We start from the raw sequence: 230,686 nt of genomic DNA, 5'->3' as shown, positions 1-230,686 counted from the left end.
CCATCTATTAACCCCACAGGTTAGCATCTCTGGACATGGTAATTGCAAAATTCCGTAACCTTTATCACATAAAGAAGTAATAAGTTCAGATATACACCCGCTATAATTCGCTAAGGAATAAACTTTTGCATTAGAATTAAGTATACAATGACTTAAAAGAATGATTTTTTTGCTTCGATTCATGAAAACCTCAAATAAATATAAGTTTTCCTAAAAAGCAGTGTTGACAAGAAAAGCTATGTTGTCGTTCCAACCCTTGGAACTTGCTTAATTTTAGAATATAGAATTTTAGTTAATAAAAACTTAATACTAGTTAAATTAATGACTCATTAATATATTTTTTATATTAATATATTTTATCAAGTTGATATTAAATCCACTTTTAATAATCTTCCTTAATTTAAAAAATAAATGGGTAAAAGATGCGACTTCTTATTAAAAGTGTATTAATTTTAATGTTAATTTTCACATCAACTTTAATTTTAATAAAATTTAGTGGAATATTGACTGTTTCTGATATAAAAGAGGTTTTTGAAGTTTTAAAATCTCAACCATCATATATTTTAGGCTTTTTGATTGTATTTTTACTTTTAGTAGATTTATTTATTGCAGTACCTACAATGACAGTAATAATTCTTGCAGGGTATTTTTTAGGGTTTGAATTAGCATTTTTATACACCTTTTTTGGGCTTTTATTGGCTTCTTTTACTGGGTATTTTTTGTCAAGAAAATATGGTTTAAAAATTTTAAATAGATTAACGTCAGACCAAGAACAAATTGAGCAAATGAAAGATTTATTTAATAAACATGGAATCCTTGTACTAATTTTATCAAGAGCAGTACCTATGCTTCCGGAGATTTCAGCTTGTTTAGCAGGAACTTGCAGTATGTCAATAAAAAGATTTTTCATTGCTTGGTCATTGGGAACAATACCATATTTATCTGTAATTGCATATGCTGGCTCAATAAGTGATTTAGAAAATCCTATACCTGCAATTTATGGTGCCATTGGTATTACTATAAGTTTTTGGTTTTTGTGGATGATATTTTTAAAAGCAAACAAAATAAAATTAAAAAATCAAAAAATTTAATTCTTTAAACAAACTTACTTAAAGCTTAATTAAAGCTATTTTAGATAAAATCACGACTCTATTTTAAATAGAAACCTCACATGTGTCAATCCTGGTATGGGTTGTGACAAGTAAATTGTACTTGCCATTAAGGGGCACAGAGGCTAAACCCAGATACGTTTACTTAAAAGAACAACACGTTGTTCTCTTTAGGTTTTGGTTCTTTTTAGCAAGATTTATTCTTGTGTTGAAAAAGAAGACAAACATATAAAAAAACAAGGAAAAACTATGGTTACAATGAAAGACCTACTAGAGTGTGGTGTACACTTCGGACACCAAACAAGAAGATGGAATCCAAAAATGAAAAAATACATTTTTGGTGTTAGAAAAAATATTTATATTATCGACTTACAAAAGACGTTAAGATATTTCAGATATACATATAATGTAGTTAGAGATGCAGCTGCTCAAGGTGAGACTATGATTTTTGTTGGTACAAAAAAACAAGCTTCTCAAGCAGTTAAAGATGCAGCTATCAAATGTGGAATGCCTTATGTAAACCACAGATGGTTAGGTGGAATGTTAACTAACTATGGAACAATTAAAAAATCAATTAGAAAATTAGAAGTTATTAAAAAAATGAGAGAAGAAGGTCAATTAGATCTTTTAACTAAAAAAGAAGCTTTAATGCTTACTAGAAAAGAAGAAAAATTAGAATTATATCTTGGTGGAATCAAAGAGATGAATAAATTACCAGATATGATGTTCGTTCTAGATGCAGTTAAAGAAAAAATTGCTATCCAAGAAGCAAGAAGATTAGGAATCAAAGTTGTAGCTCCTTTAGATACAAACTGTGATCCGGATGTAGTTGATTTACCAATTCCAGGAAATGACGATGCTATTAGATCAATTCAATTATTCTGTAACGAAATGGCTGAAGCTATGTTAGAGGGTAGAGCTGCATTAGCTGAAGAAACTGGAGAAGAAGCACCAGTATCTGAAGAAGAGCAAGCAGAAGTAGTGGCTGAAGCAGTAGCTGAAGGTGAATCTGAAGCAGTAGAAACTGAAGAAACAACAGAGGAAGCATAATTATGGCAGGAGCAACTCCAAAATTAATTAAAGAGTTAAGAGAAAAATCTGGTGCAGGAATGCTTGATTGTAAAAAAGCATTAAATGAGTGTAATGGAGATTTAGAAGAAGCTCAAAAGTGGCTTAGAGAGCAAGGTCTTGCTAAAGCTGCTAAAAAATCTGCTAATGTAGCTGCTGAAGGTATTGTAACAATTTTAGTAAATGAAGACAATACTAAAGCAACTATGACTGAAGTTAACTCACAAACTGACTTCGTTGCTAAAAATGAGCAGTTCCTTAATTTAACAAAAGCAATTACTGAGCATGCTCAAGTAAATGCAATTGCAGATGCTGAATCTTTAGCATCTTCAACTATTGATGGACAAGACTTCACAACTTACTTAAACGAAAAAATTGCAGTTATTGGTGAAAACTTAGTTGCAAGAAAAGTTGTAAATGTTGAAGGTACTGTTGTAAACGGTTATGTTCACATGGGTAAAGTTGGAGTTGTTTTATCTGCTAAATGTTCAGATGAGGCAAAAGAAAAAACTGCTGAGTTATTAAAAAAAGTAGCTATGCACGCTGCTTCAATGAAACCATCAGTTATCTCTTATAAAGATTTAGCTGCAGATTTTATTGAATCTGAAAACAAAGCAATTATTGCTGATATTGAAAAAGAGAATGAAGAGTTAGTAAGACTTGGAAAACCTCTTAAAAATATTCCTGAATATGTTTCAATGCAACAATTAACTGATGAAGCTATTGCTGCTGCTGAAGCTAAAATGAAAGAAGAATTATTAGCTGAAGGTAAACCAGAGAAAATTATCGGAAACATCGTTAAAGGTAAAATTGCTAGATGGATTGAAGATAATACTCAATTAGATAAAACTCATGCTTTATTATCTCAAACTTACGTTATGGATGATTCAATGACAGTTGAGCAAGCAATTAAAGCTTGTGATGAGTCAATTGAATTAGTTGAATATGTAAGATTTGAACTTGGTGAAGGTATCGAGAAAAAAGAAGAAGATTTCGCTGCAGAAGTTGCTGCACAAATGGGTAACTAAAAAGAAATCTAAAAAAGTGGAAGTAATGGGTGAAGATAAAAAAATAATCAAGCCCATTACACAAGCACAAAAAATACTCTTAGAAGCTAAAAATTTAACTCACGAATTTGATTATAAACTTTTTGAAAATATAAATTTCACACTACAAGAAAAACAAACTATTGCTATTATTGGAAAAAGTGGTAGTGGTAAATCAACTTTATTAAACATTTTATCATCATTGCTTGAACCAAAATTTGGTAAAGTTAATTATAATAATCAAAATATATATAAACTAAATAAAAATACTCTCTTAAAGATTAGAAGAGATGATTTTGGTATAATATTTCAAGCGCATTATTTATTTCGTGGTTTTTCTGCTAATGACAATTTAAAAATTGCAACACTTTTGAGTGAAAATGAGATTGATGAAAAGCTATTAAAAAAGCTAGAAATCGATTTTGTGATTAATCAAGGAGTAGGGGAATTAAGTGGTGGACAACAACAAAGACTGTCTATCGCTAGGGTTTTAACAAAGAAACCTAAAATTATATTTGCAGATGAACCCACAGGAAATTTAGATAAAACTACTGCGCAGATAGTTATGGATAGATTACATGAATATGTTAGAGAAAACAATTCTGGGATGATACTTGTAACCCACGAAGATGATTTAGCAATGCAGTGTGATAAAGTTTATAAGTTAGAGAATTTAGAATTAAAAGAGTTAAAATAGATGAATTTAATATTAGTTACAAAAACACCTATTATTGAAAAAATTTTTACATTAGTTTGTAAAAAACTAAATGTAGTTTTAAGTGTTCAAGACTCAATAAAGGTAGAGGAAAAAGTAGATTTTATTATTATTGATGAAGAGTTTGTTGATGATGATTTTAATAGACTAAAGCAACATACAAAAAAATTAGCTGCAATTGTAAGTGAAGAATTGCCATTTGATAAATCAAGGGATTTTATTATCCAAAGGCCTTTTTTACCAAATCACTTAGAAAGTTTATTAAAAGAACAAGTAGAGTTTATAAAAGAGGATATAAAAGAAGAAAACAAACCTAAAAAGTTTGAATTTGATGAGGAAGAAGTTATTTCAAGTTATGTAGAATCATTAGCAGATGATATTGCTGATACTATAGAAGAAGATAATGATGAATCAATAGTTACAATTGCTTCATTAAACAGTGGTGGTGTATTAGACAATCAAGAACTACATAAAATTACAGATTTATTAGAAGAAAAAGAGTTGGATTTTTCTGAAGTAGTTTCTAAAAATGATTGGAAAGATATAAATCAAATAATAGATGATGCTTTAAATGAAGTTGAAGAGTATGAGTTTAATCTTCAAGAAAATAAAGATCAGCCAATTAAATTAATATTAAATAATTACAATATCTCTGAACTAAAACCTTTTTTACAAAAGTTTGATCAAGGTGTTATTGATAGACTTTCAAATGGTGAAGATGTAGATGTGACTTTATCTTTAAGGGTGAATAAATAATGGAAAATAAAGGTGCTATTTTAATTCTTTCAGGTCCTAGTGGATGTGGAAAGTCAACACTTTTAAAAAATGTATATAAAGAGATTGATGAATACTATTTTTCAATTTCAACTACTACAAGAGAGCCAAGAGTTGGTGAAAAACATGGAGTAGATTATCTTTTTACAACAAGAGAAGAGTTTCAAGAAGATATAAAAACTGGAAATTTTTTAGAATGGGCAGAAGTTCATGGAAATTACTATGGAACGTCACTTAAGCCTATTAAAAAAGCTTTAAATGAGGGTAAAATTGTAATCTTTGATATTGATGTTCAAGGTCACGATATAGTTAGAAAAAAAATGGATAAGGTTGTAACTTCAGTATTTATAACAACTCCAAGTTTAAAAGATTTAGAAGATAGATTAACAAATAGAGGTACAGATTCTCAAGAAGTTATTGATAGAAGAATTCAAAATGCAAAAAGTGAAATTAGATTCTTTCAAAAATATGATTATTTTATTATAAATGATAATTTAGAAAAAGCTAGTAAAGAATTGATTTCTATAGCTAATATTGCTAGGGTAAAATCAAAACTTTTTGATAAAGATGAAACATTAAATAACTGGCTTAGCTAGTTATTTAATTTGATCATAACTTAGGGGTGCATCAAAGTAGTACCCTTGCGAAAAGTCAACTCCAATCTCTTTTATTACTTCGTAAATCTCTTCACTAGATACAAATTCAGCAACAGTTTTAAAACCAAATTTTTTAGCAAATTCATCAATTGTTTTTACGATGATTTTTTGATTTTCAGATTTATCTATACTTCTTATTAATGAACCATCAATTTTTACATATGAGATATTAAGATTTACTAACATATTAAAGTTTGAATATCCAGCACCAAAGTCATCAACACCAACTTTACAACCAAATTCATTTACTGTATTAATAAACTTAAACACCTCTTCAAAGTTTGATATCTCTTCAGATTCTAGAATCTCAAATTCTAAAAGATTTGTATATTCAGCATTCTCTTTTAAAACTTTGTTTATATGTTCCATTGTTACTGCACTAGCAATATCCTCAAAAGAGATATTAACTGCAACTCTTTTATTTTTTGTTTTTATTAAATTAAATGCTTCATCCAACATGATTCTAATAATATGAGGGTATAGCTTAGCTTTTTTTGCAATATTTAAAAAAGTATATGGAGAAACAACAGTTCCATCCTCTTCAATGTATCTAACTAAAGCTTCGTATTTATAAATCTCTTTTGTTTTAGTATCTACAATTGGTTGGAAATACCCTTTAAAATCACCATTTTTTACACCATTTTTGATTTTTTTAATCCATTTAATATTCTCTTCAAAAGATTCTTGAATATTAAAAGAGTCATTATAAATTAAAATTGGCTCAAATTTCTTTCTAGCATAGGTTACAACCCTTTGAGCATATTTATAGGCATTATTAGCATCACTTTTTGCAATACCAATTGTTATATTTAAATCAATCTCATGCTCATCAATATAAACAGGTTCTTGTTCTATAAACTCTTCAAAGTTTTTACACAAATCATAAAAGTTATTAACATCTCTATCAAAACTTTTTGAAATAACTGCAAATTTGTCTGCTTCGATTCTATATATTATAAATTCTTGATTTGAAAAATATTCTTTTAAAGCATCTGCAAACTCAATTAAAACCTTATCTCCATTGTGTTCCCCAAAAAGGTCATTAATAGTTGAAAATTTATCAATATTTATAATTGCCATTAAATCTTCACTAGAGTTTTCTAAATCTTTTTTTAGTTTATTTCTATTTGGAAGATGTGTTAAATTATCTGTATATAAATCTTTTAATTCATGGTAAAGTAAAGATTGACTCATAAGTTGTAAAAGTTTTTTCATATCTATTGGTTTTAGTACATATTTATCTACACCAATATCAATAGCCTCAAGTAGGTATTCTGTATTAGAAAATGCTGTTGCAACAATAATTGGAATATGAGGATTTATTTTTTTTATCTCTCTAATCATCTCTAGACCATTCATTATTGGCATATTTACATCTGTGATTATTAGGTCGATTTCAGATTCGTTTTGTTTAAAAAGATCAAGACCTTGCGCACCATTTTCAGCTACAAATTGTTTCTTTGTAAAACCTCGAAGGATATTTAAGGTAATCTCTCTTAATGCTACTTCATCTTCAGCATATAGTATTGTAATATTTTTTAGTATTGACACATTGTTAATCATTAAGAGTTACTCCAAACTTATTAGGATATAATATTATACTATCAATTAGATATATATTAAATTATCAAATATTAGTTATTTTAAAATTATTTAGGAAAATTAGTGGGTAAAGTTCAATGTAATCACTGTCATTTATCATTTGATGATGGTGTAATGATTAAAGAGGGAGACTTAAACTTTTGTTGTAAAGGTTGCCAGGGTGTTTATCATCTTTTAAAAGATGATGGACTTGAATCGTTTTATGATAAGTTAGGGAACAAAACAATCTCCCCTCCAATTGAAATAAACGATGATGTTCAAAGATTTGATACAAAAAGTTTTGAAGATACATTTATTACAGAAACTAATAATGGATTTAAACAAATTGATTTAATTATTGAAGGAATTCATTGTGCTGCATGTGTTTGGTTAAATGAAAAAGTTTTATATGAAACACCAGGAATAATAAGCGCAGATATTAACTTTACAAACAACAAAGCAAAAATTATTTGGGATAATGAAAAAATAAATTTATCTGATATAATTTTAAAAATTAGAAGCATAGGATACAACGCTTATGCTTATGATGCTAGTGTAGCTGATGAACAAGCTGTAAAATCTAAAAGAGAATACTTTATTAGAATGATGGTTGCAGTTTTTGCAAGTATGAATATTATGATGCTTGCAGTTGCAAAATATACAGGTTTTTTTACAGGTATTGATGAGCAAATTAGAAATTATATACATATTGCAGAGTTTATTTTAGCAACACCTGTTTTATTTTATTCTGGATGGATTTTTTTTAGAGGCGCCTATTTTGGATTAAAAAACAAAATCTTAAATATGGACTTTTTGGTTAGTTCAGGAGCCTCTTTAACCTATATATACTCTTTATTTGTGATGTTTGGGGCAAAGGGTGAAAGTTATTTTGATTCTGTAGTTATGATAATCACCTTTGTTTTAGTTGGAAAATATCTTGAAGTTATTGGTAAAAAAAGTGCTGTAGATACATTAGATAAAATCAAAAGTTCAATCCCTTTAGAAGCAACTATTGTAGAAGATGGAGTTAAAAAAACGGTTGCTTTAAATAATATCAAAGTTGGTGATACTATTGAGATTAGAAGTGGTGAGAAAGTTTGTATTGATGGTGTAATAACTTCAGGAGAAGGAAGTTTTGATGAGTCAAGTTTAACTGGTGAATCAATTCCTGTATTTAAAAAAATGGGAGATAATATTTTTAGTGGAACTATCAATAATGATTCACTTATTAGATATGAAGCAACAAAAACATACAAAGATTCAACACTAAGTTCTATTGTTACCTTACTTGAAGAATCATTAAGTTCAAAACCAGAGATTGAATATAAAGCAAATGAAGTGTCAAAGGGCTTTACAGTATCAATCTTAACTTTATCACTTTTAACTTTTTTAGTTTGGTATTTCTTTGGAATTGATTTAGGTTTTGATTATGAGGGCACTAATCATTTTGAAAAGTCTTTTATTGTTGCAATTTCAGTTATTGTTATAGCTTGTCCTTGTGCTTTAGCGTTGGCAACCCCAATTGCTAGTTTAATTGGTATTTCAGAACTTGCCAAAAAAGGTTTACTTTTTAAAGAAGCAAAGTTTATAGAAACATTAGCCAAAGCAGATACTCTTGTATTAGATAAAACAGGAACTATTACAAAGGGTGAATTAAAAGTAAAAAGAGCAAAAATAAAAGATGAGAATATCCATAAATTAAATCTTTTATATTCATTACTTGAAGCATCAAATCACCCAATCTCTAAATCTGTAAAAAAATATTTGGAAGCAAAATATGATAATTTACAATTGAAAAATATTTATGGTGTTAAAAATATTCAAGCAAAAGGGATGATTGGAAAATATGAAAATGTAGAAGGTAAAACTTTCCATTTATTAGGTGGAAATATTGAACTTCTAAAGGATAATAAAATTAACTATAAATTTGATAGTTCAAACTCTGTTTATATTTTTGCAATCAATAGAAGAGTTATTGCTACTTTTGAGTTAGCTGATGAGATTAAAGAGGATGCAAAAGAATTAATCTCTTATGCAAAGGCTAATGATATTAATGTAGTTATGTTAACAGGGGATAATGAAGATGTTGCAAAAAAAGTTGCATCTAAAGTTGGTATAGATAATTTTGTAGCAAATGTTGACCCTATAGGAAAAGCAAAATATATAAAAAAATTAAAAGAAGAGGGAAAAATTGTTATTATGGCTGGTGATGGTATAAATGACTCTGTTGCCTTAGCTAGTTCAGATATTTCTGTAGCTATGGGTAATTCAGCTGATATTACAATTTCTGTTTCAGATGTTGTACTTTTAAATAATTCTTTACAAAGTTTAAAAGAAGCATTTGAAATATCAAAAAGAACATTTAAATTTATAAAACAAAACTTACTATTATCTTTAGTGTATAATATGATTACTATTCCTTTAGCAATGGCAGGATTTGTAATACCTTTAGTAGCCGCAGCTTCAATGAGTTTAAGTTCTCTTCTAGTTGTTGCAAATTCAATGAGAATAAAAATGAAAAAATAGGAAAAAGAATGATTAACGATACACTTTTTATGATGCTAATGGTTGGACTTATTGTCTCTTTTGCAGTTTTAGGTATGTTTATTTGGGGTGCAAAAAAAGGGATGTTTGATGATAGTGAAAAGATGATGGGTGGTCTTTTATTTGATAGTGAAGATGATTTAAATGATGCAAGAAGAAAAGAGGAAAAGAAAAAAGAGATGAATTCTTCAGTAAAAAAAGAGCAAAAAAAAAGTGAACTACCGTAGTAGTCCACTTTTTTTTAGGAATAATCGCTAATTAAAATGCAGCGATTTGTTTTGCTAAATCTTCAATGTCAGCATCAGAAAGTCTTGCAACTTGACCTTTCATAACACCTTTCATAGCTCCACCATAAGATCCATCTTTGTAACCTTTTAAAGCAGCAACAGTTTTTTCAACTGGCCAACCTTTAATGATTTGTGATTTACCTAATGCAGCTTTTTCAGCAGTAGCTCCGTGACATGCAGCACATGGTGCAAAACTTGCAGCCATTAAAGATGCAGCAGCGATTATTGTTCCTAAAACAATCTTTTTCATTCATTCTCTCCTTAAATTATAAAAATTAGATTTTAGCACTTTTAACTTTTATTTAACTTATGTTATCTATTTAATAAGGTTTTTATAGAGATAATCTTTTTCTTTAATATTTACTTATCTTTTAAACTGTTTTTTTATATAGTATCATCTACTTAATGGGAAAAATGATGGAAAATAACACAGTTTTAGAAATAAAAAATTTAGATTTTGGTTATATAAAAGATAAATTAATATACAAAGATTTTAACCTTAAACTACAAAAAGGTCAACTTATTTCAATAGTTGGAAGTAGTGGTAGTGGTAAAAGTACACTTTTTGAACTAATAAGTGGAAATCTTAAGCCTTTAAAAGGGCAAATTAGTGTTTCAAATATAAGCTCAATATATCAAGATCCATATAGCTCTTTTCATCCCTCTTTTAGAATAATTGAGCAAATAAAAGATGTTTTAGATTTAAAAAATCTAGATTTTGAAGAAGAGATTAATAATAAATGTGAACTTTTGAGTTTAGAAAAAACATTTTTAGAAAAAAAGCCTCACGAACTATCAGGGGGGCAATTACAAAGATGTTCAATCTTAAGAGCCTTACTTATGAAACCAGATTTACTTTTAGTTGATGAACCAACTTCAGCCTTAGATAATATTATTGCAATGGAAGTTATGCAATTAATAATAAAACAACTTGAAAATTGTGCGATTCTTTTAATAACACATGACATGTCACTTGCAACTTGGTGCAGTGATGATATAATTAATTTAAACAAGATTTTGGAGAAATAGATGACTAAACAGTGCAATAAAGCATTAGTACTTTTAAATATGGGTGGAGCAAGAAATAAAGATGAATTAAAAATGTTTTTAACAAATATGTTTAATGATAAAAATATTTTAACTGTTAAAAGCAATCTATTAAGATCGATTATTGCAAAGTTTATAGTAAGTTCAAGATTAAATAGCGCTTGGAAAAATTATGAAGAGATTGGAAATCAATCCCCAATTAATCCATTAACTGAAAAATTAGTTGATAGATTAAATGATGAGTTTGAAGATATTTGTGTTTATCAAGCTATGAGATACACTCCACCTTTTGCAAGTGAAGTAGTTAAAGATTTAGAATTAAAAGGGATAAAAGATGTAGTTTTATTACCTTTATATCCTCAATATTCAACTACAACAACAAAATCATCAGTTGAGGATTTCCAAGAAGCTGCTAAAGACAAATTTAATATTGAAGTTATAGAGCCTTATTATCAAAACAAAGTTTTTAATGAAGCTTTAATAGATACTATTAAAAATACAGTGGAAAATCCAAATGAGTATAATCTTATTTTTTCAGCCCACGGTTTACCTCAAAAAATTGTTGATGCAGGTGACCCTTACGAAAAACATGTAAATGAACATGTAAAAATTTTATCAGATATTTTAAAAGAGCAGGGCGTTGAGTTTAAATCTATCTCTTTATCTTATCAGTCAAAAGTTGGTCCAATGAAATGGTTAGAACCAGCTTTAGATAAAGAGCTTGAAAAATATAAAGACCAGAAGGTTTTAATTTACCCAATTGCCTTTATTGTTGATAATTCAGAAACTGATTTTGAATTAAGTATTGAATATAAAGAGGAAGCCGACAAAATAGGTATTGTTGATTATAAAGTTTGTAAATGTTTAAATTATGATGAGAAATTTATAAAAGCAATTAGAGATATAACAAAATTATAAAAAGGAATAGTTTATGAATGAGGCTTTACTTTTAGAGATTGCAAAAACTGCAATTAATTCAAATTTTTATGATGAGGTAAAAGTTGATAAAGAGAAACTTTTAAAAGAAAATCCTTTTTTAGGTGAAAAGCAAGCTTGTTTTGTAACTTTAACAATTGACCATAGATTAAGAGGGTGTATCGGTTCTCTTGAAGCAAAAAGAAGTTTAATTGATGATTTAGTAGCAAATTCAATAGCTGCAGCTTTTGGAGATCCTAGGTTTTTAGAACTAACACAAGAGGAGTTTGAAAAAACTGATATTGAGATTTCAATTTTAACAAAACCAGAACTTGTGGAGTATGACAGTTTTGAGGATTTAGAAACAAAACTAATTCCAAATAAACATGGAGTAATTCTAGAATTAGAGGGTAAAAAAGCAACTTTTCTTCCTCAAGTTTGGGAACAGTTACCAACTTTTAATGATTTTATGGTTCATTTATGTCAAAAAGCTGGATTATCTCCCCATAGTTTGCCAGCTTTACCAAAAATTCAAACATATGAAGCTTTAAAAATAAGAAGTTAAAAATGAATTATTATGGGAAAAAAGACAATGGAAAGTTAGTATGTCTTCTTTGCTCATATTATTGTGAAATAGATATTGATAAAGTTGGAATTTGTGGTGTAAATAAAAACACTGGTGAAGAGATAAAGTGTTTAGTTTATGGACATATTAGTGCATTTAATATTGATCCCATTGAAAAAAAGCCTTTATATCATTTTTTGCCAGATTCAAATTCACTTTCTTTGGGAACTGTGGGGTGTAATTTTCATTGTAATTTTTGCCAAAATCATGGTATCTCCCAAGAAAAAAATATTGATACATCAAACTATATAGACCCAAAAAGAGTAGTTGAAATCGCATTTTTAAATGAGTGTAAATCTATCTCATATACTTATAATGAACCAACTATTTTTTATCCCTTTGCAAAAGATATTGCCCTTGAAGCAAAAAAGAAAGGTATTAAATCAGTTTTTGTTAGTAATGGTTTTGAAAGTAGTGAAGTAATTGAAGATATGAAAGGTGTAATTGACGCTATAAATGTTGATTTAAAATCCTTTGATGAAAAGTATTACAAAACAAAACTTGGTGGTAATTTACATCAGGTTTTAGAAAACGTGATTACTTTTAATAAAAATGGTATTCATCTAGAAATTACAACTTTATTAGTTCCAACTAGAAATGACTCAAAAGAAGAGATTACAAAAATGGTAAAATGGATAAAAGAAAATCTAGGAGTTGATATACCTTGGCATATTTCAGCTTTTCATCCAGATTACAAAGAGTTGTCTCTTCCAAGAACTTCTATTGAAACTTTATTTATGGCAAAACAACTTGCAAAGGATTATGGTTTAAATTATGTTTATATTGGAAATGCAGGCCTTGATAATATAACTTCTTGCCCTAAATGTAGTGAAAACTTAATCAGTAGAAAATATTTTGAAGTACAATCTTCAAAATTAGTTGATGGCAAATGTCCCAAATGTAATCACAAAATATATGGAGTATTTAAATGACCCAAAGAAAAACTGTAGTAGCAGGCTCTTTTTATCCTAATTCAAAGGAAGAGATTTTAGCTTTTATAGATAATTTTAATAAAAGCTTTAAACTAGAAAAACCAATTGATATTAAACCAAAGGCAGTAATTGTACCCCATGCGGGTTACGTTTATAGTGGATTTACTGCAAATTTAGCCTACAACTTATCTTCTTCTTTCTCTTTAGATAAAAACTTTAAAAGGGCAATTGTAATTGGACCATCCCACAGAACATATATAAATGGTGCCTCAATTGCTTTATATGATGAGTTTGAAACACCCATAGGAAATATAAAAATAGATAAAGAGTATTCTTTGAAATTAAAAGAAAAATATAATTTCTTACATTTTGAAGAGGAGTTGCACTTTGAACATTCAACGGAAACACAAGCCCCTTTTGTAAAAAACTATTTTGATGGTTTGGAAATTATTGAGATTGTTTATGGGAAATTAGATTTTAATGAGCTATCACTTTTAATAGATTATTTATTGGAAGATGAAGACAATTTTATTATTATTAGTACAGACTTAAGTCATTTTTATTCACAAGATGAGGCAAAAAAGTTAGATAATATTTGTTTAAAGGCAATTATTGAAAAAAATCTCGAGATGTTTGAGCAAGGTTGTGAAGCTTGTGGAAAAATAGGTGTAAAAGCAATTATTAAATCAGCTATTAAAAAAGATTTAAAAACTCAACTTTTGCATTATTGTACAAGTTTTGATGTAACTAAAGATGATAAAAGTGTAGTGGGTTATACTTCTGCTTTGATAGGAGTTTAGGTTTTGTTATTTAGTTTAAAAAAATTTATATCATTTTTTTTGATGCCTCTGTCTCTTTCAATGATTTTATTTTTAGTGGGGCTTTATTTTCTTTTTTCAAAAAGTTATAAAAAAGCGAAACTATTTTTAAGCGTCTCTTTTCTTTGGCTTTTTTTAATCTCATATTCACCCTTTTCTAATGCACTTATTAAACCTTTAGAAAATGAGTACAAGGCTTATTTAGATGTTGATTCAAGTATTGAATATGTTTTAGTTTTAGGAAGTGGACATAACACAAATAAAGAGATTTCACCCCATTCTCAACTTTCCTCATCTGCTTTGATGCGATTAACTGAAGGGATTAGAATCTTAAAAAAACTTGATAATGGAAAACTTATAGTTTCAGGATATGGAGGAGATGATGAAACTCCCCATGCAATTATCTCAAAAGAGGTTGCTGTTTCAATGGGAATAGATGAAAAAAACATTTTAACTCAAGAGGAGGTAAAGGATACTTTTGAGGAAGCACAATATGTGAAAAAAATAGTAGGTGATAAAACTTTTATTTTAGTTACATCTGCATATCATATGCCAAGGGCTATGAAACTTTTTAAACAAAATGGTTTAAATGCTATTGCTGCACCTACTGATTTTTTACAAGAAAATCCAAGTGTTTACACAAGGGAACCTAACGCAACTGAACTTAGAAAAACACAAGTTGCAATGCACGAATATATAGGTATTCTTTGGGCAAGTATACTTGAAAAATATAGATTTTATGTAAATTGAGTAATCATTATAGTATAATTCCCGAAATTACAATACTTAAAGAGTTATATGAATAAAATTATTGAGATAAAAAATCTTTTTTTCACCTATGATAAAAATTATGTCTTAGAAGATATAAATTTAGATATTTTACATAATGATTTTTTGGCTATTATTGGACCTAATGGTGGAGGAAAATCTACACTTCTTAAATTGATTCTTGATTTATTAAAACCAAAAAAAGGGCAAATAAAAAGAGATTTAAGTATTAGTTCTATTGGTTATGTTCCTCAAAATACTAATTTAAATACAGATTTCCCAATTACAGCTTTAGAAGTTGTTTTAATGGGACATGTTGGTAAGAAAAAGTCTTTTTTTGGATATTGCAAAGAGGATGTTTCTTGTGCAATGAACTCTTTAAAACAAGTTGGAATGGAAGATTTTGCTAATAGTAAAATTGGTGATTTAAGTGGAGGTCAAAGACAAAGGGTGTTTATTGCACGTGCACTTTGTTCAAACCCAAAGATTATGTTACTTGATGAGCCAACGGCAAGTATTGATGTAAAAGGTCAAACTGAAATCTATGAACTTTTAAAAGAGTTAAACAAATCTATTTCAATAGTTGTTATTAGCCATGATATCTCTGTACTTATGAATTATGCAAAAAATGTTGCCCATGTAAATAAAAATCTTGTGTATCACCACTTAAAAAATATTGAACAAACTTTTGATACTCAAAATGAACATCTATGTGAAGTTGAACTTTTATCAGCATTAGGGAAAAAACAAGTTTGTTGTAATCATACCCATGGAGATGCATAAATGATAGAAGCTTTACAATATGATTTTATACAAAATGCGATAATTGCTGGAGTTTTAGTTTCAATTGCTGCTGGTATTATTGGTTCATTAGTTGTAGTAAATAAAATTACATTTTTAGCAGGGGGAATTGCCCATAGTTCTTATGGTGGAATTGGTCTTGCAATTTTTTTAGGACTTCCTGTACTTTTTGGAGCAACTATTTTTGCAGTTACAACAGCTTTTATAATTGCAGCTATTACCTTAAAAAACCGAAGTAGAATCGACTCAATAATAGGTATAATGTGGGCTTTTGGTATGGGGCTTGGAATTATTTTTGTTGACTTGACACCTGGATATAATGTAGATTTGATGAGTTATTTATTTGGGTCTATTATTGCTGTTTCAAATGAAGATATAATTTACCTAAGTATATTAGATATGTTTATAGTTTTTTTAGTTTTATTCTTTTATAAACAAATTTTAGCAGTTTCATATGATAGTGAATTTGCAAAGTTACGTGGTATAAATGTAAGATTCTTTTATACACTTATTTTGATTTTAGCTGCTCTTAGTGTAGTTGCTGCAATCAAAGTTGTTGGACTTATTTTAGTAATTGCTCTTCTTACCATACCCACATATTTAGCTGAAATGTTTGCAAAAAAGCTTTCAACGATGATGGCTTTAAGTGCTTTATTAGCTACTAGTTTTACCCTTCTTGGACTTATGATATCATATTTTTATGATATTAGTTCAGGGGCATCAATCATTATGGTTGGAGTAGTAACTCTATTCATAGTAAAAATTTTAGGAAAAAAATGAATAAAAATATAATCTTAGGAGAATTAAACTCTTTAAAAGTAAACCGTGTATCAGAACCAGGTCTTTATTTAATTGCAGGGGATGAAGAAGAGGTTTTATTACCAAATTGTTATGTAAATTCTACTATGCAAATAGGTAATGAGATTGAAGTTTTTATTTATACAGATAGTGAAGATAGATTAGTAGCAACTACTCAAAAACCATATGCGATGAAAAATGATTTTGTTTCTTTAGAGGTTGTGGATATAACAAAGTTTGGTGCATTTTTAGATATGGGCTTACCAAAAGATTTATTGGTGCCAAAGAATAAACAAAGATCAACATACCAAATTGGAAACGAAAAAGTAATACAAATAGTTGAAGATGAAAAAACACATAGATTAATTGGAACAGAAAAATTTAAACTTGAAAAAGCCACCGATGGTTTTAATCAAAATGATGAGGTTGAAATTTTAGTTTTTATAAAAACACCTTTAGGTTTTAAAGTTATTGTGAATAACAAATATGAAGGACTTATTTTTCATAATGAGATTTTTGAAAATATAAAAATCGGAGATAAAAAAAGAGCCTTTGTTAAAACTTTAAGGGAAGATGGTAAGCTTGATATTTGTTTACAAAAAATTGGTGTACAAAATAGTGATGATAATCCAAACAAAGTTTTATCAATCTTAGAGCAAAATAGTGGAGAGATTTCATTTACATATAAAAGTGATGCCCAAGATATAAAAGAGGTTTTTGGATTAAGTAAAAAAGCTTTTAAAGCAAGTTTAACAAAACTTATTGAAGATAAGAAGATTGAACTTTTAGAAAATAGTATTAAGATTAAAAAGTAGTTTATTTTTAATTTTTTTCTATAATAACTTAATTTTATTTTGTTATACTATTTTTCAAGTTTTATTTAAAACTCAAATTTATAATAATAGGGAGAAGCAAATGGCAACAACTAAATTAAAAGGTAATATTGTTAATTTAGCAGGAAATGAAGTAAATGTAGGTGATAAAGCTCCAGTTGTAACTGTTGTGGCACAAGATTTATCAGAAATAACTGTTGGTGGAAAAGCTCAAGTTATTGTAGTAGTACCATCACTTGATACTCCAGTATGTGCAGCAGAAACAAGAAGATTTAATGAAGAAGCTGCAAGTTCAGATTCTGAAGTTGTGGTAGTTTCTATGGACTTACCTTTTGCAATGGGAAGATTTTGTACAACTGAGGGGATTGAAAACCTAAAAGTTGGTTCAGATTTTAGAAATAAAGATTTAGCAAATGCATACGGTGTTTTAATTGCTGATGGACCATTAGCAGGTGTTACTTGTAGAGCAATTTTTGTTACAGATGCAGATGGTATTGTAACTTATAAAGAGATTTGTCCAGAGATTACAGAAGAGCCAAATTATGAGGCTGCTTTAGCTGCAATTAACTAATAATATAAAAATTTTATAATTTTAAAAAAGGGGAAGAGTTATATCTCTTCCCTTTTTTTATAACTTCTACACACTAGCTTAACATTAAAGTTTTATACTTCTTTTATAAGGAGTTTATTATGAATATTATAAAAAAACCATCTTGGTATATCGATGAAAATGAGATTACTTCAAAAGAGCTCTTTGATAATAGAAGAATATTTCTAAAACTTGGAGCGGCATCTTTAATTGCTGGTTCTTCAATTGTAGAAGCTTTAGCAAAAGAGAATATTCCAGTTCCAAATTTAGATTATATAAAAGATAAAAATTTAGATAATTTAGATTTAAATACCTATGAGCAAATAACAAACTATAATAACTTTTATGAATTTACTACATCAAAAGAAAGAGTTGCAAAAATGGCACACACTTTAAATACTGATGGTTGGAAAATATTTGTTGATGGCTTAGTTGAAAAACCTCTAGAATTGGATTTTGATGATTTAATAAAAAAATTTACTTTAGAAGAACGAATTTATAGATTTAGATGTGTAGAGGGATGGTCTATGGTTGTTCCCTGGATTGGTATTAGGTTAAAGGATTTTATAAAATATGTCAAACCTCTCTCAAAGGCAAAATACATACAGTTTGAAACCATGTTAGATGAAGATATGTTCCCTGATCAAGGAAGAGGTGTTTTTTCAACTATATCATATCCTTATATAGAAGGTCTTAGAATGGATGAAGCAATAAATGATTTGACTATTTTAGCAGTAGGTCTTTATGGTTCATCAATGCCAAAACAAAATGGTGCTCCAATTAGATTAATTGTTCCTTGGAAATATGGTTTTAAATCAATTAAATCTATTGCTAATATCTCTTTTACTGAAGAAGAACCTTTAAACTCATGGCAAAAAGAGAATCCAAGAGAATATGGATTTTATGCAAATGTAAATCCAAATGTTGACCATCCAAGATGGTCTCAAAAAAGAGAAAGGGTGCTTGGAAAATTTTTTAAACAAAAAACTTTAATGTTTAATGGATATTCAAATGAGGTTGCCCATTTGTATAAGGGGATGGATTTAACAAAATTCATTTAGGGTAAGATTATGAAAAAAGTATTATTAGCTATTGTATTATTTCTCCCTTTGGTATATTTATCACTTGAATTATTTATTTTTCAAGATGTAACTGATCCCATAAAATATATTTATACAATAACAGGTGCAACAGCAACAGTTATACTTTTTATTACAATTACCCTTAGTTTGATAACAAAATGGATTAATCTAATCAAGTACAGAAGAATGATTGGTTTGTTTGGTTTTTTATATGCACTTTTACATTTTCTAAATTTTTATATTTTAGATGCAGAACTTGATTTTGCTTTTGTAATAAAAGAGACTTTAGATAAACCTTTTATCTATTTAGGAATGATAGCCTTTTTTATTCTAATATTTATGGCAATAACTTCAACCAAAAGGCTTTTTAAAAAATATAAGAATTATCATAAGCTAATTTATTTTGCTTTAGGATTGATTACAATACATTTTATAATGGCTCAAAAGTCACTTACAATCTTACAAATTATATATGTATTATTGATATTAGTAATCGGATATTGTAAGCTTTTACAACAAATTATTAATAAAAATAAAATATGATGATTCTTAATCGTTTATAAAAATCAAGTTTTGATTTACACAACTCATAAAATTTTTTTAAACTAAAGATGCAAAATATATAAAAAGTGTATAGATTTAATCTTTAGAATTATAATAATATTTTAATTTTAAAAATGTATAATCTTTATAAAATAATTAAAAAATCGTTAGTTTCTTGGGAGAAAACAATATGAATAATCTTACTATAGGGAAAAAAATAGGATTTGTAGTTACTATTGTATCTGTAGTTGCATTGATTATAGGAGTTGTAGTTTTACAATATCAAAAATCACACCTAAAAGATGAAGTTTATGAACGGGATGCAGTAAGTCTTAAACATATGTCTGAAGATAATATATATGCAAAATTTGGTGTAGGTATTTCAAATGCTGTATCTATTGCAAATGATGGTATGTTAAAAAAGTCATTAAAAGAAAATGATAGAGAGATTGCTATTAAAGCCTTATCTAAACTTAGTGAATCAATGAAAGACTCAACTGAATTTAAAAACATCAAAGTTCATATACACACCAAAGATAATAAATCTTTCCTTAGGGCTTGGAAACCAGATAAGTTTGGAGATGACCTTAGTAGTTTTAGACATAGTGTTGTAAAAGTTAATGAAACAAAAAAAGCTGTAAATACCTTTGAACTTGGGAAAGCTGGATTATCTATTAGGTCAGTTATGCCAATTATGGATGAGGGAACGCATTTAGGTTCTTTGGAGTTTATTCAAGGTTTAAACTCTGTTGCAAAAATATTTAATAAACAAGAAAAAGGTTTTTTACTTTTAATGGATAAAAGAAAATCTTCGGTAAAACTTTTTAATGAGGAATTAATATACAAAACTAATTATATAATCTCACAAAAATTTTTAAATGAAGATTTTTTTAACGATGCAAAAAATATAAATTTAGATGAACTATTAAAAAATAAAATCTATCTTACAGATAAATATCTTTATACATATGAAGTTATTAAAGATTTTAGAGGAGAAGAGTTAGGTATTGTAATTTTAGCAGATACAATGAAGCATGTAAACTCAGCAGTTGAAGACGCAGAAATTATAATTAACACTGCATTGATTTTAATAGTTGTACTTTTAGTATTTATTTTAATTTTTATAACCCTATCAATTAGAAAAATAGTAATTACTCCTTTAACTGATTTAAAAAATGGAATAGATAAGTTAACAAAAAATTCAAATAGTTCTTCAATGAAAATTACAAAAAAATCAGATGATGAACTTGGTGATGTTGTGGATAGTTTTAATAATTATTTACAATTTATTGAAGATGGTATTAAACAAGATGGAGTTGTTATCAATGAAGCTATAGATATTATAGAAAAAACAAAAAATGGTTTTTATTCATATAATATTAAAGAAAAAGCAAACTCTCCACAAGTTGAAGAGTTTAAAAATAAAGTTAATGAAATGTTAGATATCACAAAAGATAATCTAAGTATGGTTACAAAAGCACTTATTGAATTTGGTAATGCTAGATATGACTATACAATTGATGCTAAAAGTTCAGGAAATATAGGCTCTTTAATAAAAGGAACTAATTCTTTAGGAAGTTCAGTTTCTGAAATTTTATGTATGATTGATAACACAAGTAAAAGAGTTTCAAACAATGCAGAAGAGTTAGCGGCAACTTCTGAACAATTATCAGCATCTTCTACTCAACAAGCTGCATCTTTAGAAGAAACAGCAGCTGCTGTTGAAGAGATTACATCAACAATTACTCAAACAGATGAAAAGACGAAAAAGATGTTGGAGATTTCAAGTGAATTATCTAATACTAGTATAAAAGATAATGAATTGGCTCATAAAACAGGTACTTCAATGGAAGAGATTAATAAAGCTACAAACGATATTGTTGATGCAATTACAATAATTGACCAAATCGCTTTCCAAACAAATATCCTTTCACTTAACGCTGCTGTAGAAGCAGCAACCGCAGGGGAAGCTGGAAAAGGATTTGCTGTTGTAGCGCAAGAGGTTAGAAATCTAGCTGCAAGAAGTGCTGAGGCAGCTAAAGAGATTAAAAATATTGTTACGTATGCTCAGGAAAAAACCAAAGAGGGTAAAGAAACAGCTGATGTAATGGTTGAAAGTTTCAAGCTTTTAAATACAAGAGTTCAAGAAGTTACTAGTTTAGTTAGTGAGGTATCAACAGCTTCTGAAGAACAAAAACAAGGAATGATTCAAATTAATGATGCAGTAAATCAATTAGATAAAGCTACTCAAGAAAACGCAAATGCATCTGAAACTGTTTCAAGTAAAGCAATGGCTTTAAGTGAGTTATCTGCACAACTTGTAGCAATTATTAATAGAACTTCATTTGATAAATCAAAATCAAGCGGTGTTTGTGATGTAAATTTAGTTTTTGATACTACGAAATTAAAACTTGACCATGTAAATTTTAAAGAAACAAACTTTGTGCAACTTGGAAATGGAAAAAATTGGACAGTAAAAAATCACCATGAATGTGATTTAGGTAAATGGATTGAAGCCCATAAAAATGAGTCATTTACAAGAAATTCTGATTGGCAAGAGTTCCTAAAAGCCCATGAAGAAGTTCATTCAAATGTTCAAGAATATATAAATGTTGATAGTGTAAATAAAAGGGATGAGAGACTTCCATCTATAGCTAAACATATTGAAGAAAGTACAACAAAGGTATTTGATTATATTGATAAAATAAAAGCTCATAAATGTGAAGAGATGAAACTTGAAAAGGAACATGAAGTTTCAACTAAGGAGAAAAAGGAACTTAAAAAATCTACTCCTATTGTTAAAAAAGAGTATTCTAAACCTAGAGATATAAAGGCTCAAAATAGTAATGATGATGAATGGGAAAGCTTTTAAGCTTTCTTATTCTAGGTTATTAACAATCTATTAACTTTTCATTACTTTATGATTAATACAAAAATATTATAATTTTTTTATGGAAAGAGAAAAGGAAGTGCGAAATCCTTTCTCAGGTAATTTAAAAATAGCGAATTTTTAAGTTTTCCAAATTTGTTTCCTTGTGTGTGAAAAGGTTCCTTAGGGAGCCTTTTTTTTTACCCAAAATAAAGTAGATTACTGCTAATATTCGCCCCATGAAAAACTACCTAAGACTTATAATCAATGCCTTTATCTAATCTAAATGAAGACCAATTAAGTGCTGCAACATGTCAAAAAGGGTTTAACCTTATTATTGCTAGTGCTGGTACGGGAAAAACTTCTACAATTGTAGGAAGAATTGCGAATTTAATTAATAATGGCGTAAAACCAGAAGAGATATTACTTTTAACTTTTACAAATAAAGCAGCGGCTGAAATGGTTTCAAGGGTTGCTAAATTTTTTGGAAAAGATACAGCAAAAAAAATTATGGCTGGAACTTTTCACTCAGTATCTTATAAACTTTTAAAAGAGTTAAATATAAATATAACTCTAAAGCAACCAAGTGAATTAAAAACACTATTTAAATCTTTATATGAAAAAAGAGTTTTTTACGATAGAGATGATGAAGCTAATCCTTATGATGGTGGTTATTTATATGACCTTTATTCTTTATATTTAAACTCAAATGATGGTGAAGATTTAGGCTCATGGATAAAAAATAAAAATGAAGCCCATGAGATTTATACTCCAATTTATGAAGATGTTGTTTTAGAATTTAATGAACTAAAAGTGAAATATGGTTATGCAAATTTTGATGATTTATTAACTATTATGCTAGATACTCTAAAGGAAAAAGAGTTTCCTTTTAAAGAGATTCTTGTTGATGAATACCAAGATACAAATCCTTTACAAGGAAGACTGTTAGACGCATTTAAACCAAAATCATTGTTTTGTGTTGGAGACTATGACCAAAGTATTTACGCTTTTAATGGTTCAGATATTGGAATTATTTCAACTTTTTCAACTAGATATAACAATGCAAATGTTTTTACATTAAGAAAAAACTATCGTTCATCTAGACCTATTTTGGATTTAGCTACAAAAGTTATTGAACATAATGAAAGAATTTATGAAAAGCATCTACAAGTTATGAGAAATGATGTATCTATTCCACCAAAACTCTTAGCTTTTAATGAACTTTTTGCCCAATATCATCATATATCAGATTTGATTTCAAAAAGTTCAACCCCACATAATGAAATAGCAATTATTTTTAGAAATAATTCGAGTGCAGACGGGATAGAAGCAAATTTAAGGGAGTATGGAATCCCTGCTAAAAGAAAAGGTGGTATGTCTTTTTTTGATTCTGTAGAGGTTAAATTTGTTTTAGATTTACTTGTTATGCAATTAAGTCATAATGATATGATGGCTTTTATTCATATTTTAGAACATGGAAAAGGTATTGGAAAAGCAATTGCAAAAGATATTTTTGATGCTTTAATTAAATTAGGTCATGGGGATATCTTTAAAGGTTTATTTCATCCAGATGCTTCGATTTTAAATCCATATGAATCAAATAGAGTAAAAAATATTCAGCTGGGACTTTTTGACGACTTTGTTGAGTTAGGTTCAGTTTCTAAATTCAAAGATTGTGGTTTTGAAGAGGCATTTTTAGGAAATCCAATATTGAAGCATCCAAAATTAAATATTGATGGAGCAAAATATATTTATGATTTTTATCTATTAGTAAAACAAATTAGAAGGACTAAAAATCCAGATTCTTTAATTGCTTCTATTACAGGTTCTATGCTTTATTCAAGACTTAAAGATTTCCTTTCTACAAAAAGGGCAACCCAAAAAGATGGAACAGTAAATGCTGTACAAAAGGCAAAAGCTTTAGCAAAATTAAATAGAAAAGTGATGTTACTAAAACAACTTGCAAGAAATTTTCATGACTTATCTAAATTTGTAAACTCTATGATTTTAGGTGGTGGAGAGATGAGTGAAGGGGAGGGTGTAAATCTTCTTTCCGTTCACGCAAGTAAAGGTTTAGAGTTTAAAGAGGTTTTTGTAATTGATTTAATGGATGGAAGGTTCCCAAATAGAAAACTTATGAGTAAAGGTGGAAGTTTAGAAGAGGAAAGAAGACTTTTTTATGTTGCTGTAACAAGAGCAAAAGATGTACTTTATTTAAGTTATGCAAAATTTGACAAAATTAAAAAAATGGATTTTATTCACTCTCCATTTTTAAAAGAAGCAGGATTAATAAAAAAGGAATCTGAGGAAATTTAGAAATTAAACAAAATTGAGACAGTGTTGAGACACTTTTGTGTTACTATAATAAATCTCACATTAGGAATTTATATGCAAAAGATAGAAGTCTCAAAGTTAAGTAAAATTATCGCTAGAAATGGTAAAGAAGATTTAAGAGAAATCAATCTTGCAATTAAAGAAATAAATGAGATTCTTGAATTAGAAGAAGTAAGAAAAACCCAAATAAAAAATAAATTAAAAGAGGTTTCTATTCCAACTTCTATTGCTAAATTAGAAAATCACTTAAGAGAGATAAAAAACAATCTAGAGTGTTTAAACCTTTTTTCTAAAATATTAAATTCCAAAAAAATCATTGCCTTAAATGAATTAAAAAATGAGCTTGATATTTCAGAAAAAATAGATTTCTCAAAAGCAACACCATTAGCTAGATTTTTTTAAATCTACTCGCCTTAACTTATATAAATCAACTTTTAGATATAATCGCACATTTTAAAGATATAACAATCAACATAATAGGAATATAAATGAGTAATAAATACGAACCATCAAAAGTAGAAGATAATTATTACAAAATCTGGGAAGATAGAGGTTACTTTGAAGTAGATGGAAATAAAAATATTCAGGAAGTTGGTAAGAACTTCTCAATTATGATGCCACCACCAAATGTAACTGGAAGCTTACATATTGGACATGCCTTAACATTTACACTTCAAGATATTATTACTAGATTCAAAAGAATGGATGGGTTTAAAACTTTATGGCAACCTGGAACTGACCACGCTGGTATTGCAACACAAAATGTTGTTGAAAAACAATTATTAGCAGAAGGTACTACTAAAGAAGAGATAGGTAGAGAAAAGTTTTTAGAAAGAGCTTGGTTACAAAAAGAGACTAGTGGTGGAAATATTGTTCACCAAATGAGAAAATTAGGTGTTACTCCAGCTTGGAAAAGAGAAAGATTTACAATGGACGAAGGTCTTAAAGAAGCAGTGAAAGAAGCTTTCGTTTCATTATACAATGATGGATTTATTACACAAAACAATTATATGGTTAACTGGTGTACACACGATGGTGCTTTATCAGATATTGAAGTTGAACACGAAGAGGTAAATGGTAAATTTTATCACATGAATTATCACTTTGCTGATGGAAGTGGACATGTAACAGTAGCTACAACTAGACCTGAAACTTATTTTGGGGATACCGCTATTATGGTTCACCCTGATGATGAAAGATATACTAATATCATTGGAAAAGAAGTTATTCTTCCTTTAACTGATAGAAAAATTAAAGTTATTACTGATTCTCACGTTGATATGGAATTTGGAACAGGTGTTGTAAAAGTTACTCCTGCTCACGACCAAAATGACTACGAAGTTGGGAAAAGACACAATTTAGAGTTTATAACTTGTTTTGATGATAAGGGTATTCTAAATGAATATTGTGGAGAGTTTGCAGGACTTGAAAGACTAGAAGCTAGAGAACCAATTGTAAAAAAACTTCAAGATGAAGGTTTTATTGTAAAAATTGATGAACATGTTCACCAAGTAGGGCATTGTTATAGATGTAAAAATATTGTTGAGCCTTTTATCTCTCAACAATGGTTTTTATCTGAAAAAGTAGCACAATCTTCAATTGCAAAAACTAAAGCACATAATAACTTCCACCCAGCACATTGGATAAATTCATATACTGCGTGGATGGATGAATTAAGACCTTGGTGTATCTCAAGACAATTATGGTGGGGGCATAGAATTCCTGTATTTACTTGTGATTCTTGTAATCACCAATGGGCAGACCAAGCTGATGAACCAGAAGCTTGCCCAAAATGTGGAAATAAACACTATACTCAAGACCCAGATGTATTAGATACATGGTTCTCTTCTGCACTATGGGCAATGTCTCCATTAGGTTGGGGAAATAATGGAAAATTACCAGAGTTATATGATTTTGAACAAGATATGAAAGATTTCTATCCAAACTCACTATTAATTACTGGTTTTGATATTATGTTCTTTTGGGTAGCTAGAATGATGATGATGGGTGATCATTTCCAAGGTGAATTACCATTTAAAGATATTTATATGCATGCCTTAGTTAGAGATGAACATGGTGCAAAAATGTCTAAATCAAAAGGAAATGTAATTGATCCACTTGATATGGTTGAAGAGCATTCTGCTGATATTATTAGATTTACACTTGCTTATTTAGCAGTTCAAGGAAGAGACATCAAACTTGGAGCTAAAAACTTAGAGCAATTTAGAAACTTTACAAATAAACTTTATAATGCATCTAATTTCTTAACGTTAAATGTAGATACATTCCCTGATTTAAAAGATATTGAGATTAAAACTCCTCTTGGTATTTATATGCAAAGCAGATTATCAGATGCAGTTGATGAGGTTAGAGATACTTTAGAGAACTTCAAATTTAATGAAGCTGCTTCAACACTTTATAGATTTGTGTGGACAGAGTTTTGTGACTGGGGCATTGAGTACTCAAAAGCATCTAAAGAATCTATTGTAGAACTAGGTGCAATTTTTAAAGAAACACTTAAAATGGTATCTCCATTTATGCCATTTATTTCTGATTACTTATATCACAAATTAAGTGGAACATCTTTAGAAGAGGGTGCTGATTCTTTAATGGTTACTAACTTCCCTTCAAATGTGAAAAAAGATGAAAAAATTGAAGAGATGTTTGCAATTATTGAAGAAGCAATTACAGCATTAAGAAGAGCAAAAGTAATCATTGATATGGGTAATAGTAAAATCTCTAAAGCATATATCAAATTAGACAAACAAATTGATACTGATGTAGCTAAGCCATTTATTGAAAAACTTGCAAAAGTTGAAGATATTGAGTTTGTAGATGCAAAAGTTGAAAATAGTATTACAGACGTATCTGATAACTTAGAGGTTTACTTACCAACAGGTGAAATTGATATGACTCCAATTATCTCAAAACTAGAAAAACAAAAAGAGAAAGTTGAGAAAGAAGTAAATAAATTAAATGGTATGTTGTCTAATGAAAGATTTGTTGCAAATGCACCTGAGGCAGTTGTAGCTGAAAACAAACAAGCATTAGAAGATGCTAGAAATAAATTAGAAAAAATCGAAAACGAATTAAAAGCACTTGGTGTATAAAGGATTTAAAATGGCAGTGAAAAATATATTAATAATTTTTATAACTTCACTGCTATTTACAGCTTGTGTTCCAAAGCAAGATGATGTAAAAGAGGTTTTCCAAACAAATTCTGCAACTATCATAAAAAAAGATTACAAAGATATTCAAAAACACCTAATCTCATTAAAAAAGAAACTAGATTTAAGAAATCCAAAAGACTTTAGTAAAAAGTATGAAAAAAGAATTTATACTTTATTAAATGAGATGGATGGAAGTTTTGTATTAAAATATAGAAATCAGGTTTTAACAAAATACAAAGACTATTTGCAAATTGCCTTTAGTAAAGATGAGGTTGTAAATAGAAATGATTATTTGATTTTGGGTATTTATTATCTTATTCATGATACTTATAATTTAAATGATTCCCATAAACTTGGGGCTTTTGAATATGATGAAGAGAAACTTAAAAAAATGCATGCAAACCTTCAGATTCTTAGATGGAAGATTAAGCATGATAAAGATTTAAATGGAAACTATTTATTTTTAACTTGGCAAAATAACTGGCAAGTTGAACTTCAAAAAATCTTTAAAGAAGAAGAGATTATTGACTATTCTAAAATTAAAGATTTAAAATTTATAAAAGAAAACAAAGAAACAATTTTTAGTTCATCAAATTTTTCATTTGAGGTTTTATTAACTCAAATGATTGATGATGTTGAAAACTCTTTGCAAGCTTTAGGTGAAGAGCCTAAAGAACTTACAGTAAAAACTTTATTTTTATTCTTATAAAAAAAGAAAAGTAACTAAACTTACTTTTCTTTTTTTAGTTTATGTGAAATTGAATATATAACTGGTAGATAGATTAGATTTAGTATTGTTCCCCATAAAAGTCCAAACCCAAGTCCAATTGCAATTGGTTGGAATATAACCGCTTGACCTGTTGGGAAAAAGATTAGTGAACTCATACCAATAAGTGTTGTAATTGTTGTAAGTACAATTGGTCTAAATCTTTTTGTTGCCCTAATAAATACATCATGTAGTGTTTTTGCTTTTTTTAGATATGTCATCATAATAATACCATCATTTATAACAACACCCGCAAGTCCTAACGCTCCAATCATAGATGGCATTGATAGATTAAGACCCATTATTTTATGACCTATTAAAACTCCAAGAAGTGAAAATGGAATAACACTCATTAAAATAAATGTTTCCCTAAAAGAATTAAATAAATACAACATTGAAAGCATAATAAGTGTTAAGGCAAGTGCTGTTGCTAACATCATATCATTTCTTAATGACTTTTGCTTTTCAGCTTCCCCTTTTAGAATGATTTTTACATCATTTTCTTTTATCTTGTCTAGTGTAGGTTGAATTTTTTCTAAAGCTTCACCTGCTGTTAAAATTTCTGGGTCAACATTAGCAAAGATATAGAAGTTTTTCTCCCCATTGTCTTTTATAAGTTGCTCAAAACCTCTAATAATATTAAAATCAACAACTTGATTTAATGAAATAAATGTTCCATCACTAAGAGGTACACTTAAGTTTTTAAAGTTTTCAAAATCATCTTTATTGATACTTTCTATTTTTATATCAAGCATATTTGTTGCATCAAAGGTTGTTCCCTTTTTCTTTGAAAGATACATATTTGATAGATATGAACCAATAAAGGCTTCATCAAGACCTAGCTGTTCTCCATAGGCGTTTACTTTTAACTTAATCTCATCAACACCAAACTTTAAAGAGTTTGATACTGTTTTAATCCCTTTCATGTTTGAAAGCTCTTTTTGAAGCATCTCAATACCATTTATGATTTTTTCATTATCATTAGAAACAAGACCTATTTTAAGGTCTGATTTAACTGGACCAACTCTTCTTTCTAATACGATTATCTCTTCTAAGTTATATTTTTCTTTATAGTTTTTTTTCTCAATAAAGTTTTTTAATTTTTTTGCAATTTGCCTTGATTTTTCTGTTCTAGTTCTTCCCTCATCATCATAATAAAATGATAAATAAGGTGTTACATATTTATCCAAGAAGTTTGCTTCTTTTAGCTTTTGAAGTTCTACTGTCATATACATAACATATGGATACCTTTCAGTATTTCCTCCATTGTCTCGTCTAAATCCAGCTACAGAATCTATACTTCTTACAAAAAACTTATCACCTTTTTCCATAATATCAGATTCAATAGCTTGAACAATTTTAAAGGCATCTTCTAGTTTTGTATTTTCATTTGCTTTAATTGAAATTTTTACATCAGTTCCATCAAATTTTGGGAACATCTGAAATTTCGAAGTTTTCATAGCAAAAAAAGTTGCAACAGGAACGGCAATAATAAAGATGATTAAAAAGCTTTTTTTCCAATCCATAAAAAAGTGTAAAATTGAATTATAGATTTTATTTGCTTTTTCCCAGGAAGTTACTTTTGCACCATTTTTAAGTGTATGAACTGCATGAATTGGTAAGAATACAAATGATTCTATCAATGAAGCAACAACAAGTGCAGATAAAGCAATAGGAATTAACTTCATAACCTCACCCATAGTCCCACTAATCATTAAAATTGGTAAAAATGAAAATAGGGTTGTAATTGAAGCAATAGTAACAGGTTTAAACATCTCTTTAGCACCCATAATAGCAGCTTCTTTTGGAGCGTAACCCTCTTCAATATGTTGTTGAATATTTTCACTTACAACAATGGCATCATCTACAACAATACCAATTGCAATTAATACTCCAACTAGTGAAATCATATTTATAGTATAGCCACTTAGATACATGTATACTGCCGCAATTACAAAAGAAGTTGGTATACCAATTGCTATAATAAATGACATTCTAAAGTTAATTAAAATCATTACTAAAATAGTAATAAGAATAATTCCAAGCATGATATTTGATACAACAATATTAAGTCTATCAAGAATCCTTTCTGAGTTGTCATCAGCAATTGAGATTTTGATATCTGGATTCTTTTTATTCATTTCAGGAAGAATTTTTTTAATATTTTGTACTATCTTAATAGCATCAGCACTATTACTTTGTTCAATTGCTAAAGATAGTGCATTTTGTCCATTAAATGAATACATTGTTGAAGAATCTTCATATTTTTTTGAAATAAAAGCAATATCTCTTAAATATAGATTTTGATTGTTTATTCTAATTTGAGTATTAGCAAAATCTTGGGCAGTTTTAGCTCCATTGAATGTAGAGATATAGTAGTGTTTACTTCCCCCTTCAATTTTACCAACAGGAAATATATAAGATAGTGTTGAGATTGCAGAAAAAACACTATTCTTATTTAGATTTAAAGCCTCAATTTTTCTATCATCTAATAAAACTTCAAAATATTTATCTGAATCTCCATAAATAGTAATATCATTAATTCCACCAAGGCCAAGAAGTTTACTTTTTAGATTGTCAGCGAAAGGTTTTAATTCATCTGTTGTATATTTTTCTGATGTTAAAGTTATATCAATAAGTGATCTTGAACGCTCTAAAACATTAACTGTTGGCTCATCCATGTCTGATGGTAAGTTTGATTTAACATTTGCAATTGCATCTTTGATTTTATCTGCTTCATTAAATCTATTTTTACCTTTTTTTAATTCTAATACAATAGAAAAACTTCCTGGGCTAATTACTGTAGTCATTACATCAACACTATCTATGTTTTTTAGATTATCTTCTATTTCAGCTACAGCCATTTTATCTAAAATATCAACTGATGCCCCTGTATATGAACCTCTTACTGAAATCATGTCCATATCAAAACTTGGAAAAATCTCTTTTGGTGTATTATTATATGACCAAATTCCAATTGCAAAAACTAACACAAAAAGTGTATAATTCATTCTTGAATTTTCAACAAAAAACTTTATAAATTTTTCAAACATATATGTCCTTAATAAAAAAAGAATTATATTATACCTTCATTAATGAAAGTTTAATCCTGCTAATTTTAAAAAATTTGATATAATAAATAATTAAATAGGATGCTAAATGGAAAACTTAAAAGAATTAAAAGAGATTTGCAAAGATTTTAAGGTTATGTATGTGGAAGATGATGAATCAATCGCTTCTACATTAATTAATTATTTATCAAAATTTTTTAAAGAAGTTATATATTTAACAAATGGAAATGATGCTTTAGATACTTATAAAGATGACAAAGAGTTTGATATTATAATTAGTGATATAAAAATGCCTGGTATTGATGGTTTAGAGTTAACTGATGAGATTAAAAAAATAAATCCAAATCAAAATATTATAATTGTTTCTGCTTATTCAGAGATGGATAATTTCTTAAAATCAATAAAACTTGGTGTAGATGGTTTTATTACCAAACCTATAGATTATGTAAACTTAAATAAAACACTTTTTAAAACAGCAGAAAAAATAAAAGCATTTAAAGATAATAAGATTTTTGAAGAAAGATTAAAAGTAGAAAATAATAAATTAAAGCAGTTTTCTGAAGTTTTTGATAAAGTTGCTATTGTTTCTAAAACAAATACAAATAAAGAGATTATTTATGTAAATGATTTTTTCTGTGAGATTTCTGGATATTCAAAAGAGGAGCTTTTAGGGAAAGAACATGAAGTTGTAAGACATCCTGATATGCCAAAATCTGTTTTTACTAAAATGTGGGAAGAACTAGAAGTGGGTAACACTTGGGAAGGGACAATTAAAAATAAAGCAAAAGATGGGAGTCCTTATTTTTTACATTATGTAGTTATTCCTTTAAAAGATGTTGATGGAAAAATTTATGAATATATTGGAATAGGTTTTTTAACAACCCATGAGGAACTTGAAAAAAGAGAATTTAAGAAAAAAGTTATGACTAATTATCTTGAATTTAAAAAAACAAATATAAATGCAATTGAAAGAATTTCATCTTTAGAAAAAGAATTGGAAAGTGTAAAATCAAAGAATGAATCTTTAGTTCTTTCAACTTCAAATGCTGAGAAAAGATTAAAAAAAGCAAGTAGTGAAGTAGACTTTTTAGAAAAAAAATTAAAAGAAAGAGATGGCCATTATAAGAAGATTCTTGAGATGCAAAAATCTAATTTAGTAAATATTACAAATGCTCATCAAAAGGCACTTGCATTAAATGAAAAGTATGAAAATGAGATTAGAAAAATTAATGAAATTATTGAAGTTAAAACACAAGAGATACTAAATTTAAATGGAAAGTTGAATGAACAATCTAATGTGGTTCATGATTTAAGAGATACTATAAAAAATATCAATTCATAAAATTAGATTCTTTTTTATAGTTATAATAAATTGTGCACCATCTTTCTCATTTGTAACTACTATTGTTCCTTTTAGGTTTTTTTCAATAATCATTTTTGACATATATAAACCAAGCCCTGTACCATTCATCTCTTTTTTTGTTGTGAAATAGGCTTTAAAAATTTTATCAAGGTTTTCCTCTTTTATTCCACCTGCATTATCTTGTACAACTATTTGAATATTTTCATCTTCTTCTTTAAAAAAGAGTTTTATTATTTTGTCATTGTTTTTGTTTTCAATAAGAGCTTCTTTTGCATTTTTGACAAGATTAAGTAAAACTTGTAAAAGTTCTCTTTTGTGAGTTTTCATACTTAGATTTTGTTCATATTCCACTTTATAAGTTATGTTATTGTTTTTAATTGAAGCTAATAAAATAGTATCTAATTCATTAATTAAATCACTAACTTTAAACTCTTCAACCTCTTTATCTTCTTTAAAAAAGTTTCTAAAATCATCTATTGTTTTTGACAAAAATTGAGTTTGTTCTCCAATATTATGTGCAATATCTTTGATGACATTTTCATCAAATTCATTTAATTCAATATCTGCAATAATATTATTGGCATCCATAGATATTGTAGTAATTGGTTGTCTCCATTGGTGTGCAATCATACTAATCATTTCACCCATTGCAGCATTTCTTGATTGGGCTAACATCATCTCTTCTTTTTCTTTTAGCTTCTTTTCTAAATAAACCTCTTTTGTAATCTCTCTCATAATCCCTAAAAAGTTTACAATATCACCCTTACTATTTATAATTGGAAGAACAGTAGCTGTAACCCAAAAATCTTTATTATCTTTTGTTTTGTTTTTGAATATCCCACCCCAAGTTTTTTTGTTTTTGATTCTATTCCACATATTTTTTATTTTAAGTTCGGTTTCTTTACTAAAATCACCTCTAAATATGCTTGGTTTTAGTCCTAATAATTCCTCTTTTGTATAAGCACTTAATTGGCAAATATATGGATTTACATAAATCATCTTCCCTTCAGTATCTGTTGTAATAATCGAAACAGGAGCACTTTCAATTATAAATTTAAATTCTAAAAGTTCTTTTTTTGTATTTTTTAAATCTATCTCTAGATTTTTTAATTCTGTAATATCAGAGTGAAAACCAACCATTCTAATTGCTTTTCCCTCTTTATTAAAATAGGTTTTTCCTCTATCTAGTATCCATACATAATGACCATCTTTATGTTTCATTCTATGGATATTTTTATAATAAGTAGTTTTTTTCTCATGATTGTTTTTTATATCTTTTATAGCCTCATCAATATCATCAGGGTGAACTCTTTTTGACCATTCATCAAGTTCATTTGCTAACTCATCATCTTCAAAGCCTAGCATCTTTTTCCAGTTTTTGGAGAAAAAAACTTTGCTATTTACTAAATCCCAATCCCATAAACCATCTCTACTCCCCTCTAAAGCTCTGTCATATCTTAAAAGAAGTTTCTCTTTATCTTTTTCAAGTTCTTTAATCTCTTTTAGGTTTTTATTTATCTCTAAATTATTACCACTTAATTTTTCAAATATTTTTATAAAAATTAATATCAGCATAATTGCTAAAAAAATAAAAAGAGCAATTAATGTATTACTTTTTTCTTCTATTTTATTAAATATTTCATAATACTCTTTTGTAGGAATAGAGATTCTTATTCCACCTCTTATATCACCTATTTTATAACCTTGGTGTTCATGGCATTGTAGGCATGATTTTGTTACTTTTAAAGAGCCCATAAAATCAAATTTTGTGAAATCTTTTTCTAGTTTTGAATAAAAAGATTCCGTTTTATTTTTTTCAAAATAATTTAGTGCTTCTTTTTCAAAATCATCGGGAGCATTTATTGGATTTATTGGGTTTAAACTTGTTAATTTAAAGTAGTTTTGATGGTCTTTATTTGATATTTCTGAAATCTGTCTTGTCATCCATGCAGGATTTATTTTTACAAGTATCTGTCCATCTTTTGTCTCAAGGGTATTGTCTTTTAAATATTTATTTGGTTTTATAGATTCATTTTGTTTTACATAAACTCCACCATGGGAAGCATTCCATTTTCTTGTATCTATTATGCTATTGTAGTTTGAAATTGCCTCATTAATAATCATTTTTTTTAAAAAGGTTTCATTATTTTTAGTATTATCAACTATTGTATAGATTACAAATATTGAAAATAACATTAACATAAAAATTAAAATATTACGAATTTTTTCTATTTTCATCATGAAACTTCTTTTTAATAAATTTGTAAATAGAAGAAGTGATTCCTTCTATTTACTTGCTGCAAAAAGTTTAACTTTTTTTAATATCTCTAAATCTTTTTTATCTTTTACATTTTCAGCAAAAATTTTAATATTTAGTAGGTCTGCTAAGTCGCAAATAGAATCTAAGAAATCTTGCTTAGACCTTTCTTTTTCTATATCGCTTGTATAATCTCTAGCAAGTCTTATATAATCAACATTGAACTCTTTTAAATTTTCTGTAGGAATAAATTTACTTTCAAATCTTTTAATAATAACCCGAGCTCCACAACTATGCATTGAATCACAGAAATTTTTGAATATATCCATATCTTTTGCAACAGAATAAGCTGTTAATGAAAACACAAGTTTAGATGCAATCTCTTTGTTTCTTGAGATTCTATTTTGAAGCCATTTTATAAAATCTTTTTTCCCAATTGAATCAATTGATAAATTTATACAAATCTTGTGGTTTATATTATTTAAAATTACATAAGTAATAACTTTTTCAATAACTGCTTTATCAAAACTTTCAATCATCTCATATTTTTCTGCAATTGAGACAAAAGTACCAATTGGTATTTGATTGTTCTCTTGATCTTTTGCTTTTGTAAAGGCTTCTTGCATAACAATCTCATTTGTTTCACCTTCAATTTTATAAGCATCGTTGATAAATTCAATGTCAAAATCATTATCTGTGATTATTTGTTTAATTAATTCTCTCCATAGATTCATATCCCTTGAATGTACATTTTTTGAACCAATAAAGAACTCATTTGGACCAATTAGTTTCGCTTTTTCATAGGCTTCATTTGCACCTTGTAAAAGTTCATTAATAGAAGCTAACTCATTAAATGGTGTTGCCCCAATGTGAGCAAGTTCTGTTAATTTTAATTCCTCCCCTAAGGTTTCAAAGGCAAGTTTTAATCTTGCACAAATATCTAAAGCACAATTTTTATCACAAGTTTTAGCTAAAAGTGCAAATTCAGAACCAAATACTCTATAGGCATTTATATCTAAGCTATTATCAGATTTAAGATTTTTTAATATATTTGAAAAACTAATTAAATATGAATCAACTTCATCTTTTGTGTGGGTTTTCGCATAGGCTGCAAGATTGTCAATTTTTATATTAAAGATAAAACCATCCTCTTTTTTTATAAACATTTGTTTTATATCAGTTTCTAATGTTTGTTTTAAATCTAATCCTGTTAATTCATCTTCAGATAATTTTTTTGATAAAACATTTATATTGTTAGTAAGTTTGTTAATCATTGATTCAATTTTTCTTGACATATCATTCATTGCAATAGAAACATTTTTAATCTCAATTGTCCAAGGTAGAGGATCTATCACACCAAATTTTGCTTGAGCAATATTTTTAGCTAAAGCCTCAATCTTTTTAAGTGGTCTTAATAAAAATTGAACAAAAACTAAAAGAAAAATCATTGAAATTATAAAGGCAATAAAAGCATAAACAATTGAGTTTTTAGCTTGTTCATAAAGTTTTGCATAAGCTTCCCCTGGATTGGGACTTACATAAATTACTGCACTAGTATTCCAACCATCTGAGATTTCACTTGTTTTTTCTTCAAGACTAATTGGAATTAAATTTATAAACCAGCTAGGAACATATTCAAATTTAATATCTCTTTTCTCTTGGATTAAAACTTTTTTGATATTTAGTTTTGCCGTTGTGGTAATTGAATCATCAAACTTTTTTGCTTTGATATTGAAAATTATTTCTCCACCTTGTTTGTAAGCATTTGATGGAATATATCTATACTCTTGAGTTTTAACATCATCAACAAAACCTAAATCTTCACTTTCACCTTCAAGTTTTAAAAGTTGTTCATTTAAAGAACTATCATCACCAACTTTTTCAACACTACCAAATTTAGAATCAACACTTACAGACTCAATTTCCCAGTTAGAATCATCTAATTGTTTAGCTGCACCAATTAATTCACTTGATTTAATTGTAAAATTAGCATCTTCAAGTCTTATCTCTTTGTAAAAGCCACTATTTGAAATCACTTTAATTATAGACTCAATCTCTGGATCGTTTTTGTCTTTAATTAAAGGTCTTAAGCTCATCCCAATTGATGTAGCAGTATCTTGTGCCTTTGTTGCTGATTCTACCTCAAGGTATTCTTTCATATTTTTTACACTTATTAAAAAGTTTCCACTAAAAATAATGAAAAAGATAATAGCGATAATAAAATATAGTTGTTTAGATAATGACATGAATTTCCTTTTTTATATTCTACTTAACATAGATTTCCAATTTCTCAAATTATTTGAACCAACCCTAACAGAAGTTGTACCTCTGTTTTTTGCTTGCCATAGTCCTGTTGCATTAAAACTGTAAATAGGCCTTAAATCTGGTCTTTTTGTAGCTAGTTTTAGTTTTTTATTTACATTATCAAGGACAATAGGAGTAGCCTCTGGTTTATGATAATATGTTAATACCATATGGGCTTCTTCATATTTTGTTCTTGAACGTTTTAATTTTACATAAGTTATCCTAAGTTTGCTATCAGGAACTCCTAATTTTTTCAAACTATAATATTTTGCAATAGCATAATCTTCACAATCTCCAGCGCCTGTACCTAAAAATTCAAAAGGTGTTGCCCAGTAATCATTTTTTTTCCAATGGACAATATCTCTTTTATATCTTAATTTATTCCAAAAATCATTTACATCTTTTAATTTATGCAAGATATCTTTTGATTTAGCATTTTGGATTACACTATCCCAAATTTCAACTCTTTTTAGAGCTTTTTCTCCATATTTAGCTGTAATTTTAGATAATTGATCTTCTGTAATATTATAGGTTTTTTGTGCGGAAGTAGTTGTTAAGATAGAAGAGAAAAGAAAAAAAGATAAGAAAAATATTTTTTTCATATTCTCTCCTTGTAAGCTTATTTATTATTTTAAGGTATTTAAAATTGAATCTTCCTGAAGTTTTTCACTATCGTATTTTACAATAACAACATTTTCAGTTTTATTTATGTACCACTCATCAATTCCCTCAATTGTATCTAATTTAGAAGTATTTTCTTGATTTGTATTATTTAATGGTATATAAGAAAGTTTTTTCTTCTCTGGATTTGGCATAGTTAAGATTAAAACAATCCACAAAACACAAATTATTGCAATTACAATTACAAGTGATGCTAATGTAACTTTTTCAAAAAATAAACCACCTAAAAGCCCCCCTAAGAAAGTACCAAAATATCCAAATGAGTTAAATATACCTAGTACTAATCCCCTTTGGTGAACTTTTGCAAATTTAGAAGCAAGTGATTGCATAATTGGTTCATGCATATTAAATCCAATAAAGAAAATAACAACACCAACAACAAAAAATGTAGCAGATGAACTTAATCCAATAATTAAATATGAAACAGCAAAGAAAACAATACCAATCATAAGAATCTCTTTAAATTTACCTTTTTTCTCAGCTAAAATAGCAGCTGGTGCCATAGCTAAAAATCCAAATATCATAGATGGTAGGTAAACTTTCCAAAGTTCAGACATCTCCCATTGGAAGTTTTTGATTAAAACCATTGGAATAATCATAAATGCAAATGTCATCAAACCTTTTTGTAGAAAGTTTGTTATATTCATTTTCATTAGATTTGCATTTCCTAAAACCTCTGGGAGTTTTGATTTCCCATTATAAGAGTGTTCAATTTTTGGTGGATTTGGTACAGCTTTTAATAATACAACAATTGAACCAAGTGCAATTACCGCTGTAATATAAAATAGACTTTCAACACCAGCAAATGAACTTATTGTTGGTCCTAAAATCATAGAGGCAGCAAAACTTACTCCAATAGCCATACCCATAACAGCCATAGCTTTTGGTCTTTGCTCCTCTTTTACTAAATCACTAATCATAGCTGTAACTACTGCTCCAATAGCTCCAGCACCTTGTAAAAATCGTCCTAACATAAGAGTCAGAATATCAGTTGCAATGGCACAAAAAATAGAACCAATAGCAAAAAGTATAAGGCCTGTTATAATAGTACCTTTTCTCCCTAATTTATCACTCATTACTCCAAATGGAATTTGAAAAAGCATTTGAGTTAAGGCGTAACCACCAACAACAATTCCTACAAGTGTTGTTGTTGCACCATGAAGATTTATCGCATAAACTGAAAGAACAGGTAAAACTAAAAATAGACCGAAAAATCTTAGTGCAATAATTGAACTAAGAGGTAAAATAGATTTAATCATATATAATCCCAAGTATTTTAAAATAGAGCAGATTATATTTGATTTAAGTTAAAATTACCGTTAAAGGTTGAAAGTAAAGGATATTTATGAAAATAGTTTTAGCAAGTGGCAATAAAGGAAAAATTGAAGAGTTTAAAAAACTAATGCCAAATGATGAAGTTGTAGCTTTTAAAGAGTTAATTGGTGATTTTGAAGTTATTGAAGATAAAGATAGTTTTCAAGGAAATGCTATAAAAAAAGCTGTTGAGATTTATGAAAAGATTCTTTTAGAATATCCAGATGATAATATTGTAGTAATTTCAGATGATAGTGGTATTACAGTTCCAGCTATTAATAATGAACCAGGAATTTATTCAGCTAGGTATGCAGGTGAGGGTTCAAGTGATAAAGAAAATAATGCAAAATTAATCTCAAAATTAAAAGAAAGAAATTTATCAAAGACACCAGCTTATTATACAGCTTGTATAGCAATTGTTTATAAAAATGAAACTTATAGTGTACATGGATGGATGCATGGAAATGTTATCGATGAGGAAAAAGGTGAGGGTGGTTTTGGATATGACCCTATGTTTATAGCTAATGGTTTTGATAAAACATTGGGAGAATTAGGTTATGAAGGAAAAAAAGAGTTTTCCCATAGAACAAAGGCATTAAAGTTAGCAAAAAAAGTTTTAGAGGTGATTTTATAAAAGTAGAGAAATCTCTACTTTTATTTTAAAATACATAAACTGCAGCAATCCATCCAAATATGACAAGGGGAATATTATAGTGTAAAAATGTTGGCACAACTGAATCCCAAATATGATCATGTTGTCCATCAACATTAAGTCCTGAAGTTGGTCCTAATGTACTATCTGAAGCTGGACTTCCCGCATCCCCTAATGCAGCAGCAGTTCCTATAATAGTAATTGTAGCCATAACTGAAAAGTCTAATTGTAAACATAATGGTGCGTAAATAGTTGCAATAATTGGAATGGTAGAAAAAGATGAACCAATCCCCATTGTAATAAATAATCCAACAAGAAGCATCAATAAAACTGCCAATGATTTATTATCCCCAATAATATCAACAACTGATGAGACTAAAGTTTCAACAGCTCCTGTTGAGTTTATTACATTTGCAAAACCATTTGCTGCAATCATTATAAATCCAATCATACCCATCATTCTTAATCCCTTTGTAAAAAAATCTTGGGTTTGGTTTGCTTTAATAACACCTGCAACAATGAAAATAATAAAACCAGCTAATGAACCTAAAATAATTGAGTTTGTGTAAACTTGTAAAGCCAAAGCAGTAATTACTGAGATTAAAGCAACAAATATATGAAAAAGATTAATCTCTTTTTTTTCTGACTCAATTTCTAATATTTTGCTAATGTCATAAATTCTTTTCTTTTTATATGTGAAGAAAATAGCAAGCAATAAACCTAAAAGCATACCAAATACAGGTATAGACATAGCTATAGGAAGTTGAGTAGAAACTGCATTTACTCCATTATCAATTAGGTTTTTTAATAAAATTTCATTTAAGAAAATCCCTCCAAATCCAACTGGAAGTAACATATATGTAGCAACTAAACCAAAGGTAATTATACAAGCAATAACTCTTCTATCTAATTGAAGTTTTGCCATTGAGTGAAGTAAAGGTGGAATTAAAATTGGAATAAAAGCAATATGAACAGGCACAAGATTTTGAGAAGAAATTGCAGCAAATAAAATCAATGTTAACATTAAATATTTTATATAAATAAATCCAAAAGATGATGGATTTGCTGATACTTTTTTTATTATCATATTTGATAATAAATCAGTTATACCAGATTTTGAAATAGCAACAGCAAATGTTCCTAACATTGCATAACTTAATGCAATTGTTGCACCATTACCCAATCCACTATTAAAAGCTTTTATAGTTTCACTTAAATCAAGACCTGCACTTAATCCTCCAACTATCGCTCCCACAATTAAAGCGATAACTATATTTACTCTAACTAATGAGAGTAAAACCATTAAACTAACTGCAATTACTACAGAGTTCATATTTTGTCCTTCTTAATAAATTTTATAAAAATTACATAAATATTTTATATAAATTACATTTTTCAAGGTGGAAGTTTACTCAAAAGCTTGTAAAAAAAAACTAAAGCTAGTTTATTTGATTATGAAAATACTCTTATGTACTCTTACATTAAAATCAATTGCCTTTACAGACATCTCAATTTCATACTTATTTTCTGATATTTTTTTTAATAAAGCGATGATATTAAATTTTGTATTTTCGATTTGAATTTTATCTAAGCTTTCAAAATTATCAAGGGTATTGATATATTTTTCTAAAAAAGATAGATGATTTTTTGCTTGAATATATTTGTATTGATTTTGAATATTTAAAGAGTTTATTGATTTTAATTCATATAAATTTATAGAGATTATTGAAAAAATAAATATTAATATGATTGTTGAAAAAAGAGTAAAGGATTTAATCATTTTGCAAGTCCCAAACTAAAGATATCTTATCCTTTAGATTTATTTTAATAGTTGTTGTATTTGTTGTTTTATTTAAAGAAAATGATTTTACCTCTTTTAATAATATACTATTTTCAAAATATAAAATATTGTTTTCAAATTTTAATTTACTTGATATATTTTCTTTGTGTTTTTCTAAAAAAATCTTTGTTGCATTTAAATCAATTTTTAATATTGCTAATTCTTGATTTTTTATTTGTGTTTCTTGAATGTTTTTAGCAAATAATAGTGATGAGATAATTACAATGGTACTTATGAAAACTACAATTATTAATTCCAGTAAAGAAAAAGCTTTTTTCATCTAATTTAACTCATATTTAAAAAGATTTATCTTTTCATTTTTATTTTCAATTTTTTTAACATTTAAGTTTTCTATTTGGGAATCATTTATTAAGATTTTTATATTTTCAGTTGAGTTTGTAAAATTTGATGAATAGGTGTTTGTATTAAATGAATTTTCCAATTCATTTAATTTCATATACTCTTCATCAAAATTGTCATAGTTGGAAACTTTTGAAAATCCAACTATAACAATAGATAAAAGAAATACGCTTACTAAGGTTTCAAATAAAGTAAAGCTATTTTTTTCCAATTTCGCAAGCTTTTTCATATGCTGCTTCAATTGTTTTAATCATAGAATCTCTTACAGCTCCCTCTTCTAATTTAGCATAACCAGCTGCTGTTGTACCACCTGGACTCATAACAGAATCTTTAATCAATGCAGGGTGTGATTTATCTAAAAGTTTTGCAAAACCTTCAAATAAACCTTGAACAAGTTCATTACTTATCTCTCTTTCAAGACCAGCTTTAACTGCACCATCACTTAAACTTTCAGCAATTAAACTTAAAAATGCTGGACCACTTCCTGCAACAGCAGTTGCAATGTCAAGTTGTTTTTCTGTATTTACCCAAACAGCTTTTCCTATATATGAAAACAATTCAATTGCAAGATTCTTAGCTTCTAAGTCACCTGTTATAGTTGTTGTTGAACTAGAAACTGAAGCAGCAACATTTGGCATAGTTCTAACATAATATTTAGATTTGATTTGTTTTTTTAGTGTATCAAGTTGAGTACCAGCTAATATTGAGAATAAAATATTTGCCTCACCCTCAAGACGTGCCGCTACACTTTGAAGTGCATATGGTTTCACACATAAAATTATGTTCTTATTTGTCATATCTTCATTGTCAGATATCTCTTTTATTTCAATATTAGGAATTTTTTCTTTTAACTGTTTTAATTTGTTAAAATCCCTTCCAATAATTTCAACTTCAAAATTATTTATTAAACCCTTTGCAAGAGCTTGTGCCATAAAACCATTTCCAATTAGAGTTAATTTCATTCTTATAAACCTTATTTAATTATTTAGTTTATTATAGCCAATTGATAAAATTAGGTCAAAAAAAGTAAGTAAGTAGCAAGGATTTATTAGATAGAATATTGCTTTTACGATATAAGGATTGTTAAAATGAGATATCTTTTTAAATTTAGAAATTTACTTCTTGTTGCAGGAATAGCGTTTACATTCACTGCTTGTTCACAGAAATCAGAAAAAATTCAAGAATATGGAAAGCCGGCATTATACTGGTATAACAAAATGATTACAGAGATTAGTACTGGGTATTTAGAGGATGCAGATGATACATATACTTCTTTAGAAAGTGAGCATAGAAATTCACCTTTATTGCCAACAGCATTACTTATACTTGCAAATGGACATATGGATGAAGAGGAATATCAATTAGCGAATTTTTATCTTGATGAATATATTAAAAGATATGCTTTAAGTAAAAATATTGATTATGTAAGATATTTAAAAATTAAAGCAAACTTTATGGGATTTGCTTATGATTTAAGGGATCAACAACTAATTGATGACACAATTGCAGATATTGATAATTTTAAAAAGACTTTTCCAAGGTCACCATATATGCCATTGGTAAATACTATGAGTGGAAGATTATTTATGGCAAAAGCATCTTTAGATAAAGAAATTTCTGATTTATATAATAGATTAGGTAAAGAAAAAGCAGCAATTTATTATCTAAAAAAAGCTAAAGATTCTTGGGTTGAACCAAAAGAGATTGAAGAAGTAGATGTTCCATTTTATAGATATCCATTTGAAAGAAATATGTTTTTAGATAGAGTTTATTTTAAATAGAAAAATAGGAGTTAAAATATATGGAATTAGAAAATTATGATTCTTTCCCACAACAAATACCACTAATTATTGAGGATGATGTATTTTTATACCCTTTTATGATCGCACCTTTATTTTTAAGTAATGAAGAAAATATTAAAGCAGTAGAAGATGCAATTGAATTTAATAAACTTGTAATAGTTAGTGTTAGTAAACCAGGATTTGAGGGAAAAAGAGAAGAGGGTAGCTTCTATGATGTAGGAGTTATTGGAAATATTATGAGAAAAGTTAGTTTACCAGATGGTAAAATTAAAGTACTTTTCCAAGGTTTAGCAAAAGGAAAAATTGAAAGTTTTAATACTGAAAGTCCTATTTATGTTCAAGTTGATAAATTACAAGATGAAGAGTATTCAAAGGAAAGTGTAGACTCAATAGTTGATGTATTAAGAGAACAAGTTAAAAAACTATCAAGAATCAACTCAAAATTTCCAGCTGATTTAATTAAAACAATTGAAGAAAATGATGATGCAACTAGAATTGCAGATTTAATTTCATCTGTTTTAAGAGTTAAAAAAGAGGATGCTTATAAACTATTTGCAGAAACTAATATAGAAAAAAGACTTCTTGAAGTAGTTGAAACAATTAAAAAAGAGATTGAAAGCTTTAAAATTCAAAAAGAGATTACTCAAAAAGTAAATTCAAAAATTGAAAAAACTCATAAAGATTATTTTCTAAAAGAACAAATCAAGGCTATTCAAAAAGAGCTTGGTGGGGACAATCAAAAAGAAACTGAGATTAAAGCTTATAAGAAAAGACTTAAAAAAATTAAAAAACATATGCCAATTGATGGTTATAAAGAAACAAAAAAACAAATTGAAAAATTAAGTAGAATGCATCAGGATTCACCTGATAGTGCTTTACTTCAAACATATATTGAAAATGTTTTAGATATACCATTTGGTGAGTTTTCAGATGAAAAAATCACTGTAAAAAGTGTAGAAGAACAATTAAATAAAGACCATTATTCATTAAAAATACCAAAAGAGAGAATCTCTGAATACTTTGCTGTAAAAGAGATGTTAGAGTTAAGAAAGATTGAAAGCTTAAAATCAAAAGGGACTGTTTTATGTTTTGTGGGACCTCCAGGTGTAGGTAAAACTTCATTGGCAAACTCAATTTCTCAAGCTTTAAAAAGACCCCTTGTAAGAGTTGCTCTTGGTGGGATGGAAGATGTAAATGAGTTAAGAGGTCATAGAAGAACTTATGTAGGGGCAATGCCAGGAAGAATAGTAAAGGGTTTAACTGATGCTAAAAAAATGAATCCTGTAATTGTTTTAGATGAAATTGATAAGTTAGGCGCTAATCATAGAGGTGACCCAACTGCAGTTATGCTTGAGGTTTTAGACCCAGAACAAAACCATGAATTTAGGGATTTATATTTAAATTTTGCAATTGATTTATCTCAATGTATCTTTGTTGCAACGGCAAATGATGCTAGAAGAATTCCAGCTGCTTTAAGGGATAGAATGGAGTTTATTGAGATTAGTTCATATACTCCAAATGAGAAATACTATATTGCTAAAGATTATCTAATCCCTCAAGAGTTAGAAAAACATGGTTTAAAAAGAAGTGAAATAACACTTTCAAAAACAACTATAGAAGCTATTATCTCTAAATATACAAGAGAAGCTGGAGTTAGAAATTTAAGACGTGTATTTGCTAAGTTATTTAGAAAAGCAGTAAAAAAACTTCTTAAAAATCCAGAATGTAAAAAAGTTTCAATAAATACAAAAAATCTAAAAGAGTATTTAGATAATCCTATTTTTGAAATAGACCCAGCAGAAAAGAAAAACCAAATTGGTGTAACTAATGGTTTAGCTTGGACAGCAGTTGGTGGAGATGTTCTTAAAACTGAAGCTGTTAAATTAAGAGGTAAGGGTATTTTAAATGTAACAGGAAATCTTGGGGATGTTATGAAAGAATCTTCAAGAATCTCTTATTCTGTTGTTAAACTTTTAATTGATGCAAAGAAACTAAAAATCAAAGATTCAATTATCCCTAAAACAGCAAAAGAGGAAGAAGAAAAAATTAAAGTAGACCCTAGTGAGGTTTATAAAAGATATGATATCCACTTACATATTCCAGAGGGTGCAACTCCAAAGGATGGACCAAGTGCTGGTATAACTATGGCTGTTACAATAGCTTCAATTTTAAGTGAAAAAGAGGTTAGGTCAGATGTTGCTATGACAGGAGAGTTAACTTTAACTGGAAAAGTATTACCTATTGGTGGATTAAAAGAGAAGCTAATTGCAGCTTATAAAGCAAAAATGAAACTAGCTTTAATACCTAGAAAAAATTATCAAAGAGATTTAGATGAAATCCCTGATGAGGTTAAAGAGGCTATGGAGATAAAAGCAGTAGATACAATTGAAGATGTATTTAAAGAGACTTTAATTTAAATAAAATGAGACGTGGGGCAAGAGATAGTCAAGTTATCAATAACTTTTTTTCTTTTGCTACCATTGTTATAATATCTATTGTTTTAATTTTATACAAAACTTTTATACTAAAAGATGAACCTACAAAAATAGAAAAACTTCAATGCCAAAAAGAATCCCACACAACTGTATTTGTTAATAATTTAGAAATATTAGAAAAATCATTCAATGCTTTAACTAAAGGTTATTACAAACTTGATGGGGGTATGATTGAGTCTTCGTTAGAAAATTCTAATTTAAAAAAAAGTATTTCATTGGATGAGATTGATGGTTTTTTTATTGAATCAATTGGTCATAATCCTAAAAAAGATTTAAAAACTTTTTTAAAGATAAATTATGAAATAGTAGAATTTGATAAAAAAGAGAGTGGAAATTTAGATTATGGTGTTCTGATGACCTCATTTAGAATTAATTCAAATGAAGTTTTTAGGGTAAATACAAATATAAAATTTATGTACAGCAATGGTATTAAAAACAGAGTAGACTGTACAATGAAGGTTTTTAAAAATTATGTTGAATATTCAAGAAGATAAATGGACTCTAACTAATATAATCATTGGTATCACTATTGCTTTATATTTAGTCCAAACTAATGTTTTTACTTATGGTCCTCTTTTAATGGGATTAAATATCTATTTTACTGAAGCTGGATTTCTTTGGCAACCTTTAACATCTATGTTTGCCCATGGAGGTTTAGGTCACTTAGCTATGAATATGTTTGTTTTATACCAATTTGGTAATTTGATAGAAAAATACAGAGGAAAAAAAGAATTAGCAATAATCTATTTTGTTGGAGGAGTGCTAACCTCTTTATTAAGTTATTTATATATCTATTATCTTGATCATCAAGTAAATCTTGTGGGAGCTTCTGGAGCTATTTGTGTATTATTAGGATATATTGCATATTTTGATAAGTATCAAAGAAAAGGGATAATAACTTGGATATTAATAATCTCAGTTGCACCACTACTTATTGGACTTCCTATTGCTTGGTATGCACACTTTATAGGTTTAGGTTTAGGGTTTGTATTTGGAATTATTAGAAAAAGAACTTTAATTAACAGGTGATACAAAAAACGAAACAACATACATAACTGCTAAAACAAAAAATATACCTATAAAGATATCTTTGATTTTAACTGTTGGATTTAGAGTACCGCAATATGGACATCTTCTTATTTTAGCTTCAATCTCTCTTTTACAATGTCTACAAGGTTCCAAATTTATTTTATCCTTTATAAAACTTTATTGAGTAAAACTATATCATAAAAATTGTTTTTATATGATTCAATGGCAAATTTTTATTTTAAAAATAATTAAATTTGATTATTTTGAATCTTAACATAACAAAGAATTTCTAAGCTTTAAAATAATATTAACTATATAGTGAAGTAAATAAATAATATATACACTATTTAAGTTCAATGATTATAGAATATTGCTATCTTAACTAAGGTAAAGCTAAATGAATTTTCAAAATATGCAAATAGTGTCAGTTGATGATAATGAAAATAATCTTTTTTTGATTGAATCTATATGTCAAGATATGAATTTAAATATAAAAAGTTTTTCCCAACCTTTAGACGCACTTCTTTATTCCCTTAAAAATAATGTTGATTTAATTATTACAGATTATATGATGCCAGAGTTAGATGGTTTAGAGTTTATTGAAGAGTTTAGAAAACAAAAGAAAAATATACCAATTATTATGATTACAGCTGCTGGAGATGATGAGAAAATTCATAAAAAAGCTTTTGAATTAGGTGTTAATGATTTCTTAAGTAAACCTATCAATGCAACTTTATTTGAAGCAAGGGTAATAAACTTATTAACAAATCATAAAAATAGAATTTTATTAGAAGATAGAGCAAAACATCTAGAATCTGAAGTTTTAAAAGCTACTGAGGTATTGATAAAAAGGGAACATGAAACATTAAGGATTTTAGGGAAAACAGCAGAATATAAAGACCCTGAAACTGCATCCCATGTAGCTAGAGTGGCACACTATTCAAGAATGCTTGCTAGAGAATATGGCTTAAGTGAAAAGGATCAAGATATTATTTTTTATGCCGCTCCATTTCATGATTTAGGAAAAGTTGGAATAGAAGATAAAATTTTATTAAAACCTGGAAAGTTAGATTTTGATGAATTTGAAACTATGAAAACCCATGCCCAGATAGGTTATGAGATATTAAAAGATTCTCAAAGTGAGTATTTAAAAGCAGGAGCTATTATAGCAATAACACACCATGAGAAGTTTGATGGAAGTGGATACCCAAATAAAATTAGTGGTGAAGCTATACATATTTATGGAAGAATTGTTGCAGTAGTTGATGTTTTTGATGCTTTAACTTCCCATCGACCCTATAAAAAAGCTTGGAGTTTTGAGGATGCATTAAATCTTTTAAGAGAGGAAAAGGGTAAACACTTTGATCCCAAAATAATTGAATTATTTGAAAAAAATATTGATGAAGTGAATGAAATATACAATTCCTTTAAAGAAGAATTATAAAGAAGGATTAAAGTTGAAAAATCTAAGTATAAAAGTAAAATTAATTCTTCTTTTTATTTTTGTGAAAATTATTCCTTTGTTGATTATTGCATATATTGCATATATAGGTGTTTTAAAACTAGATAAATATATTCAAGAAAGCACAAGATATTATTATAATAAAAATAAAGAGATTATTTTAAATACTGCAAATGAGTCTATTGAAGATAGTGTAAAGTTTTTAGATAAAAAATCACAACATTCTTTAGAAAGATTAACCTATGAAACAGCAAATAAGATTGCACAGTTTTTATATGAAAGGGATAATGATATACTTTTCCTTTCACAATTACAGTTAAATAATAAGGTAATAAAAACTTTTTTTGATAGTAAACAAAAAGAGATTTTACTCCATGAAGAGTATGTTTTTAATGATGAAACAAATAACTGGGAATCAACTAATAAGCCTACTAAAGAGATTAGAAATTCAGTTAAAGCAGATTTAAAAGACAATGAAAAAGAGTTTAATTTTAGTGATCCATTAAATTTTATAAAAAAACAGATTCCTTTATATAAAGAGATAAATTATTTTGATTTAAATGGAATGGAAATTTATAAAACTTCATTGATAAATCAAAAACTTTTAGATATTTCAAAAAAAGAAAATACATATATTAATTCAGAAAACTATTTTAATGAAATTTCAAATCTAAAAAAAGGTGAAATTTATGTTTCTGAAGTTATTGGTGAATATGTAAAATCAAATATAATTGGAACATACACAAAGGAAAAAACATCTAAGGCTCATATTTCTTTTGAACCAGAAAAAAGTGCATATGCAGGAAAAGAAAACCCTGTTGGTAAGAGATTTGAAGGTATTGTTAGGTTTGTAACTCCCGTATTTAAAAACAATACTAAAATAGGATATTTATCTTTAGCTTTAGACCATGAACATCTAATGCAATTTACAGATACTTTACATCCTACAGAAGATTACCCTACCCAAAATATCTCTGATGCAAGTGCAGGGAATTATGCTTTTATGTGGGATAATCTTGGCAGAAATATTTCCCATCCAAGGGATTATTTCATCTCTGGATTTAATAAGGAAACAGGAGAAAGAGAAATTCCATGGTTAAGTAATGATTTGGCAACAAAATTTAAAACTTCACAAAAATCTATAAATGAGTTTTTAAAAGATTACCCAACTTTTGAAGAACAGTCATTAAGTAAAAAACCAAATTTATCACAAATAAAAGATGGAACTTTAGGACTAGATTGTCGATATTTAAATTTTGCACCACAATGTCAAGGTTGGATGCAATTAACAAAAAATGGAGGGTATGGCTCTTTTGTTATATATTGGAGTAAGGTTTGGAAACTTACAACAGCTGCAGCAATACCATATTATACAGGGAAATATAAGGATTCAAAAAGAGGTTTTGGATTTGTTACAATTGGGGCAAATGTAGATGAATTTCATGCTGCTGCAAATGAAACAAAAAGAAGTGTAAATAAGATTTTAGATGAACAAACCCAACATATGGAAGAGATTATTAGTGAAAATAAATCTGAAATTAAACACTATATCAATTCACTAGTTAACGAACTTACAATTATAACTTTTCTGATGGTTATTATTGTAATTGCAATTGCTGTGGCAGTTTCAAACTATATAAGTGGAAAAATTAAAAAACTTCTTATTGGTACACAAAAATTCATTAGTAAAAAATTTGATTATAGAATTAAAGTTGATACAAATGATGAAATTGGTAATTTAGAACAATCATTTAATAAAATGGCTGATCAAATAGAAAATTTAATAAATGAACAAAAACTATTAAATGAAAATCTTGAAGAAAAAGTTCAAGAGAAAACAAAAGAATTAGTTAATATTAATGAAAATTTAGAAAATCAAATAACACAAAGAACAGAGCATCTAAAGCAAACACTAAAAAGAGCACAAAAAGCAGATGAGGCTAAATCAACATTTTTAGCTAATATGTCCCATGAGATAAGAACTCCACTTAATGCTATTATTGGTTTTTCTGAGTTATTAAGTCAAAAAGAGGAATTAGAACTTCAATCAAGAAAACAAGCTGAAGTGATACATACAAGTGCTAACTCATTATTATCAATAATAAATGATATTTTAGATATTTCAAAAATAGAAAGTGGTAATTTTGATATTACAATTGAAGAGTCAGATATATATTTTATTAGTGAACATGTAGTTGAACTTTTTTCAAAAAGAGCCATTGAAAAAGATATAAGACTAGTATTAAATCTTGACCACAAAGTTCCACTTTGTTTAATGACTGATGGAGTTAGAATTAGACAGGTTTTATCGAATCTTTTAAGTAATGCAATTAAATTTACCCAAAGTCGTGGTACTGTTGAATTAAATATTTTTGTTGTTGAAACAAAAGATACTAAAACAATAATTAGATTTGAGATTTTAGATAATGGTATTGGGATTCCTGATGATAAGTTAAATAAAATTTTTCAACCTTTTGTTCAAGTTGACCATAAAAGAAGTAGACAATATGAAGGTACAGGTTTAGGTCTAAGTATTTGTAGTCATATTATAAATGCTTTTGGGTCTCAGTTAAATGTAAAAAGTGAAATTGGAAAAGGAACTAAGTTTTGGTTTGATATGGATTTTACAATATGTCCTAATACAATTTTTGATGATAAAGATTATTTAACTAGTTTAAAATATACAATTGAAAAAGAGGATAATGATCTTTATCATTACTCAAAAAGATATTTAGATATTTTTGGAAAACCAACTTCAATTTTAACTAGTGAGAACATTATAATTTATCCATTTAAAAACAAATTAGAATTAGATTTAATAAGAAAAAAATATCCAAAAAACTCAATCTTAATTTTATTGGAATATGAAAAAGATTCAAGACAATTTACTTTAAAAGGTGATGAATTCTTTGTTGCCTTACCTTTCTATCCTTCAAAGATAAATGATGGATTACGAGAACTTTTGAGAAAAAAGAATAAGAATATCCCATCTGAATATACTGAGGTAAAAAATAGTTATGATGCAAAGATTTTAGTTGCTGAAGATAATTTTGCAAATCAAGAATTGATTTCATATATTTTAGAATCTTTAGAGATAGATTTTACAATAAAAGAAAATGGACTTGAAACCCTTGAAGAGTATAAGAAAAATTCTAATTATGATTTGATTTTTATGGATATTAATATGCCTATTATGGATGGAATTAAATCTTTTAAAGAGATTAGAAAATATGAAAAAGAAAAAGATTTAGAACAAACTCCAATTATTGCATTAACTGCAAATGCCATTAAAGGGGATAGAGAAAGATTTTTAGATTTAGGTATGAATGATTATTTAAGTAAACCTATCAATTCAACTGATTTAACAAAGGTATTTGCAAAGTTTTTAAATGATAAACCTTTAAATATATTAGAAGAAGAAACTTTCATTTTAGAAGATAAAGAGTTAGAAAATTTTGGTATAGATTTAGAAAAAATTATTGATAAATTGGGTGTAAATGAAAAAATAGCAAAAATGGTTGTAGATAAGTTTTCAAAAGATATTATCAAAGATTTAGATGAACTTGAAAATTTTATCAAGGAAAATGATAAAGATAATATAAGATTAAAGGCTCATTACATTAAAAACTCATGCTTAAATGTTGCTTTAGTTGAAGTTTGTGATATTTTGCAAGAGATAGAAGTAAAAGACTTTAAAAAGAGTTTAGTAGAAGAAAAATTTGAACAAATAAAAAGATTATTAGGAGTATAAAATTGCAAGATATTTGGATAATGCCAATTTAACTGTGTAAGTTCAAAAATGTTAATTTATTAGATAGGATAAAACCATCAATATATTATAGGGATATTGTCATTCCTTTTTATCTCAAAATGATTTATCATTATGAGTTAAATTAAAGAATTAGGATTTAAAGCTAACTCTTTTATAGTAGTTTTAGAAAAAGTATGACTTATTGAATTTTTTGATTCCATCCAAGTTTCATGCATAGCACATTTGTTTTTTTCACTGCATAAACCAAGACCTAATATACATTTATCATCATCTAAATCATTCATAATTATCAAAATGTCTTTTATTGATATTTCACCACTGTCTTTTTTTAGTGTAATACCCCCATTTTTACCTTTTTTTGAAATTATAAGTTCATTATTAGACAATAGTGTAATTATTTTAGTCATATATTTATAAGATATATTTAAAGTTTCAGATATTTCTTTTGTGTGAAATAATTCATTTTGATTTTTTGCCATAAATATCAAAATTCTAAGTGCATATTCAGTTGTAGTATTTAGTTTCACAATCAGCTCTTTTTTATTTATATTTTAGTTAATAATTAGTTAAACTACAATGTTTTTTATAATCAATATTTCTTTTCTATATCTAAAACAAGGAATAGCATTATTTTTACTGACTTTTATCAAACTCTTTTTTTGTAAAATGTAATGATATCAGTTTTTCTAAAACTTCCAAAACATCATCTTCATCACTTAAAGATTCTACTAAAGAGTGAATACAAGCATTATATGGATTAAACCCTTTGACAATAAGTTTTGCAGCGTAAACAAGTAATCTTGTTGATACAGCTTCTTGAATGTCTGTATCACTTAATTGTCTAATCTCATGTGCAATATCTACTAACTTTTGTGCAATATTTTCATCAGCACCACTTTCTTTGATAATTATCTTTTTTTCCACTTCTTTTTCTGGATAAGTAAAACTAAGGGAGATAAACCTTTGTTTTGTACTTGGTTTCATACCTTTTAAAACATTTTGATATCCAGGATTATATGAAACAACTAACATAAAATCTGGATGTGCTTCAATTACTTCTCCTGTTCTATCTATTGGTAAAACTCTTCTATAATCAGCTAAAGAGTGTAAAATTACAGTTGTATCTTTTCTAGCTTCTATAATTTCATCTAAATAGCAAATTCCTCCATCTCTAACTGCTTTTGTAAGTGGTCCATCTTGCCAATATGTTCCATTTTCGTCTATTAGATGTCGTCCTATTAAATCAGCAGCACTTAAATCATCATGGCAAACCACTGTATAAACTTCTCTATTTAGTTTTTCACCCATATGTTCAATAAATCTAGTTTTTCCACATCCTGTAGGACCTTTTATAAGAATAGGTAAATTCATAGAAGCTGCAGCTTCAAAAAGTTCAACTTCATTTGTTTGGGATAAATAGTATGTATTTGACATTATTAATTTCCTTTTTTATTTTGTTAAATTTATATATACTTCAGGCATAATTTTTGGTAGTTTTTTGCTGTCTCTTACAACAGCATAGCCATTTTTACCAAATAAATATGAGAGATAATCTTTTGCTTCAATATCAATTGTTATGCAAAAAGGAGTAATACCTTTTTGTTTTACTTCTTCAATAGCTTTTTTTGTATCTTCAATGCCATATCTTCCATCATATCTATCTATATCATTTGGTTTTCCATCACTTATGATTAATAAGAGTTTATTTTGATTTTGTTGCTTATTTAAAATCTTAGTTGATTCTCTAATCGCTGCACCTAATCTTGTGTAATAACCAGGTTTTATTGCTTCAATTCTTCCTCTAATTAAGTTTGAATATTTCTCTTTAAAGTTTTTAATAATATGAAATTTTACATTTGTGTTTTTATTTGATGAAAAAGCATATATTGCAAACTTATCTTCAAGTTTTTCTAAAGCTTGTGAAAAAACCATAAGACCATCTTTTATCATATCAATTACCCGTATCTCTTGTGTAATTCCAGCTTCTGTTGATAATGAGATATCGGCTAAAATAAGAGTTGCCATATCTCTGGTTTTTTTTTCAAAATTCTCATAAAATTTTTGATGATGTAAAGATTTATTTTGGTGTCCTTTATAATCTATCCATGTATCAATACAAATCTCATCCCCATAAGGCAAATGGTTATTTTTAAATCTATTGATTTCTAGTAAATCAAGTTCTGACTGTATTTTTTTAACAGTTTTTTGAAGTCTTTTTGGTAAAGGTATCTCTTCTGTATTCACTGAAATAATTGGTTTTATACGTACATAGTTTTTCAAATAAGTTTTTTTTGTATAATCCCATTCATCAAGAAAATGACCACGTCCAATAGGGTACTCTTCATTTATACTAGCTTTAATATCCAAATCCATTTTTAATCTAGAATTTAAATTCGCTTTTTTCTGTCCTAAAGTAATCTCATCTAAATCTTGGGCATTATATAAAGCATCTTCATCAAAACTATCATCTTCTGCTCTATCAACATTTACTTGTTCTAAAATACTCATCATTCCTTCAGGAATAAAAGCCATAAAACCATCTGTCTTTTTTTTATCATCAATTTGTTTAGCTTTTTTCTTCATTTTTAAAGATTCAGTTTTTTCATCTTTTCTTTGTGATTGACTCTCTTCCTCGTAAGAATTTCTTAATTTAGAATTTTTATTCAAAGATGGATAAATCCACATTATAAATGGATAATTATCATCAAATTCTATATTCTTTTCATCAATATATACAAGTTCTGGTATTTTTGAGATAAGATACTTTTTTGCTTTGATATAAAATGTATTAAAACCAGTATATTTATCACAAAGATACTTTGATACTTTTTGATTTTCATCTATCATATTTGAACTATCTACATTTATATTTGTAGCCATTGCAACTAACCAAAAATAAAGCATTATATTCTCTTCTTTTGTTGGTAAAATATCAAGTTTTGGAGGGAAATAAATTGCATCTTCATCTTGCCAAGTTAAAAAAAATGATTTTCCATAACCAGATATTTTTTGTAAAAATGTTATTGACTTTTTTATATCTCTTTTATCAGTTATTTTTAACTCTTTACCTTTATCACCTCCTAAAAGGTGATAAAAGATTTTTAATTGTTTAGAAAGAGTTTGGAATTCAACTTGGGCTTGTTTATTTGAAATAGTAGTTTTTTTACGTAAAAACCTATCCCAAGCTTTTCCTGCATCTTCTTCCCATTCAAGCATTTTAAGCCTTAGCAGTGTTTGTTTTTACAAAAAAACTATAAAGATACATTAAAAGACCAACAATAGTTAAAACACCAAAGAATAGTCTAACTCCATAAACAGGGATAATTTGTTCTTGAGCATCCATAAAACTTGAAGGAGCAAGACCAATTCTTTGATAAATTATTTGCATAACACCAGCAATTGTAAGTGCAGCTGTAATTCCTAGCATACCAATATTCATAATCCAAAAACTACTTAACTCAACTTTTTGTGATTTTGGACAATTCCCACCATTTCTACCTCTTAAAATTGGCATTGCATAAGAAACAATTGTAAATATAATCATAATATAAGCGCCATAAAATGCTAAATGTCCATGGGCTGCTGTTAATTGTGTTCCATGAGTATAATAGTTAACTGGTGCTAAAGTATGTAAGAATCCCCAAACACCTGCACCTAAAAATGCCATAACTGCTGTACCTTTTGCCCATGTTAAAGCAATCTTATTTTCATGTTGGATCCTTCTTTGTTTTGTCATAGCAAAGGCAAATAAAATCATCATAAAAAATGGTAAAGGTTCTATAGCTGAAGCAATAGATCCAAGCCATAACCAATATTCAGGTGTTCCAATATAAAAGTAATGGTGTCCAGTTCCTACAAGTCCAGAGATTAAAGTCATAGCAATAATTAAATATAACCATTTATCAATATGCTCTCTATCTACACCTGTTACTTTAATAAGTACAAATGCCAAGATTGCACCCATGATTAATTCCCAAACACCTTCAACCCATAAATGCACTACATACCACCAAAAAAACTTATCAAGTACTAGATTTTCAGGTAAATAAAATGCAAATAAGAAAAATACCGCAAGACCAACAAGTCCTGTTAATAATACAACTGTAACTGTTGTTTTTCGCCCTTTTAGAACGGTCATCCCAATATTTAAAATAAATGCTAAAGCTACAATAACAATTCCGATTTTTGTAATAGTTGGTTGTTCTAAAAACTCTCTACCCATTGTCGGCAATAAATCATTTTGAGTAAGTTTTGCTAATTCTGCATAAGGAACTAAAAGATAACCTAAGATTGTAGCAACACCTGCTGCCGCAAATATCCAAAATGTGATAATTGCTAATTTAGGACTCCATAACTCTCTTTCAGATTCTTCTGGAACTAAATAATATGTTGCTCCCATAAATCCAAATAAAATCAGTACAATTAATAAATTTGTATGAACCATTCTTGCAACATTAAATGGAATATGTGGGAATAAAAAATCACCAAAAATATATTGAGTACCTAAAATTAAACCAAATAGCATCTCACCTGCTAAAAGTAATAATGCAAAAATAAAATATGGTTTTGCTACCATTTGCGATGTATATTTCATAATTCTCTCCTAACCTTCAATATTTGGTGGCCATTCATTATCATCAATTTTTGATGTCCAAATTAGAAAATCTGAAAGATTATCTACTTCTTCTGCTGACAGGTTAAACTGTGGCATTTTTCTTCTATCTGGGGCATGTAATGGTTGTGCTGCCATCCATCCTTGCATATAACTTTTAAATGTTGCTTCATCAGAATTTCCTCTTCTGTTAAATACATTTGCTAATTCAGGTGCATAATAAGCTCCTTCCCCCATTAAGGTATGACAACCTACACAGTTATTAACTTCCCATAAGTTTTTACCCATGGCAACAGATTCTGTTATATTTTGAGCTTTTGATCTTTTTGGAACTTGTTTTACAGTGTCCATTGTTAATCCTGCAAAAACTAAAATAGCAAAAAGACCCCCACCAAAGTATATGTTTCGTGCCATACTTTTGGTAATTCTTTCTTCCATATATTTCTCCTTTTTTATTTCTACTCTGAAGTAGTATTTTGGAATCATAACTTATGTTTTATTAATTCTACCTTTAGATAGAATATATTAAATCAAAAAAGCCAATCCTATTAAAATAATTACTATAAACAACCATAATGAGACAATTAATCTATACTTTAAACTTACATCTTTCAATCCCATGAAAAAGTCAATTACTAACTGTCCTTTTATAAATGTAGTTAAAAGAATTAACGCAATAAAAAAATAAGGTGAAAGCTCAATTTTTCCTAATATAAAAGTAAGTGTTGTTAAAAAAATAAGAAATATCCATATTGTTTTTAATTTCATAATTTACCTCATAATATAAATTAGTGGAAATAAAATTATCCAAACCAAATCAACCATATGCCAGTATGAAGCACCTGTCTCTAACCCCTTAAGATTTGTTTTAGTATAAATGCCTAATTTAGTATTTTTATACATGACTAATAGAATAAAAACTCCTAAAACAACATGTAAAAAATGAAAAGAGGTCATAATAAAATAGAACATAAAAAATTTGTTAGTGCCTAGATTTATACCTTCGCTAAACTTTTGATAAAACTCGATACACTTTAATATCAAAAATAATCCACCTAAAGAAATTGAAACTAAAAGATAATCTGAAGCTTTAGAAATTTTTTCTAAAGTTTCATTTAGTTTAATCATTTCAATTGTTTTAACAACGAAAAAACTACTAGTTATAAGTGCCAATGTATTTATTAAACCAAACTCTTTATTTAATAGTTGTTGTGAATTATTAAAAAGTTCTATATCTAATCGTCTAGTAAATGCATAGCCAATAAAGAAGGCTCCAAAAGTAATTAATTCTATATATATTATTAACCAAATTCCAAAATCTCCTGGAGGATAGTTGCTCTTTGAACTGTCCAAATATTCCCCTTTTTATAAAATTATACTTATAAGTAGAATTATATTTAAAAATTCGTTTATTTTATTGACTTATGTCAATGAGAAACATTATCAGTATTGCTATAGTTACAAAAAACAAAAGGAATTATCATGGAAAAAATAGAAGTTTTAGGCGCTACAGTTGATTTTTTCAAAGAGATTAAAGATGGTTTAACTACTTATCAATTTGACACAAGTATGTGTGGCCCACCAGATCCAATGGTAAATGCTATGGCTGGTTTACAATTATTGGATGAAAATTCTCAATTAGTTATGATAAATCATAAATCACCAGGGGGATTATTCCCAAAAGTTGAAGAAGATTTTGATTTTTTAGAAGAAGATACAGGTGATGGGAAAATAAAGATTATCTTTACAAAAAAAGTAAATGCTTTAAATTCAACAGATTTTACACAAAATAGTTGTCACGGATAAAAAATGAATATCTCTCAGCAGTTTGCTCCACCATTTAAACTTATATCTCCATATTTCATTATTGGGATATTTGTTTTATCATTTAGTACATTTTTATTATTTGGAATGGATATATCAACTGCACACAGTTTAAATAGTAGTACTCTAGCTTGGGTACATATTTTTTTACTTGGTTTTGTGATGATGATAATCTTTGGGGCTATGGCACAATTAGTGCCAGTTGTACTTGAAGTAGGACATTTTGCTGTTGATTTGTATTATATAATATATCCTTTATTATTTATTGGGACAGTTTTAATGGGAATAGGTTTTTACTATTTCCCTACACTTTTACCTTTTGGTGGAATAATAGCATTTGTAGCTTTTTCAATATTTTTATTTGAGACTTTTTTGACAATTTTGAAGGTGAAAAAATTAAACTTTATAATTACTACAGTTTTAATTGCAAATATATTTTTACTTTTTGGTTTGATTATTGGAATTGTTCTAGCTTTAGGTTATAGTGGAATTTTAGATGTAGAAATCTATAAGCTTCTCAAAGCACATGTTTTTTTGGTGCTAGTTGGTTATGTAGGTATAACTATTATGGGAATGTCGTTAGTTTTATTACCTATGTTTTGGCTAAGTCATAGTTTTTCTTGGATTTATGTAAAAAGTGCATTAACAATTTTATGTTTTGGAGTTCTACTTATTGTTTTGTCTTCATTTATAAATATAAAATTTATAGAGTATTCAGGATATATTTTAAGTTTTACTGCCTTGATTTTATATTTTTTCCAAATATTCATAATTTATAAAACTAGAGTCAGATTAGAAGTTGATATTTATTTTAAAAGTATGGTTTTTTCATATTTTTGTCTATTGATTTCAATTATTATGGGAATAATTTATATTTTTAATCCTTATCACAATTTATTATTAACTTTATCATGGCTTGCTATTTTTGGTTTTATCACTTTTGTAATAACGGGACATATGTATAAAATAGTACCTTTTTTAGTGTGGTTTGAAAGATTTTCACCTTTTGTTGGAAAGAAAAAAGTACCTATGCTTTCAGATATGGTTCCAGTAAAAAGCGCAAATATGCAATTTTTCTTTTCAACATTGGGCGTTATGATTTCGGCAATTGGTATATTATTTGGTGTGGATTCAATCTTTAAAAGTGGTATTAGTTTATTAAGTATTGGTGCAATTTTTTTGTTAAAAGATATTTTATATATGATAAGGTTTAAATAAATGTATAGTAAAGAAGAGATTTTTAAAGCAGTATCAACTGTAAATGATCCAGAAGTTGGTTTTAATCTTGTAGAAATGGGACTTATTTATGATGTTTTTTGTGATAAAAACATGAAAGTAACTGTTACAATGACACTTAGTACAAAAGCTTGTCCTCTTCACCAAATGATTATACAATGGGTTGAAGAGGCGGTTTTAAGAGAATTACCAAAGGTTCAAATCGCAAGTGTAGATTTAGTTTGGGAACCAGCTTGGAATATCAGTATGGCATCAGATGAAGTTAAAGCAAAACTTGCAGGTTCCCTTTGAAAACATTTTTTAAACAATTTAAAAAAATAAATACAGAGCCTCTTGAAAGATCAAATATAATTTGGTCTTGGATAGGTTCTTTTGTAGGAATATTAAGTATAGCTTTATTTCATAGAGGAGTTTTAGGAGATGAAGATTTAGGTTTAGTTATTGGTTCTTTTGGGGCAAGTGCTGTTTTAGTATATGGAGCAATACACTCACCCCTTGCACAACCTAGAAATCTTATAGGAGGACATATTTTATCTGCTATAGTAGGAGTTATCTCTTATAAACTTTTTTTTGATAATCTCTTATTGTGCTCTGCATTTGCAGTAGCAACTTCCATTTTAGTTATGCAACTTACTTTAACTTTACATCCTCCAGGAGGAGCAACGGCATTAATAGCAGTTTTAGGAAGTGAAAATATACATGAACTGGGTTTTCTTTATGTTCTATATCCTGTTGCAACAGGTGCTTTTATCCTATTTATTATTGCACTTTTAGTTAATAATATTTCTAAACATAGACACTATCCAGATGGAGTAAAATTTAATAAATTTATAATAAATCCAAAAAAAGGTTCTAAAAAAAATGAAGACATGTTTTAAAGTATTAATGCAAATTATTGATGAATATAGAAAGGAAATTTTTTGACATATTTAATTATAAAAATTCTTCATATTTTCTCAGTATTAATTTATGGGGGTTTCTTATTTACAGACAACCTTATTTTAATGCGTATGCAAAAAAAATTATCAAAAGAAAAGTATGATGAAGTCAGATCTTATTTTAAAGACTTTACAAGAGTTTTAGTCCCTAAAGCTCTAGTTGTTGCGGTGATTAGTGGTATTCTTTTATTCCAGAATAGTTTTGGAAGTGTAGGTGAAAATGGATTTTCAAATTTTCAAATACTATTGTCAATCAAAGGTATTTTGGGCCTTTGGTTAGGTGCTAGAGGTATTCTCCAGGTTTTTTTTGGAATACAGCCTTTTGTTTTTAAAAGTCATATACTACCATTTATATTAGTGATAATTATTGTATTTTTATCACAATTTATGTTTTACATCTAAGGAAAAAGATGCAGTTTTCAACAAATCAAAATGGTTTTACACCAAAAATAGAAGAGAAATGGTGGGATAGATTTACTTCACAATCTCATCAATTATATTTTACAAGTTCAATATTTTTTGCAATAGTAGTAATGATATTAACTTTTGTATCCTTTCTTGGAAAATTACATCTTGATTTTTCTTTGATTCATGGGTTTGGATTAAATTATGCAGTTTTTACTAATGCATTTTTAGGTTTTTTAATTACTGTGATACCTAAATTTAATGGGGCAAAAGTTATACCAAAAGAAAAATATCTAAAACCTTGGTTTATTTTTCAAGGGGGTATAGTTTTATCTTTTCTGGATGCTATTTTTTTAGGAAAACTTTTAGTTTCTTTTGTGATGTTATATTTTGTTAAAATTTTTTATGAAACTATAAAAGAGGGGAAAGCTTCTTACAAAAAAGATAGTATATTCTTAAATTTAGTATTTTTTATGGGAGCTTTATTTTTGCTTTTTGAAGTGCTTTTTCAAACAAATGTATCTTTATTAATATTTTTTGGATATTTAATAAGTTTAGTATTTTTAGTTGCCCAAAGAATGATTCCTGCCTTTTATGGTTCCTATATGAAAGTTATGGCGTGGGAAAAGCCTAAATATATAAGAGAAATTTCTGTTATGCTATTTTTAGGTTTAGGTATTGCTTTAGAGTTTGAATTATTTTTGCTATTAAAATTAATATCTTTTGTTGCTATGTTATTTTTTGGATATATAGTGATGAATCTAAATATTTATAAAAAAACCCCTGCTATCATCTTTATTTTAGTGATATCATTTATTTGGCTTGAAGTAGGTTTTATAGCTTTATTTCTTGAGTCTATTTATGAAGTATATTCATTAAAGTTAGCACTTCATATTTTTGCTTTAGGATTTGTGGCTACTTTATTAATAGGTTTTGGAAGTAGGGTTGTTATGGGTCATGCAGTTCCTGCTCAACAAATTGTTGCAGATAAAATCACAAAATTTATATTTGTATTAACTCAAGTTTTAGTTGTATCAAGAATTTGTGCTTCAATTTTGTTTTTAAATGATTCAACTGTTTATATGGGAATTTTACATTTAAGTTCTTGGCTATGGATAGTTATGTTTCTTATATGGACTATTCGTTATGCTAAGACTTTAACAAGAATAAAGTCTTGATAGGATGAAAAATGACAATAGAAAAGTTTCAAACTGAAGTAGAGACTTTAAAAAAGTTCTTTACTAAATTTTGTAAAGAAAAACATGAAAATCAGTATTCTAAAACTTATGATTTAGAATACAAAGAAAGTAATATAAATGTTGAATTGAATTTATGTGAAGAATGCTATAGTTTAATCTCTTATTCTTTTGATAGATTAAAAGGATGTCCCCATGAGATTAAACCTAGATGTCGTCAATGTCCTAATCCATGTTATGAAAAACAAGAATGGAAATCTTTAGCAAAAATTATGAGATATAGTGGAATTAGACTTGGATTAAGTAAAATTAAAGATAAATTAAAAAGAAAAAAATACTTTTTGACCTAAGTCTATTTTTCTTTTACAATTATGATATATACTTTTCATTACAATTTAAACAAAGGGGGAAAAATGAAAAAAGTTTTACTTTTAACTTCAGTGTTAGCATGTATTGCTTTTGCAAATCCATATGCAAAGTGTGTAGCATGTCATGGAGCAAATGGTGAAAAGGTTGCTTTAGGAAAATCAAAAATTATTAAAGATATGACTAAGCAAGAGATTGTAGATTCACTAAAAGGTTATAAAGATGGTTCTTACGGTGGAGCTATGAAAGCTTTAATGAAAGGTCAAGTTGCATCTTTATCAGATGCTGATATTCAATCAATTGCTGAAAAAATTGGTAAATAAATTAAGTAACAAGAGTTAAATAGGTGGTCTTTTAGATCTAACAAATTTAAAATTTAAAACTAAAATAATTAAAATTAAATCACTAAGCCTCTTTTATAGAGGCTTTTTTACTTTTTAACTATCCAAACAAAAAGTAATGGAATAAAAAGCAGTGTTAAAAATGTACCTACAATTAGTCCTCCTATAACAACAGCGCCTAGTGGAGCTAATCTTTCCATCCCTATTGCCCAACCAAAGGCAACTGGTATCATTCCAACACTTACACTAATTGCAGTCATTAAAACAGGTCTTGTTCTTACTTTTATACTTTCTATCATTGCTTCTTTCGAGCAAGTTCCAATTTTAAGTTTTTGGGATGCAAAGTGAATTAGTAAAATTGCATTATTTACAATAACTCCTGCTAGAAGTATAAAGCCAACCATAGCACTCATTGAACTATGATAATCTAAAAGTAATAAAATCCATGAAGCTCCAGCAATAGTTAATGGAATTGAAAAAATTATTACTAGTGGAATTTTTAGTGATTCAAACATTGGAACCATTACTAAGAAAATTAAAACTAAGCCGATTGCAACACTTTTTATAATACGTTTAGAAGAATCTTCAAACTGTTCAATATCTCCTGTGTGCTTCATTTTTATATCATTTGGCAAAATGATATTTTGTGAAGCTTTTTCAAAATTATCCATAAGTTTTGAGATACTTTGATTTTGTCTAAACCCAAATATATCAATAGTATAATAAAGGTTTTCCCTTGTAATAATATTTGGTTGTTTTACTGTTTCAATCTTAGCAATAGCACTTAAAGGAATACTCATTTTTGGCGTATGTATTAACATGTTTTCTATTTTTTTAGGAGTATTTATTTGTGAATTTTCTACTAAAATACGTATAGGAAGAGGAGTTTCATTCTTTCTTTTATATGAAGAGATAATTCCACCTCTTAAAATTGATTGTAAAGAGTTTACTAAATACTCATTTGAAATACCATATTCTAAAGCTTTTTGCGTATCTATATTTAGTTTGTAAATTTTAGAATCCATATGCCAACTTTTTGAGGCAGTTACTATTCCCCTTGTGTTTTTCATAGCCTCTTCATACTTTAAGGCTTTTTCATAAAGTTTTTTAAAATCTTCACCATATAGTGTTACATCAATATTCGCTTTTATACTAGCCATTGCAGTTGCTCCTGCATCACTTATCTCTAAAGTTTTAATCCCCTTTATTTTTGAAATCTCTTTTTTTAATTTTTCTTCAATTTCCCAAATTGTTTCGTCTCTTTCAAATCTATTTATATAATTTACAGTAATTAAAATATCATTTATTCCTCCACCACTTCCTAGTGTTAAAACACCTGCTTCTGAACCAATTGAAGCTGAGATAGTGTCAACTTGAGCAGTTTCATAAGATATCTTTTCAATTTTTTGCAGAATATTTTTTGTCTCTTTTATAGAGATATTTGGAGTTGTAGCAACTTTTATTTTAACAGCTCCTGTATCCATAGCAGGCATAAGCTCTTGACCAACTAAAGGCATAACAACTTTCGCACTAACTACAAATAAAGCTAATAAAGTGAAAATATAAGAAAAAAGTACAAGCTTACTTTTTAAAGCATTTTTAAATGCTTCAATAAAAAAAGCTACAAAAATCCTATTTATAAAATCACTTATTTTTTTAAACTGTTTTTCTATATAAATTATCCATTTAAAGTCTAATGCTAAAACTTTTTTTGAGATAAGTGGAACAAAAGTAATTGATACAAAATATGAAGCAGTTAATGCTAAAAGAAGTGTAGTAATTAATGGACCAAAAATAGTTTGAGGATAATCCCCTACAAATAAAATAGGGAAAAGTGCAATCATAGTTGTTAGTGTTCCTGAAAAGTCTGCAAACATAATCTCACTTGTACCATTTTGCACAGCTTCTTCCATATCCTCATGGAACTGTTCATAATGTCTTTGAATATTTTCAACAACTACAACAGTATCATCAAGTAATAAACCAAGAGCTAAAATAACACCTGTAAGGGTGATAATATTAAACTCTAATCCAAAAAGCCACATTAAAGCAATTGTAGAAAAATATACAATGGGAATTGTAAAAAGTACAATAAAAATTTGTCGAATAGAAGCTAAAAACAAAAATACAACAAGGGTTGACATTATGATTGCATCCCTTAAAGATTCAATCATATTTTCATTACTTTGAATAATTGTAGTTTTTTGAGTATCTGTTATTTCAAAATTTAAATATGGATATTGTTCTTTTAAAACTTTTAATTTATTTTCAACAGTCTCAATAGTTTTTACAACATCAGTATTTAGATTTCTTTGAATTGCTAAAGCAATAGAATCTTTTCCATTTCCTCTATATATTGCACTATTGCTAAAATGGTTGAAATCAATTTTTGCAATATCTTTAAGTCTTATATTTGGAGCAATTAATAGATTTTCTAGTTCATTTATATATAGTTTTTTATTTGTACTTTTTAATAAAATTTTTGAGGAATTGCTTTCAATATTTCCAATTGAAAAATCTTTATTGTTTGAATCAATTATATTAATAACTTCATTTAAATTAAGATTTAAAGAGTTTAATTTGTTTATATCAAAAACAATTTGAATCTCTTTTTTATATCCACCAAAGATATCAACATTTGCAATTCCATCAAGTTTTAGAAACTCCTCTTGTATATTTGTCTCTATTAGTTCACGTAAATCAATAAGAGTAAGATTTTCTGAGCTTACTCCAAGAGTTATAATTGGAGCAGTTGCTGCAGTGATTTTATTGATTTGAGGTTCTTGAATATCTTTTGGAAGTTGTGAACGAATCTTATCTAAAGCATTTGCTACATCATTTGCAGCATCATTAATATCTTTTTCATAGTTAAATTCAACTCTTATAACACTTACTTCATCTATTGTTGAAGAGTAAACCCTTCTTACATAATCAATTGTATATAACTCTTTTTCAACAACTGTTGCAACATCTGTTGCCATATCTTGTGCACTTGCACTTGGTTTTACAATAACCACTGCGATTTCTGGTCTATTTGAGTTTGGAAACAGTTTTTTATCAAGCTTGAAATAAGCATTTATTCCCAAAAAAACAAAAAGTGCTAAGAAAGAGAAAATAAAAAATGGTCTATGCAAAATTGTTTTTACTAATTTATCAATCATTTTATTCTCACCTTAATAGAGATTAATGAATTTATAGGATTAGATAAGTTTTTATCTAATTTAATGTTTGCTTCTTTCATATAGTTTTTTGCACTTATATTGATAGATTCAATTACACCTATTTTTTTATTATCTATATAAACTTCTTGATTTTGTTTTATATTTTCACTTGCAAATAAAAAACTAAGTTTCTGCTCTTTTGAAACTAATGATAAAATAGGTTTATTTACAGAACTTAAATCTCCAATATCAACAAGAATCTCTTCAATAAAACCATCAATAGGAGATTTTAAAGAGTAGTATTCTTTAAGTTTTTTCTTAGAGTCTAAAAATGCTTGTTGTGAATTTTGTTCATTTTTCTTTGATTCTATTGTTTTTAGTGTTGAGTTATATTTTGCCTTTTTTTGCTCATAAATCACTTCAGAAAAATCTAACTTATCTTTTGAAATACCACCAATTTTATATAATTTTTTATTTGTCTCAAACTCTTTAAGTGATAATTGCATATCAAGTTTTAAAGAGTTTAAAGAACTTATAAAAGAATCAACTGATGATTTTAATGCATTAATTGAATAACTAAGTTGTAAAAGAGTTTGTTTATACTCTAAATCATCTATAGAAACTAGTTTTTGTCCTTTTTTTATCTCTTGGTTCTCTTCTACAAATATCTTTGTAATATGTCCTGAAATTTTTGTAGAGATTTTTGGGTTTTGCACTGCTTCAAGCTTTGCACTAAAAGTTTCAAAGTTATCCAAACTTTCTTTTTGTTTTGTTTCTAATGGTTTATATACATGAACAAAGGCTTTTCTCTCATTTGAAATCTCCTCTTTTTTCCCTTTTATTAGTTTAAAACCACCAGCTATAAGTAAAGCTATAATTATAAATAAAGCTATTTTTTTCATAAATATTATTCCTTAGTTAGATATTGGTAATAAAATCTTGATTTATAAAGATTGTTATTAGCTTGAATTTGATTTGCATGTATTTGTTGCTCATTTGAAAAGGCTAAAAGATAATCATTTATACTTATTTGATCCTCTTCATATCGTATTTTTTCTATTTGAGTTGTTTTTTGTGCTAGTTTAAATTGTGATACTGCACTATTTAATAAACTCTCATTTTGTTTTATTAATTCTTGTGATTCTAAAATCTTATTTTCATAATCATTTTTTAGTTTTTTATATTCTAATGATGCTTTTATCTTTTCGATTTTTGCTTTTTGCAGATTTTTTTCTCTTACATTAAAATCAAAAATATTCCAGTTTAGTTGTAAAGCAATATTTGAAACAGTCTTTTTTTCCCCTTCACCATAAGTGTTAGAATATGCTGCTTCTAAGTTTATTGTTGGATAATATGAAGATAAAGCTTTGTTATAACTCTTATTTGATTTTTTTTCTAAAGATTTGGCAACTTTTATTTGAGATAAATTTTCTAAATCATACTCTTTATCCTCATCTTTTAAAGATATATTTTCTAGCTTCTCTAGATTTTTATTTTCCCCATAAATCAATAGAGACAAACTATTTTTTAGTATATTTATTTTTGATTTTAGTTCAATTATTTTTGCTTCATTTTTTTTAATATCTGATTGGATTTTAAAAATATCAACTTGAGCTTTTTTACCATATTCAAACTCTTTTTCAATAATTTTTTCTAGAGATATTAAAGTTTTTTGGTACTTTTCATAGGATTTTTTAATATTTTGCAAAGATAAAATATCACTAAATAGACTTTGAGTGTTATATCGCATTTGATTTAAAGTCATTTTCTCTTTTTCTTGTGAAACAAAACTATTTAATTTGGCTATATCAATCTCATTTGTTAAAGCAAAACCATTAAATAGCGTGACTTTATAAGAAACTCCTATTGTAGATAATTTATCACTTGTAACCACATCACTTGAAATAGGAGGTGCTAAGGGAGCTAGGGTTCTTTTTTCATTATATTTTGTGATTGAACTATTTAAATTAAATTTTCCAAATTGTGAAGCTTTTTTTTCCTCTTTTGATAAAGATGAAATTTCATTTTCATTTTTAGAGATTTTTATATCAAGATTGTTTTGTTCTAAATCTTCTAATGCTTTATCCAAAGTAAGTGCATAAGTTGATGCTAAAAAAGTCAAAGTTAAAATAATTATTTTCATTGAATCTTCCTATATATTTTTTGGAATCTTAAATAAGAAGTGTTAATAAAGTATAAATATAAACACTTCATTAACAAAACTACTCTAAAATTAAATTATGAAAAAGATATTATTGGTTGAAGATGATACTATTTTAGGTGAAACTATTGTAGATATTTTAGAAGATAAAAACTATGATGTAGTATGGGTAAAAGATGGTGAAAAAGCACTTGATAAAAGTTTTTGCTCTAAATATGATTTATATCTATTAGATGTAAATGTACCTTTTATAAATGGTTTTGAACTTTTAAAAGATTTAAGACAAAGTGCAGATATGACACCTGCAATATTTATAACTGCATTAATTGATATAAATAGTTTAGAAAAAGGTTTTGATGTTGGAGCTGATGATTATATTAAAAAACCTTTTAATGAAAAAGAATTAATAATAAGAATAAATACTCAAATAAAAAAGAGTTTTAATTCTTATGAAGATATCTTAAAATACAAAGATTTAGAGTATGATATAAGTTCAAAAATATTAAGAAAAAATGGAAAAACAGTACATTTAAGTCCAAGTGAAAGTGAACTTCTAGAACTTTTTTTAAAAAATCAAGGCAAAATCATCTCAAAAGATGAAATTCTTTTTACTTTAAAAGATGGAGAAATAGGTAGCGATGCCTCACTTAGAGTTCAAATCTCAAAATTAAAAAAAATAGGTCTTGAATTATCAAATATAAGAGCAATAGGATATAGATGTGAAAAATTATGAAAAAAAAGCTTTAATAAAATTTACCTCTATTTATTTTTTTTTAGTTGCTATTTTAGTTTTAATACTTGGATTTTTATATTATTGGCAACAGCAACATCTAATAATGAAAAAAAGTGTGATGCAGATGCTTCAATATTCTCAAGTTTTAGTTAAAACAGATTTTAAATATTCCCAAGAGGGTTTTTCTTATGAATTAAAGAAGAACCAAAAAATAGTTTTTGATATACCAACTAAAGAAGGGAAGTACTATACAAAAGTATTCCCTATATCAAAGAAAGAGGGTTTTATAAAAGTAAGCACTTTAGCAAAACCAATTGATGAGGAAATTTCTAAAGTTAAAAAATTTACAATATCCTTGCAAATTATACTTTTAATAGTTTTTCTTACAGTAAGTTATTTTCTTGCAAAGCTCTCTATAAAACCCATGAAAGAAACAATTTCACATCTTGATAGGTTTATTCTAGATATTATACATGATTTAAATACTCCATCAACTGCTATTATTCTAAATAGTGATTTACTTTTAGAAAAAGAAGATGATGAAAAAAAAATCAAAAAGCTAAATAGAATAAAAATGTCTGCTGATACAATATCTTCTTTATATAAAAACTTAGAAATAATTTTAAATCAAAAGTTGTTAAAAGAAAAGATTGATATTGAAAAAATAGTTAAAAATAAAGTTGAAGATTTTAAACTTCTTTTTCCAAAAATAAAATTTGTAATTGATATAAAATCAAATAGTTACATAAAAACAAATGAAAATGCATTAATTAGAATTTTAGATAATCTTTTAACTAATAGTTGCAAATATTCTAATGAACAAAATCCTGAAATATATATAGTCTTTGAAAAACAAATATTAAGTGTTAAAGACAATGGTAAAGGTGTAAAATATCCTAAAAAAATCTTTGAAAGATATTATAAAGAGGATAATTTAGGCTATGGAATAGGAATGCATATTGTTCATAGACTTTGTGATAATTTAGATATAAAATTATTTATTCAGTCAATTGAAGACTATAAAGGCACTGAAGTAATATTAAATTTTGACACAATTAATTAGTGAGGAAGACTAATAGTGAATTTTGCTCCATTTTCTATATTTTTTGCGTTTATTGTCCCATTAAATTGATTTTTAATTATCATTTCTGACATATATAAACCAATTCCCGTTGATGTTTCTTCTTTTTTAGAATTAAAAGGTTTAAAAATATCATCAATAGGGTCAACTTTAATTCCTCCTGCATTGTCACTGATAGTTAAAATAATATTATCTTTTGTATCTTTTAGTGTAATTTTAATAAAAGGGTTATTTATTTTTTTTGCTCTTATAATATCTATGGTATTTTGCATTATTGATAAAACTATATGTGCTAAACTATTTGAATTACCATAGATTTCTATTTTTGAGTCAATCTCTTTTTTTAATTTAACTTGATTAAGTTCTAAAATTGAGTCAACTATTTTAAGTGCTTGATTGATCGAAACAATTGGATTAAAAACTGTATTATCAGTTTGTTTATAAAAGTCTTGAAAGTTAGTAATTGTTTCAGACATAAATTGAATTATCTCTTCATTTTCAATACTCTCTTTTTTTATCTCCTCATCTTTTGTTTTTTTCTTTATATACATGTTATTAAAACTTAGTTGTGTAAGTGGTTGTCTCCATTGATGAGCAATTATAGCTATCATCTCTCCTAAAACTGCAAATTTAGATTGTTGTTCAAGAAGTTTACTATTTAGTTTTTCATTGGATATATCTTGGATATTTGCAACAATTGCAATATCTTTATTTTCTCCACTTGATCCAAATGATATACGAATTGGAAAATTAATTCCTTCTTTATTAACTGCAACAATCTCTTGAACCTCTCCAATATTAGGATTTTTAGAAATATCAAAATTAGGAATTAATCTTCCAAAAAGAGGCTTATTTAACATCTCTTCTTTAGTATAATGAAAAATATTTTGGGCTTCTTTGTTAAATGTTCTTATTCTTAAATTACTATCTAAAGTGATAATAGCATTTGTACTTGATTCAATTACTGCATTTGAGAACTCTTTTTGAGCAATTAACTCATTTGTTCTTTTATTAATTCTTTTATTTGCTGGCATAAAGATAAAAATAGCTTCAAAAAGCAATGTTGTTAGTGTCATTATTAGAATGTAAGATTCAACTTGCTGTACTTTTTTTGTATTTTCTTGAGCTTCATTTAAATAAATTAAAACAGCTTTTTCTAAATCTAAAATAAGATTTTCTGAGTTTTTTAATACATAGTTTTGACTTCTTCCATCTCTATTTATATAAAACCTTTTAGCATGAAATAAATATTTTTTAACTTTTTTATCTAGATTAGTTTCTGAACCATAATAAATTTTAGATAACTCTTTTGACATATTAAATGAAGTTAACTTTTTGTGTGTTTCTTCCATTTCTGTAATTTTATTTTTTAATCTATCAATCTTATAGTAAATTGCAAAAAAAGCAATCTCTCTTGTAATAATTTTTTGATTACCACTCATGTTTACAACTTTTGCATCATTTGATTGTATAGTTAAAAGTTTACTAAGGTTAAAAAATGCAAGTATTGATAAAATAGCAATAATACTAAGTGCTAGTATATATCTTTTTGTAAAACTAAAATTTTCAAACATTGATTTACCTCAATTCTTTTTTGAAGTAATAATGCTATCATAATTTTCTAAATAAAATTTCTTGGGAATTGGAAAATGATAGAAAAATATGAAATAAAATTAAAAAAATCATCTATTCTTTTGGCTGAAGATGAAGATAAGTTAAGAGAAAGTTTTAAAAGAATTTTATTGCTTTATGTGGATAAGGTTTATAGTGCTTCAAATGGAGAAGAAGCTTTAGAATTATATAATAAATATAATCCTAATATTTTAATTACAGACCTAAAAATGCCTAAATTAAATGGTTTAGATCTAATTAAAACTATAAGAAAAGAAAACGAAGTAATGCCAATTATTGTAACGAGTGCTTATACTGATCAAAACTTTTTATTAGAATCAATTAAATTATCTTTAATTGAATATGTAGTTAAACCAATAGCAGAAGCTAATCTTTCAAAATTATTAGAAAATTGTGCAAAACAATTGTTAAAGAATTCGAAGACTGTTATTACTTTTACTGATGAATCTTCATATGATTATGATAATAAAAGCTTTAAATTTAAAAATGAAACGGTTCTTCTTACTAATAAAGAAGTAGAATTTATTGAAATATTACTAGCTCATAGAGGTTCATTAGTAACTAAACATGAGATAGAAGATAAATTATATATTTATGAAGAAGCCCCTTTAAGTGCTCTAAAAAATCTTGTTTTTAAACTTAGAAAAAAACTAAAAGTTGACATAATTCAAACTGTATCAAAACTTGGATATATGATTAAATAAAAAATTTTATAAAAAAAAACTATAGCGACTCAAAAGAAACTCAACATAATATACAATTCATTTAAGATTGATAGTTAATAATATAGATTAAGTAAATATTAAATTTAGAATAATTTATTTATTGATTTTAATCAATTAAAAAGTTTATCAAATTGGTAAACTTTTAAGTGTCATCTGACAAATAGTATAGAAGGAGAAGTTAAGATGAAGAAATCACAAAGTAAATTTTCTTCAATGCTTTTAGGTACTGCACTTGTAGCTTCAGTTGCTTCTGGAGCTACAAATGAATTATCTAAAGTAATGAAAGAAAGAGGTTTATCTGAAATTGATGTTATCAGAGCAGCTAAAACTTATAACCCTACAGGGGTAAAAGATGAATATGTTGTATTTTCATCTGGTGGACAATCTGGACAAGTAATTGTTTATGGTGTACCATCAATGAGAATTCTAAAATACATTGGTGTATTTACACCAGAACCATGGCAAGGTTATGGTTTTGATAAAGACTCTTTAGAAGTTCTTAGACAAGGTAATATTAGAGGAAGAGAGATTAACTGGGGTGATACTCACCACCCAGCACTTTCTGAAATTGATGGAAAATATGATGGTAAATGGCTAGCAATTAATGATAAAGCTAACCCAAGAATCGCTATTATTGATTTAGCAGATTTTGAAACAAAACAAATTGTTCCAAACCCTGTATTTAAATCAGACCACGGTGGAGCATTCTTTACACCAAACTCAGAGTATATCATTGAAGCATCACAATATGCAGCTCCATTTGATAACAATTATCACCCAATTGAAGAGTACAAAGAGACTTATAGAGGTGGAGTTACTATGTGGAAATTCGACAATAAAATTGGTCGAATTATGCCAGATGATTCATTTACAATAGAGTTTCCTCCATATCATCAAGATTTATCTGATGCAGGTAAAGGTATAAGTTACGGTTGGGGATTTACAAACTCATTTAATACAGAGATGTATACAGGTGGAATTGAAGTTGGTATGCCACCAAATGAAGCTGGTATGTCAAGAAATGACACTGACTTCTTACATGTATATAACTGGGAAAAATTAGCTAAATTAGCTGAAAATCCTAAAAATGTAAAAATTATAAATAATCATAAAGTTGTTCCTATGGATATTGCAGTTAAAAATAATGCTTTATTTTTAATTCCAGAACCAAAATCACCTCATGGTGTTGATGTTGATCCAACGGGTCAATATTTAATTGTTTGTGGTAAATTAGATACTCATGCTTCAGTTTATGATTTCAAAAAAATCAAAAAATTAATTGATAATAAAGAGTATGCTGGTAAAGACCCATATGGTATTCCAATTTTAGATATGAAAAAATCTTTACATGGACAACTTGAATTAGGTCTTGGGCCTTTACATAACCAATATTCTCCAGTTGATGGTGAAGTTTATACTTCATTATATGTTGACTCTCAAGTTGTAAAATGGAACTTTAAAGATCTTAAAGTTATTGATAAAGAAAATGTTCATTACAACATTGGTCACTTAGCAGGAATGGAAGGTAAATCTGCGGATCCTCAAGGGGATTATATTATTGCATTAAATAAATTAGCAATTGATAGATTCCAAAATGTTGGTCCTTTACATCCACAAAACCACCAGTTAATTGATATTAAGGGTAAAACTATGGATTTACTTGTTGATATGCCTCTTCCTTTAGGTGAACCTCACCAAGCGGTTGCAATTAGAGCAAGTAAACTTCACCCTCATGTAAGATATAAAATGGGTACAAACTCAAAAACTGGTAAAATTCATAAAGGTAAAACACTTGCAGGAGAAGAGAGAATTGAAAGAGATGGTAAAAATGTAACTGTTTACGCTACTCTTGTTAGATCTCATATTAATCCTGAAAGAATTACAGTTAACAAAGGTGATAAAGTTACAATTCATATGACGAACCTTGAAAGAGCTCAAGATGAAACACATGGATTTACAATTGATAACTATGATATTCATGGTTCTCTTGAACCAGGTGAAACTACAACATTAGAGTTTACTGCTGATGTTGAGGGTGTTTTCCCTTATTATTGTACAGAGTTCTGTTCTGCACTTCACTTAGAGATGATGGGTTATATGATGGTTAAAGACCCAGATAAAAAATATGTAAGCGCTCAAAAACTTAAAATGAAAACAATGTCTCCTGAAGAGTTAAAAGCTGAATATGATAAAACAGTTGCTGTAAATAATGCAACTGATGCAGTTATTCAATCAGTTGTTAAGTTCTTAAAAGACAACAAATTTCAAGATCATAAAGTTGTAGCAAATCTTGTTACAGATGCACTTGACCAATATAATAAAATTCCTGAGCAAAAGAAAAAAGCTGATGAAGCGTTAAAAGCAGGAGATACTGAAAAAGCAATTTTATTTGAAAATATGATTTGGCAATTAATGGTTAAAACTGCGGATGTTGGTATTAGAGCAAAAGATACATTAGTAAGAAAAATATCAACAAAACAAAGTGCTGCTGCTGCAAGAGGTGAAGTGGCATTTGCCGAAGGTGGTTGTAATGGTTGTCACGTGATTGGAAAAGTATCATCTGGTCCAGATTTAACAGGTGTACTTCAAAGACATGAAAATGGTGAACAATGGGTAAGTAACTTTATTTTAGATCCAGAATCTATGTATGATGATCCATATGTAAAAGGTATGATAGATTATTTCAATTTAAAAATGCCTAATCAACATATGAGTGAAGAAGAAACTAAAGATATTATTGAATATCTAAAATGGATTGAAGAGAACGCTAATCTTTTCTAAAAAATTCAAAAAAGAGAGGGGAAAAAGTCTTAAGCTTTTTTCTTCTTTCTTGATTACCATCAATAAGTAAATTTATCAATTTTGGTAATCTTTTAAATAAGAAATTTTAAACTATAAATTATAAAAATAATTTATAGTTTAAAACTTAAAATGAAGGACAAAAATGCATACTAGTTTTATTAAATCAAAAATTTATGCATCTTTAGCATTAATATTGCTAACACTGGCATTTACTTTTCCTATGATTGCATTTCATGGAACATTAAATGCAATTGATGAAGATAGAATTGAAGAAATTTCTCCTCTATCTATAAAAACTTGGAATTTTTATAATCAAGGAAGATATAAAAGTACTACTACTCCTTTAGAAGCGCATAATGATTTAGAAAAGATGATAGAAAACTCTGCTGAAATTGGTGTTGCTTCACTTCCCATTTGGTCTTGTTCTTTAGAAGCACCTAACTACCCTAAAAAAGCATTTCCTGAAGGTATCCCAGTATTTTTCCATTTTGATGGTTTTAGTGGAGAAGTTCATGAAATGAATACAATTAATCATTATGTAGGAATGGACCCAATGTGGGCAGGAGGTCAAATTGAAAGAGAAATAGGTATTTATGCGCTTTTAGGACTTTCTTTATTTATGATTTATTTTATTTTATTTCATAAAAAGATATTAACTTATATTATGTATATTCCAGCTGCATTACCACTTCTATTTATTGCTGATTATTCTTATTGGCTTTATTGGTTCGGACACAACTTACATGATTGGGGAGCATTTAAAATAAAACCTTTTATGCCAACAGTTTTTGGTGATGGAAAAATTGCACAATTTACAACACACTCTTATCCAACAATTGGATTTTATGTGATTTTAGCAATTGGATTTTTCTCATTATTATCAATTCTTTCTAAAAATAAAGCAATGAAAGAAACAGGTATTAACTATAAGGTTTAATGATGTTTAGATTTTTTGTAGCCATTTTCTTATTATTTGTTAATTTTACTTTTGCAAACCTTTTACAAGAAGCAATTGATAAAGCAAAAGCTGGTTCAATTTTAAAACTTCCAAAGGGAGTTTATAAAGGGCGAATTAAAATTGATAAACCTTTAACAATTATTGGAAAAGAAGAGGGGGTTATAATTGATGGACTAGGTGTTGGAACTGTTGTTTCAATAACCAGCCCTTATGTAACACTTAAAAACTTAACAATACAAAATAGTGGAAGTAGACATGAAAATTTAGACTCAGGTATTAAAATTGAAAACTCTAAGCAATCAGAAATTTCAAATTGTATTATAAGAGATTCATTATTTGGAATTGATATGTCTACAACAAATAATTCTATTATCTCAAATAATTATATAACTTCAAAGGATCTATCTCTTGGATTAAGAGGTGATGGACTTAGGATTTGGTATTCAAATGACAATATAATCAAAAAAAATAAACTTGTTAAATCAAGGGATATGGTTGTTTGGTATTCCCATGGTAATCAAATAGTTGAAAACTATGGTGAAAATAATAGATATTCTCTGCATTTTATGTATGCAGGTAAAAACTATGTTCACAATAATACTTATAAATTTAACTCAGTTGGAATATTTTTTATGTATAGCAAAGATACTATTGCAACTGGAAATGTTATAAAAAGCTCATTGGGAGCGACTGGTATGGGTATTGGACTTAAAGATGTTTCAAATTTTACGCTTAAAGACAACACGGTTATTTATAATGCAATTGGAGTATATATTGATAGATCTCCTTTTGAGCCAGATACAAATAATTGGATAGAAAACAATAAAGTTTTATATAACTCTGAAGCACTGCATTTTCACTCTTTAAGTGAAAATAATATTATAAAAGGAAACTCTATTATAGGAAATATTGAAGATATTGTAAACGATAGTAGGGGTGCAAAAACATATGAAAATGAGATAGTAGGAAATTATTGGGATAATTATGAAGGATTTGATAAAAACGCAGATAACATAGGAGATACTCCCCATAAAGTTTATCAATATGCTGATCAATTATGGGTTTATAATACAGATGTAAAATTTTTCTACGGTTCTCCTGTTATCTCATTACTAAACTTTCTTGCAAAATTGGCTCCATTTAGTGAACCAGTTTTTTTAATGGAAGATTTAAAACCGAAGTTAAAGTTATAAGGATTTAATAATGGCAAGTATAAAAGAAGATAGAAGAGATTTTATTAAGTTTTCAACATTAGGAATATTAGGATTAACTCTTGGAACAGGGGTAGTTATAAGCCCTTATGCTTTAAATGCAGAGATGAGATTAAGACCACCTGGTGCAGTAAATGAAAAAGAGTTTTTAGCATTATGTATCAAATGTGGACAATGTTTGCAAGTATGTCCTTATCACTCTATAGAATTAGCAGATATGGCAAAAGGTCATGGAGTTGGAACACCATATATTGATGCAAGAGAAAGAGGATGTTATGCATGTAGTGCTGTTCCTTGTGTTTTGGCATGTCCAAGTGGTGCACTCGATCATAAAACAGAAAAGCCTGAAGATATAAAAATGGGAATTGCAGTTTTAGAGTTTCCTAACAGATGTTTAGCACGAACAAATACACCTGTTCCAAAAGGGCATAGTAAAAGAATACATGATTTTACAAATGCTCAAAATAATGTTACCCAATTAGAACTAGATATGCTTGAAAAACTTGATGAGTTTGAAGGAAAGCAGTGTACCATATGTGCGGATATGTGTCCAATTCCTAATCCATTAAGTGCAATTTCAATGGTTGGTGATGGTGTTGGTAAAAAGCCTGAAGTTTATGATGGTTGTATTGGATGTGGTGTGTGTGAAGAGTTATGTCCAGCAAGTGAAGCAGCAATTGTAATAAAACCTAGAATGTCATATGAAGACTATTATGAAAAAGGAAACAAATCATGATAAAAAAATTATTATTACCATTAGCAATTATTCTATTGGTTTCAGGATGTTCTGAAAAAAAAGAAGAGAAAAAAGTAGAACAAAAAGTTACTCAAAAACAAGAATCTCTCAAAATAGAAATAGAAGAAAATGAAAATGCAAAAGAGATTAAAGTAGCTGAAAAAAATGAAAAATCAGATAAAAATGAAACATATTATTTTAATTATGGTGTAAAAAGCGAATATGATCCAAATTCAAAACCAGCGAATGAAGATGCCTCAGTTAGAGTTAAACCTAGAACTTCTATTGATGCAAATATGCATGTTAGAAGTCCTTATGAAAAAGTTAAAATTTCAATGTTAGTAAAAAGACTTAGTAAAGAGTTTATTGTTAAGTGTTCAGCTTGTCATAATGATTATGCTAATGGGATTATTGGTCCATCATTGCTTGATAAAGATGATAAATTTATTTATGAAAGTATTCTTAAGTTTAAAAATAATAAAGATGCAAATGTTTTAATGACGGGTTTAGTAAATCAAATGAATGAAGAAACTATTAAAAGAATTGCAAAAGAGATATTTGAATTTAATAAGCAAGTTAAGGAAATGCAATGAAAAAAGTAATAGCCTTAATTTCTACAGCTATTGTTTTGGGTCTTATGGTTTTAACATTTTTTAAAGGACCAGCATATCAAGGTGGTAAAGCAGGTCATATAATTGAAGACTTAAAGGCTTTAGAACAAAAAGCTAAAATTGAACCAATAAAAGAGAAAGATGTAGGGGCCGAAAAACTAAAAGCCCTTAGAGACAAAGCTGGTAATACCTCTAGTTTTGAAGTTAGTGATGCATATAAAAGTAAATGTGCTTCATGTCATGGAGTAGATGGAAGTGGAACTCAAAATGGTAAAAAACTTATGGGACCTGGTTTAATTGGACAAAGTGAGGATAAGCTTTTAAAAGATTTAGTTGATTTTAAAGCAGGTAGAAAAGAGAATTTTATTATGAAAGGTTTATTAATGAATCTTTCAGAAGAAGATTTAAAAAGTTTTGCAAAAGAGATTTCACAGTTTGAAGCACGAAAAAATGCTTTAAAGTAAGGATTAAAGAATGGATAAATGGAATAATAGAGAAACAATAAAAAAATCAAGCTTTATATCGACATTTTTTGATAAAACAAAAGATGGAAAAACAATAATTTCATATAGAATGAAGAGGTGGATAGTAATTATTTCAATTCATTTATTATTTTTCTTATCTTTTGCTATTGATATTCAAACATTAGAAGGAACATTAAATGGTTCAAGATTCTTAGGGTTTCACTTAATTGACCCTTTTACAACTATTCAAATGTATCTTGCAACATATCATATGCCTGTAAATATTGTAATTGGTACGGTTACAATTTTATTTTTTTACCTACTTATAGGGGGACGAACTTATTGTTCATGGGTTTGTCCTTATGGATTATTAAGTGAAATTGGTGAGAAGATTCATAATACATTAGTTAATAAAAAAATTATTAAAGAGAGAAAATTTGACCATAGAGTAAGACATGTCTTTTGGGCAATGTTTATGGTTATGGCATTTACAAGTGGATATTTAGTATTTGAAACTCTTAATGTAGTTGGAATTTTAAGTAGATTTATTGCTTATGGTTGGAGTTTAGCTTTATCATGGGTTTTAATTGTTTTTTTAATTGAAGTATTTTATTCAAGACGTGCTTGGTGTACATATATTTGTCCAATTGGAACAACATATGGGTATATAGGAAAAGTAAGTGGTCTTAGAATAGAGTGGAATGATAGTTGTGATCATTGTATGGTTTGTCATGATGTTTGCTTTGAAAGTCAAGTTTTAGAGTTGACAAAAGGTAAATATGATGAAGAAAGAAAAGCAAAAGGAATTAAAAAGCAATACGTAACAGGTGCAGATTGTACTTTATGTGGAAGATGTATTGATGTTTGTCACTCTGATGCCTTAAAATACGACTTTAGGTTAAAAGGTTTAATTTAAAATGATTAAAATAGATAATTTAACAAAAAGATTTGGCTCTCACATATCTTTAGATAATGTAAGTATACAATTTGATAAAAATGATCATATTGCAATAATGGGACCAAATGGTGCTGGAAAAACAACTTTAATTAGATCAATTATGGGATATTATCATCCAAATTCAGGGGAGGTTCTTATAAATGGATTGAATCCAATTAAGAATAGAACAAAAGTTCTAGATTCTATTTCTTTTGTTCCTCAACTTCCACCACCTATTAAACTTAGTTTAAATGAGTTAATGAAATATATTCAAGCTAGTTCTAATGTAGATATTGCAGAGATTATTCATTATGCAAATGAGATGAAATTAGATATTAATGCAAATTTAAATAAATCTTTTTTCAAATTATCAGGTGGTATGAAACAAAAAATGTTAATTGCAATAAGCTTAGCAAAAAAAAGTGAAATCATAATTTATGATGAACCTACTGCAAACCTAGATCCAAAGGCAAGGGATGATTTCTATAGATTATTAGAAGAGAATGAAAAAGAAAAAATTTCACTTTTTGTAACCCATAGACTTGATGAGGTTAAGGATATTGTTAATAGACAGATTTATATGGACTTAGGAAAAGTTATTTCTGATGAAAGAGTAGGAAATTAATATGAATAATATATCGCGTCGAAATTTTATTTTATTATCTGGTCTTGGTATCCCATTCTTCTTTAGCGCTTGTGAAAAAGAGATTTCAGGAGAAATACAAGAAATTAAATGGGATAGAGATATGTGTGATAGATGCAAAATGGTAATTAGTGATAGAAAGCATGCTGCACAAGTTATAAATATGAAAAATGGAAGAGTTTATAAGTTTGATGATATAGGCTGCGTTCCTTTATGGTTTAAAGAGGAAAATATCACGTGGAAAGATAATGCAAAAATTTGGATTACAGATGTTGACACAGGAAAATGGATTGATGCAAGAAAAGCATTTTATGATGGTATGACTGTAACACCAATGGCATATGGGTTTGCAGCTCATGAAACAAAAAAAGCAATAAAGCCTGACCTTGAAGTTTTTACTTTCAGCGATATGGAAAAAAGAGTTTTGGCTAGGGGACGATAAGGTGAAGAATTTATTACTAATAGCTTATTTAGATTTAAAAGAATCGATTAGAGCAAAATGGTTTATTGTTTATTCCCTTGTTTTTGGCGGAATGATAGCTTTATTTTTTATAGCAGGTGTTACACAATCACAGGTTATGGGATTTAGTGGATTAAGTAGATTATTACTTATGTATATACAAGTTACAATTGTAATTTTACCCATATTTATATTAATAACAACAGTACGGTCTATTTCTGGAGATAGAGATACCCATATTTTAGAGTATATGTTATCTTTTCCAATTTCATTAAAACAATATTATTGGGGTAAAATTTTAGGAAGATTTATTACAGTTTTTTTACCTGTATTTTTTGCAATGGTTTTTGCAATAATCTATGGAGTATTTATAGGAGCTGATATCCCTTGGGATATATTTATCTTATATACTGGTTTATTATTCTCACTTACTTCAGCATTTTTAGGTATAGCATTTTTTATCTCTTCTTTTGTAAAAACAAGTGAAATTGCTTTAGGAATATCATTTTTTATATGGATATTTTTATTAGCCTTTTTAGATATTGCTTTAATCTCTTTAATGATGCAAAATAGATTTGATGAGTCACTTATTATTACAATTGCTCTTTTAAATCCTATGGAGATTTTTAGAGTTGCAGCAATCTCTTTATTTGATCCATCCTTAACCGTAATGGGACCAGTAGCATTTTATATTTTAGATACGTTTAAACAAACTATCTTTGTATTAATTTCTATAGCTTACCCAATTATTTTAGGATTAGTTTTTGCCTTTTTAGGTTATTTTATATTTGCGAAAAAAGATTTAGTTTAAAGGATATTCATGAAAAAATTATCGACAATTATATTAAGTTGTATGTTTGGCTTTATTGCTCTTAATGCAGAAGTTACGTACTCTATGAATTTTGACAAAGAAACAAAAAGTTTAGTTAGAAAAATGTATGTTTATAAAAATCCTGCTTGGGTTTCAAAGGTTGTAAATAAAGACTCTAAAGAATTTTATTTTGTAAGTCCCAAATCTATGTTTGAATTTTATTTTAATCCTGAAAAATGGGAAGAAGCAAATACCAAAGATTCAACAAAATTAAAAGAGATTATTGTAACAGACTTTAAAACTCACAAAGTAATAAATGCTAGGGGTGCTTTTTATGTATATGGAAGTAATAAAATTTCACCAGCAGGGGATGATTTACCAGCATTTGAAAGCTATGATGATGCCGAATCATTTGCAAAAAGTAATAATGGTAAAAGAATTTTTTCATTTAAAGAAATGAAAAAAGGCTTGATTGAATTATTAAATGGAGACATTTAATAATTCATAAAGTTTTAAAGGAGTTAATTATGAAAAAATTGTTAATCATATTTGTAATGGGATTATTGTTATTTTCTTCATCCTCTCTTGCTAAAGATATGGAAAAAAAGTTTAGTAAAGTTGCTTCAGGGAAACCTGAATTAATCCAAGAAGGTGCAGAAAAAGGTTTTTGTCCAGTATGTGCAATGTCTATTAATCACAATTATAAAACTAGTCATGGAGTTGTGGCAAAAAAGTCTAAAGATAATAGACAATACTGTTCTATACGATGTGTTCTTGTTGATGGGAAACATGCACATGAGGGAAATAAGCATGTTGTAGTAGATGCAAAAACTGAAAAAATTATTGATGCTAAAACGGCATATTATGTATTAGGAAGTAAAGCTCCTGGAACTATGTCAAAGATTAGTAAGTATGCATTTGCATCAAAAGATGATGCAAAAGCTTTTAATTCTAAATTTGGTGGAAAAATTGTTTTATATGATGAAATGATAGCTAGTGCAAAAGAGTCATTAAATAGTGATATTGCAATGGTAAATATGAAGAAGAATAAAATGATGTACCCAATGGGAAAAAAACTTTATAAATCAAATTGTAGACCAATTAAAGATTTTTCTTCTTATAAAAGAATCAATGAGCTAAAAACTGACATTATAAAAAATAAAATATGTGATGATTCAATTAAGATGAAAAAACTTCAAGCAGTGACTCTATATCTATGGGAAATTAAAAGATTAGGTAAATCTTTATAAAAAGTAAAAAAGAGATGTGTCTAATCTTCTCATCTCTTTTATCAGCATTTTGAGGAATACTATTATGAAAAAACTATTACTAAGTACCTTAATTATACAGTTTCTATTAATAGGAGTGAGTCAAGGAAGTGATTTTAATAAAACAGTTAAAAAAGATATAGAGCTTGTACAAAAAGAAGATATAAAAACTTGGTGTGCAGTTTCAGGTGAAGAACTTTATAAAAATTATAAAACTTCTCATACTGCCCATGACTATGATGGTAAACCAACACAATATGCTTCCCTTAGTTACTTAGTCTTTGATGTAGAGGAAAACCATGTAAAGCTTCAAAATTCTAAAGTAGTAGATGTAAGTTCTAATAAATTAATTCCCACAAAAGATGCATATTATGTAATGGGGAGTAACGTAAAAGGAACAAAAAGTAAGATAAGTAAACTAGCCTTTGCAAAAAAAGAAGATGCAAAGATATTTGTATCTAAAAATGGTGGTAATATTGTAAGTTTTGAAGAAGCTTTTGCAGAAGCAGAAAAGAGTTTAAAAGAAGATATGAAACCTTCAAATCCAAAAAAAATGCAAAGAGAATATCTTAAAGGCAAAAAGATTTATGAGGCCAAATGTAGTAATAAAGAGATTGATTTAAAAGTCTATAATTGGATTAATTACTTAAAAGCAGATTTAAAAAATCAGTGTAAAAAACTTAAGGAAAATCAACTCCATTCTGTAGCCTTATATCTATGGAATGTTAAGCGTATTGAAAATAGAGCAGTTAATAAAATAGTAGAAGTAAGAAAAGAGGATAAATGTCCAGTTTGTGGAATGTTTGTCTATAAATATCCAAAATGGGCAGCTAAACTAGAGTTTGTAAAACATGAGCATAAGCACTATTATGTTTTTGATGGGGTTAAAGATATGATTAAATTTGTTCATAATCCTAAAAAATATAATGAACACGAAAAGATGATAGAGCAAAAGCTGTTAGTAACAGATTATTACACTCAATATGCAATTGATGGGAAAGAGGCTTTTTATGTAGTTGGGAGTGATACTTTAGGCCCTATGGGAAATGAATTAATACCTTTTAAATATGAAGAAGATGCAAAAACTTTTTTAAAAGATCATCAAGGAACTTCAATTTTTAAGTTTAGTGAAATTACTTCAGAATTAATATGTAAATTAGATGGCCTAGAAACATGCGAATAAGTTCAAAAAAAATTTTCTACTGTTTTGTTAGTGTAGTAATTGCTTCTTTAATATTTCAATTTGTGTTTTTATCCTCAAAAATACAAGACAATGAGAGTAAAGTGCTTTTTGTCAAATTAAGTGGAATGCCTGACTTAGCATTTAATAGTAATGTTCCATACCTAAGACATAGATCATTAAGTGTAGTGAATGATTTATATTCTTTGCATCCTGGAATTGAACCCCTTGGTCTTGGAACATTTATTCAACAATCTTCTTTAAAGGCGAGGTAAAATGAATACAATATTTGATTACACCTTACGTTCTTTAAAACGATTTGGGATGAAAAATATTTCTATAGCTTTAATTTTTATGATTTTAGTTTGGCTTTTATCTTCAGGAATGATGATTAGCAATTCTTTAAATCATGAACTAAAAACTCTGTCAAAAGGTCTACCAGATATAATTGTACAAAACTATAAAGGTGGAAAAGTAAAGCCTTTTGATGAAGAAATAGTTGAGCAACTGTGGGATATCAAAGGAATAAGTAATGTAATGGGGCGTATTTGGGGACAATACTACTTAAAAGATGCAAATATTTATGCCTCTATTGTAGGTGTTACTGCTTTTGAAGAACAGTATAAAAAAAGCCTAACAAAAATTGCAGAAGATTTCCCAGAAAGTGATGATGCTATTCCTTCAATGATGATATCAAAAAATCTAAAAGAGTTATTGTTTAAATATGATATGCAGGAGTATGTAAGCTTTAAACAAAATGATGGAACTTATCTTAAAATGAAACTTGGCGGAACTTTCAAAGCAGATACACAAATGGAAAGTAATGATATTATCTTAATTCCTACACAAATAGCTAGAAACTTATTAGATATTGAAGAGGGAAGTTTTACAGATGCTGTAATAAGTGTAGCTAATCCTGAAGAAGTAGAAATGATAGCAGCAAAAATTGCTTTTGAATATCCAAGTCTAAGGGTTATTACAAAAGCTGATATTATTAAGGGTCATCAAATTTTATATGATTATAAAAGTGGTTGGTTTTTAGCTCTACTTATTACTACATTTATTACCTTTGCCATTATACTTTATGATAAAGCAAGTGGACTTAGGAGTGAAGAAAAGCAAGAAATAGGTGTTTTGAAAGCTTTAGGTTGGGAGATTGATCATATTATTAGACATAAACTAACTGAAGCTTTAATACTTTCTCTCTCATCTTTTTTTGTAGGTGTTAGTTTAGCAATCTTCTATGTTTTCATTTTAGATGCACCAATTTTAAAATATGTATTTACTGGATTTTCTAATTTAAAACAACCTTTTGATTTAGTTTTTGTATTAGATGTAAAAATGATTGCACTACTATTTTTTACAACTGTACCCCTTTATTTAGCAGCATCAATTATTCCATCTTGGAAAGCAGCAGTTGAAGATGCTGGAGAGGTAATAAGATGATTCAAGTTAAAAATGTTTCAAAAATATTTAATGAAGGAACACCAAAAGCCTTTACTGCTTTAGATGATATTTCATTACATGTAAAAAAAGGTGAAGTTTCATTACTTAAAGGAATTAGTGGTAGTGGGAAAAGTACTTTATTATCTTTGTTTGCAGGACTATATCAACCATCAAAGGGAGAAATCTTAATTGATGGAGAAGCGATTTCCCAATATCCTGAAAATTTTGCAAGTAGATTTAGACGTAATAATATTGGATTTATCTTTCAAAAATTTAATTTGATTTCTACTCTAACAGTTCTTGAAAATGTACTTCTTCCAACTTTACCTGATGATATTGATAAACTTGAAGAGGCCATGGAACTTCTAGAGTTATTTAATATTTCGTCAAAAACAAATGTTGAAGTTAAACATCTTTCAGGTGGTGAACAACAAAGAGTTGCAGTTATTAGGGCTCTTATTAATGACCCAAAATTAATTCTGGCTGATGAGCCAACAGCAAATTTAGACCAAGCCCTAAGTATTAAGATATTAGATTATTTTGAAAAGATAATTAATCAGGAGAAAACACTTGTTATTGCAACCCATGATCCACTATTATTAGAATGGGGAAACTATGAGACTTGTTTTGAAATGAAAAATGGGAAATTATTATGATTTTACTCTCTCCATATATTCAAAGTGTTTTGATTGTTGAATCTATAATTTTTCTTTTATGCTTAGTTGGACTCTTCTGGGCAGTTAAAATATCATTATATTTTAACCCAAAGTCAACAATTTCAAAGCAGTACAACCTCAATAAAAAGAGTTATTTAGTTGCTACAATTATAAAATTCGCTTTAATTGTAAAGCTTCTACTTTTCCTATTTTACATTTGGACTATGGATACCATTTCAGAAATAGTGCCAGGTGCAATGTGTGCAGCTGGAATTGTCAGTGCTACAGAGTTTGGACCAGAACTTTTAATGATTAAATTGTTGATTTTATTTGGTTTATTTGCTTGGTTATTACTTCACTCTCTTGATATTAATGAAGTAGATTATCCATACACAAAATTAAAGTTTATAATATTTCAGCCTATTTGTATTCTAATAGGAATTGAGCTTTTTATGGAAGTTTATCATTTTATGCAAATAAGTACTGATGTTCCTGTTCACTGTTGCAGTGTTGTATTTGAACAAAGTTCTGCTGGAACTGCTTCTTTGATGCAAAATGAATCTTTACTATTAATTTTATTTTACTCTATATTTATTGCAAGTTTAATATTTGGACTATTTAAAAAAGCGATATTATTTAGTATCTTTTCTCTTGCTTTTATGTTTGTAGGAATTCAAACTTTGATTAGATTTTTCTCTTCTTATGTATATGAACTGCCTACGCATAAATGCCCTTTTTGTCTACTTCAAAGTGACTATTATTATGTGGGATATCTAATCTATATATTGTTTTTTATAGGTGCAGCAATGGCAGTAAATGTGTTTATTCTTCATTTATTAAAAAAAGCACCAAAGAAAAGCTTTTACAAAATATCAATAATAGCAAATACTTTACTAATAGTAATCTTGAGTTTCTATCCGATTATATACTATATAAAAAATGGTGTGTGGCTTTAAAGGGAAAATGATGAAAAAAAACTTTTTATTAATTATATCTTTTATTTGTTTTTTACAAACAATAAGTTTTGCACAAAACTTTCAGAAATATACAAAAAATATTAAGCTTCTACAAAAGGGAAAAAATTCTGACATTTGTCCAGAGTGTGGAATGAAGCTATCAGTGTTTGGAAAAACAAATCACGCAGTTAAGCTTAAAAATGGAAAATATATTCAGTTTTGCTCAATAAGAGATTTAATTAAAGCTGAGAGGGAAAAAGGTTTTCCTATTGAACAATACTTAGCAGTAGATGCAAAAAATGAAATTTTTAAAGATGCTACAAAAATGTGGTATGTTGTAGGAAGTAGGGTAAAAGGAACAATGTCGACTGTAAGTAAGATATCTTTTAGTGAAAAAAAAGATGCTATAGAATTTAAAAAAGAGTTTGGAGGAGAAGTTATGTCATTTATAAAGGCAAAAGAAATTTCAGAAAAAATTCTTGATAAAGATATAAAAGAAATAAATAGAAAAAATGCACTTAGTTCTAAATTTCATGGAAATATACATTTAAATTATTAGTTAAAAAAATTCATATTGATTTCTATAATTTTTTCTAAGAATAAGTTTATTTTTATATCATTAAAAAAAGGGACTGAAAAATGATGATTGAAAATTTAAATATTTAACTACAATATTAATATTACAATTTGTAATGTTTTTAATATTTACTCTTCAAAAAGTATATAATAATTACATATAAGGAAAAGCTTTTAACGGTATTTAATACGGTACTATTAAAGAAATAACTTTTAAAATCCTTATAAAATAGGACTTTATTTAAATGTTTATCCATATTGATATTGATTGTTTTTTTGTATCAGCCCATAGAATCAAAGATAAAAATCTAAAAGGTATTCCCGTTGCAGTTGGAGGAAGAAGCAACTTAAATATCTTTTCAGATAAAAAAGAGATTCGAAAAATAAGTGAAAATAGTGGTGCCTTTGTAAGTACTATATTAACAAATGAGGGTGAAAAAACCTTTAATGACTATTTTGTTGATAAAGATGGAAGAATTAGAGGTATTATAACAACTTGTTCTTATGAAGCAAGGGGATATGGCGTTAAAACTGCCATGAGTGTAAATGAAGCTTTAAGATTATGTCCTCATCTAAAAATGGTTCCTCCAAACTACCCTTTATATCATGAACTTTCCCATAAGATGTTAGTTATTTTAAAAAATGAGATTCCTCTAGTTGAACAGTTTTCCATTGATGAATTTTTTGGTGATTTAAGGGGGTATATAAACAAAGATGAGATTGTAGATTTTGCCACTAAAATTAAAAAAAGAATTAAAAATGAATTAGGTTTACCTGTTTCAATAGGCATAGCCCATTCTAAATATCTTTCAAAACTTATGACTGAGTTTGCAAAACCTGATGGAATAAAGTATGTTTCTAAAGAGCATATGAAGAGTTTTATAAAAGATATTCCAATAGAAGAGTTTCCTGGAATAGGGAAGGGATATCAAAAAAGACTTAAAGGTTATGGGATAAAAACATTAGGTGATATTGAAAGAAGAAAAGCTTTGTTCTTTTCTTGGAAAAAGCCTGGAATTGAACTTTATAATAGAATTGTTGGTGAAAATGATAGTAATATTATTGAACATAGAGATAAAAAATCTATTGGAATAGGAAGAACTTTTGATTGTATTTATGATAGGGAAGAGTTAAAAAGAAGAGTTATGATTTTAAGTCGTTATCTTTGCTTTTTAGTTAAAAAAGCTGATGTAAATCCACAAACATACCATATAAAAATAAAATATGATTCAAATATTAAATCAAAAGATTACATAAATGTTAATAGAATATTTAATGAAACTGATTTTAAAAAAGCTATGGTAGAACTTTTTAAAAAAAATGATATTCACATGAGTCATGGAGTTATACAATTAAACCTTACTGTTTCAAATTTTGCTAATAAAAACAGTTTTGTTTCTGATATCTTTGAATATGAAACTGATATTAAAAAAAGAAAGCTAACACAAAGTTTACAAACTTTAAGAGAGAAGTATGGTGTTGATATTATTAAGAACTTTAGTGAACTACAAACAAAAGATAAAAATAGCCATTAATCTAAAGATGATATAATATTCTAAAATTAAATTTTGGAATAAAAATGGGTTTAAAAAATAGAATCAAGCAAAATACAACTAAGTTATTTGATTATCCCTCTTTAAAAGGAAGGGAATTAAAGGCTGCAGTTAAAAATAAAATAAGAGAAAAAGCTATATTAAGAACAAAGGCTAGACTTGCAGAACACCACAAAACCTTTGATGATTATACAGATGAAGAGCTTGAAATAATAATTGTTGATGAAGAGAATAAAATAAAAGATGATTTAAAAACTAAAAGTTTAATTGGTGCTTTGGCTATTTTAGGCTTAGATTTTTTTATATAAGAATAGAATATGTTGAAACAAATAAAATCAGCACTATTTTGGTACTACTTATATAAATTTAGAAAAAAAGTTATACTTATTGCTTTTTTATTGATTCTTGCAATCTCTGCAAATGCAATATACTCTGATGTTGTAGAGTACTTAACTTTAAAAGAAAAACTAGAGTTTTTAGAAATAGCATTAATTTCAAAATGGGTAATAATAATTTTTAGTATTTTATCATCAATTGCTATAACTGTTTCGATTTTTAGTATCTTTAAACCAAAAGAAGAGAAATTAAAAGGACAGGCTTATCAGAAAAATAATGATATACTTCCATCCAAAGAAAATAAAAATTCTAAATTTTCTAAAAGGGAAGAAGAGTTTTTAAAAAAAGATTTAAAAAGTAAAGCAGATTTACTTGTTGAAAGATAATTAATGTCAAAAGATTTTGAAAATTTAAATACAATTATAAAAGAGCAAAAAAGTGTAATAGATAATCTAGCTAGACACTATAATACTTTATTTGAAGAATCAAAACTTGGTATTGCTTATCTTGATAAAAAAGGTTCTTTTATAGATGTAAATGAAAGATTTTGCAAAATTTTTAAATATGAAAAAAATGAATTATTAAACTTGAGTTTTCAAGAAGTAACCCACAAAGATGATAGGTTTCACTATAATGAAACAATTGATTCTCTATTAGTTACAAATTATGAAAAAAAATGTGTAAGAAAAGACTCAAGATTTATCTGGGTAGAGGTTTTTATAAACCATATAAGTGATAAAAATGGAGAGTATTTATATTCTATTGCTTTTATAAATGATATATCAAAAAGAAAAAAAATACAAGATACTATTTTAGAACAAACAAAAACAATGCAATTGTATTTAGATATTGTTGATGTGATTATTGTTGCTTTGGATATTAATGGTCATGTCACTTTAGTAAATAGAAAAGCTTGTGAGATATTAGGTTTTGAAGAGTATGAAATTATTGGTAGAAACTGGTTTAAAAACTTCTTATTTGAAGAAGACACTTTAGAAGTTTTTGAGCATTTTAAAAAGCTTTGTGCTAAGTCAATAGAATTTGAAGATAAGTTTACAAATAGAATTAAATGTAAAATTGAAGAAAGAACAATATCTTGGCGAAATAAAATACTATTAGATAGTGATAAAAATGTTATAGGGATGCTCTCTTCAGGAGAAGATATTACTGATATATTAAGATTAGAAGAAGAGAATAAAAGAACAGAAGAGGCCTTATATAATCAATCAAAACTAGCTTCAATGGGTGAAATGATAAGAAATATTGCCCATCAATGGAGACAACCACTAAGCACAATCTCAACAGCAGCATCTGGTTTAAAAATTCAAAAAGAGTTAAATGTTTTAAAAGATGATGATTTAACAAACTCTTTGGGTGTTATTATTGATACAACAAAATATCTTTCACAAACAATTGATGATTTTCAAAACTTTTTTAAAATAGATAAAAATAGTTCTATTTTTGACTTATATGAGTTTACTAGCAGAATTAATAATCTAATCACAAGTAGTTATAAATCAAATAATATAGAACTAAAAATTAATGTTAATAGTAAAGTGAAATTTACTGGACATTATAATGAAATCTTACAGACAACATTAAATATTTTAAACAATGCAAAAGATGCTTTTAATAATAAGTCTTTTGATGAAAAAATTGTGGAATTAACAGTAGACATAACAAAAAACAATAACCTTGAAATTCAAATAAAAGATAATGCAGGGGGAATCCCTGATGATATTATAGATAGAATATTTGAACCATATTTTACTACAAAACATGAATCATTAGGAACTGGAATTGGTCTTTATATGGTAAAAGATATTGTGGAAAATAGGTTAAATGGAAAAGTAGAATTTAAAAATGACCTTTTAGAGTTTAACAATATAACAAGAAAAGGAGCTTTCTTTAAGCTCACTATTCCAAGTACTTTAATTGGTGATTAAACCATACTTTTATAAAGTTCAGTATATTTATTAATATTTTCCCTTGAAGGTTTTCTTCTAATAGACATATAACATTGTTCATTAGCTTCATTTTTATATGGATAAACAGTTGCATAAACCCAATAAAAACCTCCACTGGCTGTTTTATTTTTTACAAAACCTTGCCAAACACTACCGGCTTTTACTGTTTTCCATAAATCTTCAAAGGCTGCTTTTGGCATATCTTCATGTCTAACGTAATTGTGAGATTTTCCTACAAGTTCATCTTTTGTGTATTCTGCAACATTACAAAACTCTTCATTTGCAAAGATAATAATCCCTTTGGCATCTGTTTCACTTACTAAAAAAGCATTGTCGCTTAATATTGTTTCAACACCAGTAGCCATCTAGTTTTCCTTTCTCTTTTTAAATTGTAAATCACAGTTAAACTCTTTTATGTCATCTAATAGACTAAAAATCTCTTGAACATGTTCTTCAAGATTTTCTGTTACCAAAATAATTTCATCATTTTCGCTTTCATCAGCATATAAATCAACTACCTCTTTTATTTTTTGATGAACTAGAATATGTTCCTCTTTCATTTTTTTCCACGCTTCACTTTGAGCAAAATCTGAATTTTCATTTTCAATTATCCATTTACCCATATCACATTCAGTATGTGATTTAACAGCAAATTTATCACCAGCTTTACAACAAGAGAAGTTATGAGCTTTGAAATTAATATGGTCAGTTTTTAATTTATTTAAATCAAAAATCATATTTGCATTACAAACTCTTCTTTTTGCTTCAGGGGTAAAAGTTGTTCTATCAACTGCACTTTGAAGTTGAAGAGCAAGATCTTTTGTATGTTTTGCCATATCACTTAAGTTTGTAGCTTCAAGAGCATTTTTTTGTGTCTCTCTATCTAGTGAGTTAATAGTATCATTAATTTGAATCATTGCATGTTGTTGCTCCCTTGAAGCATTTGTAACATCTTCAATAATCTCCATTGTCATAGCAATATCATCATCAAGACCTTTAAATCCTTCAATCATTTGATCCGCAACCTCTTTACCTGCTTTTGCTTTAACTGTTGCACTTTCAACTAATTCTTTAATCTCTTTTGCAGCATCAGCACTTCTTGCTGCTAGATTTCTAACTTCTTGAGCAACTACCGCAAAACCTTTACCTGCTTCTCCAGCAGTTGCAGCTTCAACTGCAGCGTTAAGTGAAAGAATATTTGTTTGGAAAGCGATTTGGTCAATAATTGTAATTGCTTCATTAATAGTATTAACTTCTGCACTTAATTCATCCATTGATTTTGTAGTTTTGTTTGCAAGGGCAACACCTGTTTTAGATGAATCAGAAACACTTTTTGCAAATTTAGCCATTTTTATAGCATTTTCATTGTTTGCTTCAATCGTTGAAGTAACCTCTTGTACTGCTGCAGCTGTTTGCTCCAAAGCAGCAGCTTGTTCATTTGCAGAGATACTTAAACCATTTGCAGATTCTGCCATATCTTGTGCTTGGAAAGTAAGTCTTTTATTGGCATTATCAATTAAAGCTAAAACTTCATTTGATGTTGATTGAACTACCCTTGTCCCATCAAGTAATACTGCAACTAAACCTGTAACTCCTTCTAATCTTGGAATTTCAGTATCATATTTTGCATTTGAAAGTTCATTTAATACTTTAGAGATTGCTTGCATATTTTTTTGTGATACTTCAATCATACTATTAATTGAATTAATTAGTGTATTAACTGCTTCTGAACTTCCTTTAATGTTAATTCTATCGTTATATAAACCAACACTAACTTTACCCATAACTTTTCTAGCTTGGATAATAGCTTTTTCATCAATTATTTTACCCTCTTGAATTTTGTCAATGTAAGTATTAAAGTTTGTAGAGATTCTACCAATCTCATCATTTGTATTGATATTAACTTTTGTTTCAGAGTTTGAATCTAATAATCCTGCAACACCAATATCAAGTTTTTGGATATTTGATAGAATTCCTTTTATAATAACTGATAGTAAAATAACAGCAGCAAAGAAAACAACTCCAAGGATAAATAAAATATTTCTAGCCATATCAATTGTTTCAATATCTTCTTTGATACTAAGGTTCATTGATTTTTCGATATTAGTTACTGCTTTTGTTATATGTTCTGAGATAATTACATTTTTACCATCTACAATTTCCATATTTTTTCTTGTAAGTTCTATTTGAGTATGAAATAGTTCACCTTTAGAAGCCATTTGTTTACCAGTACTAATCATATTAGCAATATTATTTGAAAGCTCGTTGATTTTAGATTTTAGTTGTGGAAAATCATTTGAAATTTCAGCAAAGATTGTAGATGTTTTCTTTTGTAGTTCATCAACTTCACTAAATCCACTTGTATCTCCCACTGCTAAAGCATCAGTTAAAATTTCTTGAATAGATACAATATAATATTTTAGTTCAAAAATGTTTGCAAGATTAAGCTCTTCTAATGAATTTTCAATATTCTCTACAGCTTTATCAAAACCAGCCATTTGTGCTTCAGATTCTTCTCTAGAGCTTACTCTTGTTATACCTGCTTTTGCCATGTTTAAAAGTGCATTTGAGTATTCTTCAAAATTTGTATCTATTGTTTGAAGATGTTTTTTATTCTCTTCTCTAATTTTAAATTTAGAAATTTCAATACGTTGTTTTTTATAATCCTCAACTATATTGTTTATCTCTTTAATTCCTTCTTCATCACCCATTAATGCAATATCAGTTGAAATCTCTTGTAACTCTTTAATCTTATATTGTAAGTGAAGAAAAGATTTTGTTAGATTAGCTTCTTCAATTAGATGTTCATTTGCTTTTTTTATTTTATCTAGTGAAATAAAAATTCCTGCACCATTTAAAATCAATAGTACAATAAATGAAATCACTAAGAAAAGGGACTTGTTTTTTATGCTCATGCACCCGCCTTTGATTAATTTTTTTTATAAGAATCAGATATTATAACCAAATAAATAAAATAATTTTTTTAAAATCTAATTATTTTTAAAAAATTATTAATTAATTTTCAAATTATATTAAAAAAAGTAACAAAGGCTATATTCATGCTATTTTTTAAGATGTAATGTTTGTGTTGGATATGCAAAGTCACAATTATTTTTTTCAAATAATTTATGAATTTTTACAATCACATCCTCTTTTACAGCTAACCAATCTTCCCAGTCTGGACTTCTAGTAAAACAATAAACCATAATATTTACAGAACTAGCACCATACTCATCAACATATACCATTAGATTTCTTTTTACACCATGTAAATCATCCCTAGATATACCTTCAAATTTTTTACTTTTTCGTACAATATGTTCTTTTTCTGTTGCAATACCTGGGTGGTTAGTAAGCATTTCATAAATATCATGTTTTAAATTTACTATATCTTCAATCTTGTTTTCATAGGTAGCACCTAAAGTCATTTTTATTCTTCTACCAATTTTTCTTTTAGTATAGTTTTTAATATGGGCATTTGCAATTTCTGAATTTGGAACTGTAATCATTGCGTTATCAAATGTTCTTATTCTAGTAGTTCTCATTCTTATATCAACAACTGTACCCTCAATATCATTTACAACTATCCAATCCCCTTGAGAAAAAGAGTTATCAATCATAATACTAAGTGAACCAAAGAAGTTTGCTAAGGTATCTTTAGATGCTAAAGCAATAGCGATACCCCCAACTCCAAGAGAAGCTGCAATAGCTTTTATATCGATTCCTAATTGGGTAAATAAAAATAAAATTACAAGTAAAATCAAGATGATTTTTATAATTCTCATTATAAAAACAATCATTTCACGTCTTACATTAGGATGGGTTTCAACTAAATGTTGAGCATAATTACTAATACTATTTGTAAGAAGTGAATAAACTGCCCATGTTGTAATACCTAAATAAAAAGTGTTTAGCCAAGGTATTATTTTGTTTAAAAGTTCAGGGTCTTTTATTAGAATATATATTGAAATATGAATTGATAAAGTATATAAAGCTATAAGCAAAGGTTTTTCAATAGATTCTTCTAAATATGTTTCTAAACCAAGACTCTCTTCTTCATCTATATCTTCATCATCTTTTTCATCTTTTTTATTTTTCTTACTTTTGATAATTATATACTTTAAAACAGTAATTAAAATATGAATAATCTTTGCAATAAATAATTTAAATATTAGTAGGATTGCTAAGACAATAACAATATCACCAATAGAAACTTTTAAATAATAAGAACTAAAATCTGAAAGTGTAGATATTACAGGGTATGAATCTATTATTGAACTTAAATATTGTAGGTTAAATTTATCAACAAAAAAGTTTGAAACTCTAATTGAAGAAAGGTTTTCTTTTAAATAGTTAAGTGTAAAAAGTTGTTGTGAATTTTGTTCTTGTAGTTTAATATAGTTTTTAACTAATTCATTAGAGATATAGTTATCACTACTTTTTTCACTTTCATAAAATGTTTTAAATTTATCAACTGAATTTTGTTTTAGAAGCTCAATATTATTATTTAAAACATTTTCAAAATATTCTTTATCTTTGAAAAGTTTTTTTGCATTTGTTAATTCTTTTAAAGTATTATAAAAAAATCTTTCCTCTTTTATTTTTAAAACTGCAATCTGATCTCTAACCATTGCTAGTTCATTATTTGCTCTTTCGTTAGCATCGATTTTTGTCTCTAAGTAGTTAATTTGCGAGCTATAATTTATTTCATTAAAATTTGTACTTAAATAAAATTCATCATTTATATTTTTTAAAATATTTTTTGCAAACTCAATTTGCTCATTTAGTTTTTCTTCCCCACTATCTAATGGTTCTGAAATATTTTTAGTGTTTTCGATACTACTATTTTCAGGTGCTTGTGGACTATTTACATTTTCTTGAGAAAACATAAATAAGGGTAAAAAAAGAAATAAAAATAGTATTTGTTTTGTTCTCATAATCTCTCCAATTTAAAAATGACATTATATAAAAAATGAACTTATTTGTAGTTTTATGATAATAGTTATCAAAATTAGCAAACTTTAAGTTAAATTTATTTATTATACTGATATTCATTATCATTAAGGAGTGTTTATGTCAGTTTTAATTATTGGTGGAGACAAGATTAATACCATTAAAAATATATTAGATAGTTTTGGAAAATTTTCTGTTACCCACTGGGATACAAGAAAAAAATCAAGCGCATGTAAAAAAGAGATTCCACAAGATTCTGATTTTGTATTGATGATTACAGATTTTATTAATCACAACGCCATGTATAAATATAAAAATGAAGCAAAAAAGAAAAATATTCCATTGATTTGTACAAAAAGAAGTGCAAGTTCAGTTCACTGTGAACTTTGTAAGTTTTTAAAAATGAATAAATGTGAGGGTTGAAAAATGAGTGAAATAATAATTGATGAAATTAATAGTTTTAAAAACTATAGATATGAGCCAAGTACAAAAAGAGTTGTTAATTTAAAAGGTTCTGAAAACGCTGATTTAGAAGAGTTTTTAGCAATAGCACATATTTTAGATAGCAACTTTATAAAATATAAATTTACAACAAATATAGATATTCGAATTCTAGATAGAAGAAGATAAAAGGAAATAAAATGAAATATTTTGGTTTTTCAAGTGAAAATGAATACTTACCATCTTTTGATAAGTTCCAAAGTGAGATAAATAAAAGACTTATGTTTTTGAAGTTTTTTAATCAAGAAGTTGATGAGAATTATAAGTTTTCAAAGGAGGAGATAAAAGAGTGTAAGAGAAATACGCTTTTTGAACTTTTTATAAAAAAGATAGTAAAAAATTTAAAATATAGTTCTTATTCTTTTTCTCCAATAAAAAAAATAGATGTTGAAAAAACTAATAAGATTAATAAATTTATAAAAAATTTAAATGAAGAACTAAAATTTGAGTTTAAAAATTTTGATATAAAAAATACATTGGAGTTTACTGATATAAACAAAGCTTATTTTTTGATTGATATTTTAGAGAATAAAGATTTTTCTTTATTTTTAGAGGGTGAAAAAATCTTTAAAAATTTTGTTAGTAATAAAATCTTAAATGGTGGAGAGAATAGGGAGGTTTTTATAAATAATGATTCTATTGATATAAAATCTGAACTTCATAGTTTTTGTACTAAGATTTTCACATTTTGGGAATTTATAGATGCTAAAAATTTAAATATTGATGCACACATAAAAAAAGCAGTTGAGTGTATAAAAACTACAGAGTTTAAGCAGGTTTATTTGGTATATCCTAAAAATGAAAATTTTAATAAACATATACAAGTAAAAACTGATGAGGTAACTTGTGGTGAGTATGAGATTAAGTTGATACCTTATTCATTACGTTCAACATTAAGATAAATTTAGAAAAAAAAGGATTAATATATTATGAAAGCAATTTTTTTTGCAACAAGTACAGGAAATACTGAAGAAGTAGCAAATAAGATACATGAAAAGTTAGATGGTTTTGAGATTGTAGATATTTCAAAAGATGGAATATCTAAATTAAAAGATTGTGAAATCGCAATTATAGGGACTCCAACATGGGGAGATGGCGAACTTCAAGATGACTGGGAAGATTGTTTTGATGAATTTAAACAAATAGATTTCAATGGAAAAACAGTTGCCTTATTTGGTTTAGGGGATCAAGACTCTTATGGTGATGAGTTTGCAAATGCTTTAGGAACACTTTATGAAGTTGTATCAAATAATGGTGCAAATATTGTTGGATTTACTTCTATTGAAACTTATGATTTTGAAGAATCAACAGCAGTTGTTGGTGAAGAGTTTGTAGGACTTGTAATAGATGAAGATAATCAACCTGAACTAACAGATGAAAGAATTGAATCTTGGTGTGAAAACATCTCTACTTTTTTTTAATTAAAACCCGTGCCAAAATAGAATAATTCGTGTTTTCATCATATTTTGGCACCTCCTTTGAATTTTTTTGATTTTTCGCTAAAATATACGAATTTTAATTTTAGGAAAATAATGGGAAATATTAAATTTCTTTTTTTAGTGTTAGTATCTTTAATTTTTATCTCTTGTTCAAAACAAGTACCAAGTGATAACTTAACAAAAAAAATAAACCAAGAAAAACAAAAAAACAATCAAACTGTAGAAACAAAACAAATAAAAATCAATGAATACAAATTATCAAAAAATGAATTAGAGCTTTTAGATATTTTAAAAGAGGATAAATATGCCTCTTTATGTTCACAACAAGATAATTACATCTCAATTTTAAAAATGAAAGATTCCCCTGAAAAATCTGAAGCTTTGGAAAACTTATTTTTAGAATATGTTAATAATTTAGAAAACTCATGTATTGATCAAATCTCATTTAATAGTGTTTTAAAATCAAATAAATTCAAAAAAAGAAAACAACACTACGAAATTTATAATAAGAAAATAAACAAAGATGAGATTTTAAAAAAGTTTAATGATGATTCAATTTCAGTAGAGAAGATTTTATCAAATTATGCTCCTAAACACCCAGGTTTTTTTCAATTGGTAGAAAAGCTTGATATTGATAAACTAAGTGCTAAAAACTACAATAAATTAAGATTAAACATAGAAAGACTAAAGCTTTTAAAAGATTATGATGATGAGTATTTTATTAAGCTTAATATCCCTTCTCACAACTTTACACTTTTTGAAAATGGTGAAGTTGAACGAACTTTTGGAACTGTAGTAGGGGATAAAGATAATCAAACTCCAATTTTATCAAGTGAACTTTCATACTTTATTATAAACCCTCAATGGAATATTCCAGATTCAATTGCAAAAAATACAATTATCCCAAGGGCATTAAAAGATAAAAACTATTTAAGAAAGAAAAATATAGTTATTAGAAAAAAAATATATGATATAGATGCTCCTAAAGTTAGTTTTAATAGTGTAAATTGGAAAAAATATTTAAAGAAAGATGTAAAATACATACCTTATAAATTTATTCAACTTCCTTCACCAACTAATGGGATGGGAAAAGTTAAATATATGTTTCAAAATGATTATGCAGTTTATATGCATGATACAATTGGAACTTGGAGATTTAAAGATAATAGAGAAAAAATTAGATTTTCAAGTCATGGATGTGTAAGGTTAGAGCATCCAATATCATTAATGAAACATCTAACAACTTATTACACACCTCAAAGTTATAAAAAAATTAGAAAAACATATCTAAAAGGGAAAATGGATACTGTAAATCTTAGTAAAAAAATGCCTTTACATATCACATATTTAACTGCAAATATTGATGAAAAAGGAAAATTAAAATTCTATAAAGATGTTTATGAATATGATAAAATTCAAAAACTAAATTTTATTCCCCACAAAAATGCAGTTGAGTTAGCAAGTTTACAAAAAGAGAAAAACTTTACAAGTTTTTAAAAACTTAAAATATATTTAACTTAAATTTGACTACTCAGTCTTAATGACAAAAATTATCGTTTACTATATAATACACCATGAAAAAAATTATTTTAGTTTTATTTATAATATTTATTTATGGTGCAAATGCAAAAGAATCAACAATTCTTTTTTTAGGTGATTCATTAACTGAAGGACTTGGAGTTAGTAAGAAAGAAGCATACCCCTCAATTGTTGAAGATATGATTCAAATTAAACTTAAAAAAGATGTTGAGATTATAAATGGTGGAGTCAGTGGCTCAACTACGAGTGATGCACTTTCACGTTTAAAATGGTATTTAAGAAAAAAACCTGATGTGGTATTTATTGCCCTTGGTGCAAATGATGGACTTAGGGGACTAAATTTAAGTCAAAGTCAGAAAAATCTTGAGAAAATTATTGAAACTGCCCAAAATACAGGGGCAAAAGTATTACTTGCTGGTATGTTAATTCCTCCAAATTATGGAGAAGAATATTCAGAAAAATTCAAAAATATGTTTAAAAGTGTTCAAGAAAAATATAAATTAAAATTTATGCCTTTTTTACTTTTAGATGTAGCTGGAGTTCAAGAATTTAATCAAAGTGATGGAATCCATCCAAATACAAAAGGGCATAAAGTTATTGCCAAAAATGTTTTTGAATTTTTAAAAAAAGAGATTTGGGGAGAACTATAATGCTAGAATTAAAATCATTAAAAAAAACATACCAACAAGGTGATGAGAAAATAGAGATTTATAATGATTTAAATTTTTCTTTAAAAGAGGGGGAACAAGTTGCTATTATGGGAAAATCAGGAGCAGGAAAATCAACTTTTCTATCATTAGTTTCTGGTATTATAAAAGCAGATAGTGGAGATATAGTTTTAAATAACATCTCTTACAATGATTTACAAGAAAATGAATTAAATGACTTTAGAGCCTCAAATATTGGATTCATTTTTCAAAATTTTCATCTAGTTTCATATTTAAATGCTTTAGAAAATGTAATGCTTCCTGCAAAGGTTTGTGGTATTTCAAATCCAAAAGAAAAAGCTATCGAATTATTAAAAGCAGTTGGTTTGGAACATAGATTAAATCATATCCCCTCTCAATTAAGTGGAGGAGAAAAACAACGTGTTGCAATTGCAAGGGCATTAATTCATAATCCAAAAATCATACTTGCTGATGAACCAAGTGGTAATTTAGATGAAGAAACAGGTATTGCTGTTATGGATAAGCTTTTTGAATTGATTAAGCAAAACAATACAACCTTGATTTTAGTAACTCACTCAAAGGATGTTGCAGCAAGATGTGAAAAAACTTATCAGTTAGCCCACGGAGTTTTAAATTTATGTTAATTTTAGAACTTGTATCAAAAGCTTTAAAAAGATCAAAGTCCTTTTCTATTATTTTTATTTTGAACTTTTGTTTGGCTATTGCTTCTTTGTCATATTTACAATTTTTTAAGCAAAGTGTTGATAGCTCATTAGATAGTAAGGCAAAGAGTTTATTGGGTGCTGATTTAACTGTTAATTCAAGATTTGCAATTACAGATGAACAAATAGAAGATATAAGAACAAAACTTCCTGAAATAAAAAACTTTTCCCAAGGAATATCAACTGTTAGTATGGTAAGTTCTGGTAAAAGAGCTAGACTAATGGAGCTTGTAAAAATAAATGAAGCATTTCCTTATTATGGTGGGGTAATGTTTGACGATAAAACTATTTATCCCAAAGGTAATTCTATACCCAAATCAAATGAAGTCTGGGTTTATAAAGAGGTTTTAGAATTACTTGGTTTAAAAAAAGGGGATAATTTAAAAATAGGGAAAGAGAATTTCCTAATCAAAAAAGTGATTTTAGAAGATAGTTTAAAAGCTGTAAGTTTTAGTGGTTTTATGCCAAAAATTTATTTAAGTGAAGAGGCTTTAAATGCAACAGGTCTTTTACAGTTTGGCTCAACTGCAAGATATAAACTAAGTTATCAATTTAAAGAAAACTTTTCAAATGATAAATTAGAAGAGATAGAAAACAATTTAGAAAAAACTATTGATAAAAACTTACGAGCTCTTTCTCCTAACGATGGTAGAGATAGGCTTCTTAGGGTTTTAAACTTTATTACAAACTTTTTGTCACTAGTTTCTTTGGTATCATTTTTCCTAGGATTAGTTGGACTTATCTATTTATATTCTGGTTTTTTAAAAAAACATCAAGAGGATATAAATATATTAAATGATTTGGGATTAAAAAAATCAACTATCTCTTTAACGTATCTTTGTCATCTATTTGTATTGATTTTAATCTCTAGTATAATTGTATTTTCTTTAATACTTTTAAGTGCAAATTTTGTAGCTCCTATTGTACAAAAACTAATTGGTTTTGAATTTGATTTCTCTTTTGACTTTTCATTTTTTTTAAAATCTGCACTTTTGCTTGTATTAGTGAGTTTAAGTGTTGGGATACCTTTAATTACACCACTTTTACAAAGAAATAGTACAAAATTTTTTAAAATGGTTTTTTGGTTTATCCCTTTTATTATGTTATTGTTAGTGATATCTCATTTTGTAACACCAAGTAAAAACATAGGCTTATTTTTTGCATCAGCTGTTTTAATTTTGATTTTACTATTTTTTATAATAGGCTCTTTTGTCCTAAGAAAATTTGATTTTTCAGGCCATTTGGAAAACCTTTCTTTAAGCCTTGCATTAAAAAATATCACTAGGGAAAATAAAACTTCTTTAACTTTATTTACTGCAATTTTATTATGTACAATTTTTTTCTCTTTAATTCCTCAAGTTGGCTCTTCCCTTTCATCTGCTTTGACACAAAGTGCAAATGAACGACCAAGATTTTTTGTAATTGATGCAAAAGAGGAACAATTAAAAGATATTCAAAAAAGCTTAGATAGTTTTGGTGCAAAATTAGAAAACACTGCACCAATGGTAAGGGCAAGGGTTATTAAAATTAATGATAATGATATCAGTGAAAATTTACAAAAATCAAATGAAGCAAATAGATCAGCTGTTAATCTCTCTTATAGAAAACAACTAAAGAAAAGTGAAACAATAATTGAGGGAAGGGCATTTAGTGGAGTTTATGATTCAAGTGATTTTTCTAAGCCCATTGAGTTAAGTGTTGAGCAAAGGTATGCTTCAAGAAATGGAATAAAACTTGAGGACACAATTTTATTTGATGTTTTAGGATTAGAACTTGAAGCAAAAGTTGTAAATATTAGGTCTGTAAACTGGATTGAATTTACGCCAAATTTCTTTTTTATCATGCAAGATGGAGCTATAAATGATGCCCCTAAAACAGTTTTAGCAACAATTTCCCAAGGGAATTATGATGCTTCAAAACTTTTATTAAAACTTACAGATACTTTCCCATCTTTAACAATTTTAGATGTAAAAAGTTTGTTTGAAACCTTTGCTAGTTTAGTTAAAAATGTAACTAAGATAACTGATAATATGAGTTTTTATTCAATAGTTATTGGATTACTTATGAGTTTTATTATTATTCAATATCAAATGAATCTGCAAAAAAACAATATCTTAAGACTTAAGATGATTGGAGTTAAAAATAAAGTTATAAGAGATTCCTTTTTGATTGAATATGGACTTATCTCTTTTTCTGCTAGTTCTTTAGGAATCATCTTAGGAAGTATAGCTTCATATTTTATTAGTGATATTTTATTTGAATCTTATTGGGATTTTAGGGCTGATGTTTTAATTTTATATTTTCTTTTAATACCGATTTTAACTATGTTGATAGTTGCTTTATTTACTTCAAGAATAATAGGTCAAAAGGAAAATGTATTATTTGGAGAATAATTAGATAAATAAAAGGAAATTTTCCTTTTATTTATTCTCTTCTAAAAGATGTTCATATCTTTTATCTGTTAGTAGTTTCATAAAGGCAACTAAAGCATCTATTTTTCTATCATTTTGTTTTTTTGCTTTTAGTTCATCCAATGAAATAGTCTCTTTTACTTCAGGCTCATCCCAAGGTTTTTTAGTTTCTGGGTTTATAGTTCTATTTTCGTTGTTGTATTTATCATAAAACTCAACTACTGTTCTTAAATCTTTAAACACACCATTGTGCATATAAGGAGCTGTTACAGCAACATTTCTAAGAGTTGGAACTTTATGTTTCCCCATTTGAGTTTTATCTGATACATTTGGATTTGCCAATAATCCTTTATCAATATCTTTCACACCATTTACTGCTCTTAACTTATGATTTATTGGTGTACCAATATTATGATACTCATAGTTTGTAAATGTTTCCCCAAGTGAATCCTCTTTTTTTGATAAGTGACACGTTGCACAAGAGTTATTTGCTTGAGAGAAGAATAATGATCTTCCTAAATCTTCTAAAGGAGTTAAATCATATTCCCCTTTTAAATATCTATCATATTTAGAATCAAAGGGTGCAAACTGTTCAGTTTGTTCAAATTTTTCAATTGAGTCAGTCATTGCAAAATATGCTTTGTCAATATTTTTAAAGATATCTTCACCATAAATATCTTTAAAAGCTTGAATATAATAAGGGTTTTCTTTTAGTCTTTGAATAACTTCTTTTTTTGAACTCATTCCCATTTCAATTGGGTTTAGTGGTGGACCACCAGCTTGTCCTGCTAAGCTTGCTTCCCTTCCATCCCAAAACTGACCACCAATATATTTTTTCTTCTGTTTATTATAATGAAATTCAGGGCTAAACATTGCATACATAGCAGTTGGAGCTTGTCTATCTCCCAATGATTTTCCATCATCACCTAATGATGCCATTTTTGAGATACCATTATCTCTATTATCCGTAAATCCAGCTTCTGGATTATGACATGTTGAACAACTTTGTGTTCTATTTTTAGATAGGTTTTTATCGAAAAATAAAGCTTGTCCTAAAGCTTCTTTTTGTTTAGTTTGTTTTACTAAATCCTCTTTCGATAGTTCTTGATTTGAACATCCTACAAATAAAATTAGTGTTGCTACTACTGTTGTAGCTGTTTTTAAATATTTCAAAATTACTTCTCCTTAAAAATTGTCCCAATTTTGAGGGGACCATTTCTCTTTTTAACTTCTTTTAGCAAGAGAGCAAAGCCCTCTTTAAAGAAGCAAATCCTAAAGGAAGCAACGAGTTGCTTCTTAATATTTGAAAATGGAGTGATTATTAGTTTAGTTAAACTATTATAATCTTTCATTTGTTCTTTTCTAAGCCCAAACTTTAAAACTTTTACATTTTTAGAAAGTTCTAAAGTTCCAAAAATATTATCCCAAAGAGCTAAATACCCACCATAGTTTTTATTAAAATGTTTTTTACTGTGGTGTATTTGATGTTGTTTTGGAGATATAAATATTTTTTCTAAAAAGTTAAAATAAGCCAATGGAATATGTGAATGTCTTAAATTAGACCCAATAATTGAAAAAACAAAGATAAAGGCATTCGCCCCTAAAATCTCAACTAATCCAATCTTAGAACCAAAAAAGTATATAAATATTCCTGTTACAAAACCAATGGCAAAAGAGTATCTTAATCCAAATAGAATATTTTCAATAGGATGAACTCTATAAAATGTTAATGGATTTAAAACCTTTGCACTATGGTGTACCTTATGAAATTCCCAAAGAAAAGGAATAGTATGTAAAAATCTATGTAACCAATATCTTGTAAAATCACTTACTATAAATAAAGATATTGTATATAAAACTAAAATATTTTCATATGAAATTGTTTGAATTTGATTAAAACCAAATTGGTAATAGATATTTTTACTAACAAAAAATGCAATTGTTTTTGCACTAATTATTATTGGAATAATCATAATTGTTTTTATAAAATATGAAAGTATAAAGTAGTAATAGTCCAATTTTGCACTTTCATGAAGCCAAAGCTTTGAACTAAAATTTACCCTTGAGGCTTTTTTATTAAAATAAATATATATAAAAGCTATCAATATTGATGATAAAATATAAATCCAATATGTTCTTTTAGCTGGGTTTACTAAATATTCTAAAAACAGTAGATTATCCAATTTACTTAGTCTCCATCTGCATCTAAAATTTTTGCATTAATAGAAAGCTCTTCAATCATTTCAAGAAATAAAATTACATGTATATTTGTAATCTCTTCATACAAAGTATCTGCATTAGAAAAATCATCATTTTTGATTTTTTTTATTTCAATAATAGAATTGTTTATTGCTTCTTTTAAGGCATTTAGAATTTCACCATCTGTAATTGTTAATAAGTAATCACCATAATCATAGATTTTATCATTATCAAAAATCTCTTTGTATGTTTGTAAAATTGATAATATTGCCGTTGTAGAGTTTTTACTTGTAAAATATTCTGCTCTACTATTATCTTGTTTGTTAGCATATTTTTTTGTTTTACCCATTACATCACCAACTCTCCACTCTTTTAGTTTGTAAGAGTTTGCTACCACTCTATTGATAATAATAGAGTTAGCCTTTTTTATTTGTTTAAAAAGTTTTTCTTTATTGTCTTTATAAGCTGTTTGTATATCACTTAGATGCATTATGATTCTATTAATTATTGCAATTGAGATTTCATTTACTCTTTTATTTGAAATATCTTTTTTGTAAATAACATACTCAAGGGCATTTATAGATTTTAATGAGTTTTTAAATAAAGCAATTCTAATTTCATCTTCACTTTTAATAGCACGGTCTAATTGTTTAGTTATATCTTCATTTCCATTGTGAAAAATATCGATGTATCTGGGAGTATCAATATACTCTTCATCTAAATCCCCTAAAATGTAAAAACTTTCAACACTTTTCCACGAACCAACAAGTTCAGAAAACTTCTCTTTTACTTTTTGAGTATTTTTATTTTCCAGTTCTTTTTTAAGTTTTGTTGCGTCATTTATAGCTATTTCAATATCTTTTAAAATAACTTTCTCATATAAAGTTTCAACAACTTCAATGTTTTTTTTATCTGTATTAGCAATTAAACCAATTGAAAAAACACTAAGTAAAATAATACTTTTTAATAATTTCATGTTACACCTCTTTTAAGAATTCTAATAGTTCTTTTCTATCTTCTTTTTTTAAATTCATATACGTTTCTTTGGCCTTTTTTGCTTCACCATCATGCCACAAAATAGCTTCTTGAAAAGTTCTAGCTCTACCATCGTGAAGAAGTCGTGGTTTTTTATTATTTATTTTTTCATGAAGTGATAGACCCCATAATGGTGCAGTTCTCCATTCACTACCACTAGCCTTTCCTTCAATTTTTCCATCGGCTAAACCTTCTCCCATATCATGTAATAGAATATCACTAAAAGGTGCAAACTTTATTCCATTTTTTGTTTCAAAACTATCTATATGACAATTCACACATCCAATTTCTTTAAAGATTTTATACCCTTTATTATTCTCATTTAGTTTCTGGCTATAGGTTTTTCTATTCTCCAAATAAAACTTAATTGCTTCAAGTCTTTCATCATTTAAATCAATGGCATCTCTTGGCTTTGGTGATTTATTACACTCTTTTTGAAATTTTGTACAATTTTCATTTTGATAATATGAAGTTGTTAAACCCATATCATTGTTAGCTGCATCTGCTATTTGGTGTTTTAAAGTTGTAATTTGAGCCTTCCAAGAAAATCTACCTATTTCATGTTTTTTTGTAATGGGTGAGTATATAAAATTTGCACGACCTGAAATCCCATCACCATTTTTATCATTTGGGTCTTCATTTTTTAATATATCATCATCACTAATTTGAGAAATAAGTCCAAGTCCATTTAACCCTGGAGCTAGTCTAAAACTTAAAACGGTTTTTTTATCTAAAGGACCATATTGTAAATCTTTTAAACCATAAATTGGTTTTAAAAGTGTATCAATCTCTCCATCAGGAAATGCAACTTTAATCTCTTCAAATTTTATATCTGTTTTAGCTTCATACTTTACTCCATGAATGGCATTTATTGCAATTTGCGAACCATAAATAGGATCAAAAGAAGGTTTTGCAATCAAACTTCTAGAGAAACTTCCATTTTTATTATAAAGTGAACCTCTACCATTATTAGGGTGACAAGAAATACAGGTATTTGCATTATAAAGTGGTCCTAACCCATCTCTTGCTGTTGTGGCACTTGGAGCTTCTACCCATGGAATTCTAAAAAAACTTTTACCTAAAATAAATTTATCATATTGCTCATCATTTAAACTATCTATTGGTTTTAAAAGTATAGATTTACTTTTATTTGTTGTTATATCATTAGCACTACAATTAACCGTAAAAAGCCCTATAGCAGAAATTGCTATAAGGCTTTTAGTAAAAGTATTTTTTAAAAAGTAGTTATTATAGTTTAGTTTCTTCAGGATCTGTAACATCATCTTCACTTAAAGAGATTCCATTAGCAAGGGCAACTGTAACCATTTCATCACCAAGTTTTCTCATCTCATTTTTCATTTTAACAATCACTTTTGCTTGTGGATTGTCTGGTTGAATTTGATAATCAAAGTGTGCCGTTGTCATTGCAGTTTTATTAACACTTGCAATTTTTTTCTCAATAGATTTCATAAGTGCAATAATTCTTTCTCTATCTTCATTAGATAAGGCATCTAATAAAGAAGGCCCAAAAGATTTACCCATATATGTTCCAGTTAAAGCATTTCTAAATCCTAGATAGTTTGCTGTTATATCTCTATGTGTATTATCAGAGAAACAAGAGTGCTCATCCTCTTCTGATGGAGTTAAAACTGCAACTGCAATTCTTTCATTTGCAAGTTCTGATTTAATAAATACACCCATACCTGCAATAATTTGTTTTAAAGCGTCTTGTGTTGGTATATTCTTTGATTTATTTTCACCAGTTAATTTTCCTAAAAATGCATTTTTATATAAACCATCATTTGTCCAAGCTTTATTAATAACTTCTAAATCTGCAACAATTTTACTAGAAGCAGCTTTTAAATAAGCCAATCTTCTTGGTGCATTTGAATCAGCTGTAAAATCACTTAGTGGTCTTTGCCCTGCTGTTAAAGGACCATTTGTAATACTATCTTTTACAAAGTTAGAATAATCTTGGTCTTGTCCCCATAAAATAAACTCAATTGCATGGTAACCTGTTGCAACATTTGCATCTCCACCATTTTCATTTAAAGCTGTAATTGCATCAACTGTTATATTTGAAACATCAACTGCTGTTGATTCTTCACCACCAGGATTAAAAGAACCAATAGTATCAATAATATTTCCTGAAGTTTTGTTTCCATTGGCATCAATAGTATAATCAATCATATTTTCATCTAAAGGCCAAGCATTTAATTGCCCTTCTAATGCACCATAAGTATCAGCTACCCATCCTTCTTCAGCGTCAATTGGACCATTTGAAAGTCTGAATATTTCAGTTTGACCATATGATTCCCTTGAATTTAACCATGCTTTTTTTGCAGCTTCTAAAGTATTATTTGTAGGATTTGCAATAAATTTATCAATTGCAAGTTCCAAATTTTTTGCATCATTTAAAGCATCTGCGTAGTTTGCTTGTGCAATTTTTGCATAGGTAACTAATACAGAGTTTTCTTTTTTGATTTCTGTTTTATTTGAAGCTTGTGCTTCTTGGTTTGTTGTAGCACAACCTGTAAATACTAAAGCTGCTACTAAACTTAAGCTTGAAGCAATTAATTTTGTTTTAAACATATTTTTCCTTTTTTTTAAAATGATACTTATTATCAATTGAATTTCGAAATTGTAAATAAAAAACCCTTAATAAATACTTAATATTAATAATGGTTATCATTAAAATTTCTTTTGAGATTGATTTTCAATTTCTAAAATCAAGGAATGCAATTTGCATTCCATAAAGATAGTTTCTGAAAAAGATGTTATTATTAAAACAATAATTGTTATCATTAATAATTAATTAAGCTATAGGTAAGTAATATACCGATATTCATTATCAAAAAAAGGATAAAATGTGAAAAATGTTAATACAATTGAAAATTCAATTTTTTATAAAACTAATTTAAAGATTCAAAACAATTTATGGAAAGCATATACTATAACTCTAGCAGTAAGTTTTATGTTAGTTGGAATTAAAGGTTTTTAATAGTTTAATCTTTACTCCAGATTCTTCTATTTAATTTTAATTCCTCTACACAGCCTATTACAAGGCTTAGTATTTCAATATATTCAAAAATGAGTGTTTCATCTAATAAAGATGTAAAAACAGTAGGTTCAAACAAATCTTTCTTATAATCAATTGCGATATGTAACTTATTTTTTGTAAAAGATATATAAATATCATTTTTTGATTTCTTTTTAAAATTTAAAATCAACTCCATAAGATTTTGACTTAAAATATATCTTGCTTCAATTTGGTCATCGGAATAAACAACAAACTCTTTTTCAAACTCAACACTATCCATTTTGATAAGTTCACCCCTTGAAGTATTTTTTGATTGAAGCCAAGTACCAATTAAATCTCCAAAACTATTTTGAGCAAAATCAGGAAGAATAATTGTTGTACCATAAAAGTTTTTATTAAAATCTGCAACTATAAAAAGGCCTTGAAATATGGTTGAATATTTAGTTTTTCCCTTTGAGTCTTTATATTTTTTTTGGGCATGAATATCTGAAAATTGAATTTGTGTTTTATCAATTGTTCCTATAGTAAAATCATTTCCTGAAAATTTATCAGGGTATGTGAAAAGTTTAGAATCAATGAAAATAGTTTTAGAGATATGAAGATTTGAAGAGTAATTTAAATTGGAATCAATCTGTTTTATTAAAGGTTTTATTATATATTCTTTAAATTCACTTCTATAGTCTTTTTTCATATATTTGTATATAAAAATTCCAAGGGAAACTAAAATTGCAATTGTAAAAAAAATTCCATCTATACTATTTTGGCTATTGTGAAAAAATATAAAATAGATAGCTATACTATTCCAAAGCATTATAAAGTAGATAAAAAGAAGTTTGTTCTTTAATTTTTTCCTTTTATCTTCAAGCTTATTTACATCCTCTATTAAGGTAGTTTTGTAAAAGTTTTTTAGTTCTTCAACACTTGGGTTTTTTTGCAAAATTACTCTTTATTAAATCATTTATTATTAAAAAGTTCTTCAACTAAAATATTGTCTTTTTGTGTATCTTCTATCTCAAAAAGTTTTTTCTCTTTGTAGTTCATCATTTTAGCCATAAAATTTGTAGGAATCATCTCTATTGCATTATTATAATCTGTAACTGCTTGGTTATATGCTCTTCTTGATGCTGAAATTTGTTCCTCTATTTCATTTAATGATTTTTGCAATTGAATTATATTTTCACTTGCTTTTAATTCAGGATACTCTTCAACTGTTACCATAAGTCCAGCTAAGGCTTTTGAAAACTTTTTATCAATATTTATTTTTTCTGAATCATTGATATTTCTTCTAATACCTTGTGATCTTAAAAAAGTTATTTCTTTTAGAAGTGAACTTTCATGATCCATATATTTTTTTACACTTGCTACAATATTTGGAACCAAGTCATATCTTTTTTTTAATTGTACATCAACAGAGGCAAAGAGGTTTTCTACTTGGTTTTTCTTAGCTATAAGTGAGTTATACATTAATACAAGTATGATTGTTAAAATAATTAATATAATAATTGTTGTGTTCATTTTTAATCCTTTTTATTGCATTAGTGTAACTAAAAAAATAAAAATTTGAAATAAAAAGTAAAAAAAGATAAAATCTATATAATATTATTTTGGATATGTAATGAAAGAAAGAACCCTTGTAAATATTATAAAATACTCCCCTTCAATTTTTATACTTTTTTTAACGATTGTCATCTCAATTTTAGTTTATAAAGAGCATAAATCAAATATTGAAGCAGAAAAAAATCTTATAATAACAACTCAAATAGAAGATGAAAAAGATGAAATACAACTTTGGATAGATTCAATTGCTCAATCTATGATTATGATGAAAGAAAATACTGAAAACGATTTGAAAAATGATTTGAGAAATCAAGTTCATAATGCTTATGAAATTGCTTATAGAATATTCAATAAATATAAAAACAAAAAAACAAAAGAGGAGATTACTGATATTATAAAGGCCTCTCTTCGTTCAATTAGAAACAATGAAGGAAGGGGATATTTTTTCATTTATGAAATGGATGGTACAAATATCTTAAATAGTGATTTCCCTGAGATCGAAGGTAAATCTTTATGGAATTATAAAGATTTAAAAGGTGTTCTTTTACTTCAAGAGATGAATAAAATTTTAAGTCAAAAAAGCGAAACTTTTTATGACTGGTATTGGCACAAATCAACTGACAAGAAAAAAGAGTATAAAAAAGTTGGTTTTTTTAAAAAATTTGAGCCTTATGATTGGTTTATAGGAACAGGTGAATATATTGATGATTTTGAAGATAGTATAAAAAATAAAATTTTAAATTATGTAAGAAAGATAAGATATAAAGATGATAGGTATATATTTATAACAAATGATAAAGGGAAAGTTTTGTCCCATAAATATGAAAAGTTGATTGGTTTAGATATTACCAAATCAATAGAAGGTTTCAAACAACATTATGAAAATAAAGAGATGTTTGCAAATGGAAAGTTTATAGAATATGCATTTAAAGAAGAGAATGTAAATAAAAAAATCAGCTATGCAAGATGGATTAAAGAATGGAATTGGGTTATAGGAACAGGTTTTAACTTTGATAAAATCAATGATAAAATCATAGAAAGACAAAATCATTTAGAGATTAAATATAATGAATATCTAAAAGAAACTATAATTTTAAGTTCAATCTTGATTCTTATTTTATTGATTGTTTCCCATATTATTTCAAGGTATGTAGAAAAAAGTTTTTATAAATATAAATCAAGTTTAGAAGAGAAGCATAAAACTTTAGTAAAAGCTCAAAGAACTGCAAGTATTGGAGACTGGAAGTTAGATATAAAAAATCAAGAAGCTTATTGGTCTGATGAGATTTTAAATATTTTAGGAATTGATGAACTAAAAGAGAAACCTAGCCCTGCATTTTTAAAGAAACTTATGCATCCAGATGACTGGGAAACATTTGAAACTTCACTTAATAATACTATAAATAAAAAAAGTGACCATGCTTGTGTTTATAGAATAATTAGGCCTAAAGATAAAAACACTATTTGGATTGATTGTAGAGGTCAATTAAGTGAAGATAATCAAAAAATCTATGGAACAGTTCAAGATATAACAAAAAGAAAATTACTAGAAGATGAAAAAGATCAAAAAGAAGCACTTCTTTTCCAACAAAGTAAATTGGCTTCAATGGGTGAAATGCTAGGAAATATTGCTCACCAATGGAGACAACCTTTATCATTAATTACAAGTACAGCAACAGGAACCCAAGTACAAAATGAATTAGGGATTTTAGATAGCAAAACAATTAATAAAAACTTACAAAATATTACTGAAACAGCAAAATATTTGTCTCAAACAATTGAAGATTTTAGAAGCTTTTTTAAACCTAAGGATGATGAATTTAGTGAATTTAGTGTAAAAGATATTATCTCAAGAACATTAAATTTAATAAATGTTCAATTCAAATCAAAAAATATTATAATTATTGAAGATATAGAAGATATAAGAATTTTATCTTTAGAAAATGAATTAGTTCAAGCTTTGATTAATATATTAAATAATGCAAGAGATGCCTTGTCTGAGAGAGTTGATGTTAATCAAAAACTTATTTTGATTAAAACATATGTAGAAAAAGAAAAGTTAATAATAGAGGTTCAAGATAATGGTGGAGGAATACCAAAAAATATATTAAATAGAGTATTTGAACCATATTTTACAACTAAACATCAAACCCATGGAACAGGTATTGGACTTTATATGACTCAGCAGATTGTAGATAAATTACTTAAAGGTTCTATAAGAGTTAAAAATAAAGATTTTGTTTTTAAAACTAAAAGTTACCATGGAGCAAATTTTAAGATTATTCTTCCTTTTAAATAATAAATTTAATTTGATTATAAATTTATTACAATATTATTATTGTTATCAAGGATGAAAGATGTTAAATTATAGCTCGAAACTTAAATATATTTTAAAATCATTGATTGTTATTTTATTCATAAATATAATTATTACTGGTTTGTTATATCTATTTTTGGTAAATAAAGCAAAAGATGATATTTATAATGAGTTTAACACAATTGCTAACTATGATTTTATACAAACAAGAAAGTTTATAGATGACAAATTTACATATTATAAAAATGTTTTAGATTCTTTGGAAAGTGCACAGGCTTTTTCAAATTATCTTGATACAAATGATGCACACAATATAAAAGAGCTTATGTATACAATTACAAAAGCTAGCTTACCTATTTTTCAATTAAGATTTTTAGATAGAAATGGAATAGAAAAAATTAGAATTGAGAAAGATAAAAATAATAAGGTTTTTGAAGAAAAAAATTTACAAGATAAAAGTGATAGATATTATTTTAAAAAAACTACCTCTTTAAAAAAAGGGGAATATTATATATCAAATCTAGATTTAAATATTGAACATAAAAAAATTGAAAAACCATATATCCCAACTATAAGAATATCAAAGGCAATTTATAAAAATAATCAACTTTTAGGAATCTTAATAATTAACTACAATGCAAATGAGATTATTAATAAGATTAGGGAAAACAAGTTTTTTGATGTTTATTATATGGATAAGAATGGTAATTTCTTTTTACATCCTGATAAGTCAAAAAACTATTTATCTCAATTAAATATTAAGTATAAATTGATGGATGATTTTTATATAATTTATTCTTTGAACAATTCTGTTTTTAATGAAAAACTTTCTTTAATAAAATATGATACATTTTTGATTTTTTTTACTGTATTTATTATAACAATTCCTGTAATTCTTATTGGGATATATATTCAATCAATGAATGCAAGAATATTAGATGCAATAATTAATAACACCCCTTATCCTGTATTTTTTAAAGATGTATCAAGAAAATTTGTAGTTGTAAATGATGCAATGTTAAAAATCCTTGGAGCAAAAAATAAAAATGAAGTTATCGGAAAAAGAATAGAAGATTTACTTGAAAGTAAATACGCAAATACTTTTAAAAAGAATATTGATAAAGCCCTTGAATATGGACGAAGTGAAGAGGAAATAGAGTTTATTGATACTAATTCAAAAAGACATTTTTTTGATACAAAATTGATTAAAATATCATTATTGGGAAAATTGAACAAGGTTTATATTCTTGGTATTGCTATAGACATAACTCAACTAAAGTCTTTAAATCAACAATTAGAGAACGTAGTTGATAATGAAATCAAAAAAAGAATCTCTTTAGAAAAAGATTTAATACAAAAATCAAAAATGGCAGAGATTGGAAATCTTTTAGCAAATTTAATTCATCAATGGAAAAATCCTTTAAATATTATAAAAGTAATATCAAGTGGTGCAAGATTAAATATAGAAGCAAATAATATAAATATAAAAGAGATAGATAGTCATTTTAAGCAGATTGATACTCAAGTAGAAATAATGGTCCAAATCTCAAATGATTTTAAAAACTTTTTTAATCCAAATGAAAAGGCAAGTAAGTTTATCATTAAAAATGTATTTGAAAGTATTACTAATATTTTATCAACAAGATTAAAACATAATGAAATTGAAATTGTTTATGATCTTGACGATACATTGTATATGGAAGGTTACACAAACAATTTTGCACAGGTAATATTATCTATATTAAATAATGCAATTGATGAGTTTGAAAGAAATAAAGTAAATGAGAAAAAAATATTTATAAAGGCATTCAAAGGTGATTCTATAGTAATTGAGATTATTGATAATGCAGGGAAAATAGACGAGTCTTTATTACCCAATAAACTTTTTGAAGAATATGAAACAACTAAAAAAGGGAATAATTTAGGTCAAGGTTTACCTATATGCAGAAAAATCATAGAAGAAAGTTTTTCGGGAAGAATAACTGCCTATAATATTAATAATAATGCTGTATTTAAAATAGAGATACCTTTAGTTTAAAATTTAATCTTTAGTAAATTAGTACTTTTAATTAATTTCAAGTTAATATGTTAGATATATTATATTTAGGGATTTTAAATGAAAATAGTTTTCTTTTTATTTGTTTTATCGGTATTTAGTTTTGCACAGTTTATTGGAATAAATCCAACTACACTACAAAAAAAAATTGATGAAAATGTAGTTGTTATTGATATTAGAACTCCCCCTGAATGGATAGAAACAGGTATTGTTCCTTCAAGTAAAACTTTGATGTTTTTTGATCAAAATGGTAATTATGATGTTGACCAATGGCTTCAAAAGTTTAAATCTTATGTTAAAGATAAAAATCAATCTTTTGTTTTAGTTTGTAGATCTGGTAATAGAACAGGTATGGTTGGAAATTTTTTATCTAAAAAGTTAGGATATAAAAATGTATTTCATCTAGAAAATGGGATAAAATCTTGGATTAGAGAACAAAGACCAACTATTAAAAACTAATAGAATTATTAATTAGGAGAAATATTGTTAAAAGACACAAGAATACAAGGTATGCTTATTGCTACCTTAGGTGTTTTTATTATTAGTTTTGATGCCTTGCTAATCAGATTATCAAATACAGATGCTAGTGTTGTAACATTTTATAGAGGTTTATTTATGGGTATAAGTATGCTTCTTTTATGGCTTATAATTAATAAAGGTAAAATCACATTTAAAATAAAACCAAAAGAGTTTTTAACTTTTAGTGTTGTAACAATTCTTTCAAGTATAGGGACTTGTTTATTTGTATTTTCTATAAAATATACTATTGCTGCAAACACTGTGGTACTTCTTTCAACAGCATCATTTTTCGCAGCGATATTTAGTTACATATTTTTAAAAGAAAAAATTAAAAAAAACACTTTGATTGCAATAATAATATCATTTTTAGGAATAGCAATTGTTTTTGGAAGTAGTTCCTCTTTTGGTTCATTGGGGGACTTATTAGGAGTTCTTTTAGCTATTGCAATTGGACTTGAATTGACATTATTAAGAAAATATCAACACTTTTCAAAGGTTTTGATTATCTCATTAAGTGGATTTTTAATTGCAATAATAATGTATTTTTCTAATGATAATATTTTTGATGTAAGTTCAGAAAATCTTCAATGGCTATTTCTAATGGGTTTTATACAAATTCCACTAGCAATGTATTTAATCTTTTTATCTACAAAATTTATAACTTCAGCTGAGGTTAGTTTATTTTCTATTATTGAAACAGTTTTAGCCCCTGTATGGTTATGGCTGGCTTTAGGTGAGCTCGTACCTAAAATGACTATTATTGGAGGCGCATTAGTTGTAATTGCAATATTTATTAATGCAATGCCAAATAAAAAGTATAATTAAAACTCCTATAAATTATCAAAAACATAAATGATTTAGCCAAAAATTAAAAGATAGTAAAATCTAATTTTTATCTTTATTTTAGAGCAGTTGCTCTATAATTAGAGCAAGTGCTCAAAAAGGTTTAAAATGTTTAATACAAAAGAAAAAATTCTTCAAAAATCATTAGAATTATTTAATACAAAAGGTTGCATAAATACTTCAAATAGGGCAATTGCAAAAGAGGTGGGTATAAGTATTGGAAATTTCTATTATTATTTTAAAAATAAAGAAGAGATACTTATTGAACTTTTTTTAAGATATTTAGAAAAAATTTTTAAAGACGTGATAAATCTAAATTATGAAAAAGATGAAATATTTTTGTTAAAACAGTTTTTACTTGATAATTTAGAAGTAGAAATAGAATATAGATTTATACATCTAGAAATGGACCAGTTAGTAAACAATTTTCCCACTTTCAAAAAAATTATTCAAGAACAATTAAAAAAAGAAATAATTATGGTTTCTTCACTTATGGAACATCAGATAAAACATGGTTATATTATTCCTTTATCTAAAGAAGAGATAGAGTTTTTTGTATCAAATATGTGGATTGTAGCATGCTCTAATTTTATGTATTGGAATCTATTGGATTTTGATATTTATGAAGTGATGAAAAAAGCAGCATTAAATAAATTTTATTTAATAAAACCATATTTAACTCAAAAAAGTTTAGACAATGAAAATGTGAAAGATTTAGAAAAGATTCTAAAGGCTTACTATGAAAACAAATAAAATTATATTTTTTATAATACTTCTTTTTCAAGTTTCTTATTCAAAAACATTTAATCTTGATTTAGTATTAGATTCAAAAGTTTCAAATTATATTGAGCAAATAAAAAGTGAAACAAATAGTTTATTTGGAAGTGATGACAAAATTATTTATAAAATTAGTAGTTGTAATATAAGTGAGTGTGAAAAATATCTTAACGAAAATAAGGCTATTTATATTTTTCAAAATAAAGAAAAAATAAGTAAGGCAAATAAAAATATTATTACCTATGATAGTATCAATTCAATATATGATGAAAACAAAGTTATCAGGACAGCAGTTATTTATATATTGGAGTATTTAAAAGAGGATAAAAAATCAAAATCAATATTTTTAAAAAGTGATTATATCCCAAAAGTTAAAAAAGAAAATAGATATTTAAAGAAGTTAGATTTACAAGATATATATAAACTAATTAATTCAAATAATATTCAAATAAAACAAAATCAAAATGATTTATTAACAAGTAAAATTGATATTGATGATTCAAAAAGTCTTTATAGACCAAATATACAATTGTTCTCAAATGTGATTCAAATAGATGCCGATAGAGCAAAATATAGCTCAGGTTTGTACTCTCAAGGGGTCTTTGAAGTTGGTGCAAAATTAACACAAGTAATCTATTCAAATAAAGTGATTCAAAATATAAAAATTAAAAAGCTTTTAGATAAATCTAATAAAAATGAAGTTACTTATAAAAATGAAGAGCTAATTTATAAATCATTTTTAACATATCTAAATATTTTAAAGTTAGAAAAATATGTTGATGTGATAAATACAAATAAAGAGTTTATTCAAGAGAATCTAAGGTTTTCAAAACAAAGAATTGATATAGGTGTTAGTTATAGAAGTGATTTATATAGATGGGAGAGTGAATTAGCAAATATAAATCTTCAACTAAAAGAGTCCCAAAAACAACTAGAGACTCAAAAATTTGAGTTAAAAAATATGATATTAGCAAATGAAGAGTTTGATTTAGTAGATTATGATTTAAACTCTGACACTTTTAAATTAAATAATATATCTGCAATAAGTTATCTAAAAAATGAAAAAATAAAACTATTTTTATTTGATTATATTATCCAATCACATAATAGTTTAAAACAAATAACTAAATTAATAGATGTAAAAAACGAAGAGTATTCAATGAATAAATCTTCAAGATATTTACCAACTGTTGCTTTTGAAGCTCAAGCTAAAAAAATAGAAAGTAGATATGGAACAGGTGCTGCTTTCCCAAGACCTTGGGATAATAATGAATATCAAATGGTTTTAAACTTTTCTCTTCCACTTTATGAAAGTGGAGCTATTTCAAATGCAATTGAGAAGAATGAAGTAGAACTTATAAACTTGAAGTTAAAATATAATGAAATTAAAAATCTCATAGAAAAAAATATAAATCAAAATCTTGACTCTCTTTTAAAATCATATGAAAAAATTGATTACTCACAAATTGCTCAAAAATATGCAAAAAAGAACTATGAATTAGTTTTAGATAGATATAAAAGTGGTAGTGAAACTATTATATCTCTTTTAGATGCTCAAAACTCATATATGGTATCAAAGTTAAATGAGAGTATCTCTTCAATAGATTATTTGATTGATTTAATTTCAGTTTATTTCTTTAGTGGAAATATTGAAGTTTTGGTAAATGAAGATAAAAAAAGTAAGTTTGAAAAAGAACTATTAGGAGTTTTAGATGAAAAGTAGATTTTTAGTTTTAGTATTAGCAAGTGCAGTATTTTTTAGTGCCTGTAGTATTGAAGAGAAAAAAGCTGAACAAAAAACTATTAAATCAGTTTTTGCAATTTATCCTAAATCAAAAGATGGTGAGACCACAAGGGTTTTTAATGCCCTTGCAAGTGCAAATAATCAAGTAAAACTAAGTTTTAAAGTAAAAGGAAATATTAGTAAACTAGAGTTAGATATTGGTGATGAGGTTAAAAGAAATCAGCTTATAGCTTCTTTAGATTCAGCCCCATATGAGCTACAGGTTTCACAAGCAAAATTTGGTTTAAGTGAAGCAAGTGTTGCTATGAAAAATGCAAAATCAAATTATGAAAGAGTTAAAAAACTTTATATAAATCAAAATGCGAGTACTAGTGATATTGATAATGCAAAAGCTCAATATAACTCAACAAAAGCAAAAGTAAATAATATTCAAAAACAACTTGACTATATCAAACTTCAACTTTCATATACAAAGTTATATTCTCCAATAAATGGATATATATCTTCAAAGTTTGTTCAAGAAAATGAAAATGTAAATGCTGGTACTCCAATAGTTTTAATAAGTGATAAATTAGTAGATGAAGTACAAGTGCAAGTTCCTGATGTCTTAATAAATAAATTAAAAGTAGGGGATAGTGTAAAGGTAAAGTTTACTTCAATTAGTAATGATAAGTTTGATGCAAAAATAAAAGAGATATCAAAATTTACTTCACCAAATCAAAAAACTTATCAGGTAGTATTAAAACTAGAAAATCCTACAAAAAAAATAAAGTCAGGAATGTCTTGTGAGGTATATTTTAATCTTTTAAAAGATTTAAAATCAGTTGTTTATCTAATACCTGCAGGATCAGTTTTAAATGATAAAAATGGATATTTTGTTTATGTACTAGAAAAACAAGATGATATTTATCAAATAAAAAGAAAAAATGTAAAAGTAGGAAATTTAACAAATGATGGATATGAAATCATATCAGGAATAAAGGATAAAGATTTAGTATTAAAAGCTGGTATGAGTGAAGTATTTGAAAATATGGAAGTATCTTTAGGAAATAAAAAAGAGTTAGGAAAATAAGATGAATATAACCTCTTTCGCCCTTAAAAATGACAAGGTAACAATTGTCTTTTCTCTTTTGATTTTTGTATATGGAATTATCACTTTTTTAGATTTACCAAGGGCTAAAGACCCTGGGTTTATTATTAGAACGGCAACTGTCGTGACATATTTTCCAGGAGCTAGTGCAAAAAGAGTAGAACAATTAGTAACAGATAAACTTGAAAAAGAGATACAAAATATGAGTGAGATTGATAATATTAAATCAATCTCAAAAAATGGTGTTTCTGTAATTTTTGTAAATATTTTAGAAAAATATAAAAATATGAGACCTATTTGGGATAATCTTAGAAGAAAAGTTCAAGATGGTGCTAGAAATTTGCCACAGGGAACATCAAACCCAATTGTAAATGATGAGTTTGGAGATGTTTATGGCTCTTTGATTTCAATACAAAGTGATGGATTATCGTATAAAGAATTAGAAGAGATTGCAAATGATGCAAAAGATGCTTTTTTAAGAATTGACTCTGTTGCTAAAATTAATATTTTAGGTATTCAACCTCAAGCCATATATGTAGAATATGATAATTCAACAATTGCAAGATTGAATCTTAGTGCAAGTTATATAAAGTCTATTTTAGAGTCAAAAAATATTGTAATCTCTGGAGGAAATATAAAAATTGATACAAATAGAGTTTCAATTGAACCAACTGGAAACTATGATGATATCAAGGAAATTGAAAATACTATTATTCCATTAAATACTGGTGAGAAAGTATATTTAAAGGATATTGCAAAAGTAAAATATGAGTATAAAAATCCAAGTAACTATATAATACAAAAAGATTCCCAAGAGGCTTTGCTTTTAGCAATTTCTATGAAAAAAGATGGGGATATTATAAAACTTGGTGAACAAATTGATAGTTTAGTTACTAAATTACAAAATAAATTGCCACTTGGTGTTGAACTTGATAGATTGTTTAATGAACCAAAAGTTGTGGATAGGATTGTTAGTAATTTTGTTTCAAACTTACTTCAAGCAATGGCTTTAGTAATAATTGTGATGCTTTTTTCTTTGGGAGTTAGAACAGGTTTAATTGTTGCTTTTTTAATCCCTATGTCAGTATTAACATCTTTTATAATCATGTCTTTATTTGATATTTGGCTAGATCAAGTTTCCTTAGCAGCTCTTATTATTTCCCTTGGACTTTTAGTTGATAGTGCTATTGTTATGAGTGAATCAATTATGGTATTGATGCAAAAAGGAAAAAATGTAGTTGAAGCATCTTTGAAAAGTGCAAATGAATTAAAAATACCACTTTTAACTTCAGCTCTTACAACTTCAGCAGCTTTTTTACCAGTATTTTTAGCTAAATCTTCAACTGGAGAGTATACAAATTCAGTATTTAAAGTTGTGACTATTACTCTTTTATCTTCATGGGTTTTAGCCCTTACGTTAACACCTGTTTTAAGTAAGTACTTTATGAAAAAAGAGATAAAACCAAAAGAAAAAGAATCTTATTTTATGAAGTTTTATAAAAATAGTTTAGTTTTCGCTTTAACAAATAAACTATTAGTAATGATAGTTACTTTAGGTTTATTTATTGGTTCAATTATATTATTTGAAAACCTTCCTAAAAAGTTTTTCCCTCCTGCAAGTGAAGCAACTTTTACCGTTGAAATAAACCTTCCTGTTGGAACAGCTATTGAGACCACACAAGAAAGTGTGAAAGTAATTGAACAGTATATAAAAGATAAATATATGACAAAAAGTAAAGAGGTTATAAATTTTGTATCTTTTATTGGAGAGAGTGCCCCAAGATTTTGGTTATCTTATGATAGAGAGCTATCAAGTAGTGAATATAGTACGATTTTAGTTAATCTAAAAGATATGGAGAATATGAGTGAAATAAGACACGATATAGAAAGCTTTGCTAAGTCAAAATTTCCTGATATGCAGATAAATGCAAAAACTTTAGGTATGGGACCACCTGTTAAAAAGCCAATTGAGATAAGAATAAGTGGAAAAGATATTGATAAACTTTTTGAAATGAGTTCAAAAATAAAACAAGAATTATCAAAAATTCATGGTGTTAAAAATATAGTTGATGATTGGGGATTAAGAACAAAAAAACTAATTATTGATATAGATGAAGATAAAGCTTTAAAAGAGGGAATCTCAAATCTTGATATTGCCTTGTCCCTTCAAACTTCTATTAGTGGTTTTGAAGTTACAACATTTAGAAAAGATGACAAATTAATACCTATTATACTTCGTTCTAATAAAAATACAAAAGATGATATTGATAGATTAAATACAATAACAGTTTATTCTCAAAATAGTGGTAAAAATATACCCTTGTCTCAAGTTGCAAAGGTAAAAGTTGTTTATGAAGAATCAAAAATAGTTAGAAGAGATAGATTAAAAACTATAACTATTGGAAGTGAAGTGATTGATGGTTATAACGCTATAAATATATTTGATGAAATCATACCTTGGTTGGAAAACTATTCAAAGGAGTTTGAACTTGGTTATTATTATGGTTTAGGTGGAGAACATGAAGCTAGTAATAAAGCAAATAAATCAATTATTGAAAATCTTCCCATTGCCTTTATAGTAATTTTGCTTTTAATGGTTGCACAATTTAATTCAGTGAGAAAACCTCTAATTATACTTACAACTATTCCTTTAGGAATTATTGGAGTTAGTTTAGGATTATTTGTAACTGGGTCTTATTTTGGTTTTATGACCCTTCTTGGAATAATATCCCTAAGTGGGATAGTAATCAATAATGCAATTGTATTATTAGAGAAAATAAAAATAGAAAAAGAGGAAAATAATTATAATGATTTTGATTCAATAGTTCACGCTTGTATAAATAGATTCAGACCTATATTGCTTACTACACTAACAACTGTTTTAGGGCTTGTTCCTTTATGGTACAGTGGGGGAATAATGTGGGAACCTATGGCTATTTCTATTATATTTGGTTTAATAATATCTACTATGTTTACATTGATTTTTACCCCTGTATTGTATGCAATATTATTTAAAATAAAAAGAGTATAGTATTTTAAGTTTTTGGTAAAAAAAGTAGTTTATGAAAGTTAAAAATTGTTTTATTTGTTTTAAATAATTAATGGTGCAGATGATGAGATTTGAACTCACACGACTCTCGTCACGAGCCCCTCAAGCCCGCGTGTCTACCATTCCACCACATCTGCATTTTTGGAAACAGAATTATACAGATTTATTGCTTAGAAAATGAAGATTACATTTTTAACTCTCAATCTAACTGAAATTGCAAATGCTAATAATAAAACTTAATGATTAAATATTCTTATTTCAAATATGTTTTTAATAAATTTGTTATATTTTCAATCTCTTGTGCTCTTTGTTCTTCACTTACATGATTCCCTAAATGTTCTTTTATATGATCATTAAGTAATTCATTCATCAATGACTGTATTGCTCCTCTAGAAGCAGAAATCTGTTGTAAAACTTTAAAGCAATCTTTTTCATCTTCTATTGCTTTTTCAATACCACTAAGTTGCCCTTTTATCTTTTTTATTCTCATAAGTATTTTATCTTTATTTGCAATTATATGGGCCATATTAATCCTTTAATAAATTTTTTAACTATACTGGGGTATAGTATCAAAATATTATTAATAAGAGAATAAAATGAATACATTAAAAACGTTAAAAACTAATTCCCCTTCACATAATTTTGATAGTTCAAATCCAATTGCTAAAAAGAATGTATTTTATGCAACACTTTTAACGTTTGTAACGATGTTAGTTGAGATATTTGGAGGATTATATTATAACTCTATGGCACTGTTAGCAGATGGATGGCATATGAGCTCCCATGTACTTGCTCTTGGGATGGCATATTTAGCTTATGTTATGGCAAATAAATATGCAAATGATTTTAGATTTAATTTTGGAACATATAAAATAGAAGTATTGGGAGGATATACAAGTGCAATATCACTTTTAGCTGTTGCTTTTTTTATGGCTTATCATTCAGTTGAAAGGATATTTAATCCTGTAGAAATAAGATATAAAGAAGCAATTGCTATTGCAATATTAGGGTTAATAGTTAATTTAATATGCGCTTGGCTATTAAAAGATGACAATCACCATCATGACCATCATCATCATGACCATCATCATCATGACCATCATCATCATGACCATCATCATGATATGAATTTAAAAGCTGCATATCTACATGTATTAGCAGATGCATTAACCTCTATTTTAGCAATTGTTGCTTTAGTATGTGCAATGTTATGGAAAGTTACATGGCTTGATCCGGTTATGGGTATTGTTGGTTCTATTCTAGTCTTTATTTGGGCAATAGGACTTATCAAACAATCTGCAAAAATTCTTTTAGATGCAGAGATGGATGATCCTATAGTTGAAGAAGTAATAGAATCAATAAACGATATTGATAAAAATATTCAAATAAACGATTTACATATCTGGAAAGTTGGAAAAGGAAAGTATTCTTGTATTTTATCTATATCTGTTGAAGAAAATGAGATTAATATAAATGAAATAAAAAAACATCTTGCAAAAGATAAAAAATTAGTTCATATAACTATAGAACAAGTTATTTAAAGTAAATTAATTTAGAGAGTTTTAGTTCTCTCTAAATTTCTTTTTATTTACTTCTTCAAGAATTGTTTGTGCTAGTTTTGAAGTGTTTTCAGCTATTTGATGAGCTTCACCAGCTACTGCAGCATTGTTTTGTGACTGTTGATCAAGTCTATTGATTACATCATTTATTTGTTCAATACTTGTTTTCTGTTCACTTGATGCTTCTGAAATATCTTTTATAGCTTCTGTTGTTTTTGCAATATTTTCATTTAGAGTTTTATACCCTTGAATCATATTACCCGCAATTTGTTTACCTGTGTCAGTTTTTTGAGTTGCATTTTCAACTAAATCTTTAATCTCTTTTGCTGCTTCTGCACTTCTACTTGCTAGATTTCTAACCTCTTGGGCTACAACTGCAAAACCTTTTCCAGCTTCTCCTGCTGTTGCTGCCTCAACTGCTGCATTTAAAGATAAAATATTTGTTTGGAAAGCAATTTGGTCAATCACTGTAATTGCTTCAGCAATTGCTTGTGTTTGCTCGTTTATTTCATCCATTGATGTTACAGTAGAACTAGCTAACTCTTGACCTTTTTTAATAGAATCAGATAGCTTATCAGAGTGTTCTGACATTTCAGAGATTCTATTTGTATTACTTACAACTGTACTTGTAATCTCTTCTAAAGCTGCTGCTGTCTCTTCAAGTGATACAGCTGTTTCATTTGAAGATTTGTTTAATACATCCACATTTTGAAGTAAAACTTTTGAGCTATTTTCAAGTGCAAGTCCATTTTTTTTGTTTTCAGATAACATTTGATTAATGATATTGCAAAGGTTATTTAATCCCTTTGAGATATTTCCATCAGGATTTGGAATTGTATTAGTAAAGTCAAGTTTTGCATACTCTTCAAGGTGTGCTAATATTGGATTTATATCACTATTAACATTTTCATTAATAGTTTCAATCATTTGATTTAAAATATTTTTTAATTCATTTAATGATTTGTTTTCCGTTGATTTTTCAACTAATACATTTAGTTTTCCCTCTTGTACCTTTGCAACTACCTCTTTTACATTGTTGATTAACTCTTTATCAGCTTCAAGTCTTTTTGATATTGATACCATCTCTTGATTAATGACTTTTGCCATTGTTCCAAATTCATCATTTGTATTTATATTTATCTCTTTAATTTCACTCTCTTCACCTTTTAGGTATTTGAAGAAATAGTTAAATCCCTCTTCAACAGTTTTAATTGGAGCTAGAATTTTTAGTAATGAGTAGAAAATAATAGCTAAAATAACAAATAGTAAAACAATATATAGAATAATCTCTTTAATAACAGCTGCATCTATTTCTTCATAAATCTCTTCTTTATTTATCTCTAATACTAACTTCCAGTTTGTAGTTTTTAAAGTACTGTAGCTAACTAGTTTTGTAATACCATCTTGTGATGCTTCACCAAAATCAAGTTTTTTTTCTGTTTTTACTTGATTAAATAAAGTGTCTTTTTTGTTCATTAATTTATTGTTTTTATGTATTAATATATCACCTTGGGTATCGATTAGATATGCTAATCCTAAACCATCAAGTTGAATATTTAAAATAGTTTCAACAATAGTATCAATAAAAATATCAGAACCAATAACCCCAACTAAATTACCATTTTGATAAAAAGGAACTACAACTGATACAATTAATTTTTTTGTAATAACATCAAGATAAGGTTTTGATACAGCTGCCTTATTTTCTGATACAGCTTGTTTATACCAAGGTCTTCCTCTAGCATCATAATTGTCTTTTTCAACTGTTAACATATTACCATTTGCAAGTAATAATGTCCCATCTTTTTGATATCCAATATAAACATCAACAAAATTTCCTGAATTTTTTGCTTGTACAAAAGAGTCTAATACTTTCTGTTTTTCTTCATCGATATTTGTATTTTCTAATTGTTTAGCAATTGCACTGATGATGTCCATTTTTGATTCTAGAAAGCCATCAATAAATTTTGACTCCTCTTTCATCAAGCTTAAACTGTTTTGTTCTACTAAGTGGTCTTGTGATGCATAACTACTTTTTGCATTGTTAAAGCCTAGTATTGCAAAAGATACGAGTGTACTTACAAGTACAAGTAGTAAAAGTTTTAGTTTTATACTATCAGATTTCATGTTACACCTTTTTTTTTTAATTATAACCAAAAAAAGTTACAATTTATTCTTTTTATTAATCATAATTTTTATAGCCATGTATTTTGAGTAGCTTAGTAAATAAATAATTGTTTAATATAAGTTATTTTAATCCTATTTTATATTTTATAAGTTCAACTAATCATTGATTTCATATTAAGTATACAATTGATGTAGATTTTAAAAAAGATAACTTTTAGTTCATTTTGAAAATATATATTTAAAGAAAAGTTTTGGAGAAAAAAGATGAAAACAAAGAGTATCAAAACAAAATTAACAGTGCTTGTTATGTTAAGTATTGCCTGTTCCTTTATATTTTTAGGTTTAAAAAATACTCAAAATGCCTATGAATTGGAGCATGAACTTATAAAAGAACAAGAATTAAATTTAGCAAAAAATATTTCTGCTTATTTAGGCAGTTATTTCAAACTAAAGCTTTTGGTTATGGAAGCAACTGCAAAAGGTTTAATAGTTGAACCCCAAAATTTATCAAATGAAAATATAACTGAAAAATTAAAAATTGGACTTGAAGCAAGTGATTCTGCTTTACTTTTTTATGGATTTGAAAAAGATGGTTATTCTATGTTATCTACAGGTAACTATTTAACTCCTCAAAGGGATAACTATGATTCTAGAAAAAGGGGGTGGTATAAAGAAGCTATTGCTAAAGATGGTTCAGGTGTTACTCTTCCTTATCTTTCTAAATCTTTACAGAAACTTGTTGTGTCTTTATATACTCCTGTAAAAAGTAATGGTACAACAATTGGGGTATTAGGAAGTGACATACTCCTTGATAGTGTTATAAATATTGTAACAAGTGCCAAAATTGGTAAAACAGGATATGCATATATAGTAAATGAAGATGGACAAATATTAATTCATAGTGATAAAAAACTTTTGATGAAAAAAAGTAAATATTTTACTGATATAAAAACAAAAGAAAAAGTTAAATTTGCAGAAGTAAAATATGATAATGAAGAATATCTTGTTTCTTATAGTAAAATTCCAAATACCACTTGGTATATTTGTGTTAAAGTTGATAAAGAAGAGGTTTTTGAAGATATAAATAAAAATATAAAAAATGAAATTTTACTTTATGCAATTTTACTTATTTTAGTGCTACTTGTAGTTTATTTTTCTCTTAAAAAAGTGTTATCTCCTTTGCAAAATGTTGAAAAGGGTTTAGCAAACTTTTTTAGATATTTAAAAGGTGAAGAGAAAAATATTGATAAATTAAATATAAAAACCAATGATGAATTTGGTTTAATGGGAAAACTTATTGATGAACAAATGCATTTAGTCTCACAACAAATAGAAAAAGATAAACTCTTAATTGATGAGGTTAAAAATGTTGTAAATAGGGTAAAAGAGGGGCATTTGGATATTTGTGTTGAAAAAGATTCAAGTAGTAAATCTTTGGAAGAATTAAAACAAAGTATAAATGAAATGATAGAGTTTATAAGTACTGATGTAAATAAAGATATAAATACAATTTTATCTACTTTAGAAAAGTATTCAAATCTTGATTTTACAACTCATGTTGAAAATGCAAATGGAAAAATTGCTTTAGGGTTAAATAATTTATGTGAAATTATTACAAAAATGTTAAAAGAAAATAAATTAAATGGCTATCAATTAAATGAAAGTTCAAAAAATCTTCTTGAAAATGTGGATATTTTAAATAGGGCATCAAATGAGACAGCTGTATCATTAGAAGAAACAGCTTCTGCTTTAGAGGAGATTACAAGTACAGTTGTTAGTAATACAAGTAAAATAAAAACTATGCAAGAGTACTCAGAAGAATTAACAAGTTCAATAAATCAAGGAAAAGATTTAGCTCATTCAACAGTAGAATCTATGGAAAAAATAAATGAAGAAGCTTTAAGTATTTCAGAAGCAATTACAGTCATAGACCAAATTGCATTCCAAACAAATATTCTTTCTTTAAATGCAGCAGTTGAAGCTGCAACAGCAGGGGAAGCTGGAAAAGGTTTTGCGGTTGTAGCGCAAGAGGTTAGAAACCTTGCAAGTAGAAGTGCAGAAGCAGCAAAAGAGATTAAAGATTTAGTTGAAAAAGCAAAACTAAGAACAATTGAGGGGAAAGAAATTTCAGCGAATATGATTAATGGCTATATTAAAATCAATGAAAATATAGATAAAACAAATGAAATTATAAAAGATATATCAGATTCTTCTTCTGAACAAAAATTTAGTATAGAACAAATTAATGGAGTAGTTAATACTTTAGATTCTCAAACACAAAATAATGCATCAGTTGCTAATCAAACACAAGAAATAGCAAAACAAACAACTAGTATTGCAAAAAAAATCTTAGATTCTGCAAGTGAAAAAAAGTTTATAGAATAGGCAAAAAAGGTTAGAAATAAACTTCTAACCTTTTATATAAGAGTTGTTAAAAAATCAAAATATTTATAATCAAGTAATATCCAAAAAAATTTTACATCACATAAAGAATACTTAATAGTTTTTATTTATTAATTAAACTAATATAAAGTATAAGTTTTAGTGTTATAATTATTTATTAAAGATGGTGGTATTACAACAATGGAAAAAGAAGAAAAAAAGTTTATTCAATTAATTAGTGAAATTCCAAATATTGCTGTTCAAGGTTATAATAAAAATAGAGAAGTAATATTTTGGAATAAAGCTAGTGAGATGATTTATGGTTACTCAAAAGAAGAAGCTATCGGAAAAAAACTTGAAGATCTAATAATTCCTGATTTTATGAGAGCTGATGTTATTGCAGGAATAAACAATTGGTATCAAAAAAATGTTCCAATCCCAGCTGGAAAATTGCCACTTCGTAGAAAAAATGGAACTACTGCATATGTATATTCTTCCCATGTAATGTTAAATGAAAGCACAAATAATCCTGAAATGTTTTGTATAGATATAGATTTAACAGAACAAGTAAAAAAAGATGAAGAGTTAAAACAAAAAGATAAAATTTTAGCCTTTCAATCAAAAATGGCTTCACTAGGAGAGATGCTTGACAATATTGCACATCAATGGAGACAACCACTATCTAGCATCTCGGCTTCTGCCTCAAGCTTAAAATTAAGAAGTACCCTTGATTGTTTGGATGAAGAGAGTTTAAATGATTCAATAGATTCAATAGTAAAAGCTACAACCTATATGTCAAATACAATTGAAGATTTTAGAAACTTTGTAAAAGGAACCCATGAAAAAAAGAGTTTCAATTTATATGATATTATAAAATATAGTTTAGAACTTCTTGATGGAACAATAAGAAAAAATGACATAAATATAGTTTTATCAATTCCTCATAATGAGATAAAATTAGTAAGTTTTCCAAATGAACTTGTACAAGTTTTACTTAATATTATTGCAAATGCTAAGGATGCCATGATTTTAAATGAAATTAAAAAAAGGTATCTTTTTATAACTATAAAAGAGGAAAATAAAAAAGTTTATATTGAACTAAAAGACAATGCAGGTGGTATAAAAGAGGATATATTACCAAAGATATTTGAACCATATTTTACAACTAAACATAAATCAAAAGGTACTGGAATTGGTTTATATATGGCATATAAACTTATAACTGAAAGTATGAATGGTGATATCGATGTTGAAAATATTTCTTATTTATATGAAGATAAAGAGTTTACAGGAGCTTTATTCAAAATAGTACTTTAAGTAAGTTTTCAGGCATAAAAAAAGGTTAGAAGCAAAACTTCTAACCTTTCGCAGTTTATATAAAAAATCTGTTAAAAAAGATCTTACATAAATGGGTTTGCATATAATGCGATCATCGCAATAACTAATGCATAAATAACTTGAGCTTCGATCATCGCTAATGCAATGAACATAGTAGTCATTAATTTTCCACCTAATCCTGGGTTTCTAGCAGTTCCAGCGATTGTTGCAGCAGCAGTGTTACCCATACCAATAGCACCACCAAGTGCAGCTAAACCAAGACCAATACCTGCAGCAACTACAGAGTAAGCTTTTAACATTTCACCCGCAGCAGCGTCAGCAGCGAATGCAAAACCAGCGAAAGCTAGCATTAAAAGAACGATTTTTTTCATTCTAGTATCCTTAATAAATATTTTTTACAAAGTCTGTTCGGCTTGCGTATCCCTACTTATCACTTCGTATTGGGCAGAATTATACACAACTATAATTTAAATTTCCATTAGATTAACAATAATTTACACAATGATTACTAAATGTAACAACTTAAAAAAGATAATCAGCTTTTTAATTTTCTTTATGTATAATCGTTAGACATTGACAAGAGAGGACTTTATGAAAAAACTATTTTTTGGACTTACAGCATTTATCTTATTAGTAATTGGTGGGATTTATGGAATCCTTTTTACTAGTGCAGGTAATTCTTATGTTGCTTCAATAATTGAAAACAAGGTTAATGAAGGGCAAAAAGATGTTAGTATGAAAGTAGATAACTTCAAACTAACTATGAATGATGTACTTTTTAAAGCTACTATTGATGATAACTCTACAATAAATGTAGAAGGGGCATTAAATATTTTTGCACAAACAGTTGATTTAAAATATGATGTAAATGTAGCTGATTTGAGTAAATTAGAAAACTTAACAAAACAAAAACTAAACGGTTCTTTTTCTACAAACGGTATTGTAAAAGGTGACTCAAAACAAGCTGTTGTAAAAGGAGTTAGTAAAATTGCTTCAAGTAATACAAACTATGATATACAATTAAAAGATTTTAATCCAAGCAATATTTTATTTACTATGAAAGATGCAAAAATTGAAGAGTTACTTTATATGGTAAACCAACCAATTTATGCAAAAGGGATGCTTAATATTGATGCAAATATAAAAAATGCTGATATTGAAAACCTAGATGGTATTATTACAACTACTGTTTCAAAGGGTATTTTAAATGCAAAAGCTATAAATAAAGAGTTAAAAGAAGAACCAAAACTTCCTATTATTTTTAACTCAAAAAGTGTTAGTAATTTAGTTGGAAATGAGATTAATTCAAATATAAATTTTGATAGTACAATTGCAAAACTTGATGTTAAAAAAGCAAATGTAAATATAAAAACATCTGTAATTAAAAGTGATTATAAAGTTTTCGTAAAAGATTTAGCAAAACTAGAAACATTGATAAATCAAAAACTTAATGGTTCTTTTTCTACAAATGGTGACGTTATAGTAGATAATGGAGTAATTACAGTAAATGGAAACTCTGATATTTTTGCAAGTGATACTAAATATGAAGCAAAAATCTCTAACTCTAAACCTGAATATGTTAACTTAACGGTAAATAAAGCAAAAATTGAAAATTTATTAAACCTTGTAAAGCAACCAAATTATGCAAATGGATTATTAAATATTGATGCAAAAATTAAAAATGCAGATATTAATAATCTTGATGGAAAAGTTTTAACAACTATTTTAGAGGGAAAAGTAAACAATAATGTAGTAAATAAATCTTTTGATCAAAACTTAAAAGAAGCAGTTACTTTTAAAGGTGATATAGTTACTGATTTAGTTAAAACACAAGCAATATCAAAAATTAATTTAGATACTTCCCTTACAAATGTAGATATGACTAAAGCAGTATATGATATTTCAAAAGGTGAATTTACAAGTGATTATACTGTTGATGTACCAGACCTTTCTAAACTTAAAGATATTACACAACAAAAAATGAGAGGAAAAGCTAAAATTGAGGGTAATATTAAACAATCAACCGATCTTTTAAGTGTTGATGGTAAGTCAGAACTATTTGGTGGAAAAATCGATTTTAATTTGCTAAATGATAACTTTAAAGCAAAAATTGATGGTGTTGAAATTAAAGATTTAACTCATATGTTATATTACCCAGAGATTTTTACTTCTAAATCTAATATTGATGTTGATTACAATCTTGCAACTAAGATAGGTAAAGTTGGTGGTAATTTAATAAATGGTCAATTTATCAAAAATGAATATTCTGATTTAATTAATGCCTTTGCACAGTTTGATTTAACAAAAGAGATTTATAAAAAAGTAGAAATCAAAAGTGATATGAAAAAAGATATTATTAATACTATAGTAGACATGACAAGTGAACACACAACAATTAAAGTTCCAGCAAGTACATTAAATTCTGCTAAAAATACAATCAATGCTTTAGTTCAAGCAAAAATTTTAAAATATGAGTTTGATACTAAAATCTCTGGGAATCTTTCAAATCCAAAGGTAAATATAGATAAAAAAGCATTTTTAAATAATACTAAAGCGGGTCAAAAAATTAAGAAAAAAACCGATGAACTTAAAAATAAGATTCAAGAGAAAATTGGAGATAAATTTAAATTAGACCAACTATTTAATGAAGCTCCAAAACAAGAAAAGAAAAAAGCTTCTAGAGAAGAGATAGCTGCAGCTTTTAAAGAGATGTTTGGAAACTAAATATTAGAGGCTATTATTTAATAGCCTCAATATTTTTTGTAAGAGTTAAAGAAACTCCTACCCATGATGCAATACCACCCCTATACCACAAAATCTTTTTCTTGGGATAACCAATTCTAACTAATATATCAATTGCCTTTGGTGATTGGGCACACCATGCACCATTACAAAAAAACATTACAGTTTTTGCATCAGAAAAATCGTATTTTTTATTTTTTAATTTGACACCTAAAAGTTTATAAGCTCTTTTATATTCTTCTTTAAAATCCTCATCTAATTTATATTCATCATAGGGTATATTAACGGCACTTGGAATTGTTCCCATATCAAACCAATCATTTCTTCTACTATCAACTAAAATATATTTTTCAGGCTCTTTCATAGCTTTTTCTTGAATAAACTCTAAAACTTCTAACTCTCCTACTGTTTTAATACCTTCATATAAAGTAAAAGGTTGAATTACACCTTTTGTAGTAATAAACGTTTTTTTACATTGTAATGGTATTTTTTTGGAAGCAATATTACCACTTTGAAAGTTTTCAGGTGTGATTCCAAATTGGGAACAAATAAGAGGATCTTCTCTTTGAATTTTTATACTTTCTTTTTTGCCATTTGAATATGTATGTACAACATCAACACCTTTTATCGGTAAAATCATAGGATTTAAAGCAAATAAAAAAGAAAAACTAAAAATCATAGAAATTAATAATTTCTTCATGGAAAACTCCTAAATAGTATATAATGAAACCTTACTCAAAAAATCATAAATTTGTCATTTAAATTTAGTTATAATTTTTTAAATAATAATAACAAGTCTGTTGTACTTAAAAAGGAAAAAATATGTTAAATAGAGTATTAGTTACAGGTGGAAATAAAGGTATTGGCCTTGAAGTTGTAAAAAAATTTTTAGAAGTTGATTTTGAAGTAATTGCAGTTGCAAGGGATTTTTCAAATTTCCCACAAGAATTAAAAGATAATGAAAAAGTAAAAACTATTGAATATGATTTATCAAATCTTGATGGTCTTAAAGATTTAGCAAAAGAGGTTGGTGAAATTGATGTATTAATAAACAATGCAGGATATATGCAACCAAAATATACTTATGATAACTATCCTTTAGAAGCAAAAGAACATATTATGAATGTTGATTTGTATGCACCAGTTGAACTTATGACTATTTTTTCTGAGGGTATGAAAAAAAGAGGATATGGGAAAATTGTAAATACTGCATCAATTGCTGGTCAAATAGGGCATCCTGACATTTGGTATGGTATTGCAAAAGCTGGACTTATAAATGCTACAAAAATATTTGCAAAACTTTTAGGAACAAATGGTATTACTGTTAATTGTATTGCACCAAGTCCTGTTGAAACTGATATGCAAAAAGATAATTCAGAAGAGAGAAAAGCAGAATTTAAAAAAGCAGTTCCTTGTGGAAGATTTGCTGAACCAGATGAAGCTGCTGAGGTTATTTTTTGGTTAGGTACTGATTGTCCAGAGTATGTAAATGGTACAACAATGGATTTTAATAATGGTTCATACGTAAGATAAAAAATGGAAAATAAAAAAACTGTATCCCTTGTTCTTGGTAGTGGTGGAGCTAGAGGTTACGCCCATATTGGAGTTATAAAAGAACTTGAAGCTCAAGGATATGAAATAAAATCAATTTCTGGTTCATCAATGGGAGCATTAATTGGGGGACTTTATGCCGCAGGTAAACTAGAAGAGTATGAGCAGTGGGTGAAAAATTTCAATGTTATTGATATTTTAAAACTTGTTGATTTTACCTTTTCAAAAGATGGAATGATAAATGGAGAAAAGGTATTTTCAAAAATTGAAGAGATGATAGGTGATGCAAATATTGAAGATTTAGATATCCCTTTTACTGCAACAGCTACTGATATTTTAAATAGAAAAGAAGTATGGCTTCAAAAGGGATGTTTAAAGGATGCTATTCGTGCTTCAATTGCTATTCCAACTCTTTTTACGCCAAAACAATTAAATGGTAAAACTCTTTTTGATGGAGGGATTTTAAATCCAGTTCCTATTGTTCCAACAATTTCAGAATTTACAGATTTAATTATTGCTGTAAATTTAAATGATGATATTGAGATAAAAGAGGAGCACAAAAAACTTTTGGAAAAAGAGAAAAATAAATTTCATCAAACAGTAATTGATTTTTTCCAAAAAAATATAAAGAAAAAAGAGGGTTTAAATTACTTCCAATTAATAAATAAATCTATTGAAACTATGCAAGAGGTGATTGCAAGGCATCAATTAGCTTCCCATAAACCTGATATTATGGTTAATATATCATCAAGAGCTTGTGAGTTTTATGATTTTCATAAAGCAGATGAAATGATAAAGTATGGACAAGCTGTTACGAAAGAATTATTGAATAAAAACTAAAGAAAAAGGGCTTAAGCCCTTTTTTTGAAATAGGTATAAATAAACAAAGCAATAATTACAGATAAAATAAAAATATTTGAGAATAGTAAAATTATAAAAAACAAAAAAGCTAATAAAATAGCGCTGTTTTTTAAAAAACCTTTTTCAAAAAGTATTATTGCAGTTATTAATCCAATTAAAGCATTTGAAATAAAAAACGCATCGGAAAACGCTACTAAATTATCCAAAGTAAGATAACCCATATAAACCAAAACTAATGTAATAACATAAAGTATTGAAAGAGAATTTAAAGCTCCAATTGGAACTTTTTTTGTTGTCACTGTTGAAGTATATTTTGTCAAATTTAGTGAAGAGATTAATCTTGAAACCCCTCCAACAAAAAGAATTAGTGTTCCAATACATAAAATCACAGATACACTAGCAAGTATAAAGTTTGAACTATTTCCAAAAATTGGGATAATTAACCATACAAGTTTAAACTCTTCATTTTTTGGAAATTCTCCAAAACATATTGCAAGAACAATTAAAATATAAACCGTAGAAATAATAATTGCTGAAATTTTAACTGCATTTGTTAGTGTTTTAGTATCATCAACATCTTGAGAATAGTTTCCAATAACTTCCCAACCAACTATTGACCAAAATACAATTAGCAAAGAATACCCATACTCTTTTATCGAAATATTTGGGATATTTAAACTAAACTCTTCTACATTTAAAAGGATAAAAATACTTGATAGAAAAAATATTATTGTAATAGCTGAACTAACTATTAGCATCAATTTTCCTAAAAAACCAATCCTAATAAGAAGAGCTAAATAGGTGATTATATAAATAAAAAAGCCTAAAAGCTCAATTGATATATTTGGAAAATAGGGCATTAGAAATTTTGCAGCTATTATTAAAACTGCTACTGGACCAAAAAAAACTGCGCAAATTAGATAAAAAGAGGTTAGTATTTGGTACTTTTTACCCATAGCCTCTTTTGTTGCAAGGGAAACCCCTCCATCTCCTGGAAATAAAATTGAAAGTTTCCCAAAAATAAGAGCAAACAAAAAACCAAGTATTAAGATTGTTCCCCATGTAAATATAGAGGCATTTCCAATCATATTATATAAAAGTGCTGGAAGTAAAATAACACCTGATCCTAAAATTGGTCCTATTATAAGACCTGAAAGGGTAAAAGTATTTAGTTTAGTTTGATTCAATCTTTTTCTTCTTTAATATTTTTATATTGTTTAAAATTTTAACTGCTATTATAGTTAAAATTGTCCCAAAAATAATTGAAAAACTAATATTTTCCTCAAGAAAAATTGCACTTAGTGTTATTGCAGCAAAGGGAACTAAAAATACAAAAGAACTAACTTCACTAGCTCCAAGTTTTTCTATACCTAAAAAATAGATTGTATTTGCAAAAGTTGAAGCTAAAATTGAGATGCTCAACATATTTATCCAGAAAGTAGAATCAAGTTTTGAGTATTCAATTGTAGTTAAATCAACAAAAAATATAAGATTTAATACTGATGTTACAATATACATATGAAAGGTAAAAGTAATAGGTGATATCTTCATTGCTTTTGAGCTAAGAATAGTAACAATTGGCCAAAGTAAAGAAGCTAAAATAAAATACAAATTATATGTAACAAAGATTTTTTCACTATCAAATGTCCAAACATGGAGTATTGTCATAACACCAATTGCTCCAAGACCTAAAGCAAAGGCATCTTTTTTTGTAACAGTTTTTGCTTTTAATAAAGCCATCATAATAAATGTATTTATTGGAATTAAACTAGTTACTAATGAACCACCTAATGATGCAGTTCCAAGTTTTACACCTAAATAAAAGTATTTCATATAAGCAATTAAAGCAATTGATGTAATAGTTACTAATATAAAGTTTCTAAGACTAATTTTAAAAGATTTTCTTAAAATAATCATAAGTGGAACCATTGATATGGCTGTAATTATATATCTAAAAGTCATAGTTTCAAATTCATCCATGTAAAGACCTAGAAACTTAACATTAACCCATGAACCACCCCAGCAAACCATAGCAAAAAACAGTAAGATGTAAAATATATTTTTATTTGATTCGGTCATAATATCTCTTTTTATTGGAAGTTTAATAAAAGAATAATTATTTGTATAGAATAAAATTGCTATTTAATTAGTTTTGATGGAGTGTATCCAAAGTATTTTTTAAAATTTCTAGCAAAATGGGATTGGTCATTAAAGCCAACTTGAATAGATGCTTCACTAATAGAAATATTTGAGTTTTTGATTAATGAATTTGCACGATTCAATCTTTCATTTATAATAAAAGCATGGGGAGTTATTCCAAATTCTTTTTTAAAAAGTCTAATAAAATGGTATTTGCTTAGGTTTACATTTGAAGCTAGTGTTTCTAAATTAAAGTTTGTATCTATTGAATCTTTAATTAGTTCATATGTATCTTTTATAATTTTTTTATCTTCATAGATTTCTTTATATCTTTTTGTATAAATTGTATTATTTAATATCAGAGAAGAAATTGCTTCTATTAGTTTTGTTTCAATAATTAATTCATCATCACCTTTGAAATATGAATCAAAAAATGAGTGAAGTTTTGCAAAAAGTTCAGGATTGTTTATAATATGTCTTTGAAAACAAGGTATCTTTTTCTCAAAGAAAATTTGTTCATAAATGTCTGCAATAATTTCAATAGTTGGGTAAAAGTTTGCATGGGACCATTGTTCTGATTTTCCATGGTGAACTTCACCTGGATTGTTTATTCTAATTGAGTATTGGTATGAGTCGTATGCTTCATTTGCATTATATGCTTTTAGTACACCTTTATAGGTAAGTCCTATTGTATAGGTGTCGTGGTAGTGTTTAGTAAAATTTGAATTTGAAAATTGTACGTTTTCAAAAAGAATGTTATTTAAAAGTCTACTCATAATTTAGATTATATCCAAAGAAGAAATAAAAAAATAGAATAAAATTGCTTTTTTAGTTTTTTTGAAAAGTATAGGAGCAACCTATACTTTTTTTATTGTAAGTAGAAGAAATACTCCAATAACTGCTGCAATAAATGAAGCAACAAAAACTCCTAATTTAACTGCTGCAATTATTCCTTCATCGATGAAAGCTAAGTGGGTAATAAAAATTGACATTGTAAATCCAATACCAGCAATAAAACCAACTGCAATAATCTCTGTCCATGAAATATCATCTGGTTTTTCTACTAATTTTAACTTTGTTGCAAGATAAGTTAATCCTACAATTCCTATAGGTTTACCTAGTATTAGACCTAATACAACCCCTAATACAATCATTAAATTTGCACTTACCGTTGAAAAGTCGATTATTACCCCTGCATTTGAAAAAGCAAATAAAGGCATGATAAAAAAAGCAGATAAACCATGTAATCCATGTTCAAGTCTTACAAGGGGGTTTTGAACTTTCTCATAGTTATGTGCTATATGATCAAGATTATGAATTTGTTCATCATTTAAAACAGGAAAATCTTCTTCCATATTTTCTTCAAACTTATGTATATCTTTTTTAGTTTTTTTTACAAATTTTTTCTGATCAATTTTTGCTTTGATTGGTATTGTAAAGGCTAATAATACTCCTGCAATTGTTGCATGAATACCAATTGCATGAACATAAATCCATAAAGCAATTCCTAAAAGAAGATAAGGGGTTAAAGCTGTAACTTTAAGTTTATTAAGGGAAAATAAAAGAGCCATAATTAAGATAACATGTACAAAATATTCAGAGTGTATTTCATTTGTATAAACTGTAGCAACAACAAATATAGCACCTAAATCATCAACAACAGCTAAAGCAACTAAAAATACTTTTAAAGCTGGATTAACCTTATTCCCAAGTAACATCAAAATACCTAAAGCAAAAGCGATGTCTGTTGCCATAGGAATACCAAATCCTAAAGGATTAGATGGATTTAAACTTACATAGATAAGTGCAGGAATTATCATTCCTCCAACTGCTGCAATAATAGGAAATGTAGCTTTATTTACTGTTGAAAGTTCACCCACCAACATCTCTCTTTTAATCTCAAGACCAACCATTAAAAAGAATAAAGCCATAAGACCATCATCAATCCAATAAGTTAGAGTCATTGAAACACTCATCTCCCCTAGATTTACTCCAAGGGGCAAATGCCATAGGTCATAATAATCTTGCCCTAAACTTGAGTTTGCAACAATAACAGCTAAAACTGTTGCAACAAAAAGTAAAATACCACTTAGGGCTTCTTTATTAATAAATTTTTCAAAGTTAGTTAATATTGCAGGTTTAATCATTAATGTCCTTAATCTTTACAATTAGGGCAGGTACCCTTTATAATAATATTATCAATTTCGTAGTTTGGAAGATTTATCTCTAGCTTTTCATGTAAACATTCAATTTTTGAACAGATATTACAAATAAAATGGGAATGTTTTTTATTTTTTATTTCATAATATCTTTTTTTATCGTTTGACTCAAAAGAGTTTATTATACCTTCCTCTTCAAACTTTATAATATTTCTATAAAAAGTAGCCTTGTCCATAGCTAGGTTATCTTTAACTTCTTCATAACAAAGTGGTTTATTGTATGAATAAAGCAGTTCTAAAATCGCTTTTCTTGCTGTTGTAAGTTTTATGTTTTTTGATATGTTTTCTAAATTCATATTCTATTATATCAATTTGAATTTAAAATAATATTTGAAAAAGCTATTTTAAATATGCAATTAAGTTGCATTTAAAATTTTGATGATAAAATTCGATAAATGCAACCTAATTGCAAAAATAAAAAAAAGGATTTATAGATATGATGAAAAAGATTTTAATTGCTTTAGCACTATTATCAAGTTTTGTAGTAGCAAAAGAAGTAACTGTTTCAATTTTACCTCAAAAATTTTTCGTAGAAAAAATTGCAGGGGATAAAATCGATGTTAATGTAATGGTTAAGCCAGGAGCATCTCCAGCTTCATATGAACCTAAAACATCGCAAATGAAAAAATTATCAAACTCTTTAGTATATTTTTCAATTGGAGTACCTTTTGAAAAATCTTGGCTAAAAAAATTTGAAGATGCAAATAAAAAAATGTTAGTTGTTGATACTACTAAAGGTATTGAAAAACAAGAGATACAAGCTCATGAACATAATGATGAAGAGGCTCATGATGAACATAAACATGAAGAAGACCATGACCATGAAAAAAATAAACATGAAGAAGAACATGATGAACACGATCATACAGGTTTAGATCCTCATGTATGGCTAGATCCAATTTTAGTAAAAAAACAAGCAGAAAACATTTTAAATGCTTTAATAAAAGTTGATGAAGCTAATAAAGATTTTTATACTAAAAACTATCAATTATTTGTAAAAGAATTAGATGAATTAGATAAAAAATTAGAATCTATTATTGAGCCATATGAACATAAAGCTTTTATGGTGTTTCATCCATCTTGGGGATATTTTGCAAAAAGATATCATTTAGAACAAATTTCTATTGAAATTCAAGGAAAAGAACCAAAACCTGCTCAGTTAATTGAACTGGTTGAAGAAGCAAAAAAACATGATATTAAAATAGTTTTTGTTGCTCCACAATTTTCTCAAAAAGGTGCTAAAACTATATCTAAGAGTATAAATGGTAATGTTGCGACTATCAACCCATTATCTGAAAAATGGGATGAAAATCTTTTAAAGGTAGCAACAGAAATTGCAAAATCTTATAAGTAAAATATTTATATTTCTTACACTTTTTACGCACACCCTTTTTGGGTGTGCTCTATGTACAATCTATTCACCTGAAACCAAAGTATCAATTAAAGTTCAAGCAGATGAACATAAAATAAAAACTGCAGAGATAACTTGGGTTCTTTCAAAAGAATTTACTAATATGTTAAAAGAGGTTTATGATACAAATCAAAACAATTACCTCGATAAAAATGAATTGATTCCTGTAGAGCAATCATTATTGGACTATATTGTCCCTAGAAACTATTTAACCCATATTTCATACGATAAAATTATTAATAAAGAAAAAAGTTTAAAAGCAGATGTAATTAAAAAGAAAAGTTATATAAAAAATTCTCTACTTCATTTTAATTATGTATTAAACCTTGACTACGATTTAGATAAAGAAAAGATTTTATATTTAAATATTGATGATAAAGAAAATTATTTCATACTTTTATTAGTAAAAAACTCTGTAAAAATTGATGCCCCTTTTGATGTTAAAAAAATGGTTGATAGAAAAAGTGTTGTTTTCTATCTAGATGGTGTATTAAAAGATGAGAAACTACAAGAAGATGAACCTAAAGAACAAGAAGTTATAGAATCTAATATCGATGAAACAAAAAAATTAGAAAAATTAGATGAACCAAAACAACAAAAAGAAGAAACATATCTAGCAAAATTTTCTAATAAGGTAAAAGAGTATCTTATAAAAATAGAAAATGGTGATAATTATGCTTTATTTATTTTATTAGGAATATCTTTTCTTTATGGAATCATTCATGCTCTTGGGCCTGGACATGGTAAATCTTTAGCCTTTTCTTATTTTTTAGCAAATAAAAGTTCTTTTAGAAAAGCATTTTTTATATCTCAAGCTAGTGCTTTTATTCATATAGTTGGAGCTTTAGTTTTGGTTGTTGTTTCTGTTTTTATCCTTCAATCAGTTTTAAACAATTTTGTAAATGATTCAGTTGAAATTTTAACAAAGATAAGTGCTTTTATGATCATAGCTTTAGCCGCTTTTATTTTATATAATAAAATTGTAAAAAAAAGTTGCGCTTGTTCCTCATGTTGTTCTGCATCTGCTTCTCAAACAAACTCTATGTGGAGTACAACAAAACCTAAAAATACAACAAAACTAAAAGCAAACTTTATGAAAAAAGATTTATATTTTGTATTAACTGCTGGACTTATACCTTGTCCTGGTACTGTTATTCTTTTTATTTATGCTTTTATGCTAAAAACTTATTTTGCAGTTATTTTAGCTTCTATTTTTATTAGTTTAGGGATGGGATTAGTGATTTTTGCCTCTTCATTTTTAGGTGTATCAGTTCAAAAAGTTAGTGAAAAATCACATAAATTAACTAATTTTTTAGAATATTTATCGCCAGTCGTGATGTTCTTATTAGGTATTTTACTTTTTTTAAACGCTCAAATGGTTTAGTTATTAGGAGAGTTTAAAAACTCTCCCATTCATCATCGTCTTTATTGTTTGCTACTACTGTTTTAGTTGTAGTTATTGGTTTTATTTCTTTATTTCTTTGTTGTGCATAACTCTCTTTTTTGTGAGTTGGTTCAACCCTTTTAGTCTCAGTTTTAGTGAAAGAAGTATCTATTTTAAGCTCTTTGGCTACAATAGTATCTTTACCAACAAACTCTTTTTCATCTGCATCTTTTACAATGTCATCGGCGATAGTTTGAGTTTGATTAGCAATATCTTTAGCGTTGTTAGCTACTTCTGCGTTTTTTTGAGTTTGAGTATCTAATTGATTAACTGCATTATTAATTTGATTAATTCCACTTTGTTGCTCTTTACTTGAATGTTCTACATTACTAATTAACTCTAATGTAGTAGTAACATTTTTATTTAGACCCTCATACCCTTTTATCATTTTATTAGCAATAGTTTTACCATCGTTTGCTTTTAATGTTGCATTTTCAACTAATTCTTTAATCTCTTTAGCAGCTTCTGCCGATCTAGAAGCCAGATTTCTTACTTCTTGTGCTACAACCGCAAAACCTTTTCCAGCTTCCCCTGCTGTTGCCGCTTCAACCGCTGCATTTAAAGATAAAATATTTGTTTGGAATGCAATTTGATCAATGACAGTAATTGCTTCATTAATTGCACTTACTTGTTCATTAATTTCATCCATTGCTTTTGTAGTATTACTTGCCATTTGTTCACCTTCAGAAGAAGATTTTTTCAATTCATTGGCATTTTGAGCCATTTTTACTACAGTTTCGCTGTTGTGGTTGATATTAGCTGTAATCTCTTCAAGTGCCGCGGCAGTTTCTTCAATACTTGCAGCAGCTTCATTTGATGATTTACTTAAACCATCAACCATATTTGAAAGCCCTTTTGCACTTGTTTGAAGTGTTAAACCATTTGTTTTATTATGAACTAACATTTCATTAATAATATTTGCAAGGGTATTTAAACCTTCAACTGTATTACCTGAAGCATTTGTAATTCTATGTGTAAAATTAAGTTTTTGAAACTGTTCTAAAGCAGTTTTTATCTCATTTAAGTTATTTGAAATATTTGAAGATATAACTTTTAACATCTCATTGAATATTGTTTTTAATTCTTCAAGTTCTTTATTTTCCGTTGAAAGTTTGATTGTATCATCTAGATTTCCAGCTTTAACTTTTTCAACTACATCTTTAACTTCATTGATTAATGCCGCATCATTTTCCATTAAAGTTTTTGTTTTGTTAATATTCTTATTTACAATAGAAGCAAGTTTTGCTATTTCATCTTTAGAAGATTCATCTAAAAGTTCCACAAAAGCTGATTCTCTATTTAAGAAATTAAAGAAATTTTGTAATCCACCGTTAAATTTTGTAAGTGAATTATTAATTGATTTACTTAAAGCAAGGGCAAAAATTATCGCAACTAAAACACTTAATAATCCAATAATTACAAAAATTGTAAAGGAGTTTGAGATTAAAGATGCAGTAGCATTTTGATTTTTCCCAACAACCTTATACGAGGCTTCCGTAAAAAAGTCGATTAAATCTCTCATTGAACCATAATCTTTTAAATACTTATTAAAATAGTATTCTTTAGCTTCTTCATAATTGCCAGCATTGATAAAATCTTTTAATTTAGAAGTGTGTTGTGACGTTAAATTAAAAAATGTATCAAATTCCTCGAATTTGTCTTTTTTGTCAGGCATATCTTTTTCAAGACGAGCTTTAAACTTATCAAACCTTTGTCTAACTTGTTGTAAGTTATCATCAACATCTTTAATTAAATCTTTAGCATTTTCCTTATCTTGCTTATTTATTAGTTGTGACAATGCAACATTTGATTGATATGAATCCCTATCAGCTTCAAGTAAAACTGTAATCCCAGAAAAGTCTTTTTCACTTAATTCTTTTACATTTTTTTCTATATTACTAAGATTATATGATATATATAAACTTAGTAATATAGTGATTGCAATAAGTGTTAAAAAGGCTCCATTTATTTTAAACTTAATTGTCATATGCTAACCCTTTGATTGATTTTTTAGATTCTAACATTAAAAGGTATCAAAAGGATAGCATTTTATTATATTTTAGATATTTTCTAGTTTTTTAAACTCATATATAATATCATTAATAGGTTCACATCCTATAGAAATTCGGATTATTTCTATTGGAAGGTCAATTTTTTTTAAAAAATTATTTCCCTTTTTTGAAGTTATCATATCATAGTGAGCAAGGTATGAATAAGGCATTAAAAGGGTAAACTCAGTTCCAAGACTTGGTCCCTTTGCAAAATTTAGATTATCATAAATCTCTGATAATGGTTTTTTAAAAGTAACAGATACAATCCCTGTGTATGAATTATCATCAATAATTGTTTGTGAGTAGTTTTCTTTATTCTCTTCACTAAAACAGTAATATATCTTATCAATATAAGGACAAGTTTTTAAATATTCAACCAAAGCTTTTGTATTTGAAGAGATTTTTTTAACTCGAGTTTTATACTCTTTTATCTCAAAAGCTAATCTTTGTTTATCTTTTATAAATACAGGTTCACAATGTTTGAAAAACTCTTTAGTCATGTGGGATAAAGTATGCTTTTTGTTTAAAATAATTGCACCCATTAAAACATCAGCATTTCCACAAGCAAATTTTGTAAGGGATTCAACAAAGATATCTGCATAAGATGTTAGGTCTAGATTATATGGTGTTGCAAAGGTTGTATCAATTATTAAGGGGATATTATATTTATCACATAAAGTTCTTAATCTTTTTATATCTACTGTTTTTAAAAGGGGATTTGTTGGGATTTCAGTAATTATTGCACTTACTTGAAATCCATTCTCTTTTAAATACTCTTCAAGTAAATCTAGATTTAAAACATCAGTAAATATTTTTGATTCTTTATAATGGTGATTTACAATATTCATTGTATCCAAATACAACCAACCAAATTGAACTAAAATAGATCTTCCATTATGACTTTGGATTGAGTTTATTGCTCTAATAACTGAATAAATTGCATTCATCCCTGAAGGGGCAAGATAAATATTTTTCTTTGGCTGTTTATAAGCACTTGCAAGTGTAGATATAATAATATCTTCTGCAATATCTTCATCTTCTAATTCTTCTTCATGAAGAGTATTGATTAATCCCAGTTCAAATAGATATTTTTCTGCAAATCTAGAAGATAAGTTACACCCTGAATGTTGAATATAAGTTAAAACCTTTTGAAGCTGTGATGTTCCTTTTTGAACTAAAATAATTCCAAAAGGTTCATCTATATCAATTTTATTATGAATATAGTATTTATCACTTACAAGTTCAACTGCTTTTTGTGAAGATAAAACTACAACCTCATATGAATCAGGAACATTATATTTCTTTTTTAAATATGTTGCCAATTTTTTTAAATAAGGGTGTAAAATAAACCTTGGATAACCACTTTTAATCACTTCTAATATTTCAGGAGTTTGTTCCTCATAATCAATTACATCTTGAATCTTTGGCATAGATACAGATACTGCATGAATATTTTTAGGTGGAAGTGTTTCTCCACAAGAGATATGATTAAAGTAATTTGACATCTATTTTACAGCCTGCTTAATATCTTCTATTAAATCTTCATAGCTTTCTAATCCAATAGAGAATCTAACAGTACCTTCAGCAATTCCAATGGCTTCAAGTTCCTCTTTTGAAAATGAAGCATGGGAAATTTTCGCTGGAATTTCTACCCTTGAATCAGGGCTTCCAAATGAACATTTTTCTCCAAAAATCTTTGTATTTTCAATAAATTTTTCTGCTAATTCTAAACTTTCAAAATCAGCACAAAAAACCCCAGGGATATAATTCATTTGCTCTTTTGCTAAATCATACTGCGGATGTGATTTTAGGGCAGGGTGTGTAACCTTATTAATATAATCTTGGTCTTCTAAAAATTGAGCAATTTTAATTGATACCTTTTCATGTTCTGCCATTCTAACTTTTAGGGTTGGAATACCTAAAGAGATTAAATATACATCCATTGGATTCTGACTTCTACCATGGGCATTTGCATAGTAATGAATCTCATTAGCTAATTCAGCTGTTTTAGCTACAATTGCTCCAGCAACTACTGCCCCATGACCTGAAATATATTTTGTAGTTGAAAATAAAGAAAAATCAGCTCCTAAATCAAGTGGTCTTTGTGAGATAAAAGTAGCCAATGAATTATCAACTGCAAATAGTGCATGGTACTTTTTAGCTAAAAAACTTACTTGTTTTAAATCTATGATTTTAAGACCTGGATTAGTTGGAGATTCACATAAAACTAAGTCAATAGGGTTGTTTGAAAGAATTTTTTCTAATTCATCAAACTCTAAAAAGTCAGCAAAATGAACTGTGATATTGTATTTTTCTTTAAATACTTTTAATAATCTAAATGTTCCACCATAACAATCAGCTTCAACTAAAATATGTGAGTTTGCTTTTAAAACTGTTTCAAAAAGTAGGGCAACAGAAGCAATTCCTGTATGTGTACAAACACAACCAGCTCCACCCTCAACTTCAGTAAATAGGTTTTCTAACATCTCTCTTGTTGGGTTATCACTTCTAGTATAATCATAAATTTTGTCCCCCGATTGTTTTTTTAAATCAAAGGTTCCTGTATTATAAATAGGAAAATGAGATGCCCCTGCAATATCTTCAAAGGGAGCATATTTTGCCAAATGGCTTAGTTTTGTTTCGATTTTTTCTTGCATATATATCCGATTAAGTCCAATTTTTTTTTGGAATTATAGCTTATTTTATATAAGAGTTGAAATTTAAAAAAATTAATTATTATTTAAAATTATAAAATACTATCAAAGTTGTTTAATAAAAGTTATTTATGCTAAAATGGTCATTTATAGATAAAAATTAATTCAAAGAATTCAGTATGCAAAAAAATATAGCTAATCCAAGTAACACCTATAATAGAAACTTGTTTCTTCTATTATTTTTAATTGTTACACTATTAGCTTTCACTGTGTATATTGATATTAAATATAAAAATAATTAATAGAATTGATGATAAAGAACCTATAAAAATAAAACTAATTCTTGGAGAATTAGCACAAGTTATTATGAATATAATAAATAATTCAAAGGATGCTTTACATATAAATAAAATTCAAAATCCAACCATAATAATTGATGTAATAAAAAAAGAAAATAAAGCTATCTTAACAATAGAAGATAATGCAGGTGGTATAAAAGAAGATGTATTACCTCATGTATTTGAACCATATTTTACAACTAAACATCAATCACAAGGTACAGGTCTTGGATTATATATGAGTTTTAATATTGTAAAAGATAGTTTAAAGGGTAATATTTATATTAAAAATACCCAAAGTGGTGCAAAAACTTTTATTGAATTACCAATAGAAAATAACGATTAAAATAAATTGAAAGAAGAGTATTGAAAGAAATATCTATAAAAACAAAAATTGCAACTATCTATTTATTATTTGGTGTAGCTTGGATTTTATTATCTGATGAGATTTTATTTTATTTTATAAAGGATGTTGAACAATTATCGAAAATACAATCTTTCAAAGGTTGGACTTTTATTGTAGTTACTTCTATTTTATTATACTCTCTAGTAAAAAGATATGAAGATGAAAAAAATAGAAATGAAAAAAAGCTTTATGAATCAAAAGAGTATTATATATCATTATTAGAACAAGCTCCATATGCAATAGAAGTGTATAACAAAGAAGGGTTTCAAACATATTTTAATAAAGAATATACAAAGTTTTGGGATATAAAAAAATCAACAACTAAAAATAAATTAAATATAAATAACAATAAAATATTTAAACAAGCAGGTTTATTAGATTTTATTAATAGGTCTTTTAATGGCGAAATAATCGATATTCCTGTGTATTCACATAGTTTAGATTCTATTAATACTAATTTGAAAAATCAAGAAAAATTAGTAAAAACACAAATATATCCAATTAAAAACTCAATGGGAGAAATACAAGATATTGTAATCTCACATATAGATGTAAGTGCCGAAAAAAATGTAAAAAAATTTGAAAATATTTTATCTTTGGTATTTGAAACACTACCAGATATTTTATTTATAATTAAAAAAGATGGAACGATTGTAGATTATAGGTCTAAGAGTAATAATGATTTATATTTACAACCTGATTTTTTTATTAATAAAAAAGTTCAAGATGTACTACCTTTTAATGCTGCTAAATTATTTGAAGAATATCTAGCTAAAACAATTGAAAAAAAAGATATCCAAATTTTTGATTATGAATTAGAAATAGGAAACGAAAGAAAATATTATGAGTCAAGGATGTCACTTCTTGGAGATGATGAACATTTAATGGCTTTAATTAGAGATATTACAGAAGATGTAAAAAGTAAAGAACAATTAAAATTCCAATCCCTTCTTTTAGAACAATCAATTGCTGCAACTAGTGTACTAGATAGTGATGGTAAATTTTGTTATGTAAATGAATCTTACTTAAAACTTTGGGGTTATGAAAATGAAAATCAGATATTAGGGGAATCCCCTGCTAATCATTTTTATGATTCTTCAATGCATAAAAAAATTATAAATGAATTAGAAAAAGACAAAAACAATATTTTTACTTTAGTTGCAAAGAAAAAAGATGAAAGTTTATTTAATATATTAATGGGTGCTAAATTAATAAATATTAAAAATAAAAAGTTTTATATCTCATCATCAATAGACATAAGTGAAAGAGTTGAAATCTCAAAACAGTATGAAACAATTTTTAATAATGTAAGAGAAGGTGTTTTTATATCTGAAATTGATGGGACAATAATTAATGTAAATCCATATATTGAAAGATTATTTGATAAAACAAGATTAGAATTGATAAATTCAAATATAAAAAGTTTTTTAACCACAAAGGATTTAAAAAAGTTAAAAAGAATTTTTCATACATTAAAGTCTAAAAAAGAAGCGCAATTTGAAATAGAACTTATTGGTAAAGAGAATAATATTTTTACCGTATCAATAAATTCTCAAATAATAAATTTTGAAAATAAACAAATTATATATGGGACTCTTAGAGATTTATCTCAAGAAAATGAGAATATGTTGTTATTGGAGCGTTCGAGAAGGATTTTCCAAAATCTTAAAGAGGGTGTAATTATTACAGATGCCAATGGTTATATTACAGAGAGTAATAAGGCATTTAGTGATATTACAGGATATTCTTATCATGATGTTTTATCAAAAAAGATTTCCATAATCAAATCTGATAAGTATGATGAAGATTTTTATAATAAACTATTTTTAGATTTAAAACAAACGGGTAAATGGTCTGGAAAAATTATTAATAAACGAAAAAATAAAGAAGAGTTTACTTCTTTTTTAACATTAAGTGCAATTAAAGACAACAAAGGAAAACTTCAAAATTATATAGGGATATTTACAGATATTTCAGATATCTTAAATTATGAAAAAGAGTTAAGAAAAAAAGATTTAATGCTTTCTCAACAATCAAAGATGGCAATGATGGGTGAGATGATAGGTAATATTGCCCATCAATGGAAACAACCATTAAGTGCTATATCAATGTCAAATGGAATTTTTATGCTAAGTCAAGAAGTAGAAGGCGTAGTAACAAAAGATGAATTAGATAACTCAATAAAAAATATTTCAAATTCAGTGGAATATATGTCCCATACAATAGATGATTTTAGGAACTTTTTTAAACCAGAAAAAAATAAAAAATATTTTAAAACAAAAAAGATATTTGAAAAAACATATACTTTAATGGAAGCACAATTAAAAAATAATTCAATAGAGATAATAAAAAACATAGAAGATATTGAATTAAATACTTTTGAAAATGAACTTCTTCAAGTATTGGTAAATATATTAAAAAATGCAAGGGATGCCTTAGAATCTCAAGATACAAAAAATAAGAAATTAATATTTGTTGATATTTACAAAAAAGAAAAAAATGTATTTATACAAATAAAAGATAGTGCAGGGGGAATTGCAGAAGATATAAAAGATAAAATATTTGATGCATACTTTACAACAAAAGATGAGAGTTTTGGTACAGGTATAGGATTATATATGACAAAACAGATAATAGAAGGTATGAATGGAGAGATAAGTGTATCTAATGAAGAGTATACTTATAAGGATATAAAATACAAAGGTGCACTTTTTACTGTAAGATTAGAAGATTGTATCTAGACTAAATTATCACTTATTTTGTTCAAAGTTAGTGATAATTTGTTTTTCTCTAAAAATCAAATAAGGGTCTTGGTAATAGTTCTCTTGAAAAAAACTATTTCCTAAAGTTAAAAGCAAACCTTTTATATCAGTTTTTTCTAACTCAAACTCTTTATATGTAAAACCTACTTTGGCAAAAGCATTTCTAATTAATTCGTTATTTTGAGAACAAATTATAATACCACTTTTTTTGAGCACTTTTTTTATTAATATTATAAAATCAAAAGAGAGTAAAGAAGGGTTTAAATTTGGTAAAAAAGGATCTAGGAAAACAATATCAAATTTTTTATCCAATTTAGTAATTGTAAACCTTGCATCACCTATTAAAAGTTTTATATGATTATTGCTGTTTTTGTATTCATAGTTTTCATATAAACTTTTTAAAATCTCTTTTTCTTCTTTATTTTTATTTAAACTTTCTGAATGTTTAATAATCACTTTATTTTTATCCAGAGCAGTGATATCAAGTTTGAATTTTTTTTCAAGTTTTATTGCCATAAGGGAGTTTATTCCCATTCCAAAACCAATATCTAATAAAGATATATCTTTTTCTTGAAGTTTCTCTTTTAAATTTGATTGTTCTAAAAAAAGTTTTTTTGCTTGTAGATATGCTCCATTTTTTGGATGATAGTAATCTTTATATATTTTATCCCAAATGGTGATACTTCCATCTTCAAGCTCAAAACTGTTTTGTTTTGTTAAATTTAGTTCTTTTTTTTCTATTAAATCACCTTGTTTAAAACCACTATAAATCATTGATTCATTTATAAACTCTACAAACTGTCCCTTTTGCATATTCCATATTGGGGCTATTAGGTCACAAGTAGGAGTATCTGTTGAGGTTCTTACAATTGGAATATTAGAAGGGATATTTCTAATTAAAAAAATTAATTCTTCAGCATATTCGTATTCATTAAAAGTTTTAAAAACCTCTTTTTCATACTCTTTTTCTAAAGCAGTATTTTTTATAATATGTAGATTGTGTATTTTTATTCCATCAACCTTCTCTTTACAAACTATTTTAACAGTATTTAGCCAATCTTTTCTACTCTCATTTTTGAATCCAACTATTATATGAGCAAAGATTTTGATACCATATCTCTTTAAATCTCTTATAGCTTTTATTGTTTGTTTTGAATCGTGACCTCTATTAATATCTTTTAAGGTCTTGTCATTTAATGTCTGAACTCCCAAATCCACATAAACATCAATTTGCTTATTTAGTTCTAGAAGATATTCTAATGTTGATTTATTTAAGCAATCAGGTCTAGTCCCTATACTAATTGCTTTAAAATTGTAAAGTTCTAGAAGTTTTGAATAGCTTTCTTTTTGTTTTATAACAGAGGTAAATGTTCCTGTATATGCTTGAATATAAAGCATAAACTCCTTTGCTTTATATCTTTTTTGTGAAAACTCTATGGCATTTTTTATTTGAGTTTCTACATCTTTTGCATCTAGAATCTGAGCAGCCCTAGCTCCATCTTGGGGACAAAATGAGCAACCTCCATTATTGTTTTCATCTCTATTTGGACACCCTAAATCTAAATCTACAGGAATAGTATGAAGTGTAGTATTATAATTTTTTTTCATATAGCTTTTAAATGTGAAGTAGGGTTGGTCTATCATTTATTTCCTTTGGAGGAATTATATTTGCATTTAGATTAAAAAAGTAAAGTAATCAAAGTTAAATAAGGTTTATTTAACTTAATTTGATAAATTCAAAAGAAAAAAGTATAAGTATGAAATTAGATGAATTAAAACTTGAAGTAGACTATTTTCAATTTGATAAAAAGTTTTATGAAAAAGTTAATGCAACACCTTTAAATAATCCTTTCTTAATAAGTTACAGTAAAAACGCATGTGATTTAATCAATTTAGATTACGAAGAATGTGAAACCAAAGATTTTGTAAAATTTATTAATGGTCAAAAAGTTTTAGAAGGTAGTATCCCTTTTGCAATGGCATATGCAGGTCATCAGTTTGGATATTTTGTTCCACAGCTTGGTGATGGAAGAGCTATAAATCTTGGACATATAAATAATTGGCATCTTCAAACAAAAGGCTCAGGGCTTACAAAGTATTCAAGACAAGGAGATGGAAGAGCAGTTTTAAGGTCATCTATTAGAGAATATATTATAAGTGAAGCAATGAACGCTCTAGAAATCCCTACAACAAGAGCCTTAGCCTTAATTGGTTCAAGTCATGAAGTTTATAGAGATTATATGGAAAAAGAAACAGGTGCAATTGTTTTAAGATTATCTCCTTCTTGGGTTAGAATAGGAACCTTTGAGTTTTTCTCAAGAGGACGTGAACCTGAAAAAAATCTAAAACAATTAGCTAATTATGTGATTAATCAATCATATCCACACCTAAAAAATGATGAGAATAAATACGAGAAGATGTATTTTGAATTAGTGGATAAAAGTGCAAAACTATTGGCTCAATGGATGGCATATGGCTTTCAACATGGGGTTATAAACACTGATAACTTTTCAATTGCAGGACTTACTATTGATTATGGACCATTTGCTTTTATGGATCAGTTCTCAAAACATTCTATTTGTAATCATACAGATATGGAAGGAAGATATTCATATAACAATCAGCCAGAAGTTGCTAGATGGAACTTAGAAGTATTGGCTTTTGTTTTGGGTAAAATTTGCAATTTTCAAAAACTAATGTCATATTTAAAAACATTTATGTCTAAACAGCAAGAAGAGTATTTAAAAATAATGAATGAAAGATTGGGTTTAGATATAAAGTTAAGTGATGATGAAAACTTAGATTTGATGATTACTTTACTTGAGGCTTTAGAAGAAGCAAAGATAGATTATAATTGTTTTTTTTACGAACTTACAAAACTAGAAAACTTTGATAATATCTCATCAATTTTGGATATAGCTGTATTTAGGGCTCCTCTAGAAAGCTGGTTTGAGAAATACAAAGAAGCAATAAAAATACAAAAACAAGATTTTTCAAAAATGAAAAAGCTTATGAAAAAAACTAATCCTAAGTTTATAATTAAAAACTACATGCTCCAAGAAGCTATAGAAAAAGCTCAAGAGGGTGATTTCTCTTTAGTAAATGATTTATTAAAAATCGCCCAAAACCCTTTTTCTGAACATAAAGAGTTTGAAAGATATGCAAAACCAACACCCCTTGACTACTCAAATATAAAACTTAGTTGTTCCTCTTAAAAGGCAGTATATCTTTTTATCTGTTTCAACTGACTACTGGTCAGTATTAATATATCATTAAGTTTTGATTGATATAATTCAACATAAATTGACCGACGGTCAGTCAAAAAGTTATATGGTTAATTATTTGTAACCCAAAGGAGGTACTATATTGAGTCCTAGAAAAATTAATAAAGAAGAAAAAAGAAGAGAAGTAGCTTTATCATGCCGTGAACTTATATATGAAGTTGGAATGAAAAATCTTACCGTTGCTCAGGTAGCAAAAGCTGCTGGAATTGGGAAAGGAACAATCTATGAATATTTTGAAAACAAAGATGATATTATTTTCCAAATTATAAATATTCATATTGAAGAACATCATAGAAAGTTTTTAAAAGAGGTAGAAAAACTTACAACAATAAGGGAAAAAATTGAACTTTTTTTTGAGTTTGTATTAAGTGATGACCCTGAATTAGTAAAAAAGTTTAATGGCTATAAAGAGTTTCTCTCTATCGTGTTATCAGACGATAATCTTTCAATGAAAGAATTTAATTGTAATAAAAATGAGTTTTTTCGAGTTGAACTTGAAAAAATTTTTGCTGAAGGTATAGAAAGTGGAGAATTAAAAGAGGAATCACTTGATTTAGCTGATGGAATATTAACTTATCAAAAGGGGTTAACTATTAGAAAAATGAGTCAAGCTAATTATGATGCAAAGGAAGATTTTGAAAAGTTTATAAATACGATTTTCAAATTAATAGAGGTAGATAAATGATTCCATCAAAATATCAAAGAGTAGTTTTTGCTTTTTTTATGTCTTCTCTGATGAGTTTTTTAATGAGTGGAGTGATTACTTTTATAAACTTAGGTTTTATTGATGGTTTTGTTTCATTATGGTTAGAAGCATATTGGAAAGCTTTTATTGTAGCTTTCCCAATAATATTTGTTGTTGCACCTTTTGTGCATAAACTTACAAATATGGTAATAAAAAAGAATTAATACAAGGAAAAAAAATGAGAAAGAGTTTAGTGTTTTTATTAATTGTTCCATTTTCATTATTTGGTGAAAATCTTTTACAGTTAATAGAATTATCAAAAAATAATAAGATGATTGATTCATCTAGAATAGGTATAGAAAGTACTAAAGATACTTATGATAGTGTTAAAAGTTCTTATATGCCACAAATAAATCTTGGGGGAAGTTATAGATATAACACAAAAGAGACTTCAGGAATGCCAGAAAAAACTGCAAGTATTCAAGGAAGTTTAGATTATGTTATCTATGATGGAGGAAAAAAAGGTAACACATTTGATTACTATGATTCTACAATCAAAAGTTCAACTAAGAGTTTAGAAGATTTGACAAATCAAACTGCTTTACAAGTTGTAAGTTATTATTACAATTATCTTTCATATATTGCACAAAAAGAGACAAAACTTCAAGAGATTGAACAGTTACAAGCTCAATATAGTAGATTAAAAAAATTTTTAGATGCTGGTACTACAACTGAAGACGAGGTTCAAAAAATAATATCAAATATCGAAATTGCAAATGTAGAGTTACATGAGTTGGAATTAAATATTCAAACAATTACTCATAACTTAGAATATATTTTAGGTCAATCTGTAACTATTGAAAATGGTTCAAGTGTTAAAGAATATGAATCAAAAGAACTTAAACTAAGAGCAGATATTAAAGCTTTAGAATATCAATTAGAAGCATTAAAATCAAATGCAAAAGCAACAAAAAGTGGAAATCTACCAACTGTAAGTTTTAATAACACACTTTCATATAGTGATTATGATTATGACAATGGCGGAAGTTTAAGTACAGCTTCTGATGATTATGAAAGAAATCTTTCAACAATTAATTTATCTTGGAACATTTTTGATTTTGGTGCAACAAATAAATCATATGAAGCGGCATACAAACAATACTTAGCTTTAAAATCACAATATGAATATGAAAAAAATAAAGCTAATGTAGATTTAAAACTAGCAAAAAGAGCTTTTGAAATTGGTAAATTAAAAATTGAATCAGCAAAAGCTGGATTAAAAGCAGCAAATAGTGCATACGACTTAATTAAAGCACAATATGAAAATGGAATAGTTGATAATATTTCATATCTACAAGCATTAACAGAAAAATATAGTGCAGAAAGTTCATTAAAAGTTGCATTATATGATTTAGAAGTAAGAAAAGCAAACATAATTTATTATAGTGGTGAAACGCTAGAGGAGTATATCAAATGATAATGATTAAAAATTTATTTATAGGTTCAGCAATAACATTTATTGCACTTTCAACAAATATGAATGCAGCAGGAGCTCCAGCTGGACAACAAATGCCAGCTCCTAAAGCGGATGTATATGTTGTACCTGAAGCTTCAAATTTTGCAATTAGTTTAAAATATCCTGCTTCTATTGAACCATTAAGTCAAGCTGTTGTTTATTCAAGGGTTTTAGGTGTTTTGGAAGCAATGCATTTTAATGAAGGTGAAAAAGTAAAAAAAGGACAAGAGTTATTTACAATTGAAGATGATATCTATCAAGCTCAGGTTGATGCCGCTCAAGCTTCACTTAAAATGGCAGAAGCAACTTTAGAAAATGCAACTAGAAGCTGGGAAAGAATAAAAAAACTATATAAAAGTAAAGCTGTTACTACAGAACAAAGAGATACAACATTATCAGCTTATCAAAATGCTTTAGCATCTGTTTCAGCTGCAAAAGCACAATTAAAACAAGCAAAAATTAATTTAGATTATACAAAAGTAAAAGCTCCAATTTCAGGAGTTACTGGATTAAAAGCAGTTGATTTAGGTAACTTAGTTACATCAAATCCTCCTATGGCACTTGTTACAATTACTCAAAATGATAAAGTTTATTTAGATTTTTCTATGCCAATGAGTGATTATATAAATATTAAAAATGGTTTATGGACATTACCTGAAAATGGGAAAATTGAAGTAGATGTTATCTTAAATGGAAAACCATCAGGAGTAAAGGGTTTCGTTGATTTTATTGATGTAAACACAAATGAAAATACATCAACTGTAAAAATGAGAGCAATCGTTGATAACACAGAACAAAAGCTTATGGCTGGAAGCTTTGCAAGAGTTGCCTTAAGTGGTATTGTACAAAAAAATGTAATAACAGTTCCTCAAAAAGCAGTTTTACAAAATCCTATGGGAACAATTGTAATGGTTGATGAGGGTGGTAAAGTTGGAGTTAGACCAATAGTACCAGGAAAAGAGAGTGGCGATAAATATATTGTTGCTGGTGGTATGGTAAAAAGTGGAGATAGAGTATTCGTAAATAATTTCTTTAGAATTAAGCCAGGAAATCCAGTAACTGTTGACAAAGTTATAAACGAACAAGGTAAATAAATATGTTTTCAAAGTTTTTTATTAATAGACCAATTTTCGCAACAGTTGTGTCTATTATAATTATTCTTGCAGGTTTAATATCTATAAATATTTTACCTGTAAAAGAGTACCCAGCTGTTACTCCACCACAAATTAATGTGAGTGCAACTTATCCAGGAGCTGATGCAAGTACACTTTCAAGTACTGTTGCTCCAGTTTTAGAGAATGCTATTAATGGTGTAGATAATATGACATATATGTCTACAACTGCTTCTCCAAGTGGTGTTTTAAGTATGAGTATTATATTTGCAGTTGGTACTGATGTTGACCAAGCAAAAGTTGATGTAAACAATAGAGTTCAATTAGCACTTAGCTCACTTCCTAGTGAAGTGCAAAGACAGGGTATCTCTGTTGCTGAAAGATCTCCTGATATGTTAAAAGTTTTAGCATTTACATCTAAAGAATCAGTTCACGACACAACATGGATTTCAAATTATTTAACTGTAAATGTATTAGATGATATTAAAAGAATTAAAGGTATTGGTGAAGCTAGAGTATTTGGTTCTAAAGATTATGCTATTAGAGTATTAATCGACCCAGAAAAATTAAAGTTTTATGATATAAGTCCAGCAGAAGTTAGATCAATTATTTCTGAGCAAAATAATCAATACTCAACAGGTAGTGTTGGAGCTGCACCAATTGAAAATGTAACTCCTTTTACTTATTCTGTTTCAACAGAAGGGCGACTTAAAAATGTTGCAGAGTTTAAAGAGATAATTGTTAGATCAAATGCTGATGGTTCAACACTTAAGTTAAAAGATATTGCAAAAGTTGAGTTAGGTTCAGATTCAACATATACAAATGGTAAATATTCTGGTGAACCTATGATTCCAGTTGGTATTTTCTTAGCTCCTGGTGCAAATGCTCTTGAAGTTTCTGCAGCACTAACTGAAACTTTAAATGAAATCTCTGCAAATTTTCCAGAAGATTTAGAATATCAAGTTCCCTATGATGCAACACTTTTTGTTGACCAATCAATTAAAGAGGTTGTTAAAACATTACTTGAAGCAATTGTATTTGTAATTATTTTAATTTATTTATTCTTAGGTAATTTTAGAGCAACGATTATTCCAGTTCTTGCTATTCCTGTTTCAGTTATTGGTACTTTTGCAGGACTTTATGCAGCAGGGTTTTCTATTAACCTACTTACACTATTTGGTATGATTCTAGCCATTGGTTTGGTTGTTGATGATGCCATTATTGTAATTGAAAATGTTGAAAGAAACTTAAGAACTAAAAATGATATTTCTGTAAAAGATGCAACTATTGATGCGATGAAAGAGTTAACTACTCCACTTGTAGCAATTATTCTTGTTTTATCTGCTGTATTTATCCCTGCAGCACTTACTGGTGGATTTAGTGGGGTTATGTATAAACAGTTTGCCATAACTATTGTAATGGCCGTAGTTATTTCAGGACTTGTTGCCTTGACTTTAACTCCTGCATTATGTGCAATATTTTTGCGAAAACATGAACCAGAACCAATTTGGCCTATTAGAAAATTCAATGAGTTTTTTGATTGGTCTACGAAGATATTTATTGGTATTACAAAACAAACTATTAGATTATGGTTCTTCTCATTGGCATTGTTTGGTATTTTATTATATGCAACATATTCAATTATGCAAAAAACACCAGGGGGACTTGTACCAACTGAAGATAAAGGTGTTTTAATGGTATTTGCTTATGCTATGCCTTCAACCTCTTTAGGTGAAACTGCAAAAATAACAGATGGTATTGAACAGCAATTATTAGCTGATAAAGAGATTATTTCAACTGGTAATATAACAGGACTTGATATTGCAACATTTGCTTATAAAACAGATGCAGCACTTATGTTTGCAAGATTAAAACCATGGGATGAAAGACCCTTACCAAATCAAAATTCTCAAGCAATTGCAGGAAGATTGATGGGGCAATTTATGGCTACAAGTAAAGAAGCCTTTGTATTGCCTGTAAATCCACCTCCAATCATGGGTATGAGTACAACTGGTGGTTTTGAAATGTGGATTCAAGATAGAACAGGTGGAGACTTAGCAACACTAAATAAATTTACACAAGATATTATTGCAAAAGCAAGTGCAGATCCTAGGTTAACTGGTGTTAGAACAACATTAAATACAAATGTTCCAAAGTATATGCTAAATATTGATAAAGATAAAGCAAAAGCTATGAATGTATCTTTTGATTCTATTTTTAGTGTTATTCAGAACACTTATGGTCAAGGTTATATCAATGACTTCAATCTATATGGCAGAACATTCCATGTAAATATTCAGTCTGAATCACAATATAGAGCAACAAAAGAACAATTTAAAAATACTTTTGTTAAATCTGCAACAAATAATTATGTTCCATTAAGTGAATTAATTACCCTTGATAGAACTGTAAACGCAAGTGTTATTCAAAGATTTAATATGTTTAATGCAGCAAAAGTAACAGGATCTCCAGCATTTGGATTTGCATCAAGTGATGCAACTAGTGCAATTGAAGAGATAGCAAGTGAAATTTTACCTGAAGGTTATACTATTGCTTGGTCAGGTACAACATATCAAGAGAAAAAATTAGAAACTGAAGGTGATTTAACAGCAGTTTATGCAGCTGTATTTGTATTCTTAATTCTAGCTGCACTTTATGAGAGTTGGAGTATTCCACTTGCAGTTATTATCTCTATCCCTTTCGCAATTTTTGGTGCGGCATTAGCTGTAATGTTAAGGGGATTAGAAGCAGATATTTATTTCCAAGTAGGACTTATTACTCTTGTTGGATTAAGTGCTAAAAATGCAATTTTGATTGTAGAGTTTGCAATGGATAAATTGAAATCAGGTATGAGTTTATTTGATGCGACAATTGAAGCCTCAAGACTTAGATTTAGACCTATTGTAATGACATCACTAGCATTTATAGTTGGTACTTTACCACTTGCTTTAAGTAGTGGTGCAGGTAGTGCAAGTAGACATATTATTGGTACGACTGTTGTTGGTGGTATGATTGCTGCAGTTGTAATTGGAGTTTTATTTATTCCATTATTCTTCTTTGGAGTACTTAAAATTAAAGAAAAACTTAGTTTTAAAAAAGATAAATAGGGTTTTCCCTATTTATTTTGAAAGCCTTGGTAATTAAATCCTGTTGAACTATCACCAGATTCTTTCTTTTTTTCTTGTTTTTTTGATGGGACATTTTCAATCCCTTTAAAGGTGTCAAACCATTTTAACTCTTCTGGGGCATCTGCTTCAAATTTTGATTTTTTGGGTGATTTAAAATCCATTTTTCCTGATGAAAAATTTACTTTTGTAAACCCTATATAGATAAAGATAATAATTGCAACACCTACTAATATTTTAAACAAAATATCTAAAAATAGTCTTGCCTGAGTTTTTTTCTTTTGAATTTTTTCATTTTTTGCCATAAAATAATTATACTAAAAAATTTAACTTTTGTTATAATAAACAATGAAAAGTTTACAAAAAGAGTTTAATCTAAGAAAAAAAAATCGAGGTTTTCATCTAATCACAGATGAAATACTTTTAAATCTTCCAGAAATAAAAGATTTTGAAATAGGAACATTAAATCTATTTATAAAACATACAAGTGCAAGTTTGACTATAAATGAAAACTGTGACCCAACAGTTAGAAGTGATATGGAAAATTTTATAAATGATGTTGTCTCAAATAAATCATACTTTAAACATACCTATGAGGGTGATGATGATATGCCTGCACATATAAAATCTTCACTGTTTGGAGTAAGTTTAACAATTCCAATTACAAATGGGCAACTTAATATGGGAACTTGGCAAGGGATTTATTTAGGTGAACATAGAGATTTTGGTGGTAGTAGAAAGATTGTTTCTACTATTATTGGAAAATAATTGGAAAATAAAGACCACTTTTGAAAAGTTTGGTCTAATTTTACAACACCATATTTATAAGCTTTGATGCTTCTTTCATAGTTAATCCAGATTTTGAGCAAGCATCTTCAATCTTTTCTCTTTTATTTAGTAGTTTTAGAAAAACTATATATTTATATTCCATAGTTAGTATGGTCAATTTTATCCTTTATTGTATTTGTGAATAGATCCTTTAAATACTAAATCAGAGTATTTTAATGTATCTATCTTTTCATATTTAAACCCAAACTTTATCATCTCTTTTTTAAATTTTGAATGATTGCCTCTGCTTGGGTCAACTATTATTACTTCACATGTTTTATTTGCATATTGGTTAATAAAATGAGAAAGTGTTTCTCCATGATTTTGTTGGTAAAGTAAATCGCTTCCGATTATTAAATCAAATTTTCCAATATTATTTAAAACTTTGTCTTCCCAATTTAATCTATAAAAAGGAATCTCTTTATCGTTGTTTAAATCTGAGTTTCTTAAAAGAAAAGCTTTTACTTCAGGGTGATAGTCTGTTGCAGTAATATCTTGTTGTAAATGATTTAAAAGTAAACTACTTAAACCAATACCACAACCAACCTCAAGAATTCTTTTTGCGCCTGTGTCTAATTGATAAATATAGTTAGCTAAAATATAACTTGATGGCCATAAGACTCCAAATAAAGCCCAAGTTGCAGAATTGATTCCTAAGTCTTGAGCTTCATTGTTTTTATCATGAAATTGTTGGGTGTCTTTAAGTGTTTTTAAATGTATATCTACATTGTCAAATACTATTGTTTGATACTTATATCGTATATTAGACAAATAATTATCGAGTTTCTACACTCGTTGCATGTTCACCTTTTTGGTTTACACCAATATTAAAAGCAACTTTTTGTCCATCTGTAAGTGAAGATTTTCCATAACCTCTGTTATTAATTTCAGTATGGTGTACGAATATATCTTTGCTATTATCTTCTAATTGGATAAATCCAAAACCTTTATCATTATTGAACCATTTTACAGTTCCATTGTATCTATTTGACATAGAAATCCTTTTGTATGTATTTACTTCATAGTTGAAGTTTTAGTAAAGTTTAAACCAGATTTTAAATATTTTGAGAGATAAGTGTCAACGTAGATGTTAATAAAAAGCAAACAATGTAAATAAGACTAAATTTTCTTTAAGTTCTGACATAATAACTGAAATAAATAAAAATAGCAAGGGCACTTAAATTTTATTTATATATCTTCTATGATAATTGATAATTGATTAAACAATATACAACAAAATCTACCAAGTAACTATTAAAAAGATATACTCTTTAAAGAGCTTATTTTTATCTTTTTTGACTTAAAACTTAACTAATATTTTCTGCAGCTCAATCCTTAGGAGCTGCATGAATGGAAACACAATTCAATATTAAATATGCTTTAAAAAAAGCAAATGCATTTCAAAAATCTGGTTTATTAACTCTAGCAATAGAAAAATATAAATATATATTAAAAAAAGATGATTCAAGTTTTGAAGCTTATTTTAAATTAGGTGATTGTTTTAGGATAAATAAAGACTATAACAATGCGCTTATGTATTTAAAAAAAGCGACTAAAATAAATAATAAGTGTTATATATGCCATTTCAAAATGTCACAAATCTATGAAAAACTTTCTAAATATGAATTTTCGCTTTTCCATTTAGAAAAAGTGACAAAAATTTGTCCTGACTTTTATGATGCATTGTATTCAATAGCGCAATGTTATAGAAAAATGAAGAATGAAAACAAAATGACAGAGTTTCTTAACAAAACAATAGAAAAAATTCCTGAACATCCAGGTGCAAATCATTTATTGGCCTCTTTGAATAAAGAAACAAATAGTGATTATTCATCTGAGTATGCAAGAGATCTTTTTGATAGGTATGCAGATTATTTTGAAGAGCATTTAGTAAATTCATTAAAGTATAAAGTTCCAAATATTATAAAAGAAAAATTAAAACCTTTAAACCTATCAAATAATTCAAAAGTTTTAGATCTTGGGTGTGGAACAGGACTAATGGGGAAAACTATTGTTGATATTTTCCCGAATTTAGTTGGTGTTGATATATCTTCAAAAATGATAAATGAAACTAGAAAAAAAGAGATTTATAACAAACTTTATACTAATGATATCAATGATTTTCTTTTTAAGAATTTAGATTATTTTGATTTAATTATTGCTGCTGATGTTTTTATTTATTTAGGAGAACTAGAAAATATTTTTACTTGTGTAAAAAAATCTTTAAATAAAAATGGTTACTTCATCTTTACTACCGAGATTCTTAATAACGTAAACAAAGAAAATTATCAATTAGCTAAAACAGGTAGGTTTTCCCATAGTATTAAATATATTGAGTCTTTAATTAAAAAGTCTGAGTTTGAGCTAATAAATAAAGAAGAGATAATTTTACGAGAAGAAAATAAAATTGGTCAAAAAGGTATAGTTTTTACATTAAAATCTATTTCTTACTTTAAATAATAAAATAGAATTTAATAATCTACTTTAAGTTAGTGCTATAACACCACGTCCCAATTTTATATATCCTTGGTGTTCAAGTTTTTTAAGATTTCTACTAACTGTTTCTCTTGTTACTCCAATAATAGAAGCAATTTTATCATGGGTGATTTTTATTGTGTCTCTACCTTGAACATATAGCCAATTCAATAATCTTTGTTCAATTGTAGTAAATTTAACATCTGTAATGAGTGCTATAAGTGAGTTTAATCTTTTACCAAAAATATCCATTTTAAATTCACGAAAAGACGGTGAAGTATTAATAAGCCATAAGACTGTATCTTTTGGAAGTAACCATCCCTCAATTGGGGTAATAGTTTGTGCTGTTGCAAGGGTTTTAGATGAACTTATTGTACTAAATAAATTTACAATACATTGGCTACCACTATTTAATTCATAAAGTGTCATCTCCTCAACACCTATTTCCTTGGGCTGAATATAAACTTTTACTGTTCCACTTTTTAAAAATAATACATCGTTACAAATATCTCCTGCATAATATAATATTTGCTCACTTGGTATCATAATAGTTTTTGCATCTTGAATTACTTTTTTTTCTTCTTCCTTGCTTAAACCATCAAAACAGTGATAATCTAAAAGTTCCATATGTATCCTTTTTTTCATTATAATTGTTACACAAAGCTTTTTATAGCATTATTAATTTATTACCATTTTTATTTTAATTCTCCTAAACTTCTAATATACATTGCAATAGATTTCATTTGAACTGTTGTTAATCTGCCTTTAAAACTAGGCATTGTTCCAATAACACCTTTTTTACCATTAAGTAATACAGTTATAACTAAATCATCTGTATAACTTTTAATATTTGGTGCTATATAATTAATACCTTCTCCATTTTCTCCATGGCATGAGGCACATTTATCCCATATTTTTGGTTTTGTCTCTTTTAATCCTTTTGAGACATATTGAGCCACTTCATCTGTATTACTCGCATTAATGAGATGTGAAGGCATCCCTGAAGGATATAAGCTTATAAAATTGTTTGCACCATTTTTGATTGCATAACTAACTGATTTTTTTGATATTCTTTTTGTATGATTATGGGCTTTTTCATTATTCCCTTTTCCATCTTGACCATGACATGAAGTACAATAAACCATATAAAGATTTTTTCCAGTTTTAAGTATTTGTGTCTCAGCAGTTTTCTTCTGTAGTATTTCTATTTTTTCTTTAGGATATTTATTAAAATACATTAAGTTAACTACTGTATATACTTTTGTTATTAATAATGTAACGATTATAGTAACTCCACTTATAATTATATATTTCATCTATTTCTCCTTTTATCTCTATTTGAAACTATATCTACTAATAAAATTTTTTTATGTGATGCTAATCACAAACCAAAAGAGATTTTTTGATTAAGATTAGTTAAAAAAAGGAGTATTTATGAAATTATTATTAATGGTGTTGATTGTCATAAATTTATATGGAGATGAGTATTTTGAATTGGTTTTAAAAGCTTATAAAAATGGTTTAAGACCAGCACCAAGTAATCTTAAATCATTATTGTATGAATTAAAATTGGAACAAGCTGATATATCAAAACAGAAAGTTTTACTTGGTAAGAAACTTTTTTTCGAAAAAGAATTATCAAAAAGTAGAGATATAAGTTGCGCTTCTTGTCACAGTTTTAGTAAGGGTGGAGCCGATTCTATTCCCACAGCAATAGGATATAAAGGTTTAAAAAACCCTTTTCATTTAAATACACCAACTGTTTTAAATACAGCTTTTTCCAAACGTTTATTTTGGGATGGAAGAGAAAAAACTTTAAAAGAACAGGCAAAAGGTCCTTTGCAAGCTCCATTTGAAATGGCAATAACACCTAAATTGGCTGTTCAACGAATAAAAGAAAAAGTACCTTATCAACAACTTTTTAAAAATGCATTTGGAAGTGAAGAAATAACTTTTGATAAGATTGCAAAAGCAATATCAATTTATGAAAAAACCTTGCTTACAAAGAGTCGATATGATAATTTTTTAACTGGTGACAAAAATGCATTAAGTAAAAATGAAAAAGAGGGCTTATCTTTATTTATTACAAAAGGATGTGCAGGCTGTCACAATGGTATAGCCCTTGGAGGACAAGAGTTAAGAAAATTTCCTTTAACATATCATACTATATGGAGTTTATCTACGCCAAACCATATCGAACAGATTAAGAAAAACTATTTTGATACATTATCCTTGTTAAATAATATGAATATTTACACAGATAAACAGAAAATAGAGTATCTAAAATCTTCAATGGGTAGTAAGAATTATAAATTAATTAATGAAGGTTTTTTTAATCATGTCAAAGAAGAAGAGAAATCAAAGATTCTCACTTCCTCGGCATGTACGTCTTGCCATTTAAGTAATTCAACTGAACTAAAAAGAGATTTATCTACAAAAATATCATTTCCCTTTGAGAATAAAGGAGGTTTTTTAGGTTTAAGAAGTAAAGAAAAGTATTTTAGAGTTCCTTTATTACGAAATATTGTTCAAACAAAACCATATTTTCATAATGGCAGTGTAGATAAGCTTGAAGAGGTTATTAAAATTATGGGTATTCATCAAACTAGAAATAATTTAAGTAATAATGAGATAAATAAGATTATTTCATTTTTAAAATCAGTTGATGGTACAATAGTAGAATATATAAAATAGGAACAATTATGCAAGAATTTTTAAATGAAACAGAGATAATTGATTATTCTGATATAGGTATAAAAAAACTTGCTTTTCAATTATCCAAAGGCTTATCTAAACATGAAATAGTAAAAAAATCTTTCGAATATGTTAGAGATGAAATTAGACATAGTGGTGATCATAAAGATAATCAAACTACATTAAAAGCAAGTGACGTATTGAAATATAAAACTGGATGGTGTTATTCTAAATCACACCTTTTAGCTGCAATTTTAAGAGCTAATAATATTCCATGTGCATTAGTTTACCAACGATTAAAATTGAACGATGATGGAAGTGGAGATAAATTCTGTTTACATGGCTTAAATGCTGTTTATTTTGAAGAATATGGATGGTTTAGAATTGATGCAAGAGGAAATAAAAAAGGTGTTAATGCACAATTTGATTTTCCTACTGAGAAATTGGCATTTCAAATTAGATTTAAAGGTGAACTTGATATTCCAAAATTATATGCTTCGCCAGTTGGTGAAGTTGTAAAAGTTTTAAGTAGCTACAAAAGTTATAAAGATGTTATCAATAATTTGCCAGATACACTTGTAATGTAAAATGGCATTACAAGTGTAGATGAGGTGATTAGTTTAACAAAGCCAAGTCAGCTGGACTTATTGTATTCACTTCTGTAATACTTTCAAATGGCAGTCCTACTTTATCATGAACTCTTTTTACCGCTTGGGCATTAGAAGCCATATTAAGACAGAATGCTTTTCCATCTTCAAAACCTACGTGAATTCGAAGAGATATAACACCTTCTTGTGCACATGCCTCTTCATACTTTTTATAAAAACTTTCCATTTGTGCAGGTGTGATGCCAGCTGGAAAAGTTTCACTATTTTTATCATGTGTATCTATGAAAAACTTTAGTTGATCCATTGTAGTTCCTTTTTTTATTTAATAATTAGTTTTAGATGTACATCAGAATAATTGTAGAAAAAAATAAGTATTTAATCTGTGATTGAAATCACAATAGAAAGTTAACCCTTGACTTTTGTACTAAGTTGTGCCATAATTCTACTATGACAAATAAATCAATGAAAAATAGTATCGGTAGACCAAAAACTTTTGAGAAAGAAGATGTAATCAAGTTAGCTATGAATCACTTTTGGGAACATGGTTACGAAGGAACAAATCTAGATGATTTATTAGTTGCAATGGGGATTAAAAAAAGTAGCTTTTATAGAACTTTTAAATCTAAAGAAGAGGTGTTTTTTCTTTCACTTGAACTTTATAAAAAAGAAACTTTTTTACTTTTAGAGCAGTTGAAATCCCAAATAGGAGTAAAAGAGACTTTAGTCTATATTATAAAGTGTGATATTGAAGAATCAAAGGAATTAGGCAGATTAAAAGGTTGTTTACTTATTGATTGTGGTAAAGAATCTTATAAAAAGTTTGGAATTATAAGTAATTATATAAAGAAAGAGATGAATAGTTTTGTTGAATTTTTTACAGAGTTTGTAGAAGAGGGTCAAAAAAATGGCAATATTAAAAACAAACTTGATTCAAAACTATTAGCTGTAAGATATCTAACTTTGTATACAGGTATTATCTCTTCCTTACAAGCAGGAATTGATTTTAATGTTGTAGATGATCTATTAATTTTTGTGGAAGAATTAATGGATTAATTTTTTTTGTTTAATTTTGTACCAAGTAGTACCATAAAGGAAAAATTATGAAAAATGTTTTAGTTATTGTTGCTAACCCAAAAGAAGACAGTTTATCATTTGCCATAGCAAATAGGGTAAAAAAAGTAAATGAAGATATTAAAAATAGTGTTGAGATACTTGATTTATATAAAGATGAAAAAAGACAAGATTTTTTTATATATGAAGAAAATGCCTTTCATTTTGAACCAACAAAGGAGATGTTATATTATCAAGAAAAGATAAAAAAGGCTGATGAGATAGTAATAGTCTTTCCTTATTGGTGGGGAAGTATGCCTGCAATATTAAAGAATTTTTTTGACTGGAATCTTTCTGCTGGATTTGCATACACATATGAAAAAGGGACTCCTAAAGGGCTCTTAAAAGGGAAAGATGTAAAAGTATATACTACAACAGGGGCTCCTAAGTTTTTTTATTTTTTAAATGGAGCAAATAGAAGACTTAAAAAAATGTTTAAAGATCAAATCATAGAATTTTGTGCTATGAATTTAAAAGAATTTAATATTTTTGGTGGAATTGATAGTGGCTTTAAAGGTGCGCAAAAAATTCTTGATAGTATAAAGGCTTAGAAATTTAATCAATCTAGATAATCAAATAGATTAGAAGGAGCCTTTTCTTTAAAAGGAGAAATTAATTTATAGGCTTCTTTTATATACCAATCATAGTTTAGATTTTTAAAACTAAAATCTTTCCTATCATTGCATATATTAACTAGAAAACCAACATTTATACCTATGATTCTCTCTTCATTATCGTTTTTTAAAGGTGGTAAGGTTTTTTTTAAGGCTTTCCCATTAGTAGAGATATAGTATCTTATGGTATTTTGTAAATTTTCATATTCTTTTTTTGTTGTAGAATTTTCTTCTAAAACAAGTTTAATACCCCTTGATGCTTTATAATTTAACATAAAATCAAAGGGGTCATTATGATTTAAAATAGTTTCTTCAATAGGAATATTTTTTATCAAATATGCTTCAACTGCTTTTTGAACCACTAAACTTGAATGGTTTTGATGCCATTCAAGGCTATCTTTATATGCTCCAATTTTTTTAACACCACCATCTTTTTTTAGGGCAATATAATTGTTTACATCTCTAATCCAAATTTTTTCATAAAAATTTTCTTCTAAACCCATACCTGTAATATCTTCCCACTCTTTTAAGATACTAAAGAAAAGCTCTTTATCTTTTTTGGGCACCTTTAAAGTTAAACCATCTGTATTTGCTTGAATTAAAAGTATTGAATCAATTTTAAGTTTTAGCATCTCAGAAAGTAAACAAAGCATCAATTGACCATTTAATGTAATAGTTATAGTCATTTTATAATCATAAAATGGGCTAAACTTATTGTTTGTATCTCCATATCCTGCTGAGTTTAATGCAAGTTTTAACATCTTATTTTGAGGCTGTGACTTATCATATGAAAACCTAAGTTTTCTAATCTCATCATAAATATCTGCAAATTCATCACCAAGGTGCTCAGGATAAAGTCTATTTCTTACAACAATACTTGGATAATAACTTGCTACATCAACATCGATTATTTCAAATTCATCATCACTTTGTAAAAAGCAGCTTTCTAAGCTCCCATGCAATCCACCTGTTCCTATATCAACTCTAAAGTTATCAAAAAGCACATGTAAACTTGAGGCTTTACCATTTTTATTTATATGAATATAGTTTGCTAATTCTCCTAGATTTTCTTTTGGAATGTTTGAAAAAACTGTTGACATATCATTTGTATATTGTTTTTTTAAATATTCAACTAAAGCTTTTAATTGGGGAGTTTGAAACTTAATATAGGGAAATATAATTTGTGAAAAATCAAGATAATTTCTTATTGTTTGTCTAGGTTTACCATCTTTATAGCAAATATCCTTTCCTAGTTTATCTTCAAGCTTCCTAATAAAGTATCTTTTACCTATTTTTGTATCACTGTAGTTCATCATATTTTCATTAAATTCTAAACTTAGTTTTTCTCTAAAATTTATTGCATCCTTTGAATGAATAAAAAATTTAGTAGTGGCTTTTACATCATGAATATTATATTCTATAAGAGTATTGAAATTTTTATTTTGAAGTTTTGTTCCAGGGGGAAATGGTAAGTCTTCAATATTTTCCATTCTCATGTTTATTTCTAACATTTTTAAACTAACCATAGTAGCTCTATAATCGAAATTATGAACTTTCATTAAGTCTACTTGATTTAATATTATACTTTTTTTATCTTCTATGTAGTTTTTATTTTCTTTTATTAATTTATTGGCGTAATTATAAATCTCAAAAGTAATTTTTTCTTCAGCATTTTTTTCTTTCTCTAGATTTTGAAAGTTTGAGTTAAAAATAAATTGTAAAATAGGGTAGTCAAAATTTAGATTGTTATATCCAACTAAGGCTTTATCATTTTTATTTATCCAAAGAAGAGTTTGCAATAGTTTATTTAAGTCATTTTTTCTAGAGCTTATTTCAAATACTCTTATTTCTTCACTTTGAATATTTTGAATAACACAAGTGAATATATTTGGATAAGTTTCTAAATCATATGAATAATATTTGTTTTCAGTCAATATCTATCTCTTTTTTCTTTTTATACTACTTATTAATCCTGAAATTATAACAAGAAATAAACCTACAAAATATATTGATAAAATTGGTTCATCAAAGAATATTATCAGAAAAAATGCTGATAAAATAGGTGTTGTAAATATAAAAGGTGCTACCTTTGAAGCATCAAAAGTTTTTAAAGCTTTTACCCAAAACAAATATGAAACGCCATTTAAAAATGCACCATTGATTAAAATACTTATCCAATCTTTAGCAGATGGTAAAGTAAATTCAGAGAAAGATTGAACACTAATTATTGAGTAGATTATGGCAGAAAAAAAGTAAATCATAACTGCATTAGTAGCATTAACTTTTACAATTTTACTTAATACTGAAAATAGCGCAAAAGCAATCGCCCCAAGCATCACAATTAATAAAACATCAATTTGCCCAAAGTCTAAACTTGAAAAATCACCTTTTGTAATAACTAAGCTAACTCCTAAAAAACCTAATATTACAGATAGAAGCTTTTTCTTTGTAAACTCCTCTTTTAATATAATTAAAGATAAAAAAACAATAAAAATAGGCCACATATATTGTATAACTAAAACCTCTAATCCATTTGCATGTTTATATCCAAAGTACAAAAGTAAATAGTAAAAAAAGTCTAAAAATCCTAGGGCAAATAGAACTAAAACAATTTTTTTAGAGTAGAAAAAAATCTCTTTTAAGTTTTTTTCATATAGTGAAACTGCAAAAATTGAAAGAAAAGAGATAATAGATGAATAAAAAAGATACTGGTGGTGGTCTAAACCAGTTTGTGCAAATTTTGCAACAGTTGGTATCAATGACCAAAGAAGAATACACAAAGCAATATAAATAACACCGATAGTTGATTCACTGAGATTTTTCATTAAACATCCTAAAATAAAGCGTAATTGTATCAATTATTTGTTTATGTTCTAAAAATTAATATATAAGTTAAATGAAAAACTATCTAATAATTTTTATTTTTAATTAAATAGAAGTAGGATAAATTAAAATTGAAGGACTGATATTGCTCACTTAAAGAGGAGATTATTATGCTTTCTTTATTATATTTACATCTTATTGCTTCTTTAATAATTTTTTTAAATCTATTGATTTTTAGTAGAAATGAATCAAATGATTTAGGTACAAAATATTTTTTAGTTAATTATATTTATCATAAACATAAAAATTTAAGTTGTTTTATCATCTCTTTTCCTTATATAATCATCTTAATCTATTTTCTTTTAGAGAATGTGATTTTAATTGGAACTTTTTTTATATCAGTTTTATATACATATTTTTTATATGAAATTATTTCTAAAAAAAATATAAATAAAAGGGAAGCATATATTGCCTGGTATAAACAAAACGTACAACATAGCCTTTCTATGCATTCTTATGATGTATTAAAAAAAGATTATAGGTTTTTAAATGAAAGAATAAGTAAGGTTTTTTTATTTAAATTTGAGCTTATCTTTTTTGTTTGTTTGGTAATTGAAAGTGAAGTTGTTTATGAAGTTCTTACTTTATTTACAAAATAAAATTAGTGAATACTTAATTGTGAAATTTTAAAACTAATTAGTATAATACTTTTTAAATGTTAAGGAGTATTAATGGATTATGAAAAATATGCAGAGTTTTCCCCTTGTGATTATGCTGGACCTTTAAAAAGAGAAAGTTTTATGGATGCAGGAATTAAAGAGTTATGGCCTAGAATTCCAAGAATTAGTGGACCAGCTTTTACTGTAGAAATGGTTGGTGGTGAAAATTTAAGTTTACACCGAGCAATTTATGAAGCTCCTGAGGGTTCAATTATTGTTGCACAATCAAATACTATGGATTATGCAGTCATAGGTGGAAATGTAGCTTTAATTGCTAAAAAAAGAGGAATTAGAGGTTTTATTATAGATGGTTTAGTTCGAGATATTGGTGAGATAAGAGAGAATAAAGTGCCAATATTTGCAAGAGGTGTAATACCAATGCCAGGTGGTAAAAAAAATGCAGTTCCCGTAAATATCCCTATTATAGCTGGAGGAATATCTGTCAATCCTGGGGATATTATTGTTGCTGATGAAGAAGGGGTTGTGGTTATTCCCAAAGATAATGCTGAAGAGATTTATTATCAAACTAAAACAAATGTAGAAAAAGAAAAAGCAACAAGTTTTGAACAATGGGCAGCTAATCATAAAGAAAAAATCGATTCTTTTTATAGTTAAATGTCAAGAAACTGTCAATAAATAATGTATGAAACTATTTACAAATAAAAAGTATAATTTGACAATTTGAAATAAAATTTACAATTTTTGTGGGAGATAAAAATGAAACTTTATGCACCTTGGGAAAAAGCCTTTAAAAAAGTATCTACACCTTTTGAAGAGTTTTTGCATGCCCAAACTACAACAGGACTAATTTTAATACTAATGACTGTTTTAGCATTATTATTAGCAAATTCACCTTTATATGAAACATATTCACATTTTTTTCATATGTATATAGATTTAAATGTTGGCTCATGGAAATTATCTCATAGTTTACATCACTGGATAAATGATGGTCTAATGGCGATATTCTTCTTTTTAATAGGCTTAGAGATAAAAAGAGAGATAACAGCTGGTGAGTTATCAAATATAAAAGTTGCCATGCTTCCAATTTTAGCAGCTATTGGGGGAATGGTTTTTCCTGCTATTATTTATACGAGTTTAAATTATGGAACAGCAGGCGCAGGTGGTTGGGGTATTCCTATGGCTACAGATATTGCTTTTGCTATTAGTGCTTTAGTATTACTTGGAAAAAGGGTTCCAACTGCACTTGTAACTTTTTTAGTAGCTTTAGCTATTGTGGATGATTTAGGGGCAGTTATTGTTATTGCTTTATTTTATACTGACACAATTAATTTAATGCCACTTGGTTTAGCAGGATTAATGTTTTTAGTTATGATTACATTTAATAGATTTGGTATTCATATGATTTTACCATATTTTGTTGTTGGATTATTTATGTGGTTTTTTATGCTTGAGTCAGGAGTTCATGCTACAATTGCAGGGGTTTTAGCTGCTTTAGCAATCCCTTCAACTCCAAAAAGAATTCCTTCAACTTTTGCGAAGGATACAAGAAAACTTTTAGATGAGTATGAAGAATATCCTGTAAATGAAACCCTTGAATTACATGAAAAACAAAAAAAGATATTAACAAATATTCAAGATAAAATTGATGAGGTAGGAACACCTGCTGCAAGATTAGAACATGGACTTCATTTACCAGTTGCTTTATTAGTTATACCTATCTTTGCTTTAGCAAATGCAGGTATTAAAATCGATTTTTCTTCAATAGGTGAAACAATTTTAGAACCAGTTTCTTTAGGAATAATTGGTGGTCTTATTCTTGGAAAAGTTATAGGAATTTTTGGAGTTTCATGGCTTGCAGTAAAAATGAAAATTGCTCAACTTCCAAAAGGAAGTAGTTTTAGTCAAGTATTTGGAGTAGCCTTTTTAGGTGGTATTGGTTTTACAATGTCTATATTTGTTGCAGATTTAGCATTTATAGGAAATGAAGATTTGATTTTTCAAGCTAAAATAGGAATCCTAACGGCTTCATTGTTTTCAGGTTTATTTGGATATTTTTGGTTAAAATCAGTTTCTAAATATGAGGAAACTAGTGAAAAATAAAAACGTTTTATTAATTGAAGATAATACTGAGTTACAAAATCTTATAAGTACTTTTTTAAAGTCTTATAATTACGATTGTTTTGTATATTCACAACCTTTAGAAGCATTAGAAGAGTTTAAAAAGGAAAGTTCAAAATATTGTATTGTTATTTTGGATTTAGGACTTCCTGGAATGGATGGCTTTGATTTATTTAAAAAACTAAAAGAGATAAAAAATATACCAATTATCATCTCAACAGCAAGGGATGATATTGGTAATAAAATTCATGGGTTTGAACTTGGTGCGGATGATTATTTATCTAAGCCATACGAACCTAGAGAATTAGTTCTTAGAATTGATGCAACTTTAAAAAGATATACAGATGATGATAAAATAAAAATCAATGAGCTTTTTATTGATTTAGATAAAAAAACAGTTTTTTTAGATGACCATCAAATAGAGTTTACAAAAATTGAATCTGAAATCTTTTTTATGTTTATAAATAATATAAATAAAGTTGTATCAAGGGAAGATATCTTAAATCAAACTAGTTTAAAAAAAGATACAAAGAATAGAACAATAGATATGCATGTAAGTAATATTCGATTTAAAATAAATGATGACTCTAAAGATGCAAAATATATAAAATCAGTTTGGGGAATAGGGTATAAATTTATAGATGACAATTAGACAAAAACTTACAATATCTTTTTTTCTTATCTTACTTATTACAATCTTTATAATTGGCGTATTTTTTTATTCTATCTACAACTTAAATGAAGTTCATATGGCTCAAAAACATAGATACGATCAAATTAGACGGGTTGAGCGTTTAAAAGAATATAATCACTCTTTTTCATGGATTGTCCTTGATATTATCACAGATTATGAGAAAATAGATATTGTGAAAAAAAGACTTAATAAAGCGGATGAACTTTTTGAAAGTTTGTTGTTAAAAAAAGAGATTACAATTGAAAACTCGGAGTCATTAGCGGAAAAAGAAAATCTAAAGTTATTGTTTTTACACTTTGAAAATTTATATAAATCAATAAGAGATGAACTCTATACAATTGTCTTAACTAAAAAAAATGAAGAAGATTTTAAAAATTTTAGTGAAAAGTTTGATATTCTAAGTAACAAAGCAGAAAAACTACTTATTGATGAGATTAGTTATTTACAAAATGAATTAGATAAAACAGAAAAAGATAGAAATGAATTTATAAATACAATCAAATTAGAGATCGTAGTTTTACTTTTTATAGCTTTTTTACTCTCTTTTATTATTTCAACAAAAATTATGAATGATATTAAAGTGATGCTTGATAAGTTAAATAAAGGGGTTCTTCAACTTTTTAGGGATGATGAAAACTCTATTAAAATTGATCTTGGTAAAAATAATGAACTAAGTGAAATCACTAATAATCTAAATTCATACCTTGAAAAACAAGATGATATTATTCATTCAAGAGAAGAGCTTTTAAGAAATATTAGTCATGAATTAAAAACTCCAATAACAAAGGGTAAGTTTTTATTAGAAAACTTTAAAGATAAACTTGAAAAAGATGAACTAACTAGTGTAAACAGTGTATTTGTTGATATTGAAGAGCTTACAAGTAAACTTCTTCAAAGAGAAAAACTTAATTTTGTAACCTTAAATATTGAAGAGTTTAAAGTTACAAGTTTAATTTTAGAATCTTTATCAAAACTTTCCATTGATGATGAATCTAAAATCTTTTTAGATGTGGATAATGATTTTAAAATAAAAGGGGATAAATACTATTTAACTATTGTTTTAAAGAATTTAATTGATAATGCAATGAAATATGCAAAAAGGTATCCTATTTCAATAAGAACTTCACATAATAAAATAGAGGTGGAAAATATTGGTGAAAAGTTAGCCAATGATTTGATTTATTATACTAAACCTTTTACAAGGGACCCAAATCAACAAGTAGGTCATGGTCTGGGGCTAAATATAGTAAATAAAATTATAAAAATGCATAATTTTAAATTAGATTATATCCACAAAGACTCTTCAAATATCTTTTCAATTCAATTTTAAGATTTTGTCAATAAATTGTAAAGAGTTATTGCATTTCTAAATTGACACAATATTTGTATAATTTATTTAAATAAGTATCAAAGGATAAATTATGAAAATGGTAAGAAACTTAATTTTATTTGTTGCAATCTCTTTTGCAGCTATCGGGTTTATAAGTACAAGTTTTTAGTCTTCTTCAAAAAGGGAAAAGTTTATATCTTTTCCCTTTTTATTTTTATCATATCCTCATTTAGTTCATCCATATTCATTCTGTAAGTCCAATTTCCTTGCGCAACACCTGGTATATTCATTCTATAGTTTTCATCATGTAATAAAATATCTTGTATTGATATAATAGAAATCTTTGATTTAGTCTCTATTAAAGTATTAATAAGGGCATTTTCAAACTCATCCATAGAGTTGATATTTAAAGCTGATAATATTCTATTTATTTCCTCTTTATCATCTCTATTTAAAATCTCATTTTTCCAACCAATTAAAGTATTATTATCATGGGTTCCAATATATGAAATAGAGTTTTCTTCACAGTTTTTAGGCAAATATGGATTGTTTTCATTTCCATCATAGGCAAAGGCTAAGATTTTCATTCCAGGAAGTTTATACTTATCCCTTAGGGCAATTACTTCAGGTGTAATCTCTCCTAAGTCTTCAGCAATGATTGGTAAATCTTCGCCAAGTTCTTCTTTTAGCTTTTGAAATAATTCATCCCCATAACATTTTTCCCACCAACCATTAATTGCTGTTTCATCATCTTTAGGGATTACCCAAAAACTTTCAAGTCCTCTAAAGTGATCAATTCTAACTAAATCAAATAGTTCTAAACTATATTTAATCCTTTGAATCCACCATGAAAGTACATTTGTTTTATTGTTTTCCCAATCATAAACAGGATTCCCCCACGCTTGACCATCTTCACTAAAATAATCAGGTGGTACACCAGCTTTTAGTTTTGGTTGCATATCTGAATCTAAAAGAAAAATATCTTGGTCTCCCCAAACATCAGAGCTATTTTTAGATACATAAATTGGAAGATCCCCAAATATTTTTACCCCTTTGCTATTAGCATAGTTTTTTAGTTTCATATATTGTTTGAAAAATATATACTGGGTAAATTTATGATAGTTTAATTCATTTTCTTCTTCTAATAACTCTTTTATTATAGGATTACAAAGCTCTTTTTTTGCAATATCTGTTGGCCAATTGTAAAAAAGTTTTTCATTAAGTTTTTCTTGCAGACTTAAAAATAAGGCATAATCTTCTAACCAAAATTTGTTTTTTTCTGTAAAGTTTTGAAAATCTTCATCTAAGGTTGTTTTTGTAAATATTTTTCTTAAAAGTGATTTTTTATATTCTAAACTCTCTTCACTTTCAAAACTAGTATCATCTTTTCTTTTTAGATTATCTAGTTCCTCTTTTGAAATAAGATTATTTTCAAGGAACTCCTCAAAATCAATAAAAGATAAGTTTCCTGCAAATGAGCAAACCGAAGAGTATGGTGAATGGTCTTTTTCAGTTGGATTGATTGGTAAAATTTGCCAAATATTTATATTGTTTTTTGAAAGGATATCAATAAATCGATAACTTTCACGCCCTAATGTTCCAATATCATAATCATTTGGTAATGATGAGATGTGTGCTAAAATTCCAATTTGTTTTTTCATATAATACCTTTGATGGTATTATATGATTTTTTTGTTTTATAATTCTGATTCTATTAGTTCTTTTAGTGGTTCAAAGCCAAAATTTTGTAAAGGTTTACCATTTACAATATATCCAGGTGTCTTATTAACCCCTAATTTTTCAGCATCTGCTAAGTCTTGTTTTATTATTTCATCACCTTTTGAACTATTCATAAATTCGCTAAGTTTTTCCATATCTAAATCTTTTACATTTGGAAGTAAACTCCAAAGTACATTAGCTTGAACTTCATGATGTTTAATCCATTGTCTTTGAGTTGCAAACATAAACTCTAATGTTTCCATAAATTTACCTTGCTCTCTTGCACCTTCAAGCATTTTTACAGCATAATGGGAATTTTTATGAAATGGTGCATATCTAAGTACTAATTTAATATCCCCTTTATATTTTGTTAATAAGGTTTTTGTTAGATGGTGAAATTGTGCACAAGTTCCACACGCTGGGTCAAAGAATTCAACTAATTGAACCTTTGCATCTTCTTTCCCAATTACATATGAGTATGGCCTTTGAAACAATAAAGCTTGCTCTTTTGCTAAAGCTACACTCTCTTCCGACTGAGCATTTTTATAAAAGTATGCTCCTCCAAAAAAAGCAATTATTAAAATTGCTATTGAAATAAAAACTATATTTTTATTTTGCATATATTCTCCAAGTTATTTTTTCATTGATATTAGTAATATAAATATTGCTAAATAAGATACCATAGATAAAAATGGAATAGTTATAAAACCAAGCCAGTTTATATATTCTGTTGAACAAGGTACTCCATTAGCACAAGGAACAGCAGACTCTGGAATTATACCAAACATTAAAAGGTTATGGTAAATAGAGATAAGTAAACCTATAAAAACCAAAGTAAAAGCGTATTTAAATACTTTGTCATCTGGGTATAATAAATTGATTAAAAAAATAAAAACAAGTGGGTACATAAAAATTCTTTGATACCAACACATATTGCAAGGAATAAACTGCATTACTTCACTAAAAAATAAACTTCCTAGTGTGGCAGTTGTTGCAATTAAAAAACATAAAAAAATGATTTTTGAATTTACCTTTGTAGTCACGTCCATCTCTAACCTTTTCAAAATAAATGAATGCTCATAATACTGAAAAAATCTAAATAATAAATTAATTTTAAGATGATTAAAAATCCAATAAATAATTATTAATAACTAAGATGGCCTAGTAATAACTTTTTGATATTATAAGTAAATATTATCAAGTATTTTATAATTTAAAATTATCTAATTTTCATTAAAAATGTCACTCAATGGTCACAAATAAGGGAATCTATAAGAAAAATCTTAAATTATGAATATATATTCATTGTTTTAATTTTTTTTAATGTATTATGTCAAAATTAAAATCAAAATTGTAGAAAAAATAAACAAAATAATTTTTTAATGGGGTGTTAAAGATGAAAAAAGCTATTGAATTATTTTTAATTTTTATATTTTTTTCCATTTTATTAGTGGTTACTAATTTTTATGTAAAAGATATTTATTTTAAAGATAGCTTTACAAAAATAGCATTGGATGATGCTTTCAAAAAGATGAGAGGCAAAGAGTTAGAGTTTAAAAAAAATGTTCAACAAGAAACAGAAAATATACTTTTTTCTATAAGAAAGTTTAAATATTTAGATGAATATATAAAAGGGAAAGTTGAAAATAAAGAGATAATAGAGCAACTATTTATTTCCTATTTAAATTCTAAAAAAGCTATTGCTCAAATAAGATACATAAATAAAAATGGCTTTGAAAAAATAAAAGTAAGTAAAACAGAATTTAATTCAAAAGCGTTTGCTGATTCAAAATTAGAAAGAAAATCAAGTAGATACTATTTTAAAGAATCAAAAAATAAACCATATGAAGTTGTTTGGTTTTCTGAATTAGATTTAAAAATGAAAAATTGCAAACCCATATTACCTTACAAACCTATTATAAGAATTATTTTACCAGTTAAAAACGATGCTAGTTTTGCAGGGATATTAGTAATAGATTATTCTATGAGTGAATTTTTAACTAAATTTACTAATACACCTTTTTATGATGTGATTTTAGTAAATAAAAAAGGTGAGACCTTATATCACTATGATAAAACAAAAGCTTGGAGTAAATACAATAGTTCAAACTTTAATATTAAAGAAGAATTTCCTTTATATTATGAAGAAATTTTTAGGGAAGATACTTTTAGAAGTAACTATTTTGTTTCAAAAAAATTAGATGTTGATATTAAATCTGGACTTTATTTAATTCTTCAATTAAAAAAATCCCACTTAGATGCAATTAGTGCTGTAGAATTTAAAAAAGAGATTACAGTTGCGTTAATAACACTATTGTTTTCTTTAATTTTATCTTTTATTATAATTAAAATATTTTATAAATATGTTATTACTATAGATGATTTAAAGATGTTAAACTTTAATTTAAAAAATAAAGAGAAAACTATTAGTGACCATGTAATTTATTCAAGAACAGATTTACACGGTATTATAACTGATGTAAGTGATGCTTTTTGTAAGCTATCTGGTTATACAAGAGATGAGTTAATTGGAAGCTCTCATAATATAGTAAGACATCCTGAAATGCCAAAATCAGTTTTCCAAGATATGTGGGATAAGTTGAAAAATGAAGAAAACTGGCAAGGGGAGATGAAAAACTTAGCAAAAGATGGAAGTTATTATTGGGTAAATGCAATTATAACTCCTGAATACAATATAAATAAAAAACTTATTGGCTTTATATCAATTAGAGAAGATATTAGTAGTAAAAAAGATTTTGAATCTCAACAAAAACTGATGTTAGAGCAATCTAAATTAGCTGCAATGGGTGAAATGATTGGTAATATTGCTCACCAATGGAGACAGCCACTAAGTGTGATTAGTAGTGCCTCAACAAGTGTAATACTAAAAAAAGAGATGAATATAGATGTATCAGATAAAGATTTGATAAAAGACCTATTAATGATTAATGATCAAACTCAATATCTATCAGAAACTATTAATACTTTTAGAGATTTTTTAAAAAATGATAAAGGGATAGAAAATATTGTTTTACAAGATAAAATAAAAGAAGTAAGTAAGATTGTAAGTGGAACTTTACATAGTAAAGGGATTGATTTAATACTAAATATAGATGAGATTAAACCTATTAGTATGAGTTTGATTATTGGAGAGTTACCTCAAGTTATAATAAATATTTTAAATAATGCAAAAGATGCACTTTTAGAAAATAGTGTAAAAAACCCATGGATTAAAGTTGACCTTTTAGAAAAAGAAAAGGATGTAATTATTTCAATAGAAGACAATGCAGGGGGAATTCCTGAAGATATAATTTGTAAAATTTTTGAACCATACTTTACAACAAAAAACCAATCTTTAGGTACAGGATTGGGACTATATATGAGTTATAAGATTATTAATGAAAGTTTAGGTGGAAGTTTATATGTTGAAAATACTGAAAATGGAGCAAAGTTTTTTATAAAATTAAATAAGAATATGTAGTTTTAGTTAAATGCTTCAAATTTATTTCTATTTAAAAATACAAATAAAAATGCAAAAGCTAATAATACTAAAAACATATAAATTGTAAAGTTCCATCCTAATTCTGCATAGACTATAGAAGGAATGATAGAACCAACAGCTCCTCCTAAATAGTAAAAGCTTAGATACATTCCCGAGGTTAAGGCTTTTTGTGAAGCTTTTAAGGAGTTTGCTATTCTAGTTGATAAAGTATGAATAGTAAACATTCCTATACAAAATACAAAAACTAAAGAGAATAAAAGTATGGGATTTGTTGAAATAAATAAACTTGTTGAAACTAGAAATAAAACTATCCCAGCCATAATAGCACGTAATTCTTTTTTGAAAAAGTTAACAATTTTATGGATAAATAAAGATATTAATATACCCATTCCATAACCTAGATATAAAAGTCCTACTTGTGTTTCACTAACATTTGGGTCAAGCTCTTTTACCCTAAAAGGAAGGATATTTAAAAGTCCTGCAAAAACAAAAAATATAATAAACATTTGTAAATAGATTATTACAAATCTTTTATCTTTTAAAATATTTGTAATATCTTGAAGTTTTGGTTTAACTAAATTAGCATCATCATCAAAGTTTAGTGATTTAATAAAATAAAGACCAAGTAATAAAGCTAGAGATAAGGAAAAGAAAACTATTCGCCAACCAAACTCTTCAGCAATAAACCCTGAAAATACTCTTCCTACTAAACCACCAAAAACAGTTGCTGCAACATAAATTGACATATTTACTTTCGTATTTTTTTTATCCTTTGCAAGTATTGCCATACATCCAGTTAATATAGCAGGAATAACAATTGCTTCAATAGTTCTAATGGTTAAAAAAAGTTCATAGTTATTTACAAAACCTAAAATTAGATTTGTAATTAAAAGTATTGAAGAAGCAATCATAAGAACGGTTTTTATTTTAACTGATTCTAAGATATATCCATAAAAAATAGGTGATATTGCTAAAAAAAGCATTATTACAGCTGTAAAAGATGATGCTTTTACAATAGATACATCAAACTCTTTTGATAAAAGTGGTTGTAAGGGTTGAGTTGCATACATAACTGATAGGAGTATTGTTATAGTATATATAATTATAAAAAGTTCTTTTTTCTTCATTATGGAACTATATCAATATTTTCCTAAAAGTGTATATTAAATTTATGATTATTTATTTTTTAAAAAATCGCTGCTCCACTTGCTCCCATAACCTCTTTTGCATCATCACTCATCATACTTGGCTCCCATGGTGGATCAAAGGTAAGTTTTACATATGCTTCATCAATTTCTGGTACACCAGAAGTTGCATATCTAACTTGGTCAACAAGTGATTCAGCTACAGGGCAAGCAGGAGAAGTAAGAGTCATCTCTACATTTGCGTATAAATAGTTTCCATTTTCTTCAAATGTAACACTATAAATTAATCCTAAATCATAAATATTTGCAGGAATCTCTGGGTCATAAATATTTCTATATCTTTTTTCTAATTCTGCTTTTAATTTTTTTTCTAATTCTTCATTTAACATTTTAAGTCCTCTTAAATTTAAGAGTTTGCATACTCTTTTATTTTTTTTATCATACCAATTACACCACTTTGTCTATTTGGTGTAATAACTTCACTAAGACCTAATTCATAAACTATATCCATATCAACTTCTTTTAAAGTTTGTTTTTCAAGTCCTGAAAATATCTCTAAAATTATATAGATAAGTCCTTTTACAATAATTGCATCTGAAGTACCTTTAAAATATAGTTTTCCATCTCTTTCTTCACATACCAACCATACTTGAGAGGTACAACCATGAACTATATTTGAAGGGGTTTTATATTCATCTTCAAGGGGTTCTAGTTTTTTCCCTAGGTCTATAATATATTCATATTTTTGTAGTTCATCCTCAAAAAAATCTAAATCTTCTTTTATACTTTCAACTTTTTCTTCAATACTCATAAATATTATCCTTTACTCTAACATACTTAAAGCTTTTTTCAAACTTTCAATTAATCTGTCTACATCTTTATAATCATTATAAAATGCAAGGGAAACTCTAATTGTCCCTTTTATTCCAAGTTTATTCATAATAGGTTGTGCACAATGGTGACCAACTCTTACTGCTATATTCATTTTATCAAGTAATATTCCTATATCATCATGGGAAATATTCTTAAAATTAAAACTCCTACTTGCAATTGAATTCTCAATCTTGTTATAAAAGATTATGTTAGGAAGTTCACTTAATTTTAAATCTAAGTATTGATATACATCTTTTTCTATAGTTTTTATATTCGCATATCCTACATGACTGATAAATTTTAATGCTTCACCAAAACCAATAACTCCAGCAATATTTTGAGTTCCCGCCTCAAATTTATAAGGACTTGGTAAAAGTGTAGAACCAGCATAATCAACTTTATCAATTGTAGCACCACCTGTTTGATAAGGGTCAAACTCTTCTAAATATTTTTCTTTTATATATAAAGCACCAACTCCTGTTGGTCCAAATGATTTATGTCCTGATATTGCAAAAAAATCTACATCTAAAACTTGAACATCAATATGGGTATGTGTTAAACTTTGTGCCCCATCTATTAACACTACACTTTCATATTTATGTGCTAGTTCAATGATTCTTCTAATATCATGAATTATTCCAAAAGCATTTGAAATATGAGTAACTGATACAAATGATTTAGGGTTGTTTTTTAACAACTCTTCAAAATGAGCAAAATCAAAACCTAAATTTTCATCACAATTTACAACTTCTAATCCTGCACCTAATGTTCTTCCTTGCATATGCCATGGAACAATATTTGAGTGATGTTCTAAACTAGAGATAATAACTGTTTTAAATTTTTTAGCATAGGAACTTGCAATAAAGTTTATTGATTCAGTAACACCTTTTGTAAATATAATCTCTTCTTTTGATGAAGCATTTATAAACTCTTTTAAAATTTTTCTACTCTCTTCATATTTAGTAGTAGCTTTATTTGCGTCACCAAAAGAACTTCTGTGAGTATTGGCACAATACTTTTCATAATATTCAATTTGAGAGTTAATTACACTTTTTGGCTTTTGTGTAGTTGCTCCATTATCTAAATATACTGTTTGAGAGTTAGCAAAAAATGGAAAATCTTTTTTAAACATAACTAAGCCTTTTTTTGATTTTTTATAAACTCTTTTATCTTTATATCTTCAATTTTATCGTAAATTTTATTCTCAACAGCTTTTAATAAAATATGTTTTGCTTCTTCCTTTGATATACCTCTAGCTTGTAAATAAAACAATTGCTCTTCATCTAAACTTCCTGTTGTAGCTCCATGGGATGCTTCAAGTTCATCAATATTAATCTCTAAATGTGGCTGTGCAAAAATTACAGCATCTTCACTTAAAAGTAAAGTTTCTGAATTTTGATAAACTTTAGAGTTTAAAGCTTTTTCATTTACAATTGATTTTGCATCAAATGTTGCTTTTACTTTGTCATTTAGTAGATGTTTATATGCAATATCACTTAATGCATTTGGTGCATTATGTATTGTTCTAAAAATTGATTTAGAATCACTATCATTGTAAATTTTAACTAAACCATTTACATTAAAAATTGCATTTTCATTATCAAGTGGTGTTTCATATGTACTTTTTGTTGAACCTTCACCAAACTCTAAATTAAACATATTAATTTTACTTTCATTTCCTAAATTGATTTTATAGTTAAAATCAACTACACTTTTTTTCTCTAGGGTTTGGTATTTTAAGTACTCTAATTTTGCACCATCTTCAATTACTAAATCTCTTTCATATTCTCCAATTGAATTACCACCAGAAAATATTTCAATAATTGATGCTTTTACACCTTTTTTTAGTTTTATTCTAATTTTATTATGACTCTCTTTTTTCAAATCATATGAAATTACAAGGGGTTCAATCGTATCTTTATCAATTAAAAGTTCTTCGTTTTTCAAATTAATTAACTTCATCTTTTATTCCTATTGCTTCATAACCTTTTGCATCTAATTCAAGGGCAAGGTTATAGTCACCTGTTTTTACTATTTTTCCATTGTGCATGATATGTACAAAATCAGGTTTAATTGCAGATAATAGTTTGTCATAGTGTGTAATCATTAAAAGTGACTTTGATTTGTCTTTTAATAAATCATTTACAACATTTGCAACTGTTTTAACTGCATCAACGTCAAGTCCTGAGTCAATCTCATCAAGCATAATTAAATCTGGTTTTAAAAGAAGTAATTGCATTAATTCATTTCTTTTTTTCTCTCCACCAGAAAATCCATCATTTAAATCTCTTTGTAAAAGTTTTCTATCAATATCAAACTTTCCAAGCTCTTCTTTTGTAAGTTTTAGAAAATCCATTGCATCAAGTTCTTCTAAACCATCATGTTTTCTTTTTTCATTTACTGCTGTTTTTAAAAAATAGCTATTGTTTACTCCAGGAACTTCAACAGGGTTTTGAAAACTTAAGAAAATCCCTTCTTTAGCTCTCTCACTAACATCTAGTTCCATCAAATCTTTATCTTTGTAAACTATTTTCCCATCAATAACTTCACAATCATAATGATCACTTAGTGTTTTTACAAGTGTAGATTTACCTGCACCATTTTGTCCCATAAGAACATGAACTTCACCTGGATTTATCTCTAAATCTAAACCTTTTAAAATCTCTTTATTATCTATATTTACTTTTAAATTATCAATTTTTAACATAATACATTCTCCTTTTTTTAACCAACGCTTCCCTCTAAAGAGATACTTAATAACTCTTTAGCTTCTGCTGCAAATTCCATTGGAAGTTCTTTTAACACTTCTTTACAAAATCCATTTACAATCATTGCAATTGCATCTTCTTCATCAATACCTCTTTGTTGTAAATAAAACAATTGCTCATCAGAAATTTTTGATGTAGTAGCTTCATGTTCTATTTTTGCACTTGGGTTTTTAATCTCATGGTATGGATAAGTATGTGCTTTACAAGTATTACCAATCAAAAGTGAATCACACTCTGAGATATTTCTTGCATTTTTAGCTTTTTTACCAACCCTTACTAATCCTCTGTATGCATTTACACCTTTCATAGCAGAGATACCTTTTGAAATAATTGTTGATTTTGTATTTTCACCTAAGTGAATCATTTTAGTTCCTGTATCTGCTTGTTGGGCATGAGATGAAATTGCAACTGAATAAAATTCTCCAACAGAATTTTTACCCTTTAAAACACAAGATGGATATTTCCAAGTTACTAATGAACCCGTTTCAACTTGTGTCCATGAAATTTTTGAATTAACTCCAGCGCATAAACCTCTTTTTGTAACAAAATTTAAAATACCACCTTTACCCTCATCATCACCTGGATACCAGTTTTGAATTGTTGAATATTTAATATGTGCATTATCTAGTGCAACTAGTTCAACAACTGCTGCGTGAAGTTGTCTTTCGTCCCTTTGAGGAGCTGAACAACCTTCATTGTATGATACATATGAACCTTCATCACAAATAATTAGTGTTCTTTCAAACTGCCCAGTATTTAAAGCATTTATTCTAAAATATGTTGATAATTCCATTGGACATCTAGTATTTGGTGGAATATAAACAAAACTTCCATCTGTAAAAACTGCACTATTTAATGCTGCAAAATAATTGTCTCCTGCACTTACAACTGAAGCTAAATATTTTTTTAAAATATCAGGGTGATTTTGTGCTGCTTCACTAATAGAACAAAATATAATTCCAAGTTTTTCTAACTCTTCTTGAAATGTTGTTTTAACTGAAACAGAGTCAAATACTGCATCAACTGCCACACCTGCAAGCATTTTTTGCTCTTCAAGTGGAATACCAAGTTTTTCATATGTTTTTAAAATTTCCGGATCAACTTCATCTAAACTATCTAAGTTTTTCTTTGGAGCAGAAAAATATGATATGTTTTGATAGTCAATTTGTGGATATCTTAAATTTGCCCAATTAGGCTCTTCCATTTTTTGCCATCTTTTATATGCTTTTAATCTAAACTCTAATAACCATTCAGGTTCATTTTTCTTTTTTGATATAGCTTTTATTACGTTTTCATTTAATCCAACTGGAAATGTATCACTTTCAATTAGTGTTTCAAATCCAAGTTTATATTCTTTTTTTAATAAATCTTTTATTTGACTATTGTCGCTCATATCGACTCCTTTTTTAAATAGGACAAATTTTGTCTTATTTCTATAATGTAAATTTAACATATGTTCATTAAAAGAAAATTAAGAGATTTAACTAAGTTAAAAAGATTAAGATATAGTTTGGAAATATTGGAAGAAAATATTGTATCTTTCAAGGGATAAACACCCTTGAAAGATTTTATTATTTGCCAGTTTTGATTTGTTGTAAATCAAGTCCTAGAGATTTAAAGTTGCTTTCTACTGTATGTTTTTCTTCTAAAACTGCTGAGTTATAGTATCCCATCTCTTCTTTTGGCAATAATGCTTTTTGAAGATCAAATGGTGCTCTTTCTTGAGCATTCATAAATAACACAACATCAGCCACTTCTTGGTCGCTTAAACTTCCACCTTGTCCTAATGGCATATTAGATCTAACCCATGAAGCAGCTTTATCTAATTTACTCATACCAGCACCTGTGTTATAGCTTAACCAGTTACCATTAGCATCTTTTCCCCATAGTGGAGGAAATACTGCTATACCCTCTCCATTTTGTCCATGACATGAAGCACATTTTTTTGCATACACATCTTTACCAGCCAAATAGTTTTCATGTGTTGCTTTTTTCTGAATTGCTTTAAAATGTTTTACACCTTTTGGGTATAGTTTTGTATTGTGAGTACTCCAAGGACCTTTTTCATTCATTTTAATAGGAGTACCTTCTGATAACCAAGTAATATAAGCTGCAATAGCCATACTAGCTTTTGAATCTACAATAAGTCTTTTACCATTCATACTTCTCATAAAACAGTTATTTGATCTATCTTGTAAAGATTGAACTGTTTTTTCTCTTTTTGACCAAGCAGGAAATTGTGCGGCTGTACCAACCCAACTAGAAATCCCTTTTCCAGTACCTACTTTTCCATCAGGACCTTTTAAGTGACAACTTTTACATTGTAGTTTATTTCCTACAAAATCTTTTGTTAGAGGGTGTGTATCTGTGTTGTTTACAATATCCTCACCTAATTTTACAAGTTTTCCAACTTCACCTGTTGGATAATCTTTTGGTGCAAGCATTTCATTTGCAAATGAGATTGTTGCCAAAAGTAGTATTGAAATTAAAAACTTCATTTTTTCTTCTCCTTTTAATTTTTAAAATATTAACAATTGAATATAAATTAAAAGTTGGTTTTTAGAAAGTTAATTTAAGATTTTATTAAGAAAACTTGTATGTAAAGTTTGTTCCTACATTTAGTTTTGTTTTTATATCTATTTGTATAAGATTTTTATCACAGATATTTTTGACGATATTAAGTCCAATTCCAAAGCCTCCTTGAATAGTCTCTTCTCTATGGTATCTATGGAATATTTTTGATGTATCTTTTATCCCTTTGCCAAAATCTTCAACACTAAAAAGTGTTTGGTTTTGAGTATTTTTTCTTAGAGTTATATTTATTTGTGAAGATTCATTAGAATACTTTATTGCATTTGAGAGTGTATTATCAATTACTCTTTGAAGTTCAATTCTATTTATATTAATATTTATATTATCATCAATATTTTCATTTATAGAAATATTTTTTGAATGGGCAAGACCTTTAAATATATCGATTCTTTGTTTTAAAAATATAGAAAAATCAAAGTTTTCTTTTGTATATGAAACTATATTTTGTTTCATAAGATATTCTATATCTTCATAGGTTAATTGTAAATTTTTTACTGCATTAAGTGATCTTTTTACTTCCTTTGAATCTTCATATTTGTCTTCTAATAATTCTAAATTTAATTGTAATATTCCTAATGGAGTTTTAAGTTCATGCATTGCATCATTAAAAAATCTATCTAAGTATTTATTAGCTTTTTTATAGGGAGTAACGGTTTGTTTTAGTATTAAATAAGCACTGATAAAAGTAAATAATCCAATACTCAAAACTAAAATTGATATTTTTAGATATATCTCATTTAGATTTAATTTTTTACTTATTACAAGTGTTTTTGCATTTAATCTATTTTTATTTAGTGTAAATTTTTTTATAATAAAGCTCTTATCATGGGATATTTCTTTATTTGAGGAAGCATAAATGATTTTGTTATCTATGTTATAAATATATGCATTTATATTAAAAGATTTTGGAAAATAAAAAATATCGTTTTTAGAATTTGTAAAATCATATATAGCTCTTTGTATATTTAAACCATGTTGTTTTACAAGATTTTCTTGATTGAGTGTATAGTTTTTTATTTCACTTTTTGTATAAAAATATGTAGGTATAAAAATTAGTATGACTATAACTAAAGCGTAGGAAATAGATAGTTTTATGAGGTGGTTTTTATTTACCAGTTCTTTCAATTTTATATCCTATCCCTCTTTTTGTTTCAATAAAATCTTTTGAGGTTTTATCTCTGATATTTTTAATAAATACTCTAATATCAGCTTCATTCATATACTTGCCTTCCCAAATCTCTTCTCTTAATTGATTTATACTTACAAAAGAGTTCTTACAACTAATCAATAAAAAAACTATATCTTCCTCTTTTTTAGTAAAATTGATTTTTTGCTCATTTTTAAAAAGTTGTTTGTTCAAAATATCATAAAAGAAATCTTCTTTTATCTTGATTTTTTTATCATTGGTATTAAAATAAAATGTTTTTATTAGTTGTTCTATACGATACTTTAACTCTTTTGGTGAAAAGGGTTTTTTAATATAATCATTACACCCTAACTCATAACCCATACTAAGATTGTTTATATCAGTTAGTGATGTTATAAATATAACTGGAATATCATTATTCTCTTTTCTCAAAGCTTTTACTATCTCATAGCCATTTATTCCAGGGACTCTAATATCTAAAATTAGTAGTTGATAGTTTTTTTCAAAGATTGCATCATAAGCTTCATCTCCGTTATCAAAATCATCAACATCATAGTTTAATGTTTCCAGATACTCTTTTATACTATTTTTGTAGTCATAATCATCTTCTAGTAAAAGTATTTTCATTCTATTAATACTCCTTCACTTTTGATTGATCTATTTTTTTCATATGATTTATAAATTTTTATAGAGTCATTATTTGCTAAAGAGATTATTATATATCCTAGCCTTTCCCTTTTAAATGAATAAATAGAAAAATATGAAAATGCTTTATTTTCATTTGTAAAATATCCATAATCTTTTAGCTGATTTAGAACTTCACTTTTTAAAGGTTCTATCTCTTTATTTTTATCATTTACTAAAGTGTATTGACCTATTTTTGTGTTTTCTTTTAGAGTGTCTGCAATATTGAGAAATTTGTTTTTCAAAAGAATATATGTATCTAATCCCTCTTTTTTTAATTCTTGTTCTAAATACTCAAATCCAATAATTACCTCAATTGAACCAATTATTTTATTGTTTTCAACTAAAGGGGAGATTGCTTTTATATTTAATCTTTTTCCTAATTCTATAGATACAATAGGTTTTTTATCTTTGTGTGCTTTTACAATACCATGCCTAAAGCTTTCAAGGGGAATATCTTTTATGGATAGATTCCAACTTCGTAAATAGGTGCTTAAATCTTTGTTATGAATTTGTACATCAATTTGACTGTTTTGTAGTTTTTTAAGAAGTTTGATTTTTCTATTTACAACTTCAAAGCTTTTTTCTCTATTTTTTTGTTTAAAACTGTCAATTAACTCTTTATCTTGAGCCAAAATTATCGAAAGAGATAAGGCATATCTTTTTTGTTCTTCAAAAAGATATCTTGTAGTTGTCATAGCATTTTCTAAATTGTTTATTAGGTTGTTACTTTTATTTATTAAAGTTAATTTATAAAATAAAATTGATAAGGCAAGAGCAGTTATTACAAGCAATATAAATACTGTTTTATTTAATGTTTTCAAGTATATATTCTCATTTTAATAATTTTTGTGTTTAACTCTTATTGTATCTTTTAAATACTTACTTTAGGATATTAAATATTTTTTTTATAAACAGCAAAGTAGTGAGGAACACTTGGAGTTTGCTTATCATCATAGGCTAAGAAACTTTGTTCTTCTAGTTTATCAATTGAGATAAATTCATCAAGTTCAGATTTGCTAAGAGGTTTTGGAATTTCATCTTCTTTTTCCCCTTCTTCTCTACTTCTACATGAAACTAAAATATATCCATTTTTTGCAAGAAGTGAGCTCATTGAAGCCCTTGCTTTTTTTCTATATTCATTTGGTAAAACTTGAATTGTATTACACTCATAAACTACATCAAAAGATTCAAACCACTCTTTTGGGTAATTAAATAAATCGGCAATTACATATTTAACATTTGAATTTGGGTATCTATTTTTGCAAAGTTCAATTGCAGTTTGTGAGATATCAAAGGCTGTAACTTCAAAACCAAAATCACTTAAAGCTTCGGCATCATCTCCCACACCACAACCAATAACACATGCTTTTTTATTTGATTTTTGAACTATTTTTTTCTTTAACCATTCAATTAAAAAAGGGCTTGCTTCCAAATCCGCCCAAAAAACTTTAGAAAAATCACCATTGGCACTTTGATAAATATAATCAAACCAATCTAAAACTTTGTCTTGTTCGTGGTATTCTTTTACCATTTGTTTATATTCTTCATATGAGAATGTATCTTTGTGTAAAAAATTTAGTTCTTTCATTTTTTGATTTTAGCTTCTAATTTATTAGTATAATATGAAATAGGATAAGTTAAATGTAAAACGGCTTGTGAAATGTTAATTATTTGCTTATGAAATGTGAGTACACATTTATCAAGCATAATTAAAACTACACCCAAAACTACACCCCAGAGGATGAATCTCCATTTATTATTCTCATAAAAGTGGATAAGTTTTCATTTTGTGTTTCAATTAATAAGTGGTAATGATTATCCATAAGAGCATAGGTATGTAAAATTACTTTATGTATTTTTGCTGTTTTATTTATAATTTGCAAAAACATATCTTTATCATTTACATGATTAAAGACATCGCATCTATTTACTCCTCTATTTATTACATGATGGTATCTGCAAAATCTACTCTTAATCTTGTGGGCATCTTTTTACCTTTATTTATATATATTATCTACAAAGTAAAATCTCTTTTTTTAGAAACTTTAATTTATTGATTCTTCATATTCTTAATTCATATTCTTTAATCTTAAAAGTGGAGATTCATCCTCTGGGGGTGTTATTTTGTTATTTTAAAAACTTTACGTTGGTACACATACCATCTATAACTTTAGTTAATTCATTGCTTGCCATTTATTCTCCTTTTATTTCTTAACTTCATTTAATCTATTAATTCTTTCAACAACTTCACTAATTTTTGGTTTTAAATTTGGACATCTATAGTTCAACATTTTAAATACAGTTGGTACATTTGTTTGTGCTTTGTAGTTAAATAAACTATTATAAAATACTTTCGACTGATAAGTTTTGCTATTTTCTACATAGTCTAATAATTTATCTACATATTTAGTTACAATTTTTTTATTATCTTCTGAATAGCAAATTGATTTAGGTAATTGTTGAGTCTTATTTATCACTACATAATTAACTATAAGCTTTGTATTTATTGAAACCATATCATACAAATATTCACGTTTCATAAATTCCTTTTTTTTTGAAGTATCTATAAACTTCTTATAAGCAACTTTATATTTTTCTTTTACTTTAGATTGTAGATTCATAGCATTTATATCATTCTGTTCTAATTTTGATTTTCCAACTATAGAGTTTGAATTATATCTACGAGGAAACTTTTTGTAATAGAAACCTGATAATATAGCCATAGTTTGAAAACGGAACTTTTCTATTTCATCAATATTAAAATAAACATTTCCATCAGGATAACGCATTATCATCTCATAAATCATGTCATGCTTTATCCTAAATTCAGTATAAGGTAAATTCTCATATGCTAAAGATAGATCATTACGGGGGAGTTCCTAAAAGAGAATAGATTTCTTTATAAAAAAGTGTCCACCAAACTATATCTTCAACACTATTTTTAGGAAGTAATTCTTTTCCTTTTTGAAAATGATAATCTAATTTTTTTAATAATGGAGCCATTACAAAACTATCATAATCAAAAAATGGATGTAACTGTTTTATATAGATTCTATATTCCATTGCTTTTAGAAACTGAGCACTGGCTTCTTTATTTGTTGATTTTTCAAGAGGATACATTGATAAAACTTCTTGATAAGTTGACTCTTTCCAAATATTTATCAATCCAAAAATAGTTAAAATTATTGAAACTAACACAATTAACAGAATTTTATATTTTTTCATTTATTTCTCCTTTTACTAATTCACTACACTGCCCACAACAATCAGGTACTATTTTCTCATCTAACATCTCTTTTATCTCCTTCTTTGTTTTTACCAAACTCTTATCTACCATACAACAACATGGGGAAACGGTTCCATCTACAAAATAAAACTGCATTAAATCATGGTCTATATACTTACAAGAATAGTTTGTATACTCTTTCTCTTTTAGTTTATATTTATTTTGATATGAAGTTTTAGTTTGTAGACTTTGTATAATAATTGGTATTTCATGTTTTTTACAAACTCTTTTAAAGGTTTTAAATCTTGTTTGTAATCTGTTGCAAATATTTTTATTTTTTTTCTAACATCAAATTAAAAAACATCATTTCATAAATATATCAAAAAAACACTTTAAAATAATCAAAAATATTACAATTTGTAATCAAATCAATTGAATTAAAAAATATTCGTTAAAATCCAAAGTATTGACAATAAAAAATAAATATAATAAAATACATTGTATATATAGGAATAGAAATGTTTAAAAATAAAACTATAAGATATTCTTTTGAAAAAAATGAGATTTTAAAAAAAGATAGAGATATTAGTTTTGAAGATGTGATTTTAAGTATTGAAAATGGAAACTTATTAGATGATATTGAACATCCAAATAAGGAAAAATATCCAAATCAAAATATATTTATAATCTTGGTTAAAATTAAAGATTATGTATATTTAGTACCTTATGTTGAAGATGAAGATTCAATATTTTTAAAGACAATTATTCCTTCAAGACAGATGAATAAAAAGTATAATAAAGGAGCTAAAAATGACACTTGATAAATATGAAGAAGAACTTTTACAAAGTGTTGAAAATGATGAATGGAAGAGTAAAAACAATAGAGAGAAAAGACTTAAAGAATTACAATCATATATTAAAAACCAAAAGAAAAAAGCTATATCTATAAGGGTAAATGAAAATGATATTTATGAACTAAAAAAGAAAGCTTTAGAAAACTCTATTCCATATCAAACAATAATACAGATACTTATTCATCAATTTGCATCAAATAAAATTAAATTAGATGTATAAACTATAACATAGATGTGCAGGAGATTTAAAATGAATGTCAAACCTATAAAAACAGAACAAGATTCCATTTGAAAGTTTGTTTGGAATAAAAACTATAGTCTAGAGGTTATTTACGTATATTTGCCTCTAGTTTATTTGTGTAGTAAGAAATAGGGTATGTTAAAAGTAAATATCCTACTGCTAGTGGGATATAGCTTTCTAAGGTTGAATAAGTATATGCATTAACTTCTTGGGCATTCATTGTAAATTCACTAATAGAGATAATTGATAAAAGGGATGAGTCTTTTATAATACTTGCAAATTGTCCTGTCAACGCTGGTAACATTCTTCTAAATGCTTGGGGAAAGATTATATATCTGTACATTTGATAATTTGTCATTCCAAGACTTAAAGCAGTTTCATATTGTTCAAAATCCACTGATTCTATTGCACCTCTTATAATTTCACTTACATAAGCTCCTGCAAAAAGTGCCAAAATAACAGTCCCAACAATATATCTATTTTCAAAACCTAAATTATTAGCAAATACATAAAAGAATATAAGAATTTGAACAAGTAGGGGAGTTCCTCTTATAATTTCAATATAAAATCTTGAAAAAAATCTAAGAATTATTAGTTTTGAATTTTGTGCATAAGCAAAAAACAAACCAATTATAAAACTTAGAATTAAAGCAAAAAATGAGATGATGATAGTCATAAAAAAACCATCAATAAATTTTTGTCTATATTCCCAAACACTATCCCAGTTAAAAGTGTAAGATACATTTTTAAACATAAAATAAAATGTAATAAGTACTAAAACAATAAGAAAGATTAGATTAAAGAGATAAACAAACTTTGAAGTTTGTCTATCTTTTTTTAATCCTAATTCATGGATAAAAAAATCTTTTAGTTTAATAATTACTTCCTAGAAGAAGAATGGAATGCCAAGTTCATCAAATGTTTTTTTAGCATCTGTTAAATATTTATTTGCAAAGGTATCAAATGTTCCATCATCTTTTGCTCTTTTAATAAAAGTATTTACCTCTTCTATTAGTGGGTCATTTTGTCTTAAAGCAACTCCCCAATACTCAAAATCTTTTTGAAAAGATTGTAACAATGGAACAGTTGTATCCATATTTTTTGCATAGTTTTTATAAATAGTTAATTGATCATAAATAAAACCATCAGCTTTACCTTGAACAACTTCAAGAACACAAGCTGCCTCTTTATCAAAAACTAAAACTTCAGCATTAGGTAAATTATCTTTTGCATAGATATGTCCAGTTGAGCCTTTTTTTACTGCAACTTTTTTACCTGTGACATTTAAATCATCTATTGATGTTATACCTGAATTCTTATTTGCTAAGATTGCAAGGGAACTTTGAGCATAAGGAATTGAAAAAGCAATCGATTTTTTTCTCTCTTCAGTAATTGTCATAGAAGAGATTATTATATCAATTTTTCCAGTTTTTAGTGATGGAATAAGTCCATCCCATGCAATGTTTTCTATTACAACATCTCTTCCTAAATATTCACCTAAGGCCTTTGCCATATCAACTGAAACCCCTGAAGGTGTTCCATCTTTATCGCTCATTTCAAAGGGTGGATAAGCTAATTCCATACCAACTTTTAAAACCTTTTTTTGAGGTTCCTCTTGTGTTTTAACGTCCTCTTTTTTTTCACCACATCCTACTAGAAAAAGTACTAAAATAGATGAAAATACTATTAACAAGTTCTTCATAGCTTTCCTTTATAAATATATGACAATATTATCTCTAAATAAACTTACTGTAAAGTTAGATATAATTTTCCAATGTATAAAAGTTGTGCTTTTTTTTGAATTTATATTTAGTTAGAATTTGTAATAATTTTAAAATCAATAAATAAAGAGTCTATATTGTTTCTGAAGTTTTTAGAAAATACAGGAGATAAAACAATCCTATCTGTAAAAGAGGGGTTTAGTTTTATTTTTTTTGTATTTGAGTCAATTTTAAATATTCTTAACCCTTTTAGTTACAATAAAACTATGTTTAAAAATCTTGTTTTAGAGATTTATGAAAGTAGTATAAAAAGATTTCTCTCTTTTTTGTTTTTAGCTGTTGTTTTGGGTTCTATTTTAATTTTAATAGCAATGATATTTGCAATAAGGTTTAATTTAGTGGAACAAATTGGGGTTTTATTAATCTCATTTATTGTAAATGAATTTTCTCCAATATTTACAACTTTATTTTTTATTTTTGTCTATGGCTTAAGTATACAAGAAAAAACAAAACTTGAAAGTTTAAATGATAAAAATGATATTCTTAATTTATATAATGCAAAACTTGTTAATTGTATTTTTTTAGTACCTTTGATGTCCTTTTTATTTGCAACTTTGATGATTTTAAGTGCTTGTGTTGTTTCTATATTTTTTTTAGATTTTAGTTTAGAAACATATAAAAATTTGATTATAAACTCTATATCTTTAGAAAATATATTTATATTACTTATAAAATCTTCTGTATCAAGTCTTTTGACTATGTTAGTACCTATATTTTATGCAAATAAATTAAGACAATTTAACAAAAATATTAATGTTGCTTCTAGTCTAAAAATTTTTATTATAATGTTGATAATACTTTTAAGTATTGAATTGGCATCAATTTTGATTGTTTATTAAGGGTATATTTTATGGAACACAGTAAAACAAAAGTTAGAGTTGGAATATTTGTATTTATTTTATTTTTAAATTTTATTGCAGCAATTGTTTACATTGTTATAGAAAAAGGTCTTTTAGAAAAAAGGTACTCTTATACTTTTAATTCATATAGTGCAGAATCTTTTTTTGTTGGTATGCCCATAAAGGTTTCTGGATTTACAATTGGTAAATTAGATTCAATTGAATTATTAGATAATGGAACAGTAGATTTTGTTTTTAGTGTTAATGAAAAAAATCAAAAATGGATTAATGAAGGAAGTTTATTGATGTTAAAAAAACCATTATTAGGTTCTTCTCATATAATTCTTTATTCTGCAATTGGAAATTCAATTTTAAATGATGGTTCAAAACTAGATATAATTGTTAGTAATGACATTGATGATTTAGTATTAAAGTTAAATCCTGTAGTTACAAAATTAGAGAATATAGTAAATTCAGTTGATAAGATAACAACATATTTAGCAAAAGATGATTCTGAATTGATGAAAATTGTAAAAAATATAGAAAAGTTTACTTCCCTTTTAATTGAAAATAAATCATTATTAACAACAATTACTGGAAATGAAAAAGCAACAAACTCCTTGATTGATAGTATGGAAAAATTGCCAAGTTTAATGAATAATATTAATAAAATAAGTTCTAATGTTGATAAAGAAATCATTCCTGAAGTTACAAAGTTTATAAAAGAATTGAGTGAAATCGCAAAAGATATTGAGAACAAATTACAAAAACTTGATGGTGTTGTTAATTCAGTTGGTTCATACGATAAAGATTTATTACAAATAAAAGATGGAATTAAAACAGGAATATTAAAATCAAATGAGATAATTGAAAAAGTAGATAATCTTTTCCAAAATCAAACAGATAAAAAGGTTATTTTACCATGATATTTAAAACTTTTATTTTCTCTTGTGTATTATTTATTTTAGTTGGATGTTCTTTTAAAGCTATACCTAATCAATGGGAATATGATAGTGCAAAGGCTTACAATTCTTATATGAAAAACTTTTTATCAAATAAAGAAATCCTTGCAAAAAGTGATTTAGAAAAAGCTATTAATTATGCAAAACAAAGTGCAAATTTAAATCAACTTGCAAAAATTTATTTAGGTAAATGTGCCTTAAATATTAGTATTGGGATTAATTTAAATTGTCAAGATTATCAAGATATAAAAAGATTAATTAACAATAAAAATTTAGATGTATATTTTTCAATGCTTCAAAAAAAACTTAAAAAAGAAGAGTTGAAATTTTTGCCAAAACAGTATAAAAAATTTTATCAATATTACTTTGATGGAAAAATTGTTAACTCCTTTGATTATATATTTGATGTAGAAAATATCACTTCATTATTTGTTGTTTCTAGTTTACATAAAGATAAATTATCTAAAAATCAAATCAATGAAATTATTGACAAAGCCTCATATTATGGTTATAAAAGAGTTGTTCTTTATTGGTTAAATAATTTATATGAAAAAGAAGAAAATAAAATAAAAAAAGATTTAATTTTAGAAAAAATAAATATCTTAAAATCTTAAAAAAAGCTAATTTGTTTAATTAAGACAATTTTTATCCTATTTAAAATATAATGTCGCCAATTTAATCAAAATCAAACGATTTTTATGGAATAGTTATTGCATAGAAATCTTTAAAAGAAAAATAGGAAAACGTATGGAAGTATATTTAGACAATAATGCGACAACAAAGGTAGATCCAGAAGTATTTAAAGCAATGGAACCATTCTTTTGTCACATTTATGGAAACCCAAATTCATTACATAAGTTTGGAGCTGGAACACATCCTAAGATGATTGAAGCTTTAAACTATTTATATGAAGGTATTAATGCAGCTGATGAAGATGATATTATTATTACAGGAAATGCAACAGAGAGTAATAATACAGTTATCAAAGGTATTTGGGTTGATAAAATATTAAATGGAAATAAAAATCATATAATTACTTCAGAAGTTGAACACCCAGCAATTACTGCAACATGTAAATTTTTAGAAACTCAAGGTGTGAGTGTAACTTATTTACCAGTTAATGAAGAGGGTGTTTTAGAAGCATCATCTGTAAAAGATTATATTAGAGAAGATACAGCTTTAGTATCTATTATGTGGGCGAATAATGAAACTGGTAAACTTTTCCCAATCAAAGAGATTGGAGCTATTTGTAAAGAAGCAGGAGTACCTTTTCATACTGATGCAACTCAGGCAATTGGTAAAGTTCCTGTTGATGTTCAAGCATGTAATGTAAACTATTTATCGTTTTCTGCACATAAATTCCATGGACCAAAGGGTGTTGGTGGATTGTATGTTCAAGATGGTTTTGCTTTAACTCCATTATTACATGGTGGTGAGCAAATGGGTGGACATAGAGCTGGAACTGTTGATGTAGCTTCTATGGTTGGAATGGGTGTTGCAATGAAATTAGCAACTTCACCTATGGCTTTAGCTTATGAAGAAAATCATGTTAGAAAACTAAGAGATAAATTAGAAAATGCAATCTTAGAGATTCCAGAAACAATAGTAATTGGTGGAAAAGAAAATAGAACTCCTAATACAACACTAATCTCAATTAGAGGTGTTGAAGGTGAATCAATGTTATGGGATATGAATCAAAAAGCAATTGGTGCTTCTACTGGTTCAGCCTGTGCCTCTGAAGACTTAGAAGCAAATCCTGTTATGAATGCCTTTGGTAGTGACAGTGAATTAGCTCATACAGGTGTAAGATTTTCATTAAGTAGATTTAATACTGAAGAAGAGATTGATTATGCGATTGATGTGATTAAAAATGCAATACATAGATTAAGAAATATTTCAAGTTCATATGCATACACACCAAAAAATCACGTATCACAATTATAAGAAAAAAAGATAAGGAAATAAAAAATGGCTAAAAATGATTTAATTACTGGTTCAATTTGGGACGAATACTCAAATCAAGTTATTAGAAGAATGGATGACCCAACTCATCAAGGTGAAATTACAGAAGAGCAAGCAAAACAGATGGGTGGAAAATTAATCGTTGCTGACTTTGGTGCAGAATCATGTGGAGATGCAGTTAGACTTTATTGGTGTGTAAATCCTGAAACTGATGTAATTTTAGATTCTAAATTTAAATCTTTTGGTTGTGGTACAGCTATTGCTTCATCTGATGCTATGGCAGAACTTTGTGTTGGAAAAAAAGTTCAAGATGCAGTAAAAATTACAAATATTGATGTTGAAAAAGCACTTAGAGACCATCCAGATGTTCCTGCAGTTCCACCACAAAAAATGCACTGTTCAGTTATGGCATATGATGTTATTAAAAAAGCAGCGGGAACTTATCTTAATGTAGATATGGAATCTTTTGAAGAAGAGCAAATTATCTGTGAATGTGCAAGGGTAACATTAGGTACTTTACAAGAAGTTATTAGAATCAATGACCTTAAAACAGTTGAACAAATTACAGATTTTACAAAAGCTGGAGCATTTTGTAAATCATGTATTAAACCAGGTGGACATGAAGAAAAAGATATCTATTTAGTTGATATTTTATCTGATGTTAGAGCTCAAATGGAACAAGAAAAATTAAAAGCAGCTGCTGATACAACTGAATCAGGTGAAAATTCATTTGATAAAATGACTATTGTTCAAAGAATTAAAGTTATCGATACAGTTTTAGATACAGATATTAGACCTATGCTTATGATGGATGGTGGTAATATGGAGATTATTGATATTAAAGATAATATGCCTCACTACGATTTATATATTAGATATTTAGGTGCATGTAATGGTTGTGCATCAGGAGATACTGGTACATTATATGCTATTGAATCAGTACTTAAACAAAAAGTTGACGAGAATATTAGAGTATTACCAATCTAATAATTAAATATTTAAAATAATATTTTAAAAGCCCATACTTAGGTGTATGGGCTTTTTTTTTGATTAAAATACATTTATTTACTACTAAAATAGAAAAATTAAGATAAAATAAGTTAACAGATAGATAACATGAAAATAATTTTAGGAGAAAATATGTTTGGTTTTGGCAAAAACGAAGAAGAGTCTGCACGATTAAGTGCAATGGAAGAGAATTACGCAATTATTTCTTTTAAACCTGATGGTACAATTATCCATGCAAATAATAACTTTTTAAATGCTTTAGGATATAACTTATCAGAAGTAGTTGGAAAACATCATAGAATTTTTTGTAATAGTACTTATGTAAATTCAAGAGAATATGAAAATTTTTGGAAAGATTTAAATAGTGGAAAATCAAATATTGATGAATTTGAAAGAATTAGAAAAGATGGAAGTTCAGTTTGGATTCAAGCTTCATATACTCCTGTTAAAGATAAAAGTGGGAAAGTAATAAGGGTAGTTAAATTCGCACAAGATATTACTTCTTCAAAAATGGTAATTGATGCAGTAAATAAAGCAATTGATTTAGCAAAAACTGGAATTTTTAATCAACAAATAAAAGAATCAACAGATAATGAAGGAGTAGAAGCATTAAAAAATGGGGTAAATGATTTATTCCAAATTGTTTCATCAAAAGTTGATGGGGATTTAAATAAGGTATCAGTTGCACTAGCAAGTTATCAAAAATTAGACTTTACCCATAAAATTTCTGGAAATGATATTGGTGAAACAGCAAAAGGTTTAAACTCTTTATCTGATGTAATTACAGCAATGCTTTTAGAAAATAAAATAAATGGTTTAACTTTAGATGAAAGTTCAAATATTTTACTTAAAAATGTAGATTCTTTAAATGTAAATTCAAATGAAGCAGCAGCATCTTTAGAAGAAACTGCAGCAGCTTTAGAGGAAATTACTAGTAATATCTCATCTAATACACAAAATATTGTAAAAATGTCAGGTTTTGCAAATCAAGTTACTGCTTCAGCATCTGAGGGTAAAGATTTAGCACAACAAACTACAACTGCTATGACAGAAATTGATGATGAGGTAAATGCAATTAATGAAGCAATCACAGTAATTGATCAAATTGCATTCCAAACAAATATTCTATCTTTAAATGCGGCAGTTGAAGCTGCTACAGCAGGTGAAGCAGGAAAAGGTTTTGCAGTTGTTGCTCAAGAAGTTAGAAACCTAGCAAGTAGAAGTGCAGAAGCAGCAAAAGAGATCAAAAACTTAGTTGAAAATGCTACAAACAAAGCTAATAGTGGTAAATCAATCTCAGAAAAAATGATTAAAGGTTATAATGAATTAAGTGATAATATTGCAAAAACGATTGAATTAATTTCTGATATTGAAGGTGCTTCAAAAGAGCAATTATCTGGAATTGAACAAATAAATGATGCAATAAATAGCCTTGATCAACAAACTCAATTAAATGCTTCAATTGCAAACGAAGCCCATGATGTAGCAGTTCAAACTGATGAGATTGCTAAATTAATTGTTATAAGTGCAGATGAGAAAAACTTTGATGGTAAAGAGAGTGCAAAAGCAAAAGCTGTAAATAGAAAATCATCTTCAGTACAGGTGCAAGCTCCTAAAAAAGTTAATCAACCTAAGCAAGTAAGCCATTCTCAGCCAAATAAAATAGTTAGTAATGTAGCTGATTCAGATGAATGGGAAAGCTTTTAATTATTTAAAAATATAATCTACTAAAAACTGCGTATTATATAGCTTTTGATATAATACGCAGAATCTATTAATATTAATACTACATTTCCAAATTTAAGGACAATTTATGTCAAATGACCAAATATTAAAAAACACAAATGCACAAATATTAGATGAGTTTAATGCTTCAATTATGTTTGATAAAGAGTTATATGCTCAAGATATAAAAGGTTCAATTGCCCATTCACAAATGTTATGTGAACAAGGGGTTTTAACAAAAGATGAACAAGAAGCTATTGAATCAGGACTTTTACAAGTAAAAGAAGAGATTGAATCAGGTAACTTTGAATTTACCCTTGAAACTGAAGATATCCATATGGCAGTTGAAAGTAGACTTACAGAAATAATTGGTGAACCAGGGAAAAAACTTCATACAGCAAGAAGTAGAAATGACCAAGTTGCAACAGATTTTAGATTATATGTTCAAGAGAAAAGTTTGAGTATTAAATCACAACTAAAAGAGTTGATAAAAGTATTTGTTGAAGTTGCTAATAAACATACTACAACATTAATTCCAGGTATGACACATTTACAACATGCACAACCTTTAAATTTTGGTTATCATTTATTGGCTTATGCAAATATGTTTAAAAGAGATTATGAAAGGTTTGAAAGTTCATATGAGAGAAACAACTATTCACCTTTAGGGAGTGCAGCATTAGCTGGTACTCCACATAATATAAATAGGGAATCAACTTCACAAAAACTAGGTTTCAAATCTCCAACAACTCATGCTATGGATACAGTTTCAGATAGAGATTTTGCATTAGAAATTTTATTTAACATAAGTACTTCTATGATGCATATTTCTAGAATCTCTGAAGAGTTAGTAACTTGGTCATCATATGAGTTCCAATTTGTTAGAATGAGTGATGAATATGCTACAACAAGCTCAATAATGCCACAAAAGAAAAATCCTGATGTACCTGAATTACTTAGAGGGAAAACAGGTAGAGTTTATGGAAATTTAATTTCACTTCTAACTGTAATGAAAGGTTTACCATTAGCTTATAACAAAGATACTCAAGAAGATAAAGAGGGAGTTTTTGATTCAGTTAAAACAATTGAAATCTCACTTTCAATCTTAACAGAAGTTATTAGAACTATGATTGTAAATGTAGATAAAATGGAAAATGCATGTAAAATTGGACATTTAACTGCAACAGATTTAGCAGACTTTTTAGTTCAAAAACAAAATATGCCATTTAGAACAGCTTATTATATAACAAAAGATGTAGTTGCATATGCTAACTCTTTAAATAAAGATATAAGTGAACTTACAATAGATGAGATTAGAAATGCAAATGAACAATTAAAAGATGTAAGTGAAGAACTTGTTATGTATTTAGATTTAAGAAATTCAATGAATGCAAGAAACTCTTTTGGTGGAACATCTACACTTCAAACGGTTGAGCAAATTAAAGTTTTTGAAGAATGGTTAAATAATTAATAAATTTAAAAGAAAGAATAAAAATAGATGAAAATTTCATCTATTTTTATATTTATAGTTTAAGATAAGAATTGTTTTGTAGCCGCATAAAGTGCTTGAATATCAGTTTTACCAATAAATCCATCAACACCAATTTGATTCATTTTATTTCTAACTGCATCAGTTGTCATAGATGAATTAACTACAACAGGAATATGTGCATATTTATTACTAGATTTAATAAATGAGGCAACTTGGAAACCATCTGTTTCTGGCATTTCAATATCTGTAATAACTAAAGCTATCTTCTCAGCTCCAACCTCTTCAATTCTTTGAATTAATTGAGCTCCATTTACATACATTTCAAAATGTATATTCGCTTTTTTGAAAAATTTAGTTAATACTTCTCTAGCAACACCTGAATCTTCTGCTGCTAAAACTAATTTATCTGTTTTAAAAGGTGCATCAACATATTTATTTAAAGTATCTTCTCCATCATCAACCCAACCTAAGTCTTTTAGAAGTTGCTCTGCATTAAATACTGTACATAATTCATCTTTATCATGAACTTTAACATAAGTTGTATATGTAATTTTAGAATTAGTCTCTTCTGAGTGTCTTAATTCATCTGTTGTTTTTTCAACAATATCCAACATATCTTTGATTAAAAAACCTACTTTTTTATGATTGAATTCACAATATATAATTAATTTATAGTCTTTAGTATCTAAATGTGGTAATCCAAGCCATGCATCTAAATTAATTAATGTTACAGGCTCTCCTCTAATAGTCGCAATTCCTGCAATTACAGCTGTATCCTTTGGAGTATCATTTATAGTACACTCTTCAGTGATAATAAAAGCTTTTACTTTTGCAATATTAATTGCGTAAATATTGTTGTGTCCAGTGTAAAAAACAGCTAATTGCTGTACATTTCTCAAGTGGCCTTGAGTCATTTGCTCAACACTATTAATACCGTTCATGAAGACCCTTTTTTTGGTTTTATATAAATTATAATGCTTTTTTTCTTATACTTAACTTTAAAAAATTATTTTATTTGTTTTTGTTAATAATCTTTCTTATTGTAACAGATGCCATCATAAAGCCAAAAGAACCAGTTACTGCTTCAAAACTTCCTTTTTCTAGGCAGTTAGGGTCTTCGCTTGAAAAGACAACCTTGAACTTTCTTTTAAAACCTTGTTTTTTTAATTCATATCTTATTTTTTTAATAAATGGGTCATTATATGTATCCCAAATTGATTTATATTCGATTTTACTTGGATCTAACCTTTTTGCACTTCCACTTGTGCTAATCACTTTTGTGTAAAATTTCTTGATTAAATGTACCTTTGGTTTTACATCATCAATGGCATCTAATATATAATCATATTGTGAAAAATCAAAATTATCAATCCATTCTGGAGTAATTTTTGCATGAATTGCAGTTATATTTGGGTACCTTTCTTTTAATGACTCAACTTTAATTCTTCCAATATTTCCATGACTTCCAAGTTGTCTATTCATGTTTGACTCTTCGTACGTGTCAAAGTCTACAATGGTAATATCAGTAATTCCCGTATTGTATAATGAATCTAAGGCAAAGCTTCCAACTCCTCCAACACCTAATAATATTAATTTAGTATTTTGAAATTTTTTAAAATTTTCTTCCCCGAATAGTTTAAGGGTTCTATCATATTGTTGCATATCTACTCTTTTGTACTTTTTATTTATTAAAATTTAGGTATTATATCCAATTAAACGAAATAAAATATTATATAGGAGGCGTTCATGGATAAAGAACCAATGACGCGAGTTGGATATGAAAAAATTACTTCTGAATTAGAGTTTTTAAAAAATACTGAAAGACCTGAAACTGTAATTGCTTTGGATGAAGCAAGACAATTGGGAGATTTAAAAGAGAACGCTGAATATCATGCTGCAAAAGATAAACTTGCATTAATTGATGCACAAATAGCAGAGTTAGGATCTATTATAAGTAAGGCTGTAATAATTGACCCAGAAAGTTTACCACACGATAGAATAAGTTTTGGTTCAACTGTTGAACTTTTAGATGTTGATACTGAAGAAGAGTTTATATACGCAATTGTTGGTGGAGTTGAATCAAATGCTGATAATGGTTTGATTTCGTTTAATTCACCACTTGCAAAACAACTTTTAGGAAAAGAAGAGGGTGATGAAGTTGAAGCAACTTTACCTGGTGGTAAAAAAACTTTTGAAATTTTAAATGTAACTTATAAGGAGCTTGATTTATAATGAATGTAGCTATTATTGGAGCTAGTGGATATACTGGTTTAGAATTAATAAAAATTTTAATTAATCATCCAAAGTTTAATATTACATATATTGCAAATTCAACAGGTGAAGAAAATGTTCAAGATTTACACCCTTGTTTAAAAGATGTTATAGATGTTGAAGTTCAAAAAGCAGATGCTAAAGAGGTTGCTAAAGCAGCTGATTTAGCTTTTTTAGCACTTCCCCATAAAACTGCAATGTTTTTTGCAAAAGAGTTATTAGATTTAGGTGTAAAAGTAGTTGATTTAAGTGCTGATTATAGACTTGAATTAGAAACATATGAAAAACATTATTGTCCCCATGAAGATAAAGAGCATATAAAAGATTCAGTTTATGGATTACCTGAATATTATAGTGAAGATTTAAAAAATGCAAAACTTGTTGCAAATCCTGGATGTTTCCCAACAGCAGCACTTTTAGCACTTTTACCTTTTATAGATTATATAGAAGAGGGATCTCAAATATTCATTGATGCAAAAACTGGTATGAGTGGAGCAGGAAAAGGTTTAAAAGAGGTTACTCATTTTGGACACTTAAACGAAAATTGCCATGCTTATAATCCATTTAATCATAGACATATGCCAGAGATTGAAGAGAAAATTCAAAAACTAACTAATAAAGAGTTTCAAATAAATTTTGTACCACATTTGTTGCCAATTACAAGGGGTATGTTAGTATCAGTTTTTGCAACGCTTAAAGATGAAATTGATGTTGAAAAAATCTTAGAAGATAGATATAAAGACAGTGAATTTATTAGATTAAGAAATACACCAGTAGATTTAAAATCAACTGCTGGTACAAATTTTTGTGATTTATATGTATCAAGAAATGGTAAGGCATTGTTTGTAAATTCTTCAATTGATAATTTATTAAGAGGAGCTTCTTCTCAAGCGGTTGTTAATGCAAACTTAATTTGTGGTTTTGAAGAGTATGAGGGAATACCAAAAATAGCATATGTGCCTTAATCTAAAAAAAGGGGCTATATTTGTAGCCGATTCCCATTTTAGTGAAGTAAATGTAGAGTTTTTATCTTTTTTAGAAAAACTGAAAAAAAAAGAGATAGAAACTTCTCAACTTTTTTTAATGGGAGATATGTTTGATTTTATATCTGGTGAGAGTAGATATTTCGTAAAAATAAATCAAAAGCTTATTGATATTATTAATGAATTGTCACATAATATTGAAATTATTTATTTAGAGGGAAATCACGATTATAATCTTCAAAAGCTTTTTCCAAAACTAAAAGTTTATAAAAGAGAATCTCAGCCAATTTTTGCAAAATATGAAAATAAAACAATTGCCTTAGCCCATGGTGATATTTATACTCCAAAGGGTTATGACATCTATTGTAAAATCATAAGAAACTCTGCACTTTTAATTTTTTTAAATTTTATAGATTTTAATTATTGGCTTTCAAAAAAAATTTATAATAAATTAATTAAAAAAAGTATTTGTTCAAAGATGAAAGATTTTGATTCTTTTGCCAAAAAAAGATTATCATATTACAACAGTGATATTGTAGTAGAAGGGCATTTCCATCAAGGAAAACATTATGAAGAAAAAAATAAGCTTTATGTAAATATCCCATCTTTGTGTTGTAACAAAAAATATACAATATTTGATGGAAAATTTATTACAACTCAATTGTAACTTTGTTATGATAAAATCCTCAAATTTTTAAAGAATATTGGAAATAGAAATGAAAATAGATAAATTATATGAACGTGAAATAGAAGATATTTTAAGTTATGAAGATTTTATTGAAAAAATTGGTTCAAAGGCTGATGAGACTTTTTTAAGAGAACTTCATAAAAAATATGAATATAGATCTCAAGAAGAAGCTTTAAGAACTTTACAAATTGAACTTATTAAATTACAAGAACATCTTGAAAAGAAAAATGAAAAAATGATTATATTAGTTGAAGGTAGAGATGCTTCAGGAAAAGGTGGTGCTATTAGAAGAATCACTAGATATATGAATGAAAAACATTATAGAGTTGTTGCTTTGGGAAAACCTTCAAGTACACAAATGACACAATGGTATTTTCAAAGATATGTTGAACAGTTTCCTAAAGCAGGTGAGATAGTTATTTTTGATAGATCTTGGTACAACAGAGCTATGGTCGAGCCAGTTTTTGGGTTTTGTACAGAAAATCAATATGAAACTTTTATGAAAACTGTTACAAGATTTGAAGATGATTTAAGTGAACACGGAATCCATTTTTTAAAAATTTATTTTTCTGTAACAAAAGATGAGCAAGCAAGAAGATTTGAAGAGAGGGAAGAAAACCCTTTAAAACAGTGGAAACTTAGTGAGATTGACCTTCAAATGCAAGAAAGATGGCTTGAGTTTACAGAAAAAAAATATAGAATGCTAAAAGAAACAAATACTGAAAAATCCCCTTGGATAATTATAAGAAGTGATGACAAATTCGTAGCTAGATATAATGCAATAAAAACAATCTTAAACAGTGTTGATTATGAAGGAAGAGATGAAAGAATAAACTTTCAAGTTGATCCTGAAATTGTTATTAGTGCAGAAAAAGAACTAGAAATCATGGATGATAACGCAAAGAAAATAAATATAAAATTGTAGAAAAAAATCTACAATTTTATTAACTTTTATAAGAATATAACTTTTTTACTTCTTAGTAAACTAATATAATATATAATACAAAACTATAGAATTTAAGGTTGTTTTGTATGTTAAAAATACTACTAGTATTCTTTTTTTTAGCTATTTCATCATTCTCAAATGATTTATTCACAAAAGAAGAAAAAAGTTGGATTAAAAATAATCCAAATATTAAAATTGCAATGATAAATAATTTTCGTCCCTTTAGTTATGTTGAGAATGGAAAACACAAAGGTTTTAGTGTTGATTTATTAAATAAAATTTCTGAAATAAGTGGCTTAACCTTTGATGTAAAAAATGCAAAATGGTCCAAAACACTAAGCTCTTTTAAAGAGCAAGAAGTTGATATGATATCAGATATCTCTTTTACTAAAGAAAGAGAAAGTTATTCCCTTTTTACAAATGCTTATTATGAAATCCCAATTTATATATTTGGACTTAAAAATGATAAAAGTTATATCGATAATACAAGTTTGAAAGGTAAAAAAGTTGGTGTTACTAAGAATATATTTTATAAGGATGAATTGGCAAAACATGGAGTTGTAATTATAGAATTTTCTTCTAGTGAAGATAAGGCAAAGGCTTTAGTAACGGGTCAAATAGATTATTTTTTATCTTCATACTCAACAGGAACAAAAGCAATAAAATCACAATCTTTAGTTGATGTAAAAGCAATTGATGAGTATATCAATATTAAAAAAGAGGATTTAAGATTTGCAGTAAATAAAAATAAACCTCTATTAAAATCAATTTTAAATAAATCATTAAAGCAAATAGAGAATAAATACTTCTCTTTTTTGGCAAATAAATGGATTCTTGGAAATGAAAATATTGATAATATAGTTAAGCTTTTTTCAATGGAGGAGCGAAATTTTATCAATAATACAAAAAATAATCCTGTTAAAATAGGTTCTATTGATACATATATCCCTTTTAGTTTCTCATATAATGGTGAAAAAATAGGTTTTACCCAAGAGTTAATCGAAATAATTGCTAAAAAAAGTGGTTTAACTTTTGAAAAAGTTGGTGGAACTTGGCCACAAGTTTATGGAAAATTTGAAAACAATGAGATTGATATAATTTCAGAGTTATCATATAGAGAAGAGAGATTACCTTTTACCCTTTATACAAAACCTTATTATGAGATTCCAATTGGTGTATTTGCTAGAGATGATTTTGGTACTTATAGTGGATTAAAATCTTTAAAGGGTAAAAAAGTAGGAATAGTTAAAGGCTCATATTTAATTGGTGCTTTAAAAGATGAAAAAGATTTTGAAATAGTTCAATTTGATACAAATAATGATAAGTTTTATGGTTTAAGGGATGGTATTGTTGATGTTGTATTAAGTAGAACAATGAGTGTTTATAGACTAGAAAATCTTATGATAAAAGGGATTAAAGTTGTAGGGATATTTTCAAATGATAATATTAAAAATGAAGATTTAAGATTTGGTATTAGAGTTGAACAAAAAATCTTAGCTTCTATTATAAAAAAGACTTTAGCCTCTATTCCTTATTCTAAAATTACTCAGTTAAAACAAAAATGGATTTTAGAAAACTATGGAAAAAAAGAAGAAATAGATTCACAAAATACTTTAGTTTTTACAAAAGATGAAAAAGCGTTTATAAAAAAACACCCTGAAATAACTTATAGTGAAGTAAATTGGAAGCCTCTATCTATAATCGAAAATAATACTATGAATGGAATTATGGGAGATTATCTTAAATTAGTTTCTAAAAAAACAGGAATAAAATTTAAATATATTCCAGCTTCTTCATGGTCAGAAGTATTAAATATGTTTAAAGATAAAAAAATAGATTTAGTCCCAGGAATAGGAACAAGTCCCCAAGAGGTAAAATTAGGTTTAGTTAGTAATACTTATAGTAAATATCCTATGGCAATTGTTACAGGGGAGAATATTAAATATATTCAGAATTTAAATGAGTTAGATTCAAAAACAATCGCAGTTCCAAAATACTATACTAGCTATAACTATTTAGTTGAAAAACACCCAAAAATAAAAATAATTGAAACAGAAAATATCCCGGAAGCTTTATTAAAAGTTGAAGCTAAGGAAGCTGATGCTTTTATAGGTCATATTGCAACATCTTTGTACTATTTAAGTGAACTTCATTTAAAAAATTTAAAAATAAGTGGAGTTGCTGATTTTAACTTTGAACATAAATATCTTATTCAAAATGAATATCCTTTATTATTATCAATTATTAATAAAACCTTTGATGCTATAACACAAGAGGAGAAAAAAACAATTCATTCAAAGTGGATTCAACCACAAATTATAAAAGAGAGTACAAACTATGAACTTATTTATAAGATTATAGGAGGGTTTACTTTAATCTTGATTGTGGCTTTATATTTTTTAAGCATTTTAAAAAAACAAAAAAAAGAGTTTGAAACTATATTTGAAACTTCAAAAGATGGAATAGCAATAATAGATTTAAAAACAAAATTCAAAAAATATAATGATGCTTATTTAAAAATGTTAAATTATTCTGATGATGAATTAAAAACTAAATTATTAGATGAAATTGTTATTGTAGAGCAAAAAGAATTATTGAATAATATGTTAAAAAATGTGTTAAAAGATGGATATGTTAAAAATCTTGAAACAGTTTATGTGGATAAAAATGAGAATAGAGTTAATGTAAATATGACTGCTTCATTACTTCCAGATAAAAAAAGAGTTCTTATTGTTACAAAAGATGTAACATCTTTAAAACTACTTGAAAATCATATGAAATTAGCTTCAATGGGTGAAATGATAGGGAATATTGCCCACCAATGGAGACAACCTTTAAGTGTAATTACAAGTAGTGCATCAGGACTTAGAATTAAATCTGAATATGAAGAAAAAATCTCTTTAGATGATGTAAAAAATTTTTCAGACACAATTTTAAATCAAGCTAATTATTTATCTGAAACAATTGATGACTTTAAAAACTTTATTAAAGGTACGAATGAGTTTAGTGAAATAGATATTTTAAGTGTAGTTAAAAAATCACTAAGTTTAACAAAACCTTCAATTTCAGATAATTTTATTAAAATAGTTACAAATATAGATGATAATCTGAGTATAAATGGTAATAAAAGTGAATTAGAACAAGTATTAATTAATATTATGAATAATGCAAAAGATGCATTGATTCAAAATGTAAATAATGGTGATAGATTAATTTTTATAACTACAAAAAAAATAGATGAAAACTCTTTAGAACTAAGAATTTGTGATAATGGTGGAGGAATCTCTAAGGATATTATTCAAAGAATTTTTGAACCATATTTTACAACAAAACATAAATCTATTGGTACAGGTCTTGGATTATCAATTGTAGATAAGATTATTAGAGAAAGACATGAACAAACAGTCAAAGTTCACAATGAAAGTTTTAAACATGAAGGTAAAGATTATATTGGGGCTTGTTTTTCAATAGTTTTTACAAAAAAGTAAATACTTATGGTAAAGAATTATAAAAAAAGTTTGAACAACTCATAATTCAATCTTGGATATAATCCTGTCATGAGTAAATTTAAAGTAAAAACCCAATATGAACCAGCTGGTGATCAACCTAATGCAATAAAGCAAATAAGTGATTCAATCCTAAGTGGAAATAAGTATACAACCCTTGAAGGTGTAACAGGCTCTGGTAAAACTTATACCATGGCAAAAGTTATAGAAAAAACCCAAATGCCAACACTTATTATGACCCATAATAAAACCTTGGCTGCACAGCTATATAGTGAATTTAAATCATTTTTCCCAAATAACCATGTAGAATATTTTATCTCTTATTATGATTATTATCAGCCTGAAGCATATATTCCTAGAACTGATTTATTTATTGAAAAAGATTCATCAATAAATGCTGAACTTGAAAGATTAAGACTTAGTGCAACGGCTTCACTTCTTAGTTTTGATGATGTAATTGTTATTGCTTCTGTTTCTGCAAATTATGGTTTAGGTAATCCAGAAGAGTATAAGGCCATGGTTCAAAGAATAGAAGTAGGGTTTGAATACTCTCAAAGAGAGTTTTTATTAAAACTTGTGGAGATGGGTTATAAAAGAAATGATTCTTTTTTTGATAGAGCAGATTTTAGGGTAAATGGAGATGTTATTGATATCTTCCCTGCTTATTATGAAGATGAATATATTAGAGTTGAATTTTTTGGTGATGAGGTTGAGTCTATTACTAAACACGAGTATTTAACCAATGAAAAAACTAAAGAGTTAGAAGAGGTAATTATCTATTCTGTAAACCCATTTGTTGTTTCAAATGATAGATTGGCAACTGCTGTTAAAAATATTGAAGAGGAACTTGATGAAAGACTTCAATTTTTTGAAAAAGAGGATAAAAGAGTAGAGTACCAAAGATTAAAACAAAGGGTAGAATTTGACCTTGAGATGATTGAAGGTACTGGAATGTGTAAGGGGATTGAAAACTACGCAAGACATTTAACTGGTCAAAAGCCAGGGGAAACGCCATACTCACTTATGAATTATTTTGAACAAATGGGAAAAGACTTTTTACTTATAGTTGATGAATCACATGTTTCTTTACCTCAATTTAGAGGAATGTATGCAGCAGATAGAAGTAGAAAAGAGGTTTTAGTTGAATATGGATTTAGATTACCAAGTGCTTTAGATAATAGACCTTTAAAATTTGATGAATTTATTAATAAAGCTCCAAACTTTTTATTTGTTAGTGCAACCCCAGCAGATTTAGAATTAGAGAAAAGTGAAGTTGTAGCAAAGCAGATTATTAGACCAACTGGACTTTTAGATCCAGTTATTGAGATAATGGATTCTGAATATCAAGTAGAAAAATTACATGATGAAATAAAAAAAGTAATTGAAAAAAATGAGAGAGTATTAGTAACTGTTCTAACAAAAAAAATGGCAGAGGAGTTAAGTTCTTATTATTCAGATTTAGGGATAAAAGTTAAATATATGCACTCTGATATTGATGCAATTGAAAGAAATCAAATTATTAGGGAATTAAGACAAGGTGAGTTCGATGTTTTAGTTGGAATAAATTTATTAAGGGAAGGTCTTGATATTCCAGAAACTTCACTTGTAGCTATTTTAGATGCAGATAAGGAAGGTTTTTTAAGAAGTAGAACATCACTTGTTCAAACAATGGGAAGGGCTGCAAGAAATCAAAATGGTAGGGTTATTTTATTTGCAAAGAAAATCACAGATTCTATGCAGTATGCAATTGATTTAACCAATGAAAGAAGAGCTATACAAGAAGCATATAATAAAGAGCATGGAATAACACCAAAAACAACAACAAGAGCATTAGATGAAAATCTAAAAATGGAACAGTACGATGATGTTGCCTGGAAGAGGGAAAAAATGAATAAAATTCCAGCAAGTGAGAGAAAGAAGATTTTAATTGAATTAAATAAAGCTATGACAAAAGCTGCTAAAGACTTAAACTTTGAAGAAGCTATTAGATTACGAGACCAGATAGAAAAAATAAAAAAAGCGTAAAGGATTAATTTGCCAAGACTTAAAAAAGCTACAAAAGAAGATATACAAGTTATAAAAGAGGCCTTTTTAGAAAATTTTAATGATGCTGTTACTGAATTAAATTATAGAAATGATTATGAGTTATTAATTGCAATTATACTTTCAGCCCAATGTACTGATAAAAGAGTAAATATAATAACTCCTGCACTTTTTGAAAAATATCCAAGTGTTTATGAATTAGCTGATGCTAATCTTGAAGATGTAAAAGAATTATTAAAAACTTGTTCTTTTTTTAACAACAAATCAAAAAATATTATCAAAATGGCTCAAAGTGTAATAGCTGATTTTGATGGAAAAATCCCCCATAATCAAAAAGAACTTATAAAACTTGCAGGAGTTGGAAATAAAACTGCAAATGTATTTATGATAGAGTTTGAGGGTGCAAATCTAATGGCAGTTGATACTCATGTTTTTAGAGTTTCTCATAGATTAGGACTTTCATATGAAAAAACAGTTGAAAAAACTGAAGCTGAGTTAGTGAAAAAATTAAAAGATGATTTACATATTTTTCATCAAGCTATGGTATTGTTTGGAAGATATACTTGTAAGGCATTAAGTCCAGAATGTGATAAATGTTTATTCCCCCATGTTTGTAAAACGCAAAAATCTTTTAAGCCTCAATAATTTTTAAATTATGATATAATGAAGAATTGATTGAAGGAGTTGTTATGGGTAAAGAAGTTATAAAAGTCAAGACCGTAACCTTGGCACAACACTTTAGAGAGGATAAAGTCAATATATCACATATTGAAAAACCCTATGGTGACCACAGTAGTCCTGTAGTTAGAATAGATAGAGTTGAATGTGGAAAAGTCACTGGTTTAATTGAAATTCCATATAGCAATATTGAAGAGGTAATTGAAGCTTTACATAAAGCTGAAGAACTTTGTGAATCTATACCTCACGATGAACCACACGGTGAAATTAATGCTGATATAGGTGGTGGAGCATAACTCTTTTGCAAATAGACCTTTTTAAAAGGTTTATTTGCTTTTAGATTACTTATTTTTTATCACACTTTTCATTTAATGTATCAAAATTTTCAAATACATATTCATCTTGAATTTTCTTTATTTTTACACCTTTTGCACTACATACAAACTCTTTACCATCTTTTTTTACAATGTAATCAAAGTTATAAATAAACTCAGTATTTGAAGAAACAGTTTTATTGTTTAATCTTTCAAAGGTAAACTTTTCTATTTGACTATTCTTTTCTGTTTCATATTTTGTTACAAAAAGATTAGGAACTTTTTCCTCTTGATTTTTTATTGTAAAGTTAGCCACAGCTATGGTTACTATAATAACTAAAACTAAAATTGCTATCTCTTTTGTTTCAAATTTATTATTCATTTTATAAATTAAAAAAGCTACTAATACTATAGCTATTAGGATTACTAAAACAAATTGCATATTATTTTCCTTTTAGTTTTTGTTTGAATTCTTCTTTTGATAAATATTTATTACTCGAAGTAGGTCTTGCTAAAAATTGATCTTCTAAAACTTTTTGTTGTTGAAGTTTTTGTTTATAAGTGTCTTTTGACATATATCTTTTATTTTCATTGTTATTTATAGATGATGAAACAGGTTTAATATTTGTTTTTTTATTTAAATCAATATTTTTAATAAGACCAGTTTTTAAATTTTCTAAAATATTTAAAACAGTTGGTAAGTTTTTATCATCAATATCTAAAGTGATTTTTGCCATTAATTATAATCCATATCTAAATTTATTAGGATTTTACCGATATTTTGTTTAAAACCATTATAGTTTAATTTTTTAAAAACCTTATACTTTTTCAATTGGAATTTCTATAGTAAATTTAGCTCCTTTGTATTTAGTATTTTCATAAGTATATGTAGTATTTGTAACTGTTATAGTTCCATTTAAATGCTTTTCTATTATTGATTTACTCATATATAAACCTATTCCTGTTCCTTGGGATTTATGTTTAGTAGTAAAATATGGTTCAAAAATTCTATCTATTATTTCTTCTGAAATGCCCTTTGCATTATCTTTTATTTCAATTATTAAATTCTTTTGATTTTTATAAGAATCAATAAAAATTAATCTTTTCTGATCCTCAATCTTTTCTAAGACATCTCTAGAATTATTCAGGATATTTATTAAAACTTGCATTAATTCATTTTCAATGGAACTTAACTTAATATTTTCAATATTTTTTATTATTTCAATCTTTTTTGCTATAAATTGTGCAGACAAAATACTTAGTATTTTATTAAATGTTTTAGTAATATTAAACTCTTGAACCTTGCTATTATTAGGATTAAAAAAGTTTCTAAAATCATCAATTGTGTGGGATAAATATTGTGCAGAACTATTAATAGATGTTAAAGCTGAATCAAAATCTTTGTCTGTTAAACAATTTATCTCTTTTTGTAATTTAACTCCAGTTGCAGCAGTAGAAATTGCTGATAAAGGTTGTCTCCACTGATGGGCTATATTAGCTAACATCTCTCCCATTGCAGCCATTTTACTTTGCTGTATAAGTAAATTTTGTTGTTTTCTTTTATTATCTTCATGTTCAATTATTTTATTTGTGTATTCTTTTATAGTATTATCAATTTTAAAAGATAAATAGATTGCAGTAAAAATTGCTATTAAACATAGAATAGAAACCCAAATCAGTGTTTTATTAATTGTATTATTTGTATGTGTTAATATTGATTTTTTCATGATAGAAATTTGTTCCTCTAAATCCTCATAATAAAAACCACTTAATATAATCCAATTCCAGTCTTTTTGTAAATAAACATAAGAGACTTTTAATGCAGGTTCATTTGTAGATGGTTTCTTATACCAATATTGAGTAAAGCCTTCACCTTTTTCTTTAATTAAGTCTAAAAAATCTTTTCTAAACCTATTTCCTTTTATATCTACAACTTTATCTGAAACTTTTTTCCCTATAAGATCTTTTTTATTTGAATTTAATAAAACTGTTGCAAATTCTTCTCCTCCATTTATATCATGTAAATCTAATATAACAATATATTTGTCTCCATTATTGAAGTTATCTTGGGAAAATCTTTCTAGTACATGCTTTTTTGTTTGATTTTCAATAACATCAAGATATTCTCCAATACCTAAAACTATATTTAGTGGTTTGAATATTGTTATACAAGTTATTTTAGGAAATTGCCTATTTTCATCCTTAGGTTTAGTAAAATATATTTTATTAAATCCAATTTTATTTTTTTCTAATATTTTTGCATCAGTCTCCATTAAATTTCTACCTTTAGCATCTTTAAAATTAGTCATATCTTTTCCGATAAACTTTTTCATTGGGTGTCCAAAGATAATCTTAGTTTTATTATCATACATGAAGTAATAACCTCTATTATCATAAAACTTTATTGCAGAAAGGGCATTAGCTATTTTTTCTTTTAACTCCTCTTTATTATGAGAACCTTTATAGGTGTTATATGTAAAAGTTGCTATATGTAAGGCAGTTTCTATTTTTTCTTTTAATGAAGCTTTTAATTTTTCCTCTATTTTTGAAATATTGAATTCTATGGAGCTATTTACAAACTTAACATTTCGATATACCCTTTTTTTATGCTCTTGTGTATACTCTTTTTTTATTCTATTAATTTCCTCTTGCATATGAGTTTTAAAAATATTAATAGAGATATATGATGTTATTGAGGCAATTAATATTATTGATATTAGCACAAGGGAAAGTATTGGTATTAAAAATCTTTTTGATTTATAAGTATTCTTTTTCATTGTATAGCCTAAAGTTCAAATTATATTTCTATGTAATTTTATTATAACTAGAAATATAATAAATGTAAAAGAAAAATATCAAAAAAACATACTTTTGTTGAGAGTATATGTTTACTTGTTAAATATCGATTCAAAAGTAATGAAATTGAAAGTTAACAGTAAATTAACTAAGTGAAAATATAATGCAAAATCATATTATAAAATATTTTAATAAGGAAAAAAATGAAAAAAAGTATTATACTTTCTCTTACAACTATAAGCATGCTTTTTGCAGAAAATGTTGTAAATATTGATGAGATTCAAGTTACGCAGGAAAAAATCAATACAACAATTGTAAAGGATGTAAGTAAAGAAGAGATTAAATCTGCTGATTTAGCTGAATCATTAGTTAAAAATATCCCATCAGTATCCCTTGTAAGAAGAAGCGGTATTGCAAATGATATTATTTTAAGAGGTGCAAAAAAAGATAATATTAATATATTAGTTGATGATTCAAAAATATATGGAGCATGTCCAAATAGAATGGATCCAGCTACTTCTCATGTTTTAACAAATAATATTGAAAAAGTTACAGTGATTGAAGGGCCATATGATGTTGAAAATTTTGGAACATTAAGTGGTTTAGTAAAAGTTGAAACAAAAAAACCAACAAAAGAATTTTCTGGAGATATAAATTTAAACATGGGAAGTTTTGGATATAAAAAAGGTTCTTTTACTGTAAGTGGAGGAAATGATTATATTAAGTTATTATTATCAGCTTCAATGGAAAAATCTGATCAATATGAAGATGGAAATGGAAATGATTTTTATGAGCAACAAGTTGCAAATGGTATAGCAGCTAGTTTAAATCCTATGGTAAGTGGAAGATTATATTCTTCTTCTTACCAAGATGCAGAAGCTTATGAGAAAAAAACATTATTAACAAAAGCTATAGTTAATATTGATGATAGTTCAGAATTAAATTTATCATTAAATTTAAATAGAAGTGATAATGTTTTATATCCAAATACTCCAATGGATGCTGCTTATGATGATTCAGATATTTATACTCTTTCGTATACAAAGAGAAATCTTGGAAACTATTCTAAAGAATTAAATGTTGAATATTATTACTCAAAAGTTGACCATCCAATGGATACTGCTTTTAGAGTTGTAGCAAATAGTGGAACTGTTGTAACTAACCATATGAACTCTTCAATTTGGGGTTCTAGAATTAAAAACTCAATGGATATTGCAGATTCTGTTTTAACTTACGGTTTAGATACTAGTGTAAGAAATTGGAAAGGGCAGATGTTATCTACAACAGGAGGTGTTACAACAGTAACTAGTACTTCTTTATCTTCTACAGACACTAAAAATAAAGCATTATTTACAACATTGGAAAAAAGCTTTGGTGCATTAGATATAGAAGCTGGAATTAGATATGATGATACTAATATTGATAATGTAGATAGTGCAAAAACAAATAGAAAATATAATGCATTAAATGGAAATATTTTCGCAGTTTATAATTTAGATAATGAAACAAGAATCTTTGCTGGTGTAGGTAAATCATCAAGAGTTCCAGATGCTAGAGAGTTATATTATGGGGCAACAAATAATAATCTTGAAGATACAAAAAACTATGAGATTGATTTAGGTTTTGAAAAAAGCTTTGGTGATTTATTTATAAAAACAAAATTTTTCTATTCAAAATTAGAAGATTATATTTACAATGCAAGTGGATTTGAAAACATTGACGCATCAATTTATGGTGCAGAAGTTTCTGGATTTTATTTAATAACTGAAGATATGATACTAGATTATGGCTTATCTTATTTAAAAGGTAAAAAAGATGGTAATTATGCAGATAAAGATTTAGCCGAGATTCCTCCATTAAAAGCAAATCTATCGTTAAGTTATGATTTTGGACCAAGTATATTAACAACTCAATTAATTGCATCAAAAGGGTGGAGCTCTTATGATTCAACAGCTGGTGAGCAAGATTTAGGTGGCTATGCAGTTTTAAATACTAAATATAACCATAATATAAGTAGAAATTTTGATGTAACATTGGGGATTGATAATATATTAGATAAAACATATACATCAACAAATACGTACAATGATATTACATATATTGGAAGTGGTGATACTGAACTTTTAAATGACCCAGGAAGATATTTTTATATAAATTTAAAATATACTTTTTAGTTAAAATTGATTCGAAATAGTTAAGGGAGTATAAAACTCCCTTGAAAATATGTACGCTAGAGGGCTAAAACTTATATTAAAAAATCTAAGTTGTAATGAAATATTATTAAAACTTGGAAACATAATGATTACACTTTATAAAAATAGATTATTTATAAAATTAGATTTAAAATTTATAAATACTATAAGATTACTAATAGTAATATATTATAGATAAAAGGAGGTTTATTATGACTAGTGAACATTTAGAACCTATAAAAAAAGATGATATTAAAGAATTGTCTAAATATAATGAAGATATTCATGTTATAGATTATGATGAGGGAAATTTTCATTGTGCAGAAGTGTTTTCCCATGAGGGTGCTTTTAGAGGCTGTGCTAAAACAAAAGAAGAGGCATTAAAAAAAGCAGTAAATCTATATGAAAAAGAGCATCAATAAACTCAAAATTAGAATGGAGTTTTAATCAAAATCCATTCTAACTTGAGTTTGGCCAGTGGTACAAAACTCTTCATCAATTTTTGTTGCTATTGCATGAAAATTGATGCCATTTATCTCCTTTAGCCCTTTCATAATTTGTTTTTTACCATTTATTAATTCTTTTGATTTAATTCCATGGGAAATAGATAAAGATGCTTCTACAAAAGCAGATAGTTTATCACATTGTTTTAATGCCTCTCCATCAATTGCATTGTATTTATCCATATTATATTTTGAAACATCATCTACAAGGTTAATCTCTCCATTTTGATAAATTCTATTTGCAAATTCATCCTTTGAATCTTTATACATTCCTAAAATATAACAAAACTCATCGTGCATAAACTCTGGAATATTTGGCAAAATTGCATCTTGGATTTTTTTAATTTCATACTCAGCAATAATATCTGATAAATCATCAACTGAATATTTTACAGGGGTTATAATATCCCTTGTTAAAGCTTCAGGTAAATCATGAAAAAGTGAAGTGAAGAAGTTGTTTTCAATTCTTTTTGGACATGCATTAATTTCAATTGAATAAAAATAAGCAAATATAGCAACTGTTAGCATATGACCTAATACTGAAGTTTCTGGAATTCTTGGTGTTTGTGCCCATCTTTTTTGAAATCTTAATCTACCACTTAAATCAACAACTTTTGCAAGTTTTTTATTTAATGCAATTTTTCTTACACCTATTAATTCATAATAATCCTCAATCTCTTCTTCAACGCTTTTTTTAACCTCTTCAATATCTGAAAGGAATGTAGAAGTTTGATATACAATAGAAAATTCCCATCTAGTTGAAAGATAAGATGCTGCTTTTAAAATAAATCTTTCTTTTTTATAGATATTTGGATTATTTAAATACTCTTCAAATTTTTGTAGGAAAATACCATTGTTTATTTCACCTAAAGATTTTTCTAAATTGGCTACTACCCAAGAATTAATCTCTTTAGCTCTTTTTTGTAAAGCATTTCTAAATACATCAGGTCTAATGTCAGTTACAACCACACGTCTTAAAAATTCAAAAATTGCAGCTTCTATTAAGTAATTATAATCAACATCTTTTTCAAATTTTGCAATAAAATATGCAATAATTAATTTGTGAGCTTGTTTATCAAGTTCAACTAACTCAACCATTCTTGGATAATCATTCCATCTTTGAATAGATGCAGATGAAAAAATATAGTCTATAATTTTAGGATTTATCATTTTTAATTCTTTTTATCGTCAGAAAAAAACATAAGTTTTTTACCAAGTAGCATAAGTGCTACAACTACAAGTGTTACTGTATACGCTACCCAATCTTCATACATTTTATCTCTTTTTTTGTTTTAGAGATTATCCCATAATAATGATAAATTGGTACTTAGAATCTTTTTGAAAAAGTTTTTTAATTATTTGATGCAAATTGAAAAATTAGATGTATAATTCCAAAAAATTAATATAAGGAAAACCTCAATGTCAATACTAACAATTGGCAACTATACATTAAAACATTTTGATTTAAATGCAAAAGAGATTATGGATAATTATTTAAAAGAGATTAGTGTAGATTTAAGTGATTATACATTTGCTGGAAACTATATCTGGCTTTCAACTGCAACTGGATTTTATTCAATTGTAAATGATACTTTTTGTCTTTTTATTTTAAACTCTGGTGAGTTAACAATGCTTTTACCTCCAATAGGGAAAAAAGAAAAAACATATGAAGCTATTTTAAAGTGTTTTGAAATAATGAATGTTCATAATAGTAATAGAAATTATTCAAAAATCGAATATGTTCATGAGGATATATTAGAAGGTTTTGTTGATTATCTAGAAGAGGGTACTTTAATATATGAGATGTTAAAAGACTTCCTTATTGAAAAAAAACTTGTTGATTATATATATAAAGCTGAAGATTTAATTGATTTAAAGGGTGATTCATATAAATCAAAAAGAAATGAGATAAATAAGTTTAAAAAGATTTATCCAAATCATAAAATTGAGATTCTAGAAAAATCTAAACATGGTGATGATGTTATTCAACTTTTTAATAAATGGGTTAAAGATAGAACAACATATATGCCAAAAGAGGAGATTGAAGTTTTCCTTGATGGTATCTATTTTGAAAGATTTGCAATAAAAAGATTATTTAACAACTATGAAAACCTTGATGTGATTGGTCTAGTAATTTATATAGATGATGAGATAAAAGGTTTTACTGTTGGTGAAAAAATTAATGATACAACAGCAAGTGTAATTATTGAAAAAACAGATTTTGAGGTACTTGGTTGTGCTCAATTTATTTTTAGAGAATTTACGAAAATATTAAAAGAGAAATATGCAATAGAGTATGTAAATGTTGGTGATGATATGGGCTTTGAGAATCTAAAAAAAGTAAAAATGTCATATAGACCTAATAAACTTGTTCCAAAATATACAATTTATCAAAAATGAAAATATCAAAAGCAACTAAAAAGGATGTAAAAAAACTTTTTAGTTTAGAAAATGAAGTTTTTAAAGGTGATAGTATGGCTATTTCTTTAAGTAGTTTTTATTATCACTTGAAAAATAATACAATATTTATAGTTGAAGAAAATCAATCAATCATAGGTTATATTCTTTGGTTAGAAAGAAAAAACTATTTTAGGCTTTACTCTTTATGTATCTCTACAAGTTTTCAAGAAAATGGTTTAGGAAAAAAGCTTTTAGAATATAGTTTTGAAAAAATGCCTAAAAAAGCAATGCAACTTGAGGTTAGATTATCAAATCAAAAAGCTATAAATTTATATGAAAAGTTCCAATTTAAAAAAGTTAAAATACTAAAAGATTTTTATGAAAATGAAGATGGAGTTTTAATGAGAATAGAAAGATAAACTTTCTATTCTTTAAACTCTACAGCTTCCAAAAAGATTATTGATTTTTTCAACTCTACCTTCGTGTCTTCCACCTTCAAAAGATGAATTACACCAAGCATCAACTATAGCTTCAACCATCCCATAACCAGAAACTCTTTCACCCATACAAATTACATTTGCATCATTGTGTTCTCTAGCCATTTTTGCACTATATTCATTGTGACAAAGAGCTGCTCTAATACCATCAAATTTATTTGCAGCCATACTCATCCCAATCCCTGAACCACAAATTAAAATACCTTTGCTTCCTTCATTTGCTAAAACTTCTTTACAAACTTTTGCTGCAAAATCTGGATAATCAACTCTATCTTTTGAATAAGGTCCTAAATCTTCAACTTCATGACCTCTTGCTTCAAATAACTCTTTTACATATGCTTTAATATCAATACCTGCATGGTCTGCTGCTATAAAATACTTCATTAATAAATTCCCTCTTTATGATTTATTTCTATCTCTTTCCCCATCATCTCTTGTTCTATTGATTCAGGTGTTCTAAAAACTCTGTCCCATCTAATCTCTTTATTCTCATCCCAAGAAAAATATATAAACCAAGGTTTACCTACAATAAATTTATAAGGAACTGTACCCCAAAATCTAGAGTCATTAGAGTGATCTCTATTATCACCCATCATAAAAAATTCACCCTCAGGAATAAGAACAGGCATTAAATCAAATAGTTGGTATGGATTTAAACCATTCTTTGTAACTGATGGGTCATTATGGATTCCTGGATGATCTTTTCTATATGGATCTACTACAAATAGTTTTCCATCAGCTTCTATTGTTTGATAACCTTTGTAATTTTCTTTTACAAACTCATTACCTTCATTTGGGTGAAGAAGTAGGTGTTTATCTTTAAGTGCAACAATATCCCCACCTACTGCAACACACCTTTTTACATAGTGAATTGCTTCATTTCCTGGATATCTAAATACAACAATATCACCCCTTTGAGGTTTATCCCCCTCTATTAAATGACCATTATCATTAAAGTCTGGTAAAACTTTAACTTCAAGCCATGGTATTCTTGGTGTTGGTATTCCATAAGAAAATTTCTTTACAAAAAGCATATCCCCAATTAGTAAAGTATTTTTCATACTTCCACTAGGGATTACAAAAGCTTGAGCTATAAAGAATATAATTGCTAGAACAATTACAACTGTACCTGTCCAAGAGCTAGACCACTTGTATATTTTGCCTAACATCTATTTACTTTCTCTATCTTCTCTTAGTTTAGCCGCTTTAACTGTATTTTTTAGAAGCATTGCAATAGTCATTGGTCCAACTCCACCTGGAACTGGAGTAATATATGAACACTTCTCTTTACATCCTTCAAAATCAACATCACCAACTAGTTTTCCTGTTTCTAGTCTGTTAATTCCTACATCAACTACAATAGCTCCCTCTTTTACCATATCTTCTGTTACAAGGTTAACTCTTCCAGCTGCTACAATTAGTATATCTGCATTTAAAGTATGAGCTTTTAAATCTTTTGTTTTTGAATTACAAACTTCAACTGTTGCTTTTGCATTTATCATTAGTGCTGCCATTGGTTTACCAACAATGTCAGATGCTCCAATAATACAAACATTTTTCCCAACTAAATCTATATTGTACTCTTCTAACATTCTCATAACACCAAATGGAGTTGCAGGTAAAAATGCATCAAGGTTTGAAACCATTCTTCCAACATTGTATGGGTGGAAACCATCAACATCTTTTTGTGGGTCAATTGCTTCAAGAATTGTTGTAGTATCAACTTGTGGAGGTAATGGAAGTTGTACTAAAATTCCATCAAGGTTTGGGTTTTCATTCATTCTGTCAATAATATCTAATATTTCATCTTGTGAAATTGTATCTGGCATTTCATGAACTACTGAATAAATACCAGCATTTTTACACGCTTTTGCTTTCATCCCTACATAAGTAGCACTTGCTGCATCATTTCCAACTAATATTACTGCTAAACCAGGAGTTATATGTTTTTCTTTTTGAAGTTGTTCAACTTCAACTTTTACTTCTTCTTTAATCTTGTCCGATAATGCTTTACCATCTAATATAGTCATACTCTTATAGCCTCATATGTATTTAAATTTAGGTTGATATAATATCCAAAAAATTTTTAATATAGCATTACATCTTAGAGGTTACAATTGAGACTAATTTTATCAGTTATATTTTTATCAAGTTTATTATTTTCTGCAACTAAAAATACCCTTGATAATTCATTTATTACAAGATTTGAATATGGAGCTATGCTTTATGAAAATCCAAGGGGAGTAGGGTGTATTTCTTGCCATAAAAAAGGTGACAAACCAGTTATAATTGCAAAATATAAAGAGAAAGATAAAAAAACAAAAAAGTTAGTAGAAAAATCTATAATTGCACCTGCAATCAATAATGTAAGTTATGAAGTATTTATCGATAAAATGACTGCTGACAAAACAGATTCAAAGGTTATGCCAACATATTTTTTAACGAAAGAGGAACTTGATTCTTTATTTTTTTATATAAAAAGATTAAATAAAAAATAAAACTTATACTTTCATTAAACTAACTTTTATAAAACTTTTAGTAAAATCGCAGTCCAAAATTTAAAACAAAGGAATGTTATGTTAGAGGGTATCGTAAGAGATAGTATGACAAAACAAGAAACTAAATCTTTAAGAAAAGATGGTTACTTAATTGCAAATATCTATGGAAAAGGTTTAGAAAATATTAATGCTGCATTCAAAAAGAATGAATTCATTAAATTTTTAAGAAATAAAACAACTATTGCATTTGATGTAAAAGTTGGTGAAAACACAGTTAAAGTTGTAGTACAAGAGTATCAAAAATGTCCAATCACTTCTGATTTATTACATGTTGATTTAATGATTGCTCAACCAGGTGTTAGAACTTCTTATAAAGTTCCAGTAACAGTTGAAGGTACTCCAAAAGGTCTTAAAAACAAAGGTCTTTTTGTATTCCACAAAAAAAGAGTTCCAGTTAAATGTACAATTGAAAACTTACCAGAGTCTTTCCATTTACAAATTGCTGATCTTGATACTGGTGACAATATCTTAGTTAGAGACTTAACTATGCCAGAAGGTGTACAATGTTTCTTAGACCCAAGAGTTCCAGTTGTAGGTGTTATTAAAGCTAAGTAATTAGGTTTTTTAATGCATTTAATTGTAGGTCTTGGTA

Annotated in this window: 222 protein-coding genes and 1 tRNA gene (2 of these 223 running past the window's edge); 135 read left to right on the top strand and 88 right to left on the bottom strand. The window is 27.2% G+C overall.

What is annotated here, in order from left to right:
• A protein-coding gene (locus FDK22_RS02585; RefSeq protein WP_138151328.1) for a CD3072 family TudS-related putative desulfidase crosses the window boundary here: on the bottom strand, positions 1-183 show its 5' end (the start). It extends 369 nt beyond the left edge of the window; only the first 183 of its 552 coding nucleotides appear in the window; its start codon is at positions 181-183; its stop codon lies beyond the left edge, outside the window.
• 239 nt (positions 184-422) lie between these two features.
• Here FDK22_RS02585 and FDK22_RS02580 point away from each other — a divergent pair, with 239 nt between their 5' ends.
• The 6 genes from FDK22_RS02580 (at position 423) to gmk (ending at position 5,308) form a co-directional block, all read left to right on the top strand.
• The gene (locus tag FDK22_RS02580; protein WP_138151327.1) at positions 423-1,091 is read left to right on the top strand and encodes a TVP38/TMEM64 family protein; all 669 of its coding nucleotides are present in this window, start codon (positions 423-425) and stop codon (positions 1,089-1,091) included.
• 267 nt (positions 1,092-1,358) lie between these two features.
• Complete coding sequence (gene rpsB / locus FDK22_RS02575; protein ID WP_138151326.1) at positions 1,359-2,159, top strand: 30S ribosomal protein S2; 801 nt, start codon at positions 1,359-1,361, stop codon at positions 2,157-2,159.
• A 2-nt stretch (positions 2,160-2,161) separates the two neighbouring features.
• The gene (tsf, locus tag FDK22_RS02570; protein ID WP_138151325.1) at positions 2,162-3,205 is read left to right on the top strand and encodes a translation elongation factor Ts; all 1,044 of its coding nucleotides are present in this window, start codon (positions 2,162-2,164) and stop codon (positions 3,203-3,205) included.
• 25 nt (positions 3,206-3,230) lie between these two features.
• A complete protein-coding gene (locus FDK22_RS02565; RefSeq protein ID WP_138151324.1) occupies positions 3,231-3,920 on the top strand; it encodes an ABC transporter ATP-binding protein in 690 nt (229 codons plus the stop codon).
• Positions 3,921-4,694, top strand: a complete 774-nt coding sequence (locus FDK22_RS02560; RefSeq protein ID WP_138151323.1) for a hypothetical protein — start codon at positions 3,921-3,923, stop codon at positions 4,692-4,694.
• On the top strand, positions 4,694-5,308 hold the full coding sequence (gene gmk / locus FDK22_RS02555; RefSeq protein ID WP_171012896.1) for a guanylate kinase: 615 nt from the start codon (positions 4,694-4,696) through the stop codon (positions 5,306-5,308). The genes FDK22_RS02560 and gmk overlap by 1 nt, the downstream gene beginning before the upstream one ends.
• Here gmk and FDK22_RS02550 read toward each other — a convergent pair whose 3' ends face one another.
• Complete coding sequence (locus tag FDK22_RS02550) at positions 5,309-6,931, bottom strand: EAL domain-containing protein (RefSeq protein WP_138151321.1); 1,623 nt, start codon at positions 6,929-6,931, stop codon at positions 5,309-5,311.
• Between the two features lie 102 nt (positions 6,932-7,033).
• Between FDK22_RS02550 and FDK22_RS02545 the strand changes: the two genes are divergently transcribed.
• Entirely contained in the window at positions 7,034-9,475 is a 2,442-nt protein-coding gene (locus FDK22_RS02545) for a heavy metal translocating P-type ATPase (RefSeq protein ID WP_138151320.1), read from the top strand.
• 8 nt (positions 9,476-9,483) lie between these two features.
• Positions 9,484-9,720 (top strand): cbb3-type cytochrome oxidase assembly protein CcoS, encoded by a 237-nt coding sequence (gene ccoS / locus FDK22_RS02540; protein ID WP_138151319.1) that lies wholly within the window; start codon positions 9,484-9,486, stop codon positions 9,718-9,720.
• Between the two features lie 31 nt (positions 9,721-9,751).
• Here ccoS and FDK22_RS02535 read toward each other — a convergent pair whose 3' ends face one another.
• Positions 9,752-10,030: a c-type cytochrome gene (locus tag FDK22_RS02535; RefSeq protein WP_138151318.1), complete on the bottom strand. Its 279-nt coding sequence runs from the start codon at positions 10,028-10,030 to the stop codon at positions 9,752-9,754.
• Positions 10,031-10,197: 167 nt separating this feature from the next.
• On the opposite strand from FDK22_RS02535, the gene FDK22_RS02530 reads away from it, so the two are divergent.
• From FDK22_RS02530 to FDK22_RS02450, 17 genes are all read left to right on the top strand, one after another.
• Positions 10,198-10,809 carry an ATP-binding cassette domain-containing protein gene (locus FDK22_RS02530; RefSeq protein WP_138151317.1) on the top strand — a complete coding sequence of 204 codons (612 nt, stop codon included), beginning with the start codon at positions 10,198-10,200 and terminating at the stop codon, positions 10,807-10,809.
• Positions 10,810-11,745, top strand: a complete 936-nt coding sequence (gene hemH, locus FDK22_RS02525) for a ferrochelatase (RefSeq protein ID WP_138151316.1) — start codon at positions 10,810-10,812, stop codon at positions 11,743-11,745. It begins immediately after the preceding gene.
• 13 nt (positions 11,746-11,758) lie between these two features.
• The gene (gene amrA / locus FDK22_RS02520; RefSeq protein WP_138151315.1) at positions 11,759-12,307 is read left to right on the top strand and encodes an AmmeMemoRadiSam system protein A; all 549 of its coding nucleotides are present in this window, start codon (positions 11,759-11,761) and stop codon (positions 12,305-12,307) included.
• A 2-nt stretch (positions 12,308-12,309) separates the two neighbouring features.
• Positions 12,310-13,299, top strand: coding sequence for an AmmeMemoRadiSam system radical SAM enzyme (gene amrS, locus FDK22_RS02515; RefSeq protein WP_138151314.1), 990 nt, complete (start codon positions 12,310-12,312; stop codon positions 13,297-13,299).
• Positions 13,296-14,099, top strand: a complete 804-nt coding sequence (gene amrB / locus FDK22_RS02510; protein ID WP_138151313.1) for an AmmeMemoRadiSam system protein B — start codon at positions 13,296-13,298, stop codon at positions 14,097-14,099. The genes amrS and amrB overlap by 4 nt, the downstream gene beginning before the upstream one ends.
• A gap of 3 nt (positions 14,100-14,102) precedes the next feature.
• A complete protein-coding gene (locus FDK22_RS02505; RefSeq protein ID WP_138151312.1) occupies positions 14,103-14,867 on the top strand; it encodes an ElyC/SanA/YdcF family protein in 765 nt (254 codons plus the stop codon).
• A gap of 48 nt (positions 14,868-14,915) precedes the next feature.
• Positions 14,916-15,668, top strand: a complete 753-nt coding sequence (locus tag FDK22_RS02500) for a metal ABC transporter ATP-binding protein (protein WP_138151311.1) — start codon at positions 14,916-14,918, stop codon at positions 15,666-15,668.
• Positions 15,669-16,466, top strand: coding sequence for a metal ABC transporter permease (locus tag FDK22_RS02495; protein ID WP_138151310.1), 798 nt, complete (start codon positions 15,669-15,671; stop codon positions 16,464-16,466). It begins immediately after the preceding gene.
• A complete protein-coding gene (locus tag FDK22_RS02490; RefSeq protein ID WP_138151309.1) occupies positions 16,463-17,299 on the top strand; it encodes a CvfB family protein in 837 nt (278 codons plus the stop codon). Before FDK22_RS02495 ends, FDK22_RS02490 begins: the two co-directional genes overlap by 4 nt.
• A gap of 100 nt (positions 17,300-17,399) precedes the next feature.
• Positions 17,400-17,888 (top strand): thiol peroxidase, encoded by a 489-nt coding sequence (tpx, locus tag FDK22_RS02485; protein ID WP_138151308.1) that lies wholly within the window; start codon positions 17,400-17,402, stop codon positions 17,886-17,888.
• A gap of 119 nt (positions 17,889-18,007) precedes the next feature.
• Positions 18,008-18,967, top strand: a complete 960-nt coding sequence (msrP, locus tag FDK22_RS02480; protein ID WP_138151307.1) for a protein-methionine-sulfoxide reductase catalytic subunit MsrP — start codon at positions 18,008-18,010, stop codon at positions 18,965-18,967.
• 9 nt (positions 18,968-18,976) lie between these two features.
• Positions 18,977-19,531: a ferric reductase-like transmembrane domain-containing protein gene (locus FDK22_RS02475; protein WP_138151306.1), complete on the top strand. Its 555-nt coding sequence runs from the start codon at positions 18,977-18,979 to the stop codon at positions 19,529-19,531.
• A 190-nt stretch (positions 19,532-19,721) separates the two neighbouring features.
• The gene (locus FDK22_RS02470; protein ID WP_138151305.1) at positions 19,722-22,403 is read left to right on the top strand and encodes a methyl-accepting chemotaxis protein; all 2,682 of its coding nucleotides are present in this window, start codon (positions 19,722-19,724) and stop codon (positions 22,401-22,403) included.
• A 264-nt stretch (positions 22,404-22,667) separates the two neighbouring features.
• The gene (locus FDK22_RS02465) at positions 22,668-24,716 is read left to right on the top strand and encodes an ATP-dependent helicase (protein WP_138151304.1); all 2,049 of its coding nucleotides are present in this window, start codon (positions 22,668-22,670) and stop codon (positions 24,714-24,716) included.
• Positions 24,717-24,788: 72 nt separating this feature from the next.
• Positions 24,789-25,136, top strand: a complete 348-nt coding sequence (locus tag FDK22_RS02460; RefSeq protein ID WP_138151303.1) for a hypothetical protein — start codon at positions 24,789-24,791, stop codon at positions 25,134-25,136.
• 86 nt (positions 25,137-25,222) lie between these two features.
• Entirely contained in the window at positions 25,223-27,844 is a 2,622-nt protein-coding gene (locus tag FDK22_RS02455; protein WP_138151302.1) for a valine--tRNA ligase, read from the top strand.
• A gap of 10 nt (positions 27,845-27,854) precedes the next feature.
• Positions 27,855-28,613 carry a hypothetical protein gene (locus tag FDK22_RS02450; protein WP_138151301.1) on the top strand — a complete coding sequence of 253 codons (759 nt, stop codon included), beginning with the start codon at positions 27,855-27,857 and terminating at the stop codon, positions 28,611-28,613.
• Between the two features lie 20 nt (positions 28,614-28,633).
• Here the strand turns inward: FDK22_RS02450 and FDK22_RS02445 are convergent, their stop codons facing one another.
• Positions 28,634-31,723, bottom strand: a complete 3,090-nt coding sequence (locus tag FDK22_RS02445) for an efflux RND transporter permease subunit (RefSeq protein WP_138151300.1) — start codon at positions 31,721-31,723, stop codon at positions 28,634-28,636.
• Between the two features lie 106 nt (positions 31,724-31,829).
• Between FDK22_RS02445 and FDK22_RS02440 the strand changes: the two genes are divergently transcribed.
• Entirely contained in the window at positions 31,830-33,083 is a 1,254-nt protein-coding gene (locus tag FDK22_RS02440; RefSeq protein WP_138151299.1) for a response regulator, read from the top strand.
• Here FDK22_RS02440 and FDK22_RS02435 read toward each other — a convergent pair.
• From FDK22_RS02435 to FDK22_RS02420, 4 genes are read right to left on the bottom strand one after another with little or no spacing between them, the layout of a single operon-like run.
• Positions 33,078-35,345: a PAS domain S-box protein gene (locus tag FDK22_RS02435; RefSeq protein ID WP_138151298.1), complete on the bottom strand. Its 2,268-nt coding sequence runs from the start codon at positions 35,343-35,345 to the stop codon at positions 33,078-33,080. The genes FDK22_RS02440 and FDK22_RS02435 overlap by 6 nt on opposite strands.
• A gap of 45 nt (positions 35,346-35,390) precedes the next feature.
• Positions 35,391-37,607 (bottom strand): bifunctional diguanylate cyclase/phosphodiesterase, encoded by a 2,217-nt coding sequence (locus FDK22_RS02430; RefSeq protein WP_138151297.1) that lies wholly within the window; start codon positions 37,605-37,607, stop codon positions 35,391-35,393.
• A gap of 12 nt (positions 37,608-37,619) precedes the next feature.
• Positions 37,620-38,267, bottom strand: coding sequence for a transglutaminase-like cysteine peptidase (locus tag FDK22_RS02425; RefSeq protein WP_138151296.1), 648 nt, complete (start codon positions 38,265-38,267; stop codon positions 37,620-37,622).
• Positions 38,268-38,291: 24 nt separating this feature from the next.
• Positions 38,292-39,605 carry an MFS transporter gene (locus FDK22_RS02420; RefSeq protein WP_138151295.1) on the bottom strand — a complete coding sequence of 438 codons (1,314 nt, stop codon included), beginning with the start codon at positions 39,603-39,605 and terminating at the stop codon, positions 38,292-38,294.
• A gap of 86 nt (positions 39,606-39,691) precedes the next feature.
• On the opposite strand from FDK22_RS02420, the gene FDK22_RS02415 reads away from it, so the two are divergent.
• Entirely contained in the window at positions 39,692-40,294 is a 603-nt protein-coding gene (locus FDK22_RS02415; RefSeq protein ID WP_138151294.1) for a non-canonical purine NTP pyrophosphatase, read from the top strand.
• A gap of 25 nt (positions 40,295-40,319) precedes the next feature.
• Here FDK22_RS02415 and FDK22_RS02410 read toward each other — a convergent pair whose 3' ends face one another.
• The 5 genes from FDK22_RS02410 to FDK22_RS02390 form a co-directional block, all read right to left on the bottom strand.
• Positions 40,320-41,645 (bottom strand): Na+/H+ antiporter family protein, encoded by a 1,326-nt coding sequence (locus FDK22_RS02410; RefSeq protein ID WP_138151293.1) that lies wholly within the window; start codon positions 41,643-41,645, stop codon positions 40,320-40,322.
• Between the two features lie 111 nt (positions 41,646-41,756).
• The gene (locus FDK22_RS02405; protein ID WP_138151292.1) at positions 41,757-42,092 is read right to left on the bottom strand and encodes a hypothetical protein; all 336 of its coding nucleotides are present in this window, start codon (positions 42,090-42,092) and stop codon (positions 41,757-41,759) included.
• Positions 42,085-42,432 carry a type II secretion system protein gene (locus FDK22_RS02400; protein ID WP_138151291.1) on the bottom strand — a complete coding sequence of 116 codons (348 nt, stop codon included), beginning with the start codon at positions 42,430-42,432 and terminating at the stop codon, positions 42,085-42,087. Before FDK22_RS02400 ends, FDK22_RS02405 begins: the two co-directional genes overlap by 8 nt.
• A complete protein-coding gene (locus FDK22_RS02395; protein WP_138151290.1) occupies positions 42,433-42,723 on the bottom strand; it encodes a type IV pilus modification PilV family protein in 291 nt (96 codons plus the stop codon).
• A complete protein-coding gene (locus FDK22_RS02390; protein ID WP_138151289.1) occupies positions 42,710-43,474 on the bottom strand; it encodes a pyrroline-5-carboxylate reductase in 765 nt (254 codons plus the stop codon). Before FDK22_RS02390 ends, FDK22_RS02395 begins: the two co-directional genes overlap by 14 nt.
• A 126-nt stretch (positions 43,475-43,600) precedes the next feature.
• Here FDK22_RS02390 and FDK22_RS02385 point away from each other — a divergent pair, with 126 nt between their 5' ends.
• From FDK22_RS02385 to FDK22_RS02370, 4 genes are read left to right on the top strand one after another with little or no spacing between them, the layout of a single operon-like run.
• Positions 43,601-44,293, top strand: a complete 693-nt coding sequence (locus FDK22_RS02385) for an outer membrane protein assembly factor BamD (RefSeq protein WP_138151288.1) — start codon at positions 43,601-43,603, stop codon at positions 44,291-44,293.
• 20 nt (positions 44,294-44,313) lie between these two features.
• A complete protein-coding gene (gene lon / locus FDK22_RS02380; RefSeq protein ID WP_138151287.1) occupies positions 44,314-46,731 on the top strand; it encodes an endopeptidase La in 2,418 nt (805 codons plus the stop codon).
• Positions 46,732-46,736: 5 nt separating this feature from the next.
• On the top strand, positions 46,737-47,303 hold the full coding sequence (locus FDK22_RS02375; protein ID WP_138151286.1) for a hypothetical protein: 567 nt from the start codon (positions 46,737-46,739) through the stop codon (positions 47,301-47,303).
• Positions 47,281-47,838, top strand: coding sequence for a rhomboid family intramembrane serine protease (locus FDK22_RS02370; protein WP_138151285.1), 558 nt, complete (start codon positions 47,281-47,283; stop codon positions 47,836-47,838). The genes FDK22_RS02375 and FDK22_RS02370 overlap by 23 nt, the downstream gene beginning before the upstream one ends.
• On the opposite strand, the gene FDK22_RS15645 is transcribed toward FDK22_RS02370, so the two are convergent.
• The gene (locus FDK22_RS15645; protein WP_171012895.1) at positions 47,824-47,991 is read right to left on the bottom strand and encodes a hypothetical protein; all 168 of its coding nucleotides are present in this window, start codon (positions 47,989-47,991) and stop codon (positions 47,824-47,826) included. The genes FDK22_RS02370 and FDK22_RS15645 overlap by 15 nt on opposite strands.
• Positions 47,992-48,235: 244 nt before the next feature.
• Here FDK22_RS15645 and FDK22_RS02365 point away from each other — a divergent pair, with 244 nt between their 5' ends.
• Both FDK22_RS02365 and FDK22_RS02360 read left to right on the top strand, forming a co-directional pair.
• Positions 48,236-49,282 carry an HD domain-containing phosphohydrolase gene (locus FDK22_RS02365; protein WP_138151284.1) on the top strand — a complete coding sequence of 349 codons (1,047 nt, stop codon included), beginning with the start codon at positions 48,236-48,238 and terminating at the stop codon, positions 49,280-49,282.
• 13 nt (positions 49,283-49,295) lie between these two features.
• Positions 49,296-53,051, top strand: a complete 3,756-nt coding sequence (locus tag FDK22_RS02360) for an ATP-binding protein (protein ID WP_138151283.1) — start codon at positions 49,296-49,298, stop codon at positions 53,049-53,051.
• Between the two features lie 137 nt (positions 53,052-53,188).
• Here FDK22_RS02360 and FDK22_RS02355 read toward each other — a convergent pair whose 3' ends face one another.
• The 7 genes from FDK22_RS02355 to FDK22_RS02325 all read right to left on the bottom strand — a co-directional run bounded on the left by FDK22_RS02355 (position 53,189) and on the right by FDK22_RS02325 (position 59,037).
• A complete protein-coding gene (locus FDK22_RS02355) occupies positions 53,189-53,599 on the bottom strand; it encodes an RrF2 family transcriptional regulator (protein ID WP_138151282.1) in 411 nt (136 codons plus the stop codon).
• A gap of 106 nt (positions 53,600-53,705) precedes the next feature.
• Positions 53,706-54,506, bottom strand: coding sequence for a CbbQ/NirQ/NorQ/GpvN family protein (locus FDK22_RS02350; RefSeq protein ID WP_138151281.1), 801 nt, complete (start codon positions 54,504-54,506; stop codon positions 53,706-53,708).
• A gap of 15 nt (positions 54,507-54,521) precedes the next feature.
• Positions 54,522-56,288, bottom strand: coding sequence for a nitric oxide reductase activation protein NorD (locus tag FDK22_RS02345; protein WP_138151280.1), 1,767 nt, complete (start codon positions 56,286-56,288; stop codon positions 54,522-54,524).
• A gap of 1 nt (position 56,289) precedes the next feature.
• Positions 56,290-57,666, bottom strand: a complete 1,377-nt coding sequence (locus FDK22_RS02340; protein WP_138151279.1) for a cbb3-type cytochrome c oxidase subunit I — start codon at positions 57,664-57,666, stop codon at positions 56,290-56,292.
• A 9-nt stretch (positions 57,667-57,675) separates the two neighbouring features.
• On the bottom strand, positions 57,676-58,122 hold the full coding sequence (locus FDK22_RS02335; RefSeq protein ID WP_138151278.1) for a c-type cytochrome: 447 nt from the start codon (positions 58,120-58,122) through the stop codon (positions 57,676-57,678).
• A gap of 87 nt (positions 58,123-58,209) precedes the next feature.
• Entirely contained in the window at positions 58,210-58,452 is a 243-nt protein-coding gene (locus tag FDK22_RS02330; protein WP_138151277.1) for a cytochrome C oxidase subunit IV family protein, read from the bottom strand.
• 3 nt (positions 58,453-58,455) lie between these two features.
• Complete coding sequence (locus FDK22_RS02325; RefSeq protein WP_138151276.1) at positions 58,456-59,037, bottom strand: cytochrome c oxidase subunit 3 family protein; 582 nt, start codon at positions 59,035-59,037, stop codon at positions 58,456-58,458.
• Between the two features lie 129 nt (positions 59,038-59,166).
• Here FDK22_RS02325 and FDK22_RS02320 point away from each other — a divergent pair, with 129 nt between their 5' ends.
• From FDK22_RS02320 to FDK22_RS02285, 8 genes are all read left to right on the top strand, one after another.
• Complete coding sequence (locus FDK22_RS02320) at positions 59,167-59,490, top strand: hypothetical protein (protein ID WP_138151275.1); 324 nt, start codon at positions 59,167-59,169, stop codon at positions 59,488-59,490.
• A gap of 3 nt (positions 59,491-59,493) precedes the next feature.
• Entirely contained in the window at positions 59,494-60,726 is a 1,233-nt protein-coding gene (locus FDK22_RS02315) for a hypothetical protein (protein WP_138151274.1), read from the top strand.
• Positions 60,727-61,035 carry a metal-sulfur cluster assembly factor gene (locus FDK22_RS02310; RefSeq protein WP_138151273.1) on the top strand — a complete coding sequence of 103 codons (309 nt, stop codon included), beginning with the start codon at positions 60,727-60,729 and terminating at the stop codon, positions 61,033-61,035.
• A complete protein-coding gene (locus tag FDK22_RS02305; protein WP_138151272.1) occupies positions 61,032-61,622 on the top strand; it encodes an HPP family protein in 591 nt (196 codons plus the stop codon). Before FDK22_RS02310 ends, FDK22_RS02305 begins: the two co-directional genes overlap by 4 nt.
• Positions 61,623-61,664: 42 nt before the next feature.
• Entirely contained in the window at positions 61,665-62,084 is a 420-nt protein-coding gene (locus FDK22_RS02300; protein WP_228711617.1) for a hypothetical protein, read from the top strand.
• Between the two features lie 8 nt (positions 62,085-62,092).
• Positions 62,093-63,265, top strand: coding sequence for an NnrS family protein (locus FDK22_RS02295; RefSeq protein ID WP_138151271.1), 1,173 nt, complete (start codon positions 62,093-62,095; stop codon positions 63,263-63,265).
• 11 nt (positions 63,266-63,276) lie between these two features.
• Complete coding sequence (locus FDK22_RS02290) at positions 63,277-63,633, top strand: nitrous oxide-stimulated promoter family protein (protein WP_138151270.1); 357 nt, start codon at positions 63,277-63,279, stop codon at positions 63,631-63,633.
• Between the two features lie 63 nt (positions 63,634-63,696).
• Positions 63,697-63,972: a c-type cytochrome gene (locus FDK22_RS02285; protein WP_138151269.1), complete on the top strand. Its 276-nt coding sequence runs from the start codon at positions 63,697-63,699 to the stop codon at positions 63,970-63,972.
• A gap of 107 nt (positions 63,973-64,079) precedes the next feature.
• On the opposite strand, the gene FDK22_RS02280 is transcribed toward FDK22_RS02285, so the two are convergent.
• Genes FDK22_RS02280 through FDK22_RS02270 form a run of 3 tightly spaced genes read right to left on the bottom strand, consistent with a single transcriptional unit; the run spans position 64,080 to position 69,294 of the window.
• Complete coding sequence (locus tag FDK22_RS02280) at positions 64,080-67,151, bottom strand: efflux RND transporter permease subunit (RefSeq protein WP_138151268.1); 3,072 nt, start codon at positions 67,149-67,151, stop codon at positions 64,080-64,082.
• Positions 67,148-68,053, bottom strand: coding sequence for an HlyD family secretion protein (locus FDK22_RS02275; RefSeq protein ID WP_138151267.1), 906 nt, complete (start codon positions 68,051-68,053; stop codon positions 67,148-67,150). Before FDK22_RS02275 ends, FDK22_RS02280 begins: the two co-directional genes overlap by 4 nt.
• 5 nt (positions 68,054-68,058) lie before the next feature.
• Complete coding sequence (locus tag FDK22_RS02270; RefSeq protein WP_138151266.1) at positions 68,059-69,294, bottom strand: TolC family protein; 1,236 nt, start codon at positions 69,292-69,294, stop codon at positions 68,059-68,061.
• 97 nt (positions 69,295-69,391) lie between these two features.
• Here FDK22_RS02270 and FDK22_RS02265 point away from each other — a divergent pair, with 97 nt between their 5' ends.
• Together FDK22_RS02265 and FDK22_RS02260 are read left to right on the top strand one after the other, a co-directional pair.
• Complete coding sequence (locus tag FDK22_RS02265; protein ID WP_228711616.1) at positions 69,392-70,045, top strand: response regulator transcription factor; 654 nt, start codon at positions 69,392-69,394, stop codon at positions 70,043-70,045.
• Positions 70,032-71,108, top strand: coding sequence for a sensor histidine kinase (locus tag FDK22_RS02260; protein ID WP_138151264.1), 1,077 nt, complete (start codon positions 70,032-70,034; stop codon positions 71,106-71,108). Before FDK22_RS02265 ends, FDK22_RS02260 begins: the two co-directional genes overlap by 14 nt.
• On the opposite strand, the gene FDK22_RS02255 is transcribed toward FDK22_RS02260, so the two are convergent.
• Positions 71,105-72,700 carry an ATP-binding protein gene (locus FDK22_RS02255; protein WP_138151263.1) on the bottom strand — a complete coding sequence of 532 codons (1,596 nt, stop codon included), beginning with the start codon at positions 72,698-72,700 and terminating at the stop codon, positions 71,105-71,107. The two genes, FDK22_RS02260 and FDK22_RS02255, sit on opposite strands and share 4 nt — an antisense overlap.
• 75 nt (positions 72,701-72,775) lie before the next feature.
• Here FDK22_RS02255 and FDK22_RS02250 point away from each other — a divergent pair, with 75 nt between their 5' ends.
• From FDK22_RS02250 to FDK22_RS02145, 23 genes are all read left to right on the top strand, one after another.
• Positions 72,776-73,462, top strand: a complete 687-nt coding sequence (locus FDK22_RS02250; RefSeq protein ID WP_138151262.1) for a response regulator transcription factor — start codon at positions 72,776-72,778, stop codon at positions 73,460-73,462.
• A gap of 204 nt (positions 73,463-73,666) precedes the next feature.
• Positions 73,667-76,264, top strand: a complete 2,598-nt coding sequence (gene nosZ / locus FDK22_RS02245; RefSeq protein WP_138151261.1) for a Sec-dependent nitrous-oxide reductase — start codon at positions 73,667-73,669, stop codon at positions 76,262-76,264.
• A gap of 163 nt (positions 76,265-76,427) precedes the next feature.
• Positions 76,428-77,222 carry a cytochrome C gene (locus tag FDK22_RS02240; protein ID WP_138151260.1) on the top strand — a complete coding sequence of 265 codons (795 nt, stop codon included), beginning with the start codon at positions 76,428-76,430 and terminating at the stop codon, positions 77,220-77,222.
• Positions 77,223-77,224: 2 nt separating this feature from the next.
• Positions 77,225-78,436, top strand: a complete 1,212-nt coding sequence (locus FDK22_RS02235; RefSeq protein WP_138151259.1) for a nitrous oxide reductase family maturation protein NosD — start codon at positions 77,225-77,227, stop codon at positions 78,434-78,436.
• 10 nt (positions 78,437-78,446) lie between these two features.
• On the top strand, positions 78,447-79,190 hold the full coding sequence (locus FDK22_RS02230; RefSeq protein WP_138151258.1) for a 4Fe-4S dicluster domain-containing protein: 744 nt from the start codon (positions 78,447-78,449) through the stop codon (positions 79,188-79,190).
• Positions 79,187-79,783 carry a c-type cytochrome gene (locus FDK22_RS02225; RefSeq protein WP_138151257.1) on the top strand — a complete coding sequence of 199 codons (597 nt, stop codon included), beginning with the start codon at positions 79,187-79,189 and terminating at the stop codon, positions 79,781-79,783. The genes FDK22_RS02230 and FDK22_RS02225 overlap by 4 nt, the downstream gene beginning before the upstream one ends.
• Positions 79,780-80,265 carry a c-type cytochrome gene (locus tag FDK22_RS02220; protein WP_138151256.1) on the top strand — a complete coding sequence of 162 codons (486 nt, stop codon included), beginning with the start codon at positions 79,780-79,782 and terminating at the stop codon, positions 80,263-80,265. The genes FDK22_RS02225 and FDK22_RS02220 overlap by 4 nt, the downstream gene beginning before the upstream one ends.
• Before the next feature lie 10 nt (positions 80,266-80,275).
• Positions 80,276-81,181: a NapH/MauN family ferredoxin-type protein gene (locus FDK22_RS02215; protein ID WP_138151255.1), complete on the top strand. Its 906-nt coding sequence runs from the start codon at positions 80,276-80,278 to the stop codon at positions 81,179-81,181.
• 1 nt (position 81,182) lies between these two features.
• Positions 81,183-81,827, top strand: coding sequence for an ABC transporter ATP-binding protein (locus FDK22_RS02210; protein ID WP_138151254.1), 645 nt, complete (start codon positions 81,183-81,185; stop codon positions 81,825-81,827).
• Between the two features lies 1 nt (position 81,828).
• Complete coding sequence (locus FDK22_RS02205; RefSeq protein WP_138151253.1) at positions 81,829-82,287, top strand: nitrous oxide reductase accessory protein NosL; 459 nt, start codon at positions 81,829-81,831, stop codon at positions 82,285-82,287.
• 1 nt (position 82,288) lies between these two features.
• The gene (locus FDK22_RS02200; RefSeq protein WP_138151252.1) at positions 82,289-83,116 is read left to right on the top strand and encodes an ABC transporter permease; all 828 of its coding nucleotides are present in this window, start codon (positions 82,289-82,291) and stop codon (positions 83,114-83,116) included.
• 9 nt (positions 83,117-83,125) lie between these two features.
• Positions 83,126-83,614, top strand: a complete 489-nt coding sequence (locus tag FDK22_RS02195) for a nitrous oxide reductase accessory protein NosL (RefSeq protein WP_138151251.1) — start codon at positions 83,126-83,128, stop codon at positions 83,612-83,614.
• Positions 83,615-83,643: 29 nt separating this feature from the next.
• Positions 83,644-84,366 (top strand): nitrous oxide reductase accessory protein NosL, encoded by a 723-nt coding sequence (locus FDK22_RS02190; protein WP_138151250.1) that lies wholly within the window; start codon positions 83,644-83,646, stop codon positions 84,364-84,366.
• A gap of 64 nt (positions 84,367-84,430) precedes the next feature.
• Positions 84,431-85,567 carry a nitrous oxide reductase accessory protein NosL gene (locus tag FDK22_RS02185; protein WP_138151249.1) on the top strand — a complete coding sequence of 379 codons (1,137 nt, stop codon included), beginning with the start codon at positions 84,431-84,433 and terminating at the stop codon, positions 85,565-85,567.
• 101 nt (positions 85,568-85,668) lie between these two features.
• Positions 85,669-85,839 (top strand): hypothetical protein, encoded by a 171-nt coding sequence (locus FDK22_RS15640; RefSeq protein WP_171012894.1) that lies wholly within the window; start codon positions 85,669-85,671, stop codon positions 85,837-85,839.
• A 1-nt stretch (position 85,840) separates the two neighbouring features.
• Positions 85,841-87,010 (top strand): ABC transporter permease, encoded by a 1,170-nt coding sequence (locus tag FDK22_RS02180; protein WP_138151248.1) that lies wholly within the window; start codon positions 85,841-85,843, stop codon positions 87,008-87,010.
• The gene (locus FDK22_RS02175) at positions 87,007-87,666 is read left to right on the top strand and encodes an ABC transporter ATP-binding protein (RefSeq protein ID WP_138151247.1); all 660 of its coding nucleotides are present in this window, start codon (positions 87,007-87,009) and stop codon (positions 87,664-87,666) included. The genes FDK22_RS02180 and FDK22_RS02175 overlap by 4 nt, the downstream gene beginning before the upstream one ends.
• Positions 87,663-88,622: a hypothetical protein gene (locus tag FDK22_RS02170; protein WP_138151246.1), complete on the top strand. Its 960-nt coding sequence runs from the start codon at positions 87,663-87,665 to the stop codon at positions 88,620-88,622. Before FDK22_RS02175 ends, FDK22_RS02170 begins: the two co-directional genes overlap by 4 nt.
• Before the next feature lie 10 nt (positions 88,623-88,632).
• Positions 88,633-89,181 (top strand): nitrous oxide reductase accessory protein NosL, encoded by a 549-nt coding sequence (locus tag FDK22_RS02165; RefSeq protein ID WP_171012893.1) that lies wholly within the window; start codon positions 88,633-88,635, stop codon positions 89,179-89,181.
• 262 nt (positions 89,182-89,443) lie between these two features.
• Complete coding sequence (locus FDK22_RS02160) at positions 89,444-90,733, top strand: Y-family DNA polymerase (protein ID WP_138151244.1); 1,290 nt, start codon at positions 89,444-89,446, stop codon at positions 90,731-90,733.
• Between the two features lie 44 nt (positions 90,734-90,777).
• Positions 90,778-91,059, top strand: coding sequence for a hypothetical protein (locus FDK22_RS02155; RefSeq protein WP_138151243.1), 282 nt, complete (start codon positions 90,778-90,780; stop codon positions 91,057-91,059).
• Positions 91,060-91,068: 9 nt separating this feature from the next.
• Positions 91,069-91,473, top strand: a complete 405-nt coding sequence (locus FDK22_RS02150; protein WP_138151242.1) for a hypothetical protein — start codon at positions 91,069-91,071, stop codon at positions 91,471-91,473.
• Positions 91,474-91,476: 3 nt separating this feature from the next.
• On the top strand, positions 91,477-93,033 hold the full coding sequence (locus FDK22_RS02145) for a sensor histidine kinase (RefSeq protein WP_138151241.1): 1,557 nt from the start codon (positions 91,477-91,479) through the stop codon (positions 93,031-93,033).
• On the opposite strand, the gene FDK22_RS02140 is transcribed toward FDK22_RS02145, so the two are convergent.
• The 3 genes from FDK22_RS02140 to FDK22_RS02130 all read right to left on the bottom strand — a co-directional run bounded on the left by FDK22_RS02140 (position 93,030) and on the right by FDK22_RS02130 (position 97,991).
• Positions 93,030-93,419 (bottom strand): PAS domain-containing protein, encoded by a 390-nt coding sequence (locus FDK22_RS02140; protein WP_138151240.1) that lies wholly within the window; start codon positions 93,417-93,419, stop codon positions 93,030-93,032. The genes FDK22_RS02145 and FDK22_RS02140 overlap by 4 nt on opposite strands.
• Positions 93,420-95,969 carry a methyl-accepting chemotaxis protein gene (locus FDK22_RS02135; RefSeq protein WP_138151239.1) on the bottom strand — a complete coding sequence of 850 codons (2,550 nt, stop codon included), beginning with the start codon at positions 95,967-95,969 and terminating at the stop codon, positions 93,420-93,422.
• A gap of 147 nt (positions 95,970-96,116) precedes the next feature.
• Positions 96,117-97,991 (bottom strand): mechanosensitive ion channel domain-containing protein, encoded by a 1,875-nt coding sequence (locus FDK22_RS02130; RefSeq protein WP_138151238.1) that lies wholly within the window; start codon positions 97,989-97,991, stop codon positions 96,117-96,119.
• A 136-nt stretch (positions 97,992-98,127) separates the two neighbouring features.
• Between FDK22_RS02130 and FDK22_RS02125 the strand changes: the two genes are divergently transcribed.
• The 8 genes from FDK22_RS02125 (at position 98,128) to FDK22_RS02090 (ending at position 105,269) form a co-directional block, all read left to right on the top strand.
• Positions 98,128-98,430, top strand: a complete 303-nt coding sequence (locus FDK22_RS02125; protein WP_138151237.1) for a DUF2325 domain-containing protein — start codon at positions 98,128-98,130, stop codon at positions 98,428-98,430.
• Between the two features lie 3 nt (positions 98,431-98,433).
• The gene (locus FDK22_RS02120; protein ID WP_138151236.1) at positions 98,434-98,637 is read left to right on the top strand and encodes a hypothetical protein; all 204 of its coding nucleotides are present in this window, start codon (positions 98,434-98,436) and stop codon (positions 98,635-98,637) included.
• Between the two features lie 11 nt (positions 98,638-98,648).
• A complete protein-coding gene (locus tag FDK22_RS02115; RefSeq protein WP_138151235.1) occupies positions 98,649-99,410 on the top strand; it encodes a hypothetical protein in 762 nt (253 codons plus the stop codon).
• Positions 99,411-99,437: 27 nt separating this feature from the next.
• Positions 99,438-99,929: a flavodoxin gene (locus tag FDK22_RS02110; protein WP_228711615.1), complete on the top strand. Its 492-nt coding sequence runs from the start codon at positions 99,438-99,440 to the stop codon at positions 99,927-99,929.
• Between the two features lie 111 nt (positions 99,930-100,040).
• A complete protein-coding gene (locus tag FDK22_RS02105; RefSeq protein ID WP_138151233.1) occupies positions 100,041-101,444 on the top strand; it encodes a L,D-transpeptidase family protein in 1,404 nt (467 codons plus the stop codon).
• A gap of 77 nt (positions 101,445-101,521) precedes the next feature.
• Entirely contained in the window at positions 101,522-102,136 is a 615-nt protein-coding gene (locus FDK22_RS02100; RefSeq protein WP_138151232.1) for an arylesterase, read from the top strand.
• Complete coding sequence (locus FDK22_RS02095) at positions 102,136-102,798, top strand: ABC transporter ATP-binding protein (protein ID WP_212744968.1); 663 nt, start codon at positions 102,136-102,138, stop codon at positions 102,796-102,798. Before FDK22_RS02100 ends, FDK22_RS02095 begins: the two co-directional genes overlap by 1 nt.
• The gene (locus FDK22_RS02090) at positions 102,792-105,269 is read left to right on the top strand and encodes an ABC transporter permease (RefSeq protein WP_138151231.1); all 2,478 of its coding nucleotides are present in this window, start codon (positions 102,792-102,794) and stop codon (positions 105,267-105,269) included. The genes FDK22_RS02095 and FDK22_RS02090 overlap by 7 nt, the downstream gene beginning before the upstream one ends.
• Positions 105,270-105,296: 27 nt before the next feature.
• On the opposite strand, the gene FDK22_RS02085 is transcribed toward FDK22_RS02090, so the two are convergent.
• From FDK22_RS02085 to FDK22_RS02065, 5 genes are read right to left on the bottom strand one after another with little or no spacing between them, the layout of a single operon-like run.
• Positions 105,297-106,460, bottom strand: coding sequence for a cytochrome-c peroxidase (locus tag FDK22_RS02085; protein WP_228711614.1), 1,164 nt, complete (start codon positions 106,458-106,460; stop codon positions 105,297-105,299).
• Between the two features lie 2 nt (positions 106,461-106,462).
• The gene (locus FDK22_RS02080; protein WP_138151230.1) at positions 106,463-107,470 is read right to left on the bottom strand and encodes a sterol desaturase family protein; all 1,008 of its coding nucleotides are present in this window, start codon (positions 107,468-107,470) and stop codon (positions 106,463-106,465) included.
• Between the two features lie 5 nt (positions 107,471-107,475).
• Complete coding sequence (locus FDK22_RS02075; RefSeq protein WP_138151229.1) at positions 107,476-108,462, bottom strand: imelysin family protein; 987 nt, start codon at positions 108,460-108,462, stop codon at positions 107,476-107,478.
• Between the two features lies 1 nt (position 108,463).
• Positions 108,464-109,801, bottom strand: a complete 1,338-nt coding sequence (locus tag FDK22_RS02070) for a di-heme oxidoredictase family protein (protein WP_228711613.1) — start codon at positions 109,799-109,801, stop codon at positions 108,464-108,466.
• Positions 109,770-111,113: an imelysin family protein gene (locus FDK22_RS02065; protein ID WP_138151227.1), complete on the bottom strand. Its 1,344-nt coding sequence runs from the start codon at positions 111,111-111,113 to the stop codon at positions 109,770-109,772. Before FDK22_RS02065 ends, FDK22_RS02070 begins: the two co-directional genes overlap by 32 nt.
• A 277-nt stretch (positions 111,114-111,390) precedes the next feature.
• Here FDK22_RS02065 and FDK22_RS15870 point away from each other — a divergent pair, with 277 nt between their 5' ends.
• Entirely contained in the window at positions 111,391-111,522 is a 132-nt protein-coding gene (locus tag FDK22_RS15870) for a hypothetical protein (protein ID WP_276309167.1), read from the top strand.
• 4 nt (positions 111,523-111,526) lie between these two features.
• On the opposite strand, the gene FDK22_RS02060 is transcribed toward FDK22_RS15870, so the two are convergent.
• Together FDK22_RS02060 and FDK22_RS02055 are read right to left on the bottom strand one after the other, a co-directional pair.
• Positions 111,527-112,498 (bottom strand): DUF3137 domain-containing protein, encoded by a 972-nt coding sequence (locus tag FDK22_RS02060; RefSeq protein ID WP_138151226.1) that lies wholly within the window; start codon positions 112,496-112,498, stop codon positions 111,527-111,529.
• A gap of 17 nt (positions 112,499-112,515) precedes the next feature.
• On the bottom strand, positions 112,516-113,076 hold the full coding sequence (locus FDK22_RS02055) for a LemA family protein (RefSeq protein ID WP_138151225.1): 561 nt from the start codon (positions 113,074-113,076) through the stop codon (positions 112,516-112,518).
• Positions 113,077-113,176: 100 nt separating this feature from the next.
• On the opposite strand from FDK22_RS02055, the gene FDK22_RS02050 reads away from it, so the two are divergent.
• From FDK22_RS02050 to FDK22_RS02015, 8 genes are all read left to right on the top strand, one after another.
• On the top strand, positions 113,177-115,417 hold the full coding sequence (locus FDK22_RS02050; RefSeq protein WP_138151224.1) for a cache domain-containing protein: 2,241 nt from the start codon (positions 113,177-113,179) through the stop codon (positions 115,415-115,417).
• Between the two features lie 58 nt (positions 115,418-115,475).
• Positions 115,476-117,473: an ATP-binding protein gene (locus FDK22_RS02045; RefSeq protein ID WP_138151223.1), complete on the top strand. Its 1,998-nt coding sequence runs from the start codon at positions 115,476-115,478 to the stop codon at positions 117,471-117,473.
• A 78-nt stretch (positions 117,474-117,551) separates the two neighbouring features.
• Positions 117,552-117,950, top strand: coding sequence for a rhodanese-like domain-containing protein (locus tag FDK22_RS02040; RefSeq protein ID WP_138151222.1), 399 nt, complete (start codon positions 117,552-117,554; stop codon positions 117,948-117,950).
• Positions 117,951-117,974: 24 nt separating this feature from the next.
• Complete coding sequence (locus FDK22_RS02035) at positions 117,975-118,835, top strand: DMT family transporter (RefSeq protein ID WP_138151221.1); 861 nt, start codon at positions 117,975-117,977, stop codon at positions 118,833-118,835.
• A gap of 126 nt (positions 118,836-118,961) precedes the next feature.
• Positions 118,962-119,606: a TetR/AcrR family transcriptional regulator gene (locus FDK22_RS02030; RefSeq protein ID WP_138151220.1), complete on the top strand. Its 645-nt coding sequence runs from the start codon at positions 118,962-118,964 to the stop codon at positions 119,604-119,606.
• The gene (locus tag FDK22_RS02025; protein WP_138151219.1) at positions 119,593-121,353 is read left to right on the top strand and encodes a TolC family protein; all 1,761 of its coding nucleotides are present in this window, start codon (positions 119,593-119,595) and stop codon (positions 121,351-121,353) included. Before FDK22_RS02030 ends, FDK22_RS02025 begins: the two co-directional genes overlap by 14 nt.
• The gene (locus FDK22_RS02020) at positions 121,343-122,446 is read left to right on the top strand and encodes an efflux RND transporter periplasmic adaptor subunit (protein ID WP_138151218.1); all 1,104 of its coding nucleotides are present in this window, start codon (positions 121,343-121,345) and stop codon (positions 122,444-122,446) included. The genes FDK22_RS02025 and FDK22_RS02020 overlap by 11 nt, the downstream gene beginning before the upstream one ends.
• A 1-nt stretch (position 122,447) precedes the next feature.
• Entirely contained in the window at positions 122,448-125,495 is a 3,048-nt protein-coding gene (locus FDK22_RS02015; RefSeq protein ID WP_138151217.1) for an efflux RND transporter permease subunit, read from the top strand.
• A gap of 71 nt (positions 125,496-125,566) precedes the next feature.
• Here the strand turns inward: FDK22_RS02015 and FDK22_RS02010 are convergent.
• Positions 125,567-125,650: transfer RNA gene (locus FDK22_RS02010), tRNA-Leu, on the bottom strand.
• Between the two features lie 116 nt (positions 125,651-125,766).
• Positions 125,767-126,039 carry a metal/formaldehyde-sensitive transcriptional repressor gene (locus FDK22_RS02005; RefSeq protein WP_138151216.1) on the bottom strand — a complete coding sequence of 91 codons (273 nt, stop codon included), beginning with the start codon at positions 126,037-126,039 and terminating at the stop codon, positions 125,767-125,769.
• A gap of 70 nt (positions 126,040-126,109) precedes the next feature.
• Between FDK22_RS02005 and dmeF the strand changes: the two genes are divergently transcribed.
• The gene (dmeF, locus tag FDK22_RS02000; protein ID WP_138151215.1) at positions 126,110-127,054 is read left to right on the top strand and encodes a CDF family Co(II)/Ni(II) efflux transporter DmeF; all 945 of its coding nucleotides are present in this window, start codon (positions 126,110-126,112) and stop codon (positions 127,052-127,054) included.
• 21 nt (positions 127,055-127,075) lie between these two features.
• On the opposite strand, the gene FDK22_RS01995 is transcribed toward dmeF, so the two are convergent.
• On the bottom strand, positions 127,076-129,199 hold the full coding sequence (locus FDK22_RS01995; RefSeq protein ID WP_138151214.1) for a methyl-accepting chemotaxis protein: 2,124 nt from the start codon (positions 129,197-129,199) through the stop codon (positions 127,076-127,078).
• A gap of 264 nt (positions 129,200-129,463) precedes the next feature.
• On the opposite strand from FDK22_RS01995, the gene FDK22_RS01990 reads away from it, so the two are divergent.
• Positions 129,464-131,584 carry a methyl-accepting chemotaxis protein gene (locus tag FDK22_RS01990; protein ID WP_138151213.1) on the top strand — a complete coding sequence of 707 codons (2,121 nt, stop codon included), beginning with the start codon at positions 129,464-129,466 and terminating at the stop codon, positions 131,582-131,584.
• 198 nt (positions 131,585-131,782) lie between these two features.
• A complete protein-coding gene (locus FDK22_RS01985; protein WP_138151212.1) occupies positions 131,783-132,898 on the top strand; it encodes a PAS domain-containing sensor histidine kinase in 1,116 nt (371 codons plus the stop codon).
• Between the two features lie 83 nt (positions 132,899-132,981).
• Here the strand turns inward: FDK22_RS01985 and FDK22_RS01980 are convergent, their stop codons facing one another.
• A complete protein-coding gene (locus FDK22_RS01980; protein ID WP_138151211.1) occupies positions 132,982-133,290 on the bottom strand; it encodes a F0F1 ATP synthase subunit C in 309 nt (102 codons plus the stop codon).
• Positions 133,291-133,510: 220 nt separating this feature from the next.
• Here FDK22_RS01980 and FDK22_RS01975 point away from each other — a divergent pair, with 220 nt between their 5' ends.
• A complete protein-coding gene (locus tag FDK22_RS01975) occupies positions 133,511-135,643 on the top strand; it encodes a hypothetical protein (RefSeq protein WP_138151210.1) in 2,133 nt (710 codons plus the stop codon).
• A 13-nt stretch (positions 135,644-135,656) separates the two neighbouring features.
• Here the strand turns inward: FDK22_RS01975 and FDK22_RS01970 are convergent, their stop codons facing one another.
• Entirely contained in the window at positions 135,657-136,361 is a 705-nt protein-coding gene (locus tag FDK22_RS01970) for a rhodanese-like domain-containing protein (RefSeq protein ID WP_138151209.1), read from the bottom strand.
• A 122-nt stretch (positions 136,362-136,483) separates the two neighbouring features.
• Between FDK22_RS01970 and FDK22_RS01965 the strand changes: the two genes are divergently transcribed.
• Complete coding sequence (locus FDK22_RS01965; protein WP_138151208.1) at positions 136,484-137,194, top strand: SDR family NAD(P)-dependent oxidoreductase; 711 nt, start codon at positions 136,484-136,486, stop codon at positions 137,192-137,194.
• A 3-nt stretch (positions 137,195-137,197) separates the two neighbouring features.
• Entirely contained in the window at positions 137,198-138,052 is an 855-nt protein-coding gene (locus FDK22_RS01960; protein ID WP_138151207.1) for a patatin-like phospholipase family protein, read from the top strand.
• Between the two features lie 11 nt (positions 138,053-138,063).
• Here FDK22_RS01960 and FDK22_RS01955 read toward each other — a convergent pair whose 3' ends face one another.
• The 5 genes from FDK22_RS01955 to FDK22_RS01935 form a co-directional block, all read right to left on the bottom strand.
• Positions 138,064-139,260, bottom strand: a complete 1,197-nt coding sequence (locus FDK22_RS01955) for an APC family permease (protein ID WP_138151206.1) — start codon at positions 139,258-139,260, stop codon at positions 138,064-138,066.
• Complete coding sequence (locus tag FDK22_RS01950; RefSeq protein ID WP_138151205.1) at positions 139,247-140,152, bottom strand: DMT family transporter; 906 nt, start codon at positions 140,150-140,152, stop codon at positions 139,247-139,249. The genes FDK22_RS01955 and FDK22_RS01950 overlap by 14 nt, the downstream gene beginning before the upstream one ends.
• 59 nt (positions 140,153-140,211) lie before the next feature.
• Complete coding sequence (locus FDK22_RS01945) at positions 140,212-140,988, bottom strand: helix-turn-helix transcriptional regulator (protein ID WP_138151204.1); 777 nt, start codon at positions 140,986-140,988, stop codon at positions 140,212-140,214.
• 81 nt (positions 140,989-141,069) lie between these two features.
• Positions 141,070-142,359: a Na+/H+ antiporter NhaA gene (nhaA, locus tag FDK22_RS01940; RefSeq protein ID WP_138151203.1), complete on the bottom strand. Its 1,290-nt coding sequence runs from the start codon at positions 142,357-142,359 to the stop codon at positions 141,070-141,072.
• Between the two features lie 8 nt (positions 142,360-142,367).
• Complete coding sequence (locus tag FDK22_RS01935; RefSeq protein WP_138151202.1) at positions 142,368-142,727, bottom strand: Fur family transcriptional regulator; 360 nt, start codon at positions 142,725-142,727, stop codon at positions 142,368-142,370.
• Between the two features lie 140 nt (positions 142,728-142,867).
• Here FDK22_RS01935 and FDK22_RS01930 point away from each other — a divergent pair, with 140 nt between their 5' ends.
• Together FDK22_RS01930 and FDK22_RS01925 are read left to right on the top strand one after the other, a co-directional pair.
• The gene (locus FDK22_RS01930; RefSeq protein ID WP_338078776.1) at positions 142,868-143,785 is read left to right on the top strand and encodes a metal ABC transporter solute-binding protein, Zn/Mn family; all 918 of its coding nucleotides are present in this window, start codon (positions 142,868-142,870) and stop codon (positions 143,783-143,785) included.
• The gene (locus FDK22_RS01925) at positions 143,766-145,226 is read left to right on the top strand and encodes a nickel/cobalt transporter (RefSeq protein ID WP_138151201.1); all 1,461 of its coding nucleotides are present in this window, start codon (positions 143,766-143,768) and stop codon (positions 145,224-145,226) included. Before FDK22_RS01930 ends, FDK22_RS01925 begins: the two co-directional genes overlap by 20 nt.
• Positions 145,227-145,239: 13 nt before the next feature.
• Here FDK22_RS01925 and FDK22_RS01920 read toward each other — a convergent pair whose 3' ends face one another.
• The 3 genes from FDK22_RS01920 to FDK22_RS01910 all read right to left on the bottom strand — a co-directional run bounded on the left by FDK22_RS01920 (position 145,240) and on the right by FDK22_RS01910 (position 149,994).
• Positions 145,240-147,273, bottom strand: a complete 2,034-nt coding sequence (locus FDK22_RS01920; RefSeq protein ID WP_138151200.1) for a HAMP domain-containing methyl-accepting chemotaxis protein — start codon at positions 147,271-147,273, stop codon at positions 145,240-145,242.
• Positions 147,274-147,345: 72 nt separating this feature from the next.
• Positions 147,346-148,842, bottom strand: coding sequence for a PLP-dependent transferase (locus FDK22_RS01915; RefSeq protein WP_138151199.1), 1,497 nt, complete (start codon positions 148,840-148,842; stop codon positions 147,346-147,348).
• Entirely contained in the window at positions 148,843-149,994 is a 1,152-nt protein-coding gene (locus tag FDK22_RS01910; RefSeq protein ID WP_138151198.1) for a trans-sulfuration enzyme family protein, read from the bottom strand.
• A 273-nt stretch (positions 149,995-150,267) separates the two neighbouring features.
• On the opposite strand from FDK22_RS01910, the gene FDK22_RS01905 reads away from it, so the two are divergent.
• Positions 150,268-150,675 (top strand): sensor histidine kinase, encoded by a 408-nt coding sequence (locus tag FDK22_RS01905; RefSeq protein ID WP_138151197.1) that lies wholly within the window; start codon positions 150,268-150,270, stop codon positions 150,673-150,675.
• Between the two features lie 20 nt (positions 150,676-150,695).
• Positions 150,696-153,476, top strand: a complete 2,781-nt coding sequence (locus FDK22_RS01900; protein ID WP_138151196.1) for a PAS domain S-box protein — start codon at positions 150,696-150,698, stop codon at positions 153,474-153,476.
• Positions 153,477-153,485: 9 nt separating this feature from the next.
• On the opposite strand, the gene mnmL is transcribed toward FDK22_RS01900, so the two are convergent.
• Complete coding sequence (gene mnmL / locus FDK22_RS01895) at positions 153,486-155,141, bottom strand: tRNA modification radical SAM protein MnmL/YtqA (protein WP_138151195.1); 1,656 nt, start codon at positions 155,139-155,141, stop codon at positions 153,486-153,488.
• Positions 155,142-155,254: 113 nt separating this feature from the next.
• Between mnmL and FDK22_RS01890 the strand changes: the two genes are divergently transcribed.
• The 6 genes from FDK22_RS01890 to FDK22_RS01865 all read left to right on the top strand — a co-directional run bounded on the left by FDK22_RS01890 (position 155,255) and on the right by FDK22_RS01865 (position 163,201).
• Positions 155,255-156,712: a protein adenylyltransferase SelO gene (locus FDK22_RS01890; RefSeq protein WP_171012892.1), complete on the top strand. Its 1,458-nt coding sequence runs from the start codon at positions 155,255-155,257 to the stop codon at positions 156,710-156,712.
• Between the two features lie 151 nt (positions 156,713-156,863).
• Positions 156,864-157,466: a TetR/AcrR family transcriptional regulator gene (locus tag FDK22_RS01885; RefSeq protein ID WP_138151194.1), complete on the top strand. Its 603-nt coding sequence runs from the start codon at positions 156,864-156,866 to the stop codon at positions 157,464-157,466.
• On the top strand, positions 157,463-157,690 hold the full coding sequence (locus FDK22_RS01880; RefSeq protein WP_138151193.1) for a DUF2798 domain-containing protein: 228 nt from the start codon (positions 157,463-157,465) through the stop codon (positions 157,688-157,690). The genes FDK22_RS01885 and FDK22_RS01880 overlap by 4 nt, the downstream gene beginning before the upstream one ends.
• 14 nt (positions 157,691-157,704) lie before the next feature.
• Positions 157,705-158,943, top strand: coding sequence for a TolC family protein (locus tag FDK22_RS01875; RefSeq protein ID WP_138151192.1), 1,239 nt, complete (start codon positions 157,705-157,707; stop codon positions 158,941-158,943).
• Positions 158,940-160,076, top strand: a complete 1,137-nt coding sequence (locus FDK22_RS01870; RefSeq protein WP_138151191.1) for an efflux RND transporter periplasmic adaptor subunit — start codon at positions 158,940-158,942, stop codon at positions 160,074-160,076. The genes FDK22_RS01875 and FDK22_RS01870 overlap by 4 nt, the downstream gene beginning before the upstream one ends.
• Before the next feature lie 2 nt (positions 160,077-160,078).
• Entirely contained in the window at positions 160,079-163,201 is a 3,123-nt protein-coding gene (locus tag FDK22_RS01865; RefSeq protein WP_138151190.1) for an efflux RND transporter permease subunit, read from the top strand.
• A gap of 8 nt (positions 163,202-163,209) precedes the next feature.
• Here FDK22_RS01865 and FDK22_RS01860 read toward each other — a convergent pair whose 3' ends face one another.
• A complete protein-coding gene (locus FDK22_RS01860) occupies positions 163,210-163,524 on the bottom strand; it encodes a hypothetical protein (protein WP_138151188.1) in 315 nt (104 codons plus the stop codon).
• Between the two features lie 43 nt (positions 163,525-163,567).
• On the opposite strand from FDK22_RS01860, the gene FDK22_RS01855 reads away from it, so the two are divergent.
• Complete coding sequence (locus FDK22_RS01855; RefSeq protein WP_138151186.1) at positions 163,568-163,987, top strand: secondary thiamine-phosphate synthase enzyme YjbQ; 420 nt, start codon at positions 163,568-163,570, stop codon at positions 163,985-163,987.
• Between the two features lie 40 nt (positions 163,988-164,027).
• Here FDK22_RS01855 and FDK22_RS15635 read toward each other — a convergent pair whose 3' ends face one another.
• The 3 genes from FDK22_RS15635 to FDK22_RS01845 are packed head-to-tail and all read right to left on the bottom strand — an operon-like array spanning position 164,028 to position 165,041.
• A complete protein-coding gene (locus FDK22_RS15635; RefSeq protein ID WP_171012891.1) occupies positions 164,028-164,165 on the bottom strand; it encodes a hypothetical protein in 138 nt (45 codons plus the stop codon).
• A gap of 2 nt (positions 164,166-164,167) precedes the next feature.
• Entirely contained in the window at positions 164,168-164,818 is a 651-nt protein-coding gene (locus tag FDK22_RS01850; protein WP_138151184.1) for a class I SAM-dependent methyltransferase, read from the bottom strand.
• A 4-nt stretch (positions 164,819-164,822) separates the two neighbouring features.
• Complete coding sequence (locus FDK22_RS01845; protein WP_138151182.1) at positions 164,823-165,041, bottom strand: cold-shock protein; 219 nt, start codon at positions 165,039-165,041, stop codon at positions 164,823-164,825.
• Between the two features lie 356 nt (positions 165,042-165,397).
• Between FDK22_RS01845 and FDK22_RS01840 the strand changes: the two genes are divergently transcribed.
• Complete coding sequence (locus tag FDK22_RS01840; protein ID WP_138151180.1) at positions 165,398-166,507, top strand: methyltransferase domain-containing protein; 1,110 nt, start codon at positions 165,398-165,400, stop codon at positions 166,505-166,507.
• Positions 166,508-166,531: 24 nt separating this feature from the next.
• Here FDK22_RS01840 and FDK22_RS01835 read toward each other — a convergent pair whose 3' ends face one another.
• Positions 166,532-167,149 (bottom strand): Crp/Fnr family transcriptional regulator, encoded by a 618-nt coding sequence (locus FDK22_RS01835; protein WP_171012890.1) that lies wholly within the window; start codon positions 167,147-167,149, stop codon positions 166,532-166,534.
• 68 nt (positions 167,150-167,217) lie between these two features.
• Positions 167,218-167,838, bottom strand: a complete 621-nt coding sequence (locus FDK22_RS01830) for a c-type cytochrome (protein ID WP_138151176.1) — start codon at positions 167,836-167,838, stop codon at positions 167,218-167,220.
• A gap of 118 nt (positions 167,839-167,956) precedes the next feature.
• Between FDK22_RS01830 and FDK22_RS01825 the strand changes: the two genes are divergently transcribed.
• Both FDK22_RS01825 and FDK22_RS01820 read left to right on the top strand, forming a co-directional pair.
• Positions 167,957-169,216 carry a cytochrome-c peroxidase gene (locus tag FDK22_RS01825; protein WP_138151173.1) on the top strand — a complete coding sequence of 420 codons (1,260 nt, stop codon included), beginning with the start codon at positions 167,957-167,959 and terminating at the stop codon, positions 169,214-169,216.
• Positions 169,217-169,224: 8 nt separating this feature from the next.
• Positions 169,225-169,803 (top strand): transglutaminase-like domain-containing protein, encoded by a 579-nt coding sequence (locus FDK22_RS01820; protein WP_138151171.1) that lies wholly within the window; start codon positions 169,225-169,227, stop codon positions 169,801-169,803.
• A 28-nt stretch (positions 169,804-169,831) separates the two neighbouring features.
• Here the strand turns inward: FDK22_RS01820 and FDK22_RS01815 are convergent, their stop codons facing one another.
• On the bottom strand, positions 169,832-170,128 hold the full coding sequence (locus FDK22_RS01815; RefSeq protein WP_138151169.1) for a DUF4242 domain-containing protein: 297 nt from the start codon (positions 170,126-170,128) through the stop codon (positions 169,832-169,834).
• 158 nt (positions 170,129-170,286) lie between these two features.
• Here FDK22_RS01815 and FDK22_RS01810 point away from each other — a divergent pair, with 158 nt between their 5' ends.
• Entirely contained in the window at positions 170,287-170,877 is a 591-nt protein-coding gene (locus FDK22_RS01810; protein ID WP_212744967.1) for a TetR/AcrR family transcriptional regulator, read from the top strand.
• Positions 170,878-170,924: 47 nt separating this feature from the next.
• Positions 170,925-171,485: an NAD(P)H-dependent oxidoreductase gene (locus FDK22_RS01805; protein ID WP_138151165.1), complete on the top strand. Its 561-nt coding sequence runs from the start codon at positions 170,925-170,927 to the stop codon at positions 171,483-171,485.
• Between the two features lie 8 nt (positions 171,486-171,493).
• Here the strand turns inward: FDK22_RS01805 and FDK22_RS01800 are convergent, their stop codons facing one another.
• The gene (locus tag FDK22_RS01800; protein ID WP_138151163.1) at positions 171,494-173,482 is read right to left on the bottom strand and encodes a hypothetical protein; all 1,989 of its coding nucleotides are present in this window, start codon (positions 173,480-173,482) and stop codon (positions 171,494-171,496) included.
• A gap of 3 nt (positions 173,483-173,485) precedes the next feature.
• Positions 173,486-174,373, bottom strand: a complete 888-nt coding sequence (locus tag FDK22_RS01795) for a DMT family transporter (RefSeq protein ID WP_138151161.1) — start codon at positions 174,371-174,373, stop codon at positions 173,486-173,488.
• Positions 174,374-174,541: 168 nt separating this feature from the next.
• Between FDK22_RS01795 and FDK22_RS01790 the strand changes: the two genes are divergently transcribed.
• The 5 genes from FDK22_RS01790 (at position 174,542) to FDK22_RS01770 (ending at position 179,196) form a co-directional block, all read left to right on the top strand.
• Positions 174,542-175,030 (top strand): hypothetical protein, encoded by a 489-nt coding sequence (locus FDK22_RS01790; RefSeq protein WP_138151159.1) that lies wholly within the window; start codon positions 174,542-174,544, stop codon positions 175,028-175,030.
• 72 nt (positions 175,031-175,102) lie between these two features.
• On the top strand, positions 175,103-175,705 hold the full coding sequence (locus FDK22_RS01785) for an RraA family protein (RefSeq protein WP_138151157.1): 603 nt from the start codon (positions 175,103-175,105) through the stop codon (positions 175,703-175,705).
• A 102-nt stretch (positions 175,706-175,807) separates the two neighbouring features.
• Complete coding sequence (gene nhaA / locus FDK22_RS01780; RefSeq protein WP_138151155.1) at positions 175,808-177,154, top strand: Na+/H+ antiporter NhaA; 1,347 nt, start codon at positions 175,808-175,810, stop codon at positions 177,152-177,154.
• On the top strand, positions 177,144-177,824 hold the full coding sequence (locus tag FDK22_RS01775; RefSeq protein WP_228711612.1) for a response regulator transcription factor: 681 nt from the start codon (positions 177,144-177,146) through the stop codon (positions 177,822-177,824). The genes nhaA (FDK22_RS01780) and FDK22_RS01775 overlap by 11 nt, the downstream gene beginning before the upstream one ends.
• Positions 177,814-179,196, top strand: a complete 1,383-nt coding sequence (locus FDK22_RS01770) for an ATP-binding protein (RefSeq protein WP_138151151.1) — start codon at positions 177,814-177,816, stop codon at positions 179,194-179,196. Before FDK22_RS01775 ends, FDK22_RS01770 begins: the two co-directional genes overlap by 11 nt.
• Before the next feature lie 191 nt (positions 179,197-179,387).
• On the opposite strand, the gene malQ is transcribed toward FDK22_RS01770, so the two are convergent.
• Genes malQ through FDK22_RS01755 form a run of 3 tightly spaced genes read right to left on the bottom strand, consistent with a single transcriptional unit; the run spans position 179,388 to position 181,964 of the window.
• Positions 179,388-180,857, bottom strand: a complete 1,470-nt coding sequence (malQ, locus tag FDK22_RS01765) for a 4-alpha-glucanotransferase (protein ID WP_138151149.1) — start codon at positions 180,855-180,857, stop codon at positions 179,388-179,390.
• 36 nt (positions 180,858-180,893) lie between these two features.
• Complete coding sequence (locus FDK22_RS01760) at positions 180,894-181,535, bottom strand: DsbA family protein (RefSeq protein ID WP_138151147.1); 642 nt, start codon at positions 181,533-181,535, stop codon at positions 180,894-180,896.
• 12 nt (positions 181,536-181,547) lie between these two features.
• Positions 181,548-181,964, bottom strand: coding sequence for a disulfide oxidoreductase (locus FDK22_RS01755; RefSeq protein ID WP_138151145.1), 417 nt, complete (start codon positions 181,962-181,964; stop codon positions 181,548-181,550).
• Positions 181,965-182,311: 347 nt separating this feature from the next.
• On the opposite strand from FDK22_RS01755, the gene FDK22_RS01750 reads away from it, so the two are divergent.
• Positions 182,312-184,396, top strand: coding sequence for a PAS domain S-box protein (locus FDK22_RS01750; protein WP_138151143.1), 2,085 nt, complete (start codon positions 182,312-182,314; stop codon positions 184,394-184,396).
• Between the two features lie 2 nt (positions 184,397-184,398).
• Here the strand turns inward: FDK22_RS01750 and FDK22_RS01745 are convergent, their stop codons facing one another.
• The 16 genes from FDK22_RS01745 to FDK22_RS15630 all read right to left on the bottom strand — a co-directional run bounded on the left by FDK22_RS01745 (position 184,399) and on the right by FDK22_RS15630 (position 197,011).
• Entirely contained in the window at positions 184,399-185,544 is a 1,146-nt protein-coding gene (locus FDK22_RS01745) for an MFS transporter (protein WP_138151141.1), read from the bottom strand.
• A 59-nt stretch (positions 185,545-185,603) separates the two neighbouring features.
• Positions 185,604-185,951 (bottom strand): metal-sulfur cluster assembly factor, encoded by a 348-nt coding sequence (locus FDK22_RS01740; protein WP_138151139.1) that lies wholly within the window; start codon positions 185,949-185,951, stop codon positions 185,604-185,606.
• A 17-nt stretch (positions 185,952-185,968) separates the two neighbouring features.
• Complete coding sequence (locus FDK22_RS01735) at positions 185,969-186,373, bottom strand: SufE family protein (RefSeq protein WP_138151137.1); 405 nt, start codon at positions 186,371-186,373, stop codon at positions 185,969-185,971.
• Between the two features lie 12 nt (positions 186,374-186,385).
• Complete coding sequence (locus FDK22_RS01730; protein ID WP_138151135.1) at positions 186,386-187,567, bottom strand: aminotransferase class V-fold PLP-dependent enzyme; 1,182 nt, start codon at positions 187,565-187,567, stop codon at positions 186,386-186,388.
• A 2-nt stretch (positions 187,568-187,569) separates the two neighbouring features.
• A complete protein-coding gene (locus FDK22_RS01725; RefSeq protein WP_138151133.1) occupies positions 187,570-188,397 on the bottom strand; it encodes a SufB/SufD family protein in 828 nt (275 codons plus the stop codon).
• A complete protein-coding gene (gene sufC, locus FDK22_RS01720; RefSeq protein WP_138151131.1) occupies positions 188,384-189,142 on the bottom strand; it encodes a Fe-S cluster assembly ATPase SufC in 759 nt (252 codons plus the stop codon). The genes FDK22_RS01725 and sufC overlap by 14 nt, the downstream gene beginning before the upstream one ends.
• 17 nt (positions 189,143-189,159) lie before the next feature.
• Positions 189,160-190,596 (bottom strand): Fe-S cluster assembly protein SufB, encoded by a 1,437-nt coding sequence (gene sufB / locus FDK22_RS01715; RefSeq protein WP_138151129.1) that lies wholly within the window; start codon positions 190,594-190,596, stop codon positions 189,160-189,162.
• Between the two features lie 178 nt (positions 190,597-190,774).
• Positions 190,775-191,701, bottom strand: coding sequence for a c-type cytochrome (locus FDK22_RS01710; protein ID WP_138151127.1), 927 nt, complete (start codon positions 191,699-191,701; stop codon positions 190,775-190,777).
• Positions 191,702-191,786: 85 nt separating this feature from the next.
• Positions 191,787-192,920, bottom strand: a complete 1,134-nt coding sequence (locus FDK22_RS01705) for a sensor histidine kinase (protein WP_138151125.1) — start codon at positions 192,918-192,920, stop codon at positions 191,787-191,789.
• Positions 192,901-193,569 (bottom strand): response regulator transcription factor, encoded by a 669-nt coding sequence (locus tag FDK22_RS01700; protein ID WP_138151123.1) that lies wholly within the window; start codon positions 193,567-193,569, stop codon positions 192,901-192,903. The genes FDK22_RS01705 and FDK22_RS01700 overlap by 20 nt, the downstream gene beginning before the upstream one ends.
• A complete protein-coding gene (locus FDK22_RS01695; RefSeq protein ID WP_138151121.1) occupies positions 193,566-194,450 on the bottom strand; it encodes a cache domain-containing protein in 885 nt (294 codons plus the stop codon). The genes FDK22_RS01700 and FDK22_RS01695 overlap by 4 nt, the downstream gene beginning before the upstream one ends.
• Positions 194,451-194,521: 71 nt before the next feature.
• A complete protein-coding gene (locus FDK22_RS01690) occupies positions 194,522-195,217 on the bottom strand; it encodes a class I SAM-dependent methyltransferase (RefSeq protein WP_138151119.1) in 696 nt (231 codons plus the stop codon).
• A gap of 139 nt (positions 195,218-195,356) precedes the next feature.
• Positions 195,357-195,572: a transposase gene (locus tag FDK22_RS15950; RefSeq protein ID WP_420836713.1), complete on the bottom strand. Its 216-nt coding sequence runs from the start codon at positions 195,570-195,572 to the stop codon at positions 195,357-195,359.
• Between the two features lie 261 nt (positions 195,573-195,833).
• The gene (locus FDK22_RS01680; RefSeq protein WP_138151117.1) at positions 195,834-196,436 is read right to left on the bottom strand and encodes a hypothetical protein; all 603 of its coding nucleotides are present in this window, start codon (positions 196,434-196,436) and stop codon (positions 195,834-195,836) included.
• A gap of 58 nt (positions 196,437-196,494) precedes the next feature.
• Complete coding sequence (locus tag FDK22_RS01675) at positions 196,495-196,854, bottom strand: hypothetical protein (RefSeq protein WP_138151115.1); 360 nt, start codon at positions 196,852-196,854, stop codon at positions 196,495-196,497.
• Entirely contained in the window at positions 196,841-197,011 is a 171-nt protein-coding gene (locus FDK22_RS15630; RefSeq protein WP_171012888.1) for a hypothetical protein, read from the bottom strand. Before FDK22_RS15630 ends, FDK22_RS01675 begins: the two co-directional genes overlap by 14 nt.
• 362 nt (positions 197,012-197,373) lie before the next feature.
• Between FDK22_RS15630 and FDK22_RS01670 the strand changes: the two genes are divergently transcribed.
• The gene (locus FDK22_RS01670) at positions 197,374-197,676 is read left to right on the top strand and encodes a BrnT family toxin (protein ID WP_138151113.1); all 303 of its coding nucleotides are present in this window, start codon (positions 197,374-197,376) and stop codon (positions 197,674-197,676) included.
• Positions 197,666-197,929 carry a hypothetical protein gene (locus tag FDK22_RS01665; RefSeq protein WP_138151111.1) on the top strand — a complete coding sequence of 88 codons (264 nt, stop codon included), beginning with the start codon at positions 197,666-197,668 and terminating at the stop codon, positions 197,927-197,929. Before FDK22_RS01670 ends, FDK22_RS01665 begins: the two co-directional genes overlap by 11 nt.
• A 106-nt stretch (positions 197,930-198,035) precedes the next feature.
• Here FDK22_RS01665 and FDK22_RS01660 read toward each other — a convergent pair whose 3' ends face one another.
• Both FDK22_RS01660 and FDK22_RS01655 read right to left on the bottom strand, forming a co-directional pair.
• Positions 198,036-198,704, bottom strand: coding sequence for an amino acid ABC transporter permease (locus FDK22_RS01660; protein ID WP_228711611.1), 669 nt, complete (start codon positions 198,702-198,704; stop codon positions 198,036-198,038).
• Positions 198,705-198,836: 132 nt separating this feature from the next.
• On the bottom strand, positions 198,837-199,652 hold the full coding sequence (locus FDK22_RS01655; protein ID WP_138151107.1) for a transporter substrate-binding domain-containing protein: 816 nt from the start codon (positions 199,650-199,652) through the stop codon (positions 198,837-198,839).
• Between the two features lie 156 nt (positions 199,653-199,808).
• Here FDK22_RS01655 and FDK22_RS01650 point away from each other — a divergent pair, with 156 nt between their 5' ends.
• The 7 genes from FDK22_RS01650 to argH all read left to right on the top strand — a co-directional run bounded on the left by FDK22_RS01650 (position 199,809) and on the right by argH (position 207,698).
• The gene (locus FDK22_RS01650) at positions 199,809-200,570 is read left to right on the top strand and encodes an ABC transporter permease (protein WP_138151105.1); all 762 of its coding nucleotides are present in this window, start codon (positions 199,809-199,811) and stop codon (positions 200,568-200,570) included.
• A gap of 11 nt (positions 200,571-200,581) precedes the next feature.
• Positions 200,582-201,496 carry an MlaD family protein gene (locus FDK22_RS01645; protein ID WP_138151103.1) on the top strand — a complete coding sequence of 305 codons (915 nt, stop codon included), beginning with the start codon at positions 200,582-200,584 and terminating at the stop codon, positions 201,494-201,496.
• Complete coding sequence (locus tag FDK22_RS01640; RefSeq protein WP_138151101.1) at positions 201,493-202,146, top strand: hypothetical protein; 654 nt, start codon at positions 201,493-201,495, stop codon at positions 202,144-202,146. The genes FDK22_RS01645 and FDK22_RS01640 overlap by 4 nt, the downstream gene beginning before the upstream one ends.
• 133 nt (positions 202,147-202,279) lie before the next feature.
• Positions 202,280-203,476, top strand: coding sequence for a NifS family cysteine desulfurase (locus FDK22_RS01635; RefSeq protein ID WP_138151099.1), 1,197 nt, complete (start codon positions 202,280-202,282; stop codon positions 203,474-203,476).
• A 24-nt stretch (positions 203,477-203,500) separates the two neighbouring features.
• Positions 203,501-204,481: an iron-sulfur cluster assembly scaffold protein gene (locus FDK22_RS01630; RefSeq protein WP_138151097.1), complete on the top strand. Its 981-nt coding sequence runs from the start codon at positions 203,501-203,503 to the stop codon at positions 204,479-204,481.
• Positions 204,482-204,610: 129 nt separating this feature from the next.
• A complete protein-coding gene (locus FDK22_RS01625) occupies positions 204,611-206,209 on the top strand; it encodes a methyl-accepting chemotaxis protein (protein ID WP_138151095.1) in 1,599 nt (532 codons plus the stop codon).
• Between the two features lie 106 nt (positions 206,210-206,315).
• On the top strand, positions 206,316-207,698 hold the full coding sequence (gene argH, locus FDK22_RS01620; protein WP_138151093.1) for an argininosuccinate lyase: 1,383 nt from the start codon (positions 206,316-206,318) through the stop codon (positions 207,696-207,698).
• A gap of 59 nt (positions 207,699-207,757) precedes the next feature.
• Here the strand turns inward: argH and FDK22_RS01615 are convergent, their stop codons facing one another.
• Positions 207,758-208,660 (bottom strand): chemotaxis protein CheV, encoded by a 903-nt coding sequence (locus tag FDK22_RS01615; protein ID WP_138151091.1) that lies wholly within the window; start codon positions 208,658-208,660, stop codon positions 207,758-207,760.
• 70 nt (positions 208,661-208,730) lie between these two features.
• Positions 208,731-209,381 carry a tRNA threonylcarbamoyladenosine dehydratase gene (locus FDK22_RS01610; RefSeq protein ID WP_138151089.1) on the bottom strand — a complete coding sequence of 217 codons (651 nt, stop codon included), beginning with the start codon at positions 209,379-209,381 and terminating at the stop codon, positions 208,731-208,733.
• Between the two features lie 84 nt (positions 209,382-209,465).
• On the opposite strand from FDK22_RS01610, the gene greA reads away from it, so the two are divergent.
• The 8 genes from greA (at position 209,466) to FDK22_RS01570 (ending at position 219,130) form a co-directional block, all read left to right on the top strand.
• Positions 209,466-209,951 (top strand): transcription elongation factor GreA, encoded by a 486-nt coding sequence (gene greA / locus FDK22_RS01605; protein WP_138151087.1) that lies wholly within the window; start codon positions 209,466-209,468, stop codon positions 209,949-209,951.
• On the top strand, positions 209,951-210,955 hold the full coding sequence (gene argC / locus FDK22_RS01600) for an N-acetyl-gamma-glutamyl-phosphate reductase (protein WP_138151085.1): 1,005 nt from the start codon (positions 209,951-209,953) through the stop codon (positions 210,953-210,955). Before greA ends, argC begins: the two co-directional genes overlap by 1 nt.
• Positions 210,945-211,640, top strand: a complete 696-nt coding sequence (locus tag FDK22_RS01595) for a UDP-2,3-diacylglucosamine diphosphatase (protein WP_138151083.1) — start codon at positions 210,945-210,947, stop codon at positions 211,638-211,640. The genes argC and FDK22_RS01595 overlap by 11 nt, the downstream gene beginning before the upstream one ends.
• A gap of 55 nt (positions 211,641-211,695) precedes the next feature.
• Positions 211,696-212,586: a polyphosphate kinase 2 gene (gene ppk2 / locus FDK22_RS01590; protein WP_420836712.1), complete on the top strand. Its 891-nt coding sequence runs from the start codon at positions 211,696-211,698 to the stop codon at positions 212,584-212,586.
• Positions 212,587-212,693: 107 nt separating this feature from the next.
• Positions 212,694-216,095: a transporter substrate-binding domain-containing protein gene (locus FDK22_RS01585; RefSeq protein ID WP_138151079.1), complete on the top strand. Its 3,402-nt coding sequence runs from the start codon at positions 212,694-212,696 to the stop codon at positions 216,093-216,095.
• A 69-nt stretch (positions 216,096-216,164) separates the two neighbouring features.
• Positions 216,165-218,138: an excinuclease ABC subunit UvrB gene (uvrB, locus tag FDK22_RS01580; protein ID WP_138151077.1), complete on the top strand. Its 1,974-nt coding sequence runs from the start codon at positions 216,165-216,167 to the stop codon at positions 218,136-218,138.
• Between the two features lie 9 nt (positions 218,139-218,147).
• Positions 218,148-218,801, top strand: a complete 654-nt coding sequence (gene nth / locus FDK22_RS01575) for an endonuclease III (protein ID WP_138151075.1) — start codon at positions 218,148-218,150, stop codon at positions 218,799-218,801.
• Between the two features lie 44 nt (positions 218,802-218,845).
• Positions 218,846-219,130, top strand: a complete 285-nt coding sequence (locus FDK22_RS01570; protein ID WP_138151073.1) for a hypothetical protein — start codon at positions 218,846-218,848, stop codon at positions 219,128-219,130.
• Positions 219,131-219,179: 49 nt separating this feature from the next.
• Here the strand turns inward: FDK22_RS01570 and FDK22_RS01565 are convergent, their stop codons facing one another.
• The 3 genes from FDK22_RS01565 to FDK22_RS01555 all read right to left on the bottom strand — a co-directional run bounded on the left by FDK22_RS01565 (position 219,180) and on the right by FDK22_RS01555 (position 221,925).
• A complete protein-coding gene (locus FDK22_RS01565; RefSeq protein ID WP_138151071.1) occupies positions 219,180-219,590 on the bottom strand; it encodes a hypothetical protein in 411 nt (136 codons plus the stop codon).
• Position 219,591: 1 nt separating this feature from the next.
• Positions 219,592-219,885: a hypothetical protein gene (locus tag FDK22_RS01560; RefSeq protein WP_138151069.1), complete on the bottom strand. Its 294-nt coding sequence runs from the start codon at positions 219,883-219,885 to the stop codon at positions 219,592-219,594.
• An 81-nt stretch (positions 219,886-219,966) separates the two neighbouring features.
• Positions 219,967-221,925, bottom strand: coding sequence for a sensor histidine kinase (locus FDK22_RS01555; protein ID WP_138151067.1), 1,959 nt, complete (start codon positions 221,923-221,925; stop codon positions 219,967-219,969).
• 222 nt (positions 221,926-222,147) lie between these two features.
• On the opposite strand from FDK22_RS01555, the gene FDK22_RS01550 reads away from it, so the two are divergent.
• Both FDK22_RS01550 and FDK22_RS01545 read left to right on the top strand, forming a co-directional pair.
• The gene (locus FDK22_RS01550) at positions 222,148-224,118 is read left to right on the top strand and encodes a TonB-dependent receptor (protein WP_138151065.1); all 1,971 of its coding nucleotides are present in this window, start codon (positions 222,148-222,150) and stop codon (positions 224,116-224,118) included.
• A gap of 230 nt (positions 224,119-224,348) precedes the next feature.
• Positions 224,349-224,558, top strand: coding sequence for a hypothetical protein (locus FDK22_RS01545; RefSeq protein WP_138151063.1), 210 nt, complete (start codon positions 224,349-224,351; stop codon positions 224,556-224,558).
• 21 nt (positions 224,559-224,579) lie between these two features.
• On the opposite strand, the gene FDK22_RS01540 is transcribed toward FDK22_RS01545, so the two are convergent.
• The gene (locus tag FDK22_RS01540) at positions 224,580-225,809 is read right to left on the bottom strand and encodes an HD domain-containing protein (protein ID WP_138151061.1); all 1,230 of its coding nucleotides are present in this window, start codon (positions 225,807-225,809) and stop codon (positions 224,580-224,582) included.
• A gap of 249 nt (positions 225,810-226,058) precedes the next feature.
• On the opposite strand from FDK22_RS01540, the gene FDK22_RS01535 reads away from it, so the two are divergent.
• Entirely contained in the window at positions 226,059-227,039 is a 981-nt protein-coding gene (locus FDK22_RS01535; RefSeq protein ID WP_138151059.1) for a DUF2156 domain-containing protein, read from the top strand.
• Positions 227,036-227,458, top strand: a complete 423-nt coding sequence (locus FDK22_RS01530) for a GNAT family N-acetyltransferase (RefSeq protein WP_138151057.1) — start codon at positions 227,036-227,038, stop codon at positions 227,456-227,458. The genes FDK22_RS01535 and FDK22_RS01530 overlap by 4 nt, the downstream gene beginning before the upstream one ends.
• Positions 227,459-227,470: 12 nt before the next feature.
• Here the strand turns inward: FDK22_RS01530 and rpiB are convergent, their stop codons facing one another.
• Genes rpiB through folD form a run of 3 tightly spaced genes read right to left on the bottom strand, consistent with a single transcriptional unit; the run spans position 227,471 to position 229,566 of the window.
• The gene (gene rpiB / locus FDK22_RS01525; RefSeq protein WP_138151055.1) at positions 227,471-227,920 is read right to left on the bottom strand and encodes a ribose 5-phosphate isomerase B; all 450 of its coding nucleotides are present in this window, start codon (positions 227,918-227,920) and stop codon (positions 227,471-227,473) included.
• Complete coding sequence (gene lepB / locus FDK22_RS01520; protein ID WP_138151053.1) at positions 227,920-228,705, bottom strand: signal peptidase I; 786 nt, start codon at positions 228,703-228,705, stop codon at positions 227,920-227,922. Before lepB ends, rpiB begins: the two co-directional genes overlap by 1 nt.
• Entirely contained in the window at positions 228,706-229,566 is an 861-nt protein-coding gene (gene folD, locus FDK22_RS01515; protein WP_138151051.1) for a bifunctional methylenetetrahydrofolate dehydrogenase/methenyltetrahydrofolate cyclohydrolase FolD, read from the bottom strand. It lies immediately after the preceding gene.
• A gap of 87 nt (positions 229,567-229,653) precedes the next feature.
• Between folD and FDK22_RS01510 the strand changes: the two genes are divergently transcribed.
• The 3 genes from FDK22_RS01510 to pth form a co-directional block, all read left to right on the top strand.
• Positions 229,654-230,034: a c-type cytochrome gene (locus FDK22_RS01510; protein WP_138151049.1), complete on the top strand. Its 381-nt coding sequence runs from the start codon at positions 229,654-229,656 to the stop codon at positions 230,032-230,034.
• A gap of 78 nt (positions 230,035-230,112) precedes the next feature.
• The gene (locus tag FDK22_RS01505) at positions 230,113-230,649 is read left to right on the top strand and encodes a 50S ribosomal protein L25/general stress protein Ctc (protein WP_138151047.1); all 537 of its coding nucleotides are present in this window, start codon (positions 230,113-230,115) and stop codon (positions 230,647-230,649) included.
• Between the two features lie 12 nt (positions 230,650-230,661).
• Positions 230,662-230,686, top strand: the beginning of a protein-coding gene (pth, locus tag FDK22_RS01500) for an aminoacyl-tRNA hydrolase (RefSeq protein WP_138151045.1). Its footprint extends 527 nt past the window's final position; the window shows 25 of its 552 coding nt (coding positions 1-25); the start codon lies at positions 230,662-230,664; the stop codon falls past the right edge of the window.

This window comes from Arcobacter arenosus (genome assembly GCF_005771535.1).
GTDB lineage: Bacteria > Campylobacterota > Campylobacteria > Campylobacterales > Arcobacteraceae > Halarcobacter > Halarcobacter arenosus.
The sequence above is the reverse complement of the archived record's forward strand: the minus strand, read 5'-3'. Positions and strand labels throughout refer to the sequence as shown.

Coding starts and splice junctions, on each gene's coding strand:
- FDK22_RS01670 (WP_138151113.1), top strand. CDS start 197,374: ATGTTTAAAAATAAAACTATAAGATATTCTTTTGAAAAAAATGAGATT.
- FDK22_RS02450 (WP_138151301.1), top strand. CDS start 27,855: ATGGCAGTGAAAAATATATTAATAATTTTTATAACTTCACTGCTATTT.
- FDK22_RS01915 (WP_138151199.1), bottom strand. CDS start 148,842: ATGTCAAATTACTTTAATCATATCTCTTGTGGAGAAACACTTCCACCT.
- FDK22_RS02125 (WP_138151237.1), top strand. CDS start 98,128: ATGTCAGTTTTAATTATTGGTGGAGACAAGATTAATACCATTAAAAAT.
- FDK22_RS01840 (WP_138151180.1), top strand. CDS start 165,398: ATGGAAACACAATTCAATATTAAATATGCTTTAAAAAAAGCAAATGCA.
- FDK22_RS02390 (WP_138151289.1), bottom strand. CDS start 43,474: ATGAAATTAACTCTAATTGGAAATGGTTTTATGGCACAAGCTCTTGCA.
- FDK22_RS01795 (WP_138151161.1), bottom strand. CDS start 174,373: ATGAAAAATCTCAGTGAATCAACTATCGGTGTTATTTATATTGCTTTG.
- FDK22_RS01690 (WP_138151119.1), bottom strand. CDS start 195,217: ATGAAAGAACTAAATTTTTTACACAAAGATACATTCTCATATGAAGAA.
- FDK22_RS02475 (WP_138151306.1), top strand. CDS start 18,977: ATGAAAAAAGTATTATTAGCTATTGTATTATTTCTCCCTTTGGTATAT.
- FDK22_RS02240 (WP_138151260.1), top strand. CDS start 76,428: ATGCATACTAGTTTTATTAAATCAAAAATTTATGCATCTTTAGCATTA.
- FDK22_RS02420 (WP_138151295.1), bottom strand. CDS start 39,605: ATGATTAAATCTATTTTACCTCTTAGTTCAATTATTGCACTAAGATTT.
- gmk (WP_171012896.1), top strand. CDS start 4,694: ATGGAAAATAAAGGTGCTATTTTAATTCTTTCAGGTCCTAGTGGATGT.
- FDK22_RS02500 (WP_138151311.1), top strand. CDS start 14,916: ATGAATAAAATTATTGAGATAAAAAATCTTTTTTTCACCTATGATAAA.
- folD (WP_138151051.1), bottom strand. CDS start 229,566: ATGACTATATTAGATGGTAAAGCATTATCGGACAAGATTAAAGAAGAA.
- FDK22_RS01860 (WP_138151188.1), bottom strand. CDS start 163,524: ATGGCAAAAAATGAAAAAATTCAAAAGAAAAAAACTCAGGCAAGACTA.
- FDK22_RS02160 (WP_138151244.1), top strand. CDS start 89,444: ATGTTTATCCATATTGATATTGATTGTTTTTTTGTATCAGCCCATAGA.
- FDK22_RS01735 (WP_138151137.1), bottom strand. CDS start 186,373: ATGAGTATTGAAGAAAAAGTTGAAAGTATAAAAGAAGATTTAGATTTT.
- FDK22_RS02330 (WP_138151277.1), bottom strand. CDS start 58,452: ATGAAATTAAAAACAATATGGATATTTCTTATTTTTTTAACAACACTT.
- uvrB (WP_138151077.1), top strand. CDS start 216,165: ATGAGTAAATTTAAAGTAAAAACCCAATATGAACCAGCTGGTGATCAA.
- malQ (WP_138151149.1), bottom strand. CDS start 180,857: ATGAAAAAACAAATTGGAATTTTAGCACACATCTCATCATTACCAAAT.
- FDK22_RS01825 (WP_138151173.1), top strand. CDS start 167,957: ATGAAATTATTATTAATGGTGTTGATTGTCATAAATTTATATGGAGAT.
- msrP (WP_138151307.1), top strand. CDS start 18,008: ATGAATATTATAAAAAAACCATCTTGGTATATCGATGAAAATGAGATT.
- FDK22_RS02415 (WP_138151294.1), top strand. CDS start 39,692: ATGAAAATAGTTTTAGCAAGTGGCAATAAAGGAAAAATTGAAGAGTTT.
- FDK22_RS01595 (WP_138151083.1), top strand. CDS start 210,945: ATGTGCCTTAATCTAAAAAAAGGGGCTATATTTGTAGCCGATTCCCAT.
- FDK22_RS01545 (WP_138151063.1), top strand. CDS start 224,349: ATGACTAGTGAACATTTAGAACCTATAAAAAAAGATGATATTAAAGAA.
- FDK22_RS01960 (WP_138151207.1), top strand. CDS start 137,198: ATGGAAAATAAAAAAACTGTATCCCTTGTTCTTGGTAGTGGTGGAGCT.
- FDK22_RS02100 (WP_138151232.1), top strand. CDS start 101,522: ATGAAAAAAATTATTTTAGTTTTATTTATAATATTTATTTATGGTGCA.
- FDK22_RS01725 (WP_138151133.1), bottom strand. CDS start 188,397: ATGAAGTTAATTAATTTGAAAAACGAAGAACTTTTAATTGATAAAGAT.
- FDK22_RS01975 (WP_138151210.1), top strand. CDS start 133,511: ATGAAAAAACTATTTTTTGGACTTACAGCATTTATCTTATTAGTAATT.
- FDK22_RS02135 (WP_138151239.1), bottom strand. CDS start 95,969: ATGAGCATAAAAAACAAGTCCCTTTTCTTAGTGATTTCATTTATTGTA.
- nhaA (WP_138151155.1), top strand. CDS start 175,808: ATGAAACTTTATGCACCTTGGGAAAAAGCCTTTAAAAAAGTATCTACA.
- FDK22_RS02550 (WP_138151321.1), bottom strand. CDS start 6,931: ATGATTAACAATGTGTCAATACTAAAAAATATTACAATACTATATGCT.
- hemH (WP_138151316.1), top strand. CDS start 10,810: ATGACTAAACAGTGCAATAAAGCATTAGTACTTTTAAATATGGGTGGA.
- FDK22_RS02235 (WP_138151259.1), top strand. CDS start 77,225: ATGTTTAGATTTTTTGTAGCCATTTTCTTATTATTTGTTAATTTTACT.
- FDK22_RS02195 (WP_138151251.1), top strand. CDS start 83,126: ATGAAAAAATTATCGACAATTATATTAAGTTGTATGTTTGGCTTTATT.
- FDK22_RS01815 (WP_138151169.1), bottom strand. CDS start 170,128: ATGGATCAACTAAAGTTTTTCATAGATACACATGATAAAAATAGTGAA.
- FDK22_RS02460 (WP_138151303.1), top strand. CDS start 24,789: ATGCAAAAGATAGAAGTCTCAAAGTTAAGTAAAATTATCGCTAGAAAT.
- FDK22_RS02535 (WP_138151318.1), bottom strand. CDS start 10,030: ATGAAAAAGATTGTTTTAGGAACAATAATCGCTGCTGCATCTTTAATG.
- FDK22_RS02560 (WP_138151323.1), top strand. CDS start 3,921: ATGAATTTAATATTAGTTACAAAAACACCTATTATTGAAAAAATTTTT.
- FDK22_RS02040 (WP_138151222.1), top strand. CDS start 117,552: ATGAAAATAGTTTTCTTTTTATTTGTTTTATCGGTATTTAGTTTTGCA.
- lepB (WP_138151053.1), bottom strand. CDS start 228,705: ATGTTAGGCAAAATATACAAGTGGTCTAGCTCTTGGACAGGTACAGTT.
- FDK22_RS02490 (WP_138151309.1), top strand. CDS start 16,463: ATGAATAAAAATATAATCTTAGGAGAATTAAACTCTTTAAAAGTAAAC.
- FDK22_RS02285 (WP_138151269.1), top strand. CDS start 63,697: ATGAAAAAAGTTTTACTTTTAACTTCAGTGTTAGCATGTATTGCTTTT.
- FDK22_RS02095 (WP_212744968.1), top strand. CDS start 102,136: ATGCTAGAATTAAAATCATTAAAAAAAACATACCAACAAGGTGATGAG.
- FDK22_RS01565 (WP_138151071.1), bottom strand. CDS start 219,590: ATGCAATTTGTTTTAGTAATCCTAATAGCTATAGTATTAGTAGCTTTT.
- FDK22_RS02215 (WP_138151255.1), top strand. CDS start 80,276: ATGGATAAATGGAATAATAGAGAAACAATAAAAAAATCAAGCTTTATA.
- FDK22_RS02055 (WP_138151225.1), bottom strand. CDS start 113,076: ATGAACACAACAATTATTATATTAATTATTTTAACAATCATACTTGTA.
- tsf (WP_138151325.1), top strand. CDS start 2,162: ATGGCAGGAGCAACTCCAAAATTAATTAAAGAGTTAAGAGAAAAATCT.
- FDK22_RS02025 (WP_138151219.1), top strand. CDS start 119,593: ATGAAAACAAATAAAATTATATTTTTTATAATACTTCTTTTTCAAGTT.
- rpsB (WP_138151326.1), top strand. CDS start 1,359: ATGGTTACAATGAAAGACCTACTAGAGTGTGGTGTACACTTCGGACAC.
- FDK22_RS01755 (WP_138151145.1), bottom strand. CDS start 181,964: ATGGACGTGACTACAAAGGTAAATTCAAAAATCATTTTTTTATGTTTT.
- FDK22_RS02105 (WP_138151233.1), top strand. CDS start 100,041: ATGGGAAATATTAAATTTCTTTTTTTAGTGTTAGTATCTTTAATTTTT.
- FDK22_RS02090 (WP_138151231.1), top strand. CDS start 102,792: ATGTTAATTTTAGAACTTGTATCAAAAGCTTTAAAAAGATCAAAGTCC.
- FDK22_RS02185 (WP_138151249.1), top strand. CDS start 84,431: ATGAAAAAACTATTACTAAGTACCTTAATTATACAGTTTCTATTAATA.
- FDK22_RS01785 (WP_138151157.1), top strand. CDS start 175,103: ATGGATTATGAAAAATATGCAGAGTTTTCCCCTTGTGATTATGCTGGA.
- FDK22_RS01610 (WP_138151089.1), bottom strand. CDS start 209,381: ATGCAACAATATGATAGAACCCTTAAACTATTCGGGGAAGAAAATTTT.
- ccoS (WP_138151319.1), top strand. CDS start 9,484: ATGATTAACGATACACTTTTTATGATGCTAATGGTTGGACTTATTGTC.
- FDK22_RS02345 (WP_138151280.1), bottom strand. CDS start 56,288: ATGCTTGAATGGGAAGAAGATGCAGGAAAAGCTTGGGATAGGTTTTTA.
- FDK22_RS01625 (WP_138151095.1), top strand. CDS start 204,611: ATGAAAATAATTTTAGGAGAAAATATGTTTGGTTTTGGCAAAAACGAA.
- FDK22_RS01970 (WP_138151209.1), bottom strand. CDS start 136,361: ATGAAGAAATTATTAATTTCTATGATTTTTAGTTTTTCTTTTTTATTT.
- FDK22_RS01710 (WP_138151127.1), bottom strand. CDS start 191,701: ATGAAGTTTTTAATTTCAATACTACTTTTGGCAACAATCTCATTTGCA.
- dmeF (WP_138151215.1), top strand. CDS start 126,110: ATGAATACATTAAAAACGTTAAAAACTAATTCCCCTTCACATAATTTT.
- FDK22_RS01550 (WP_138151065.1), top strand. CDS start 222,148: ATGAAAAAAAGTATTATACTTTCTCTTACAACTATAAGCATGCTTTTT.
- FDK22_RS01655 (WP_138151107.1), bottom strand. CDS start 199,652: ATGAAGAACTTGTTAATAGTATTTTCATCTATTTTAGTACTTTTTCTA.
- FDK22_RS01855 (WP_138151186.1), top strand. CDS start 163,568: ATGAAAAGTTTACAAAAAGAGTTTAATCTAAGAAAAAAAAATCGAGGT.
- FDK22_RS02030 (WP_138151220.1), top strand. CDS start 118,962: ATGTTTAATACAAAAGAAAAAATTCTTCAAAAATCATTAGAATTATTT.
- FDK22_RS01630 (WP_138151097.1), top strand. CDS start 203,501: ATGGCTAAAAATGATTTAATTACTGGTTCAATTTGGGACGAATACTCA.
- FDK22_RS02250 (WP_138151262.1), top strand. CDS start 72,776: ATGATAGAAAAATATGAAATAAAATTAAAAAAATCATCTATTCTTTTG.
- FDK22_RS01505 (WP_138151047.1), top strand. CDS start 230,113: ATGTTAGAGGGTATCGTAAGAGATAGTATGACAAAACAAGAAACTAAA.
- FDK22_RS02370 (WP_138151285.1), top strand. CDS start 47,281: ATGTTGAATATTCAAGAAGATAAATGGACTCTAACTAATATAATCATT.
- FDK22_RS01965 (WP_138151208.1), top strand. CDS start 136,484: ATGTTAAATAGAGTATTAGTTACAGGTGGAAATAAAGGTATTGGCCTT.
- FDK22_RS02120 (WP_138151236.1), top strand. CDS start 98,434: ATGAGTGAAATAATAATTGATGAAATTAATAGTTTTAAAAACTATAGA.
- FDK22_RS01530 (WP_138151057.1), top strand. CDS start 227,036: ATGAAAATATCAAAAGCAACTAAAAAGGATGTAAAAAAACTTTTTAGT.
- FDK22_RS02180 (WP_138151248.1), top strand. CDS start 85,841: ATGAATACAATATTTGATTACACCTTACGTTCTTTAAAACGATTTGGG.
- FDK22_RS02175 (WP_138151247.1), top strand. CDS start 87,007: ATGATTCAAGTTAAAAATGTTTCAAAAATATTTAATGAAGGAACACCA.
- FDK22_RS01805 (WP_138151165.1), top strand. CDS start 170,925: ATGAAAAATGTTTTAGTTATTGTTGCTAACCCAAAAGAAGACAGTTTA.
- FDK22_RS02140 (WP_138151240.1), bottom strand. CDS start 93,419: ATGGCTACTGGTGTTGAAACAATATTAAGCGACAATGCTTTTTTAGTA.
- FDK22_RS01750 (WP_138151143.1), top strand. CDS start 182,312: ATGAAAAAAGCTATTGAATTATTTTTAATTTTTATATTTTTTTCCATT.
- FDK22_RS01675 (WP_138151115.1), bottom strand. CDS start 196,854: ATGAAAAAATATAAAATTCTGTTAATTGTGTTAGTTTCAATAATTTTA.
- sufB (WP_138151129.1), bottom strand. CDS start 190,596: ATGAGCGACAATAGTCAAATAAAAGATTTATTAAAAAAAGAATATAAA.
- argH (WP_138151093.1), top strand. CDS start 206,316: ATGTCAAATGACCAAATATTAAAAAACACAAATGCACAAATATTAGAT.
- FDK22_RS01585 (WP_138151079.1), top strand. CDS start 212,694: ATGTTAAAAATACTACTAGTATTCTTTTTTTTAGCTATTTCATCATTC.
- FDK22_RS02255 (WP_138151263.1), bottom strand. CDS start 72,700: ATGTTTGAAAATTTTAGTTTTACAAAAAGATATATACTAGCACTTAGT.
- FDK22_RS01615 (WP_138151091.1), bottom strand. CDS start 208,660: ATGAACGGTATTAATAGTGTTGAGCAAATGACTCAAGGCCACTTGAGA.
- FDK22_RS02205 (WP_138151253.1), top strand. CDS start 81,829: ATGAATAATATATCGCGTCGAAATTTTATTTTATTATCTGGTCTTGGT.
- FDK22_RS01890 (WP_171012892.1), top strand. CDS start 155,255: ATGAAATTAGATGAATTAAAACTTGAAGTAGACTATTTTCAATTTGAT.
- rpiB (WP_138151055.1), bottom strand. CDS start 227,920: ATGAAGTATTTTATAGCAGCAGACCATGCAGGTATTGATATTAAAGCA.
- FDK22_RS01760 (WP_138151147.1), bottom strand. CDS start 181,535: ATGCAAAATAAAAATATAGTTTTTATTTCAATAGCAATTTTAATAATT.
- FDK22_RS02340 (WP_138151279.1), bottom strand. CDS start 57,666: ATGAAATATACATCGCAAATGGTAGCAAAACCATATTTTATTTTTGCA.
- FDK22_RS01680 (WP_138151117.1), bottom strand. CDS start 196,436: ATGATTTATGAGATGATAATGCGTTATCCTGATGGAAATGTTTATTTT.
- FDK22_RS01555 (WP_138151067.1), bottom strand. CDS start 221,925: ATGAAAAAGAATACTTATAAATCAAAAAGATTTTTAATACCAATACTT.
- FDK22_RS01665 (WP_138151111.1), top strand. CDS start 197,666: ATGACACTTGATAAATATGAAGAAGAACTTTTACAAAGTGTTGAAAAT.
- FDK22_RS02190 (WP_138151250.1), top strand. CDS start 83,644: ATGAAAAAATTGTTAATCATATTTGTAATGGGATTATTGTTATTTTCT.
- FDK22_RS02470 (WP_138151305.1), top strand. CDS start 19,722: ATGAATAATCTTACTATAGGGAAAAAAATAGGATTTGTAGTTACTATT.
- FDK22_RS02530 (WP_138151317.1), top strand. CDS start 10,198: ATGGAAAATAACACAGTTTTAGAAATAAAAAATTTAGATTTTGGTTAT.
- FDK22_RS02275 (WP_138151267.1), bottom strand. CDS start 68,053: ATGAAAAAAATAGCTTTATTTATAATTATAGCTTTACTTATAGCTGGT.
- FDK22_RS01635 (WP_138151099.1), top strand. CDS start 202,280: ATGGAAGTATATTTAGACAATAATGCGACAACAAAGGTAGATCCAGAA.
- FDK22_RS01845 (WP_138151182.1), bottom strand. CDS start 165,041: ATGTCAAATAGATACAATGGAACTGTAAAATGGTTCAATAATGATAAA.
- FDK22_RS02580 (WP_138151327.1), top strand. CDS start 423: ATGCGACTTCTTATTAAAAGTGTATTAATTTTAATGTTAATTTTCACA.
- nosZ (WP_138151261.1), top strand. CDS start 73,667: ATGAAGAAATCACAAAGTAAATTTTCTTCAATGCTTTTAGGTACTGCA.
- FDK22_RS01540 (WP_138151061.1), bottom strand. CDS start 225,809: ATGATAAATCCTAAAATTATAGACTATATTTTTTCATCTGCATCTATT.
- lon (WP_138151287.1), top strand. CDS start 44,314: ATGGAATTAGAAAATTATGATTCTTTCCCACAACAAATACCACTAATT.
- FDK22_RS01535 (WP_138151059.1), top strand. CDS start 226,059: ATGTCAATACTAACAATTGGCAACTATACATTAAAACATTTTGATTTA.
- FDK22_RS01980 (WP_138151211.1), bottom strand. CDS start 133,290: ATGAAAAAAATCGTTCTTTTAATGCTAGCTTTCGCTGGTTTTGCATTC.
- FDK22_RS02075 (WP_138151229.1), bottom strand. CDS start 108,462: ATGAAATTATTAAAAAGTATTATTTTACTTAGTGTTTTTTCAATTGGT.
- FDK22_RS02445 (WP_138151300.1), bottom strand. CDS start 31,723: ATGTTTGAAAAATTTATAAAGTTTTTTGTTGAAAATTCAAGAATGAAT.
- FDK22_RS01870 (WP_138151191.1), top strand. CDS start 158,940: ATGATAATGATTAAAAATTTATTTATAGGTTCAGCAATAACATTTATT.
- FDK22_RS02290 (WP_138151270.1), top strand. CDS start 63,277: ATGACAATAGAAAAGTTTCAAACTGAAGTAGAGACTTTAAAAAAGTTC.
- FDK22_RS02295 (WP_138151271.1), top strand. CDS start 62,093: ATGCAGTTTTCAACAAATCAAAATGGTTTTACACCAAAAATAGAAGAG.
- FDK22_RS02115 (WP_138151235.1), top strand. CDS start 98,649: ATGAAATATTTTGGTTTTTCAAGTGAAAATGAATACTTACCATCTTTT.
- FDK22_RS02495 (WP_138151310.1), top strand. CDS start 15,669: ATGATAGAAGCTTTACAATATGATTTTATACAAAATGCGATAATTGCT.
- FDK22_RS01790 (WP_138151159.1), top strand. CDS start 174,542: ATGCTTTCTTTATTATATTTACATCTTATTGCTTCTTTAATAATTTTT.
- FDK22_RS02045 (WP_138151223.1), top strand. CDS start 115,476: ATGTTAAATTATAGCTCGAAACTTAAATATATTTTAAAATCATTGATT.
- FDK22_RS02465 (WP_138151304.1), top strand. CDS start 22,668: ATGCCTTTATCTAATCTAAATGAAGACCAATTAAGTGCTGCAACATGT.
- FDK22_RS01830 (WP_138151176.1), bottom strand. CDS start 167,838: ATGAAATATATAATTATAAGTGGAGTTACTATAATCGTTACATTATTA.
- FDK22_RS02410 (WP_138151293.1), bottom strand. CDS start 41,645: ATGAACTCTGTAGTAATTGCAGTTAGTTTAATGGTTTTACTCTCATTA.
- amrA (WP_138151315.1), top strand. CDS start 11,759: ATGAATGAGGCTTTACTTTTAGAGATTGCAAAAACTGCAATTAATTCA.
- FDK22_RS02210 (WP_138151254.1), top strand. CDS start 81,183: ATGATTAAAATAGATAATTTAACAAAAAGATTTGGCTCTCACATATCT.
- FDK22_RS01820 (WP_138151171.1), top strand. CDS start 169,225: ATGCAAGAATTTTTAAATGAAACAGAGATAATTGATTATTCTGATATA.
- FDK22_RS02220 (WP_138151256.1), top strand. CDS start 79,780: ATGAAAAAAGTAATAGCCTTAATTTCTACAGCTATTGTTTTGGGTCTT.
- sufC (WP_138151131.1), bottom strand. CDS start 189,142: ATGTTAAAAATTGATAATTTAAAAGTAAATATAGATAATAAAGAGATT.
- FDK22_RS02110 (WP_228711615.1), top strand. CDS start 99,438: ATGAAAGCAATTTTTTTTGCAACAAGTACAGGAAATACTGAAGAAGTA.
- FDK22_RS01640 (WP_138151101.1), top strand. CDS start 201,493: ATGATATTTAAAACTTTTATTTTCTCTTGTGTATTATTTATTTTAGTT.
- FDK22_RS02270 (WP_138151266.1), bottom strand. CDS start 69,294: ATGAAAATAATTATTTTAACTTTGACTTTTTTAGCATCAACTTATGCA.
- FDK22_RS01930 (WP_338078776.1), top strand. CDS start 142,868: ATGATGAAAAAGATTTTAATTGCTTTAGCACTATTATCAAGTTTTGTA.
- FDK22_RS02050 (WP_138151224.1), top strand. CDS start 113,177: ATGAAAGAAAGAACCCTTGTAAATATTATAAAATACTCCCCTTCAATT.
- FDK22_RS02350 (WP_138151281.1), bottom strand. CDS start 54,506: ATGTCAAATACATACTATTTATCCCAAACAAATGAAGTTGAACTTTTT.
- FDK22_RS02405 (WP_138151292.1), bottom strand. CDS start 42,092: ATGATTAAATCCTTTACTCTTTTTTCAACAATCATATTAATATTTATT.
- FDK22_RS02385 (WP_138151288.1), top strand. CDS start 43,601: ATGAGATATCTTTTTAAATTTAGAAATTTACTTCTTGTTGCAGGAATA.
- FDK22_RS02315 (WP_138151274.1), top strand. CDS start 59,494: ATGAATATCTCTCAGCAGTTTGCTCCACCATTTAAACTTATATCTCCA.
- FDK22_RS01645 (WP_138151103.1), top strand. CDS start 200,582: ATGGAACACAGTAAAACAAAAGTTAGAGTTGGAATATTTGTATTTATT.
- FDK22_RS01745 (WP_138151141.1), bottom strand. CDS start 185,544: ATGAAGAAAAAAGAACTTTTTATAATTATATATACTATAACAATACTC.
- FDK22_RS02455 (WP_138151302.1), top strand. CDS start 25,223: ATGAGTAATAAATACGAACCATCAAAAGTAGAAGATAATTATTACAAA.
- FDK22_RS01740 (WP_138151139.1), bottom strand. CDS start 185,951: ATGTTAAATGAAGAATTAGAAAAAAAATTAAAAGCAGAATTAGAAAAA.
- FDK22_RS02225 (WP_138151257.1), top strand. CDS start 79,187: ATGATAAAAAAATTATTATTACCATTAGCAATTATTCTATTGGTTTCA.
- FDK22_RS02130 (WP_138151238.1), bottom strand. CDS start 97,991: ATGAGAACAAAACAAATACTATTTTTATTTCTTTTTTTACCCTTATTT.
- FDK22_RS01920 (WP_138151200.1), bottom strand. CDS start 147,273: ATGACAATTAAGTTTAAAATAAATGGAGCCTTTTTAACACTTATTGCA.
- mnmL (WP_138151195.1), bottom strand. CDS start 155,141: ATGATAGACCAACCCTACTTCACATTTAAAAGCTATATGAAAAAAAAT.
- FDK22_RS01730 (WP_138151135.1), bottom strand. CDS start 187,567: ATGTTTAAAAAAGATTTTCCATTTTTTGCTAACTCTCAAACAGTATAT.
- FDK22_RS02335 (WP_138151278.1), bottom strand. CDS start 58,122: ATGGAAGAAAGAATTACCAAAAGTATGGCACGAAACATATACTTTGGT.
- FDK22_RS02070 (WP_228711613.1), bottom strand. CDS start 109,801: ATGTTACAGATCCTGAAGAAACTAAACTATAATAACTACTTTTTAAAA.
- FDK22_RS01700 (WP_138151123.1), bottom strand. CDS start 193,569: ATGAAAATACTTTTACTAGAAGATGATTATGACTACAAAAATAGTATA.
- FDK22_RS01875 (WP_138151192.1), top strand. CDS start 157,705: ATGAGAAAGAGTTTAGTGTTTTTATTAATTGTTCCATTTTCATTATTT.
- FDK22_RS02265 (WP_228711616.1), top strand. CDS start 69,392: ATGAAAAAGATATTATTGGTTGAAGATGATACTATTTTAGGTGAAACT.
- FDK22_RS01945 (WP_138151204.1), bottom strand. CDS start 140,988: ATGAGTAGACTTTTAAATAACATTCTTTTTGAAAACGTACAATTTTCA.
- tpx (WP_138151308.1), top strand. CDS start 17,400: ATGGCAACAACTAAATTAAAAGGTAATATTGTTAATTTAGCAGGAAAT.
- FDK22_RS02280 (WP_138151268.1), bottom strand. CDS start 67,151: ATGATTGATAAATTAGTAAAAACAATTTTGCATAGACCATTTTTTATT.
- FDK22_RS02565 (WP_138151324.1), top strand. CDS start 3,231: ATGGGTGAAGATAAAAAAATAATCAAGCCCATTACACAAGCACAAAAA.
- FDK22_RS02145 (WP_138151241.1), top strand. CDS start 91,477: ATGTCAAAAGATTTTGAAAATTTAAATACAATTATAAAAGAGCAAAAA.
- FDK22_RS02430 (WP_138151297.1), bottom strand. CDS start 37,607: ATGTCATTATCTAAACAACTATATTTTATTATCGCTATTATCTTTTTC.
- amrS (WP_138151314.1), top strand. CDS start 12,310: ATGAATTATTATGGGAAAAAAGACAATGGAAAGTTAGTATGTCTTCTT.
- FDK22_RS02230 (WP_138151258.1), top strand. CDS start 78,447: ATGGCAAGTATAAAAGAAGATAGAAGAGATTTTATTAAGTTTTCAACA.
- FDK22_RS02020 (WP_138151218.1), top strand. CDS start 121,343: ATGAAAAGTAGATTTTTAGTTTTAGTATTAGCAAGTGCAGTATTTTTT.
- FDK22_RS02425 (WP_138151296.1), bottom strand. CDS start 38,267: ATGAAAAAAATATTTTTCTTATCTTTTTTTCTTTTCTCTTCTATCTTA.
- FDK22_RS02155 (WP_138151243.1), top strand. CDS start 90,778: ATGGGTTTAAAAAATAGAATCAAGCAAAATACAACTAAGTTATTTGAT.
- FDK22_RS01985 (WP_138151212.1), top strand. CDS start 131,783: ATGGAAAAAGAAGAAAAAAAGTTTATTCAATTAATTAGTGAAATTCCA.
- FDK22_RS01950 (WP_138151205.1), bottom strand. CDS start 140,152: ATGACCGAATCAAATAAAAATATATTTTACATCTTACTGTTTTTTGCT.
- FDK22_RS02375 (WP_138151286.1), top strand. CDS start 46,737: ATGAGACGTGGGGCAAGAGATAGTCAAGTTATCAATAACTTTTTTTCT.
- FDK22_RS01990 (WP_138151213.1), top strand. CDS start 129,464: ATGAAAACAAAGAGTATCAAAACAAAATTAACAGTGCTTGTTATGTTA.
- greA (WP_138151087.1), top strand. CDS start 209,466: ATGGATAAAGAACCAATGACGCGAGTTGGATATGAAAAAATTACTTCT.
- FDK22_RS01770 (WP_138151151.1), top strand. CDS start 177,814: ATGACAATTAGACAAAAACTTACAATATCTTTTTTTCTTATCTTACTT.
- FDK22_RS01935 (WP_138151202.1), bottom strand. CDS start 142,727: ATGAATTTAGAAAACATATCAAAAAACATAAAACTTACAACAGCAAGA.
- FDK22_RS02435 (WP_138151298.1), bottom strand. CDS start 35,345: ATGATGAAAATAGAAAAAATTCGTAATATTTTAATTTTTATGTTAATG.
- FDK22_RS02015 (WP_138151217.1), top strand. CDS start 122,448: ATGAATATAACCTCTTTCGCCCTTAAAAATGACAAGGTAACAATTGTC.
- FDK22_RS02170 (WP_138151246.1), top strand. CDS start 87,663: ATGATTTTACTCTCTCCATATATTCAAAGTGTTTTGATTGTTGAATCT.
- FDK22_RS01570 (WP_138151073.1), top strand. CDS start 218,846: ATGGGTAAAGAAGTTATAAAAGTCAAGACCGTAACCTTGGCACAACAC.
- FDK22_RS02365 (WP_138151284.1), top strand. CDS start 48,236: ATGAATTTTCAAAATATGCAAATAGTGTCAGTTGATGATAATGAAAAT.
- FDK22_RS01910 (WP_138151198.1), bottom strand. CDS start 149,994: ATGCAAGAAAAAATCGAAACAAAACTAAGCCATTTGGCAAAATATGCT.
- FDK22_RS02150 (WP_138151242.1), top strand. CDS start 91,069: ATGTTGAAACAAATAAAATCAGCACTATTTTGGTACTACTTATATAAA.
- FDK22_RS02400 (WP_138151291.1), bottom strand. CDS start 42,432: ATGAAAAAAGCTTTTTCTTTACTGGAATTAATAATTGTAGTTTTCATA.
- FDK22_RS01995 (WP_138151214.1), bottom strand. CDS start 129,199: ATGAAATCTGATAGTATAAAACTAAAACTTTTACTACTTGTACTTGTA.
- FDK22_RS02320 (WP_138151275.1), top strand. CDS start 59,167: ATGGAAAAAATAGAAGTTTTAGGCGCTACAGTTGATTTTTTCAAAGAG.
- FDK22_RS01660 (WP_228711611.1), bottom strand. CDS start 198,704: ATGTTTAAAAATGTATCTTACACTTTTAACTGGGATAGTGTTTGGGAA.
- nhaA (WP_138151203.1), bottom strand. CDS start 142,359: ATGATTAAACCTGCAATATTAACTAACTTTGAAAAATTTATTAATAAA.
- FDK22_RS01880 (WP_138151193.1), top strand. CDS start 157,463: ATGATTCCATCAAAATATCAAAGAGTAGTTTTTGCTTTTTTTATGTCT.
- argC (WP_138151085.1), top strand. CDS start 209,951: ATGAATGTAGCTATTATTGGAGCTAGTGGATATACTGGTTTAGAATTA.
- FDK22_RS01865 (WP_138151190.1), top strand. CDS start 160,079: ATGTTTTCAAAGTTTTTTATTAATAGACCAATTTTCGCAACAGTTGTG.
- amrB (WP_138151313.1), top strand. CDS start 13,296: ATGACCCAAAGAAAAACTGTAGTAGCAGGCTCTTTTTATCCTAATTCA.
- FDK22_RS02310 (WP_138151273.1), top strand. CDS start 60,727: ATGTATAGTAAAGAAGAGATTTTTAAAGCAGTATCAACTGTAAATGAT.
- FDK22_RS01810 (WP_212744967.1), top strand. CDS start 170,287: ATGAAAAATAGTATCGGTAGACCAAAAACTTTTGAGAAAGAAGATGTA.
- FDK22_RS01835 (WP_171012890.1), bottom strand. CDS start 167,149: ATGGAACTTTTAGATTATCACTGTTTTGATGGTTTAAGCAAGGAAGAA.
- FDK22_RS02065 (WP_138151227.1), bottom strand. CDS start 111,113: ATGTTTAAAACAAAATTAATTGCTTCAAGCTTAAGTTTAGTAGCAGCT.
- FDK22_RS02005 (WP_138151216.1), bottom strand. CDS start 126,039: ATGGCCCATATAATTGCAAATAAAGATAAAATACTTATGAGAATAAAA.
- FDK22_RS02440 (WP_138151299.1), top strand. CDS start 31,830: ATGGAAAACTTAAAAGAATTAAAAGAGATTTGCAAAGATTTTAAGGTT.
- FDK22_RS15630 (WP_171012888.1), bottom strand. CDS start 197,011: ATGCAGTTTTATTTTGTAGATGGAACCGTTTCCCCATGTTGTTGTATG.
- FDK22_RS01560 (WP_138151069.1), bottom strand. CDS start 219,885: ATGGCAAAAATCACTTTAGATATTGATGATAAAAACTTACCAACTGTT.
- FDK22_RS02165 (WP_171012893.1), top strand. CDS start 88,633: ATGAAAAAAAACTTTTTATTAATTATATCTTTTATTTGTTTTTTACAA.